Annotated in this window: 191 protein-coding genes, 5 tRNA genes, 1 other RNA gene and 1 pseudogene (2 of these 198 cut by a window edge); 79 read left to right on the forward strand and 119 right to left on the reverse strand. The window is 33.7% G+C overall.

The genetic code is table 11. From position 1 onward, the window contains the following. From DM397_RS19075 to DM397_RS19105, 7 genes are all read right to left on the reverse strand, one after another. A protein-coding gene (locus tag DM397_RS19075) for a phytanoyl-CoA dioxygenase family protein (protein WP_111379051.1) crosses the window boundary here: on the reverse strand, nucleotides 1–570 show its 5' portion. Its footprint begins 345 nt before the window's first position; only the first 570 of its 915 coding nucleotides appear in the window; its start codon is at nucleotides 568–570; its stop codon lies beyond the left edge, outside the window. 137 nt (nucleotides 571–707) lie between these two features. After that, nucleotides 708–2486 (reverse strand): AMP-dependent synthetase/ligase, encoded by a 1779-nt coding sequence (locus tag DM397_RS19080; RefSeq protein WP_111379052.1) that lies wholly within the window; start codon nucleotides 2484–2486, stop codon nucleotides 708–710. Between the two features lie 179 nt (nucleotides 2487–2665). After that, entirely contained in the window at nucleotides 2666–3100 is a 435-nt protein-coding gene (locus DM397_RS19085; protein WP_111379053.1) for a hypothetical protein, read from the reverse strand. Nucleotides 3101–3244: 144 nt separating this feature from the next. Then, nucleotides 3245–5647, reverse strand: a complete 2403-nt coding sequence (locus tag DM397_RS19090) for a TonB-dependent receptor domain-containing protein (RefSeq protein ID WP_239457882.1) — start codon at nucleotides 5645–5647, stop codon at nucleotides 3245–3247. A 217-nt stretch (nucleotides 5648–5864) separates the two neighbouring features. Next, nucleotides 5865–9518, reverse strand: coding sequence for a phosphoribosylformylglycinamidine synthase (purL, locus tag DM397_RS19095; RefSeq protein WP_111379055.1), 3654 nt, complete (start codon nucleotides 9516–9518; stop codon nucleotides 5865–5867). 386 nt (nucleotides 9519–9904) lie between these two features. Further along, on the reverse strand, nucleotides 9905–11749 hold the full coding sequence (locus DM397_RS19100) for an endonuclease (protein WP_111379056.1): 1845 nt from the start codon (nucleotides 11747–11749) through the stop codon (nucleotides 9905–9907). A gap of 403 nt (nucleotides 11750–12152) precedes the next feature. Further along, nucleotides 12153–13667: a hypothetical protein gene (locus DM397_RS19105; protein ID WP_111379219.1), complete on the reverse strand. Its 1515-nt coding sequence runs from the start codon at nucleotides 13665–13667 to the stop codon at nucleotides 12153–12155. A gap of 285 nt (nucleotides 13668–13952) precedes the next feature. Between DM397_RS19105 and DM397_RS19110 the strand changes: the two genes are divergently transcribed. From DM397_RS19110 to DM397_RS19130, 5 genes are all read left to right on the forward strand, one after another. Next, nucleotides 13953–14381, forward strand: coding sequence for a PaaI family thioesterase (locus DM397_RS19110; protein WP_111379057.1), 429 nt, complete (start codon nucleotides 13953–13955; stop codon nucleotides 14379–14381). A gap of 4 nt (nucleotides 14382–14385) precedes the next feature. After that, complete coding sequence (locus tag DM397_RS19115) at nucleotides 14386–15885, forward strand: P-loop NTPase fold protein (protein ID WP_111379058.1); 1500 nt, start codon at nucleotides 14386–14388, stop codon at nucleotides 15883–15885. A gap of 37 nt (nucleotides 15886–15922) precedes the next feature. Then, on the forward strand, nucleotides 15923–16987 hold the full coding sequence (locus tag DM397_RS19120; RefSeq protein ID WP_111379059.1) for a chorismate-binding protein: 1065 nt from the start codon (nucleotides 15923–15925) through the stop codon (nucleotides 16985–16987). An 82-nt stretch (nucleotides 16988–17069) separates the two neighbouring features. After that, nucleotides 17070–17786, forward strand: a complete 717-nt coding sequence (gene bshB1 / locus DM397_RS19125) for a bacillithiol biosynthesis deacetylase BshB1 (protein ID WP_111379060.1) — start codon at nucleotides 17070–17072, stop codon at nucleotides 17784–17786. Between the two features lie 79 nt (nucleotides 17787–17865). Beyond that, a tRNA-His gene (locus DM397_RS19130) sits at nucleotides 17866–17939 on the forward strand. A gap of 244 nt (nucleotides 17940–18183) precedes the next feature. On the opposite strand, the gene ypfJ is transcribed toward DM397_RS19130, so the two are convergent. The 9 genes from ypfJ to DM397_RS19175 form a co-directional block, all read right to left on the reverse strand. Beyond that, nucleotides 18184–19038: a KPN_02809 family neutral zinc metallopeptidase gene (ypfJ, locus tag DM397_RS19135; RefSeq protein WP_111379061.1), complete on the reverse strand. Its 855-nt coding sequence runs from the start codon at nucleotides 19036–19038 to the stop codon at nucleotides 18184–18186. A 163-nt stretch (nucleotides 19039–19201) separates the two neighbouring features. After that, nucleotides 19202–23248 (reverse strand): PAS domain S-box protein, encoded by a 4047-nt coding sequence (locus DM397_RS19140; protein ID WP_111379062.1) that lies wholly within the window; start codon nucleotides 23246–23248, stop codon nucleotides 19202–19204. Between the two features lie 90 nt (nucleotides 23249–23338). Further along, nucleotides 23339–24136, reverse strand: a complete 798-nt coding sequence (locus DM397_RS19145) for a DUF2189 domain-containing protein (protein WP_111379063.1) — start codon at nucleotides 24134–24136, stop codon at nucleotides 23339–23341. Between the two features lie 120 nt (nucleotides 24137–24256). After that, nucleotides 24257–25585, reverse strand: a complete 1329-nt coding sequence (locus tag DM397_RS19150; RefSeq protein ID WP_111379064.1) for an aldehyde dehydrogenase — start codon at nucleotides 25583–25585, stop codon at nucleotides 24257–24259. Nucleotides 25586–25660: 75 nt separating this feature from the next. After that, nucleotides 25661–26350, reverse strand: coding sequence for an RluA family pseudouridine synthase (locus tag DM397_RS19155; RefSeq protein ID WP_111379220.1), 690 nt, complete (start codon nucleotides 26348–26350; stop codon nucleotides 25661–25663). Nucleotides 26351–26405: 55 nt separating this feature from the next. After that, nucleotides 26406–26756, reverse strand: coding sequence for a four helix bundle protein (locus DM397_RS19160; protein WP_111379065.1), 351 nt, complete (start codon nucleotides 26754–26756; stop codon nucleotides 26406–26408). A 139-nt stretch (nucleotides 26757–26895) separates the two neighbouring features. Continuing rightward, nucleotides 26896–27714, reverse strand: a complete 819-nt coding sequence (panB, locus tag DM397_RS19165) for a 3-methyl-2-oxobutanoate hydroxymethyltransferase (RefSeq protein ID WP_111366180.1) — start codon at nucleotides 27712–27714, stop codon at nucleotides 26896–26898. Between the two features lie 51 nt (nucleotides 27715–27765). After that, nucleotides 27766–28959, reverse strand: a complete 1194-nt coding sequence (locus tag DM397_RS19170) for an SH3 domain-containing protein (RefSeq protein WP_111379066.1) — start codon at nucleotides 28957–28959, stop codon at nucleotides 27766–27768. Between the two features lie 99 nt (nucleotides 28960–29058). Then, the gene (locus DM397_RS19175) at nucleotides 29059–30486 is read right to left on the reverse strand and encodes an L-serine ammonia-lyase (protein ID WP_091133206.1); all 1428 of its coding nucleotides are present in this window, start codon (nucleotides 30484–30486) and stop codon (nucleotides 29059–29061) included. A gap of 297 nt (nucleotides 30487–30783) precedes the next feature. On the opposite strand from DM397_RS19175, the gene DM397_RS19180 reads away from it, so the two are divergent. From DM397_RS19180 to DM397_RS19190, 3 genes are read left to right on the forward strand one after another with little or no spacing between them, the layout of a single operon-like run. Further along, nucleotides 30784–32931 carry a cation:proton antiporter gene (locus tag DM397_RS19180; RefSeq protein ID WP_111379067.1) on the forward strand — a complete coding sequence of 716 codons (2148 nt, stop codon included), beginning with the start codon at nucleotides 30784–30786 and terminating at the stop codon, nucleotides 32929–32931. Between the two features lie 29 nt (nucleotides 32932–32960). After that, complete coding sequence (locus DM397_RS19185; RefSeq protein ID WP_185957088.1) at nucleotides 32961–33704, forward strand: DUF2625 domain-containing protein; 744 nt, start codon at nucleotides 32961–32963, stop codon at nucleotides 33702–33704. Between the two features lie 30 nt (nucleotides 33705–33734). Further along, the gene (locus tag DM397_RS19190) at nucleotides 33735–34097 is read left to right on the forward strand and encodes a VOC family protein (RefSeq protein WP_111379222.1); all 363 of its coding nucleotides are present in this window, start codon (nucleotides 33735–33737) and stop codon (nucleotides 34095–34097) included. On the opposite strand, the gene DM397_RS19195 is transcribed toward DM397_RS19190, so the two are convergent. The 34 genes and pseudogenes from DM397_RS19195 to truA all read right to left on the reverse strand — a co-directional run bounded on the left by DM397_RS19195 (nucleotide 34071) and on the right by truA (nucleotide 66935). After that, complete coding sequence (locus tag DM397_RS19195; RefSeq protein WP_111379068.1) at nucleotides 34071–35207, reverse strand: acyltransferase family protein; 1137 nt, start codon at nucleotides 35205–35207, stop codon at nucleotides 34071–34073. The genes DM397_RS19190 and DM397_RS19195 overlap by 27 nt on opposite strands. Before the next feature lie 113 nt (nucleotides 35208–35320). Continuing rightward, on the reverse strand, nucleotides 35321–36004 hold the full coding sequence (locus DM397_RS19200) for a 2'-5' RNA ligase family protein (RefSeq protein WP_111379069.1): 684 nt from the start codon (nucleotides 36002–36004) through the stop codon (nucleotides 35321–35323). Between the two features lie 9 nt (nucleotides 36005–36013). Then, a complete protein-coding gene (locus tag DM397_RS19205; protein WP_111379070.1) occupies nucleotides 36014–36913 on the reverse strand; it encodes a TlpA family protein disulfide reductase in 900 nt (299 codons plus the stop codon). 44 nt (nucleotides 36914–36957) lie between these two features. Beyond that, nucleotides 36958–37326, reverse strand: coding sequence for an iron chaperone (locus DM397_RS19210; protein WP_111379071.1), 369 nt, complete (start codon nucleotides 37324–37326; stop codon nucleotides 36958–36960). A gap of 264 nt (nucleotides 37327–37590) precedes the next feature. Continuing rightward, nucleotides 37591–38058, reverse strand: coding sequence for an SRPBCC family protein (locus DM397_RS19215; protein ID WP_111379072.1), 468 nt, complete (start codon nucleotides 38056–38058; stop codon nucleotides 37591–37593). A gap of 110 nt (nucleotides 38059–38168) precedes the next feature. Beyond that, on the reverse strand, nucleotides 38169–38831 hold the full coding sequence (locus DM397_RS19220; RefSeq protein WP_111379073.1) for a porin family protein: 663 nt from the start codon (nucleotides 38829–38831) through the stop codon (nucleotides 38169–38171). A 63-nt stretch (nucleotides 38832–38894) separates the two neighbouring features. Further along, on the reverse strand, nucleotides 38895–39476 hold the full coding sequence (locus DM397_RS19225) for an LOG family protein (RefSeq protein ID WP_111379074.1): 582 nt from the start codon (nucleotides 39474–39476) through the stop codon (nucleotides 38895–38897). 86 nt (nucleotides 39477–39562) lie between these two features. Further along, nucleotides 39563–40099, reverse strand: a complete 537-nt coding sequence (locus DM397_RS19230; protein ID WP_111379075.1) for a GNAT family N-acetyltransferase — start codon at nucleotides 40097–40099, stop codon at nucleotides 39563–39565. A gap of 143 nt (nucleotides 40100–40242) precedes the next feature. After that, entirely contained in the window at nucleotides 40243–41367 is a 1125-nt protein-coding gene (locus DM397_RS19235) for a lactonase family protein (RefSeq protein WP_239457883.1), read from the reverse strand. Nucleotides 41368–41462: 95 nt separating this feature from the next. Then, nucleotides 41463–42566, reverse strand: coding sequence for an MBL fold metallo-hydrolase (locus DM397_RS19240; protein WP_111379076.1), 1104 nt, complete (start codon nucleotides 42564–42566; stop codon nucleotides 41463–41465). Continuing rightward, nucleotides 42563–42988: a DUF1801 domain-containing protein gene (locus DM397_RS19245; protein WP_111379077.1), complete on the reverse strand. Its 426-nt coding sequence runs from the start codon at nucleotides 42986–42988 to the stop codon at nucleotides 42563–42565. Before DM397_RS19245 ends, DM397_RS19240 begins: the two co-directional genes overlap by 4 nt. 9 nt (nucleotides 42989–42997) lie before the next feature. Beyond that, nucleotides 42998–44035: a serine hydrolase domain-containing protein gene (locus DM397_RS19250; protein ID WP_111379078.1), complete on the reverse strand. Its 1038-nt coding sequence runs from the start codon at nucleotides 44033–44035 to the stop codon at nucleotides 42998–43000. 149 nt (nucleotides 44036–44184) lie between these two features. Next, entirely contained in the window at nucleotides 44185–44553 is a 369-nt protein-coding gene (locus DM397_RS19255) for a nuclear transport factor 2 family protein (protein ID WP_111379079.1), read from the reverse strand. Between the two features lie 79 nt (nucleotides 44554–44632). Beyond that, nucleotides 44633–44845 (reverse strand): ArsR family transcriptional regulator, encoded by a 213-nt coding sequence (locus tag DM397_RS19260; protein WP_111379080.1) that lies wholly within the window; start codon nucleotides 44843–44845, stop codon nucleotides 44633–44635. Between the two features lie 8 nt (nucleotides 44846–44853). After that, on the reverse strand, nucleotides 44854–45270 hold the full coding sequence (locus DM397_RS19265) for a hypothetical protein (RefSeq protein ID WP_111379081.1): 417 nt from the start codon (nucleotides 45268–45270) through the stop codon (nucleotides 44854–44856). Nucleotides 45271–45306: 36 nt separating this feature from the next. Next, the gene (locus DM397_RS19270) at nucleotides 45307–45795 is read right to left on the reverse strand and encodes an SRPBCC family protein (RefSeq protein WP_111379082.1); all 489 of its coding nucleotides are present in this window, start codon (nucleotides 45793–45795) and stop codon (nucleotides 45307–45309) included. A gap of 233 nt (nucleotides 45796–46028) precedes the next feature. Beyond that, nucleotides 46029–46622, reverse strand: a complete 594-nt coding sequence (locus DM397_RS19275; protein WP_111379083.1) for an NAD(P)H-dependent oxidoreductase — start codon at nucleotides 46620–46622, stop codon at nucleotides 46029–46031. A 254-nt stretch (nucleotides 46623–46876) separates the two neighbouring features. After that, the gene (locus tag DM397_RS19280; protein ID WP_057116634.1) at nucleotides 46877–47083 is read right to left on the reverse strand and encodes a helix-turn-helix domain-containing protein; all 207 of its coding nucleotides are present in this window, start codon (nucleotides 47081–47083) and stop codon (nucleotides 46877–46879) included. 9 nt (nucleotides 47084–47092) lie between these two features. After that, on the reverse strand, nucleotides 47093–47635 hold the full coding sequence (locus tag DM397_RS19285) for a DUF2975 domain-containing protein (RefSeq protein WP_111379084.1): 543 nt from the start codon (nucleotides 47633–47635) through the stop codon (nucleotides 47093–47095). 135 nt (nucleotides 47636–47770) lie between these two features. Then, nucleotides 47771–48451 (reverse strand): DUF4919 domain-containing protein, encoded by a 681-nt coding sequence (locus DM397_RS19290; RefSeq protein WP_111379085.1) that lies wholly within the window; start codon nucleotides 48449–48451, stop codon nucleotides 47771–47773. A gap of 107 nt (nucleotides 48452–48558) precedes the next feature. Then, nucleotides 48559–48939 carry a YdeI/OmpD-associated family protein gene (locus tag DM397_RS19295; RefSeq protein WP_111379086.1) on the reverse strand — a complete coding sequence of 127 codons (381 nt, stop codon included), beginning with the start codon at nucleotides 48937–48939 and terminating at the stop codon, nucleotides 48559–48561. Between the two features lie 108 nt (nucleotides 48940–49047). Continuing rightward, on the reverse strand, nucleotides 49048–49434 hold the full coding sequence (locus tag DM397_RS19300) for a DUF1801 domain-containing protein (protein WP_111379087.1): 387 nt from the start codon (nucleotides 49432–49434) through the stop codon (nucleotides 49048–49050). Between the two features lie 16 nt (nucleotides 49435–49450). After that, a complete protein-coding gene (locus tag DM397_RS19305) occupies nucleotides 49451–49885 on the reverse strand; it encodes a GNAT family N-acetyltransferase (protein WP_111379088.1) in 435 nt (144 codons plus the stop codon). A gap of 86 nt (nucleotides 49886–49971) precedes the next feature. After that, nucleotides 49972–50478: a TPM domain-containing protein gene (locus DM397_RS19310; protein ID WP_111379089.1), complete on the reverse strand. Its 507-nt coding sequence runs from the start codon at nucleotides 50476–50478 to the stop codon at nucleotides 49972–49974. A gap of 154 nt (nucleotides 50479–50632) precedes the next feature. Next, nucleotides 50633–51382: pseudogene (locus tag DM397_RS19315) on the reverse strand (DUF2314 domain-containing protein). Nucleotides 51383–51714: 332 nt separating this feature from the next. Beyond that, nucleotides 51715–53103, reverse strand: coding sequence for a dihydrolipoyl dehydrogenase (gene lpdA, locus DM397_RS19320; protein WP_073416603.1), 1389 nt, complete (start codon nucleotides 53101–53103; stop codon nucleotides 51715–51717). A gap of 565 nt (nucleotides 53104–53668) precedes the next feature. Further along, complete coding sequence (locus DM397_RS19325; protein ID WP_111379090.1) at nucleotides 53669–54253, reverse strand: NUMOD4 domain-containing protein; 585 nt, start codon at nucleotides 54251–54253, stop codon at nucleotides 53669–53671. Between the two features lie 225 nt (nucleotides 54254–54478). Continuing rightward, nucleotides 54479–55243 (reverse strand): LytR/AlgR family response regulator transcription factor, encoded by a 765-nt coding sequence (locus DM397_RS19330; protein ID WP_111379091.1) that lies wholly within the window; start codon nucleotides 55241–55243, stop codon nucleotides 54479–54481. 141 nt (nucleotides 55244–55384) lie between these two features. Next, nucleotides 55385–56704 (reverse strand): RagB/SusD family nutrient uptake outer membrane protein, encoded by a 1320-nt coding sequence (locus DM397_RS19335; protein ID WP_111379092.1) that lies wholly within the window; start codon nucleotides 56702–56704, stop codon nucleotides 55385–55387. Nucleotides 56705–56716: 12 nt separating this feature from the next. After that, on the reverse strand, nucleotides 56717–60055 hold the full coding sequence (locus DM397_RS19340) for a SusC/RagA family TonB-linked outer membrane protein (protein ID WP_111379093.1): 3339 nt from the start codon (nucleotides 60053–60055) through the stop codon (nucleotides 56717–56719). 14 nt (nucleotides 60056–60069) lie between these two features. Further along, nucleotides 60070–62667: a zinc-dependent metalloprotease gene (locus DM397_RS19345; RefSeq protein WP_111379094.1), complete on the reverse strand. Its 2598-nt coding sequence runs from the start codon at nucleotides 62665–62667 to the stop codon at nucleotides 60070–60072. Nucleotides 62668–62753: 86 nt separating this feature from the next. Beyond that, nucleotides 62754–64331 carry a histidine kinase gene (locus DM397_RS19350; protein WP_111379095.1) on the reverse strand — a complete coding sequence of 526 codons (1578 nt, stop codon included), beginning with the start codon at nucleotides 64329–64331 and terminating at the stop codon, nucleotides 62754–62756. A 16-nt stretch (nucleotides 64332–64347) separates the two neighbouring features. Then, on the reverse strand, nucleotides 64348–66102 hold the full coding sequence (locus DM397_RS19355) for an ABC transporter ATP-binding protein (RefSeq protein WP_111379096.1): 1755 nt from the start codon (nucleotides 66100–66102) through the stop codon (nucleotides 64348–64350). A 98-nt stretch (nucleotides 66103–66200) separates the two neighbouring features. Next, entirely contained in the window at nucleotides 66201–66935 is a 735-nt protein-coding gene (truA, locus tag DM397_RS19360) for a tRNA pseudouridine(38-40) synthase TruA (RefSeq protein WP_111379097.1), read from the reverse strand. Nucleotides 66936–67566: 631 nt separating this feature from the next. Between truA and DM397_RS19365 the strand changes: the two genes are divergently transcribed. Both DM397_RS19365 and DM397_RS19370 read left to right on the forward strand, forming a co-directional pair. After that, nucleotides 67567–69486 carry an SPFH domain-containing protein gene (locus DM397_RS19365; RefSeq protein WP_111379098.1) on the forward strand — a complete coding sequence of 640 codons (1920 nt, stop codon included), beginning with the start codon at nucleotides 67567–67569 and terminating at the stop codon, nucleotides 69484–69486. A gap of 194 nt (nucleotides 69487–69680) precedes the next feature. Further along, nucleotides 69681–70175 (forward strand): metallophosphoesterase family protein, encoded by a 495-nt coding sequence (locus DM397_RS19370; RefSeq protein WP_111379099.1) that lies wholly within the window; start codon nucleotides 69681–69683, stop codon nucleotides 70173–70175. Here DM397_RS19370 and DM397_RS19375 read toward each other — a convergent pair whose 3' ends face one another. From DM397_RS19375 to DM397_RS19385, 3 genes are all read right to left on the reverse strand, one after another. Beyond that, nucleotides 70176–71090: a sensor histidine kinase gene (locus tag DM397_RS19375; protein WP_111379100.1), complete on the reverse strand. Its 915-nt coding sequence runs from the start codon at nucleotides 71088–71090 to the stop codon at nucleotides 70176–70178. An 11-nt stretch (nucleotides 71091–71101) separates the two neighbouring features. Then, a complete protein-coding gene (locus DM397_RS19380) occupies nucleotides 71102–71761 on the reverse strand; it encodes a response regulator transcription factor (protein ID WP_111379101.1) in 660 nt (219 codons plus the stop codon). Between the two features lie 148 nt (nucleotides 71762–71909). Then, nucleotides 71910–72320 carry a DUF4293 domain-containing protein gene (locus tag DM397_RS19385; RefSeq protein WP_111379102.1) on the reverse strand — a complete coding sequence of 137 codons (411 nt, stop codon included), beginning with the start codon at nucleotides 72318–72320 and terminating at the stop codon, nucleotides 71910–71912. A 182-nt stretch (nucleotides 72321–72502) separates the two neighbouring features. On the opposite strand from DM397_RS19385, the gene rho reads away from it, so the two are divergent. Further along, on the forward strand, nucleotides 72503–74344 hold the full coding sequence (gene rho, locus DM397_RS19390; protein ID WP_111379103.1) for a transcription termination factor Rho: 1842 nt from the start codon (nucleotides 72503–72505) through the stop codon (nucleotides 74342–74344). A 169-nt stretch (nucleotides 74345–74513) separates the two neighbouring features. Here rho and DM397_RS19395 read toward each other — a convergent pair whose 3' ends face one another. The 4 genes from DM397_RS19395 to DM397_RS19410 form a co-directional block, all read right to left on the reverse strand. Further along, nucleotides 74514–75530: a M28 family peptidase gene (locus DM397_RS19395; RefSeq protein ID WP_111379104.1), complete on the reverse strand. Its 1017-nt coding sequence runs from the start codon at nucleotides 75528–75530 to the stop codon at nucleotides 74514–74516. An 8-nt stretch (nucleotides 75531–75538) separates the two neighbouring features. Beyond that, the gene (locus DM397_RS19400) at nucleotides 75539–76510 is read right to left on the reverse strand and encodes a DUF3667 domain-containing protein (protein WP_111379105.1); all 972 of its coding nucleotides are present in this window, start codon (nucleotides 76508–76510) and stop codon (nucleotides 75539–75541) included. A 56-nt stretch (nucleotides 76511–76566) separates the two neighbouring features. Beyond that, the gene (locus DM397_RS19405) at nucleotides 76567–77340 is read right to left on the reverse strand and encodes a dienelactone hydrolase family protein (RefSeq protein WP_111379224.1); all 774 of its coding nucleotides are present in this window, start codon (nucleotides 77338–77340) and stop codon (nucleotides 76567–76569) included. Between the two features lie 108 nt (nucleotides 77341–77448). Beyond that, nucleotides 77449–77901 (reverse strand): Lrp/AsnC family transcriptional regulator, encoded by a 453-nt coding sequence (locus tag DM397_RS19410; RefSeq protein ID WP_111379106.1) that lies wholly within the window; start codon nucleotides 77899–77901, stop codon nucleotides 77449–77451. 224 nt (nucleotides 77902–78125) lie between these two features. Between DM397_RS19410 and rocD the strand changes: the two genes are divergently transcribed. Beyond that, entirely contained in the window at nucleotides 78126–79376 is a 1251-nt protein-coding gene (gene rocD / locus DM397_RS19415) for an ornithine--oxo-acid transaminase (protein WP_111379107.1), read from the forward strand. 135 nt (nucleotides 79377–79511) lie between these two features. Here rocD and DM397_RS19420 read toward each other — a convergent pair whose 3' ends face one another. The 8 genes from DM397_RS19420 to DM397_RS19455 all read right to left on the reverse strand — a co-directional run bounded on the left by DM397_RS19420 (nucleotide 79512) and on the right by DM397_RS19455 (nucleotide 93187). Next, nucleotides 79512–81167, reverse strand: coding sequence for an arylsulfatase (locus tag DM397_RS19420; RefSeq protein ID WP_111379108.1), 1656 nt, complete (start codon nucleotides 81165–81167; stop codon nucleotides 79512–79514). Nucleotides 81168–81200: 33 nt separating this feature from the next. Further along, nucleotides 81201–82460: a YeiH family protein gene (locus DM397_RS19425; RefSeq protein ID WP_111379109.1), complete on the reverse strand. Its 1260-nt coding sequence runs from the start codon at nucleotides 82458–82460 to the stop codon at nucleotides 81201–81203. 190 nt (nucleotides 82461–82650) lie between these two features. Further along, entirely contained in the window at nucleotides 82651–84270 is a 1620-nt protein-coding gene (locus tag DM397_RS19430; protein ID WP_111379225.1) for a sulfatase-like hydrolase/transferase, read from the reverse strand. Nucleotides 84271–84445: 175 nt separating this feature from the next. Beyond that, on the reverse strand, nucleotides 84446–85162 hold the full coding sequence (locus DM397_RS19435; RefSeq protein WP_111379110.1) for a thioredoxin domain-containing protein: 717 nt from the start codon (nucleotides 85160–85162) through the stop codon (nucleotides 84446–84448). Between the two features lie 11 nt (nucleotides 85163–85173). Further along, nucleotides 85174–86229, reverse strand: a complete 1056-nt coding sequence (locus DM397_RS19440) for a sterol desaturase family protein (protein WP_111379111.1) — start codon at nucleotides 86227–86229, stop codon at nucleotides 85174–85176. 234 nt (nucleotides 86230–86463) lie between these two features. Further along, complete coding sequence (locus tag DM397_RS19445) at nucleotides 86464–88380, reverse strand: arylsulfatase (RefSeq protein ID WP_111379112.1); 1917 nt, start codon at nucleotides 88378–88380, stop codon at nucleotides 86464–86466. A 187-nt stretch (nucleotides 88381–88567) separates the two neighbouring features. After that, entirely contained in the window at nucleotides 88568–90040 is a 1473-nt protein-coding gene (locus DM397_RS19450; RefSeq protein WP_111379113.1) for a RagB/SusD family nutrient uptake outer membrane protein, read from the reverse strand. 15 nt (nucleotides 90041–90055) lie between these two features. Continuing rightward, nucleotides 90056–93187, reverse strand: a complete 3132-nt coding sequence (locus DM397_RS19455; RefSeq protein WP_111379114.1) for a SusC/RagA family TonB-linked outer membrane protein — start codon at nucleotides 93185–93187, stop codon at nucleotides 90056–90058. 961 nt (nucleotides 93188–94148) lie between these two features. Here DM397_RS19455 and DM397_RS19460 point away from each other — a divergent pair. The 17 genes from DM397_RS19460 (at nucleotide 94149) to moaA (ending at nucleotide 111188) form a co-directional block, all read left to right on the forward strand. Then, nucleotides 94149–95621, forward strand: a complete 1473-nt coding sequence (locus DM397_RS19460; RefSeq protein ID WP_111379115.1) for an MFS transporter — start codon at nucleotides 94149–94151, stop codon at nucleotides 95619–95621. A 227-nt stretch (nucleotides 95622–95848) separates the two neighbouring features. Next, nucleotides 95849–97327, forward strand: coding sequence for an MFS transporter (locus tag DM397_RS19465; RefSeq protein WP_111379116.1), 1479 nt, complete (start codon nucleotides 95849–95851; stop codon nucleotides 97325–97327). 12 nt (nucleotides 97328–97339) lie between these two features. Next, a complete protein-coding gene (locus DM397_RS19470; RefSeq protein WP_111379117.1) occupies nucleotides 97340–98932 on the forward strand; it encodes a magnesium transporter MgtE N-terminal domain-containing protein in 1593 nt (530 codons plus the stop codon). A gap of 29 nt (nucleotides 98933–98961) precedes the next feature. Beyond that, nucleotides 98962–100011 (forward strand): MFS transporter, encoded by a 1050-nt coding sequence (locus tag DM397_RS19475; protein ID WP_111379118.1) that lies wholly within the window; start codon nucleotides 98962–98964, stop codon nucleotides 100009–100011. Between the two features lie 151 nt (nucleotides 100012–100162). Then, nucleotides 100163–102379, forward strand: a complete 2217-nt coding sequence (locus tag DM397_RS19480) for a molybdopterin oxidoreductase family protein (protein WP_111379119.1) — start codon at nucleotides 100163–100165, stop codon at nucleotides 102377–102379. Nucleotides 102380–102396: 17 nt separating this feature from the next. Beyond that, the gene (locus tag DM397_RS19485; RefSeq protein WP_111285404.1) at nucleotides 102397–102966 is read left to right on the forward strand and encodes a 4Fe-4S dicluster domain-containing protein; all 570 of its coding nucleotides are present in this window, start codon (nucleotides 102397–102399) and stop codon (nucleotides 102964–102966) included. 10 nt (nucleotides 102967–102976) lie between these two features. Next, the gene (locus DM397_RS19490; protein WP_111379120.1) at nucleotides 102977–103489 is read left to right on the forward strand and encodes a QcrA and Rieske domain-containing protein; all 513 of its coding nucleotides are present in this window, start codon (nucleotides 102977–102979) and stop codon (nucleotides 103487–103489) included. Nucleotides 103490–103504: 15 nt separating this feature from the next. Beyond that, entirely contained in the window at nucleotides 103505–103753 is a 249-nt protein-coding gene (locus DM397_RS19495) for a DUF6755 family protein (protein ID WP_089059585.1), read from the forward strand. Nucleotides 103754–103923: 170 nt separating this feature from the next. Beyond that, entirely contained in the window at nucleotides 103924–105096 is a 1173-nt protein-coding gene (locus DM397_RS19500) for a molybdopterin molybdotransferase MoeA (protein WP_111379121.1), read from the forward strand. A 129-nt stretch (nucleotides 105097–105225) separates the two neighbouring features. Further along, nucleotides 105226–105972: a sulfite exporter TauE/SafE family protein gene (locus DM397_RS19505; RefSeq protein WP_111379122.1), complete on the forward strand. Its 747-nt coding sequence runs from the start codon at nucleotides 105226–105228 to the stop codon at nucleotides 105970–105972. Nucleotides 105973–106066: 94 nt separating this feature from the next. Beyond that, the gene (locus tag DM397_RS19510) at nucleotides 106067–106639 is read left to right on the forward strand and encodes a molybdenum cofactor guanylyltransferase (RefSeq protein WP_111379123.1); all 573 of its coding nucleotides are present in this window, start codon (nucleotides 106067–106069) and stop codon (nucleotides 106637–106639) included. A gap of 5 nt (nucleotides 106640–106644) precedes the next feature. Beyond that, the gene (cobA, locus tag DM397_RS19515) at nucleotides 106645–107433 is read left to right on the forward strand and encodes a uroporphyrinogen-III C-methyltransferase (protein ID WP_111379124.1); all 789 of its coding nucleotides are present in this window, start codon (nucleotides 106645–106647) and stop codon (nucleotides 107431–107433) included. 2 nt (nucleotides 107434–107435) lie between these two features. Continuing rightward, nucleotides 107436–107675, forward strand: coding sequence for a MoaD/ThiS family protein (locus DM397_RS19520; RefSeq protein WP_111379125.1), 240 nt, complete (start codon nucleotides 107436–107438; stop codon nucleotides 107673–107675). A 10-nt stretch (nucleotides 107676–107685) separates the two neighbouring features. Next, nucleotides 107686–108777: a HesA/MoeB/ThiF family protein gene (gene moeB / locus DM397_RS19525; protein WP_111379126.1), complete on the forward strand. Its 1092-nt coding sequence runs from the start codon at nucleotides 107686–107688 to the stop codon at nucleotides 108775–108777. Nucleotides 108778–108838: 61 nt separating this feature from the next. Further along, a complete protein-coding gene (locus DM397_RS19530; protein ID WP_066034044.1) occupies nucleotides 108839–109270 on the forward strand; it encodes a molybdenum cofactor biosynthesis protein MoaE in 432 nt (143 codons plus the stop codon). Nucleotides 109271–109279: 9 nt separating this feature from the next. Continuing rightward, nucleotides 109280–110194: a bifunctional molybdenum cofactor biosynthesis protein MoaC/MoaB gene (gene moaCB / locus DM397_RS19535; RefSeq protein WP_111379127.1), complete on the forward strand. Its 915-nt coding sequence runs from the start codon at nucleotides 109280–109282 to the stop codon at nucleotides 110192–110194. Further along, nucleotides 110181–111188 (forward strand): GTP 3',8-cyclase MoaA, encoded by a 1008-nt coding sequence (gene moaA / locus DM397_RS19540; RefSeq protein WP_111379128.1) that lies wholly within the window; start codon nucleotides 110181–110183, stop codon nucleotides 111186–111188. Before moaCB ends, moaA begins: the two co-directional genes overlap by 14 nt. 280 nt (nucleotides 111189–111468) lie before the next feature. Here the strand turns inward: moaA and DM397_RS19545 are convergent, their stop codons facing one another. The 3 genes from DM397_RS19545 to DM397_RS19555 all read right to left on the reverse strand — a co-directional run bounded on the left by DM397_RS19545 (nucleotide 111469) and on the right by DM397_RS19555 (nucleotide 117343). After that, the gene (locus DM397_RS19545) at nucleotides 111469–112119 is read right to left on the reverse strand and encodes a hypothetical protein (RefSeq protein WP_111379129.1); all 651 of its coding nucleotides are present in this window, start codon (nucleotides 112117–112119) and stop codon (nucleotides 111469–111471) included. Between the two features lie 140 nt (nucleotides 112120–112259). Further along, complete coding sequence (locus DM397_RS19550) at nucleotides 112260–113690, reverse strand: rubredoxin (protein ID WP_111379130.1); 1431 nt, start codon at nucleotides 113688–113690, stop codon at nucleotides 112260–112262. A gap of 134 nt (nucleotides 113691–113824) precedes the next feature. Then, nucleotides 113825–117343: a nitrate reductase gene (locus DM397_RS19555; protein WP_111379131.1), complete on the reverse strand. Its 3519-nt coding sequence runs from the start codon at nucleotides 117341–117343 to the stop codon at nucleotides 113825–113827. Nucleotides 117344–117519: 176 nt separating this feature from the next. Here DM397_RS19555 and DM397_RS19560 point away from each other — a divergent pair, with 176 nt between their 5' ends. Continuing rightward, complete coding sequence (locus DM397_RS19560; RefSeq protein ID WP_111379132.1) at nucleotides 117520–118224, forward strand: Crp/Fnr family transcriptional regulator; 705 nt, start codon at nucleotides 117520–117522, stop codon at nucleotides 118222–118224. Nucleotides 118225–118307: 83 nt separating this feature from the next. Here DM397_RS19560 and DM397_RS19565 read toward each other — a convergent pair whose 3' ends face one another. The 12 genes from DM397_RS19565 to nirB all read right to left on the reverse strand — a co-directional run bounded on the left by DM397_RS19565 (nucleotide 118308) and on the right by nirB (nucleotide 130975). Next, the gene (locus DM397_RS19565; RefSeq protein WP_317048809.1) at nucleotides 118308–118634 is read right to left on the reverse strand and encodes a type II toxin-antitoxin system RelE/ParE family toxin; all 327 of its coding nucleotides are present in this window, start codon (nucleotides 118632–118634) and stop codon (nucleotides 118308–118310) included. Further along, on the reverse strand, nucleotides 118625–118858 hold the full coding sequence (locus DM397_RS19570; protein WP_111379134.1) for a hypothetical protein: 234 nt from the start codon (nucleotides 118856–118858) through the stop codon (nucleotides 118625–118627). The genes DM397_RS19565 and DM397_RS19570 overlap by 10 nt, the downstream gene beginning before the upstream one ends. A 107-nt stretch (nucleotides 118859–118965) precedes the next feature. Beyond that, the gene (locus DM397_RS19575) at nucleotides 118966–119586 is read right to left on the reverse strand and encodes a class I SAM-dependent methyltransferase (protein WP_111379135.1); all 621 of its coding nucleotides are present in this window, start codon (nucleotides 119584–119586) and stop codon (nucleotides 118966–118968) included. Nucleotides 119587–119589: 3 nt separating this feature from the next. After that, nucleotides 119590–120303, reverse strand: a complete 714-nt coding sequence (locus DM397_RS19580; RefSeq protein ID WP_111379136.1) for an endonuclease/exonuclease/phosphatase family protein — start codon at nucleotides 120301–120303, stop codon at nucleotides 119590–119592. Between the two features lie 126 nt (nucleotides 120304–120429). Next, nucleotides 120430–120795 carry a hypothetical protein gene (locus tag DM397_RS19585; protein ID WP_111379137.1) on the reverse strand — a complete coding sequence of 122 codons (366 nt, stop codon included), beginning with the start codon at nucleotides 120793–120795 and terminating at the stop codon, nucleotides 120430–120432. 136 nt (nucleotides 120796–120931) lie between these two features. After that, entirely contained in the window at nucleotides 120932–122209 is a 1278-nt protein-coding gene (locus DM397_RS19590; RefSeq protein WP_111379138.1) for an alginate export family protein, read from the reverse strand. A gap of 95 nt (nucleotides 122210–122304) precedes the next feature. Then, on the reverse strand, nucleotides 122305–123789 hold the full coding sequence (locus tag DM397_RS19595) for an MFS transporter (RefSeq protein WP_111379139.1): 1485 nt from the start codon (nucleotides 123787–123789) through the stop codon (nucleotides 122305–122307). Between the two features lie 100 nt (nucleotides 123790–123889). Continuing rightward, the gene (locus DM397_RS19600) at nucleotides 123890–124549 is read right to left on the reverse strand and encodes a response regulator transcription factor (RefSeq protein ID WP_111379140.1); all 660 of its coding nucleotides are present in this window, start codon (nucleotides 124547–124549) and stop codon (nucleotides 123890–123892) included. 716 nt (nucleotides 124550–125265) lie between these two features. Next, complete coding sequence (locus DM397_RS19605; RefSeq protein ID WP_111379141.1) at nucleotides 125266–127077, reverse strand: PAS domain-containing sensor histidine kinase; 1812 nt, start codon at nucleotides 127075–127077, stop codon at nucleotides 125266–125268. A 6-nt stretch (nucleotides 127078–127083) separates the two neighbouring features. Beyond that, nucleotides 127084–127668, reverse strand: coding sequence for a DUF4202 domain-containing protein (locus DM397_RS19610; protein WP_111379142.1), 585 nt, complete (start codon nucleotides 127666–127668; stop codon nucleotides 127084–127086). A 146-nt stretch (nucleotides 127669–127814) separates the two neighbouring features. Then, on the reverse strand, nucleotides 127815–128192 hold the full coding sequence (nirD, locus tag DM397_RS19615) for a nitrite reductase small subunit NirD (protein WP_111379143.1): 378 nt from the start codon (nucleotides 128190–128192) through the stop codon (nucleotides 127815–127817). A 269-nt stretch (nucleotides 128193–128461) separates the two neighbouring features. Next, on the reverse strand, nucleotides 128462–130975 hold the full coding sequence (nirB, locus tag DM397_RS19620; RefSeq protein ID WP_111379144.1) for a nitrite reductase large subunit NirB: 2514 nt from the start codon (nucleotides 130973–130975) through the stop codon (nucleotides 128462–128464). Nucleotides 130976–131246: 271 nt separating this feature from the next. Between nirB and DM397_RS19625 the strand changes: the two genes are divergently transcribed. Together DM397_RS19625 and DM397_RS19630 are read left to right on the forward strand one after the other, a co-directional pair. Further along, a complete protein-coding gene (locus tag DM397_RS19625; RefSeq protein ID WP_111379145.1) occupies nucleotides 131247–132020 on the forward strand; it encodes an META domain-containing protein in 774 nt (257 codons plus the stop codon). Between the two features lie 104 nt (nucleotides 132021–132124). Continuing rightward, nucleotides 132125–132556, forward strand: coding sequence for an META domain-containing protein (locus DM397_RS19630; protein WP_111379146.1), 432 nt, complete (start codon nucleotides 132125–132127; stop codon nucleotides 132554–132556). Between the two features lie 92 nt (nucleotides 132557–132648). On the opposite strand, the gene DM397_RS19635 is transcribed toward DM397_RS19630, so the two are convergent. Both DM397_RS19635 and DM397_RS19640 read right to left on the reverse strand, forming a co-directional pair. Beyond that, entirely contained in the window at nucleotides 132649–133932 is a 1284-nt protein-coding gene (locus DM397_RS19635) for a DUF2130 domain-containing protein (RefSeq protein WP_111379147.1), read from the reverse strand. Nucleotides 133933–134229: 297 nt separating this feature from the next. After that, nucleotides 134230–135117, reverse strand: a complete 888-nt coding sequence (locus DM397_RS19640) for a LysR family transcriptional regulator (RefSeq protein WP_111379148.1) — start codon at nucleotides 135115–135117, stop codon at nucleotides 134230–134232. Nucleotides 135118–135338: 221 nt separating this feature from the next. Here DM397_RS19640 and DM397_RS19645 point away from each other — a divergent pair, with 221 nt between their 5' ends. Together DM397_RS19645 and DM397_RS19650 are read left to right on the forward strand one after the other, a co-directional pair. After that, nucleotides 135339–136046: a class I SAM-dependent methyltransferase gene (locus DM397_RS19645; protein WP_111379149.1), complete on the forward strand. Its 708-nt coding sequence runs from the start codon at nucleotides 135339–135341 to the stop codon at nucleotides 136044–136046. A 271-nt stretch (nucleotides 136047–136317) separates the two neighbouring features. Beyond that, the gene (locus DM397_RS19650; RefSeq protein ID WP_111379150.1) at nucleotides 136318–139995 is read left to right on the forward strand and encodes a PKD domain-containing protein; all 3678 of its coding nucleotides are present in this window, start codon (nucleotides 136318–136320) and stop codon (nucleotides 139993–139995) included. Between the two features lie 73 nt (nucleotides 139996–140068). Here DM397_RS19650 and DM397_RS19655 read toward each other — a convergent pair whose 3' ends face one another. The 4 genes from DM397_RS19655 to DM397_RS19670 form a co-directional block, all read right to left on the reverse strand. Next, entirely contained in the window at nucleotides 140069–140545 is a 477-nt protein-coding gene (locus DM397_RS19655) for a DUF3291 domain-containing protein (RefSeq protein ID WP_111379151.1), read from the reverse strand. Nucleotides 140546–140700: 155 nt separating this feature from the next. Continuing rightward, entirely contained in the window at nucleotides 140701–140979 is a 279-nt protein-coding gene (locus DM397_RS19660) for a putative quinol monooxygenase (RefSeq protein ID WP_111379152.1), read from the reverse strand. Nucleotides 140980–140981: 2 nt separating this feature from the next. Then, entirely contained in the window at nucleotides 140982–141587 is a 606-nt protein-coding gene (locus DM397_RS19665; protein ID WP_111379153.1) for an NAD(P)H-dependent oxidoreductase, read from the reverse strand. Between the two features lie 341 nt (nucleotides 141588–141928). Beyond that, nucleotides 141929–142915 carry an aldo/keto reductase gene (locus DM397_RS19670; protein WP_111379154.1) on the reverse strand — a complete coding sequence of 329 codons (987 nt, stop codon included), beginning with the start codon at nucleotides 142913–142915 and terminating at the stop codon, nucleotides 141929–141931. 116 nt (nucleotides 142916–143031) lie between these two features. Between DM397_RS19670 and DM397_RS19675 the strand changes: the two genes are divergently transcribed. Then, nucleotides 143032–143877 (forward strand): AraC family transcriptional regulator, encoded by an 846-nt coding sequence (locus DM397_RS19675; RefSeq protein ID WP_111285332.1) that lies wholly within the window; start codon nucleotides 143032–143034, stop codon nucleotides 143875–143877. Nucleotides 143878–144059: 182 nt separating this feature from the next. On the opposite strand, the gene DM397_RS19680 is transcribed toward DM397_RS19675, so the two are convergent. Further along, nucleotides 144060–144821, reverse strand: coding sequence for a C40 family peptidase (locus DM397_RS19680; RefSeq protein WP_111379155.1), 762 nt, complete (start codon nucleotides 144819–144821; stop codon nucleotides 144060–144062). A 67-nt stretch (nucleotides 144822–144888) separates the two neighbouring features. After that, entirely contained in the window at nucleotides 144889–146067 is a 1179-nt protein-coding gene (locus tag DM397_RS19685; protein WP_111379156.1) for an acetyl-CoA C-acyltransferase, read from the reverse strand. Between the two features lie 240 nt (nucleotides 146068–146307). Between DM397_RS19685 and DM397_RS19690 the strand changes: the two genes are divergently transcribed. The 8 genes from DM397_RS19690 (at nucleotide 146308) to DM397_RS19725 (ending at nucleotide 150332) form a co-directional block, all read left to right on the forward strand. Beyond that, nucleotides 146308–146391 (forward strand) — tRNA-Ser (locus tag DM397_RS19690). 14 nt (nucleotides 146392–146405) lie between these two features. Then, nucleotides 146406–146480 (forward strand) — tRNA-Pro (locus DM397_RS19695). Nucleotides 146481–146496: 16 nt separating this feature from the next. Further along, nucleotides 146497–146570: transfer RNA gene (locus DM397_RS19700), tRNA-Arg, on the forward strand. Between the two features lie 81 nt (nucleotides 146571–146651). After that, nucleotides 146652–146725 (forward strand) — tRNA-Arg (locus tag DM397_RS19705). A gap of 276 nt (nucleotides 146726–147001) precedes the next feature. Continuing rightward, nucleotides 147002–147697 (forward strand): hypothetical protein, encoded by a 696-nt coding sequence (locus DM397_RS19710; RefSeq protein ID WP_142479097.1) that lies wholly within the window; start codon nucleotides 147002–147004, stop codon nucleotides 147695–147697. A 150-nt stretch (nucleotides 147698–147847) separates the two neighbouring features. Then, nucleotides 147848–148879 carry an ATP-binding protein gene (locus DM397_RS19715; RefSeq protein ID WP_111379158.1) on the forward strand — a complete coding sequence of 344 codons (1032 nt, stop codon included), beginning with the start codon at nucleotides 147848–147850 and terminating at the stop codon, nucleotides 148877–148879. A gap of 327 nt (nucleotides 148880–149206) precedes the next feature. Then, nucleotides 149207–149731, forward strand: a complete 525-nt coding sequence (locus DM397_RS19720) for an AAA family ATPase (protein ID WP_111379226.1) — start codon at nucleotides 149207–149209, stop codon at nucleotides 149729–149731. 82 nt (nucleotides 149732–149813) lie between these two features. After that, nucleotides 149814–150332 (forward strand): STM3941 family protein, encoded by a 519-nt coding sequence (locus DM397_RS19725; RefSeq protein WP_111379159.1) that lies wholly within the window; start codon nucleotides 149814–149816, stop codon nucleotides 150330–150332. 57 nt (nucleotides 150333–150389) lie between these two features. Here DM397_RS19725 and DM397_RS19730 read toward each other — a convergent pair whose 3' ends face one another. The 3 genes from DM397_RS19730 to DM397_RS19740 form a co-directional block, all read right to left on the reverse strand. Further along, nucleotides 150390–151163 carry a ThuA domain-containing protein gene (locus DM397_RS19730; protein ID WP_111379160.1) on the reverse strand — a complete coding sequence of 258 codons (774 nt, stop codon included), beginning with the start codon at nucleotides 151161–151163 and terminating at the stop codon, nucleotides 150390–150392. Between the two features lie 321 nt (nucleotides 151164–151484). Beyond that, entirely contained in the window at nucleotides 151485–151700 is a 216-nt protein-coding gene (locus tag DM397_RS19735) for a hypothetical protein (RefSeq protein ID WP_111379161.1), read from the reverse strand. A 45-nt stretch (nucleotides 151701–151745) separates the two neighbouring features. Next, a complete protein-coding gene (locus DM397_RS19740; protein ID WP_111379162.1) occupies nucleotides 151746–152015 on the reverse strand; it encodes a hypothetical protein in 270 nt (89 codons plus the stop codon). A 123-nt stretch (nucleotides 152016–152138) separates the two neighbouring features. Between DM397_RS19740 and DM397_RS19745 the strand changes: the two genes are divergently transcribed. Then, nucleotides 152139–152462, forward strand: a complete 324-nt coding sequence (locus DM397_RS19745; RefSeq protein ID WP_111379163.1) for a helix-turn-helix domain-containing protein — start codon at nucleotides 152139–152141, stop codon at nucleotides 152460–152462. Between the two features lie 178 nt (nucleotides 152463–152640). Next, nucleotides 152641–153744 (forward strand): fatty acid desaturase family protein, encoded by a 1104-nt coding sequence (locus tag DM397_RS19750; RefSeq protein ID WP_111379164.1) that lies wholly within the window; start codon nucleotides 152641–152643, stop codon nucleotides 153742–153744. A gap of 57 nt (nucleotides 153745–153801) precedes the next feature. Here the strand turns inward: DM397_RS19750 and DM397_RS19755 are convergent, their stop codons facing one another. After that, complete coding sequence (locus tag DM397_RS19755) at nucleotides 153802–154323, reverse strand: hypothetical protein (protein WP_111379165.1); 522 nt, start codon at nucleotides 154321–154323, stop codon at nucleotides 153802–153804. Nucleotides 154324–154531: 208 nt separating this feature from the next. Here DM397_RS19755 and DM397_RS19760 point away from each other — a divergent pair, with 208 nt between their 5' ends. Continuing rightward, nucleotides 154532–155179 (forward strand): M15 family metallopeptidase, encoded by a 648-nt coding sequence (locus tag DM397_RS19760; RefSeq protein WP_111379166.1) that lies wholly within the window; start codon nucleotides 154532–154534, stop codon nucleotides 155177–155179. Here the strand turns inward: DM397_RS19760 and DM397_RS19765 are convergent, their stop codons facing one another. The 8 genes from DM397_RS19765 to tsaD form a co-directional block, all read right to left on the reverse strand. Next, nucleotides 155180–155746 (reverse strand): hypothetical protein, encoded by a 567-nt coding sequence (locus DM397_RS19765; protein ID WP_111379167.1) that lies wholly within the window; start codon nucleotides 155744–155746, stop codon nucleotides 155180–155182. Nucleotides 155747–155750: 4 nt separating this feature from the next. Further along, nucleotides 155751–156929 (reverse strand): THUMP-like domain-containing protein, encoded by a 1179-nt coding sequence (locus DM397_RS19770; RefSeq protein ID WP_111379168.1) that lies wholly within the window; start codon nucleotides 156927–156929, stop codon nucleotides 155751–155753. Between the two features lie 2 nt (nucleotides 156930–156931). Then, a complete protein-coding gene (locus tag DM397_RS19775; RefSeq protein WP_111379169.1) occupies nucleotides 156932–158023 on the reverse strand; it encodes an AI-2E family transporter in 1092 nt (363 codons plus the stop codon). A 106-nt stretch (nucleotides 158024–158129) separates the two neighbouring features. Then, nucleotides 158130–159089, reverse strand: a complete 960-nt coding sequence (locus DM397_RS19780) for a zinc metalloprotease (protein ID WP_111379170.1) — start codon at nucleotides 159087–159089, stop codon at nucleotides 158130–158132. Between the two features lie 296 nt (nucleotides 159090–159385). Next, on the reverse strand, nucleotides 159386–159883 hold the full coding sequence (locus DM397_RS19785; RefSeq protein WP_111379171.1) for a TrmH family RNA methyltransferase: 498 nt from the start codon (nucleotides 159881–159883) through the stop codon (nucleotides 159386–159388). 117 nt (nucleotides 159884–160000) lie between these two features. Further along, complete coding sequence (locus tag DM397_RS19790) at nucleotides 160001–160639, reverse strand: DUF4159 domain-containing protein (protein WP_111379172.1); 639 nt, start codon at nucleotides 160637–160639, stop codon at nucleotides 160001–160003. A 161-nt stretch (nucleotides 160640–160800) separates the two neighbouring features. Further along, nucleotides 160801–161505, reverse strand: coding sequence for a 16S rRNA (uracil(1498)-N(3))-methyltransferase (locus DM397_RS19795; RefSeq protein ID WP_111379173.1), 705 nt, complete (start codon nucleotides 161503–161505; stop codon nucleotides 160801–160803). 2 nt (nucleotides 161506–161507) lie between these two features. Beyond that, on the reverse strand, nucleotides 161508–162530 hold the full coding sequence (gene tsaD, locus DM397_RS19800) for a tRNA (adenosine(37)-N6)-threonylcarbamoyltransferase complex transferase subunit TsaD (RefSeq protein ID WP_111379174.1): 1023 nt from the start codon (nucleotides 162528–162530) through the stop codon (nucleotides 161508–161510). 194 nt (nucleotides 162531–162724) lie between these two features. Here tsaD and DM397_RS19810 point away from each other — a divergent pair, with 194 nt between their 5' ends. The 5 genes from DM397_RS19810 (at nucleotide 162725) to DM397_RS19830 (ending at nucleotide 171022) form a co-directional block, all read left to right on the forward strand. Next, nucleotides 162725–167260 (forward strand): translocation/assembly module TamB domain-containing protein, encoded by a 4536-nt coding sequence (locus DM397_RS19810; RefSeq protein ID WP_111379176.1) that lies wholly within the window; start codon nucleotides 162725–162727, stop codon nucleotides 167258–167260. A gap of 308 nt (nucleotides 167261–167568) precedes the next feature. Beyond that, a complete protein-coding gene (gene pfkA, locus DM397_RS19815; RefSeq protein WP_111366010.1) occupies nucleotides 167569–168555 on the forward strand; it encodes a 6-phosphofructokinase in 987 nt (328 codons plus the stop codon). Nucleotides 168556–168649: 94 nt separating this feature from the next. Beyond that, entirely contained in the window at nucleotides 168650–169654 is a 1005-nt protein-coding gene (gene gap / locus DM397_RS19820) for a type I glyceraldehyde-3-phosphate dehydrogenase (protein WP_012026555.1), read from the forward strand. A gap of 131 nt (nucleotides 169655–169785) precedes the next feature. Then, nucleotides 169786–170637 carry an N-acetylglucosamine kinase gene (locus DM397_RS19825; RefSeq protein ID WP_095930500.1) on the forward strand — a complete coding sequence of 284 codons (852 nt, stop codon included), beginning with the start codon at nucleotides 169786–169788 and terminating at the stop codon, nucleotides 170635–170637. A 10-nt stretch (nucleotides 170638–170647) separates the two neighbouring features. Continuing rightward, entirely contained in the window at nucleotides 170648–171022 is a 375-nt protein-coding gene (locus DM397_RS19830) for a methylglyoxal synthase (RefSeq protein WP_111379227.1), read from the forward strand. Here the strand turns inward: DM397_RS19830 and DM397_RS19835 are convergent. Further along, nucleotides 171003–171383 carry a RidA family protein gene (locus DM397_RS19835; protein WP_111379177.1) on the reverse strand — a complete coding sequence of 127 codons (381 nt, stop codon included), beginning with the start codon at nucleotides 171381–171383 and terminating at the stop codon, nucleotides 171003–171005. The genes DM397_RS19830 and DM397_RS19835 overlap by 20 nt on opposite strands. Nucleotides 171384–171411: 28 nt before the next feature. Further along, nucleotides 171412–174114 carry a putative LPS assembly protein LptD gene (locus tag DM397_RS19840; RefSeq protein WP_167511669.1) on the reverse strand — a complete coding sequence of 901 codons (2703 nt, stop codon included), beginning with the start codon at nucleotides 174112–174114 and terminating at the stop codon, nucleotides 171412–171414. An 82-nt stretch (nucleotides 174115–174196) separates the two neighbouring features. Here DM397_RS19840 and DM397_RS19845 point away from each other — a divergent pair, with 82 nt between their 5' ends. The 5 genes from DM397_RS19845 (at nucleotide 174197) to DM397_RS19865 (ending at nucleotide 179174) form a co-directional block, all read left to right on the forward strand. Beyond that, nucleotides 174197–175321 carry an N-acetylmuramoyl-L-alanine amidase family protein gene (locus DM397_RS19845; RefSeq protein ID WP_111379228.1) on the forward strand — a complete coding sequence of 375 codons (1125 nt, stop codon included), beginning with the start codon at nucleotides 174197–174199 and terminating at the stop codon, nucleotides 175319–175321. Between the two features lie 50 nt (nucleotides 175322–175371). Beyond that, nucleotides 175372–176337 (forward strand): MlaD family protein, encoded by a 966-nt coding sequence (locus DM397_RS19850; protein WP_111379179.1) that lies wholly within the window; start codon nucleotides 175372–175374, stop codon nucleotides 176335–176337. Between the two features lie 6 nt (nucleotides 176338–176343). Continuing rightward, entirely contained in the window at nucleotides 176344–177681 is a 1338-nt protein-coding gene (locus DM397_RS19855) for a (Fe-S)-binding protein (protein ID WP_111379180.1), read from the forward strand. Nucleotides 177682–177818: 137 nt separating this feature from the next. After that, on the forward strand, nucleotides 177819–178610 hold the full coding sequence (locus tag DM397_RS19860) for a (Fe-S)-binding protein (RefSeq protein ID WP_111379181.1): 792 nt from the start codon (nucleotides 177819–177821) through the stop codon (nucleotides 178608–178610). A gap of 81 nt (nucleotides 178611–178691) precedes the next feature. Further along, on the forward strand, nucleotides 178692–179174 hold the full coding sequence (locus tag DM397_RS19865) for a hypothetical protein (protein ID WP_026730146.1): 483 nt from the start codon (nucleotides 178692–178694) through the stop codon (nucleotides 179172–179174). Nucleotides 179175–179335: 161 nt separating this feature from the next. Here the strand turns inward: DM397_RS19865 and DM397_RS19870 are convergent, their stop codons facing one another. Together DM397_RS19870 and DM397_RS19875 are read right to left on the reverse strand one after the other, a co-directional pair. Next, a complete protein-coding gene (locus tag DM397_RS19870; protein ID WP_111379229.1) occupies nucleotides 179336–179881 on the reverse strand; it encodes a cysteine hydrolase family protein in 546 nt (181 codons plus the stop codon). 167 nt (nucleotides 179882–180048) lie between these two features. Then, on the reverse strand, nucleotides 180049–180633 hold the full coding sequence (locus tag DM397_RS19875) for a Crp/Fnr family transcriptional regulator (protein ID WP_111379182.1): 585 nt from the start codon (nucleotides 180631–180633) through the stop codon (nucleotides 180049–180051). 148 nt (nucleotides 180634–180781) lie between these two features. On the opposite strand from DM397_RS19875, the gene bshA reads away from it, so the two are divergent. Both bshA and DM397_RS19885 read left to right on the forward strand, forming a co-directional pair. Beyond that, complete coding sequence (gene bshA / locus DM397_RS19880; RefSeq protein WP_111379183.1) at nucleotides 180782–181927, forward strand: N-acetyl-alpha-D-glucosaminyl L-malate synthase BshA; 1146 nt, start codon at nucleotides 180782–180784, stop codon at nucleotides 181925–181927. A 15-nt stretch (nucleotides 181928–181942) separates the two neighbouring features. After that, a complete protein-coding gene (locus DM397_RS19885; RefSeq protein ID WP_111379184.1) occupies nucleotides 181943–182368 on the forward strand; it encodes a protease complex subunit PrcB family protein in 426 nt (141 codons plus the stop codon). A gap of 81 nt (nucleotides 182369–182449) precedes the next feature. Here the strand turns inward: DM397_RS19885 and DM397_RS19890 are convergent, their stop codons facing one another. Continuing rightward, nucleotides 182450–182947, reverse strand: a complete 498-nt coding sequence (locus DM397_RS19890; protein ID WP_111379185.1) for a hypothetical protein — start codon at nucleotides 182945–182947, stop codon at nucleotides 182450–182452. Nucleotides 182948–183086: 139 nt separating this feature from the next. After that, on the reverse strand, nucleotides 183087–183908 hold the full coding sequence (locus DM397_RS19895) for a UDP-2,3-diacylglucosamine diphosphatase (RefSeq protein WP_111379186.1): 822 nt from the start codon (nucleotides 183906–183908) through the stop codon (nucleotides 183087–183089). Nucleotides 183909–184096: 188 nt separating this feature from the next. Between DM397_RS19895 and aroC the strand changes: the two genes are divergently transcribed. From aroC to DM397_RS19910, 3 genes are all read left to right on the forward strand, one after another. Then, a complete protein-coding gene (aroC, locus tag DM397_RS19900) occupies nucleotides 184097–185155 on the forward strand; it encodes a chorismate synthase (protein WP_111379187.1) in 1059 nt (352 codons plus the stop codon). A 52-nt stretch (nucleotides 185156–185207) separates the two neighbouring features. Continuing rightward, nucleotides 185208–186470, forward strand: a complete 1263-nt coding sequence (locus DM397_RS19905) for a dicarboxylate/amino acid:cation symporter (RefSeq protein ID WP_111379188.1) — start codon at nucleotides 185208–185210, stop codon at nucleotides 186468–186470. Nucleotides 186471–186717: 247 nt separating this feature from the next. Beyond that, complete coding sequence (locus tag DM397_RS19910) at nucleotides 186718–188778, forward strand: response regulator (protein ID WP_239457884.1); 2061 nt, start codon at nucleotides 186718–186720, stop codon at nucleotides 188776–188778. On the opposite strand, the gene DM397_RS19915 is transcribed toward DM397_RS19910, so the two are convergent. Both DM397_RS19915 and DM397_RS19920 read right to left on the reverse strand, forming a co-directional pair. Next, nucleotides 188775–190022 carry a DEAD/DEAH box helicase gene (locus tag DM397_RS19915; RefSeq protein ID WP_111379190.1) on the reverse strand — a complete coding sequence of 416 codons (1248 nt, stop codon included), beginning with the start codon at nucleotides 190020–190022 and terminating at the stop codon, nucleotides 188775–188777. The genes DM397_RS19910 and DM397_RS19915 overlap by 4 nt on opposite strands. 137 nt (nucleotides 190023–190159) lie before the next feature. Continuing rightward, nucleotides 190160–191197 carry a formimidoylglutamase gene (locus DM397_RS19920; RefSeq protein WP_111379191.1) on the reverse strand — a complete coding sequence of 346 codons (1038 nt, stop codon included), beginning with the start codon at nucleotides 191195–191197 and terminating at the stop codon, nucleotides 190160–190162. A gap of 98 nt (nucleotides 191198–191295) precedes the next feature. Between DM397_RS19920 and DM397_RS19925 the strand changes: the two genes are divergently transcribed. Continuing rightward, nucleotides 191296–192174, forward strand: a complete 879-nt coding sequence (locus tag DM397_RS19925) for a hypothetical protein (protein WP_111379192.1) — start codon at nucleotides 191296–191298, stop codon at nucleotides 192172–192174. A gap of 160 nt (nucleotides 192175–192334) precedes the next feature. Here the strand turns inward: DM397_RS19925 and hutI are convergent, their stop codons facing one another. After that, nucleotides 192335–193573: an imidazolonepropionase gene (hutI, locus tag DM397_RS19930; RefSeq protein WP_111379193.1), complete on the reverse strand. Its 1239-nt coding sequence runs from the start codon at nucleotides 193571–193573 to the stop codon at nucleotides 192335–192337. A 97-nt stretch (nucleotides 193574–193670) separates the two neighbouring features. Further along, nucleotides 193671–194723, reverse strand: coding sequence for a glutaminyl-peptide cyclotransferase (locus DM397_RS19935; RefSeq protein WP_111379194.1), 1053 nt, complete (start codon nucleotides 194721–194723; stop codon nucleotides 193671–193673). A gap of 88 nt (nucleotides 194724–194811) precedes the next feature. On the opposite strand from DM397_RS19935, the gene ffs reads away from it, so the two are divergent. From ffs to DM397_RS19955, 4 genes are all read left to right on the forward strand, one after another. After that, an RNA gene (gene ffs / locus DM397_RS19940) (signal recognition particle sRNA small type) lies at nucleotides 194812–194909 on the forward strand. 177 nt (nucleotides 194910–195086) lie between these two features. Further along, the gene (locus DM397_RS19945; RefSeq protein ID WP_111379195.1) at nucleotides 195087–195890 is read left to right on the forward strand and encodes an SDR family oxidoreductase; all 804 of its coding nucleotides are present in this window, start codon (nucleotides 195087–195089) and stop codon (nucleotides 195888–195890) included. Nucleotides 195891–196062: 172 nt separating this feature from the next. After that, nucleotides 196063–196719: a fructose-6-phosphate aldolase gene (fsa, locus tag DM397_RS19950; RefSeq protein ID WP_066034088.1), complete on the forward strand. Its 657-nt coding sequence runs from the start codon at nucleotides 196063–196065 to the stop codon at nucleotides 196717–196719. A 92-nt stretch (nucleotides 196720–196811) separates the two neighbouring features. Then, a complete protein-coding gene (locus DM397_RS19955; RefSeq protein ID WP_111379196.1) occupies nucleotides 196812–197309 on the forward strand; it encodes a hypothetical protein in 498 nt (165 codons plus the stop codon). A gap of 117 nt (nucleotides 197310–197426) precedes the next feature. Here the strand turns inward: DM397_RS19955 and DM397_RS19960 are convergent, their stop codons facing one another. The 3 genes from DM397_RS19960 to DM397_RS19970 form a co-directional block, all read right to left on the reverse strand. Next, on the reverse strand, nucleotides 197427–198896 hold the full coding sequence (locus tag DM397_RS19960; protein ID WP_111379197.1) for an MFS transporter: 1470 nt from the start codon (nucleotides 198894–198896) through the stop codon (nucleotides 197427–197429). Nucleotides 198897–199071: 175 nt separating this feature from the next. Beyond that, nucleotides 199072–199773: a LytR/AlgR family response regulator transcription factor gene (locus DM397_RS19965; protein WP_111379198.1), complete on the reverse strand. Its 702-nt coding sequence runs from the start codon at nucleotides 199771–199773 to the stop codon at nucleotides 199072–199074. Beyond that, nucleotides 199763–200815, reverse strand: a complete 1053-nt coding sequence (locus DM397_RS19970; protein ID WP_111379199.1) for a sensor histidine kinase — start codon at nucleotides 200813–200815, stop codon at nucleotides 199763–199765. Before DM397_RS19970 ends, DM397_RS19965 begins: the two co-directional genes overlap by 11 nt. A 274-nt stretch (nucleotides 200816–201089) precedes the next feature. Here DM397_RS19970 and DM397_RS19975 point away from each other — a divergent pair, with 274 nt between their 5' ends. From DM397_RS19975 to DM397_RS20000, 6 genes are all read left to right on the forward strand, one after another. Beyond that, on the forward strand, nucleotides 201090–204155 hold the full coding sequence (locus DM397_RS19975; RefSeq protein ID WP_111379200.1) for a SusC/RagA family TonB-linked outer membrane protein: 3066 nt from the start codon (nucleotides 201090–201092) through the stop codon (nucleotides 204153–204155). A gap of 10 nt (nucleotides 204156–204165) precedes the next feature. Next, on the forward strand, nucleotides 204166–205743 hold the full coding sequence (locus DM397_RS19980) for a RagB/SusD family nutrient uptake outer membrane protein (protein WP_111379201.1): 1578 nt from the start codon (nucleotides 204166–204168) through the stop codon (nucleotides 205741–205743). Nucleotides 205744–205845: 102 nt separating this feature from the next. Continuing rightward, nucleotides 205846–207783, forward strand: a complete 1938-nt coding sequence (gene nagB / locus DM397_RS19985; protein WP_111379202.1) for a glucosamine-6-phosphate deaminase — start codon at nucleotides 205846–205848, stop codon at nucleotides 207781–207783. 155 nt (nucleotides 207784–207938) lie between these two features. Next, nucleotides 207939–210005, forward strand: coding sequence for a beta-N-acetylhexosaminidase (locus DM397_RS19990; RefSeq protein WP_111379203.1), 2067 nt, complete (start codon nucleotides 207939–207941; stop codon nucleotides 210003–210005). A 496-nt stretch (nucleotides 210006–210501) separates the two neighbouring features. After that, nucleotides 210502–215238 (forward strand): T9SS-translocated chitinase ChiA, encoded by a 4737-nt coding sequence (chiA, locus tag DM397_RS19995; protein WP_111379204.1) that lies wholly within the window; start codon nucleotides 210502–210504, stop codon nucleotides 215236–215238. Between the two features lie 427 nt (nucleotides 215239–215665). Beyond that, nucleotides 215666–216436: a TlpA family protein disulfide reductase gene (locus tag DM397_RS20000; RefSeq protein WP_111379205.1), complete on the forward strand. Its 771-nt coding sequence runs from the start codon at nucleotides 215666–215668 to the stop codon at nucleotides 216434–216436. 105 nt (nucleotides 216437–216541) lie between these two features. Here DM397_RS20000 and DM397_RS20005 read toward each other — a convergent pair whose 3' ends face one another. Continuing rightward, nucleotides 216542–217534 (reverse strand): virulence RhuM family protein, encoded by a 993-nt coding sequence (locus DM397_RS20005; protein WP_111379206.1) that lies wholly within the window; start codon nucleotides 217532–217534, stop codon nucleotides 216542–216544. 256 nt (nucleotides 217535–217790) lie between these two features. Between DM397_RS20005 and DM397_RS20010 the strand changes: the two genes are divergently transcribed. Beyond that, a complete protein-coding gene (locus DM397_RS20010; RefSeq protein ID WP_111379207.1) occupies nucleotides 217791–219410 on the forward strand; it encodes an ABC-F family ATP-binding cassette domain-containing protein in 1620 nt (539 codons plus the stop codon). 202 nt (nucleotides 219411–219612) lie between these two features. Here the strand turns inward: DM397_RS20010 and DM397_RS23960 are convergent, their stop codons facing one another. Both DM397_RS23960 and DM397_RS20015 read right to left on the reverse strand, forming a co-directional pair. Beyond that, complete coding sequence (locus DM397_RS23960; protein ID WP_167511670.1) at nucleotides 219613–219786, reverse strand: hypothetical protein; 174 nt, start codon at nucleotides 219784–219786, stop codon at nucleotides 219613–219615. Nucleotides 219787–219903: 117 nt separating this feature from the next. Further along, entirely contained in the window at nucleotides 219904–221928 is a 2025-nt protein-coding gene (locus tag DM397_RS20015) for a TPR end-of-group domain-containing protein (RefSeq protein ID WP_111379208.1), read from the reverse strand. Between the two features lie 191 nt (nucleotides 221929–222119). Between DM397_RS20015 and pyrR the strand changes: the two genes are divergently transcribed. From pyrR to DM397_RS20045, 6 genes are all read left to right on the forward strand, one after another. Further along, on the forward strand, nucleotides 222120–222659 hold the full coding sequence (pyrR, locus tag DM397_RS20020; RefSeq protein WP_008468864.1) for a bifunctional pyr operon transcriptional regulator/uracil phosphoribosyltransferase PyrR: 540 nt from the start codon (nucleotides 222120–222122) through the stop codon (nucleotides 222657–222659). Nucleotides 222660–222765: 106 nt separating this feature from the next. Continuing rightward, complete coding sequence (locus DM397_RS20025) at nucleotides 222766–223695, forward strand: aspartate carbamoyltransferase catalytic subunit (protein WP_111379209.1); 930 nt, start codon at nucleotides 222766–222768, stop codon at nucleotides 223693–223695. Between the two features lie 209 nt (nucleotides 223696–223904). Next, the gene (locus DM397_RS20030; protein ID WP_111379210.1) at nucleotides 223905–224237 is read left to right on the forward strand and encodes a ribonuclease Z; all 333 of its coding nucleotides are present in this window, start codon (nucleotides 223905–223907) and stop codon (nucleotides 224235–224237) included. A gap of 59 nt (nucleotides 224238–224296) precedes the next feature. Then, entirely contained in the window at nucleotides 224297–225202 is a 906-nt protein-coding gene (locus DM397_RS20035) for a ribonuclease Z (protein ID WP_111379211.1), read from the forward strand. Between the two features lie 87 nt (nucleotides 225203–225289). Then, on the forward strand, nucleotides 225290–225934 hold the full coding sequence (gene pdxH, locus DM397_RS20040; protein ID WP_111379212.1) for a pyridoxamine 5'-phosphate oxidase: 645 nt from the start codon (nucleotides 225290–225292) through the stop codon (nucleotides 225932–225934). A gap of 185 nt (nucleotides 225935–226119) precedes the next feature. Further along, complete coding sequence (locus DM397_RS20045) at nucleotides 226120–226626, forward strand: CAP domain-containing protein (protein ID WP_167511671.1); 507 nt, start codon at nucleotides 226120–226122, stop codon at nucleotides 226624–226626. Nucleotides 226627–226745: 119 nt separating this feature from the next. Here the strand turns inward: DM397_RS20045 and DM397_RS20050 are convergent, their stop codons facing one another. From DM397_RS20050 to DM397_RS20060, 3 genes are all read right to left on the reverse strand, one after another. Next, nucleotides 226746–228689: an OmpA family protein gene (locus tag DM397_RS20050; RefSeq protein WP_111379213.1), complete on the reverse strand. Its 1944-nt coding sequence runs from the start codon at nucleotides 228687–228689 to the stop codon at nucleotides 226746–226748. Nucleotides 228690–228701: 12 nt separating this feature from the next. Continuing rightward, nucleotides 228702–229619 (reverse strand): PorP/SprF family type IX secretion system membrane protein, encoded by a 918-nt coding sequence (locus DM397_RS20055; protein ID WP_111379214.1) that lies wholly within the window; start codon nucleotides 229617–229619, stop codon nucleotides 228702–228704. A 134-nt stretch (nucleotides 229620–229753) separates the two neighbouring features. Further along, nucleotides 229754–230686, reverse strand: part of the annotated coding region (locus DM397_RS20060) for a T9SS type B sorting domain-containing protein (protein ID WP_162615504.1) (this coding region is incomplete at its 5' end). Its footprint extends 3092 nt past the window's final position; 933 of its 4025 annotated nt are in view.

Below are 230686 nucleotides of genomic sequence, written 5' to 3' on the forward strand. Positions count from 1 at the left end.
ACTTCCTAGAAAACTAAAATTCTTTGTTTCAGGCGGACTAAAACTTACTTTGTCAATCGTTTTGTAAATTTTAGTGGTTTTATAAAGCTGTTCATATGCTTTTTTTACTCTTGGAGAAAAACGGTTACGGTTTAAAGTTTCATGATCAGAAAAATTAAGCATAAGGCCTTTTTGATCTTCATGCCTTTCGTACCAGCTTTCCTTTTTATTGGGATCCATTTTGAGATATTCCCAAATGGCTTTTTGAGTGTCTTCGCAGTCTTCTTTAGAAATGGCATTTTTGACTACAATATAGCCGTTTTGATTCCAGAATTCTAAATCTTCTTCAGATAGGACATTTTCAGCTAAATCTTCTGTTTCGGGAGCAGTATCGCGTTTTCGATTATTAATCCATATTTTGAAAGTTTCAAAATCGGGTTTTTCGAAATGTAAGAATTGCAAGGTATCTTCCATGCCAATGCCTAATCGGTAAAGGGTTTTTACCTTGTTATCCCAGTTGCTATTATTAGAGTTTAAGTTTTCCTGATTTACGGTACGTTTCCATAATTGTTCCAGTATATTCCAAGGCATGGCTTTCTGTTTTAGAGAAAAGCTAAAATAAACGATTTATGGTTTAGTATTCAAAGTAAAAATACCTGTTTTATAAATTAAAAAAGCTGTCTTAATTTCTAAGACAGCTTTTTTTTGGTTTATATTATTCTGATTTATTAATTGTTTCCGTAGATTTTTCCGTAAAGATCTTTATAAATCTCTTTAATGATTTTACGTTTCAATTTTAGAGTCGGAGTAAGTTGTCCGCCATCGATAGACCAAACATCTGGAGTAAGTTCAAAACGTTTTACTTGTTCCCAGTGTCCGAATTTTTTATTGATGCTTTCCACTTCTTCATCGATACGTTTAATTACATCTGGATTTGCGCTGATTTCTGCATCAGAACTTCCTAAAGTAATTTTATGGATTTTTGCCCATTCTTTTACAAATTCAAAGTTTGGCTGAATAAAAGCACCTGGCATTTTTTCGCCTTCACCAATAACCATAATCTGCTCAATAAAACGAGATTGTTTCATGGCATTTTCAATCATTTGCGGAGCAATATATTTACCGCCAGAAGTTTTGAACATTTCTTTTTTACGATCTGTAATTTTTAAGAAACCTTCGCTGTCAATTTCTCCGATATCTCCTGTATGGAAATAACCATCAATTACAGCTTCAGCAGTTTTTTCGGGATCTTTATAATAGCCTAACATTACGTTCGGACCTTTTAATAAAATTTCTCCGTCTTCGGCAATTTTCACTTCCACATTACGGATTGGTTTTCCGACAGTTCCAATTTTAAAACCTTTGTTTCTTTGGTCATTTACGGCAATTACCGGAGAAGTTTCAGTCAAACCGTAACCTTCCATAACTGGGATTTCTGCAGCAGCAAAAACTCTTGTCAAACGTGGCTGTAAAGCAGCACTTCCAGAAACCATCAAATCTAGATTTCCGCCCAAACCTTCTTTCCATTTGCTGAAAATCAGTTTTCTGGCAATTTTTAATTGAAATTCGTACCAAGCGCCATTTGCTCCGTAAGGTTCGTATCTTAAACCTAAATCGATAGCCCAGAAAAACAGTTTTTTCTTGATTCCTGTCAATTCAGCTCCTTTCGCATAAATTTTATCGTAAACTTTTTCTAAAAGTCGTGGCACAGCTGTCATAACAGTTGGACGGACTTCTTTTAAGTTATCGCTGATTTTATCAATAGATTCTCCAAAATAAACCGATACACCATAATATTGATAGATGTACAAAATCATTCTTTCAAAAATATGGCAGATAGGCAAGAAGCTTAATGCTGTACTTTTTCCTGGATCAAACGGAATTCTTGGCGAACTGTCTAAAACATTCGACACAATATTTTTGTGCGAAAGCATAACACCTTTTGGTCTTCCTGTTGTTCCAGAAGTATAAATAATGGTAGCTAAATCATCTGTGTGAATGCTGTCTTTTCTAGCTTCAACCTCGCTTTGATTGCTGTCATCTTCGCCTAAAATCAATAAATCTGACCAGTGTTTGCAACCATCAATTTCATTAAAAGAATAAACCTCTTTTAAAGAAGGCACGTTGGCTTTAATTGCATTTACTTTTTGTAAAACTTCTTCATCAGAAACAAAACAATAAATACTGCCGCTGTGGTTTAAAATATATTCGTAATCTTCTTCTGCAATAGTTGGATAAATAGGAACGTTCTGCGCACCAGTCTGTAAGATACCAATGTCCATTACATTCCATTCAGTACGGTTATTTGAGCTTATTAAAGCAATTTTATCATCTTTCTGAACGCCCATGCGCAATAATGCTCTAGAAATAGCATTTGCTTTTGCAATATATTCCTCGCTAGATGTTTTTTCCCAGACTCCATTTTTTTTGGTTGCGAGAGCAACTGGAAGGTTGTAAGTTTCTTGTTGATAATAGGGAAAATCAAAAAGGCGTGTGATTGAAACCATGTTTAATATATTGAATTATTATTGCAAATTAAATAAAAATCGGGTATGATTTTTAAATTTATAAAATTTAATCGGAAAATTTACGGGTACTATTAAAATTCAACGAAAACGTTTTCTTTTTGGTAGAAAATGAGGGCAAAATTGAATAAATATTTAATAAGGCGACTGTTTTTTATAGTTTATTGAACGTTGTAATCTACGTATTCTTTCACTCTTTCGCCCATTAAGAACATTTTCTTCTTGACAAAATGAATAGAAAATTGAGAATAATACCATTCTTCGCTATCATTTGGTCTGTACCAGAAGGTATAAGAGGCACTGTTAAATCCTTCTTTGAATACAGGAACGCCTTCTTGTGTGCATTCTATTCCCCAGTTAATTTTTTGCTTGCTCAAATCTTCAGCTTGAATAAAACCTGTTCCATCAGGATTTAATACCGTAATAGGTTGTTTTTGATTTAAAGGAGCGTAAGTTCCAGGAATTGGATATCCGATAGTTGTAGTAATATAACGTTCCTTAGAATTGTGGGTAATTTGATCTACGTGAACTTGTGAATGTGATGGTGTAACAGCAAAGAATAAGCTGAAAACAAAAAGTAATTTTAAAAATTTCATTCTATGTAGGGTTAAGTGTTTTTGGGCTGAAAAAATCGATTGGCTGATTTTTTGCTGGGCGAATATAATCCATTTTTTTTATAGAATGGGAGCTTAAAAATACAAGAATGAAATTTTTATGTTTTATTTATTTTAGGTAAGTTTTTACTCTGTAGAAAACTGATTTTCGAGTAATTTTTCTTTAAAATCTGATCTGAAAGTGTAGGCAAAGGTAAGCATCAAAGCACGTGTGTCTGATTTGTTCGTTCGGTGATTGCTAAACATAAGCGTATTGTTTTTATAACCACTTTCTAAAGTGTTGAACATATCGGTTACGACCAAGCCTAATCTAGAATTTCCTTTTCCGAGTTTCTGTTGGAATCCCATATCAACATTATAAATCGGAATTCTTTTTCCTTGCGGAGTAGCAACGGCCGAGTTATAATTTCCTATAATCTGTAGTTTTCCACCTTTCCACGGAACAAAGTTGTTGATCACTTTTCCGTACCAGCTAAATGCACTGCTTACAATATCTTGTGCTTGCGGTAAATTGTCTGCGTTAATGTTTTGCTGAAAAGCGGTTAAACTAATATTGGCATCATAAAAAGAAAATGGTTTAAGGGTTAAAATTGTTTCCAAACCATACGTAACAGTGCTTCCAATGTTTTGTGGCTGGAGCAAAACTACTCCATTGTCTAAAAGCTGTGCATATTGTCTAATTGCATCAGTTGCATTTCTGTAAAAGGCATTGGTTGAAAAGGAATAATTTTTCCAGTTTTTGTTATAGCTCATTTCTGCAATATGAATGATTTCTGGCTTTAAGTACGGATTTCCTCCATGCGGATTCAGTGCATCTGTAATATCAATAAATGGATTTAAATCATCTAGGTCAGGACGATTAATACGTTTACTATATCCTAATTTGATAAATTCATCTGATTTTAAATTTAATTGTAAAGAAGCTGACGGAAAGAGTTTTAGATAATTATTGTTGAATCGGTCACTATTATTTTGCGTTGCTCCTGCATTGGAAACATTTTCTGCGCGTAGGCCTAAATTGTATTTCCATTTTGGGTTTTCGCTTTCGCCAATATAAGAATTCATTAGACCATAAACGGCATTTATCTGTTCGTTAAATTCAAAACTATTACTCGCTAACTGATTCACAACATAATCGCCATTAACCATGTCTGCACTTTCAAAATCTGAATTAAAAAATCTAAAAGTCCCTTTGTAACCCGTTTCTATAATTGTTTTTTCTGAAACTGGAAAAGTATAATTTACAATAGCATTCGAAATATTTTGATTTTCGTAATTGTGTGTTCGCTGTAATTGTGCGTCGCCAATCTGTTGCAGGTATTGATCATAATTATAAGTATCAATATCGGTATTTTCTCTGTGTTTCCCGAAAGAAGAAGTAATTGAGGTATTTAAACTTTTTCGATCATCATCAAATTTTCGATCATAAGTAAAAGCAAGCTCACCAACTCTTGAACGTTCCAGTTCTAAAGAATGTCTTCTGTTGTTAGAGAAAAATGCATTAGTGCTTGTATTTACTTGTGTGTATAAAGTTTCATCATTGTCTTGAGTTTCGATGTTTCCTAAAGCTTCAAAAGAAAAGCTGTTTTTTTCATTAGGAGAAAAATCAATATTCAATTTTAGATTTTGCAAACCTTCAGTTCGTTCGTCATTTCTATTTTGATGAATGTAATGTTCGTCATCAATAAAATAATTTGTTCGCTCGGCATTTATTTTCTTTGTTCTTCCGGCAAAACGATTGTCATATCCTAACCCAAAATTCCATTTTTCTGTTTTATGGTTAAAAAGAACAGAACTATTAATTCTTCCTTTTGCTCCAAAACCAGCGCCTAAAGCTACAGCACCATTTGTACCGCTTAAGTTGTTCTTTTTAAGCTTTATATTAATAATGCCGCTTTCAGCATTTGCATCATATTTAGCGGTCGGACTGGTAATAATTTCTATGCTTTCGATGCTGCTCGCGGCAATCTGATCCATGTTGGTAATGGCAGAATTTTTCCCGTTTATCAAGATCATAGGCGATTTTCCTCTCAAGGTAATGCCGCCTTCAGCATCAACGGCAACAGTTGGAATGCTTTTTAGCATATCTGTAGCGGTACCACCTGTTTGTGAAATATTCGAAACAGCATTAAAAATAAAACCTTCGTTTGTTTTCTGAATCTGTTTTTTCTGTGATTTTACAACAACGTCATTGAGTAAATTAGTGTCGTTTTGTAATTTGATTGTTCCCAAGGAAATTGGACTTTCAGAAACTTTTACTTTTTGAGAAATAGTTTTGAAACCAATTAATTTAAATTGAAGCTGATAATCTCCAGAAGCAATATTCTCTAAAGCAAAATTTCCTGAAACATCTGTTACGGCGTAACTAACAGTTTTAGTAGAATCAGAAGCTTGTTTTAAAATAACATCAACAAATTCTATTGGAAGTTTTCCATCAGAAATGGTTCCTTTTACAGAAGAAGTTTTTTGACCAAAAGAAAACTGGCTCATTAAAAATAAGAGAAGAAGGGCGGATAATTTTTGCATCATTTTTTTCATGAGACAAAGATATTTATCCGATTGTTTACGCTTCCTTAAGCTGTCTTAAGATACCATTAAATTAATCTTAGAATAGTTTTAAATAGTTTTTTATAGCCACGAATTCACGAATTTTTTTAATTCTGTATTTGTAAATAAAAATTCGTGAATTCGTGGCTAAAAAAAAAACGCCCGAAATTATCGGGCGCTTTTAGTAAAAATATATTTCTTAGTTTTTCTCAATCCATTTTCTGGCATTAACAAAAGCTTCGTGCCAAGGCGTAACCTCGTCATTTCTGTCTTTTGGATAATGCGCCCAGTTCCATTGGAAAGTCGAACGCTCAATGTGAGGCATCATCACCAAATGTCTTCCCGTTTTGTCACACATCATTGCTGTGTTGTAATCAGAACCGTTAGGGTTTGCAGGATAACCTTCGTAAGCATATTTAGAAACAATGTTGTATTGATCTTCTGAATAAGGCAATTTGAATTTACCTTCTCCGTGAGAAACCCAAACTCCTAAAGTGCTTCCAGACAAAGTAGATAACATCACAGAGTTATTTTCCTGAACCGTTACAGAAGTAAAGATACTTTCGTGTTTCTGGCTTTCGTTATGGTGCATTTTTCCGTGAACTTCATGTTCTGGATTAATAACTTCCAATTCCATAAACAATTGGCAACCGTTACAGATTCCAACAGATAAAGTATCTTCTCTTTTGAAGAAATTATCTAAAGCTGTTTTTGCTTTTTCGTTATATAAGAAAGCTCCAGCCCAACCTTTAGCAGAACCTAAAACGTCAGAGTTAGAGAATCCTCCAACAGCACCAATAAACTGGATATCTTCAAGTGTTTCACGACCAGAAATTAAATCCGTCATGTGAACGTCTTTTACGTCAAAACCTGCCAAGTACATTGCGTTTGCCATTTCACGCTCAGAATTACTTCCTTTTTCACGAATAATAGCTGCTTTTGGTCTTGGTTTAGAATTGTCGATTTCTGGTTTTTTTCCTGTAAAATGTGTTGGGAAAGTATAATTTAAAACCTGATTTTTATAGTTTTCAAAACGTGCCTGAGCTCTTCCGTTTTTAGACTGTTTTTGATCTAATAAATAAGAAGTCTCAAACCAAGTATCTCTGTAAGTTGGAATATCTAATTTCCAATTTCCAACTTCTAAAGTAGCTGTAGAAGTTACAGAACCAATTTTGAAGAATTCAATATTATTAGCTTTTAATTTAGCTTCAACAGCTACATCTGATTTTGCTTGGAAAACAATTCCGATGTTTTCTGCAAAAAGGATTTTCAATAAATCTTTTTCTGCGAAAGCACTAAAATCAATTTTTGCTCCAAGATTTACATCAGCAAAACACAATTCTAATAAAGTAGTGATTAAACCACCGCTTCCGATATCGTGACCTGCTAAGATTTGGCTTTCGCCGATTAATTCCTGAATGGTATTAAATGCATTTTTGAAGAAAGAAGCATCTTTAATTGTAGAAGTTTCGTTTCCAATTGTATTTCTGATTTGCGCAAAAGATGAACCTCCTAATTTGAAAGCATCTTGAGACAAATTGATATAGTAAATAGAATCTCCGTTTTTCTGTAAAACAGGCTCAACCACTTTTCTAATATCTGTACAGTTTCCAGCAGCTGAAATAATAACCGTTCCTGGCGCAATTACTTCGTCATTTGGATATTTTTGTTTCATTGAAAGTGAATCTTTTCCTGTCGGAATATTGATTCCCAATTCAATTGCAAAATCTGAACATCCTTGTACAGCTTCGTATAAACGAGCGTCTTCACCTTCGTTTTTACAAGCCCACATCCAGTTTGCAGATAATGAAATTCCTTTCAACTGATCTTTAATTGGAGCCCAGATAATGTTTGATAATGATTCTGCAATAGCATTTCTACTTCCCGCAACCGGATCAATCAAAGCTGCGATAGGAGCGTGCCCGATAGATGTTGCAATACCTTCTTTTCCTAAATAATCTAGAGCCATAACTCCAACATTATTTAAAGGTAATTGTAACGGACCAGCATTTTGCTGTTTAGCTACTTTTCCTCCAACGCAACGGTCCACTTTGTTTGTTAACCAGTCTTTTGAAGCAACAGCTTCTAAACGTAAAACGTCTTTTAAATAGCTTTCGAAGTCATTTGCTGAATAAGCAACATCAGCATATTTTCTGTCAACCGTTTTATCTGTCATAACCGTTTTTGGAGAGCTTCCGAAGAAATCTTCTAAAGCATAATCCATCGGTTTTGAACCATTTGTTTTAGATTCGAATGTAAAACGGTGATCTCCCGTTACATCTCCAACCTGATACATTGGAGAACGCTCTCTGTCGGCGATTCTTTGTAATGTATCAATATCTTTTTGACCAATAACCAATCCCATTCTTTCTTGAGATTCGTTACCGATAATTTCTTTTGCAGAAAGTGTTGGGTCTCCAACAGGCAATTTATCCAAATCGATTAAACCTCCAGTTTCTTCCACCAATTCAGAAAGACAGTTTAAGTGTCCTCCAGCTCCGTGATCGTGAATAGAAACAATTGGGTTATTGTCGCTTTCCACCAAACCACGAATCGCGTTTGCAGCACGTTTTTGCATTTCAGGGTTTGAACGCTGAATCGCATTTAATTCGATTCCTGAACCGAAAGCTCCTGTATCTGCAGAAGAAACTGCAGCACCACCCATTCCGATTCTATAATTTTCTCCACCAAGAATTACAATTTTATCGCCTTCTTGTGGTTTCTTTTTGATTGATTGATCCAGTTTTCCGTATCCAATTCCTCCCGCCTGCATGATTACTTTATCGTAACCAATTTTACGGTTTTCTTCTTCGTGTTCGAAAGTTAAAACAGAACCTGTAATAAGTGGCTGACCAAATTTATTTCCGAAATCAGAAGCTCCATTTGAAGCTTTGATCAAGATATCCATTGGTGTTTGGTACAACCATTTTCTTTCTTCAACTGCATTTTCCCATTTTCTGTCTTCTTTCAAACGAGAGTAAGAAGTCATGTAAACCGCAGTTCCAGCTAATGGTAAAGATCCTTGACCTCCAGCTAAACGGTCACGAATTTCTCCTCCAGATCCTGTTGCAGCTCCGTTGAAAGGCTCAACTGTTGTTGGGAAATTGTGAGTTTCGGCTTTTAATGAGATAACCGAATCAAATTCTTTTATTTCGTAAAAATCAGGTTTATCAGCCGATTTTGGTGCAAACTGCTGCACTTTTGGTCCTTTTACAAAAGCAACGTTGTCTTTGTAAGCAGACACAATATCGTTAGGATTTTCCTGAGATGTTTTTTTGATTAATTTGAAAAGAGAAGTTTCTTTTTCTTCGCCATCGATAACAAAAGTTCCGTTGAAAATTTTGTGACGGCAGTGCTCTGAGTTTGCTTGTGAGAAAGCAAAAATTTCAGAATCAGTTAATTTTCTTCCTAGTTTAGTCGAAAGATTGTTTAAATACTCAACTTCTTCTTCGCTTAAAGCTAAACCTTCCACTTTGTTATAAGCAGCAATATCATCAATTTCCAAAATTGGTTCCGGCTGAATGTTGATAGTGAAGATTTCTTGATCTAATTCGTTGAATTTTTGAGAAAGCATTGGGTCAAAATCAGTGAAATCTTCCGTTGCAGGATGAAATTCTTCGATTCTGATAATGCCAGAAATCCCCATGTTTTGAGTAATTTCTACAGCATTTGTACTCCAAGGTGTAATCATAGTAGCGCGAGGACCAACAAAGAAACCTGTCAATGCAGATTTTTCGATCTTACTTGCGTCGGCAAAAAGCCAGTTTAATTTTGAAATGTCTTGAGCTGAAATTTCGTTTTGCGTTTGTACGGCAAAAACAGTTTTGCTTTGGTTTTCAAAGAAATGGATCATTTGTGTAGTTTGTTGTATTGAGCTGCAAATTTAATGTAAATAAATAGTAAGCGCAAATTTGAAAACCATCTCTTTTCAAAAAAAATGAAATTGCTTTTTTCTTGCATTTTTTCTACCAAAAAGACGCAATATCAAGAGGTTTCGGTCTATGAGAAAATTTAAAGATTTAGTAATTTTTCTTTTTTGATATGTTCTGTAATATTAAACTTTTAGAAAGGAAAAAGTGAAAATTGAAATGATGCAATTTTGGTGTTTATACGTGGGCAGATCTGCAAAATTTACGAAACGCAGAAAGTGATAAAAAATACGTTTCTAAAGAAAAATCTTTCACAGATAATGAAAAAAGCGGCAATTTGCCGCTTTTTTGGTTGATGAAAATCTAATTTTTAATTAATAATAACCTTTTTAAAAGCTGTTTTTTCTCCTTTTATAATTTTAATAATATAGATTCCCGTTGGAAGATTATGTACAGAAACTTCTGGAGAAGTTGTGTTTTGTTGTTCGAAAACTTTCTGACCAGAGAATGAGAAAATTTCAATAGAATAAGGGCTATTTACAATACCTGGCTGAATATTGAAATTTCCATTAGACGGATTTGGGTAAATTGCAATTTCGTCTGCAATGACTTCTTCTTCGATTTCAGGAGTCTGAACCATTTTGCTAGCTAAGTTGTTGCAAGTATCTTGAGAATACGAATCCCATTGTGCGCTTAAATTGAATGTTGTGCTCGGAGAAGTCACAGTCGATTTTCTTCTTAAAGTAACATCGATGGCAAAATTGGCTGTTCCACCATTAAAAGTTCCAATGATATCAATTAAAACACCGTTTTTAAATAAACCTACAGCATCATTTCCGTTAAAAGTCAGTTCGGTTGCTGTGGTCGAAATATTGGCCGCGCTTGTAGAGAAACAGCTTGATGACATAGAACTGTTTACAATTACAAATTTGCTTCCAGTTGTTAAAGTTCCGCTTAGAGCCAATCCAGTGCTCCAAGAACCAGCACCGTTTGTTTGTTTTTTGATTGTATACGCAGACAGATTAACAGAAGCTCCAGTATTGTTTGCAATTTCTAAAGCTTTGTTGTTTCCAGAACCTTCAATATATTCAGAGAAAAGAAGATCGGTTGCGGTTCCTGTTCCACTGCTGTCTGTTGTAACGCTTATTGTATTGCTTGATGCAGAAGCATTTCCTGCAGCATCTTTTGCTTTTACATAAATAGAATAAGCTGTTGAAGCGGTTAAACCTGTAATTGTTGTATTTGTGCTGGAAACAGTTGTTTTTAAAACACTATTAGCATAAACATCATAACCTGTAACGGCTACATTATCTGTTGAAGCTGTCCATGAAAGTGTAATTGAGGTTGCCGTTTTTGATGTTGAAGCCAAACTTGTTGGTGCGGTTGGCGCTTGAGTATCGCCAGAAGGAGTTCCGCCCCAAATTTGATTTACATATTCTGGATGATCAATAAACGGATTACGATTATTTTGGCGTGAATAAATTGCGTTGTTTCTCGCAATTTCTCTTGCGCTAACGGGGTCTTGCGCATGCCAAGCCAAAAGCATATTCAAGAAAGCAGTTGTAAAAACTTGGTTGCTCGAGCCATTAAACATAGCATAAGAATAACCTGCAACGGTATTTTCGTATCGTGTTGCAAAATAGAAATACATTCTGGCAATATCGCCTTTAAAATCATTTATTGGTTCGAAAACTGTTCCCGAATATCCAGAAACGGCACTTGATCCTAATTTACTTCCGTTTTGAGAAGTGTATGTCGCTGAACTTACATTTCCGTGCGGATAGTTGGAACGTATTCCGTTTACTTTACCATCAGTTGGCGTAATAAAATGCGCATCGGCAACCATTGGTGACTGTTCATTAAAAACAGATTGCGGTATAATGTGTTCTCTATTGTAGCAATCGCCTTCAACAGAATAACTGCCACATCTTTGAGTAGTTCCAGTTGTATAAGTGTACGGATCTGTTCCTGATGGATTTTCAGAATACATGTCTAAAACAGTTCCGTCATTTTCGTAAAAATTGTCAACATCTGAGGTTTGATAAGTAGTGTACAAACCTGCGTATCCATTGTCGGTATGACCTTTAATAATGTTATACAATTGTGTTTTTAAAGTGTAGCCCGTTCCAGTTGCCGTGCTGTAATATCCGGATGGAATTTGAGCAAAACCAATTGCAGTAAACATCAATAACAGTAAAAAGTAGTTTTTTTTCATAATTAATAGTTTTAAGATTTGGTTGAGAAAACTATTTTAAAAACCTGATTGTTAAGTTTTTAAAAATGTGTTATAACAAATCTACTACTTTTATGAAAGCAATACGTTAAGTGATGTTTAATTTTAGATATATTTTCTTACGATGTTTTTTATTTGCCACGAAGGCGCTAAGGCAGGAAGATTTATTTTATGTTGCGGGGTGTTTTTGGCTCGCAAAGTCGCGAAGACGCAAAGTTTAATTTTTTAAGTTAATTTAAAAATCTTTGCGTCTTCGCGACTTTGCGAGATTAAAAACTTGGTTCTAACGTATTGTGGATATTCGTTGCGTAGACGCACTGCAGTGCGTCTCTACGATATACTTTGTATAAAAAAAAATTGTGCCTTAGCGTCTTTGTGGCAAAAACTACTTTTTAGGAAAATCTTGACTTTGATAAGCACCCAAATCTGGCGGCGAAGTTCTTGTAATTCCTAAAATATCTGTTGGAATTATATAGGCTTGATTCCCTTTCGCGAAAGCGGAAGAAGTTTTATCGATATTAAATTTGTTTTCAGAAACATTATAAAATTTAGGATTCTCATTTAGAATAATATTCGTATAATGTTCTGTATCGGTTTTAAATTGATAATTAGGATTTGTAGTTGAACTGCTGAATTTTAGTAGACAATTGTTTAATTGATATACAAATGAAGCGCTTGTATTTTTGCTCAAATTAAATTCGTTGGTGCTTGAACCGTAAATAATGCAATTATTAAAAGTTGCCTGAGTAAGCGGATTCGTTTCTGGGGTTGCTCCAGCCAATGAATTACTTAAGTTAACCGCAAATTGAGAAGGTGTCGACCAGTTATTGTTGAAAGTGCAATGTGTAAATTTGTAGTTTCCGCCATAAACACAAGATAGACTAGCTAATCCAGCATAATTAATAACAATGTTCTCTCCTTCAATTTGGGCGTTTTGAGCCAAAATTCCGTATTCAGCACAATTGTAAATCTGCGAGTTTTTAATTTCTATTGTATTTGAAGGACTTCTAAAATCTAAACCAATAACAGCATTTTTTAAAGTCAAATGATTGATAGCATGATTGGTGCTTCCTTTTTCAAAAATAACCGATTTCCACTGTCCTGGAATATCAGAGTAAAGCGATTCTAAACGATCGCCTTCAAAAATCACTTCGTTTTCGAGTTTATCAGTTTTAGAAGTTGTTCCATTGATTTGAAGTGAAGCATTATTTCCGACATATAAACCAGAATTGGCGTGAAAATGGATTCTTGCGCCAGCTTCAAAAGTTACTGTTTTGTTTTCGGGAACTCCTGCGTAACCATAAATTACGTAAGGTTTGTCATTTGTAAAAAGAAGTTCGTTTCCGTTTGTTGGATCATTTTCACTCAAATAAAATCCGTCAACCTCTTTGCCGTCAATTTTAATTTTTTCCTTTGTTCCGTCTGGATTTTGATTTGGATATAAAAATATAGCATCTTGAATTAAGGTTACCAAAGCTACCTCCTGCAAATTAGCACCGCTGTCAAATTGAATTTCATCAGTATATAAAAAATCTGTTGGATTGGCATCTGTAATATCTGCTGTAGTTTCTATAAAAATGTACAAACTGTCTTTTGCTAAAAGCGTGACATCTTTAAAAATCTTTCCTTCGTTGCCACTCATTCCGTCAATCGTCATTCTGTATTTAGAATTCAAGCCTTTTTTAAATTGTACAGTCGGAATCGAAATATCATTTTTACTTCGGTTATAGACTTTCAATTGATACGTGCTTGAACCAATATTTTTAAAAACAGTGTCCAAATAAACAGTGTCTTTTGAAAACTTTAAATCTCCAGAACTGGCAACAGTATCAAAATCAGTTCGGCAAGAACTGAAAGCTAGAATTATTCCGAAAATTAAGAGTGCAAAGTATTGGCGCATTATTGTTTCTTTTTTGCCACGAATTACACTAATTTTCACAAATTTTATTTCAAATTAATTCGTGTAAATTAGTGTAATTCGTGGCTATATCATTTTTTAATTTTTTTAATCTGTGTATCCCGATAGCTATCGGGAGTGGCAAAAAAAAGCCAAAGATTGATTTTGATTGTTTTTGTAAAAATAGCAAAAAACTGACAAGTTCATAATTGATTTTCAATTTTAGAATCCGTTTTTTAGATTTATGTCTTATCTTTCTTTAATTTTACGTTTTTAAAGTTTATTTTAATGAATTATACAAAAGAACAGATTTTAGCGCGCTGTAATGAGTTTTCTAAAAACACATTAATGGAAACGCTGAAAATTGAATATATCGACGCCGGAGAAGATTTTTTAACTGCAAAAATGCCTGTAAATCCAAGCGTTCATCAACCGATGGGATTGCTTCATGGAGGTGCTTCTGTAGCTTTAGCAGAAAGTGTTGGAAGCGCGGCTTCTTTCTTTTTTATTAATCCGAAAGAGCAGGAGGTAAGAGGCATCGAAATCTCGGCAAATCATCTAAAAAGTATTCGTGAAGGTTATGTTTTTGGAACAGCCAGAATTATTCACAAAGGCAGAAGCCTTCATCTTTGGGAAATTAAAATTACCGATGAAGAAGGTAATTTGGTTTCGCTTTGTAAATTGACGAATATGGTTTTGGATAGAAAGATTGTGTAATTCTATGGAATCAACAAAAGAAATAAAAATTGAAATTTTTGATATTCAGAATGACTTTAAAAAGCATTTAGAAATTGAGAATAATAAAAGGATATTGTTTTCAGGGCCTTTTGGAACAGGTAAATCTACATTTTTAAAAGAGGTTGCAGAGAGTGAGGATGAAGATAGTTTTTTTTATTTAAGGATATTTCCAGTTAATTATTCTGTTTCTTCAAATGAAGACGTATTTGAACTAATAAAATTTGATTTGTTATTTCAATTAATGGGAAGGTTTTATGAAGAAATTAAATTAGAAAAAGAAGACTTTACTTTACTTCTGAAAAGTCAAATGTTTATCATGGAGCGCATGAACTTCATGCCTCTTTTATATGCAATATTGAGTTTTAGTGAAAAGATTGGAACTCCAATAGTTGATTTTATTAAAGCATTGGAAAATACAGTTGGAGATTTTAAAAAATTTAATGAAGAGATTAAAATTGATGAAGAAAATGATATTAGTGCATTTCTAAAATCGATAGAAAATAAAAAAGGAAATCAGCACGAAATGGATGCGATCTCTGAATTGATTTTCGACTTAATTGAAAGAGTTAAAAAAGAGAATAAAAAATTAGCAGTATTAATTATTGATGACTTAGATAGATTAGATCCTGATCATGTTTTTAGAATATTTAACATCTTTAGTGCACATCATGAAGAAATTAATAATAGAAATAAATTTGGTTTTGATAAAGTAATTTTTGTCTGTGATATAGAAAATATTAGGAAAATATTTCATCATAAATATGGATTAGATGTTGATTTTTCTGGATATATTGATAAATTCTATTCAATTTCACCATTTGATTTTGATAATCGTAAATATGTAAAAAATAAAATCGAAAGTTTTCTCTTTAAAATTGAATTTGATCGAAACTTATCCTTTTATAGTATGGATAAAAATAATAGATTTTTAGTTGTTTTGAAATCAATTACTCTTAGTTTGATTGATGCAAAATTACTTAATTTACGTATGTTGTTGTCTTCTCCCTCTCTAAAAGTTCCTGAATTGGTTTATGGTAAGTATAATACGTATCTAAGTAGTTCTCCAATATTGGTACTTTTTTATTTATTAAAGAATTTCTATGGATCTTTTGAAATATTACAAATTAAGCTTTCTTCGCTATTTGAATTGTTTGATAGTGGGAACTTTAGGTCAAGACATGGAGATGGATATGTGACAAAAAATGAGTTTGATGTTAATAATCTTATTTCTTACTGTCTGCTTTTTTTGTCGCCTGAAGATTTAAATGTTGATATTTCAAAAGAAGAGAAGACTGTTTATTTGGAGAACTATGATTGTACGTTCCATTATAATGAATTTAATAGTTATGATTATGTGAGTTTTGTTAATTTTAAAAAAGCAACTAAAGGTCAAAATATGGATTCTCAAGACGTTGTGTTGAATCCTTATAGAATTTTATTTGACACTTTTATAATTTGTAAAAAAAGAGGGCTGTTGCAATAAATTTAAATTTTGGTTTTTACCGATATAGACATAATAAATGAATCCATTTTTCTTAAAAATTAAAAATCATAAAGAACAGAATTTGCCCTTTGTGCTTTATTCAAAACCTAATACTTCGGACTTAACTGGGATTTTACAGCAAAATAATACATTACACAAAGTTTCTGATTACAGCGAAAAAGGGTTTGTTTTTGCTTCTTTTGATGAAAAACAATTAATTCTGATTCCTGAAAATGAATCGGAAATTATTACTGCCGAAAAAGAAAAAACTTCTTTCGAACCAATTGAAATAGACGATTTGAGTTTTGATCCAGAAGCTAAATTTCAATATGAATATTTAGTTGCACTGGGAATTCAAGCGATTAAAAATGAAGAATTCAAAAAAGTAGTTTTATCGAGAAGCGAAGAAGTGCCTTTGGCTGAATTTGATTTTATCGAAACCTTTCAGCATTTGGTTCAATTATATCCTGCCACTTTCTGTTATTGTTTCTTTCATCCTAAAATTGGACTTTGGATGGGAGCAACGCCTGAAAAACTTTTAAAGGCAAACGGAAATGTTTTTGAAACCATGGCTTTGGCGGGAACGCAGAAAGATAATCAGGAAACAGAAATTGTTTGGCAGCAAAAAGAAAAAGACGAACAGCAGTTTGTAACCGATTTTATTGTGAAAAGACTTCGAGAATTTACAGCCTCGGTTGTAGTTTCTGAACCTTACAGTTTAAAAGCAGGATCTATCTGGCATATTAAAACAGATATTTCAGGTGTTTTAAAAGATAATTCAACTCTAGAAGAAGTGGTTGATACTTTGCATCCAACTCCAGCCGTTTGCGGACTTCCGAAAAAGAAATCGAAAGCTTTTATTTTGGAAAATGAGAATTACAATAGAACTTTCTATACTGGTTTTCTAGGCGAATTAAACAGCACTTTTGCTGGAAATAATGCAAGTTCTGATTTATTTGTAAATTTACGATGCATGCAGATTCAGGAAAATAAAGCCATTCTGTATATGGGCTGCGGAATCACAAAAGAAAGTGTTCCTGAGAGGGAATGGGAAGAAAGCGTCAATAAATCAATGACGATGAAAAGAGTCTTGAGAAAATAGTTTATAAATTGTTTCAAGTTTCAGGTTTCAAGTTCTGTTGACAACTTGAAACCTGAAACTTGAAACCTGAAACAAAAAATAAATGAAATTAGACATATTAGCCTTCGGGGCGCATCCAGACGACGTAGAATTAGGTTGTGCTGGAACCATTTTAAAAGAAGTTTCCCTTGGGAAAAAAGTAGGTATTGTAGATTTAACGCGTGGTGAATTAGGAACGCGCGGAACAGCAGAAATTAGAGATCAAGAAGCAAAAGACGCTGCAGCCATTTTAGGAGTTCTAGTGCGTGAAAATTTAGCAATGCGCGACGGATTTTTTGTTAATGACGAAAAGCATCAATTAGAAGTCATTAAAATGATTCGTAAATACAAACCAGAAATTGTATTGTGCAATGCAATTGACGATCGCCACATTGATCACGGAAAAGGAAGTAAATTAGTTTCTGATGCTTGCTTTTTATCTGGTTTAATGAAAATCGAAACTTCAATAGACGGAGTGAAACAGGAGGCATGGAGGCCTAAAGTGGTATATCATTATATTCAATGGAAAAATATTACTCCAGACTTCGTTGTGGATATTACAGGTTTCGAAGAAAAAAAGGTGGAAGCAATTATGGCTTATAAAACTCAATTTTATGATCCGAATTCAAATGAACCTGCGACGCCAATTACGAGTAAAAACTTTTTTGAAAGCCTAAATTATCGTGCAAAAGACTTAGGAAGACTAGTTGGGAAAGATTTTGCAGAAGGTTTTACAGTTGAAAGATGTTTGGCAGTCAATAGCTTAGAAAATTTGATATAATTTTTATGAAAATTTTTCATTTTTTTCTTTGTAGAACTCAACCTTTGTTCTATATTTGCACTCGCTAAGCAGAAAAATGGTGGTTGTAGCTCAGCTGGTTAGAGTAGCGGTTTGTGGTGCCGCGGGTCGCCGGTTCGAACCCGGTCAGCCACCCAGATTTAAAGCCTTGAAGAAATTCAAGGCTTTTTTTGTTTTCTGACGAAAACTAAAAAAAGTAAAATTCCAATTTTTTGAAAATTCCAAATTCCAACTCACTGCAGTTTGAAATTTGGAATTTTTTATTTTGAATCTAATCTCAAAGAGTTTGGAATTTGGAATTTTTAAAATATTGGAAATTAAAAAAGCACAACTGCTTAAGTTGTGCTTTTTCTGGTGGTTATTATATTTGGTTTATGTATTATTGAATTTCTTCAAATGTAGTACCTTGTTTAATATCGCCGGTTTTGTAACCTTTTTTAAACCAATACATTCTTTGTTCTGAAGTTCCGTGGGTAAAAGAATCTGGAACTACATGTCCTTGCATTTTGCTTTGAATAGCATCGTCTCCAACAGCGTTTGCTGCACTTAATGCTTCCTCGATGTCGCCAACATCTAGATTTTCTTGATTGTAATGTGCCCAAACACCAGCGTAGAAGTCAGCTTGTAGTTCTAAGGCGACAGACAATTTATTAGCTTCAGCTTCACTTTTTCCTTGCTGTTCCTGACGCATTTTTGCAGACGTACCAAGCAAAGTTTGTATGTGGTGGCCAATTTCATGTGCGATAACGTAAGCAATGGCAAAATCGCCACCTTTTGCGCCAAATTTACTTTTTAGCTCCTCAAAGAAACCTAAATCCATATATACTTTTCTATCTCCCGGACAATAAAAAGGACCAGAAGCCGATGATGCGCCTCCGCAGGCAGTTTGTACGCTACCTTTAAAAAGCACTAATTTTGGCTTTTCGTAGGTCATGCCATTTTCGGCAAAAACTTTACTCCAAATATCTTCATTATCTGCTAGAACAACTCTCACAAAATTTCCCATTTCTTCGTCTTCCTTGCTTAAAGGCGCTGCGGCTTCTGTCTGTTGGCCTTGGCCTCCTTGCATTTGCTCTAGGATTGGTGCTATCTGCTGGCCAGTTTCACCTCCAAAAACATTCAGAAGCAAAACAATGATCCCAATAACTCCTCCGCCAATTATTGCTTTACCTCCGCCGGAAATTGATCTTCTGTCTTCGACATTATCACTTTGTCTTCTGCCTTGCCACTTCATATTGAATTGTTTTTATTTTATGTTTGAAACGTTGTACGAATTTATAGATTTTTTATGATAAATTTTACAATTGAAACGCTTATGTTTAGTTTTTGGTCATAGTTTTCAGTGCTAGCAAACAATCTGAAACTGAAAACTGCGACTGGGACTTAAAACTAAAAAATTATCCCAGCCATTTAATTAAAGCTTCTTCTACACTTCCTTTCATAATTGGTTTAGAAATATAATCGTCCATTCCGGCAGAAATGCATTTGTTGCGTTCTTCCTTTTCTGCGCCAGCAGTAACGGCTATTATTGGAACATCGCGTCCTTTTTTAGTGTTTCTGATTGCTTTTGCAGTTTCGTAGCCATTCATAATAGGCATTTGAATATCCATAAAAATAATGGTCGGATTAATTTTTTCAAATTGCTGAATGGCTTCGTACCCGTTTTCACATTCGAAAATAAAAGCATTATTGTATAGATTTTTTATAATTGTCTTAAGTAGAAGCATATTTACTTTGTTGTCTTCCACAATTAAAAAAGTAATATTGTTGCCGTTAGTTTCTATTTCGTCAGAATCCAGATTGATGTTTAAACTTTTGAGTTCGGCATTGTATTTATCATTAATGCTCTGGTTGCTTGTTTTTAAATTCAAATCAAAGAAAAAAGTGCTTCCTTCGTCAATTTTACTTTCTAGCTGTAAACGACTTTCCATTAAAGCAAGCAACTGATTAGATATGGTTAAACCAAGTCCAGTTCCTCCAAATTTTCTTGTTGTAGAACTGTCTTCCTGAGAAAAGGCTCTGAAAATTCTCTTCTGATTTTTTTCTAATATGCCAATTCCGGTATCGATAACCGCAAAGCGAATCACACAATTGTTGTTTTTGTTTTTTTCTAAAACGGAAACATTTAATTTGATGGAACCTTCAGTTGTAAATTTAACGGCATTAGAAAGCAGATTAATCAAAATTTGTTTGATGCGGACAATATCTGTCCAGATATATTTTGGAACTTCAGGATCTATATTCAACTCAAGTTTTAGATTCTTTTTGTTGGATTCGTAGATAATTAAATCAAAAATTTGTCCTAAGATTTTTTTAATATCATATAAGTCAATAAAGAGCTCTAATTTTCCAGCCTCAATTTTTGAGAAGTCTAAAATGTCATTAATAATTTCAAGAAGGGAATGAGCCGATTGGTTAATTGTGGTCATGTATTTTTCTTGAATTTCCTCTAAATCTGTTTTCATTAATAAATGTGTAAAACCAATAATTCCGTTTAGAGGAGTTCTAATTTCGTGAGACATATTGGCTAAAAAGTCAGATTTTGATTTGCTTGCAGCTTCTGCTAGCTGTTTGGCTTTTATGGCGTCTTCGATTTCTTTTTTGCTTGTAATATCAAAATATATTCCGCCAACAAATTCAATTTCATCATTTCGCTTAATTACATCTCCAAATTCTTCTATCCAAATGTACTCGCCACTTTTACGCTTAATGCGATATACATTATGCAAAGGTATTCCGTTTTGGAGATTATCGATTTGATTGTTAATTACATCTTCTTTATCATCAGGATGAATTAACGACAGAAAAGACAAATTATTTTCAATAAATTCAGATTTTGAATATCCTGTAAGGTTTGAGACCTCGTCGTTTAAGAATATTTTGGTCGAGAAAGCGTCAAATTTTGATAAATAAACCGTTCCAGGAATATTGTTGGCAATCAATTTGAATTTTTCCTCGCTTTGGATAATTTTAGTTTCATTTCGGTTTCTTTCTAATGCAGACGAAATGTTATTTGCTAAAACCTGAAAGATATTAATTTCGTCTTCAGACCATTCTCTTTCTGTCGTGCAATCATCAAAGCCTATAAAACCAGTGAAAATGTCATTTATGTAAATTGGTAAAATTAAAATTGACTGAATTTCGTTATCGCTCAGTAGCTTTTTGAAAAAACCATCATTAAGATTTCGCGTTAGCGTATTTAAAATTTTTCTTTGTGATGCAGCATCGTAAATCTCTCGCAGATTTTCTTCGGTCATAGATCGCAATGGCGTGATCTGATGCGTAACCCCTTCACGCGACCATTTGTATTTTTGGCTTACAGTATTGTAAATAGCATCTTTTTCGTAGTAATACATATGATCTACTTTGGCTGCTTTTCCAATAATGTTATACGTTTCCTCAAACATCTGATGAGTAGTTTTGCTTAGCAGGAACTTTTCGGTACACAAAGAAAGTGCAGACAAAAGCTGACCTTTGAGTTCTAATTTTCTTTCTGCTTCCAATCGCATTTGTGAAGAAATGGCAAGCGAAATTACATCTGAAATAGTTCTCGCATAATTAATGTCTTCATTATCCCACTCGCGTTTATGTTCAGTGCTTTCAAAACAGACAACTCCTGCCAATTGTCCTGTTAAGAAAATAGGCACATCCAGCATTGATTTTATGTTGTTTTTTGTAAAATAAAGCTTTTGAAATTCAGATGTTTCCAGTTTGTTGAATACATCTGGAGCATTTATGATGGCTTTGTTGTTTAGTGTTTCAAAATAAATAGGATAGGATTCTTTTTTTAAAATATTTTTGTCACTTACGCTTTGATTGTCAAGGCTAAAAAGATTTTTGCAAGTAATGAGGTCGTCGTCATATTTCCAGAAACTTACACGATTGACATCGCTTATTATAGCGGCTTCTTTCAGTATTAAATCAATGATTGTGTTTAGTTCGTCATATTTGCTAAAGTCTGTAGTAGATAATTTTTTGGTTGAACTATTATAAGCTTCAATTTTTTTAAGACGTCTTTTTTTCTCCTTTTCGATATTCTTTTTCTCGGTAATATCTCTTGCAATTCCAGAAAAGCCAGTTGTTAATCCTAAATCATTTTTGCGTACAATGATCTTTTGCGAAATCCACATTTCTTCGCCGTTTTTCTTCAGAATTGGAATTTCAATAATTGGATAATTATTTTCATTTAGCACCAAATTTTCATAGAAATCTACTGCACTGGTGATATAGTTTTCGTGAATAAAATTTGAATAATGCTTTTTAATGATTTCATTTTCAGTATAGCCAAGAGTAGAAAAGCCAAATTCATTGATGAAAGTAAAATGACCTTCGGCGTCAATTTCAAAAATGATATCGGTTGCGGTCTGAATTAGATTTTTGTATTGATCCTGAACGATAACCTGCTCCGTAACATCTTGTCCGATACTGATGATTAAATCTTCTGAGAACTTTTTATCTTTCCATTGGATATATTTGTATTCGCCGCTTTTTGTTTTTAATTTTCTGATATACAGCTTATTTTCGTGGTTTTTGATTGGATCTAATTTTTCTTCTGAATCCTCGGTTAATTCCCAGAATTTTACGCCCATAACTTCTTCGGGCAGATAGCCTAAAATGGGAGTTATGGTTTCGCTGCAAAAAAGAATTTCGCTTTTTTGATTGGAGGCTATTGTAAGTGAATTTCCTTTGTGAACTATTTCATTTGCAAATCTAAAATTGTCCCGATTGTTTAATAAAACAGCATATTTTACCTGATTTATAATGAAAATCAGAATGCAGAAATTAAGCAATAAAATAGAGGATTTTATTGGAATAAGATGAAATGCTAGCGTGGCAATTAAAAAAGCAAAGGTTAAGCCGACAAAAGTCCAGTAAATTTTTATAGGCTTGAGGATGTTGTACGAAAAGAAAAAAGAAATAAGGAAAACAATAATCGGTACAACGTCATTTCTTAAGGTAACAATGTTGTAAGCGACATAACTGATATAAATAAAGAAGCAAGAAATAAAAATCTGTTGGATTTGATCTCTTACCCATTTGATTCTATTTGTTACAGTGTAAATTAAAAGAACAAAAATGCCAATGAGAACATTGACTACCAATAGGCTTTTGGGTCTAATTTTGAAGATTTCATTGATAATTTCGATAACAATTACTGCAATGCCAAAAAATAAAATATAAAGCTGATATTCTCTGCTAACAGTATCTTGTTCTTTCTTTTTTTCTATGAAATATCCAATTTTTGCTTTGATTTTGAAAAATTGATAGACCAAAAGCGACAGAAAAGCAAAGAGCGATAATCCTAAAACAATAAGTTTATGATTATTGTAGAAAATGATATCAGGATTAAATACATACCATCCGGTCATAATTGATTCAAAGGCACTTCCACTAGCGGAAATTCCTGAGATAACCGAATTGAAAAAACTACAGTTTGCGACCATAGAATTTGGGGTATGTTAGTTAAGTAAATAGCGTTTTGAAAATTCTTAAAAAGAAGTGGTTAGGTTCTCTATAATTAAGAATTTTCTATTTTAATCTACATTGTATTTTCCGATTGAATCAATTGAATCTTCTTCTTCAGATTGTGTTCCAAAAATGGCAAAATATGTTGCATAAATCATAGAGCTGTTAAAAACAACAGTAAAAATGATACCTACGCAACAGGCAATAAAACCAACCATTGAACCAAGAAAACCTATGATAAAAAAGGCAAATATGTTGAGCGGATTTTTAGTAACAATTATAAAACTTGATTTTATAGCGTCAATTGCTCCAAGGTTTCCGAAAACAATTAATGGTATTGACATATACATGAAGTAGGAAACAGTAAACGAAACTATATTTCCAAGAATTAAAATTCCTGAACTTTCAATTAAGTTGGCAAGAGCTGTTCCTAACAAAGCAGGAATAAAAGCTGCTACGAAAATTTGTCCAAAATACGGAGCTTTATAGTAAGTAAAGATAGTTGAAACATTAAACTCAACGTCTTTATCTGCAGAATCTGCCATTTTAAGAAAACCTGCACCAAAAGGAGCTGTAATTCCTGCAACTACAGAAACAACGACGGTTTGTACTACAAGTTCGATAGCTGTGAATTGTTGGTTTTCTATGTTCTCGATGAAATCTTTTGATATGGCTTGTGCTCCAAAATAGGCAACCATTATTCCCATAAAAACCACAGCAGCAATAATCGAAAATACTAAGATAATAAGCCCAGAGTAAAGAGCTATTTTTTTATAGTTTTCGAAAGCGTGGTTAAAAACTGTAGCAAAATCAAGGGAATAGCCATTTTTTTTAATGTCCTCAATTTGATCACGTGTAGATTTCATTTGTATGTAGAATTGTTTTATAGACTTATAATATTTGAAAGGTATCTTGACGTAAATATAATATTTTTAATCAATTCTATATAAAAATCTACAAAACATTCCGAAATGTTTTTAACTGATTTATAGCCAGTCTAAAATCCTTTTTATGGAAACTAGTTTATTTTTATATGGTGCATAACGCATAGGTAAATCAAGCCAGTTTCCTTTTTTTACAATTGCTTTATGGTGAGAGAATGTATCGAAGCTTCGTTTGCCATGATACGCACCGATTCCGCTATGGCCAACACCGCCAAAAGGCAATCTGTTATTAGAGAAATGAATAACAGAATCGTTGATACAGCCACCTCCGAAAGAGTATTTTGAAATTAGTTTCTGTGTAAATGAATTGTTTTCGCTAAAAATGTAAAACGAAAGAGGTTTTTCATAACGGCTAATAACCTTTTCGATGTCGTTTTCATTTTCGTAAACTAAAATCGGCAGAATGGGACCAAAGATCTCTTCGGCCATAACTGGACTATCCAAATCTGGCTCTTCAAGAAGCGTTGGTGCAATATAAAGTTTGTTGGCATCGCTTTCTCCTCCAAATAAAATATGCTCATTTTGAATCATATTGGTCAATCGGTACCAGTTTTTTGTATTTATAATTCTGGCAAAATCAGGAGATTTGTCAATTTTCTTGCCATAAGCTTTAATGATTTCTTCAATTAAATACGAAATGAAATTCACCTTCATATTTTTCTGAATCAGAATATAATCGGGAGCAATGCAAGTCTGGCCAGCATTAATAAATTTTCCCCAGACAATTCGTTTGGCGGCAAGTTTTAAGTTGGCAGTTTCATCTATAACGCAAGGATTTTTTCCTCCCAATTCGAGTGTAACTGGAGTTAAATTTTCGGCTGCTGCTTTCGCAACAATTTTGCCTACAGCAACGCTTCCAGTAAAAAAGATATAATCCCAACGCTGTGCCAGCAGTTTATTAGAAACTTCGATTCCGCCTTCAAAAACTTCAACATGATTAACATGAAAAGTTTTTTCTATAATTTTTGCAATTACGGCAGAGGTATGAGGTGTAAGTTCAGAAGGTTTTAAAACTACTCGGTTTCCCGCAGCTACTGCAGCAACCAATGGACATAAAGCAAGCTGAAAAGGATAATTCCAAGGAGCAATGATCAATACGTCTCCGTAAGGTTCTTTGTAAATATAATCGCTAGAAGGGAAATTAAGAATTGATGGAAGGACACGTTTAGGTTTGGCCCATTTATTAATATTTTTTATAACATCTTTCAGTTCTGAAATGACGTAATTGGTTTCGGTCAAAACAGCTTCGAATTCAGGTTTTTTAAAGTCATCGTATAAAGCTTTTACGATTAAATCTTCGCTTTTCTGAATATTGTACAATAACTTTTTTAGAGTTTCCTTTCGATATCCGATGTTGTTTTTATAATCCATTTTCCGATTAACTTGAATTTTTCCTATGCAAGTTAATTTATAAAATTTAAAAACTTAACAATTAAATCATAAAAATCATACAGCATTCCAAATCGGGTCGTCTGGAGTTGGTGCGATAATCGTAATGTTTTCTTTAGAAACAGGATGTACAAAAGTTAGTTTTCTCGCATGAAGATGTATTCCGCCATCGGGATTGCTTCGGTCTGCACCGTATTTAAGATCACCTTTAATTGGAGAACCAATTGCAGATAATTGTGCGCGAATTTGATGGTGACGCCCAGTATGCAAATTGATTTCCAACGCCGTATAATTTTGAAGTTCTTTGATGATTGTATAATCTAAACTGGCTAATTTGCTGTCTGGAACTTCTTTTAAATGAGCTTTTGAAGTATTGTTTTTTTCGTTTCGTTTTAAATAATGAACCAATTTTGCTGATGCTTCATGAGGTTTATTTTTTACAACAGCCCAATATGTTTTTTTAGTTTCACGATTGCTGAACAATTCGTTCATTCGAGATAAAGCTTTACTGGTTCTCGCAAAAACTACAATTCCTGTTGTAGGTCGATCCAAACGATGAATCACACCCAGGAAAACATCTCCAGGTTTGTTGTATTTGGCTTTAATGTATTCTTTCACAATATCAGACAAAGGTTTGTCGCCTGTTTTATCGCCTTGAACAATATCGCCCACACGCTTATTAACCACAATTATGTGATTGTCTTCATGAAGTATCTGTAAGTTATCTTTATTTGAAACAATTTTCATATTAGACTGGCTTAGATTTTTAGACATACTTAGACTTCTTAGATTTTGACTTATTTTACAATAATGTAGCTCTAAATCGTGATGTCATTTTAGTGATTTCCTCTAATAAATTAATTAATTCAATTGTATTTTTTTCATTTATGAATCCTAAGTCAGATGAAATTAAAAGTTGTGTTTCAACTTCATATGCCGATCCAATGGCAATTTCTAAAAATCGAGCAAAATCTTTATTTGAATTTCTTGAAGAACCTTCTGCAATATTTGAAGGAATTGACACTGCAGCTCTTCTTAGTTGATTAATTATTCCGAATTTTTCTTCACTAGGAAATGTGGCTGTTATAGAATAAATTTTAGAACAAAATAATCTGCTTTTTTTCCAAATCAAAAGCTCTTTAAATTGATGCATGGCTTATAATAGTTGATAGATTTTAATAAGGTCTTAAGATTTCAAAAAATTAAACTTCTTAGGGGTTATGCAATTAAATAAATTTAAGCATAAGATCTAAGAAGTCTAAGTATGTCTAAAAATCTAAGCCAGTCTAACTTTAATATTGTTCATTAGCATTAGGGAAATCACTAGATTTCACATCAGCAGCGTATTGTCCGATTGCTTTTGTCATTTCTTCGTAAAGATTTAAGTAACGGCGAAGGAAGCGTGGACTGAATTCGTTATTCATTCCTAACATATCGTGGATTACTAAAACCTGACCGTCAACACCGCCTCCAGCTCCAATTCCGATAACTGGAATAGAAATGCTATCAGCTACTTTTTTAGCAAGCGCTGCAGGAATTTTTTCCAAAACAACAGCAAAGCATCCTACTTTTTCAAGCATTTGAGCATCTTCGATTAGTTTCTCAGCTTCTTCTTCTTCTTTAGCGCGAACCGTATAAGTTCCGAATTTATAGATAGATTGAGGAGTTAAACCTAGATGGCCCATTACTGGAATTCCAGCATTTAATATTTTTTTGATAGACTCTTTAATTTCTTTTCCTCCTTCAAGTTTTACAGCATGTGCACCACTTTCTTTCATGATTCTGATAGAAGAACGTAAGGCTTCTTTTGAATCTGACTGATAACTTCCGAAAGGTAAGTCAACTACAACCAAACCTCTTTCTACAGCGCGAACTACAGAAGAAGCATGGTAAATCATCTGATCTAAAGTAATAGGTAGAGTAGTTTCGTGACCCGCCATTACGTTTGATGCCGAATCACCAACTAAAATTACATCAATACCAGCGGTATCAACAATTTTAGCCATTGTATAATCATACGCAGTCAGCATAGAGATTTTTTCTCCATTGCTTTTCATTTCAATTAATGACTTTGTTGTGATTCTTTTATAATCTTTTTTTGCTACTGACATTTTATTGTTTTTTTGATAATGTAAAAGTATTGAATAATTGTAAAACGGGAATCAGCAATAATAGAATATTTCGACAGAAAATAGTTTACCGTCTTTAAAATCTAAACGGAATTGACTGTCTTCCATTACGATACTATAAATGTGAGGCGATTTTAGAGAAGCTTCAATATAAGTTCCATATTTTTCAATGAAAGCTTTTTCAGACAGTGTATGATCTAAAATAGCATTAGAGTTTATAATAAATTTATTGTTTTCGTTAATGAAAACTTTAATGATTTCTCCTTGATTTTGCTTTTCATCAACAGAAACTTCCAAATCTGGATAGTAATAAAATAAATCACTCAGATAAATTCCGCATTCATCTGAAATGCGAGTTTTTTTGGGCGGATTTCCCATTGTTTTAATCAAATCTGTCAGCGAAATGTTAACCGATTTTGTTTTAAAACTTTTTAATGAATAATGCGATTTTTGTGTGAATGCAATTATCTGTTCGACTAATTTATGATTTGCCAAACCTTTGGCCAATGCCATATTTAATTCTGTTTCGGTAAGTAATTTAGAGTCGTTTAGCTGTTTTACAACTTCGTAATATCTTTGATATGCTGGAATTAATTTATCGTAATTACTGTTCCAAGCCAATTCTACAATTCTTTCGCTAACTGTTTTACGTTCGTTAAGAGCAGTAGCATCAAGTTTGTCAAATTCTTTTAAAAGAGCATCAAAATTAGGTCGTGGACCAAGAAATTTTCTAAGTGTATATTTAGAATATTCTTCATTAAAACTACCATTTATATTTACCCATTCATCAGGATTTATAGGAAGATAATTTACGGGAACAGGATCTCCAGTAAATAAAATTTCTCTGATTTTTGAACTCTTATCAGGCAAAGCTCTCGCTTTCAATCCTGCAGCAAGAACAAAAAGATGATTGCCTCCATAATAAGCATCGCCACCTTCAAGAATTGGGTTCTTAGGATCTTTAACTTTTAGATCTTTTGCATTAAGACTTTTAGCGATATATTTTTCTTGAATATATCCTTCGCTCAAATTATCGGCTTGTATTTTGTACCAGCCATTTTGATTTTCTGATAATAAACGGACTTCTGCTCCATATTTAAAATATCCTAAAAAATCTGCAGATGGATTTGGCGAAGTATAGAGTCTTGTGTCTGAGTTTAAAAAATAACGTTCTTGAGAATGAAGTAGAATGGAGCAGAAAAATAATAAGAAGTAAAGTTTTTTCATGAATGTTTCTATATTTTTTTGCCACGAATTCCACAAATTAACACTAATCTATATAAAAATAATTCGTGCTAATTTGTGGAATTCGTGGCAACTTAAATTTTAGCAATCAGCCATATTTACGGCAACTGCAAGACCTCCTTCAGAAGTTTCTTTGTATTTTGAATTCATATCTTTTGCTGTTTCCCACATTGTGTTAATCACTTTGTCTAAAGGAACTTTAGCATTTTTAGAATCAGTTTCTAGAGCTAATTCAGCAGCATTTATCGCTTTAATGGCACCCATTGTATTTCTTTCGATACAAGGAATCTGAACTAAACCGCCAATAGGATCACAGGTCAAACCTAAATGATGTTCCATTGCGATTTCAGCAGCCATAAGAACCTGAGCAGGAGTTCCGCCCATCAATTCGCATAAAGCTCCCGCCGCCATTGCAGAAGAAACGCCAATCTCAGCTTGGCATCCGCCCATTGCTGCAGAAATAGTAGATCCTTTTTTGAAGATACTTCCGATTTCGCCGGCAACCATCAAAAATTGTTTGATTTCTTTTTCGCCTGCACTATGGTTTTCAATTACCATATAATACATTAAAACGGCCGGAATTACTCCAGAACTTCCATTTGTTGGAGCTGTAACAACACGTCCTAAAGAAGCATTTACTTCATTTACGGCAAGTGCAAAACAGCTAACCCATTTTAAAATCTGGCGAAATTTAACTTCAGTTTTTCTAATTTCTTCCAGCCAGCTTTGCGGGTCGGTATAATTTGATAATCCGATTAGGTTTTGGTGCATGTCAAAAGCTCTTCTTCTTACATGAAGTCCGCCAGGAAGAATACCCTCTGAGTGGCAGCCAATATACATACACTCCAGCATAGTATTCCAAATACGCATTAATTCAGAATGCACTTCTGCTTCTGGGCGCATCGAAATTTCATTTTGATATACAATTTCAGAAATTGATTTGTTTTCAGTAATCGTATAATTCAATAATTCAGCTGCATTTTGAATTGGGTAAGGAAACGCACATTTTATTGCTTTCTTTTCTTTAGCGTTGGTACGTTCTTCTTTTACAACAAACCCGCCTCCGATAGAATAAAAAGTAGATTCGTATTCTGAGTCATCAGATTTGTAAGCTGTAAATTTCAATCCGTTGGCATGAAACGGAAGAAAGTCTTTGTTAAAAACAATGTCTTGAAGAAAAAAGAACGGAATCACTTTTTGGTTACCCAAATTGATTTCGTTTGTAGTTTCGATTTTTTTAATAATTCCTGCGATATCTTCAACAGGAATATATTCAGGATCTTGTCCGCTCAATCCGAGCATTACGGCAAGATCTGTTGCGTGGCCTTTTCCAGTTAAAGAAAGTGAGCCATATAAGTCGACTTTTACTCTAGTAATATCGTCTAAAATTGCTTCGTCTTTGAGCTCTTCAAGAAAACGTTCAGCAGCACGCCAAGGACCTAAAGTATGTGAGCTTGAAGGGCCAACGCCAATTTTAAGCATATCAAAAACAGAGATACATTCTTCCATTGTTCAATTTTTATTAAGACAAAGATAATCGAATAATGCAATTATGATTATTTTTTGAATGTTAATCTTGCATATTTGTTAAAAAAGATATTAAAATTTAATAATTCGGCAACGAAATAAATTTAAAACCTTAATATGCGCTTTACGTAAAAAGTTAGCTATTTTTAGGTATTTTTGTAAAAGAACGAGTTGTAAAGAATACTCGATTCGTCAATATTAATACTTCATGGATTTTGTTTGAATTCTGAAAAATGTCTTTTTACAAATTATAATGCCACAAGAAGATAAAGTTACCATATGATAGAATTTTTTAAACATCTATTACAAGAATTCGAATTACCTTTAAGTAACCCTGTATTAATTTTTTCATTAATACTTTTTATAATTCTGCTTTCACCAATTTTACTTAAAAAGATTAATATTCCAGGAATTATTGGGCTTATTATTTCGGGAGTTATCATTGGCCCTCACGGATTAAATATTTTGGCAAAAAACTCTGCAGTCGATTTATTTTCGACAATTGGACTTTTGTATATCATGTTTATTGCAGGATTGGAATTGGATATGAATGAGTTTAAAGCCAACAGAAATAAGAGTTTACTCTTTGGTCTTTTTACCTTTATTCTACCGCTTTCTATCGGATTTCCAGTTTGTTTTTATTTGCTTCAATATGATTTTAATGCCAGTTTTTTGACAGCAAGCATGTTTGCAACTCACACTTTGGTTGCGTATCCTATTGTCAGTAAATTGGGAATTGCCAAAAATCAGGCGGTTGCCATTACCGTTGGAGGAACCATCTTGACCGATACTGCCGTTTTGATTATTCTGGCCGTAATTATGGGAAGTGCTCAGGGGAATTTAAATCAAGCATTTTGGGTAAAACTGATAATTTCTTTAGCTATTTTTTCTGCCATAATGTTTGTAATTATTCCACGTGTTGCAAAATGGTTTTTCAAGAAATTAGAGAGTGAAAAACATGCCCATTATATTTTTGTGCTTTCTGTGGTTTTCTTTGCCGCCTTTTTGGCCGAAGTAGCAGGAGTAGAGCCAATCATTGGAGCTTTCGTAGCAGGTTTGGCATTAAATCCGCTTATTCCGCATTCTTCTGCTTTGATGAATAGAATAGAGTTTATTGGAAACTCATTATTCATTCCGTTCTTCTTGATTTCAGTGGGAATGTTAGTTGATGTCAGCGTTATTTTGAGCGGACCAACTGCTTTGATCGTAGCAGGAACTTTAAGTGTTGTGGCCATATTCGGTAAATGGATTGCAGCATTTTTTACTCAAATTGTTTTTAAATACACTAGAACCGAAAGACAGCTTATTTTTGGATTAAGCAGTGCGCACGCAGCAGCAACTTTGGCAGTAATTTTGGTGGGTTATAAAGCTAAAATTTTAGACGAAAATATCTTAAACGGAACCATTATTCTGATTCTGATTACATGTATTGTAGCTTCATTTGCTACTGAAAAGGCGGCCAAGAAAATTGCAATCTGCGAAGAAGAATTCTCACATGAAGATACAGAAAGAGACCAAATTCTTGACGAACATATTCTGATTCCGTTGGCTAAAACTTCGGCGGCGGCGAGCTTACTGGATTTTGCCCTTTTGATAAAAGATAAGAAGTCATCTAACCCAATTACTTTATTGACGATTGTTCCTAATAATAATCAAGCAGAAAAGAACATTCTGAAATACAGAAAAGCAGCTGATAAATTTGTTATTCAAGGTTCTGCTTCAGAAGTTAAAATCAATACCATTGCCAGAATTGATCACAACCCTGCGAGTGGAATTGCCAGAACTTCAAAAGAAATTATGTCTGATATTGTGATTGTGGGATGGCCGAGAAAGACAGGATTTATTGATAAAATTTTTGGAGAAAATGTAGATTCGATAATCAATAATGTCGATAAGACTTTGTTTATCTGTAGGTTCCAGAAAAATTTTATTGAAGAAAAAAGACTGGTTTTTATCTGCCCTCCATTTTCTGAAAGAGGCGTTGGTTTTCATTTGCTTCTTCAGAAAATATGCCGTCTATCACAGGAATTAAGCATTCCGATTGTGCTTCATGCCGAATATAAAACGCACGAAACCATTCAGCAGATTGCTAATAATTTAAAATTAAATGCCAAATTAGGATTCAAAAATGTTTCGGATTGGGAAGATTTTGAAAGTATCTCTGACGAAATAAAACCAACCGATTTAGTTGTCTTCAACCTTTCTAGAAAAGGCTCTGTTTCGTATCAGTCTATTTTTGATAAACTGCCTCAGAAATTTGAGAAATATTTTGACAGCAATAATGTGATACTGGTTTATCCGCAAGACGATCGCAAAGAAAGCGCAATGGATGCTTACGAAGATTTTACTGCATCACCTTTAGCAAAAGGAATTGAAGCTATAGAACAGATTGGACGAGGCATTGGAAGTATTTTGAAGAAAAATTAGGCAATCTTTTAAAAGCTGTAAACCAAATAATGAAACTAAAACTCCTGTTAATTGTATTGATCGCAATTACTTTTACAGTAAGCGCACAGAATAAAATGAAAAGCACAAAAGAACTTATAGACAAAGCCGATCCAGGCTGGCCAATTGTGGAAGAGTGGATTAAAACTGCAAAAAATAAAGTAGAGATTCTGCCAGTTGATCAAGCGAGAGCAAGCGAAACGTTATATAAAACTCAAGTTACGACAAGGTCAACTATGGGTGCTGTAATTTTTATGACAGGTGGTCTTTTAATAGACGATGGCTGGATTAGAATTTTGGGGTCTGGAAGTTCAAAATTTAATAGAACATTACCAGATTGGAATAAAGGAAAATCATTTAATGAGTTTGGCGAAACGCCAAGTTTCCTGCTGATTGCTGATGACGCCATTGGCGGTTTTTATTTATTAAACGGAGGCGGATTAGGAAGTGATCTTGGAAAGATCTATTATTTCTCGCCTGATAATTTAGAATATGAACCGCTTGATATTACATACTCAGAGTTTTTAGGTTTTTGTTTTAGTAATGACTTGGATAAATTCTATGAAGGGAATAGATGGAATGGATGGCGCGAGGAGGTATCGAAATTAAAAGGCGATGAAGTTTTTAATTTTTATCCATTTTTATGGACAGCTGAAGGAAGTGATATCAATAAAAGCACAAGAAAAATTATCCCAATTCAAGAACAGTATAATTTAAATCTTGATTTGCGTAAACAAATTGGTTTGGGGCAATAAAGCTTGAAAAAATTTCAAAAGAACATAAATATGAATCACAATGCTAAGTCAATACGCCCATTTATAGGTTCTAAAAACTTTGAAATATCAAGAAGTTTCTATCGCGATTTAGGATTTGAAGAAACGGTTTTAGAATCTAATTTTTCGGTTTTCAAAACGGGAGAAATTGCTTTTTATCTTCAAGATTATTATGATAAAAGCTGGATTGAAAACACGATGATTTTTCTAGAAGTTGACAATGTTGAACGTTATTATCAAGAGCTTTTAGCTTTGAATCTTCCCGAAAAATATGAAGGAGCAAAATTAACTCCGATAAAATATCTAGATTGGGGAAGCGAATGTTTTCTTCATGATCCAGCTGGAGTATTATGGCATTTTGGAAAATTCAAGTAATAATTTTTTCTCACTCAAGAATCTTGTTCTCAATTTCATAAAGGGTTTCTCAATTATTTGGTGAAGTAGATATGCAGCTGTTACACAGGTAATAATGCAAATTAACATTGAAAATGTACTTTTTGTATCGATATTTAAATAAGCGAGAAATTCCTGCGTAACATGTATAATTCCTTTGTGAGTTAAATAAATTCCATATGAAAGACTTGCTATAAAAGTAGTAGTTTTAGAATTCCATTTGTATAATACACTTTCAGTAGAAATAGCAGCCATTACTACAAATCCGTAGCCAAGTCCAATTATTGGAAACCCAAAAATTGATGCGTAAAAAGATCTTTCTTCAATACAAAGAATATAAGCTCCAAGCAATATTAGAAGTCCAATAATCAATAAAAGATTTCCGTATTTCGAAATTTTATTCCATAATTCAGGAACAAACTGATATAAGGCTGCAATTGAAACCCCGATCAAAAGTCCATCCAAGCGATTGTATGTTGGGTAGTAAATATACTTGTACCAATAAAGCCAAGAATTATCATTTTCAATAGTTGGAATATATAATTTTTCCCAACTATAAAATCGAATGACAAATCCTAATATGACAAAGATAATTAGCAGCCAATATGATTTGTTGAAGAATTTTGTGTTTAGCAAAAAGTATAGAAATAAGGGTAGGAGAAGATAAAAGTGTTCTTCGACGCAAAGTGACCAAGCATGCGAAAATGTACCAAAATCTTTAAGATTTAAATCAAAATTTTGTGTAAAGGTGAGTAGTTTCCATAAAGAAGGAAGAGCTTCTCTTTCTCTAAAAAAAGGGAAAAGATAATAGATTGCTGTGACAAACCAAAAAGCAGGAAGAATTCTAAAAAAGCGTTTTACAAAAAAGTCTTTAAACGAAATTCCGACGCCATTTTTAATTTGAAAAAATAGTTGAGAAGAAATTAGAAAACCGCTTAAGACAAAAAATAAATCGACTCCTGTCCAGCCAAATTTCGCAATTATAGGAAGCCATTCCGGGTAATCAAATACAGGAACTTGATAGTGAAATAAAAAAACAAAAGAGATTGCAAAAGCACGTAAATGATCTAGCCCGTAAAGTTTTTTATCCACCGTTGTAAGTTTGTATGATTTGGTTATTTTGAACTCAAAGGTATATGTTTTTGTGAAGCTTAAAACTTGAAAATAGAAGGTTTATTAACATTTTTTTTCTAACTTCAAGTAAATCATCTCAATCCAAAATCACCCAAAACGCGAGTAGTACTTTTGCGCTGATACCAGTCATTATAAACCAATTCTAAATTTTTGACTTCAAATTCTCCAAAATCATAATCACGGAATTTTTCTGTAATTTCTATTAGTTTTTTCGGATTTTGAAGTTTTTCCTGAAAACGCATTACCGTAGAATGTGCGGTTGAAATTTCATATCGGCTGTCTATAGATTGCTGTAATCCTGAATTTTTGAAATTCTCTCTAAGCCTGTTTCGTAAATTATTCAACGTTTCATCACTTGGAAATCCCTGAATCATAATGGCCGAAGGTGAAGCGGTTATGCCTTTGTAATGAATTTTTATTTTCTCTACGTCAACCATACTTCTGCAAATTACTTCAATATATTCGTTTGGAGAGATTTGATTTAAAGTAAATTTATCCGAACAAGAAATAATCGACATTACCGTAATATGGATGTCTGAATCTGGATAAAAATACTGTTCTGGTTCAGCCTTTTTAAGTTCATTGATAAAAGCTTCGATATTCGCTTTAATTTCATCATTTGGACGAATAAGCAACGTAATTCCAAAACGAGAATCAGACTCATTTTTAAGCTCAGAATCTATCGAGTATTTTCCTGCCGAAATGATTTCAGAAGATGTTTTATAAAGCTGATTGTAATGTTCGGTTAAATTCATTTCTGTATGTTATTCTGCTTCAAAAATCGATTTTAAAAGCTTTTGTAAATCATGTTTATTGTTTTCTCCACCGCCTTTCCATTTCCCAATAATAATGCCGTTTTTATCAATAAGAATTTTGTGAGGGATTCCGCTAACGAAATAATCCTTATCTATTGAACTATTATTTTCTAAAATAGAAATATGTTTCCAGGATTCAATTTTATCTTTTGCAATGGCCTTTTTCCAAGCATCCGATTTTTCATCTTTTGTAATGCTTATTATTTCAAAGCCTAGCGATTTATAATTTTTGTATAACTCTCTAATATACGGTAATTCTTCACGGCAAGGAGCACACCAGCTAGCCCAGAAATCAATTAAAACATATTGTTTGTTTTTAAAATCGGCAAGCGAAATGTCTTTATTATCAATGTCCTTCAGATTAAAGTAGGGCGCTGGACTTCCAACTTTGCTTTGGTTAAAATATTTTAATTTCTCGGACATTTCTTGTCCTTTTTCAGAATTCTTTATTTCTGGCGTAAAATTTTCAAAAACTTCCACGAAAGTGTCATAAAAATTCATTCCAATAAAACGACTAACATGAAGTCGCATTAGTTGTAAAGAACGGTATGAATTAGGATGATTTTTAGCAAAAACAAAATCAAGTTTTAATTCTTCAATATCATTTTGATCTTTTGCATTTTCTAACTCATCCAAACGAAGATTTAATTGATTTTTAATTATCGAGTCTTTTTCAATTTCAATTTTTGAATACACTTCTTTTTGGAGTTTTACGATAGAATCGCGAACTTTTTTTGTCGGTTTATGAAGTTCTAGAATTTCTTTTTCAATTGCGGCTTCGTCTTGAGCGAAACTCAAAAAGGTTGTAAAAAAGGCAAAAAGCAAAAAAAGGAGGTTTATTTTTTTCATTAAATAAGACTTTGTAAATGATAATAAAATACTAAGATTTAAGATTACTTCTTTTTTACTTTTTCAAGATTTTCTTTTACCCTAAACTTGACTATTTCATCAATTAAGTCAAATGGCATTGGCTCTTTCAAAGGAAATTGGACAGACCCTTTTCCTGATTTATACTTCGAAAGTTTTTCGGCAAATGCTGCATGTCCAGAAGGCAGAGCATAAAGTCCGATATGGTTTTTGAAAGCCGCAAAATAAACCACAATTCCATTCTGCTCAAAAGCTGGCATCGAATAACTGATTTTTTCTTTAGCATCTGGAGCTGCTTTCTGAATCGTCATTCGAACTTTCTCTAGAACTTCCTGAACATCATTCGGAAATGCACCAATGTATTCGTCTATGTTTTCGGGTTTTTTAACTTCCATAACTTTTTTTTGTTTCAGGTTTCAGGTTTCAAGTTGCCTTTCTTTGCAGTTAAATCTTTACCGCAAAGTGCGCTAATTTTTTTTATACGAAGACTAAGCAAAATCTATATTTTAAGTTCGCAAAGCTTTGTATAGAAAATACTTTGTGAACTTTTCATTTTAATGATTCTCAAAAAGACTTTGCGTACTTTGCGTTCCCGATAGCTATCGGGATTGCGATCTTTGCGGTAAAAAAACACACACAGATTTTGCGGTTAAATAAGATTAAGCAAGACCTTTAGGAAAACGATCCAAAACCAAATTCAATCGTAAATTATGCTCCAAATAAGCTTTTGCTCCCGCTAAAACCAAAGTAAAACCTTCAGTTGAATTACGAACCTGATCAATTATTTTATCCGAATCTCCGTGAAAACCAGAATTGGTAATACTCACAAAAGTTTCATTTTCGTTTAACGGACTAAAAACCCATTCGACTAAAGTAATTTCGTCTGGATTTCCCCATTCTAAGACAATCTTTTTATTTTCTTGTACAACAAGTGTAGTTACTGAAAGCGAAAAACCATACATTTCCCAAGTCCATTCGGTTTTTTGGTTTTCTTCTAATTTTCCCGATCCTTTCGTAAACCAAAATTTACTAGTAATTTGAGGATCGATAAAAGCCTGAAAAACTTCTGAAACAGGTTTTCTAATCAGCATTTCGGCCTTTGCATATTTATTGTTTTCTGTTTTCATTTTTTTTAGGTTAGAAGTTGTTTGTTAGAAGTTTAAAAGTAAATTTTAAGTTGATTTACTTTTAAACTTCTAATTTAGGAATTCAGATATTAATATGTGCTAAAATTTAATTAAAATGTAAATCCAGCAATTAAATTGAGAGAATTTGTTTTCATTGATTGGTCAGTCGGCATAGCAGGTTTAGCAATATCTGTTAAACCTAAATTTTCTCGTAATTCAATATAGATGTTGTGATTATCATTTAGTTTAAATTCTTTTCCGAATCCGGCTGAAACTCCAAAATCCATTGATTTTCTATATTTGGTATCTTCTAAATTCTCATCTGAATTTTGTATGCCAGAAGTTTTATATTTCCAACCTGACTTAAGCAAATAACCTAAATAAGGTCCTCCATTAATATAAAAACTCTTATTACGAGTAAAACTGAATTTTAACATGATAGGAAGTGTGATATAATTCAAATAGTTAGTTGTTTTAATGCTATAACGATCATATGATACATTCGAAATATAAGCGCCTTCTCCTTTTGAAGTTTGTGTTTTTCTGTCGTAATCTAAATCTGCTCTTAAAGACAGACTTTCATTTAGTTTGTATTGCGCTGAAATTCCAAATAAATAAGAAAAACCAGGGTCTTCATCTATAAAAGATTCGTAACCTCTAAAACTTGAGTAGGTTAAACCTGCTTGCACACCAAATTTAAATTTTGATTCTTGAGCAGTTGTTTTGAATGTGATTAAAGTAATTGTAAAAAGGAATAGGGTAATTTTTTTCATTTAATAATAGGTTATTTAATTTTGGAAGAGCGAATATATGTAATTAGCTTTTACAGCCTAAAATTAAACGTTCTTTTTATCAATCCATTTTCCAACAGTTGGCGCAACGTAATTTTTCATTTGATCCAATAAATCAGCAATATTGTCACTTACCAAAAGCATTTCTCGATTTACTTCTTTAAGCAATCCTTTTTCGGTCATAGTTTGCAATAACTCAATCAAGGAATCGTAATAGCCATTTACGTTTAAAACAGCAATTGGTTTTTTGTGCAATCCTAATTGCGCCCAAGTCAACATTTCGAAAAGCTCTTCTAGCGTTCCAAAACCTCCAGGAAGCGCAATTACACCATCGCATAAATCGTTCATTTTGGTTTTTCTTTCGTGCATGCTTTCTACCAAAATTAATTCAGTTAAGCCTAAATGAGCAATTTCTTTTGATCGTAAAAAGTTCGGAAGCACGCCAATTACTTTTCCACCTGCATTTAAGGCTCCATCTGCAACCGCACCCATCAAACCTACATTTGCACCGCCGTAAACTAATTCTATATTTTGTTCGGCCAAAGTTTTTCCTAGAGCAGTGGCTTGTTCTTCATAAATTTTTTCAGTGCCAAAACTAGAAGCACAGAAAACAGTAATTCTTTTCATTCTTTTGCTTTTTTTAGACAAGATGAGAGTAGCAAGAAGAAAGACGATTTATTATGTTCAATATCTTTTCTCTTGCTTCTTTCCTTTTATTTCAAGTCTCTGTTTTTCTTCAATTCATATTCAAAATAAGGAAAATCAGTGTCATTAATAGAAAATGTCAGTTCATTGATTTTTTCGGCTCCTAGTTTTAAAACGGCTTTTTGAGAACGAAAATTTTCTGCTCCAATATGAAAAAGCACCGAATTAACATGCTGGAAAGCATAATCCATCATTAATTTCTTATTTGAACTATTATATGGTCCACCCCAATATTTTCTTGTAATGAAAGTGTAGCCAATTCCAACATTCGATTTTTCTGGATTGTAGTCATAAAAACTTGTTGTTCCCATTACTTCATTGGTTTGTTTGTCAAGAATTAGAAACGAACTTTTTGTGATTATTATGTCAAAATAAGTTTTGAAACCTACTCTTGTATATCGATCCTTTACAGGATTCTGTTCCCAAATTAAAGGATCAGAAGCAGCTTCAAATAATGCTTCAAAATGTTTTTCTTCTAAGGGAATTAATTTTGAAATTTCATTTTCTAAGAAATCGGGCTGTAAATTGAAATTTGATGTTTGCATTGTTTTGGTTTTTTATGGTTAGTTTTTATTCCATTCTGTTTCTCATTTTTAATCTGTGTCAATTCACTAGCGATCCTTCGACTTCGCTCAGGAAGGCAAAATAAAATCTGTTTTAATCTGCAAAATCTGCGTGAAACAAAAAATTATATCTGTTTAATCTGCACACAAGAAACATTTTGCATTTTAATCTGTTTCCCTACTTTTTTTAATAATCCCGTTTTAGAATCTCTTTTAAAAACAACTATATTATTGGTTTGAACATTCGAAGCAACTAGAAATTTTCCGCTTTCGTCAATAGCAAATATACGCGGATGTTTTCCTCGTGTAGATTGATAGCCAATGTTTTTCAATAATCCGTTTTCATCAATAGAGAATATCGCAATATTGTTTTCTTTACCTCGGTTTGTCGCGTAAAGAAATTTTCCGTCAGGAGAAATATGAATATCAGAGCTCTCAAAACCTTCTTTAATTTTGTCGGGATGTGTGGCAATGCGCTGCACTTTGTTTAAAACACCATTTTCATAATTGTAAACACTTATCTGTCCCGCCATTTCTTCAGTACAATATCCCCATTTTTGATTTGGATGAAAAGTAAAATGTCTTGGTCCAGCTTCTAAATCGGTTTTTGTAAATGGATTTTGAGTTTCTATTAAAGGTTTTTTCTGATTTTCATCAAAAGCATAACTACGTATTTTATCGGCGCCTAAATCGGGTAAAAATAAATAATTGCCCTGCGGAGAAAATACTGCCGAGTGCACATGAGATTTGGTTTGTCTTTCTTTGTTTACGCTTCCGTCTGTATAGTGAAAATTTTGCGCAATAGAATCAATCCTGCCATTTTCCAGAATTGGATAAACCGATACACTTCCTTCTGTATAATTGGCATTGGCAAGCCATTTTCCGTTTTTGTGCACGCTGACATACACTGGATTTTCGCCACCGCTTCTCTGGCTGTTTAAAAAAGTCAAAGTTCTTGCTGTGGTATTAAACTCAAAACTGCTTACACTTCCTGCATTTGGAGTTTTAGTGTCTGTGCAGGCGTAAACATATTTTCCGTTTGGAGAAACCGTTAAATATGATGGATTGACAATATTTTTAACCGAAGTAAATTTGGTCAGTTTCCCGGTCAAAGTATCCAATTGATAAACCTGAATCGTTTCTGCCGTTTTATCGCGATTATAAGAACCTAAAAACACATAAGTATTTTGTGAAAAAATGCTGGTTGTTAAAAGGAAGAAAAAGAACAGAAGTATTATTTTTTGTTTCACGGTTTTTAGTTTGTTTCTGGTTTTAGAGTTTCAAGTTTCAGGTTTCATGTTTTGCATAAATTTAGAACTCACAATTCATAATTCACAACTCATAATTAATTCACCTCTTTCCACCATTGTTGAAATTCTTGTTTGTCGTTTTTTAATTCAACAGCTTCACCGATCATTGGCGTTACTAACGGAATCGGGTTTTCTGAGAGATTATTTAATTCAGTCACTTTATTTAAAGGTTCGTCCCAAGAATGTAGTGATAAAGCAAATTTCGAAGAATGTACAGGAAATACCCTTTTAGCTTTTAGGTCTTTCATGGCTTGTATTACATCTTCTGGCATGTTGTGAATATATTTCCATTTTTCATTGTATTGGCCATTGTCAAGTAAAGCAATGTCAAACGGGCCATATTTTTCGCCAATTGCAGCAAAATGCGAATCATAACCACTGTCTCCGCCCAAATACATTTTAAAATCCTTAGTTTCCAAAATGAAAGAAGTCCAAAGCGTATTGCATCTTTTAAAACCTCTGCCCGAAAAATGACGAGAAGGAGCAGTATGAATGGTTAGATTTTGATCTAATTTGATTTTTGAGTGCCAATCTTTTTCAATAATAATTTCAGGAGAAAAGCCCCAGAATTCCAAATGAGAACCTACGCCAAGAGCTGTGATTATCTTTTTAGTTTTAGGTTTTAATTTTAAAATAGTATCGTAATCCAAATGATCATAATGATCGTGCGTAATCAATAAATAGTCAATTTCTGGAAGATCTTCAACCGAATAAATATCAGAACCTTTAAACGATTTTGTTGTACCGGGAATAGGAGAGGCGTTACCGCTGAAAACAGGATCAATCAAAAAACGCTTTCCTTCCAACTGAATAAAGTATGACGAATGCCCGAACCAAACTAAAATATCTTGATCTAAAGAAAGTTTGAGTAAATTGGTTTTTATAGAAGGAATCAAATCTGTCGGGATTTTTCGATCTACTTTTTTAAAGAAAAATTCAAGCAAAACTCCAGCCATACTTGCTCCTTCAGCTAAATCTGGCGTAAAACTCTGGTTTTCGAATTTTCCATTTTTATATTGAGGTGAATTTTGAATCTGAATTAATCTTGCGCCCGAAGGTGCTTTTCCGAATTTTGGATGCTGCAGAAACATATAAATTGCCAAAACAATCAGGAATAATAGAATTAGGAATGTTATCATTTATTTTGCGGATATAAATTTTGGGTATATTCAATTGAAAGTAAAATTATCTTTTTTAGGATTTCGATATCAATATCAGTTAATTTTTTAACGTAAATACAGGCTTTTGACGACGTATGCTTTCCTAGTTTAGATAAAAGTGCTTCTCTTTTTTCTTCAGGCAGATAGAAATAAACAGTCATTGCTGTTTTTCTTGGCGAAAATCCTGCAAGTGGCGCATCTCCTTCGTGTCCGCTTTCATATTTGTAGTGATAACTTCCGAAACCAATAATGCTTGGGCCCCACATTTTGGGTTCAAAACCTGTTATTTCCTCAATTATTTTTAGAAGTTCAAAAGCATCATTTCTTTTAACGTCATTTTCAACAGCGTTAATAAAATCAGTAACGCTGTTTTGAGTTTCTGTGGTTTTATTTTTTGCCATTTTAGCTTACTATTTCTTTAATAAATTGCTTTTTAAAAGAACGTTTTTGATTTTAAATTCAGTCGCATAAAACAAATTAGCATCTTCAGGCATCTGATTTTCCAATACAATCAAACTTACATCACTTTTTGGGAAATACAAATTTACGCCAGAAAACCCGTCTCCCAAACCTGTATGTCCAAGATACTTAACAGATTCTTCTTCTACAATTCGAATTCCGTATCCATAAGGCTGTTTTTCTTTTCCGAAGAAATTATGCTGAGATAAAATGGTGTTTTTAATTAACAATTGATACGATTCTGGTTTTAGAATCTTTCCTTTATGAAGATTATTGTTCCAAATTGCTAAATCAGAAACGGTTGAAATTATGCCGTCTGCGCCTAAAGTTTCATCTGTGATTTGTCTTGAGGTATCAGGTTCCAATTGATTTTTTTCATTATAATAACCTGTTGCCAGATTTTGTTCTTTATCTTTTGAATAGCAAAAAGTGTGATTCATTTTTAATTTCTTAAAAAGTGATTCAGCAACCTCTGTATAGCTTTTTTTAGAGCTGAATTCGACAATTTTTGCAACCAGATTAAAACTTAGATTTCCGTATTTAAAATCGGTTCCAGGTTTAAAAACTAACGGTTTTTGTAAATCGACAATTCCGTGAGAATGATTTAAAAGCTGATGAACCGTTACCGAATCTGCCCAAGTTTGAGTTAATTCAGGAAGATATTTTTTTATTGGAGCATTTAAATCGACATTTCCTTTTTCGACTTCCAATAAGAGCAGAGTTGCAGCAATTAATTTACTGTTAGACATGATTTCAAATTGCGTATCTAATTTTAAAGGTTTTTTAGTTTCGAAATTTGAAAAACCTTCAACTTTTGAATACAGTGTTTTTCCGTTTTGAGAAATCAAAATCACACCATTAAATTTAGGATTTGAGTTTTGAAGTACGCTATCGATGCTTTTTTTATAATCGTTATTTTTTTGAGCTGATGAATTGCAAGAAGTTAGTATTAAAACTAATAATAAGGAGATTTTGGTGATGAAGTTCATTTATAATGGTTAATGGTGAATTGTTAATGGTGAATTGTAAATTGTAAATTGTTATTGTTTAATGTTTAATGGTTGCTCGATTGAATATAGTTGATGATTTTTTATAGTATTCTATAATTAATAATTTACCATTAACAATTCACAATTAACTAAAACATTCCGTTTTCATTAATAGAATCTTTAGGAACAGGTTGTCCAAGATCCCAAAGTTCGACGATTTTATTCAATTTGAATTTGAGAATATGCACGACGGCAAAACCAATATCTGAACGCGTTTGTTTAAGATGCGAATGTACAGCAACAAGGTTTCCGTCTTCTAAAATATGATGTATTTTAAAAACTTTATTTGGGTTTGTTCTGGCTGATACTTCCATAGCAAGCATTAATGTCTCTGCGTCACCTTTGAAGTAGGCATTATGGTGTTTGAAATTCTTTCCGACATATAATCGAAAACCTTCATGAGGATGCCCTTTTGCTGCTAGTTTCAGGAAGTTTTTAGCGATTTCTTTATTAGTCATAATTCAAAATTTAAAAACAAACTAAGTTATGAAATAAAGCGCTATAAATTTTGCAGAAAATACTTAGGAATTTATAAAATTAAACTTCTTCCGATTTGATTTTAGAAAGATCAATGCCCAATTTAGCAAACTCTTTTTCTCCCAATTTGGTAATGTAAAAATGCTTGTTTGAAGTTTCATTTTTTGCGATCCATTTTTTGTCTGCGAATGTTTCAAAAAGCAATTCGCCGAGTTTGCCACCAATATGACTGTAGCATTTTTTGGCTGGCTTTATAGTATTTTTGGTTTCCATTTTTTTCTTTAGATTTTCTTTTTTACCGCAATTTTAGAAGCCAGATAAGCCATTGGAAGATAAGCAAAAACTAAATCGACAATGCTGAACCAAATTGGAGATGGAAGTGTAAAGACCATTGTGATGCCACCAAATAAAAAGAAAGCTCCAATAACAAACGCTAATTTTGTTTTGCTAGAGGCAGCAGATAATGCAGTTGTGAGTGCTCCAGCAAAAGTTCCGATTGCGTGGGCTAAAAATGGAAAAAGAAAATGCTTTGGCTCGAATAAGTGCATAGTAGCTTGTAAACCTTCCGTAGTCGTAACATCAGCACCATTTGGAGGCGGAATTATGGAACCGCTTATTAAAATAATGCTCATATTGACAATGCTTCCGATAACAAGACCTGCAATTACGGCCAAAGTATTTCTTAAAAATGGATTCATAACTTTCGTTTTTTTGTTATAACGAAAGTAAGAAAATTATTCTTTTGATGATAATGCTCTTTCAGTTTCTATTTGAGGTTTTCCTGTAGCATTTGGCTGGCCTTTTCCAGTTTCTATTAATTTTTTCAAACTGTTTTCGACATAGTTGCTCCAGCCTTTTGTGCAAACATCAAAACATTCGTATTCTGGAACCAAACCAATGTGTGTAAAAGTGAGTTTTGTTTTATTGCCTTCTTTCGAAATGTCAAAAACAGCTGTTGTGTTAGTCCATTCGGTATCGTCTTTGGTAAAACTAAAATAGTTTTCTTCAATCAGCCAGACAATTTTTTGATTTGGAATAACTTCTGTCAATTTTATTTTACAGCGGTGAACATCTTCGTAATGATATTTAAATTCGTCACCTTTGTTTGCTGTTTTTCCTTCAATTTCTTCAGACCACCAGCCTTTAACGTTCTGTATAGCTTTGAAAACTTCTTCTGGCGATTGATTGAGAAGTATTGTTGTGGTAAAATCGTGAGTGTTCATAATTAATTGATTTTTTAAATTAGTAAAGTAAAATTACAATCTAAAAATCAATTGATTAAGGTGCTTAAAAGACAATTTTGAGGTGCTTTTCGGACAGAGGTGAGATTTTAGATTTTAGATTTTAGAATTTAGATTTTAGAATTTAGATTTTAGAATTTAGATTTTAGAATTTAGAATTTAGAATTTAGATTTTGGAATTTGGAATTTGGAATTTTAGAACTTGGAATTTTAAATTACAGGATTGCTTTAATTTTTTCTGGAATTTTATTAATCAGTTCAAAATGTTTTGCCATTACATTTTCAAGCTCTAATGTTCCGCCCAAAATAATCATTTCTTTGTGTGTAAAACGTTTTCCGAGTCGGTCTTCGAGCATAATTTTTTCCATGCTTTGTGCTATTTCAATTTCATGTAAAAAGTCATTCGGATGTCCGGCAGTACAGATTGCAAGTCCGTACGGAATGGTTTTCATTTTCCTTGTAGTTTCATTTTGTCCGTACGCATATCTAACAGAATAAACACGATCAAACCAGCCTTTCAACTTTGCAGGACAATCGCTCCACCAAACTGGATACAAGAAAATAATAGCATCTGCTTTTTCTATTTTTTCCTGTTCTGCTAAAACATCAGAAGGAATTGGAAGCTGTGTCTTGGCAAATCCTTCACGCTCATATTCTGCTTCAGACATATCGCTGATGAAATGAGATGCATACAAATCGGAGACTTCAATATGCCAATTTTTATTGCCTAAAACAGATTTTAATCTTTCCAAAACCTGAAAGGTATATGATTTTTTGCTTGGATGTGCGTAAACAATTAAAATATTCATTTTTAGACTTTTTAGATTTGTAATCGTTTCAAAGTTTAAATCAGTTCTGTACGAAAATACAAATTAAAAGTAAAATATTTTATTTTAAGATGTTGAATTGGATTTTAAAATCTGTCAGAGCTAAGTACAGTTTGTCATTTCGACGAAGGAGAAATCTCCGCAAGAAGCTCCGCAAAGTAATTCCCAATCTTTGTCGAGTTTCTAACGAAGATTTCTCCTTCGTCGAAATGACAAGATTGTGTAAAAACTATTAGTTATTCTTCTGAAAATTCTAAAATATCTCCAGGTTGACAATCCAATACTTTACAGATGGCTTCGAGCGTGCTGAAACGGATTGCTTTTGCTTTACCAGTTTTTAATATGGAGAGATTTGATAATGTTAAATCTACTTTTTCTGAGAGTTCATTTAATGACATTTTTCTTTTTGCCATCATGACGTCTAAATTTACTATAATGGGCATAATTTTGTTTTAAATGGTTAGGTCAATTTCAGATTGAATTTCGATTCCTCTTTTAAAAATTTGCCCGATGACAAACATCACAATGGCCATAAAAATCCAAATGCTGTGGCCTTCAAGATTAAGTGATTCTAAAGTTGGGAGTTTTACGCCATTTGATGCCAGCCAATTATTGAATTTGAATGCCCAAAAAGAAAACAATCCGATTCCGAAAGCTAAATAGGATAGATAAGATATAAAGCGTCCTGTTTCTGGAGTAAAAGGCTGTTCTATATTTAGTTTTTTCTCATGCAGCATTTTTACAATCAGATAAAACATAATCGATTTTAATATTGCCACAATGCTGATAAAACATAGTTCTTGAATGTAAAAGCTAGGACTGTAATTGTAGAGATCGAGTAAATTAAGAAAGCGAGCATTATAGGAATTTATAGTCATAGTATAAATTCCGTTAAAAAGATACATACCGGCTTCTACGCATAAGCCAATAAAAATAATCCATGATAAAATATTCAGGATTTTTAGAATCTGTGGTGTTCCAATTTTAATTTCCATACTCTTTAAGATTAGAAGTTATGCTGCTAAAATAATAAAAATTTATTGATAAACAATAAATAAATAGTTTTTATCAAAAAAAATAGCTTCAGCAATTTCAATGCTGAAGCTATTTTTATATGTTTTAAAATCTTGTTATCGAAGCACTTTCTTTTCGTTTTCGAGCATTTTTTCGATATTGAAATAAATTCCGTCTACATTGTAAACGCCTTTTTCGAAACTTAGGTAATCGCAATTTTCAACCAATGATTGTCCTTTCGATTCAATTTCAAAAAGATTGAGCAATATGTATTCATGATCAACCATTAAAACATGAAAACCAGTTTCACATTTTTTGCCATCTCCAGAAGAAAGAATTACATTCATAATACTGTGAAATTTAAAGGAAGCAATTTTTGCTGCGGTTTCGTCACCTTTTAAATGATAAATGTAAGCTAGATAGTTGAGCTGTCTTAAGTCAAATGGAAAATCGTTCAAGGAATTATTGGCCAGTTTTATAATTTCGTCATAATCTGAAGTTTCGAGTTTTTCTTTCGCATAAAAAGTACGGAGTTTTTCGTCGTTGGGAGAAGTCCAAAAAGCATTGTATTTGGGTTGAAAAAAGTAACCTAAATATAAATGGCGATATTCGTCATGGGTTAAAAGAGTATCATTTTTTACTAGCCTTTCCATTAATTTCGGATAAAAGAATTTGGAATTCTTATCACTGATTTCTTTTTCGATTGCTTTATAATCAGGTTTTGTAAAACCGAGATCTTGAGCGTTTAATTGGATTCCGAAACAAAAAAATAGGGCAACAAAAAAATGTTTTAGCATGATTTAGATGGTTTTAGGTTAGGTTTCTGGTCTTACTAAAATACAAATTATTTTAAAGCAAAATGTTCTTGTTAAATCCTAATTCGGTATGAAAAAACACGCTTTTATTATGGTTCATTAGTTGCCCATTTCCCTTTTTCTTTCGCAATATCGATTAATTTCTGGCCATGTTCAGTCATTAAATTCTGCTGAATCATGCGTTCGGCTCTTTCAATATTGGGTTTGCTCCATTTGCTGGTTTTGGGATTTCTATGGGAGAAGGTAAGGTAATAGCTTTCTCCGTCACGTTTTTTGCAGAGACTGTCAATCCAGCCAAAACAAAGTGCTTCTTCGGTTGCTTCGACTAAATTTACACTCTGGGTTTTACTTTTTTTATGATACAAGATTAGCCAAACCGATTTTTCTGTCTGGCTGTTTTCCTCAAGCCAGTTGCGCCAATCTTGTCTTGTTGGAGCATAAACAGCTAATTTTCCGTCTTTAGTTTCCATCTTTTTAGTTTTTTATTTTATAAAGATAAAGCGACCTTTTGACAACAGTATGTCAGTAATAAAATTAAAATAAAGTTTTGAAAACTAGATATTTAAATTGTTTTTGATTTATTTTAACCGAAGTAATTGGCCTTTTCGTTTGACAATGTTTTTGTAATCCCACTGAATTTCTCTGCTTTTCTTGAGCCAGCGTTTCAAATCTTCTTTATTTATCTGATCGATGTTTGTATAACGCTTTTCAGCAGCTTTAAATGAACCTTCGTTTTGAAGTTTTTCTTCCTCAAAAGATTGTCCGCTCCAGAAGAGTAATCTTACTGAATCTTTTAATTTGCTATAACCTACAATCGGATTTCCGTCTAAAAACCAAACAGGATGAGCGTGCCAGATTTTGTTTTCGGCTTCAGTTAAGTTTTTACTTATAATGTTATAAAGAAGATTGCAGATTTCTTTATTTTCTGCTGTCTGAGAATCGTTGTAATCCTGAATCTGATTCATATCTTTAGCATTTAAGTTAATTTATATCTTTTGTCAGTTCAAATAAAATATAAGTTCCGTTGCTTGACTGACCTCTCGATTTTTCTGTGAATCCTTTTTTTAAATAGAATTCAATTGCTTTGGTATTGCTTACAAGGCATTTTAGGGTAATTGGAAATGCTGTTTTCTTTATGACGGCTTTTAATAATTGGGTGCCAATGTTTTTTCCTTGATATGCATTTTCAACATAAAGATGATGGATAAAATTATTAGGCATCCAAATCGAAATAAATCCGACGGGAATATCATCTATGAGCGCAGTTAGAATATATTCTCCTTTTGTCTGTTTGTCAAAATCTTCAAGTTTAAATTCTGATGTGTCTTGCTCTGTAAATGTTCGCTGTCTTTCATTTAAGAAAATAGCTCTTAAATGTGGTAAATTGATGTTTTTCGCTTCTTCTACAATTACCATTTTGAGTTTGCATTTATTGTTCGTTAAGCGTAGGAAAGTTAAATAAAAAATCCGACTTGTTTATGCAAATCGGATTTTGATGTTTTTTAAGGCTGTAACTTTTTCATAAACTCATTTGAAGCCAGTTCTAATGCTTTATAATAGTTTCCTTTTTTAAGTTCTGGAACAGAATAAGTGGCAATTATGTTTTGTGTGTCTTCGGTACTTAATTTGTATCTTATAAAATCGACACTTATAACCTGAATTTGTCTTAATGTTTTGCTTACAATTATTAAAAGAGTAGGATCTAATCGCGGGTCTTTTGATAGAAATTTATCGAGTTCCAATGTATATTCTTCCAATGACTTAAATGGAGAATAAGAAGGAGTTGTGATGACAACAATTTTATAAAGGTATTTTTTTTCGAAACCGTTTAGCGTGGTATTCAAAGATTTAAGCTCGACTGGTGTTAATATTTTTTCAAAGTCGTTGACGCAGTCTGTTGATCCTGAAAAAGAGCTTTTTAGTTGAGCAGAAAAATCGGTGTCGTTTTTTGTTTGGGCAGATAAAAGAACTGAGGTTAACAGCGCTAGCGTAAAGAATAATTTTTTCATTCTATGGCAGATTAGATTTGGTGCAGCAAAAGTAGCACATTCTTTAATTTTAAACAGATGAAAAGTAGAATAGTTTTTGTTTTATGTTGAAAAATATTAACTCATATAAAAATAAAAATCCGACCTGTTTTCACAAATCGGATTTTAAAGTTTTCTATTGTAATAAAGGCAGTAAATGATCCCACTTTAATTCTTTGGCAAAATCCAAAGCAGTTTTTCCAGTTGCAGTTTTAGCATGTTTATCTGCCCCAGACTCCAGTAAAACTTCAACAGAAGTCTGATTTCCTGCAATGGTTTCGCGATGCAGAAAAGTATAGCCCAATTCATCTTGGTTGGACACTTCTTCTGGATTATTAGCAACAAATTCAATAAGACTTTCTTTCATGTTTTTGCTCATTGGATGTTCAATCAGATTTTCGGGTTTTTCTTTTTGTTCATTTACGATCAAAATGTCGTTAAAATCACCAAAATCTAGTCCCCAAGCTTCATCATGAGATTCCCTTTCGTCTTCGCTCATGTCAGAACGCATTGCTTGAATTGTAAATGCACCATAAGTTTGTCCATTGATGGCAAATAACCAATCGCTGATTTGATTTATCGGAATTGCAATTTCGTCTCCATTAGCAACATTAGTTAATTAATTAGGATCATTTACTAATATGCCGTATATGTTTTCCCCATCAAAGTTTACATCGTTAATCCACATGTGTTCTACGACAGTTTCGTTGTCTATTTCTTGTGTAAAAGCCAGTTTTACACAAGCAACATCCAATCCTGGAACTATTCGTCTGTATTCCCAAGATAGTTCTCTCCAAAAATATTTAAAGGTTTCCTGAGCTTTTTTGTAAGCTTCAATCATTTTAGGGTTTTCCCCGTCGGCGTAGAATATTTTTGTTTCTTCCATAAAAATGAATATTTATAATGATTTATAAAAGTAAGCTTTTTAGTACTTTGGGAGAAATGATATTGAAGCATTTTTGAGTTTTTAGAGATTTGTTAACTCAAAAGTGATGATTTTTTAAGACAAAGTATTGTCATTTCGAGGAACGAGAAATCTTCGCAAGAAGCTCGACAAAGATTGAATTCTTATTATGGAGTTACTTGCGAAGATTTCTCGTTCCTCGAAATGACAAACTAGACTAACATTAAATATGTTGAAATAAAAAATCCGATCTGTTTTTCACAAATCGGATTTTATAAATTGAGAATTATATATAACCGTAAAACGGTATATTTTTACAAGTGAATTACTTCGCCGTAAGCATCAGCTACAGCTTCCATAACAGCCTCGCTCATTGTTGGGTGAGGGTGGATAGATTTAAGGATTTCGTGACCTGTAGTTTCTAGTTTACGAGCAACAACTGCTTCAGCAATCATATCTGTAACACCAGCACCAATCATGTGGCATCCTAACCATTCTCCGTATTTAGCATCGAAAATTACTTTTACGAATCCGTCAGCATTTCCAGCAGCTTTTGCTTTTCCAGAAGCTGAAAATGGGAATTTACCAATTTTTAATTCGTAACCTTTTTCTTTAGCTTGTTTTTCTGTTAAACCAACAGAAGCGATTTCTGGAGTTGCATAAGTACAACCAGGAACATTTCCGTAATCGATTGGGTCTACGTGAAGTCCTTTAATTTTCTCAACACAGTTAATTCCTTCAGCAGAAGCAACGTGAGCTAAAGCTTGACCTGGAGTAACGTCTCCAATTGCGTAGTATCCTGGAATGTTAGTTTCGTTGTAAGCGTTAACTAAGATTTTATCTCTATCAACAGCGATTCCAACTTCTTCTAATCCGATGTTTTCAATGTTTGTTTTGATTCCAACTGCCGAAAGTACGATGTCAGCTTCTAGAACTTCTTCTCCTTTTGCAGTTTTAACGAAAGCTTTAACTCCAGCTCCTGTAGTGTCAATACGCTCAACAGAAGAGTTAGTCATTACTTTAATTCCTGATTTTTTCAAAGAACGCTCAAATTGTTTTGAGATATCTTCGTCTTCTACAGGAACTACGTTTGGCATAAATTCTACGATAGTAACATCTGTTCCCATTGAGTTGTAGAAGTGAGCGAACTCAACTCCGATTGCTCCGGAACCAACAATGATCATAGATTTTGGTTGCGTTGGCAATGTCATTGCCTGACGGTATCCAATTACTTTTACACCATCTTGAGGTAAGTTTGGCAACTCGCGAGAACGAGCTCCAGTTGCGATGATAATGTGGTCAGCGCTATATTCTGTAACTTTATTGTCTTTATCAGTAACGTCAAGTTTTTTTCCTGGTTTTAGTTTTCCAAAACCTTCAATAACGTCAATTTTGTTTTTTTTCATTAAGAATTGAACTCCTTTGCTCATTCCTTCAGCAACACCACGGCTGCGTTGAATAACTGCAGGGAAATCTTTATCAAATTCAGAAACTTTCAATCCGTAGTCAGAAGCGTGTTTAAGGTAATCAAAAACCTGAGCAGATTTTAAAAGCGCTTTTGTTGGGATACATCCCCAGTTAAGGCAAACTCCACCTAGATTTTCTTTTTCTACTACAGCAGTTTTAAAGCCTAATTGTGAAGCTCTAATCGCTGTTACATATCCTCCAGGACCACTTCCTAAAACAATAACGTCGTATTTCATTTTTTTTGCTTTTAGTATTAACTATCGAAAATGAAGTTTATATTTCCGAAACTCATCTTTCGATTTCTTCTTTTGTTATTTGTGATTGCGAATTTAAGGATTTATTTTATATGAACACCTGAAATTTTGTTTTTAAAGACACAGATTTTGGTCTTTTCACAGAAACCAAAGTAATTGTGAATTGTAAATTGTGAATTATGAATTGATTTTTATTATTTAGTGAGTAATTGTTGATGGTTTGTTGTTTGTTGTTTGTTGTTTGTGGCGAAAAAAATAAGCCACGGATTATTAGGATTAAAATGATTTTTAAAAAATCTGTGTTAATCTGTGCAATCTGTGGCTATTATAATTTTGTCTCTCTGACCGAAGTTGAAGAGCTTTGTGTGGGCTTCGACTTCGCTCAACCTGACAGTAGCTGAATCTTTTGGAATAAAATAAGCCACAGATTAAAAAGATTAAAATGATTTTTAAAAATCTGTGTTAATCTGTGTAATCTGTGGCTTATATAATTATGAGTTATGAATTTTGAATTAATAATTTACCATTCACAATTAACCATTCACCATTAAATCTTCACGTGTCCCCAGTTTTCTCCGCTGGCAATTCTTCTAATTTGCATTTCGCTTACGCCAAATTGTTTTGCAATCATTTTAAGACGTGTTTTTTGTTCAGGTCTTGCTAGGATTTTCTTGATTAACATCACTTTTGTGGTGGTTAATTTTCGTCCGTCGGCTTTTAGATTGTGTTCGATTAAGTTCTTTTTTGCCTGAATAACGCGCGGACTTTTACGGCTGTGCGCCATCATTTCTTGTTTGGTTGCCCAGCGAAGATTGCGTACATCATCATTTGCTCTATTATAATCTAAGTGCAGTACATAGGTTTGTTCTTCCGATTCTTTCGGAATAAAATATTGAGCAACTAACTTATATAAGAAGAGATATTTGTTTACGATTTTATCGTCTTTTTTAACCTTAAAACGGAAAGTTGGATATCCGTCGCTTAAACCGCCTTTTAAGATGCGTCCGTTTTCAATATCGTCGGTAAAACTTATTAATCTTCCTCTATTCGAAATGGCGTATCTTAATTGTAATGAAGCATTTATTTCTATTTCTTTGAATTTTTCATCAGGATAAAATCTATTTTGTGGCATTGTCTTTTACATTTGATTTCTATATTCTCAAAGATAAATAATAAACCAAAAATTTCAGCTATCTTGCTGATTGTGAAAGGTCAATTTTATGATTTCTATAACGCTAATTTAACGTTTTAAAACGTTTTTGATAGTTTTTAGTCGGATTTTAAATCACAATTTATCAAAAATGCAGTTTTTGTATTTTTTGAATTAATGTAATTTTATAGCTAAATAATTATTAAATTATTGATCTAGCCAGTTTTTGAAGTTGTTGATTTCTTTTTTACTGATGAAAATAGCGTCAGATTCAGCTGCAGGAACCGTCAAAATCAATTCAACTTTCTGATTTGAATGTTTTATAACTTCTTTAATGCTTTCTCGGTTAACGATATATTTTCGGTTTATTTTGAAAAAATGAAATGGGTCAAGACTGTTTATAATTTCTGTCAAAGTACTATTGTACAAATAGCTGTTTCCAGATTTTATATGAATAAAAAGATGTTTTCCTGTTGCGGCAAAGTAGGTGATTTCGTTTTCATTAATAGAAATCATTTTGTAACCGTGATTTACTAGGAAATGGCGCTGTATTTTATTGCTTTCGGGGTTTTCTATTGCGACTAAAGATTGAAGCGTAGAATTGCTGTTAAAGCTATCTTTTATTTTTTTGAATTTCTGAAGGGCTTCCAATAATTCTTCTTCTTCAAATGGTTTTAAAAGATAATCTATTGTAAAATGTTTGAAAACCGAAATGGCATAAGAATCGTAAGCGGTTACAAAAATAACGGGGCAGGAGATGTCAGCTTTTTCGAAGATTTCAAGACTTTTTCCGTCGCCCAAATGAATGTCCATAAAAGCGAGATCTACTTTGTTTTCGCTAAAAAATGTGACAGCTTCTTTTACCGATTTTAAAACGCTGATTGCATCAATCGATAAAACGTCCTGCTGCTCTAAAATAGATTTTAGATAGCTGGAAGCAAGATGTTCGTCTTCGACAATAGCAATTTTCATTTTGCAGGTATTTACAATGCAAAGATAAAATCAGGAATTTTTATACGCAATAAAGAGTGCATTTTGTTGCATTGATTTTATAAAAAAAAAAGGCCTAGCTGTAAAAACTAGACCTCTTTAAAAAAAAACAATTAGGTAAAATTATAGATTGGGATTATTCAATCTCGCGTTTGCTGGATAAATAATGGTATAACGCGGATCATTTTGTATTAAAGTGCTTTCAGTGCTCAAGAATTTATGAACGATTTGTTTTTGAGTTGTTCTTCTTAAATCAAACCAACGGTGACCTTCTACAGCAAATTCTCTATGTCTTTCTTCGTAAATGAAGTTTGTCAAATCTGTTGCATTCATCGCATTAACTTCACCTTCTAGCTGTGTATATCCTACTGCTGAATATCTGTTTTTAATGAAATTTAAAACCGTTGCTTTTGCATCGTTACTATTGTTTAGTTTCAATAAAGTTTCAGCTTTTGTTAAATACAATTCTGAAGTTCTGAAAGATGATTTTTGATTATCATTTCCGCCTTTTAGAATTCTGAAACGGCTTCCGCTAGCTGAGAAATAAAGTGGGAAACGCAAATCAGCTGTTTTGTTGTAAGCTGCAATTAAATCGGTAGATGCAAATGAAGCTCTCTGGATACCAACGATATATCCGTCTTCAAGTGCTAGAATAGATTCTTTTCCGTCAAATTTTGTAGCTAGAACAGGAGTTGCTTTTAAGTCAATTAAAGTATTGTTGATTTCTAAAGCTTTGTTGGCAGCATCTAATGATTTTTGCCATTGCTGCTGATACAAATATATACGGCTTTCTAAACTGAATAAAGCCACTTTTGAGAAACGGTAGTTTAATCCTGTTGGCTGTTTGCTTATGTTGATTAATTTCTCTGCTTCTTTAGTGTCAGAAATAATCTGATTGTAAACTGCTTCAACACTTTGTGGTACAAAAACCTGCTCCAGATCAATTTCTAAAGCTAACGGAACTCCTTTGTCAGTAGCCGCAGTTGAAGGATTGTAAGGCTTTCCGAAAAGGTTAACCAAATCAAAGTTTGCCATTGCTCTCAAAGCATAAGCTTCTCCTAATAATTGATTTTTTTCCTCAGATGCTTCTACTTTTTTTGAAGCTTCATTTATAACAACATTAGTGTAAAAAATGACATTGTATAAATCTTGATAGTGAAATTCTAATGTGCTTTTATCAGGATTTGCATCTTTCCATAAGTAGATATCTTTATAAATAGAAACTTCACTGTTGTCTTCGTTCATTAGCAACTCGTCTGTACGAACTGTAGACAACGATTTGTGTTCTGGATATGAAGCATATCCTTTGGTTAGAACTGCGCGAAATTCTTCTAGCGATTCTGGAATTACTTTTCCTACTGGAGTAATGTCCAGATAGTCATCGCAGCTGCTAAGGGCAATAGCAGCAACGAATAGTGTTATATATTTTGAGAATTTTTTCATCTTTTTTAGTTTTTAGAAAGTAACATTAAGTCCTAAAGTAAATGATCTAGGAACTGGCTGTGCATAAATGTTTCCGTAAGTTTCAGGATCAAAATAACCTTTGTAATCTGAGCTAATCACGAACAAGTTTCTTGCTTCAAGATTTAAACGAATACTTTGAATATTGATGTGATCTGTGAATGTTTTTGGGAATGTATATCCAAAACGAACACTGCTTAATCTCATATAACTCATTTCGCTAACCCAAGTGTCTAAGTAATTATAAGTATTGATTTGATTTGCACCAGAAAACCAGCTGTATGCCATCCATGAATCTCCCGTACCAGAATCTTTACTTGTAATACCTGGTAAATTAGATGAAGTATTGGTTGGTGACCAAGCGTTTAAAATATCAGTTGTATAATTCTGTCCTCTGTCTACTATTGTTCCGTTGTAAGGAGGCGTTTTGGTAACCGTTTGTTTGATATTGAATGACGCTGCAATCGTAAGATCAAAATTACGAACCTTAAATGTGTTTGTAAGACCTCCTGTAAATTTAGGATCTTTGTCTCCTAGGTAAACAAATAGGTCTCTAAATTCTGCTGGCGTTAAACTTGACTGAGTAATTTCTCCTGGTAAAAAGTCTGCATAAGGATCAAATAAACCAAAGAAAGTCTGTGCATTTACAGTTTCTCCTTTTTTGTTTACAAATAAAGGATAGCCGTTTTCGTCAATTCCGTTTGTTTTAAATCCAAAAACAGCGTTTACAGCATGACCTTCTTGGTTTGGCAAATAACTGTTGTCTCTTATTTCTAAACGGTCAATGTTACTTTTGTTATGAGCAAAATTAATTGTAGTATTCCATTTAAAATTAGGACGGTCGATGTTTTTTGTAGCCAAGGCAATTTCAAAACCTTTGTTGCTTACTTGCGCCCAGTTCATATTGGTAAATTCAAAACCATTTTCTAAAGGAAGCGCTTTCATACCAATTAAATCGGTACTTTTTCTTCCGTAGAAATCAGTTACAATGCTAATACGATTATTAAATACACCAAGATCAAAACCTAAGTTGGTATTTTCTGTTTTTTCCCAACGCAATTTGCTGTTTGGCGGAGTCATTACTTCAATTATAGGTTCTGTCTGTCCTGGTAAAATAGTAGTAGTTTTATTTTCTCCAACTACATAAGGTGAAGTGTTTTTATCAATATTACCTTGTAAACCGTAAGAAGCACGAAGTCTTAAGTTAGAAATTGTTTTGCTGTCTTTTAAGAAATTTTCTTGAGATACCAACCAAGATCCAGATGTTGACCAAAGTGGCAAGTATTTGTATTTTGGGTCTACACCAAATAAGTCAGAACCATCATAACGCACACTTCCGTAGAAGCTATATTTTCTATTGTAAGTGTATGCCGCTGTTGCAAAGAATGATGCAAAGGCATTTTCTTTTTCTGTTTTTATGAATGTTTTGTAAATAGCGTCATTAACAGAATTCGAGTTAGGGAAAATAATTTGCTGTGTTGTCAAATTCTTTTCGTCATAACCAAAACCTCTTGTCAAGATAGTAGTGTTTTTATTTCTTCTTAATTCATTACCAACCATTACTTCAATTTCGTGTTTCTCTCCTAAAGTTTTAGAATAGTTCACCATTGTTTTTAAGTTGTACTGAAAAAAGTCTGTGTTTGTATTTTGAATAATACCACCTTCAGGAAGGAAATATTTTTTAACTCCTCCAGAATAATAACTTGTTTTTTCTTTTTGTTTTCTAGTGTAAAAAGTTTCCTTGCCAGCAAATTTTTCGCTAGAAGAATTGTCCAACTGTAAACCTAGTTGGCTTGATACTTTCAAATCTTTTGTGATTTTATACTCAGCGTCAAGCAACGCTTTTATAGCTCTTGTTTTTAAATCGTAAGAAGTATTGTTTCTCTCTTCTAAGAAATTAAAAGGCAATTTAATATCAGAATATGAAGCAATGTCTGGATCGTATTTATAACTTCCGTCTTCATTATAAGGTGTAAGATACGGGTTTACGTTTCTTGAATAGTTTGCAGGATTTGTAAAACCGTCAGTATCTGTTACGTATGAAGTAGTTTTAGTGTCTGAACCAAAAAGGCTAACACCAACTTTAAATTTATCAGTAATGTCGTAGCTGTTTTTTAAAGTTAAATTGTAACGTTTAAGGCCAGTTCCAATTGTTGTCCCTTTTTCGTCATAATACCCTAAAGAGAAATAGTAGTCAGATCTTTCACCTCCTCCAGATAAACTTAATCCGTGTTGCGTGTTGATTGCATTTTGGTATAATAAATTACCCCAATTTGTATTGATGCCTCTTAGGTTGTTGATTGATTGTTGTGTTTGCGGACTCAAAGAAGAGAATCCACCGGCTCTGTATGCGTCTAATTCATTCGCTCCATTTAGGATACGAGCAACATCACCACCGGTGTCTCTGTAAGTCAAATCTGCACGGCTCGCCATATTCAATTCAAGATCAACTTTCTGACTAGAATCCATTAAGTTTAATTTTGAAAATTCTGGTCTTTGCGTAATAAAAGTATTGGTATTGAAGCTAACGGTCATTTTACCGCTTCTTCCTTTTTTAGTTGTAACAACGATTACCCCGTTTGCAGCGCGTGCACCGTAAATAGCTGTAGCGGCAGCATCTTTTAAAATGGTAATGTCTTTAATATCGTCTGGATTTAAACCAGCAATAGAGTAGTTGTTTAATACATCGATATTCTCTTTATCGTAATTTTTTGGAACATCATTATTCTCTAACGGAAGTCCATCTAAAACCCATAAAGGGTCTTGTGTTCCATTTAAAGAAGCAGTACCTCTAATTCTAATTTTTGCTGCAGCTCCTGGCGCTCCTGACGGAGTAGTAACGGCAACTCCGGCAACTTGTCCAATCAATAATTGGTCAATGCTAGATACACCAGTCTGTTGAATAGAAGCCATATCTACTTTTGTAATAGCAGATGTCAGCTTTCTTTTTTCAATTTTTTGATAACCCGTTATAAGAACTTCCTGAAGTTTTGCTGTTTCAGAATTTAAGGCAATAGTATAATCTTTTTGAGCAGATAATTCAAGAGTATACGATTTGTATCCCATGAAAGTAATTCTCAAAGTAGTAACGTTTTTTGCGATTTTCAAGCTGAATTTACCGTCAAAATCTGAGGTAGTTCCAATTGCTTCACTATGGATAATACCTGCCATAGCGGTTTTGTTTGATATCGAATTATTCTCAACGAAGATTGATGCGCCAGGAATTGGCGATGAATCTGCTGCATCTTGAATGATCCCCGTGATGGTTCGGGTTTCCTGCGAGTATCCTGCGATGGCCAGGAACAAGAGTAAGGTTTGTAAAATTTTTGTCATGTTTTTGGGTTGTATTAAAAGGTTGTATTATTCAATGCTTTTTCGATTCGTTGGATCAAATCGCGGTAATGGTTTTGGGTAGATTGGTCTCCTGTATTCTTTTTAGTTTTTAATAATTGAAGGACTTTTGTTAATTCACCTTTTTTATCTGAGGTTACTTCTGCAACTCTACTTAAAAAAGCATTATTGATATTTCTTGCTGTATGTGCATCATTTAAATAATTGCATAAATGCGGCATGCTTAAAGTCTGCTGAATTTCGATTGATTTCTTCGCTTCTGTTTTTTCAAATAATTTATTTGTCGAAATAATTAAAACATCTACATAATTCTTTTGTGTCATACGCTCCAGAATTGATAGAGATTTATTCGCAATTGTTCCAGCAAAAACGTTTTGATGTATTTTTTTAAACAAATCATTTACGGTAAAAACTGGTTCTTTAGTTTTATTTAGCTGATACAATTCATTTTCTGTCATTCGAAGTAAACGATCGTCTCTGAACAAGCTATACATGGCATCGTATTGTAATCCTCGTGCCATTGTGTATGGTGTGTACTCATAAGGTCCAAAAGGAGAATCTTTCAACGGATTTGTTTTTTCTAAAATGTCATTAAAAAACAGCCACTGCGGAATTGTAAGTACATTTTTAACTAAATAATCTGCAGCTCTTTTCTGCATTGCAGCAGGAACCGGAACATAACTTTGTTTGTTATCGCCGTGAACCGTTGTATTTAAATAAACACCCCCAATATTAGCCAATACATGGTCAGTGTATGTTTGCCATTGGCCAATAGCTCCAATATACAGTTTGCCTGTTTCATAGTAAGACTGATCTTTATCGTAAGTCCAGTTTAAGATATTATCTACAACACGCTTTAAGTTCTTCAAACCGTATTCGCTTGCTTTCATAGCATCATTCCCTAAGTCTTCAGACTGAGAACGTGGATCAATTACATTTCCCTGCTGTTCGCCATAAAAATAAATGGGGTCATCTTGATGTTTTGTAATTAAGGCGTTTAGTTTTGTTGTTTCGTTGTCGTTAGGCGAGTACCATCTGTAACCCCATTCTATAGCATATTTATCATATTCTCCAATTTTCGGAGTAATTACTGTAACATTGTCTTCTGGCTGTGCTACATAATTGTAACGCGCATAATCCATAATTGATGGAGCTGTTCCGCCCATTTTTGCTGTAAATTCTTTAGAACGTAACGATTCTACATCATAAGCAAAAGAAGAACCCATATTGTGTTTTAAACCAAAAGTATGACCCACTTCGTGAGACGAAACAAAACGAATTGCCTCTCCCATATGTTCATCGCTAAATTTATTTCCTCTAGCTTTCGGATCAATTGGTCCTGTCTGAATGCGCATCCAGCTTTGAAGTGAAGTCATTACATTATGCCACCAGATAATATCGGCTTCGATAATTTCACCGCTTCTTGGGTCAACCACAGATGGCCCCATTGCATTTGATTTTGGAGATGCAGCATACGTAATTACAGAATAGCGTACGTCATCAATATCAAAATCCAAATCTTTATCAGTAGGTTCTTTTGCTATAATAGCGTTTTTGAAACCCGCTTTTTCAAAAGCTGCCTGCCAATCGTGTACTCCATCAATAATGTATTTTCTCCATTGTTTTGGAGTCGATGGATCGATGTAATAAACGATTGGTTTTTTCGGCTCTACTAATTCACCTTTCAAATATTTTTCTTCGTCTTCTTTTTTAGGTTCTAATCTCCAGCGTGTAATAAGTTCTTTTTCAACCATTGCTTGCTGTGCATCGGTAAAATACCAATGCTTTTCAGAAAAGAAACCAATTCGTTTGTCAGAAAAACGTGGTTTCATTGGAGTTTTGTCCAATAAAATAATATTACTTGTCACACCAAGCGTAATTGGTAATGACGATGCGCCATCGCTGTAAGAAGTTGTCAGTTGCGATTTTACTACAATATTTTTTGGGAAAGTTTTTAAACCTTCTATATATGATAAATCAGATTTTACAGAACCTCCAATGCCAGTGTTACTCAAAACATCATTGAAGCTTTTTTGTTTTCCGTCAAAAATCTTATTTACTTTAATAACGACAGAAGTCGAATCGTTGTTTTTGGTTTCAATATCAAAAACTTCAATAATAGATTCTGCAAAATTATTTTGAACCGATTGTGTAATCGCATCTTCTTTTGGTGAAGAAACCTTAGGAACATACGATTTTACCCAAACCTTCTTTGCAATTGTATCTTTATAAAAACTAATGACTTTGTTTTCATAATTCATTCCTTTGTTTAAACCAGCTTCATTTACTTGAAAAGGAACTTGAGATAATTTGTTTACCACTAAAAATTCTCTTTGGAATAAACTGTCTTGAATTTCAAAATAAACATCGGTTTTTACCTGAATGACATTGAACAGTCCTTTTTTGACAGAACCTTTTTTTACAAGGTCGTCGTATTTTTTACCTTTTTTAGAATCGGTAGAATCTTTTTTAATTTCAGTTTTGTCCTCTTTTTTGTCTTTCTTTTTCTTTTGAGAATGAACAGTAAGCGGCGATAATAGTAATAAGTATATGCAAAATATTATCAAATTATGCAGGAATGATTTTTCCTTCATCAGATGTTAAGTTTAGGTTAATTTTCGATCCGAAACTATTTTATTTTAGTTCGGAAAAAAAACAAAAAGGAGTGAGTGGCTTTTTTTTAGGAGTGAATGGATATTAATGGAAGAATACAAACAAAATAGCCATCTTTTTCTGATGTCTTAAATTCTGTTTTTGAATAATAATTGTAAATACTCTTTAGGTAGTTTAACCCAAATTTAGTACTCGGTTCTGCAGTCAATTTCTTTTGAAGATTGTTGCTGATAATTACCTGATTTTCTTTAATCAGGATTTTTGTAGTAAGTGGACTTTCTTGTGTGGCTCTATTATGCTTAATAGCATTTTCGACCACAATCTGAAAAGCAAGATAGGGGATGTGTTTGTTTAATGCGGCTTGGTTTTCAATTTCGATAGAAAAGAATAATTCTTCCTTGAAACGGGTTTGCTGTAAAAAGATATATTTTTCAATAAATAATAATTCGTCCTTTAAAGAAACAATGTTCTTTTCTGGCGGATCAATTAAATAACGATAAATACGAGATAAGTTTAAAGTAAATTTCTGCGCAACTTTAATATCACTTCCAATAAGCATATAAAGCGAATTGAGCGAATTGAACAAAAAGTGCGGATTAATTTGTTCTTTCAGTTGTTGCAGCTGAATCAAAGCTTTTTCTTTGATGATTTTTTCATTCTCAACCAAGAGTTTATTTTTCTCTTTGATGACAATTCCCTTTTCTCTGTAAGCGCGTCTGTTGGCATAAGAGAAAAGATAAAAAATCAAAAGCAGCATTATTGTAGTAATCGAATAAATCGAGGTCGAATACTTTTTAACCAAAGCTACATTTTCGTCAGCGACCATTTTCGGAACGTTAACGCAGACAAACCAGTTTGAGTTTTTGATATCCAGTTTTTTAGTAAAACGAATAACATCCAACTGCAAGAACTCAGACAGAGTCGTTCTTTTGACGAAATCTTGTTTCTTACTATAAATCGTATCAGACGGATTAAGAGATGAAATCTTAAAGATATTCTTTCCAAGAAAAGCAATTTCGGGATGGTAAATGCAGGTTCCGTTTTTATCAAAGACAAAAGCGTAATTAGTAGCTGTTTTTGTTTTGTCTATTTTAGAAATGTAACTATGAAGCAATCTCAGATTGATGTCATAACCATATTTTACCACGGTTTTGTTTTCTGAAATTAATTTAAAATAAATGCGCCAAACCCATTCCTTTCCTTGCGGAAGAATTACACTGAGATGTTTGGCATTTTCATTTTGAATAAGAAATGCTTTTATGTTATTTTTAATTTCCTTAGAAATAGAAGGATTACCGTATCGAATAGCGTTTTCATTAATCTGAAACCAATTGTTTACAATCAATTTATTATTTGTCTGAAGAGAAGACAAAAGTTTTAAATTGTTGTCAAGGTTTCCCGAAGTGCTGATTTTTAGAACTTGTTCAATCTTTTTTTCCTGTTCTAAGAACTTCGAAAGTTCTTCGGACATGAATTCTTGTTTTTTAAGGAAATTGCGCGTTGCTATATCATCATTCGATTTTTCGGTCAAATCTGTAATCAGATTGCTCAGAATGTAAACCGACGAAACCGTAATCAGAATCGAGACAACAACGTATATTAAAAAAGCACGTCTAGAGGTAATATTTTTTAATCTAAATTTCAAAAAGTAACATTATGACTTAGTTTGCCACAGCAAACTGCGAGTCATATAAATTTTTATAGTAACCATCAGCTTTCAGTAATAATTCCTGATGCGTTCCTTGTTCAACAATCAATCCCTTATCCATCACCACAATCTTATCTGCATTTACAATTGTTGCTAATCTATGTGCAATTATAATAGAAGTTCTTCCTTTTGTAATCGTTTCTGTTGCACGCTGAATCATTTCTTCAGAATACGTATCAATTGAAGAAGTGGCTTCATCCAAAATCAAAATACTCGGATTACTCACATAAGAACGTAAAAAAGCAATAAGCTGTCGCTGCCCAGAAGAAAGCATAACGCCTCGCTCTTTTACATCAAAATCATAATTATCTGGGAGGTTCATAATAAAATCATGAACACCAATTTTCTTTGCAGCATCAATTACTTTATCTCTCGTAATTGCCGGATTATGCAAAGTGATATTGTTGTAAATCGTATCGGCAAATAAAAAGACATCTTGTAAAACCACAGCAATTTGTTTTCTCAAAGAAGCCAAAGTATAGTTTTCGATGTTTTCTCCGTCAATGCAGATCGTTCCGCTGTTGATTTCGTAAAAACGATTTAATAAATTAATGATAGTCGATTTTCCTGCACCAGTAGAACCTACAATAGCAACAGTCTGTCCAGCCGAAACCGATAAATCAATTCCTTTTATAACTTCTTCTTCTGGAATATAACTGAAACGAATATCTTTAAAGTCAATTCTTCCATTGAAAACTGGCGCTTCAATTGTTCCCGTATCTTGAATGTGATCTTGCGTGTCGATAATGTCAAAAACACGATTGGCAGCAATCATTCCTAATTGCATCTCGTTAAATTTATCTGCAATTTGTCTCAATGGATTAAAAAGCATTCCAATAAACATGGTGTAAGAGAATAAATCTCCGAAAGTTGTAAAATGATCTCCGTTTAAAATTCTAAAACCACCATAAACCACAGCCAAACCTAAAGTAATAGACGAAATAATATCGGCAATAGGGAAGAAGATCGAGTTGTACAGAATCGTCTTAATCCAAGCTACTCTATGTTTGTTGTTGATTTCTTTGAAGTTTTCGGCTTCGATTTTTTCACGGTTAAAAAGCTGTACGATTTTCATACCCGTTACACGTTCCTGAACAAACGAGTTCATGTTGGCAATCTGAGTTCTTACTTCCTCAAAAGCAACTTGCATTTTGCGTTGGAAAATTCTCGTAACATAAACCAAAATTGGCATAGCGATTACCACAATCCAAGTCAGTTTCCAGTTCATGTAAAACATAAAAATCAACACCACCACCATTTTCATCAAGTCGCTTATAATCATAAACAAACCCTGACTGAAAATACGAGCAATAGATTCAATATCCGAAACGGCACGAGTAACCAGCTGCCCAACCGGAACCAAATCGAAATACTTCATTCTGAAACTCAAAATGTGCTGAAAAAGTTTGGTTCTAATATCTTTTACAATATCCTGACCGAGCCAGTTGGCCCAATACACAAAGTAAAACTGAGAAAAAACCTCCATAAGTAAAACCACTCCCATCAAAATAATGTACAGTAGTAATCCCATTTTATCATGAGTTTTGATGTAGCCGTCTACTGTTTCTTTAAGTAAATAAGGACGAAGTGCAGCAAAAATAGACAGCGAAATGGCAAAAATAATTACGCCGTAATAACGCCATTTATAAGGGCGGGTATATTTTAAAATTCGTTTGAATAATCCTGTGTCGAATGCTTTTGCTTTCATTTGTTTTTAGGAGCTTTAAGCTATAGGCTTTAGGCCTTAAGCTATTAGCTGTAAGCAGTAAGTAATAAGCCTAAAGCCTATTGCCTAAAGCCTAAAGCTTATAAATAATCGTAATAAATATTGGTTAAATACAAACCATGTGCTGGGACAGAAAACCCTGCTTTTTCTCTGTTTTTGCTGGCAATAATATTTTCAAAATCTGCCAGTGTAATTTTGTGCAATCCTATATTAATCAAAGTCCCAACAATGGAACGAACCATATTTCTTAAAAACCGATTTGCCGAAATGGTAAAAATCAGTTTTCCGTTTTCTTGTTTCCAGAACGCCTCAAAAATCGTGCAATCAAATGTGTTTACATCAGTATTAACTTTTGAAAAGCATTGAAAATCGGTATGCTTTAATAATAATTGCGCCGCTTCATTCATCAAATCCACATCTAGTTTTTGCGTCACATACCAGCTCAATTCCTGTAAAAACGGATTTTTAACGGTATTGATGTGATATTCGTAAGTTCGTTTTGTTGCGTCAAAACGACAGTGTGCATCATCGTGAACTAGTTTAATATCAAAAATTGCAATGTCTTTTGGCAAATACGAATTCAGTTTATAAACCAAAATCGGAATGTCCAGAGTTTTTTCTGTATCAAAATGACCATACATTTCACTCGCGTGCACACCAGTATCCGTTCTTCCAGCACCCATAATGCTGATAGTTTCATTTAATAAAACCGAAAAAGCCTTATTTAAAGTTTCCTGAACTGAAGAAGCATTTGGCTGTATTTGCCAGCCATGATAATGTGTTCCGTTGTAAGCGAATTGAATAAAATATCTCATTTTAAGGGACAGAGGTTCTGAGTGGCAAAGGTACAATTTTTAGTGGCAAAGTTACAAAGGTTCAAAGTAACAGAGGTTTTTGGGTTGTTTTTATCTGTAGAGACGCACTGCAGTGCGTCTAACTTTTTTAGTGGCAAAGTTACAAAGGTTCAAAGTAACAGAGGTTTTTTTGGTTGTTTATATCTGTAGAGACGCACCGCAGTGCGTCTAACTTTTTTAGTGGCAAAGTTACAAAGGTTCAAAGCAACAGAGGTTTTTTGATTGTTTATATCTGTAGAGACGCACTGCAGTGCGTTTCACGCCCGATTGGAAAAATTGTACTTATATATAGGTATACTGTTTTTAATGTATTTTAAATCAATAAACATCTATTTCGATAAAATCTAAAAACAAAAACTTAATCCCATTGCATCTTAGCGTCTCAGAAACTTTGTTAAAATCCGTTAAAACCCAAAATGCAAATCATAGTTTGTCCAGCTAAAAATCGTGTCAGAAATTGACAATTCCAACGATATAATCGAAACTATTTTTTAATATTTTTAGTCAGAAATTTCCAAATGTTAAATTTTAAAATTTTTCATTTTAACACTTCGTATTTCTCCTATGTTTGTATCACTAAATATCAAAAACTATGAATGAAATTACCTCTTATTGGTGGATACTTTTAATTGTATTTGCCATTCTTTTTTACAAATTTATTTTGCGCGTTTTCTTCGGAATGGTGATTGTTCCCGAAGATAAAATTGGTTTAGTAACCAAAAAGTTTGTTTTGTTTGGCGCAGACAAATCATTGCCCGACGGCCGAATTATAGCAACAAAAGGCGAAGCGGGCTATCAGGCCAAAACACTTGCTCCGGGGTTATACTGGGGAATGTGGATTTGGCAGTATTCAATTGACATGACTAGTTTTACATTAATTCCAGAAGGAAAAATTGGACTGGTTTTAAGTAAAGATGGAAAAGAAATTCCGACAGGAAGAATCTTAGCTAGAAAAGTAGAAAGTGACAACTTTCAAGATGCAACAGCATTTTTAGACAACGGCGGACAAAAAGGACGTCAGACTGCTTTTATTACAACTGGATCGTATCGTATCAATACGTTTTTGTTTGAGATTGTAATTACAGATCAAATCAAGATTTACGAAAACATGATTGGTATTGTAACAGCTCTTGATGGTGAACCAATTCCGCAAGGACAGATTGCAGGTAAATTTGTAGATAGCCATAACAATTTTCAGGATTTTGATAAATTCCTTGAGCATGGCGGAAACCGTGGTTTGCAGCCTCAAGTTATGTTAGCGGGTTCTTACTACATTAATACTTGGGGAATTTTAATTGAGCAAAATCCAATGACAGATGTGCCAATTGGTTACGTTGGTGTTGTCATTTCTTATATTGGAGAAGATGGGCAGGATGTTACAGGAGACACTTTTAAACACGGAAATATTGTTTCAAAAGGGCAGCGTGGTGTTTGGATGGAGCCTTTCGGGCCAGGAAAGTACGCTTTGAATAAATATACTACTAAGTTAGAACCTGTTCCGACAACAAACTTGGTTTTAAACTGGGCTAATGCTAGAAGTGAATCGCATGATTTAGATAAAAACTTATCTACAATTACAGTTCGTTCAAAAGACGGTTTCCCTTTCAATCTTGATGTTGCACAAATTATTCACGTTCCGGCGGCCGAAGCGCCAAAAGTAATTGCACGTTTTGGAAGTATGAACAATTTAGTTTCTCAGGTTTTGGAACCGACAATTGGTAACTATTTCAGAAACTCAGCTCAGGACAGCGATGTGATTTCGTTCCTTACAACTAGAAAAGAACGTCAGGAATCGGCTAAAAATCATATTAAATTAGTTCTTGATGAATATAACGTAAATGCAGTCGATACCTTAATTGGAGATATTGTTCCGCCAGATTCGTTAATGAAAACTTTGACAGACAGAAAATTGGCCGAAGAAGAACAAAAAACATATCAAACCCAAAAATTGGCACAAGAACAGCGTCAGGGAATGGAAAAAGAAACGGCAATTGCTGATATGCAGAAAGAAATTGTACGAGCTTCGCAAAGTGTTGAAATCGCACAACGTACTGCAGATGCAACTGTTAAGAAAGCAGAAGGAGATGCAACAAGTTTAAAACTGAATGTAAATGCTGAAGCAGAAGCTACAAAAATGCGTGCAAGTGCTGAAGCAGAAGCGACAAAAGCAAGAGCAGGAGCACAGGCTGAAGCAACAAGACTGAATGCAAGTGCAGAAGCTGAAAAAATCTCAAAAACTGGTTTGGCTGAAGCGGAGAAAATTATGGCGATTGGTAAATCTACTGCAGAAGCATATCAATTGCAAGTTAGTGCAATGGGCGGAGATAATTTTACCCGTTATAAAGTTACCGAAGAAATTGGTAAAGGAAATATCAAAGTAATTCCAGATGTATTAATTTCAGGAAACGGCGGTTCTGATGGTTCAATCAGTGGTTTATTAGGATTGAAATTGATGGAAATGATGGATACCAAAGATTTAAAAGAAGGTAAAAATCAAAATACTAAGAAATAAATTAGCTCAGAAAAGACCTGACAGGTTTCTAAAACCTGTCAGGTCTAATAATTTACAAAAATCCGATCTGTTTTTCAGATCGGATTTTTTATGTTTATAAAGAAAATAAAACTTTATGAAAGACGCACTGCAGTGCGTCTCTACAGAAAAACCTTTGTATCTTTGTTACTATGAACCTTTGAACCTCAAAAAAATTGACCAAAATCCTACTTCTCTCAGACACCCACAGCCACATCGATGATACCATTTTAAAATATGTTGCTCAGGCAGATGAAGTCTGGCATGCCGGAGATATTGGGGATTTGAGTGTTACAGATGCTATTAAAAAACTAAAGCCATTGAGAGCGGTTTACGGAAACATTGATGATGCAAAAGCAAGATTAGAATTTCCGTTAAATAATCGTTTTTCATGCGAAAATGTATCAGTTTGGATTACGCACATTGGAGGTTATCCCGGAAAGTACAATCAGAATGTTAGAGAAGAATTGGCTTTGAATCCGCCGAAATTGTTTATCTGCGGGCATTCGCATATCTTAAAAGTTATGTTCGATAAAAAGAATAACTTATTGCACATGAATCCCGGTGCGGCAGGAAAAAGCGGTTTTCATAAAGTAAGAACTATGCTTCGATTTGTAATTGATGATGATAAAATCAAAGATCTGGAAATTGTCGAAATAGGAGCAAAGTAATTAATGCGGCAACGGAATCTCGATTTTTATTTTGGTTCCTTGGTTTTCTTTTGAAACAATAGATAAAGAGCCTTTGTATTTTTTGATTCGCGCTCTAATTCTGTTTAAGCCAAAGCCTTCAACATCTTTTAATTTTTGAGTTTTAAAACCAACTCCATTATCATGAATACGCAGAATTAATTGGTTTCCCTTTTCATTTAAAGTAAGTTTTGCTTTGTGGGCATTGCTATGTTTAGTGATATTGCTGAACAATTCACTTACAATAAAATAAATTTTCATTTCGAATTTTTCAGCGTACCGCCTGCTGGTCGGAACCGAACTTGAAAATTCAAATTCGATGGCAGAATTGGAGTTTTTTTCGCATAAATCCTCTAAAGAATAAATTAATCCAAAACGCACCAAAAGCGACGGAACAAGATCATGAGACATATCTCTTAAGAGCTCGTGAGCCTCAGATAAAATAGTTTTTGCTTTTTGTATTTCATCCGATTTTATATTGTTCTGAGCTGTAAATGTATTTAAATGCAATCCAGCAGAAGATAATAATGAATTGATATTATCATAAAGAAAAGAAGCAATTTTTTTGTGTTCTGCCTCTTGAGAATCAATGCCAGAATTGATGATGTCGAGAAGGATTTTCTGTTTGGTGTCTTTTCGTTTTATTTTTTGCTTTAGTTTGTTGTTTTGATACAAAAAGTAAAACAAAAGAAAAACAATGATGGTGAGTATGATAGATAAACTAACAATTTTTTTATTTCGTAATTTTTCTGATTTGCTAATAGATTTAAGAACGGTTTTATTATCAACTTGAGTTTGAGTAGCCTTTGTGTTTAGAGTGTCTTTTGGCTGTGCACGACTAGTTCCTTTAACAGCAAAGAAAAGTAGTAAAGCGATAAAAAAACGGAAAGCAGACATAAAAGCAATAGTTAAGGATTAATGAGATTGTTTTTAAGAGCGTATTTTACTAAACCGATTGTGCTTTTTATATTTAGCTTTTTCATGATATTTTTGCGATGCGTTTCTACAGTATGTGCACTTATAAAGAGCTTTTCGCTGATTTCTTTTCCGCTATATTCTAAAGCAATCAAAATAATAATTTCGATTTCACGTGGACTTAAAATGGGATTTTCAATAATCGCATTATGATTCAGTTTCGGGCTGTCCATAAAGGAGTTGAAGATTTTTTCTCTTACCGCATCGCTAAAATATTCCTGTCCTTGATAAACAGCTTCAACGGCTTCGATAATATTTTCTCCTGCGCAATTTTTTGTCAGATAGCCTTTTGCACCTAGTTTCATTACTTCTTTAATAATTTTTAAATCATCGTAACTAGATAAAATGATGACTTTACAAGGCAATTGTTTTTCATTAAATTCTTTAAGGGTTTCAATGCCATCTTTTTTCGGCATGCTGATATCTAAAATTAAGACATCGGCATTGTCTTTCATAACATCTTCATAGACAGTGGTACCGTCTAATGAAGTTCCTGCCACTTCAAAGTTTGAAACGGTTTGAAGTAAATTGGATAGACCATCAATTAAGACTTGGTGATCGTCTGCAAGATGGATCCTTATTTTTGGTGCCATGATTATTTGAATTTGAAAATGCAAATTTATCATGTAAATGGCATTTTTATTATGCTCTTTAAGTCTGATTTATAATATAATAAGGCAAAAAAAAACCCGAATAAAAATTCGGGTTCTTCTTCGCACAAAATAAACTAAGTTTATAGGTTTACCTCAAACGATCAACAGATTTTACAAGATCTTCGTCCTTTTTGATGGCCTTATTAGCTAAAACTAATAACACGATAGCGACAATCGGCATGAACATCCCAATACCTTTCTCAGAGACCTCAGTCCCTCCAGATAAATTTAGTGATCGATATACAAATAATCCTAATAAAATTAAATTTAATATTATATTAAGTCTGTTTAATACAAACTGATTTTGTCTCTTTTTAAATGAAATAATACTAATAATACTAAGCATTGTTGTCAAACCTAATAAAATAGTATAAAGCTGATCCTGCATAAAAAAGAATGGTTTTCCTGCACTAGTTGTCCAAAGCGGAACAAAAAGCATTAAAATGCCAGTTGCAGCAAAAGCTAGAAATAAATATACAGTCTGAATTCTTTGTATCATGGTCTAAAAAATGTTTTACAAAAATATATTTTCTTTTTTTAAAATGCTATTGTATGATAAAATTTTATTCGTATTATTGCATCATAATACCGTAAGCACTTCATACTGCGGTCAATTCAAATTAATTATCTACCTATTCTTTTTACAGTATTCCTTAAAATAATTAAATTCATAGAACATTCATGTTTGATATTTCTGCATTAAAAGAAATGAAGCTTGCTGAGCTTCAAGAAATAGCTAAGTTAGCTAAAACAATAAAGATTACTGGTGTCAAAAAAGAGACTTTAATTAGTCAGATTTTAGCACACCAAGAGAGTACTACTGCGCCTGCTCAAGCTCCTCAAACAGAAGTGGTTTCTGATGCAAAAGAAGATAAACCAAAGCGCGCCAGAATTGCTCCAGCCAAAGCAAAAACAGCAAATACCAAAAATGCACCTGTTTTAGAATTTGATAAAGTAGAGGAAACTGTTCAAAATAATGAAACTGCAGAAAAAGTGGAGCCAATTGCAGAAACGGCAACAGAAGCAGTACAGGAAAATAAGCCTGCAGCAGGAAAAAAAGAACCTAAAGCGGTAAAATTTAATAAGCAGGCATACGAGAAAAAAGTAGCTCTTAAAAAAGAGAAAGAGGCAGTAAAAGAAGTAACTGCTGAAGAAGTTGCAGAATCAACTCCATCAGAAACAATTAATTCTGAGCCAACAGCAGAAACTGCTGAAAAAACTACACAATCTCCTGCAAAAAAGATTAATCCGAATCAGAATAAAAATCAGAACCAGAACCAAAATCAAAACCCGAATCAGAACCAAAATCAGAACGGGAATGGCAATGGAAACGGAAATCACAATAACCAAAACCCTAATTACAAGAATAAAAAGAATAATAATAATTTCAGAGATTCTGATTTTGAATTTGACGGGATTATTGAAAGTGAAGGCGTTCTAGAAATGATGCCTGACGGTTACGGATTTTTACGTTCATCAGATTATAATTATTTAGCTTCTCCAGATGATATTTATTTATCAACTTCACAAATCAGATTATTTGGTTTAAAAACTGGAGATACAGTAAAAGGAGTGGTTCGCCCTCCAAAAGAAGGTGAGAAGTTTTTCCCATTGGTTCGTGTGTTAAAAATTAACGGACACGATCCGCAAGTGGTTCGCGATAGAGTTTCTTTCGAACACTTGACACCAGTTTTCCCTTCAGAAAAATTCAAACTAGCCGAAAAAGGCAGTTCTATTTCAACCAGAATTATAGATTTGTTTTCACCAATAGGTAAAGGTCAGCGTGGTATGATCGTTGCACAGCCTAAAACAGGTAAAACAATGCTTCTTAAAGATATTGCAAACGCAATTGCAGCCAACCATCCTGAGGTTTACTTAATTGTTCTTTTGATTGATGAGCGTCCTGAGGAGGTTACCGATATGCAAAGAAGTGTTCGTGGAGAAGTTATCGCTTCAACTTTTGATAGAGAGCCACAAGAGCACGTAAAAATCGCTAACATTGTATTGGAAAAAGCAAAACGTTTAGTAGAATGTGGTCACGATGTTGTGATTTTATTAGACTCTATTACACGTTTAGCAAGAGCTTATAATACAGTTCAGCCAGCATCTGGGAAAGTATTAAGTGGAGGTGTTGATGCCAATGCATTACAAAAACCAAAACGTTTCTTTGGAGCTGCGAGAAATGTAGAAAACGGTGGATCTTTAAGTATCATCGCAACTGCATTAACAGAAACTGGTTCTAAAATGGACGAGGTTATCTTCGAGGAATTCAAAGGAACTGGTAATATGGAGTTACAATTAGATCGTAAGATAGCTAATAAACGTATTTTCCCTGCAATCGACCTTACGTCATCTAGTACACGTCGTGATGACTTATTATTAGACGAGAAAACATTACAAAGAATGTGGATTATGCGTAAATATCTATCAGATATGAACCCAGTAGAATCTATGGATTTTGTAAACGATCGTTTCAAGAAAACGAAAAATAATGAGGAGTTTTTGATTTCGATGAATGACTAGTTAAAGTTGTTAAGGTTCTGAGATGCTAAGATGCTAAGTTTTTCTAGCTATGAGTAAATTAGTAAATCAAAAAATATATAAAAAAAGGATGAGTTTTACTCATCCTTTTTTTGTTTTTAACACTCCTAAGAGAAAACTTAGAATCTTAGCATCTCAGAACCTTAGCAACTTATTTTTTATCCACTACCGGTCTATTTTCTCTATTAGCCAAATCCCAAGCTACTACAAAAGCCAGTTTTGTTCTTTTGGTTAAAGCATCATATTCAATTTTTTGAGGTTCGTCACCTTTTCCGTGGTAATCTTCGTGAACTCCGTTGAAGAAGAAAACAGCTGGAATACCGTGTTTTGCGAAGTTATAGTGATCAGAACGTTCATAGAAATGGTTTGGGTCTTTAGGATCATTAAATTTAAAATCTAAGTCCATTTTAATGTATTTCTCGTTTTGAGAGACAACCGCATTGTGTAAATCAGATGATAATCTGTCAGCACCAATTACATAAACGTAGTTGTTTGTATTTGAATGCTCAACATCACGGCGTCCGATCATGTCAATATTGATATCCGCAATGGTGTTTTCGATTGGAAATAATGGATTTTCAGAATAATAACGTGATCCGTGCAAACCATGTTCTTCACCAGTTACGTGAAGAAATAAAATAGAACGTTTCGGACCGTGGCCTTGCTTTTTAGCTTTAGCAAAAGCTTTAGCCATTTCTATAACCGCTACAGTTCCAGAGCCATCATCATCAGCACCGTTGTAAACTTCGCCATCTTTAATACCCACGTGATCGTAGTGTGCAGAAATTACTAATACTTCATCTGGTTTTTCTGAACCTTCAATGTAAGCCCAGATATTTTCAGAATCTGGAAGATTTTGATTACGTCTTGCATTCATAAATGCAGCGGGAACAGGCTGGTAGAAATCTTTAGCTCCTTTTGGAAAAGAGATCCCGCTTTTTTTGTATTGCTCGATCATATAAAGACCTGCTTTTTTCTGTCCTTTAGAACCAGTTTCACGGCCTTCCATTTCATCAGAAGCAACAGTATAAAGCATTTTTTTAAGATCTTTTTCGCTGATGGCTTTTACGTATTTTGTTGGATCCGAATTGTCTTTGGCTGTAGTTGACTGCGTAGTTTTACAAGAATACGCAGAGACAATTAAGAATAAAATGAGTATTTTTTTCATTCTAGTAGTTAGTGTAAATTAATAAATGTGTAAAGAACGTATAAAGTGAGTAAAAATAGGATAAAAAGAGAATTTATTATAAACAACAAAAAGCTTTTTATAAAAGAAACTATTCTCGACTCGCCATAAAAACGGTGGTGTGCAGGGTAAAAATAATAGCACATCCAAATGGTTCCTGCAAAAGTGATAATACCAGAAATAAAAGATAATGGACTATCCTCTCCGAAAAGACCAATCACTCTGTCAACAATAAACATGATGAGAAAAATCAGTAAGAGGAAAGAAAAATAGTGGAGTGTGAAAATTCCGTGATCAAAATAATACCATCTCTTTTTGTTGTGGAAAAGCCACAGGAAAAAAGCAAAAAACGGCATTATTATAAAGAGGATTTTAGGAAGATTATGAAAGAACGATTCAACGAATTTTTCATAAATCTCTTTTTTGGTGTATTTCTCCGTGACGTGACTTGCTTTTTCAATAATCCAGTAGGAGCTAGCATTGAGCTTCTCATTTTCTTTTCCGTATTTCTGAATAGAATCAATTTTCCTCATATTTAAAAAATGAAAGTACTTTTTGTCTTCTTTTTTAATATTCAGGTCTTTAGTAGCTTTATCAATTTCCTTATTTAATTCCTTTTCGCTTTTATCAATATCACCGCTGATTTTGCTTGGAAACATGGCAATCAATAAAAAAGTAATAAAACTTATAAAAATGTAAAGTCGAACAGGAGCTAAATAAGACAAACGCCTTCCTGAAAGATATTCTTTGGTAAGCGTTGAAGGCTTGAACAGCAGATTTTTTATGGTCTTCCAAAATGCATTTTCGTAATGCGTTAAATCCTCAAAAAAATGAACAAATAAATGATGGAAAGTCTTTCTAGAATCACTATTTTCTTGTCCGCAGTTAGGGCAGAATTTTTGTTCTACAACATGTCTGCAGTTTAGACAAGTTTTGTCTTCTCTAATTTTATTATGTGACATTAGTTTATATTAATTGATTTGTTTTTGGTAGTTTTTTAAGTGTTATTTATTTGAAATTATTTTTTCAGGACTTCATTTAAGAAAAGCTGTAAATGGTCAAAAGATCTTTTTGCGGCAATAGCATTATATGCAGCGCCTTTAGAGTTATCGCTTCCAGCTTCAGGGTTTGTAAAAGAGTGAACAGCATTTGCATAATAAATCATTTCCCAGTCTGCTTTGCCATCACGCATTTCCTGCTGAAAAGCAGCGATTTCGTCTTTTGAAACAAACGGATCATCAGCTCCATGGCAAATAAGGACTTTTGTAGAAATTGGTTCGTTTTTTCTACTTGCATCTTTTCCTAAACCACCGTGAAAGGAAGCAATACCTTTTACATTCAAATGTCCACGGGCTGCTTCAAGAACTCCGCTTCCGCCAAAGCAATAACCGATTGCCACAATATTGTCTGCATTAGCTCCAGATTTAACCAATTCTTTCAAAGCAGCATCAATACGTTTTTGGTAAGCTTCAAAATTTGTTTTGTAAAAGCCAGCCTGTTTTCCTGCTTCACCTGTATTTTTAGGATAATTTCCTTCGCCATAAATATCAGCGATAAAAACATGATAACCCAGTTTAGATAATTCTTCTGCAATTCCTTTAGAAGCATTATCAATTCCTAGCCATGCTGGAAGAAGCAAAATGCCTGGATTATTGGCGCTTTTTTTAGCAGATTTTATAAATAAGCCGTTTAGTTGCTGGCTTCCTTCTGTGTATTTTACTGGTTTTAATTGCGCATTCATAAGATTTGAGAATAAGATTGCACTGAATAAAATGATTATGGAGTTTTTCATGATTTCTTCAATTTTTAACAAATATCAGAAATATTATGTTACAAAAAAACCTCACAAGTAAATTCTTGTGAGGTTTGTAGCCTATATTTTAAAAGAAAATTTTTTCTCTTACAATGATATGTTTCGTTTAAAAGCACAGCCCAATTCTACAATAGAATCGGTCTTGTCTATACCTGGAATTCCATCGATTTTTTCGTAAAGAATACGGCGCATGTGTTCGTGATTTTTAGCAATGATTTTGATGTAAAGCGTAAAAGAACCAGTTACATAATAACATTCGGTAATCTCAGGAATTTCTTTAAGCGCATCAATAATTCTTTCAGAATCAGAATCTTTGTTTAATGTGAGTCCAGTAAAAGATGCCCAGTCGTAGCCTATTTTCTTTTCCTGAATAATGGGTTTAATACCGCCAATTACACCTTGTTCAATCATTCTGTTAATACGCTGATGCACCATTGTATTTGATATTTTAAGATTAGTGGCAATAGCAGAGAAGGCCATTCTTCCGTCTTTTTCTAATTCTTTAAGAATACTAATATCAAATTCGTCTAATAATTCCATTCAGTAAAAATCGTTTTAAAATTGAGTCTTTTGCGATTTATAAAAGTAATTCTTTTTTTTAATAAAATATCATTTAATCATACTTCTCAAAAAATAAATATGCTTTTTTTTGAGTGATTAAATTTAAGTTTTGACTTTTATTTTGTTATATTTAAGTCAAAATATTGTTTTTTAAATTGTTATTTGTTTAATTTTAATATTTTTGTAGAAATAAAAAGCATATTATGATAAGTACAGAAAAAACACTTTCATCAAAATCAGAAGTTTTGATTGAAAAAGAAAACAAATATGGAGCTCATAATTACCATCCGCTTCCTGTAGTTTTAGAACGAGGAGAAGGCGTTTATGTATGGGATGTTGACGGAAAGAAATATTATGATTTTTTATCTGCTTATTCTGCAGTAAATCAAGGTCATTGCCATCCTAAAATTGTAAATGCAATGGTAGAACAGGCGCAAAAACTGACTTTGACATCTCGTGCTTTTTATAATGATAAATTAGGAAACTACGAAGAATATGTAACGAACTATTTTGGTTTCGATAAAGTTCTTCCAATGAATACAGGTGCTGAAGCAGTTGAAACAGCCTTAAAAATTTCAAGAAAGTGGGCGTATGAAGTAAAAGGAATTCCAGAAAATCAAGCGCAGATTATTGTGTGCGAGAATAATTTTCACGGAAGAACTACCACTATCATTTCATTTTCTAATGATGAAACAGCACGCAAAAACTTCGGACCTTTTACAGATGGTTTCATTAAAATTGAATATGATAATCTAGAAGCGCTTGAAAACGCTTTAAATTCATCAAAAAATATCGCTGGATTCTTGGTTGAACCAATTCAGGGTGAGGCAGGAGTTTATGTTCCTTCTGAAGGATATTTAGCGAAAGCGAAAGCACTTTGCGAAAAACACAACGTGCTTTTTATTGCCGATGAGGTACAGACAGGAATCGCGCGTACAGGAAAACTGTTAGCAGTTCATCATGAAAATGTGCAGCCTGATGTTTTAATTTTAGGAAAAGCCATTTCTGGCGGAGTTTACCCAGTTTCGGCTGTTTTGTGTAATGACGAAATCATGAATGTGATTAAACCCGGACAGCACGGTTCTACTTTTGGAGGAAATCCAGTTGCGGCAGCAGTTGCCATTGCAGCTCTTGAAGTGATTAAAGACGAAAAACTGGCTGAAAACGCAGAACGTTTAGGAGTTATTTTAAGAGACGGATTAAATAAAATCGCTGAAAAAAATAACTTAATTACGCTAGTTCGCGGAAAAGGTCTTTTGAATGCAATTGTAATCAACACAGACGAAGAATCTGATTTAGCTTGGGAAATTTGTTTGAAATTTAGAGATAACGGATTATTGGCAAAACCAACTCACGGAAATAAAATCAGACTGGCTCCACCTTTGGTAATGACCGAAGAGCAAATTAATGAATGTCTTGATATTATCGAGAAATCTTTGAATGAGTTTAAATAATTCTTTCTAATAATTTAAAAATAAAAAGCAGCAAATTACTTGCTGCTTTTTTTGTAGACCATTTTTGTTTTAAAAAGCGACTGCTACACTAACAATCGCTTTTTGTTATAATTACTAAAATATCAAAAAAAGTAATTATTTTTTTGGAGCAGCACCAGGAATTAATTCTCCTTTTTGTTTGAATTTGCTGTATTCTACAACTCCTGTTTTATCTGCCCAGTCAAAGTATTTTGCCGAAAGATCATTTACAATTCCAGGATTTTGAGCTGCCACATTTGTAGTTTCTCCTCGGTCTGTTTCAAGATCATAAAGTTCCCATTGGTAAGACGGATAAATTGAAACCAATTTCCATTTGCCTTCACGAACGGCTCTGTTTCCAGCTCTTTCCCAAAATAAAGGTGCGCCACGATTTACTTCGGAAGCATTGTCGAATAATACAGGCAATAAACTTTTTCCAGGAAGCGGATTAGAGTTTATCCCATTTAAAGCTTTAGGATATTCAATCCCGACCAATTCATAAAAAGTAGGAGCAAGATCTATAATATGTCCAGTTCCTTTATCGATTCTTCCTGCTTTAATTTTGGATGGATACCAAGCAATAAATGGAGAACTGAATCCGCCTTCGTGCATATTGTTTTTATAATCCTGCAAAGGTGTATTCGATAAATACGCCCAATTTTGTTCTTGATAATCAAAAGAACCAGAAGAACCTACAGGTCCGTCATTTCGAACCAAACCTCTCCCTAACGGATTGTAGGTATTAAATCCGCCTTGAGCGCCATTATCAGAAATAAATATAATTAGTGTGTTTTTATCCTTTTTCAATTCTTTTAGCTTGTTCAAAACTTTACCCACATTCTGATCCATATTGTCAACCATTGCAGCATAGACTTCCATTTTTGCTTTCCAGAATTGTTTCTCATCATAAGTCAGTTTGCTCCATTCTGGAACTTCAGGATCTCTTGCCGAAACAGTTTGATTTGCTGGTAAGATGCCATTAGCTTTTAATTTCTCAATTCGTTTTTCTCTTAAAACATCCCAACCTTGATCAAATTTGCCTCTATATTTTGCAATATCAACAGGTTTTGCCTGTAATGGCCAATGTGGAGCTGTAAAAGCCAAATACAAAAAGAAAGGTTTGTTTTCTTTGTTTTGTTCCTCTAAGAAAGTGACCGCATTATTACCAATTTCATCTGTAAAATAATAAGAATCATCTTTTGGGTGGAGCTCTTCATTATTACGAATTAATTTTACAGGATAAGGCGTTTTTCCAAAAGGCAAAGGTTTGGTGTCAAAGTAATTAGAAGCTCCTTTTAAGATGCCATAAAATTTATCAAAACCTCTTTGGTTAGGCCATTGTGCTTGATCTTCAGAACCAACATGCCATTTTCCTGATAAAAGTGTGCTGTATCCGCCTGATCGAAAAACTTCACCTAATGTCAGAGATTCTTTGTTTAAGTAGCCTTGATACGCTGGCAAACCCAGATTGACATCAAAAAAACCTACGCCAGCTTTATGCTGATATTGTCCCGTTAATAATGAAGCTCTCGTAGGCGCGCAGATGGAATTATTGTAAAATTCGCGAAGGCGTGTTCCTTCTTTTGCTAATCGATCTAGATTTGGAGTGCTAATTTCGGAGCCGTAATTTCCTAAATCTGAATATCCCATATCGTCTACCATAATCAAAATTATATTTGGTTTTGATGAATTATTCTGTGCATTCGATTGGTAAAAACCAACCGTTCCAGATGCAAGAAAAGACAGTAAAATGTTTTTTAGTTTGGTATTCATGGTATTGTTTTGTTGTTAATTTTCATTGGTTTTTTATTTATTGAAAAGTAAAAAAGCAATGAAAAGGGTAATAATAATGTTGAATAATTGTGCAATTAAGAAGGCAAATAAAGGTGTCCTACTATTGTTTTGAAGTAAATCTTTAAAATTGGTTTCTAGGCCTATACTTGTAAAAGCTAATGCAAACCAAACTCCCTGTAGATTTTTCAGATTGTCTTTGACAGTATCTCGAACTTCTGGGCTTATAAAAAAAGAAAATAGGATAGAGGCTAAGATAAAACCGATAACAAATTTAGGAAAACGTTCCCAAATGACTTTTAAAGTCGGTTTAGATATTGTTTCAGAGGAATTGTTATGGGTGTAAGTCCAATATATTGAAATTGCAAAAGCGGCTAATCCTAATAGTACATTTTGCGAAAATTTTACAATTGTACTAATTTTTAGCGCTGTTTCTCCAACCAAAGTTCCTGAAGCCACAACTGCACCAGAAGTATCAATGCTTCCTCCAAGCCAAGCACCAGTTACCTCTTCTGGGAAATTAAAATATTTAGCAATAATAGGCATGAAAATCATCATTGGAATTGCGGTAACCAAAACAATCGAGATTACATAAGATAATTTTTTTGAATCGCCTTTGATCGCGCCAGAAGTTGCAATTGCTGCCGAAACGCCACAGATTGAAACGGCACTTGAAATCATCATGGTTAATTCGTCGTCGACTTTTAGTTTCTTGCAAAGCCAGAAGGCAAAATACCAAACCGACAAAACCACTATTAAAGCTTGAATTAAACCTAATGAACCTGCTTTAAGAATATCCGAAAAAATCACGCTTGTTCCCAGTAACACCAATCCGATTTTGACAAATAATTCGGTTGATAAAGCAGCACGAAACCATTCTGGAAGTGTAAAGAAATTGCCAATTGCTAAACCAATTATCAAACTGAAAATGACTGCTTCTAGATTTAGTGCTTTTACCTCAGAATTTCCTGCAATGATTAAGGCAATTATCGTTAAGAAATAAATTATAGGAAATCCCAAAATGAAATTTTTAACCGATTTTCCAACTAAGAATGTTCCAATTGTTCCGATAGAAATAAAATAAAGGAATTGAAGACCTATTGTTTGAGTGTTTTTAATTTCGAAAACATTATTTATTAAGTCTGTTCCGTTTGTCCACTTGAAAACGGGAACTTCTGGCAGAAAAATAAAGAGAGAAATTCCGATGATTAGAAAACCGAGAATAACGACGGTCCAATCTTCGTGAAGATTAAATTGTTTTGTTGAGGTTGACATTAAGGCTTGAATTAAATTCTTTAAGAATATTATTTGAATTGCCTCCAGCTTTAGCTGGAGGTAAAAGTTTTGTGAGTAAGTAAAAGGCTTTAGCCGAATCAAAAAAGTTTGGCTAAAGCCCTTCTATATTTTGAATTTTAAACCTCCAGCTAAAGCTGGAGGCAATTGATTTATGGATTTCTTCTAAAGATTACAAATCAACAAAGTACTTTTGTTTTCCAAAGTAGAATTCATAATAGGTTAAATTTGGCCAAAGCGGTTTGATTAAACCTTTTTCCCAAGTTTGCAAAGCTGTTTCTAGTTCTTTTACTTTTTCAGGATCTAGTTGTGAGAGGTCTTTAGTTTCAGATTTATCTTTCGCAAGATTATAAAGCCATTTTTCATGCGTTCTTCCGCTAATGATTAATTTCCAGTCGCCGCTTCGAACTGCTTTTGCATCGCCAGAACGCCAGTATAAATCTTTGTGGGCGATTTTATTTTCATTTACTGTTTTAACCAAATCAACACCATCATAAATTCTATCTTTTGGTAAATCTGAACCGATCGCCGCAGCAATGGTTGTGAAAAAATCTAAAGTGCTTACAGGCTGTTTATAAATTGTATGAGGTTTAATTTTTCCTTTCCACGAAAGTGCAAATGGAACATTAATTCCGCCTTCGAAATGAGAAAATTTCCCGCCTTTAAGTGGAGCATTTGTTGTAGCAAAAGTATAATCGGCACCGCCATTGTCACTTGCAAAAATGATTAAAGTATTGTCTTCTAATCCTTCTTTTTTGACTTTTTCGCGAATTCTTCCAATGGCATCATCTAAGGCACTAATCATAGCAAAATAAACACGTTTGTTTTCGTCTTTTACATTTGGAAATCGATCATAATATTTTTTGCGAACCTGAAATGGCGTGTGAGGTGCATTGAAAGGAATATAAAGCAAGAAAGGTTTGTTTTTATTTTTATCAATAAAAGCTTCCGCTTCTTCCGCAAATTTTTCGGTTAGATATGCTTTTTCATCAATAACGGTTGTATCCCGACGAATTTGTCCAATTCCAACCCGACCTTTTCCCCAAATGGTTTTATCGGTAAAATCTTTGTGATGATGATTAATAATATCTGGATTATCATCTTCTGGAGTATAAAGAGAGAAAGCCTGATAAAATCCGTAATGATAATCGAAACCACGATCTAAAGGAAAAAATCCTTTGTTGTGACCCAAATGCCATTTTCCAATTATTCCTGTGCTGTAACCTTGTCTTTTTGCCAAATCTGCAAAAGTGATTTCCGATTTTGGAAGCCCTTGCGTTGCAATAGATGCATCATTTGGATATTCGATTTTGTCATTCAGTTTCCAATTGTCTGTTTCAATTAAATAATTAAAAGCATAATATTCCAGATTGTTTTTAGGATAGCGATCGCCCGGCTGATATTCATGCCCAAAACGTTCCTGATATCTTCCTGTAATTAATCCCGCTCTTGATGGCGAACAAATTGATGCAGAGGCGTAACCGTCTGTAAAAGTCGCGCCTGATGCGGCAAGCGAATCGATTTGTGGAGTTGGAGTCGATTTTCCGCCGTAGAGCGAAATATCGAATTTTCCTAAATCATCTGCCAGAAGGATAATGATATTGGTCTTTTTTCCAGAAATAGAATCTTTAGGTTTTGAAGCTAAAAACTCTTTTTTTCCTTCTGCTAATTTTGGATTTTCTTTGATTAAGGTTCCATAGGTATTAATTGGCCAGAATAAAAAAGCTGCCAGAATGAAAAGCGTGATTAAAATGGGGGTAACAATTTTGGTTATTTTTTTATAGTTTGTCATAGTTTGGTTTTTGGTTAGTTCGAATTGCTTTTGCCAGTATTTTGTCACCCTGAGGAACGAAGGATCACACACGTAACTCTACAAAGATTGTCGACTCCGATTAGGGAATTACGAGTGTGATCCTTCGTTCCTCAGGATGACATACTTTGCGTTGAAACTGTATAAAAGATTGTGCTTACTTAGAAGCCAATGCAACATCAACTTCATTCTTCAAGTCATTTGCCCCTTCTTTCTTAAAAATAATTTTTCCATTTTCGTATAAAATCAAAGTCGGAAAAACTTTTACAGTTTTTAAATCGGCAATTACCTGTGGACTGTCTTCTAACTCAATTTCTACGATTTTTAAGTTCGAGCCATAATCAGATCTTATGTTTTCTAAAACTGGTTTTACTTTTTTGCAAGCACCGCAGTATTTCGAGCCGATATCAACCAAAACTGTTTTATTTTCAGCAATAATTTTATTGAATTCTGCTAATGATAGTTTACTTTTTAGATTAGAATAAAAAGGTTTTCCGTTTCCAATCCAATTGGCAATTCCACCTTCTAAACTATAGGCTTCTGAGAAACCATTTTTTAATAATTCTTTTTCTAAAGCAACACTTCTTCCAGCTCCGATAGAATAGATAAAAACAGGTTTAGATTTATCTAGTTTAGCAACAGATTGCGTGTAGTTTTCAGATTGAAGATTAAAGTTTACAGCACCTACAATATGATTTAAAGCAAATTCTTCAGGAGTTCTAGCATCAACAATCTGCGGATTTTTTTGACTTTTTATTTTCGAATAAAATGAATCCAGCGACAATGAGCTGTGAATTTCATTTTGCGAAAAAGCAGCAACTGCCCAAAAGAAGGCAATTGCTGTTATACTGGTTTTTAAGATTTGATTTTTCATTTTAAGAAGTATTAAACTTGTTCTAAAACTGGAGTAGGAGTTTCTTCTAAAGCAGCCTTAGGTTTTGACGGAAGCGATAATACGCCTTCGGCAAGAGAACTGCCTTCTTTTTTAGATTTAAAAATTGGCCATAGAAACTGTGCGTACCATTCTTCTTGTTTGTATGATTTTGTTCCGAATGTTTTAGGATATTTACGTGTTATTAATCCGGTTCCGAAAATGATATCCCAGATAAAAAACATATTTCCGAAGTTTCCTTTAAAATGTCCAACACCATCTCCACTTGTATCTGCATGATGCGCTTGATGTGTTGCAGGAGTAGAAATCAACCTTTCTAAAACCCATGCAATTGGATGCAATACTTTGTATTTGTAAAAAGGTTTATCCCATGGAATGCTTGAATGCGCTCCCAAAGTGATGAAACTTTTAATTACTAAAACAAACAAAGCAGGAAGTCCTAAACCTAAATAGGTTAAAGTTGCTGTCAAATAAATTTGAGAAAAGAAAATTGTATAAATAAAATTCTGTCTAGAAGCCATCGCCATTCCCATGTACGGAGCCGAATGATGTGTTCTGTGAAAACGCCATAAAAAAGGAACTTGATGATGCAATCTATGATACCAATACTGCGTTAAATCGTCTGCAATTGCGATTAAGAAAAAGCCTCCCCAAAACGGAACCCATGATAATGAATTAGCCAAATTTGGCAATAAATATGGCAAAGCTGTTAAGCTGAAAAAAGCAATTACGGGAGGTAAAAGCAATTTTGGAGCTAAGAAACAAACAATGTCTATTTTTCGTTCTTCGCCCGTCCATTCGTCATCATACAATCCAGCGGCAAATTCTATAATTCCTAAAACGATCATAAATACCGTTAATCCCCAAGTTCTAATATTAGCAAAAACAGGTTGTACAAATTCTAAAAATGAAGGCAGTGTAATATGCGATTCGCTTACAGCTCCGCCTGTTAGTTTAAAATACAGGTAAATTGCCAGTACTGGCAATGAATAAATGAAGAAACTTATCGTTAAGTCTCTTGTTAGTTTTTCTTTTTGAACTATTGCCATGATTTCTTACTTTAAAAATTGATTTACTACTGCTAATCCGCCAGCTAAAATGGCAAGCGGAACTAAAAACAAGATTATCCCCACGACAATCTTTTTTCCTATAATTTCATAATCTACTCGTTTCATAATTATTCTTTTTATGTCCTGCAAGGTTTCCAAAACCTTGTAGGTATGTTTTTAAAGTATATGATTTGAAACCTACAAGGTTTGAAAAAACCTTGCAGGTTCTGTATTTTAGTTATTTGTTCCTCCAGGTTTAGTTGCCTGTTTAATCAAGTCGGAAACTGTTTTTCCTTTGTCAGCGCCCGTATTATGGATTCTTCTGTTGTACACATCCTGCCAGTCAATCAAAGGATATAGATTGTTTTCTTTGGCCTGTTCGTCAAATAATTTTTGAAGTTCAGCCAGTTTTTCAGGGTATTTTTTCGCCAGATTATTACGTTCGTTAAAATCTTCGTTTAGGTTATACAATTCCCAAACATCAGTATCAAAATTGCTTGGAGCAGGTTTTTCGTTGCTTCCTAAAGATTTTTTCACAGCGAAAGAATCTGGTAAATGCGCTGCAGAAGCTTTCCATCCGTCTTTGTAAATGGCTCTATTTCCAAAAATGTAGTAATACTGTACTTTGTGCAATGATTCTGCTTTCGGATTATCTAAAGAAGCTTGGAATGAAGAACCTTGAATAATGTCTTGTTTAATTCCTTTGATGTATTCTGGCGCTTTAATTCCAGCAATATCTAAAGTTGTTGGCAAAAGATCAGTTACGTGACTGTATTGGTTTCTGATGCCGCCTTTATCTTTTATTCCGTTTGGATAAAAAACAATCAACGGATTGCGAGTTCCACCTTCAGATTGTGCATCTTGTTTCCAGTTTTTAAAAGGAGCATTGGTTGCCTGCGCCCATCCTAAAGGATAATTGGTATTTAAACCTTTTGCAGTTCCGATTTCACCAATATTGTTCAAATTGCTTTGGAAGTTTTCTTCATCCGTTTTTCCTTGAGCAAATAAACTTTGGTTGATTGTTCCTTGCAGCGTTCCTTCTTTACTAGCTCCATTGTCACCAATAGCAACAAAGATTAAAGTATTATCCAATTGTCCGCTTTGTTTTAAGTAATCTACAACTCTTCCTATTTCATAATCGGTATACGTCAGGAATCCAGCGTAAACTTCCATGAATCTAGCGTATACTTTCTTTTGGTCTGGAGTTAATTTTTTCCATTCAGTGATTAAAGCATTACGATCTGGCAGTCCAGCATTTTGAGGAAAGATTCCCAATTTCTTTTGGATTGCCAAAACTTTTTCGCGGTAAACATCCCAACCTTCGTCAAATTTTCCTTTGTATGGTTCAACCCATTTTTCAGCCACTTGATGCGGTGCGTGAACAGCTCCAGGTGCATAATACAAGAAGAAAGGTTTTCCTGGCGCTGCTTTCTGCTGTTTCTGAATGTAACTGATGGCTTTGTCTGTAATCAATTCATTCAAATGACGTCCGTCAGGTTTAATATGAACTTGATCTTCTACCAAATCTGGATTGTATTGATCGGTTTGTGAACCTAAGAATCCGTAGAAATGATCGAAACCTTTTCCAGTTGGCCATCTGTCAAACGGACCTGCATCTGTAGCATCTTCGTCTGGCGTAACCCCGTATTTTCCAACTGCAAAAGTGTTGTAACCATTATCACGTAAAATCTCTGCAATGGTTCCTTTATCAGAAGGAATTCTTCCGTCCCAACCTGGGAAACCTGCTGATAGAATTGTGTGCGAAAATCCGCTCACGTGAACTCTTCCTGAATTTCTTCCAGTCAATAAAGCCGCACGGGTAGGAGCACAAATTGCTGTTGTATGGAAGTTGGTATAACGTAAACCGTTATTGGCTAGATTTTCAAAAGTTGGCGTATTGATTAAACCTCCAAAAGCACTTGAAGCTCCAAAGCCAACATCATCCAAAAGAATCCAAACAATATTCGGAGCGCCTTTTGGTGCTGTTACAGGATCTGGCCAATATTCTTTAGAATCGGCTAAAGTTTTGCCAATTGTACCTTTAAATTCTTGTTTTTCCTGCGCTATTCCCAATTGTGCAATCAGGAAAGCTGTAATCAAAAGCCCTTTCTTTGGACTTTTGACAGCGATGCTATTTTTAAAATTTTTCATTGTTTTATAGTTTTTTTAGTTAAAAGGTTCTTTTAATAATCAAGATTTTTTTAACACATAGAATCATAGTTTTTAGAACCGATAAAAAGGCGTTTCACTTATTTCAATTCACATAGCAACTATGTGTGGAGAAACGAGTTTCTTTTTTAATAATTTAAAATCTATGTTTCTATGTGTTTAATTTTTTTTAATATCCAGGATTCTGAGGTAATCCATCAGGGTTGATATTTCTCTCGCTTTGCGGAATCGGGTAAAGATTATTTCGTTCTGAAACTGAGTTTTTAGCCGTTACTTTTTTTACTTCTGTTACCAATGTTCCCCATCTTACCAAATCGTACCATCGTTGTCCTTCCTGAACAAATTCTTTTTTGCGCTCTTCTTGAATTGCCGCTCTAAAAGAGGTCTGATTTAATCCAACTAAGTCAACCGTTGGGTCTGGAGTTGTAATAGGTTTTCCAAAAGCTCTTCTGCGAACTTGATTTATTAATTCGTATGCTTCGGCAGTTGGTCCGCCTTGTTCATTTATCGCTTCTGCTAAAGACAAAAGGATGTCCGCATAACGAATAACAGGAAAGTTGATCGCTACGTTTCCTGGAGTAGCCAAATTAGATAAATCCAAGTATTTCTTGAAGATTGGTTTCGGGAAAGTGTATAGTGTTCCTGTTGCTGGGTTAAGCAATTGTTTGGCATAACTAACATCTCTTCTTTTATCTCCTGCAGCATAGATATCGTAAAATAAAGCAACGTCTGAAATGATATCTGCTGGTTCTGTTGCGGTGAATCCAGTAAAAGAAGTTGCTTGAAAAGTACTTCCGCTAGAACCGTTTCCTGCTTGATTTGGCTCAAATTGAACAGAGAAAATATGCTCTTTTCCGTTCTTTTTTGTTTTAGTGAAAATGTCTTGGAAATCTTCAAACAAAGCGTATCCGTAACCACCATTAATTACTTCTCTAGATTTTGCAATGGCATTTGGCCAGTCTTTTCTAGTTAGATATACTTTTGCTAAAATCGCTTTTGCAGCTCCCGATGTAGCGCGTCCAGCATCTGCTGCTGGATATGTTTTTGGAAGGGCTTCGGCGTCTGTCAAATCTTTTATGATCTGATTGTAAACTTCGTCAACTGTAGAACGATTTGTTTTTAAATCTCCTAAATTGATAGAAGTAGCTTCGTGCAAAACAATTGGAACTCCGCCCCAAAGACGAACTGCCTGAAAGTATAATAAGCCTCTAATAAATTTAGCTTCATTAATTAATCTGGTTTTAATAATATCTGAACCAGAAACTTTCGGGATATTATCAATAGAAACATTGGCTCTATTGATTCCGTTATAAATTTGTCTCCAAGCCACTTGAACACGATCTGAAGTTGCATCATGAGTTAAACTACTCAAAGCTCTAACCTGCGGATTGGTTGCCGAAACTCCCGCTGCCGCATAATCTGAAGCCATATCGGTTAAGAAATAAAGGTTTCTTCCAAACAAACTCTGCTCGCCTGGATCAAGGCTTAAAGAAGCATAAACAGCAGTTACACTTGCAGTAGCATCATCTTGAGTGACAAAATAATTGTCTTCGGTTACAAAAGAGGTAGGTGTTACCTCTAGATCGGCGCACGATACCAATAGGCCGGCACTTAAAAGGAATGTTATAATGATCTTTTTCATTTTGATATTTTTTACTTAGAAAGTTACGTTCAAGCCCGAGATGAATGTTTTGGAGTTTGGATAAGAACCAAAATCAATTCCCGGATATAAGTTGTTTTGTTCGTATGAACTTACCTCTGGATCATAGCCAGTATATTTCGTCCACGTGATTAGGTTTTCTGCTGAGATGTAAACTTTTACGCTTTTTGTCCCCAGTTTTTTAGAAACGCTTTTAGGTAAAGTGTATCCTAATGTGATTAATTTCAATCTGAGGAAAGAAGCATCTTCTACATAGCGTTCAGAAACAATTCCTAGCGGAGAACTAGAAGCTCTCGGAATTTCGTTACTTGGATTTGTTGGTGTCCAGCGATCATTTAGAGTCGCAGCAGCATTGGTTCCAAGCGTCGAAATTTCTAATTGCTGATTTAAAGCATTGAAGATTTTTCCGCCGTATGCTCCTTGAAAAGAGAAATTTAGATCAAAATCATTGTATGAAACCGTGTTACTAAAACTTCCCACAAATTTTGGCTGAGAAGTGCCTAAATTTCCTTTATCAAGAGCTGTAATTACTCCATCTCCGTTGGTATCGACATATTTTCTATCCCCAACTTTTGTATTCGCTAAACTGTTGATTTTTGGTTGTGTATTTACTTCTTCCTGAGTCTGGAAAATTCCGTTGATTCTATATCCCCAAAAAGTTCCTAAAGGCAATCCAACTTTTACAATTACGGGTTGTTGCTGCAGCAAAGAACCGTTTGGAACTACTGGGAAAAATTGGTTTACACCATTTCCAATCTCAGTAACTTTATTTCTGTTTAAAGAGAATACGATATTCGAGTTCCATGCGAAGTTTTCTGTTTTAATGTTTTCAGTTGTTAAACCAATTTCTAGACCTTTATTTTCAACTCCACCAATATTTTGAAGAACCGTTGCATAACCCGAACTCAATGGCACTGGAACGTTGATTAATAGGTCTTTTGTCTTCTTGTAATACACATCAAAAACAAAATTGATTCTTCGATCTAATAAGGATAAATCCAATCCGACATTATACTGATTTGTTTTTTCCCATTTCAAGTCTGGATTTGCCAATCTGGTAGGAGCAAGACCTGTGTATAATGTTCCGCCAAAAGAATAGTTTACAGATCCCATAGAAGCCAACGGAAGATAGTTCCCAATTTCTTGATTTCCTGTGGTTCCTGCTGTAATTCTCAGTTTAGCTTCTGTCACACCTTTAATATTATTTGCGAATTCTTCATCAGTAATATTCCAAGAAAATCCAGCTGAAGGGAAATAACCCCAACGTGATTCAGAACCAAATCTCGAAGAACCGTCTGCACGTCCAGAAAGTGTAAAGTTGTATTTTCCTTTATAAGAATAATTTACTCTCGCAAGCCAAGATTTCAGAACACTTTCATAAGCATCGCTATATGGTTTTACCGCTACACCATCCTGAAGGGCATTGTAAGTATTGGCATCGTTTACAAAAGTTTGAGCTCCAGCATTTACAACTTCTCCTTTTGTATATTGAAGCGTATAACCTCCTAAAGCAGAAAACTTATGATTTTCGCCAAAATGAGTATTATAATTCAGCGTATTTTCATTCAGAACAGAACTTACTAATCTTTCTCCAATAGAAGCCAAACCTTTTGTTCCCGCACCTGTAGTAGTGTTTGAAGGCGCGTAATAATTTTGTTTCGTATTCAAAACATCACCGCTTACAGCAACTTTTGCCGTTAATTCTTTATTGAATTTATACTCGCCAAATAAACTAGTTAGAATTCTATTTAATTTGGTTTCGTTGGTTGTGTTATCCAAATCGTTAATGGGATTCGGAACATAACCATTTACGGAAGTTGCATAGGGATTGTTGGTTACATTGTAACTGCCATCCGCATTTTTGATTGGAACAACAGGAGCAGTTAAAACAACGCTAACCAATGGATTTGGATTCCTTCCAGCTCCCGCGCCGCCATTTGTACCCACGCCATTTGCAATCGAGTTGGTATAATTGGCATTTACCCCAAATTTAAATTTCTGAGAATAGTTTCTTTCATAGTTGGCTCGCAGAGAAATACGTTTAAAATCTGATCCTAAAACAATACCATCTTGATCAAAATACCCTGCAGAAACTGCATATCTTGATTTCTCATCTCCGCCAGAAAATGATAAATTATGGTTTTGTACAGGTGCCGCAGTTACAAAGGCTGCCGATTGCCAATCGTAATTTCCAGAAGTTTTTAAAGCTTCAATTTGTTCAGGAGAAAAAGAAGGAGCTTGGCCAATACTTGCCTGAACATCGTTTCTTAAACTTGCCCATTCGCTGGCATTCATTAATCTCAGTTTTTTTGAAATATTCTGGAAACCGAAATAACCTTGGTACGAGATATTATCTTGTCCTTTTGTTCCTTTTTTGGTCGTTATAATAACAACACCATTAGCACCTCGAGAACCATAAATCGCTGTCGCCGAAGCGTCTTTCAGAACTTCAATAGATTCTATATCAGCAGGATTAATGGTCGATAGAACGTTTACGGTTGCCCCAGCATAAGTTACGCCAGCTCCACTGTTGCCATTATCGTTGTAAATTAAAATTCCATCAACAACATAAAGCGGTTCATTACCAGCAGTAATAGAGTTTCCTCCACGAATGCGAACACTAGAAGAAGCACCTGGACGTCCAGAACTTTGTGTAACTACAACTCCAGCCACAGCACCTCTTAAAAGATTATCTGCTGATGAGGTTACCTGAGATAAATTGGCTTTTGGAACCGAAGCTACAGATCCTGTAATGTCTTTTCTCTTCTGAGTTCCGTAACCTACAACTACCAATTCGTCTAGTTCTTGGCGCTCTTCTTTAAGATTAATAATAACTGGATTTTTCTCAACAATGATTTCCAGTTTTTTATATCCAATGTAACTTACGATCAATGTGTAGGGAAATTTCTGTCCCGTCTGAAAATAAAATTTTCCTTCTGCATCTGTCACAACACCGTGAGTTGTTCCTTTAATGGTTACTGATGCACCTATAATGGGCTGATTTGTAATAGCGTCTACTACAGTTCCGTCTAGTTTGGATTGAATAAGAGGTGTGGTATTCTGGGCTTGTATTCCTGCCGTTATCAAGAGTAGAAACAGCAGTATGTGTATGTTTAACTTTTTTTTCATTTCTTTGTGTTGGTTTTAAGTAATTAACAAGACGCCCTGAGCACTGTTTATACAGCACTCTAAAAGTGTTCTTGATTTAGTGATAAATGTTCTTTAAGCCTTGCCATTTCTGTTGCCGCAGAAATGGCTTTTTTTATTTACAGCAACAGCTTTGCATTGTTTTCATTTTTGTCTTTTTAGTTGTTAGTTATTTAATTTGTTGAATAATAGATATGGTTTCAAGAATCTGATCCAATACATCTGAATGCATTGGAGAGATTTCTTGGTTAAAATTCAGTAAATATTTTTGGTGATGTTTTTTATGTTTTGCTTCGATATGAATTATAAAGGCAAACAAAATGAAAGTAGATTATTAACAACAGAAACACATATAACAAAAAGTGCTATAAGTGTATTTTTTAGGAAGAATGTAACGCGATATGCTTTCTGTTGTTTTCACAATAATAGTTTTTTATAGTTGGAAATATTATTTTAAACTCTACTAATCCTATAGACAAAGTTAAATTTTATATAATAAAAACCAAAAGTTTAGACGATTTTTTTTGAAAAAAGTCTTTTTTAGAATTGGAAATCACATGTAAAACAATTCTTAATACCTTGTTTTTTAAGTGATTGTATGTGTTGTTTGATTTGAAAAAAATGTTAATTTAATTTTTAATTGAAGTGCAAAATTGTAGTATTTTACATTTAAAATGCTTGTTTTTAATACTTTGTAAGATATGTAAAAGCTCTAAAAACGTCTTGTAAATGTTTCAGAATGAGTTGATACACAATTTAAGGCAAACGATAGTAATTTATTTAGCAATAATTTTAAATTTTGTTATATTGTTTATTATTAGTGTTTTAACTGTTTTTTTTCTAATTTTAATACATTCTTATTTTTAGCAGGAAAATTGAAATATTTCTGCAATATTGATTTATAGGTTAAATTTTTCAATAATAATTCTAACACTATTTTTCTATGTCTGATCTTTCCCAATCACATCGCATTCTTTTTTTCAATACGTTAGCATTTATAATTTGTTTTGCCTGCTGGACGTTAAATGGAGTATTAGTAACTTTTTTAAACGACCGTGGTATTTTTGAATGGAGTGTCGTCGAGATAGGGTGGCTTCTCGGGATTCCGATTTTAACAGGTTCGGTAATGCGTTTACCAATGGGAATTCTCACAGATAAATTTGGAGGGAAACCTGTTTTTTCCTGTTTATTAATTCTGAGTTCAATTCCATTATTTCTTTTGCCTTTTGCTTATAATTTCTGGACGTTTGCGATTTTGAGTTTTTTATTCGGAATGGTAGGAACTAGTTTTGCCATTGGCGTAGGCTATACTTCAGTTTATTATCCAAAAGAATGGCAAGGAAGAGCGTTAGGCATTTTCGGAATGGGAAATTCTGGCGCTGCACTGACCACTTTTCTAGCGCCGACATTACTGACAAAATTCTCGGAAAATGATCCAGAAAACGGCTGGAAATGGCTTCCAATTATTTATGCAAGTGTTTTGCTAGCTATGGGAATTGTTTTTTTGATTTTTACAAAAAATAAAAAAATTGAAGCAGCACCTAAAACAATAAATCAAGTTTTTACACCGCTTAAAAGTATCCGAGTTTGGCGTTTTGGATTGTATTATTTTCTTGTTTTTGGTTCATTTGTAACATTTTCGCAATGGTTGCTTCCTAATTTTCTAAACGTATATCATACGACTTTGGTTATGGGTGGAATTTTTGCTGCTATATTTAGTTTGCCATCTGGAGTTATCAGAGCTTATGGCGGATTTTTATCTGATCGTTTTGGTGCGAGAAAAGTAATGTATTGGGTTTTGAGTTCTTCAGTTGTTTTAAGTTTTCTGCTGATGTTTCCAAAAATGGATATTACAACATCTGGTTCTGGTATTACAGCCGCAAAAGCGGGAACAGTTACGGAAGTTTCAAACGATAAAATTGTTATTGGCGATAAAACCTATCCGATAATCCAAGAAGATAAAAATGCTGCACACAGCAAATTTTTCCCATCAAAAAAGTCTTGGCAACAAGTCGTAGTAGAGCAAAATCAGCAAGTTCAAAAGAAAGATTTATTGGCAGAAGGAATTACCCAAATTCATTTTGAAGCCAATATGTGGATTTATTTAGTTTTAGTAATTCTGATTGGTTCTGCGTGGGGAATTGGCTCTGCAGCGGTGTATAAACATATTCCGGATTATTTTCCAAATGAAGTTGGCGTTGTAGGCGGAATGGTTGGCTTACTTGGCGGTTTAGGTGGATTTGTTGGACCAATTATCTTCGGTTATCTTTTAAGTACAACAGGTTTCTGGACAAGTTCATGGATGTTTATTTTGGCAGTTTCTCTTATTTGTTTAATCTGGATGCATCGTGTTGTTGTGAATTTGATGAAAGAGAAATCACCAGAATTTGCTAAAGATATGGATCGAAAACATTAAAGTTATCGACATAAAACATATTAATTGTATTATTATGAAACCTTTTTCTTTAAAATAGAAAAAGGTTTTTTTTATGAAATAAACTTTGGTTATTTAGGAAATTTTAAAATAAGATAAAAATGTCTTTTATATGATATATGTCATGTAAAATATGAATTTGTGACTATAATTTTGCTTGTATAATTGATGACTATCATTTAGTTATATCTAAGTAATCCTAATAGTTTATGAATAATTTGTCTCAATCCCATCGAATTTTATTTCTTAATACGCTTGCTTTTACTGTATGTTTTGCCTGCTGGACGCTAAACGGCGTTTTGATCACCTTTCTGGCAGATAAGGGAATATTTAATTTTACAGTTGTAGAAATTGGCTGGCTTTTAGGGATTCCTATACTTTCGGGTTCAATTTTCAGACTTCCAATTGGGATTTTAACCGACAAATATGGTGGAAAGATTATTTTTTCTGTTTTGCTTTTGCTGTGTTCAGTGCCGCTTTTTTTAATGCCTTTTGCAGATTCCTTTTGGAGTTTTGCTATTCTAAGCTTTTTCTTCGGGTTAGTAGGAACCAGTTTTGCTGTCGGAATTGGCTATACTTCTATATGGTATCCAAAAGAATGGCAAGGTAGGGCGTTAGGGATCTTCGGAATGGGAAATGCTGGCGCAGCACTTACCACTTTCATTGCGCCAACTTTATTAAATAATTTATCAGAAAATGATCCTGTAAACGGCTGGAAAATGCTTCCAGTTATTTATGCTTCTGTACTTGCAATTATTGGAATTCTTTTTATTGTTTTTGCTAAAAATAAAACCAATCATGGCGTTTCGAAGAGTATAGGAGAACTTATGTCTCCGCTTAAAAAGACTCGTGTGTGGCGTTTTGGAGCCTATTACTTTTTAGTTTTCGGATTTTTTGTAGCCTACTCACAGTGGCTTCTGCCCAATTTTATGAATGTGTATAATACCACTTTGGTAATGGGCGGTATGTTTGCTACAATGTTCAGTCTTCCATCGGGAATAATAAGGGCTTTTGGAGGATATCTCTCAGACAAATTTGGAGCTAGAAAAGTAATGTACTGGGTTTTGGGCTCATCCATTGTAATCAGTTTTTTACTGATGTTTCCAAAAATGGAAATCTTCACTGCGGGCCCTGGAGTTATGTCTTCAAGCAATGGAACAGTAACAGAAATCTCGACAGATAAAATTATAGTCAACGGAAAAACACACCCAATCAACAGTAAAAAAGATTTGGAAATAAATAGTGAATCCTCTGTTTTTCCTGTAAAAAGATCTTGGCAGGAAATTATCGTAAAACAAAATCAAGAAGTCAAAAAGAAAGAATTATTAGCAAAGGGAATTACCCAAATCAACTTCAGTGCGAATCTTTGGGTATATGTGGTTTTGGTAACGCTGATAGGAGTTTCCTGGGGGATTGGTAAAGCGGCTGTTTACAAACATATTCCAGAATATTTTCCAAATGAAGTTGGAGTTATAGGGGGAATGGTTGGTTTGATTGGCGGTCTCGGTGGATTTTTAGGACCAATAATCTTTGGTTATCTCCTCAATTATACCGGACTCTGGACAAGCTCATGGATTTTCATATTTCTGGTTTCTGTTCTTTGTTTGGTATGGATGCATAGAACGATTATAACTGCCATGCGAAGCAAATCACCTGATTTTATTAGAGAAATAGAAGACAAACAATAAATTTAAATAAACATGAAAACTTGGTTAGACAAATGGAATCCTGAAGATGAAGCATATTGGAATTCTGACGGAAGTAAAATTGCATGGAGAACATTAACAATTACAACAATCACATTAGTATTATCATTTGCCTCATGGTTCATGATGAGTGTTATAGCAGTTAAATTACCTGGATTAGGATTTAACTTTTCAAAGGATCAGCTTTTTTGGCTGACCGCAATTCCTGGATTGGCAGCGGGATTATTGCGAATTATTCACACGTTTTTGCTTCCAATTTTTGGAACACGCCATATTATATCTTTGGCAACCGCAATTAAATTAATTCCCGTAATCGGAATTGGTTTTGCAATTATGAATGTAAATACACCTTTCTGGGTCTTTGCAGTTTTGGCTTTTACAACAGGTTTTGGGGGCGGCGACTTCTCTTCATATATGCCAAGTACAAGTTTATTTTTTCCTCAGCGATTAAAAGGAACTGCATTAGGAATTCAGGCAGGAATTGGAAATTTTGGTGTTTCAATAGCGCAATTTGTTACTCCATTAGTAATTAGTGTTGGAATTTTTGGAGCTTCAACTGTTTTTACAAGCATTGACCCGAAAGAAACATTGGCCGTTTTTCAAAACTCATCAATCGAAAAGCAAAAAGAAGTTTTTGCCACTCTAGATAGTGAAGTACAAACGAAAATTCTTTCTAATGTAAAGAAAAACATTGTTGATTCTGTAAGTACGGCCGTGAACTCTCAAGACAATGCAGTTGTTTTTGCTTCACTTCCTGTTAAGGCAAAAGCAAAAGCGATTGCAAATGCAAATCCAAAATTAGCCGAAAAAATTATAAACAATATCAGTCCTGAAAATACGGCAGTAAAAAATAAGCCAATTTACTTGCAGTCTGCCGCATTTTGGTTTGCACCTTTTTTAATAATCATGGCAATAGTGAGCTGGTTTTATTTAAGAAGCATTCCAATGAAAGCTTCTGTAAAAGAGCAATTGGATATTTTCTCAAACAAACATACATGGTATTGTACAATTACGTACGTAATGACTTTTGGAACTTTTGCAGGTTTATCTGCCGCTTTTCCATTAATGATTAAATTTTTATATGGAGATTTTCCAAATGCGCCAGATCCTTTAGTATATGCTTTTTATGGACCGTTAATAGGTTCTGCCAGCCGAATTGCTTTTGGATTTGTTGCAGATAAAGTAGGAGGAGCCGTATTGACAACCATAACAGGTTTAGGAATTTTGGCCGGAGCTATTATTTTAGTGACTCAAGGATTAGTTGCACCAACAAGTATGGATCAGTTTCCTCTTTTTGTAGCAGTAATTTTAGCAATGTTCTTTTTCACCGGAATTGGAAATGCAGGTACTTTTAGACAATATCCAATTATTTTTAAAGAGAATCCTCGTCAGGCAGCAGGAGTTATTGGTTGGACAGCTGCAATTGCGGCATTTGGACCATTTATCTTTTCTAAATTAATAGGAAATAATATTTCGGCTAATGGTACTGTAAATCAATTCTTTATTGGTGTTGCTTTTTTTACTATATTAGCTACAGGTATCAATTGGTGGTTTTACAATCGTAAGAATTGTGAGAAACCAAGTTAAAGAAGTAATCATTAAAATAAAAATTAAGGATGAAAAATAAAACGTTTAATACCAAAGCTTTACTGGTTGCAACACTGGTTTCCCTACTTACAATTATACTAGTATTTTACGGTTCAAGACAATTGCAAAATTTTGATGCAGCACTAGTTACTTATTTATTCGGAACTGTTTTTGCATTCTTCGGAATCGTTTATCGGTACACAGTTTGGCTTCAAAGACCTCCAACTTGGATGTATTTTAAAAGGAGCCTTAAATTTCTTTTTACCGGAAAAGTGTTTTCGCATTTATGGTTTTTAGGAAAAGAATCAGTACAGAATATTTTAGTTCAGAGATTTATTTATCCGAGAAGCAAATGGCGCTGGTTTGCCCATTTTTGTATTGCTATAGGATGTTTATCCGCTTTTGCGATTACAATTCCGCTTACGTTTGGATGGATTCACTTTACTTTGGCGCCTAATTCCATTTCCATTTACGAAGCACATTTCTTCGGATTCAAAATGATGGATTTTCAAATAAATTCATTTTTAGCATTTCTAATTTTTCATGCATTAAACTGGTCTTCATGGCTTGTTATAATTGGTTCAGTTTATTATTTAAGAAGAAGGTTAACCAATCCTGGACTTATTGCAACACAAACATTTGAAGGTGATTTATTGCCTCTTATTCTATTAATAGCGATTTCAGTTACTGGATTGTGTTTGACTTATTCGTATCAATTCATGAAAGGTTTTGCTTATGATTTTCTCGCTGTAATTCATTGTGTTACAGTGATTATGTTTTTGCTTTGGATTCCGTTTGGGAAATTCTTTCACATCATTCAGCGTCCTGCGCAAATTGGAGCACATATTTATAAGCAAGAGGGAATTAAAAAAGGAATGGCTGTTTGCCCTCATACAGGCGACGAATTTGCAACGAAGCTTCATATCGAAGATTTAAAAATTGTAACCAAACAATTAGGTTTCGATTTTACTCATGAAGATGGAACTTCTCATCTTGATTTAAGTCCTGAGGGAAAAAGATCGCGCTTAGCACAAGCACATTTAAAAGCCAGATTAGAAGGCGGTAATTTATTTGGATAATTTATTTAAAAAGTATTCAGTCGCAGTATTCAGTTTACAGATTAAATTGAGGCCGAGACTGAAAACTGAAAACTAATAAAAAGTATGCAGTCACATTTAGCGGTTTACAATTTAAACTGACACTGGGACTGAGACTGAAAACTAAAAAAAAATGGCAAAACTACCAGTATCAATAGAGAAAATAATAGATGACTTTGGACCACATTTAAACTACGCGCCAGTAGACGGTTATGCTGGGAGAGATGAACCAGATGAAGTTGTAAAAACGCATTGCTGTTTCTGTGGCATGCAATGCGGGATTCAATTAATGGTGAAAGAAAACAAAGTTGTAGGTTTTGAGCCATGGATGGAATTTCCTTTTAATGAAGGCCGTTTATGCCCAAAAGGAGTACAGCGTTATCTTCAAAATAATCATCCAGATCGTCTTTTATATCCAATACAAAGAGTAGAAGGAAAAGGTTTTGAGAAAGTTTCCTGGGATGATGCAATGGACAAAACGGTTTCTGAAATAAAAAGAATTCAGGAAAAATATGGAAAACATGCTTTCTCCATGTTGTCTGGGGTTTCATTGACAAATGAAAAAAGTTATTTGGTTGGAAAATTTGCCCGCGTTGCCTTAAAAACAAGAAATCTGGATTATAACGGCAGACTTTGTATGGTAAGCGCTGGAGCTGGAAATAAAAAAGCTTTTGGTCTAGATCGTGCTTCAAACAATTATTCTGATTTAGAATATGCTGAAGTTATTATCGTAACCGGAGCGAATATCAGTGAAACATTTCCAACTCTTACTCATTGGATTTGGAAAGCCAGAGATCGTGGTGCAAAATTAATTGTAATCGATCCTAGAATGATTCCGCTGGCAAGAACTGCCGATATTCATCTTGACGTAAAACCCGGAACAGATTCGGCTTTATATGGCGCAATGCTGAAATATTTGGTAGATCACGATATGTTAGATCATGATTTTATCGATAATTATACATCTGGATTTCAAGAAACAATTGATGCCGTAAAAGATTATACTTTAGAATGGGCAGAAGAAGTAACTGGAATTGACAAGGAAAAAATAAAAGCTGCTGCCGAATTATGGGGAAAAGCAAAAACAAGCTTTTTATTGCACGCAAGAGGAATTGAGCATCATTCAAAAGGCGTAGATAATGTTGTAGGCTGTATCAATTTGGTTTTAGCAACTGGAAGAATCGGAAAACCATATTGTGGTTATGGAACAATTACAGGACAAGGAAATGGTCAGGGAGGCAGGGAACATGGACATAAATGCGATCAATTGCCAGGAAACAGAGATATTGAAAATCCAGAACATAGAAAATATATTTCTGAAGTTTGGGGAATTGATGAGAAAGATTTACCTGGAAAAGGACTTACGGCATACGAAATTATCGAAGCAATTCATAGAGATGAAATAAAAGGCTTAATTTCTATTTGTTTTAATCCGTTGGTTTCGCTTCCAAACAATAATTACGTACGATCAGCTTTAGAAAAATTAGAGTTTTATGTATGTATTGATTTCTTTTTGAATGAAACTGCCCGTCATGCCGATATTGTTTTGGCAGGCTCTTTACAGGAAGAAGAAGAAGGAACAACAACTTCTGCAGAAGGACGCGTTATTCGAATCAGGCAAGCCGTTACGCCACCGGGTGAAGCAAGAACAGATACTTCGATTTTATTAGAAATTGCTGAGCGTTTGGGCGAAAAAGATAAATTTACTTACAATAATAGCGAAGAAATTTTCAATGAATTACGTGTAGCTTCAAAAGGCGGAACTGCAGATTATTTCGGAATCACATATAAAAAAGTAGAAGATAATATGGGTGTTTTCTGGCCTTGTCCAACTGAAGATCATCCGGGAACACCAAGACTTTGGGAAGATAAAAAGTTTAAAACGCCTGACGGGAAAGCGCATTTTAATCCCGCGCCATATAAACTTCCGGGTGAAGTTACCGATGATGAATATCCAATAACACTGACAACTGGACGTGTAGTTTCGCAATATTTAAGCGGAACACAAACCCGAAGAATTGGAAAATTAGTGGATCAGTTTCCGGAACCAATGGTCGAAATCCATCCAGAAATGGCGACAAAATATAATATTAAACAACGTGAATTAGTTCGAGTAGTAACGCGTAGAGGCGAAGGAATTTTTCCAGCAAATATTGTAGAAACTATTAGAAAAGATACTGTTTTCATTCCGTATCACTGGCCAGGACATAAATCGGCCAATCAATTAACGCCAGGAACATTAGATCCAATTTCTAAAATTCCTGAGTTTAAAGTCTGTGCCTGCCAATTATTTCCGCAAGGGGCAATTGCCCCGCCAGCAAAAGAATCTGAAGCTTATGCAAGTGTTTAATCTATAAAAAGAATAGTATGAATTTAACGAATTTTAATACCAGCGAAGAATTTTTTGTAGATATGCAACGCTGCATTGGCTGTAAAGCTTGCGAGATGGCTTGCGCTGAGTGTGAAACCAATGGGCAGCAAACTTTAATCAGCGTAAATTATGTAGATCGTGCGGCAACTATTCAGACAACAGTTCAAGTTTGTATGCATTGCGAAGATCCAGTTTGTGCTAATGTTTGTCCTGCAGACGCTATTTCACAAGATGAATTTGGCGTAGTTCACACGGCAAGCACAGAAAGATGTATTGGCTGCTCAAACTGCGTAATGGCATGTCCGTTTGGAGTGCCCAAAAAAGTCGAAGAATACGATTTGATGATGAAATGCACCATGTGCTATGACAGAACTAGCGTAGGGAAAAAACCAATGTGTGCAACAGTTTGCCCTAGCGGTGCTTTGTTTTATGGCACCAGAGAACAAATTGAAGAAATGAGACCAAACAGCACACCAATTAATAATTTCATTTTTGGAAAAGAAAAAGTGAAAACCAAAGTCAATATTATGATGCCAAAAGGCAGTACAGAATTACGAATTTATTAAATGACAAATCATGTCTAAAGAAGATAATTTAAATGAAAACTGGAAAAAAGATTTTCCACTAAAAAAACAAGAATCAACTCAGGTCAGTCGACGCGATTTTGCCAAATTCTTAACTTTTGTTTCTGGAGGCTTAATGGTGGGAACTGGATTTGTGACTGCAAAAGCTTTTTTATTGCCAAAGGAAGAAGTGCAAGGCGAGCATTTTATTTGCAATAAAGAAGATGTTCCGGTTGGAGGGACGAGAGGTTTTGTTTTAGAAGGAAGTACAATTCCGTATATTTTAATTCATTTAGAAAGTGGTGAATTTAGAGCTTACGAACAAAAATGTACGCATCTTTCGTGTTCTGTTTTTTATAAACCTGGAACCGGAATTATACATTGCCCATGTCACGAAGGATCGTTTGATGCCATGACGGGAGATGTAATTGCTGGGCCTCCACCGAGAGCTTTACCACAGTTAGAGGTAGTTTTTAAAGAAAATGCTGTTTTTGTAAAAGCATTAATTGAAAAAAAAGAAAGCTAATTTAAATTTTGAATTATGAGCACATTTAGAAGAAGCCAAAACAGAGCGAATCCGAATAAATTGAACAACATACTTTCGACACTTATCTTTATTCTGATTTTAAATGTAAGCATTCAAATTTGGCTTTTGTATGCATCATTAAACAATGCATTAGATAATAATAAAGAGATTTTAATTCCCGCTTTTATCGCTTCTGCCATCTTATTTTTAATTGGTTTTGCTTGGCTTTATTATCTTCCAAAGGGAAATTTCAGAAACAAATAAAACGAAATTCTTAATTTCAAAAAGCTATTTTGGTTTTTTATGAATCTATTTGCATTAATTACGCTAAATTTATATTTTTTAAAGAATTAAGGTTTTTTAATGATTTTAACTAAGTAAAAATACTTATATTTGTAATAAGTATTTTTTGCTTTTAAATATACACCAGCATAATGATTAAAGTTGAAGAAGCCATAGCAATTATTGAAGCGAATAGTACTAAAATGCCAACCAAACATATTTCGGTAAACAAAGCTTTAGGATATGTTTTAGCAAGAAAGGTGATTTCGCCAATCAATATGCCTCCCTTTCGCCAATCAGCGATGGATGGATATGCGTTTACACACAGTATTCGCCATCAATATGATGTTGTTGGAATTTCTCAGGCTGGAGATCATTCAAATATAAAACTGAAAGCAACTGAAGCAATTAGAATATTTACAGGAGCTTATGTTCCAGATGATGCTGATACAGTGGTAATGCAGGAACATGTGATGGCAAATAAAGATTCGATTTTAATTGCTACAATGCCAGAGAAATTGTCAAACGTTCGTCCAAAAGGAGAACAGATTGCTAAAGATGAAATTGTTTTTGAAGCCAATACTTTGATTACACCTGCAGCAATTGGTTTTTTGGCTTGCTTAGGAATTACAGAAATTGAAGTTTATAAGAAACCGAAAGTAGCGATTTTAGTAACAGGAAATGAACTAGTTCAGGCAGGTGAGAAGCTAAAAAAAGGGAAAATATACGAAAGTAATTCGGTTATGTTAGAAGCAGCGCTTCAAACTATCGGAATTGAAAAAACGAAAGTTTACAGAGTAAAAGATAATCTGAAAGCAACAAAAAAAGCGTTGCAAGGGATTTTAAAAAAATATGATATCGTTCTTATTTCTGGCGGAATTTCGGTTGGAGATTATGATTTTGTAAAAGAAGCATTATTGCAAAACGATGTAAAAGAACTTTTTTATAAAATCAGTCAAAAGCCAGGAAAGCCAATGTTTTTTGGATCTAAAAATGAGACTTTAGTTTTTGCGCTTCCGGGAAATCCGGCTTCATCTCTGACTAATTTTTATATTTATGTTGCTCCGGCGGTGAAAAACAGAATTGGATTTTCGGAAATTCACAAACCGAAAGTAGTTCGAAAATTAAACTCAGAAATAAAAAACAATACAGGAAAAACATTGTTTTTAAAAGCAAAATACGACGAAACAAGCGTAACAGTTTTAGATGGACAAAGTTCTGCAATGCTAAACACATTTGCAGTTGCAAATAGTTTACTAATTGTTCCAGAAGATATTGAAAATTATAAAAAAGGGCAATTGGTAACATTATTGCCAATTGATTAGATTTTAAGAAAATAGAATAAAGCGCTAAGAAAAAAAAGATTTTAGTTATTAAAGATGAAAAGCAGTATGTAAATAAAAACATATGGCTGAGTCACTTGAAACTTTAAACCTGAAACAAACAAATACCAAATGAACCTCCTAAATTCTGAAAACATACTATTATTCAGTTTCGCATTAATTGTAATTGCGTTTTTATATTCAAGCGTTGGGCATGGCGGAGCTTCGGGATATTTAGCATTGATGAGCATTTTTGCTTTTCCAGTTTCGGTAATGAAACCATCGGCTTTGTTATTGAATTTGTTTGTTTCGAGTATTTCGTTTTTGTTTTATTATAAGAATAATTATTTCAAGCCAAAGCTCTTTTATCCGTTTGCGATTGCATCGATTCCCGCAGCGTTTATTGGGGGTTTTATAACCTTGGATAATGCGATATATAAAATTGTTTTAGGAATTGTATTGGTTTTTGCAGCCTTGAGATTGTTTGGAGTATTTAATTTTAAAGAAAAAGAAGAAGTAAAAATAAATCTTCCGTTTGCTTTGGCAATTGGTTTTGCAATCGGATTATTATCGGGAATGTTAGGAATTGGCGGTGGAATTATTTTAAGTCCGATTCTATTGTTTTTAGGATGGGCGTCGGTAAAAGAATCAGCGGCAATTTCGAGTTTGTTCATTTTTGTGAATTCATTTGCGGGAATGTTAGGATTCTTTTTAGGAGGAAAAACAATTCCAATGGAAAGTTTTTACTTAGTTCCAATTGCGGTTGTGGGAGGAATGTTGGGAGGATTCTACGGAAGTGGCTCTTTTTCCAATAAAACATTAAAAATGGTATTAGGAACTGTGATTTTAATGGCAAGCGTTAAATTGATTTTTCCTTGAAAATAGAAAAATGAGATAATTAGTTATTTAGATAATTGGATAATGAATCTAAAACTTGAAACTTAAAACAAAGAAAACCTGAAACAAAAAGAAAATGGAAACACTAACAGTATTTATTCTTTGCGGAGGAAAAAGCTCCAGAATGCAGTCAGAAAAAGGATTGGTTTTGTTTCAGGAAAAACCATTTATAGAACATATAATTCAGGCAATTTTACCGATTACAAATAATATAAAATTAGTAACCGCTTCAAAAGAATATGATTATTTGAAATATGAAAAAATTCCTGATCTAATTATAGATAAAGGCCCGCTGGGCGGAATTTATACGGCTTTATCGCATTCTGAAACCGAGTTCAATCTCATTTTAAGTTGTGATATTCCGTTAATTTCAACCGAATTATTGCAAGAATTAATTTCGAAACATACGCAAGAAGCAGGGATTACTGTTTTTGCTTCTGATAGTAAAACACATCCGTTAATCGGAATTTATTCTAAAGAAATTGTTCCAATTATAAAAAAGGCTATCGATTCAGATGAATTGAGAATGATGGATCTTCTTGCAAGAGTGCCACATCAGATTATTAAAATAGAAGAAAGTGAAAACTTTCATTTGACGAATATTAATTCGGCAGACGAATTAAACGATTTGAATATCAATTTAAGTTAAGGATTATGCAAAGCTTAAAAACACCCAAATTGACAATCGTTGGCGCAGGTCCAGGAGATGTCGAACTAATTACGATGAAAGCCATAAAAGCTTTAAAAAGTGCTGATGTAGTTTTGTATGATGCTTTGGTAAACGAAGAATTATTAGAATATGCATCGAATGCAGAAATTGTTTTTGTTGGAAAACGTTTAGGTTGCCATGCTTATACACAAGATCAAATTAACGATTTGATTGTTTCGATGGCAAAAACTCATGGACATGTGGTTCGTTTAAAAGGCGGCGATCCGTTTGTTTTTGGTAGAGGAAGTGAAGAAATCGAATTTGCAGAAGATTTCGGGATTGAAACGGCTATTGTTCCGGGAATTTCATCTGCTTTAGGAGTCCCTGCTTCGGTTGGAATTAGTTTGACGCAGCGAAAAGTGGCCGAAAGTTTCTGGGTTATCACAGGAACAACTTCATCTCATGAATTATCGAAAGATGTTCATTTGGCTTCAAAATCGGCAGCAACTGTGGTTATTTTAATGGGAATGCATAAATTGAATGAAATTATTTCAATCTATCAGGAAAACAGAAATGACGATCTGCCAATTGCGATTATTCAAAACGGAACCAAAAATTCAGAACAAAAAGTAATCGGAACTATCAATACAATTACTAAATTGGTAGCTGAAAAAAATATATCATCGCCGGCAATTATCGTTATCGGGGAAGTCGTTAGAAATACATCAAGTTGGATTTCATATTTTCAGGAACACTTTGATGACGAATTTATTTTTCAAAATTTAAATTTATAAAAATGATTGAGGTTAAATATTTTGGAGCTGTCGCTGAAAAGACAAAATGCGAATTCGAAAAATTATCTTTTTCAGAAGAATTGTCGTTGCAGAAATTATTGCAGGATTTAAACAAAAAATATGAATTCGATGCGTTGACTTTCAGCGTTGCAGTAAATCAAAAAATAGTTTCAAAAACTTCAGATTACACTTTACAGACCAGCGATATTGTAGCATTATTGCCACCATTTGCTGGAGGATAAAACATAATTTATGAGTTCATCAACCCGATATAACAGACAAATGATACTTCCAGAAATAGGAGAGGAAGGCCAGCAGAAATTAGCTAAATCAAAGGTTTTAGTAATTGGTGCAGGAGGCTTGGGCGCTGCGATTCTGCCTTATCTTGCTGCAGCAGGAGTAGGAGAAATCGGAATTGTAGATCACGATGTTATTGAAATTTCTAATCTTCAAAGACAAGTAATTTACAAAACTGATGCTATCGGAAAATCAAAAGCTAAGGAAGCCAAAGCAATGATTGCTGAATTGAATCCTTTAGTGAAAGTAAAAGCAATTTCTGAAAAATTATCTGGAAGAAATGCCATTTCGTTATTTGAAAAATATGATAGTATAGTTGATGCGACTGACAACATCGCAATTAAATATTTAATAAACGATGCCTGTTTCGTGACTAATAAACCAATGGTTTATGGATCAATTTTCAGGTTTCAGGGACAAGTTTCGGTCTTCAATTATCAAAATGGGCCAACCTATAGATGTCTATATCCTGATGAAAACTCGAATGCGATAAATTGTGAAGAAGCAGGAGTGTTAGGGGTTTCAGTTGGAATTATTGGTATGTTTCAGGCCAATGAAGTTCTAAAAATGATTTTAGGAATTGGAGAAGTTTTAAGCGGAAAAATATTGGTTTATAATGTTCTGAATAATGAACAGCAAAAGTATGATTTCGAAAAAAGCGATATTCAAACCATAACCAGAGAAGCATTCGAAGAAAAATACAATAAATGTGAAGTTGAAGAAGTGAGTTTTGAATCGGTTTTGAATGAAATGGAGAATGATGAGGTTCTTTTTCTTGATGTTCGAAATACTGATGAATCGCCAAAAATCAGTTTAAAGAATCAAATCCAGATTCCGTTAATGCATTTGGAAAGTAAGTTGGAAAATCTGGATAAAAAACAAACGATTTACATTTTCTGCCAATCTGGAATTAGGAGTAAAATTGCATTCGAATTGCTTCAAAAACATCGATTTAAAAACATAAAAAGTATTGCAGGCGGAGCTTTGGCAATGAAAAATATACTAAATAAAAAGAATAGCCACGAATTCACGAATTTTTATTTTTGAAAATCTATACGCAAAGTATTTTAATTAATTCGTGAATTCGTGGCTAAAAAAAATCTAAATAATGAGTAAAAATGTATTTGTAGAAGGACCGATTTCTCCAGAATTTATTGCAGAATCAATCGCCAAACACCAATCCAAACATACGATTGGAGCACATAATATCTTTTTGGGACAAGTTCGTGCCGATGTTATTCACGACAACACCGTCGTCGCAATTGATTATTCGGCATATAAAGATATGGCGAATGAAGCTTTGTATGCAATCCGTGAAAAGGCTTTTGCTAAATTTGATTTGACCTGCATGCACATTTACCATAGTTTAGGTGTTGTAAAAGCAGGCGAAATCTGTTTGTTTGTCTTTGTTTCGGCAACGCGACGCAAACAGGTTTATGAAGCTACAGAAGCCATTGTAAACTGGATTAAGACAGACGTTCCGATTTTTGGTAAAGAAATGTTTGAAAACGATACATTCACTTGGAAACAAAATACCTAACAAAATAAAATGGTAGATATTACGCATAAAATAAGCACTTTAAGAGTCGCAACAGCAACCGCAATTGTAAAAGTTAGCAAACAAGAAACAATTGATGCAGTTGTCAATAATTTAGTGCCAAAAGGGAACGTTTTGGAAATGGCAAAAACTGCTGGATTATTTGCGGTAAAAAATACACATTTGTCCATTCCAGATTGTCATCCGCTTCCAATTGAATTTACTTCTGTAGAATACAATATTGAAGGTTTAGAGATTCATATTATTTTCAAAGTAAAAACCGTTTATAAAACGGGAGTTGAGGTTGAAGCGATGCACGGTGCATCTATTGTTGCGTTAACAATGTACGATATGCTGAAACCAATTGATAAAGAAATTGAGATTTCAACAATCAAATTAATTAATAAAGAAGGCGGAAAATCGTCTTTCAAAAATAAATTTCCGAATGCAATTAGAGCCGCAGTTTTCGTTTGTTCCGATTCGATTTTTGCGGGCGATAAAGAAGATCGTTCTGGAAAAACTATTGTAGAAAAATTAGATTCATACGGAGTCGAGACTTCTCATTATGAAATCATTCCAGACGAATTGGATATTATTCAGGAAAAAACAAAAGCTTTCGCTAAAGAAAATCAGCTGGTAATTTTTACAGGCGGAACAGGATTGTCTCCAAGAGACGTTACGCCAGAAGCTTTAGAACCATTATTGGAAAGCAGAATTCCAGGAATAGAAGAAGCTATTCGCAGTTACGGTCAGCAAAGAATGCCATATGCAATGCTTTCAAGAAGTGTTGCAGGAACATTAGGAAAAAGTTTAGTTTTGGCTTTGCCAGGTTCAACAAACGGAGTAAGAGAATCCATGGATGCTGTTTTTCCGCATGTAATGCACGTTTTTCATATTTTAAAAGGAAAAAATCATGACAGCCTCTAACACTGTTTTAACGGATGGTTTTGGGCGCAAGCATAATTATTTGCGCATTTCGCTGCTGGAAAAATGCAACTTGCGTTGTACGTACTGTATGCCAGCTGAAGGAATTGCGCTTTCTCCAAAAAGCAGTTTAATGACTGCCGATGAGATTTTTGCCATTGCTCAAACTTTCGTAAAAAATGGTGTTGACAAAATCAGACTAACTGGTGGCGAACCTTTACTAAGAAAAGATTTTCCTGAAATAGTTTCTAAATTATCGCATTTAGATATTTCACTTTCTTTGACTACAAACGGAATTCTAATTGACCGTCATATTGAGGTTTTAAAACAGTTTAATGTCAAAAAAATCAATTTGAGTTTAGATACTTTGGTTTCCTCTAAATTCGCTTCAATAACGCTTAGAAATCAGTTTGAGAAAGTGATTGATAATCTGCATTTGCTTTTGAATAACGAATTTAAGGTAAAAGTAAATGTCGTTTTGATTAAAGGTTTTAATGATAACGAAATTGTCGACTTTGTAAAACTGACTCAGTTTCTGCCAATCTCAGTTCGTTTCATCGAATTTATGCCTTTCGCAGGAAACGAGTGGGATAGAAGCAAAATGGTCTCACAGAAAGAAATTTTATCTTTAGTTGAAACCCAGTTTTCATCAGATGAAATTCTGAAATTAGAAGACGAAAAAAACTTCACTTCTAGAAATTATAAAATAAAAGGCTTTCAAGGCGATTTCGGAATTATTAGTTCCATCACAAATCCGTTTTGTGATAGTTGTAACCGCATCCGCTTGACGGCAGATGGAAAAATAAAAAACTGCCTTTTCTCGAATTCAGAAACCGATTTATTGACTGCTTTTAGAAATGGAGAATCCATTACTGATTTAATTTCAGAATCGATTCAAAATAAAAAGAAAGTACGCGCAGGAATGGTTACGATGGATGAAATGGACGACCCTAAAAAACATTTTGACAATCGTAGTATGATTGCGATTGGAGGGTAAGTTAATTGTTAATTATTAATTGTGAATTGTTAATTGTGAATTGTTAATTGTTGATTGTGAGTTGCGAATTGTTTGGTTGAGCGAAGTTGAAGCCTTAACCGCACAGTTTTGTCATTCTGAGGAACGAAGAATCACACTCGCAAATCGACAAAGATTGACAAATTACTGTGCGGAGTTTCTAGTGCGATTCTTCGTTCCTCAGAATGACAAACTGAATGTACATCGTTAATGAAAATAAAAAAAGGTTTAACTTTTTCAAAGTCAAACCTTTCTCAGAATATTATTTTTTCTTTTTAGCTTTTGCCTTTTTCTGAGCCTTAGCTTTTTTGTTGGCAACTTTCTTAGCTTTAGCTTTTTCTTTCGCTTTTTTAGCCTTTTCTTTTTTCTTTTCAGTTGCTTTTAGTTTTGCTTTTTTAGCTTTTTCTAATTTTTTGATAACAGCTTTAATCGCTTTTTCTCTTTTCTTTTCTTTCTCTTTTTTGGCTTTCAGTTTAGCTTTCAGCTTAGATTTTATATCGTTTTTTTCTTTGCCAATTTTTTCAACAGTTACAACAGGTTTGTTCGCTGCAACACCATTGGTTTTAATTTCAACAATTTCAGAAACTATTGGTTCTTTTTTTGCAGGTGCTGTTGCAGCTTTTTTCACAGTTGCGCTAGGAGTTGCTTTAGAGGCAGCTCTTACTGGTGTTTTTGCTGCAGGTTTTACAGTAGCTGTTGGTGCTTTTGTGGCTGTTGTTTTCGCAGCTGGCGATTTTGTAGCTGCCGTTTTCGTTGTTGAAGTCTTAGTTGCTGCTGGTTTTACAGCTGTTCTGGTAGTTCTTCTAACTGTTGTTTTAGTTTCTGGTTGTATTTCTGTAGTACTTTCTACAGCTGTTTCTGCTGGAATATCGGTAGCTTTTTCGGCAGAAGATTGTGTTGTTCTTTTTATCATAACAGTATTTTTTATTGAATAAATAGATGTTAACTAAATGGTTTTAAAGCTTTTGAAGTATGCGGCTTTACGATAAATTCTTAGTTAAGCTAAATATACACAATTTTTGAATACAAAATACGACACTTTTTTAGAACTCATTAATTTTCAACTGCTTCCAAAATTGTAAAATTACTTTTTGGTGCTTCGCAAAGAGAACAGCAATAGGTTTCTGGAAGATTTTCAAACAAAAGGCCTTTTGGAATTCCCTGTGTTTCGTCTCCGTATTCAGAATTATAAAGCGTTAAACATTCCTGACATTGATAAATGTCTAACTGTGGTTTTTCTTTTTTCTGCTGTTTTTCTGTAGTCTTAGATGGTGTATTTCCTAGTTCTTCAAAATATTTTCGGCTTAACTCGATTAAAATAGTTGGCAGTTCCAATTTGTCGATATCTTGAGAATGCACAATATATTCGCGAGTATTTGGGTCAAAATTCTTTGCAAATAAAACATTGTAGGTATCACGTATCTTAATGGATTCCAAAGCTACCGGGAGTTCATTTTTTTCGATGACAATCGAAGTAAAATAATGCCCGTCTCGATTGTACTCAGAAATTCCGAAATTTAATCCATATGTGCTGATATCAAATTGATCTAATGTTCTAACTAGAAAAGTCTTTAGATTCAATGCCCATTCCATTGCAACTGGTAAATGCCAGTTTAACTCTAATAAAGAATGGCGAACGTTGATACCGCGTTTTCCAAGGAATTTTTCCCATTCTAGTTTTCGATCTTTTGGAATTCCTTTTATAATGAAAGATTTCCAAGGCGTAATGCAGATTTTTCCGATTTTGCATTCAAAACACAAATCGCACATTTCTTTCAGGAAATCCAAATCGTATAAATTGTTTCTCCAGTACAATCCCAACCAATATTGATCGATTCCCATTCTGTTCATCCCTTCGTAATAAGGAAATGGATAAAATGGAACATTCAATGGCTTATCAATCGTTCTGTTATTGGTGTCTAAAGCTTCACTTACCAAAGCAAAAAGAGTTTCTATATCAACTGAATCTTCTACTGCAATTTTTTCAATTTCGTAATAAATCTTAGCCAAGTCCCAGCTGTAAAGCAAAACGGGATAAACCTCCATTTTTTCCCATTTTGGAAGACGAATGTATAAATACCAGTAATCTTCATGTTCTGAAGCAATAAAATTCAAATGTCCTGTAAACAAGGGAACTAATTGTTGCTTCGGATCGGTTATGTTGACTTTAAGTTTTGGCTGTTCTTTAAATTCTTCTAGAATATATAAAAAACGGTTTCCTGTAAGCCAATTTGTGTTTCTAAAAATATCTGTCGAAACATAAGAAGAAACAATATTATTACCGCTTTTTTGATCGGGATAAACAAAATGATGTTTCCCTAAAGTGGTTTTATCCAAGGATTTAAAACCTTTTGGAAAAATAATATCCTGTCTGGAACCAAACGAAATAGAATCCAATCCTTCTTCTGAAGCGATATTTACAACTTCTCTAAGTTCCCCTGGCGAAATAACGCCTCCTTTTACTATTAATCTTGTTAGTTCCATTTTTTCTTTAGTATTCAGTGTTCAGAATTTTAGTGTTCAGTTTTTAGTAGGCAGTGTTCATAGTTTCGGTGTACAAATTTTAGTTTTTGATATTCAGTTTTTTTACTGATTACTAAAATTCTGAACACTGATCACTAAACTTTACACTTCGCCAATATCTCTTTAACTTCTGTTTTACAGCTTCCACAACCTAAACCTGCGCCTGTGTTTTTGCATAATTCTGTAAAATCATTTACACCGCTTTTAATCGTTTCTTCAATGTTTCCGGCACCGACTTGACTGCACGAGCAGACTAATTTACCTAAAACTGGTTTTGCATCTGAGCTTCCTCTTAAAAGCGTATTTCGTTTGTCTGATAATTCGATTTTGCTTTCGATCATAGTTTTGAATTCGGCAAACTCGTTTTTATCTCCCATTAAAATCGCGCCGACTAAAAGATCATCTTTTACGATGCATTTTTTGTAATAGCGTTTTTTCAAATCAGCAAAAACAATTTCTTCATACGAGTCATCATTTTCAGGAATCGTAATATCGCCGATACTGCAAAGGTTGATATCTTCTAATTTTAGAATATTCATTAAAATCGAACCTTTATAATAACTGCTTATATCACCTGCAAGGAAATTAGCTAGAATATCAGCTTGTTCTTCAGCTGCAGAAGTGATTCCGAACAGTTTATTGTCAAATTCTGCAATTTCTCCAATAGCAAAAATATCTGGATTTGAAGTTTGCAAATACTGATTTACCCTTACACCGCGACCGCATGAAAGTCCGCTTTCGCGAGCAATTTCGATATTTGGAATTGTTCCAATGGTGTACACAATGGCATTGGCCGTAATGATTTTACCACTTTTTAAAGCAATCTCAATTTCGTTCGGATTATCCGTTTCAAAAACCGTACTGACTTCATTATCAAAATAAATCTGAATATCGCGAAGCTGAACTTCTTCAGCCAATAATTTACTTGAAATTAGATCCAATTGACGCTCCATCAAACGTGAAGCTCTCTGGATTATAGTTGTTTTTACTTTTTTATGTTTTAAAGCTGCCGCTAATTCTAATCCTAATAATCCGCCGCCAATAATGACAACATGCTGCTCTTCTGGCGGAAGATTCGTATTGTCTAAGTGTTTTTTCAAACGATCAGCATCTTCTTTTCTTCTGACAGTGAATCGTCCTGGAAGATGAAGCTGTGCATTTTCTGGAATAAAAGGGCGGCTTCCTGTTGCTAGAATCAAAGAATCGAAAGTATGGGTTTCGCCATGACTGTCAATAATTGTTTTTTGTTTCGGGTCTAATTTCTCAATTGCGACTCCGGCTTTCATGGTGATTTTTAGTTTATTGAAAGTTTCTCCGTCTTTCACTTTTAAAAGTTGCTCCCATGTAAATTCTCCTGTCATATATTCGGGTAGCAAAACTCGATTATAAAACGGATTCATTTCATTAGAAAAAACAATGATTTCGTCGGTTGAATTGAATTCACGATAGTTTTGGATGAAGCGGAAAGAAGCTGCTCCAGCGCCCACAATTGCAATTTTCTGGAAAGGTTTTACATATTTTTTTATCGAAACGGTTGTGAACTTAAAATCAGGTTCTTTTGAAATTGGATCGACAACAGTATTCGTTAAATTATTGGTTCTGTTTAAATCATTTTCGAGTTGTTTTCCCCAATGCATCGGTAGAAAAACGACTTTTTCTTTGATTGAATCTGTAACTTTTGCTTTTACACGAACTTCTCCATTTTTGCTTGTAACGGTAACAATATCTCCGTTTTTAATATCGTTTTTATAAGCGTCAATCGGGTTTATTTCTAAAACTGGACTTGGAATATGTGTCAATAATCGTGATACTTTTCCAGTCTTGGTCATCGTATGCCATTGATCGCGAATTCTTCCCGTTGTCAAAATAAAAGGGAATTCGTCATTTGGCTGAACCGATGTATTTTCGATAGAAACTGGCAGATTAAAAATCGCTTTTCCAGAAGGTGTATAGAATTTTTTGTCTGTAAATAATCTAGGAGTTCCTGGGTGATTATAATCAGGAACTGGCCATTGAAAAGTTCCCTCAGTTTTTAAACGATTATAATTTAAAAACGAAATATCAATATTGGTATTTTTAGTTAGTGCACAATGTTCTTTGTAAACTTCCTCGGCACTGTTGAAATTGAAACCATTGAAATTCATTTTTTTAGCAAAACGAATTAAAATTTCAATATCCGGAAGCGCTTCTCCTGGCGCATTGATTCCTTTTGGGAGATACGATATACGACGTTCCGAATTGGTCATCGTTCCTTCTTTTTCTAGCCAACCCGCAGCAGGCAACAATAAATCGGCAAATTTGGCTGTATCAGCATTATGAGAAATGTCCTGAACGACTACGAATTTAGCATTTTGAAGCGCTTTTTCAGCCCTGCGTGAATCTGGTAAACTTACTAACGGATTGGTGCAGATAATCCAAACGGCTTTCATCTTTCCAGATTCAAGAGCTTCAAACATTTCTGTGGCAGTTAAGCCTGGTTTATCTGAAATCTCATCGACACCCCAAAAATCGGCTACTTCTTTTCGATGCGTAGGGTTTGCAATATCTTTATGTGCGGCCAAAAGTGTTGCCATTCCGCCCACTTCTCGTCCGCCCATTGCGTTAGGTTGGCCTGTTAAAGAAAATGGACCAGAGCCTGGTTTTCCAACTTGTCCCGTTAAAAGTGATAAATTCAGCAAAGCCGTATTTTTATCAACGCCAACAGCACTTTGGTTTAATCCCATTGCCCAAAGTGAAATAAAACCTTTTGCTTTACCAATAATGTCGGCGGCAAGTTTGATATCGTTTACCGAAATTCCGCAAAGTTTAGAAGCTTTCTCAAGAGAAGTTCCTAAAACTAAGTCTTTATATTGTTTGAAATTCTCAGCGTGGTTTTTTACAAAATCATGATCGACGTAGCCTTTCTCGATAATACGTCTCGCAATCGCATGATATAAAATAATATCCGAACCTGGAATAATCTGCAAATGTAAATCGGCGAAAGCAGCAGTATCTGTTCGTCTTGGATCGATGCAAATTATTTTGGTTTTCGGGTTTTTCTCTTTGTGTTTTTCTAATCTTCTGAAAAGAATAGGATGGCACCAAGCCGGATTTGCGCCTGTAATTAAAAAAGTGTCAGCCAATTCAATATCATCATAAGCAATGGGCACAGAATCTTCTCCGAAAGTTTTTTTATAACCCACAACTGCAGAACTCATGCAAAGTCTTGAGTTGGTGTCGATGTTGTTAGTTTTTAAAAAACCTTTAACGAGTTTGTTTACCAAATAATATTCTTCTGTTAAGCATTGTCCTGAAATATAAAATCCAACACTATCGGGACCGTGTTTTTTGATGATAGAAGAAAAAACCGCAGCGGCTCGATCGAGAGCAGTATCCCAGCTTACGCGTTCTAGAGGATAGGATTTGCTTCCTCGCATTTCAGGATATAAAATTCTATCGGAAGTATCGTTGACTACGTAATGCAGGTTCATTCCTTTAGAACAAAGCATTCCTTTGTTTACAGGATGATCTTTGTCGCCCTCAACCATTACGCCATTTTTAGCATCATTGGTCACGATTATGCCGCAGCCAACGCCGCAGTAGGAACAGGTAGTTTTGATCTTCGTAGTTTGCATTTAGTGTTCTATTTAGAGATACTACTTTTAGTTAATAGTCTGACTTTACAAAAGTACTTATGCAAAAATAAGTATTTTTACGTATTAATACGTATTTTTTAGATTTATTTTTTTACTTTTGATGGAAATAAATGAGGAACAACAAATTAGTTTTTAATTGCTTAAAATTAGAACTCATGAAAGAAGAACAAACTGTATGTTATTCCTGTACAAATGAGAATTGTTTTATAAAGAAACATCTGCATTTAGAGCAGATGACGAGTTACATATCTAAAAAACAAAATATTATCTGTAAAAAATCGGATCAATTTATTACTGAAGGGGCGCCTTTGCAGGGGCTTTATTTTATTTGCAAAGGAAAAGCAAAAACAGTAAAAACTGGAATTAACGGTCGCGAACAAATTGTTCGTCTAACTAAAAATGGAGATATCATTGGTTTCCGCGGATTTGGAACAAGTAAAAAATACTTAATTGGGGCTTATGCGCTTGAAGATACGGTCTTGTGTAATTTCAGTAACGAAACCATGCGCGAAATTTTACAGCATGTTCCTGAGTTTACGTACGCTTTAATGCTTTTTTATGCCGAAGAATTAAATAAAAGTGAAAATAATATCCGCAAGATTGCGCACATGAATGTTCGTGAGCGTGTAATTGATTTACTGCTTTATATTCATCGCAAATTCGGACAAACGAATGGTTTGATTGATATTGAGCTTTCGCGAAAAGAAATTGCCGATTTTGCAGGAACCACAGAAGAACAGGCAATACGTATTTTGTCAAGTCTTAAAAAAGAAGCATTGATTAAAACGGAAGGAAAGCGTGTTGGGATTTTGGAAGTTTCAACATTGCGATCTGAAATTATGGAGCATAAGTATTTTTAAGGTTCTAAGTTGCTAAGATACTAAGATGCTAAGGTTTCTGATTGTAGAGACGCACTGAAATGTGCTAATGATTTATGGAAAGCTTATTTTGTACGCTTAAGTTTTACAGGGTTTTGTCTTGTATCAAAAACAGCAGCAATTTGGATTTGCTTATTTTCTTTGTCTACACTATATATAATTTTGTAATTTTTGCAGACTAAATAATGATACTCCTTTTCTCTGTCAAGCAAAAGTTCTTCGATTTGAGTTGAAAAATTGTTGGAAATGAGTTTACTTGGCTCAGGAATTATTTCTTTAATAATTTTTTTAGCGACTCTGATTCCTGCTTTATGGAGATAATAGTCGTGGATTTTATCAAGTTCATTTTCTGCAAACTGTGACCAGACAATTTTTAATTTTATTACTTGTATTTTTCTAAAAGCTGAGAAGTCGTTTTATATCTTCCGTTTTTAAAATCATTTTCAGATAGGTCTATTCTATTATTAAACTCTTCAATAGACATTGGATTTAAAAAATCATTATCATCGACATTGCGTTTGCTTTTTAGTAAATTTTCGAGCTGAGAAATCAATTCTTCGCTCTGAATTTTTAAAAACTCTTGTACAAATTCTATTTTTCTAGTTTGTAAATCCATGACATTGAATATTTTTTCAAATTTACGAATTATCTTCCAAGAGAATATTTTTTTTGAGGTGTTTTTTGTAGAGACACACAACAGTGCGTCTCTACATCGAGTATAATTTATTTTTTCCTGCCAACGAACCGAATTACAGAACCTGTTCCGTTATGGAATAAACCTTCGCTGAGTTCGATTTCTTTTTCTTCTAATTCTAGAATTTCATAATTTGGGAAATCAGCTTTGATTTCTTCTATCGAAAACAAAGACTCAATATCTTTTGGTCCGCCGACTTTTTCATTTTTGGTTACATATTCTAAATGCTTTTTACTGAAAGCTTCAAAAATGATAATGCCGTTTTTGCGTAATAATGTATTTAATTGTTGATGAATTTCCGATTTAATTTCTGCCGGAAAATGTGCATAAATTAAAGCAATTGCATCAAATTGTTCTGCTTCGAAATCAAGAGTTTCCAGTTCGCCAACTTGATAATCAATTGAAACATCATTTGCTTCTGCAAGTTTTAGGGCTTTATTTCTTCCTTCTTCACTAATATCAAAAGCAGAAACGTTCCATCCTAGTTTCGCAGCAAAAATCGCATTTCGTCCTTCGCCTTCGGCAGGAAAAAGAATGGTACCAGGTTGTAGTTTTTCAATTTGTTCTTTTAAGTAATTGTTGGGTTCTTCGCCGTATGCAAATTCTTCGCTTTTGTAACGGTCATCCCAACGCTGAGTCCAGTTGTTCATGGTTTATATATTGAATTTAATTATTAAAGGTTTGTGGTCGCTATACAAAGTCCAATCTTTGTAACTTCCGACTTCGACGCTTTCTAAAACTTCCATAAAATCAGTTGAAGCAAAGCAATAATCAATATGATAAGGCTTATTTTCTTTTTTATGAAGGTATAAAGTAGGGTGTTCTTCTTTACCTTGAATTTGATTGAAGTATTTATGATAGGTGCTAAAAATATTTTTTTCGGCTAATTTATTTACCACAGTGGTATGATTTCCTTCTCTTCGTGGTTTATCCCAAATCGTGTTGCTGTTAAAATCTCCAATTAAAATGGTTTTAGGTTCTTTGATCAAATCTTCATAAAAATGAATTGCTTTCCAGATCTGAGTTACATAAGCACCGTCTTTATCCGCAGGATTATTTGCCCAAATGGCAAATAAAGTAAAGTCAATTTTTCCGCCTGTTACGGCAATTGGTAGGATATTTTTGAAATCTGGATTGTGGCAATCTAATAATTGAAACCGATAATTACTATAAGAAAACACGCCAAGTCCTTTATGCGGATTTGTGCCGTACCAAAGAATGTCGTTTGGTGTTTGTATTTCAGTTGGGAATTTTAGCTTTTCAGGACTTTCACACTCAGAAATTACGACAATATCAGGATTATGAGCTAGAATGAATTCTGCTTTTTTTCTGAATGCCATGTTGCAATTCCAAGTGATGATTTTCATTTGAAAATTAAATTGTTTCTCACTCAAATATAGCGATTAATGAGGAGGTTTTTTTGATCGATCAAAAAAAAATACCCTTTCTCAAAATAGAAAAAGGGCAGTTTGTATATTTAAATTTCTTTAATCTTAACCAACAAATTTTGTCTCTCCGCTGTTAATGTCTATTTCAGCAAAATTGTGTTTTCCGATTACGATAAGCAGTTTGTCTGAGTTGTAACCAACATATCTAATTTCAGGTTCTCCTTTTTTAGGTTTTCCGCAGATAGAAATTACATTGGTTTGCCATTTCAATTTTTTTCTTTTGTAGGCAGAAATAGTTTGCAGATCATTTTCAACATAATAAACTATGTTGTTTTTTTTGATTCCTCTTTTTTGCGTTTTGGCAAAGTTAATTTCTGAGTTTTTCGAAATTAAGGCATCATCGTATTTTTGGGCAATACCTGTTTGCGTGACAATAAAAGTCAGCAATGACAATTTTAGAAATGGTTTCATTTGGATAGAATTGGGGGTTCATAATCGTTTCAAATATAAATAATTAAACTATAATTTACATTGTTATTAAATAAAAAAATACCCTTTTCCAGAAATAGAAAAAGGGTAAAATATTTGGGCTAGTTTTAAATAAAAATTATTTTTTCCAGCTAAAAATTTTCGGATCAACAGATATCATTAACCACGCCCAATTATTAGTATGGCTTGTGTCTCCACCTTTTACAAATTCCATTGCTTTAGATCCAAACATTTGAGAGTAACCTCCAGTTACGGTTATGTTTTTCTTGAAATTATATCCAAAAGTGGCGTCAATCTCTGTTCCTAAGTAAGAATCCATTTTTTCGTTAAGCGGAACATTTACTACATCAGCAGCTGTTAAAAACATGTGTGGAATTAAAGCAAATTGCCATTTGTTTACATTATAGTTTAGTTTGATAAAGGCATCTTGTAAACCATAGCTATTGGTGTAATTTCCAACATAAAAATAATCCATATAACCGTTAAATCCGTGGTTGGTTCCAAAAAGGGGATTAAAAGATTTTATTACCGTACTTCCATCATTTGAAGATTTTCCAGATAAAAATTCGTAACCTAAATCTAGTTTAAAAGCTTCTGTTATGTTATACCCTAAATTGGCAGCAGCATTCCAAGCGCTCACTTGATGATCGTTACTTTTTCCAGTTTGTCCATATACCCAGAAACTGGTGTCTAATTTGCCTTTTTTATAAGTCACATAAGGTCCAAAAGTTTGCTTATAATCTACTAGAATTTTACTCTCTGGAGTATTTGGATTACGCGTATATTCGTATCCCGTATTCAATGCTAAAAAGCTTGCGCCTAAATTTTCGTTGAATTGATTGTGGTACCAAGCATATTGCATGGTTTTGTACATATTAGGGACAGTATAAGCTGTTTGAACAAGATTTTCAGCATCTGAATTGTATGCACCTCCAAAATCTAATTTTTGAGTTTCATTATGAAAAGAAACTATTAACGCGTCATGGCTTTGTCCTTGCTGTGCCCAATCCAATCCTCCAAGGATACGCTGATTATCGTAAGAAAGCACTTGACGTCCCATTCTGGCGCTCCATTTTTCAGTAAAATTATATTGTGCCCAAGCTTCAAAAACTGCTACTCCATTTTTATCGGAAGTAGTTGTCGTTGGTACATCTCCCCAAGTTCTGGTATTTTGTAAACTCAGTTTTACGATTAAATCCTCTTGTTTGTAATTAATGCCTAAACGAGAGCGTTGTGAAATTTGCGATGTTCCTTCTTGGCCGTATTGCAACGGTTGTTTGTAACCGTTTCGATATTCAAATCGGGGCCTAATTTGTAGGTTTACATCTAATTCTTGGGCTTGTATTTCAAAACTTAATCCTACGATAAGTATTAAAATTAGTTTAAGTTTTTTCATAAAATTATTAGGTTTTTATCGAAAGTAAATTTATAAGAAAAAGCCATGTGTTTTTATGACTGAGATCATATTTCTAATTTTTTTTTAATCTAAGTCTAATATGCAGGCTCTAATTTTGCCTCGCTTACTTTAACTCGTTTTTCCTTAGATAGTTGTGTTATAGTGTAATGCATCCAAACTAGGCAGGCAGTTGAAAAGATTAGAATGAAAATCCATGAACTTGACCAGATTCCGGTTGCAGTCAGCAAATATCCGAAGATGATAGGACCGAAAAATCCACCTAAACCTCCAATCATTCCGACCATTCCGCCCACAACGCCAACTTCTTTTGGAAAATATTCTGGAATGTGTTTGTAAACTGCTGCTTTACCGATTCCCCAAGAAATTCCAATTAGAATTACCAGAATCAAAAATACCCACATGTTAGCATCAAATTTAATAACGGTAACACCTTTGGCTATCAGTTCTTTTTTAGCAACACTTTGATTGTGGGCTACTACAACATTTTGCCAGCTGGTAGAAGTTGGGAAAATGGCATTTTCGTTAGTATTGGCTGTTTTTTGTACAATTGGATATTCTTTGTCTCCAATTTTTACTGTTTTATCACTAATCTCGTTAACAACACCTTTTTTAGCTGCTAAGATTCCTGGTCCCGAAGTTGTAATTTCCATTTTAGGAATTGATAATAATGCACTTAAAATTACTGAAGAACCCAAAACCCAGTACATTACTTTTCTAGCTCCGAATTTATCTGATAAATAGCCTCCAAAAGCTCTAATAACACCAGAAGGTAAACTAAACATAGTAGCAAATAAACCTCCCATAACTAAACTGGTTTGGTACACATTCATGAAATTTGGCAATAACCATTGAGAGTACGCAACAAAACATCCGAAAACTAAGAAGTAATAAGCTCCAAAACGCCATACTCTCTGCGATTTTAGAGGCGTAAGCATTTGAGATATAGTTTTACCGTTGCTTTCTATTTTTTTGTTTTGAGCGAAAATTAAAAACGCAACACCAATCACTACCAATGAAATAGCATAAATAACAGGCAGTACTTTCCAGCCATTTTGCGGATCGCCGATAGAGAAATGATTTAATAGTGAAGGTGCTAAAAACGTTGTAATAGCTGCACCGGCATTTCCCATTCCGAAAATTCCCAAAGCGCGTCCTTGCCATTCTTTTGGATACCAGATTGAAGTATAACCAATTCCTACTGCAAAACTCGTCCCAACCATTCCGAAGAAGAAACTAAGTACGGCAAACATGAAAAAGCTGTCAGCATAAGGAAGAAGGAAAAGCGGAATTGAACTTAGAAGCAGTAAAAGTGAAAAAACATATTTTCCGCCAAATTTATCCGTCAAGATTCCGATTGGCAAACGCATGATTGATCCAGTTAAGATTGGAATACCTAAAAGCCATCCGACTTGAATAACATCCCAATGGAAAATTCCATTATCAACTAAAAAGGTTACTAGAACCCCGTTTAATGTCCAACAGGCAAAACACACTGTAAATGCCAATGTGTTCAAAAATAAAATTTTGTGTGACTGCGATAGTGAGTTTGTATTTTTCATAGTACTTATTATTTTTATGTAAAAGTAAGTACTACAACTTAGTAAAAACCTGCTAAAACGCAGTTTTTGAAAAATAATTACGTATTTATACGTATCTTTTCTAAATTAAAGAATATTCAGCCGCTTTATTAGAAAGTTCCATAAGGTTTTTCACTTTCAGTTTTTTCATTAAGTTAAAACGGTGCACTTCGGCAGTTCGTTTACTAATATCAAGCGCTTCGGCGATTTCTTTGTTTCCTTTTCCAGATAAAAGAAGGGTTAGGATTTCTTTTTCTCTTTTGGTAATCATCATTTCTTCACCTAAAGGTTGTTTTGGTTCTAATGATGTTGATGAATTAGTTAATTGGCTAATTAATATAGAAGAAATGTCACCGCTGAAATATTTTCCTCCTACAGCAACGCTATGCAATGCTTTTAAGAATTCTTCTTTGCTTGAGCCTTTTAGCAAATATCCGTCGGCTCCCGCTTTTATTGATTTCAAGACATATTCTTCCGATTCGTGCATTGAAAGCATGATGATTTTTACGTTATTTTTTTCGTTTCTAAGTTTTTCTACTACCTCGATACCTGTTAAGTTTGGCATACGAATATCTACTATAAGTAAATCTGGCTGTGTTGCTGCAACTACTTCAAGTGCATCTTCACCATCAATTGCTTCGCCTACAACCTCTATGTTTGCTTCATTTTCCAGTAAAGACTTGATTCCGTCTCTAACAAAAACATGGTCATCTGCCAGTACTACTCGAATAATATTGCTCATAGTTTACTTAATTTTGATTCTCGATTTTTACGTATATTCATCTAAAAAGAAGACGCTAATATACGTACTTTTTTTATTTAAAATTCCAATTTTTTGAAATTCCAAATTCCAATATTAAAAAATCATTAGAAATCCTTAGGATAAATTCGAATATTAAAATACCAAATTCCAAATTGAATATAGGATTGCTAGGCTGAGCGGAGTCGAAGCTCGTGCAAAGAAATTCCACAATCTAAATCGCCAATCTTTGTAGAGTTACTCGCGTAGGCTTCGACTCCGCTCAGCCTGACAAGCGTGCGTAAAACTTTGATAAAGTTTGTTTTTTAATTGCCTCCAGCTTTAGCTGGATGTTTTTGTAGCTAGAAGAGAGGGCTTTAGCCAAATGCATAAGTTTGGCTAAAGCCCTTCTTGATACTTTTTTGTGACCTCCAGCTAAAGCTGGAGGCAATTCATTTTTTCACTTTTTAATTCCTTGGTAAAATTAAATTTTCTTTTGAAATCCTTTGCCCGCGAGAGGGATAGGAGGAAGCTACCGAAGTAGCCCGGATAGCCCGACAGTATTAGGAAAAGTGGGCGAATATAGATAAAGTTTGTTTGCCCACTTTTTCTAATACTGGCTCGCCATGATAATTAGATAATGAGTTAATGTGTCAATTAGATAATTCTTATGAATGTGTTAAATAATTATCTAATTTTCTAATTGGCACATTGTCACATTATTTTAAGATCGGGATGTTGAACGTAATTCTCGTTCCTTCGCCTGGAATCGAGTTCATAAAAACGCGTCCGTTGATGTATTGGATTCTTTCTTTCATAAATAAAAGCCCCATTCCTGATTCGCTGTTGCGTTTTTTGTGGACTGAATTGACGTCAAAACCTTTTCCGTTGTCATCTACGATAATACTTAAAAGTGTATCGCTGTGCGAAAGCTGTACAATTATATGAGAGGATTCTGCATATTTGATAGCGTTGTTGATGGCTTCTTGCGTAAGTCTGTAAATATTGATTTCGATTAAGGAATCTAAGCGTTGATCGAAATCAGTTTTGTTGTAGAAAAGGATTTCTTTTCCCGTAAGTTTTGAAAGTTCCTGCGTTAGTTTTGATAATGACGAAACGATTCCGTGATCGCTTAATTCTGGTGGCATTAAGTTGAAAGTTGCCGTACGAACACCTTTTATAATGTCTAACGAAAGCTTTTTTAAGTATTCTATTTTTTGTTCTGATTTTTCTTTGTCATCCAGATTGATGCTTTCTAAACTGAATTTTAAACCAGTAAGCATTTGACCGATTCCGTCATGAATTTCTTTAGCAATTCGGTTTTGTTCGTTTTCCTGATTTTCAACAATTTTACTCGAAATAATCTTTTGTTGATTGATTTTTTCAGTGGTGTTTTCAAGGTTCAAACGTTCCACTTCGCGTTGCGCTTTTTTGCGTTCGGTGATGTTGAAACAAACGATCAAAAGTTCCAATTCGTCTTTTTTGATCATTACTGGAACCATCGATAAATCGAGCCAGATTTCTTTTTCGTCTTTATTTATAATTTTGATTTCGCCTTGCCAGCCACTGCGCTGTTTTTCGAAAATAAGACGGTCAAAATTAACCTGTTCTTTTTCGTCTTCTGTTAGTACTTCAGAGAATTTTTTGTTAGATGAAAACTTAGTGTAATTGAGAAGTTTAGCAAATTTTTCTCCAATATGGATGATCGAGCCATCAGGTGAAATTCGGCAATACAGCAAAGTATTTTCCATCGCATAATTGAGCGATTTTAATTCTTTTACTGAGTTTTCTTTGATTTCACTTATGATTTCGGTGTCGTACGCTAGTTTCAACGCTTTCTTTTCAGAAGATAGAAGCTGGGCAATTAACCTTTCGATTTTCTTGTTTGTTGGTTTAAAAATGAAGAAGAATTCTAGAAGAAGAACCAAAAGTGTAAAACCAAAAATCCAATATTCGATTCGGCGTTGTTCGGTTACTTTTTCATGTGCTTCAAGATCGTATTGGGTTACAATCTGATTCATTTTTGAAAGGAAAGTTCCTTCGTTTTCCAAAATAATCTGAACCAATTTTTGATTTTCAGAAACCGATTTTTTCCGTTGCAAATTCAACAAAAAAGAATCTGTAGTTTGTGCAATTTTATTGAATATCGGATTGATTTCCAGATACAATTTATTTAGCGTTTCGCTTTTTTCTTTTGGAAAAGCCAAGCTGTCACTGCCATTTTCTAATGCATTTTGATTCTTTTTCCAAAGTTCTAAAACCTCTTTTAAGTGCGAAGTTTTTTTGGCTGTAGCCGAATCAGAAACGTAATGTAAAATCAGAACTTCTTTGACAATTTTCTGGCTCAGCATTCTTTGCTTACCAGAAAAATTAATGATTTTAGAATCGCTTAATTGCTGATTCAGATTGTATTGTACTAAAAACTGACTGACAATTATAGTTAAGGCAATAGTAAGAAGCGCAAAAAAATACAGACGACGTAAATTTTTGAAAGTGATTTTTTCTGCAGCTTCCTGATTGCTTTTCTTCATATCTTTTTACAATCCTAAAGAAGCTTTTATTAAGTTTAAGTTTTCTTCAGAATAATTGATTTTTAAAGCTTCCTGATGTCCTTTGTCCGACATTTTATCCCAGGTTTTCTTGATGATGTTTTTTAGCTTTTCTTCGTCATGTTTGTGAACGAAAGGTTCTAAGTAATAATCTAAGAATACCAAACAAATTACGTCTTCCAATAATTGCGTTTCGGCATCTTTTTTAAGTAATTTTTTTTCGATTAAAAAAGAAACGCGATCGATAAAAGTTTGATCATATCCTGCTTTTTCTAAAATTCCCGCAGTAGTTTTTGCGTGAAACTTTTTCAATTCTTCTCTCCATTTTAAATAACCAACGCGATCCATTGGATATGATTCACGAGCGACTTTCCATCTACAGATGTGTTGTGCTTTTGAAGCAATTTGAACTTCTTCGGATGCGTTCGGTTCAAATTCCATCAGTTTTTTATACATCCTGTCCGAATACAATAATTCTTTCGGATACTCTTTGTTTTGGTCTAATTCGATGTTTGGGTCTTGTGCGTTTTCAGCATCAATCCATTCGCTTGCTTTTTGAAAAGGTGTAGTCATTTTTTGGTTTGATAATAGAATTTCAAAGATACGGAATTAAGTAGAAAAGTCGAAAGTCAAAAGTCGAAAGTCAAAAGTGAGATGAAAGAAGCAAGAGGATAAAAGTTTTTCAAATCTTGCCTCTTGCTTCTTGGCTCTCTAAAAGTCTAATCTACAAATCCAACAAATACTTCATTTTCAACAATCTTAACAGGATACGTTGCAATGCTGTATTCTTCGCCGTTTAAATTTGAACCATCAACAAGTGAAAATGTTTTTTTATGCATCGGGCAGGCGATTTTCGGAATATCATCTGCAGATCCTGTCATTCCTCTTGAAAGTACCATTTCCATTTTATGTGGGCAAGCGTTTTGGCAAGCGTACCATTCGTTGCGACGCGTGAAATTGAAAATCGCAATTTGTTTGTTTTTGTATTTAATGCAGCCTCCTCGGTTGGTTGGGAAATCTTCAACTTTACCTGCTTTGAACCAAATTGTTGCATCGCTCGCGTGAACTGTTTCGTATTGATTTAAGATTTCTTCCATTTTGATTGAGTTTTTGGTTCCTGTTTCTTAGCCCTCTTTTTACAATCAAGAGAGATTTGATGGCGCAGTAAAAAAGAGGGTAAGAAGGACAGCAAACGTTTAATGTTTTTTTTTTTTTTTTTTCGGAGCTTTATAGTTTTAATCACATAGAGACATAGACTTAATAGTTTGAAAAAAGAATTGTCAAAAGAAATTATTCCTGTTATGGAGAAACATTGCTTTTTGTTAAGGTGCAAAATCTATGTCTCTATGTGTTTACTTTTAAATATTTATGACCAAGCTTTTGGCATTTTTTGATCTCTTAGTGGTACGAAAACAGCGTTGTCGTCTTTTTCGTCTGAGTTTATAAAGTGATTGAAACGTTTCAATAATCTTGGTTTTTCTAGCACTTGTTTCCATTCGCATTCGAAAGTGTTTACTAAAGTCTGCATTTCAGCTTCAAGCGTTTCGCAGATTCCTAAACTATCTTCGATAATTACTTGTTTCAAATATTCTAAACCTCCATCTAGTTTTTCCAACCAAGTTGAAGTTCTAATTAGCGGACCAGCGGTGCGGATGTAATACATTAAGAAACGATCCATGTATTTGATCACAGTTTCTTTGTCTATTTTTTCAGCTAATAAAACGGCGTGTTTTGGATTCGCTCCACCATTTCCGCAGATGTATAAATTCCATCCGCCTTCAACAGCAATTAATCCGAAATCTTTTCCGCGAGCTTCGGCACATTCGCGAATGCAGGCTGAAACACCACCTTTTAGTTTATGCGGAGAACGAATTCCTTTATATCTGTTTTCTAGTTCAATCGCAAATCCGGCGCTGTCGTCCATTCCGTAACGACACCAAGCATTTCCGACACAGCTTTTTACGGCACGAAGTGATTTTCCGTAAGCGTGTCCACTTTCAAAACCATTATCAATTAAAATTTTCCAGATTTTTGGCAAATCGCTTAAATGAGCTCCGAATAAATCGACTCTTTGTGCTCCCGTAATTTTCGTGTACAAATCGAATTGTTTTGCCACTTCGCCAATTACGATTAATTTCTCGGCAGTAATTTCTCCTCCAGCAACTCTTGGAACAACGGAATAAGTTCCGTTTCGTTGAATGTTTGCTAAAAATCTGTCGTTTGTATCTTGAGTTGTTACATGCTTGTTTGCAGTATCATTGTAGATACTTGAGAAAATAGAAGCTACAACTGGTTTGCAAACTTCGCATCCGTCTCCTTTTCCGTGATGATCTAAAACATCGTAGAAATTCTCGTATTTGTTGATTTTTACCAAATCAAATAATTCTTGACGTGTATAACTGAAATGTTCGCAGATCACTTCTTTTACTTCTTTTCCTAAAGATTTCTGTGTTGCTTTTACCAAATCAGAAACCATTGGTTTACAGCCTCCACAGCCTGAAGTTGCTTTAGTCGCTTTAACGACATCTGAAAGTGAAGAACAGCTTTCGTCTAAAATTTTACAGCAGATAGCGCCTTTTGTAACATTTTCGCAAGAACAAATTACGGCGGTGTCTGGCAAATCCATTACGCTTCCTAAAGAAGAACCTTCAGAACCGTCACGAGAACCTAAAATCAAATCTTCTGGGTTTTTAGGCAATGCCATTTCGTTGATGTAAATCTGAAAAAGCGAACCGTAATCGCTAGAATCTCCAACTAAAATTCCTCCCAGAAGCTTTTTAGAATCCTTAGTAACGTTGATTCTTTTGTAAACGCCACTTAATTTATTTTCATAAATAATAGCTGTGACATCATTATTTTCGATAAAAGGATCACCAAAACTCGCAACTTCAACACCAATTAATTTCAATTGTGTTGACATATCGATGGTTTCTCTCATGGTTTTATCACCATTTAAGATTTGTTCAGCAGCTACATCGGCCATTTCGTAACCTGGAGCGACAAGTCCGTAAATGTTATGGTTGTAAAGAGCTGCTTCGCCAATTGCAAAAATAGAAGGATCTGATGTTCGCATTTGATTGTTTACCACAATTCCGCCTCGTACACCAACTTCAAGTCCCGAAACTCTTGCCAGTTCGTCGCGAGGTTTAATTCCAGCAGATATAACCAACATGTCTACTTTTAACAATTCGTCGTTTGCAAACATCATTCCTGTTATACTTTCCTTTCCGTCAATATATTGTGTTGCTTTGTTAAGATGAATTCCGATATTTAATTCTTCTATTTTTGATTGAAGCATATCACTCGCGCCTTGATCTAATTGTCTCGGCATCAAGCGTGGAGCAAATTCCACCACATGAGGATTTAAGCCTAAATCTCTAACGGCTTTTGCCGCTTCAAGACCTAATAAACCGCCACCCAAAACAGCAGCTTCAGTAGCGCCTTTTATTTTTATTTTTTTGGCGTAAGCCATAATCGCGTCTAAGTCTTCGATAGTTCTATAAACAAAAACACCTTCTTTTTCTACGCCTTCAATTGGTGGCACAAATGCCGAAGAACCTGTAGCTAAAACTAAGTAGTCGTACGTATGTGTTTTGCCTAAGTGTGTATGAATAGTTTTTACATCACGATTAATATCTGTAATTAACTCCGATGTATTTAGAATAATATTGTTTTCTGTGTACCAATTGGTCGTTGATAGTGATAAATCATCTGCTGTCTTTCCTCCAAAGTACTCGCTTAAGTGAACGCGATCGTAGGCGCGTCTTGGTTCTTCTCCAAATACTGTGATTTGATACTTTTCTTGTCCTGATTTTGCAACAAACTTTTCGCAAAATTTATAACCAACCATGCCGTTTCCAACTACTATTACTCTAATCATGATTTCTTTAATTAAGTATTACTACGCAAATATAAGTATTAATACTTATAAAAATACGTATTGTATTTATTTTTTTAAGTAAGCATAAGATTTTATTTCTACGTATTTTGCTATAATCTTTTACGTAGTGCGGGTTTTGAATGATTTTGAAGTGACTTAGTTTTTTTAAATTTGAAAGGATTCTAAATAAGCGTTTCAAAAAAATATCGTAAATTCATAAGAATTTTATAGGTGTTTTTACGAAGAAGAATATTTTTTAAACTTAAATCTCATGAAAAAAATACTTGCAATACTGGTTTTATCATTTTTAATGATAAGTTGTAAAACAACTGCAAACAAAGAATCTGGCACGACATCTTCAGTAAGTTCTACAGAGGAAGATTTAAAATATTACTTTAAAGGAACAGGAAACGAACCGTTCTGGGGAATTAAAATAGGAAATGAGGAAATCGTTTTTACGTCGTTAATACCTGGGAAAGAAAAAATTATTTTTCCTGCCGTTGACGCGATTCGTGCAATGGATGCTAATGTGAAAATGTATAAAGTAAGTAATGAATTGGCTTCATCTACGATTACAATTCAGCAGTTGGATTGCCAAGATTCTATGTCTGGTGCTATTTCGCCTTACAGCGTAAAAGTCGAAATTAGAAATAACTCGGAATTAGAAACGAAAAAGCTAAGTGGCTGTGGAAAATATATCACCGATTATCGTTTGCATGATATTTGGGTTTTGGAAGAATTAAATGGCTATAAGGTTTTTGCAGCAGATTTTCAAAAGGAGTTTCCAAGAATAGAAATTAATGCGGCCGAAAATCGATTTTCTGGTTTTGGTGGCTGTAATTCAATAACAGGACAAATCTTTTTTGAGAAAGATCTTTTGCGTTTTACCAAAGTGATTTCAACTTTAATGGCCTGTGCTCCTGGAAACAAAGAAGGCGATTTTTTGAAAGCATTGCAAAGCACCACTACATATTCTATTGGAAACAATCAGCTGATTTTGTCTAATCCTTCTGGGAAATTGGCTGTTTTTAAGAAAGTAGATTAGAGCTTTAAAATGTCGTATTGTATTAAAAAAAAAGCTTGTTAGGATCTTTGTTACTATAGCACAAGAATACTTTTGTAAAATAAAACTTATAATATTTATTTTGCATGAAAAGGATTTTAATGCTATTCATTACTGTGTCATTAGTTTGCAGTTGTAAAACTGCTAAAGAAACGAAGTCAACAGTTAATGTTAATGAAAACCCAGTTGAGAAGAAGCTTCAGCAAACTTGGATTTTAGAGAATTTAAACGGAAAAGTCATTACTGACAAAGATTTTTCAAGTTTTCCAAAAATCGTACTTGCACAAACGTCATTTTCTGGTTCGACTGGATGCAATGCTATAAAAGGCAATTTACTTTCAAAAGGTGATGGAAAAATTCAATTTTTAAATTTTACATCTGAAACTAAAAAGTGTAATGAGAAAAAAGAAGCTGAGTTTGCACAATTGTTAAAAACAACTTCAGGTTATTCTATTAAGGATAATAAACTTTTTCTCTCAAACCAATTTGGACTTACAATGTCTTTTAAAAAAGGTTAATTCATACAAAAAGGCTCCGATTGATTTCGAAGCCTTTTTTTATGTTTTTGTTTGTGATTCCTCGTTCCTCGGATTGACAAAATTGCGCTGATTTATTCTAATTCCTTTGGGTCTTCATTTTCTGATTCTTCTCCAATAAAATCCAATTCTAAAGCTTTTACGCTTTGAACGGCATTTCCGGCAATACCGCGAATCGAACCGTACATTCCTAAAGTATTGTGAACCACTTTTTCAATTTGTTTTTCGCGCTGTTTCCAGATTCTTTGCATGGCTCTTTTTTCAGAATCTAAGTCGCTTTGCATTTGTGTAAAACCTTCTACAATTCCTTCAATCTGCAAACGGAATTCGTTGCTGGTTAAGAAATCATACAACATCGACATTTTATCACCTTTGTTCTCTTGTGCTTGAACAGCCTGATTAATTTGAATTAAAGATTGACGCAACACAGCACTCAAACCTTTAAATTCTTCATAGGTACAAATCCAAATTCCGTCGCGCATACCCATTCTATCCATTCCGTTTGGCATTACTTCGGTTACCAAAACTCCAATATTGGCTCTTTTGGTTCTAATATCGTTTTTGAATTTCTCGATCCAAGAAGGCTGAAATGCTTTTGTTCTTTTGCTTTCGTAATAAATCGAACCACAATTTTGGTGTTCGCGAGTGTTGACAATTTGAAGGCAGTCGGCACCATTTGCGCCTTTTTTAACTTCATCAATGCTGTCAAGCGGGAAGTTGTTTGCCAACCACTCTTCAATTGCTAGTTCCATTACTTCGCCTTGCAATTGCATAGAACCTTGTTCCTGCTTGCGTTTCATTTCTTCAGTCAGCTTTTTTTGTTCTTCGAGCTGTTTCTGAAGTTCTTTGAATTTCAGCTCGTTTTTATCGTCTTCTTGTTTCCTGATTTTTTCACGTTCCAAAGCCAATTGGGCATTCAATTGTTTTTCGGCTTCGGCTTGAATGGCTTCTTTCATTTCCAGTTTCTCACGCTGTAATTTGGCGATTTCACCTTCCATTTTATTTAATTCTCTGATTTTTTCCGATTTTTCAGAGAGTTCTTTCTCCATTAAAAGCAACCGATCTTTATTTTCCTCCTCAAGTTTGGTTTTTAGTTTTTCAGAAATTTCTTTTTCTGCAATTTTTCTTTCACGTTCCAAGCGTTCAGCAAAAAGTTCGTTTTCCTGTTTCTTTTTGGCTTCAAATTCGGCTTTGGCTTTATCCAATTGCTCGTTTTTAAGCTCTAATTCTTTGTTTTGAATAGTAGCTTTTTGTTGAAATTCTTTACGGATGCTGTCTTCCAACTGATGTTTTAAAACATCATTGACATCTATAGGAGTTCCGCAGTTTGGACACTGAATTGAAGATTGCTCAGCCATTTTATATTGAAATTTTTATTGTAGAATTTGAATTTGCTAAGATATTTAAAAGTTCTCTTTTTGTGATGTGGATTCCTGTACTAATTTGTAACGAATTTTTTTATATGCCACGAAGACGCTAAGACGCAAAGTTTTTTTTATGATTTAATCTCGCAAAGTTGCAGAGGCGCAAAGTTTTTTTTAGCCACAGATTAAAAGATTAAAAGGATTTTTTGAATTGCCTCCAGCTAAAGCTGGACGCAACTTATAAATAAAACTTTGCGTCTCTGCGGCTTTGCGAGATTAAAAAATCAAAACTTAGCGAGAACTCTTCTTCGTCAATAAAAAATCAACTGCAGATCGAGTAATCTCGGAATGATCATCTTTTGATGTAATTAACGAGACATTTGTATATAGATTAACCTTTTTCAATTCAATAAAACCAATTTCAGAATCTTGATTATTTTTGGCAATGTTTGAAGGAACAATCGAAATTCCCAATCCGTTTTTGACTAATTGCACGATGGAGTTGATGTTATTGGCTTCATGAATAATCTTTGGTGTAAAACTATAAAAAGCACACAATTCCAATAAAACTTCATGATAATGCGGAGCGTAATCTTTATTGAAAAACACAAACGTTTCATCTTTCAGTTTTACAATTTCATTTTCTGATTTTATCTGAATGAATTTTTTATTGTAAACCAATGAAAAACCATCTTTAAACCATAAATGCGATTTTATTTTGGGTGATTGAATAGGCGATCGAATAATTCCCATTTCAATTTTTCCTTGTTCTAAAGCATCAATCTGTTTGGTGGTAGAAATCTCAAAAAGTTTGAAATTTACATACGGAAATTGTGCCTTTAGATGTTTGATTAAATCTGAAATAACTGCTGAATATATCGAACTGATGTAAGCGATCCTGAATTCTCCAGAGACATTTTCTGCAATCTTTTTTGTTTTCACAGAAATGCGTTCTAGATTCTGAAAAATCGCAGTAACTTCTTCTTTAAAATATTTACCTGCTTCAGTTAGTTCTACTTTTTTATTATTTCTGATAAAAAGCTTTGCATGAAGTTCTTCTTCCAGTTCTGCAATTTGACGGCTTAATGGAGGTTGAGAAATAAAGAGTTTTTCTGAAGCTTTAGTAAAGTTCAGTTCTTCGGCTACAGCCAAAAAATATTTTAGATGACGTAATTCCATGATACTTTAAAAGTATTATTAATTGATAAAAATAGTATTTTTAAAGTATTTATGAAAGAGATAGTTTTGATGAAAAGATAATTCTCTCGCAGATTTAGCAGATAGGACAGATTATTAATTAATTTTATTAAAATCATTCTTAATCACAAATATTCCGGTCAATAATAGCAAAAAGATCCCCTAAATCAGCTTGATCTGCGTGAGATAAAAAAACAAAGACCATGAAAAAATCAACTATTGAAGAAATCAAAGAACGATTTGACAATGATGTCGAACGATTTTCAAATTTAGAAACGGGGCAGGTCGCTACAATTGACGCGACTATTTCTTTAGAATTAATAACTGAAGCTTCAAAACGCATTGTTCCGAATGCTGCAACTATTTTGGATGTGGGATGCGGAGCAGGAAATTATACAGTGAAAATGTTATCTAAATTACCAGATTTAAACTGCACTTTGGTTGATTTGAGTTTGCCAATGTTAGATCGTGCTTTTGAAAGAGTTTCAAAAGAAACAAACGGGAAAGTCGAAATCAAACAAGGTGATATTCGAGAAATAGATTTAGAAGAAAATAGTTTTGATATTATCTTGGCAGGAGCAGTTTTGCATCATTTGCGTGATGATAACGATTGGGAAACGACTTTTACAAAATTATTTAAATTGTTGAAGCCAGGTGGTTGTTTGATGATTTCTGATTTAATAACGCAGGATACGGAATTATTAAACGAATATACTTGGCAGCGTTATGGCGAATATTTAGAAGGAATAGGAGGAGCAGAGTACCGCCAAAAAGTTTTAGATTATATCGAAAAAGAAGATTCGCCAAGATCGATGAATTACCAATTGGATTTAATGAAAAAAGTAGGTTTCTCAAAAGTAGAAATTTTACACAAAAATATGTGTTTCGGAGCTTTTGGAGGGATAAAATGAGACGCCAATTGAACATAAAAAAATATAGATATTTCAATAAAACTGCCTTATAGGGCAGTTTTTTATTTTCTGGTAGTAAGTTGAAATTTTAATCGGAATTAGTTAATATACAATTGTTTTACAATAAGATAATATCAATTTCTTGTATCTCATTTAAATATTTTTATCAAAAAAAATAACAATCTGTAAAATAATAAAAAGATGAAGTGATAAGTCTTTTTCATTGATTTATGGAAATTAACTAGTACCACTAACCTAAATAACTACTATTTTGAAAAAACATTACTTTTTTGGAGCAGTTTTTCTGCTTCAGTTTTTTGTGTCCTTTGGACAGAATCCGACCCGATGCGGTACCCAATTATCTCAAAAAGAAGAGGCCGCTTTTGTAAAATCATTATCTAAAATTAAAACCTGGAAAAAAGGGAGTACGTCAAAAATGACTGCTACACCTTATATTATTCCGGTGGTATTCCATATTCTAACTGATGGAACCAATGTTAGTAGTGGTTTAACTAAAGAGAAAATGAAATGCAGGATCGATGATGCTTTACTCACAGTAAATAAAGATTTTAATGGTTTGTTTCCAGAATATGCCAATACTGATCCGCGTTTTGATGGCGTTAAAAGTAAGATGAATATTCAGTTTGTTTTGGCTACTGTCGATCCAGATGGAGACCCATTAGAAATACCTGGTTTAGATTGGCATCCAGAGGCACATGTGAGTGATGGGTATGATCCTAAAATCTACAATTATATTTGGTATGGTAAAAATAACAGATATTATCTGGATGTTTTAGTTGTTGATGAACCTAACACAGGTCAAGGCTCTGTTGGCTCTGGACATGCATTTTTGCCAATTCAAGATGCTATTCCCCGAGTAACTTACAATCATAGATATATAGGTAGCACATGTGGATCTGATGCTAGTGCTACTTTTGCAAAAGTAATGACGCATGAGTTCGGCCATTATTTTGGATTAAAACATACTTTTCAAGATGATTGCGATCCTATTAATGATGGTATGGCCGATACTCCGCCAACAAAAGTTGGTGAAGGCTGTGCTAGAAATGTACTCAATAGTTGTGGGGTTTATGCCAATGCTGAGAATCACATGGATTACAATGTAGACTGCCAAAATATGTTTACAAGAGATCAGACCAATGCCATGACATATTGGTTAGATGATACTTCTGTGGCGCAATACCCAAGAGGTTTTTTATGGCAGCAAAGTAATCTCAGCTCTGTTGGAGTGATAGAATCTACGCCTGTAGCAAATTTTTCTAGTAGTACTACAGCGGTTTGTTCTGGAAAAGCAATTGTTTTTAAAGATCGCTCTTTAGGTTTGCCTACTTCAAGGTTGTGGACTTTTGAAGGCGGAACTCCTTCTACATCTACAGAATCTAATCCGACTGTTGTTTATAATACTTCAGGAGTATTCAATGTAAAATTGGAGGTTACAAATTCTTTAGGAACAAATGCCAAAGAAACACCTAATTATACTGAAGTAGACCAAAAATCAGCTGTAAATTTAATGGAGAGTTTTTCGGGAACTTTTCCTCCACGGGGATGGGAAATTTCTAATCCTGATAATGGATTAGAATGGGAAAAGCGAAATGGTATTGGACATAACGACAGCTCTTGTATGATTATGAACAATGCAGATAATGCTGTTTTGGGTTCTTTAGATTATATAAGATTGCCGTATTTTGATTTTACGACAGGACAAAATAGTCAGATGTTTTTTGATGTAGCTTATACAAAATTTGATGATGCAAGTCCAGATGTTTTAAAAGTGCAGGTTTCAACAGATTGCGGACAGACTTGGAATGATGTTTACTCTAAAACGCATACGGTTTTGCAGACTACTGAAGTGCCAACTGCTTTAGCAAATAATTGGGTGCCAACTTCCGATGCTAATTGGAGAAAAGAAGTGGTTGATTTGAGCGCCTATCAAGGAAATGCAAACGTTTCTATTCGTTTTGCAAATGTTTCTGGTTACGGAACTAGAATTTGGATTGATAACGTGAATGTAGCTGTAACACAGGCAACGACACCAGTTTCTGATTTTACTTCCAGTACTAGAAGTACAAGATGCACGAATCTTACTGTACCGTTTCTAGATGTGTCAACAGGAAATCCTACATCTTGGGAATGGTCTTTTCCCGGAGGAACACCTGCAACTTCTACAGACAAAAATCCTGTGGTAACTTATAATTCGCCAGGTTCTTATGCGGTTACACTTTCGACAAAGAATACAAACGGAACAGGGACAGTTTTAACTAAAAGTGACTTTATAAAGATAGTTGATCCAGATAGGATTTCTTATACTGAGAATTTTGAAAATTCTTTTCCTCCTGCAGAATGGGAGATTGTGAATCCAGATAATAAATTGACTTGGGAGAAACGAGCAGATGCAGGGCATAATTCTTCATCATGTATGGTAATGAATAATGCAGATAATGATAAAGTTGGTGCAATTGATGAAATTATTTTAAAACCTGTAGATATGTCTGTTGGAGTAACCGATTTTTCATTTGATGTTGCTTATGCTAAATTTGATACTGAAAGTCCAGATGTTTTAGAAATTCTGGCTTCTAAAGATTGTGGCGCTACTTGGAAAAGTGTTTATGTGAAAACACATACAGAATTGGAAACATTTGTAAGCACCGACCCAAATAACTGGATTCCGACAGCAGATTCGCATTGGAGGACAGAAAGAGTATTGCTGACAGAATTTAAAGGTTCTTCGAATGTTTTGCTTAAATTTAAAAATACTTCAGGATATGGATCTAGAATATGGATCGACAATGTTAAATTTACTTTTGATAGTAAAGAAAGTCCGTTCTCAGAATTTACTATAGAGAATGACAAAGTTTGTAGTGATTTGCCAATTGCATTTAAGGATACATCAACAGGAGAACCAACTTCTTGGTTGTGGTCGTTTCCTGGAGGCTCTCCAGCTACTTCTACAAGCAAAACGCCAGCCGTTATTTATGAAAACCCAGGAACTTACGATGTTACTTTAACGGCTACGAATTCCTATGGAACCGGAACAGTAATGCATAAAACTGGAGTGGTGGTTGTAAAAGGAAAAAATAGTATTCCGTATTTTGAGAATTTTGAATCTAGTTTTCCTATTCAGGATTGGGAAGTTGTTAATCCGGATAAAGATGCTATAACTTGGGAGAAACGTTCAGATGTTGGAAAAGGAGATTTGTCCTGTATGATTATTAATAATGCAGATAACCCTGCAGGATTGATTGATGAACTGATCTTAAAGCCATTTGATTTTTCTTCAGCTTCAACTCCGTTTTTATATTTCGATTTAGCATATACGCAATATTTAAATGCCTTTGACCCAACACCTGCTCCTGATAAAATAGAGATATTTGCATCTTCAGATTGTGGAGCAACATGGACTTCAGTTTATTCAAAAAATCAGTTGCAGTTGCAGACTGTTTCGCCTCCAATTGAAGATGATAAGTCGACTACATCAACAAATGAAACAAATGATTGGATTCCGACCAAAAATTCTGACTGGAGAGAAGAGAAAATTAATTTAAGCATTGTAAAAAATCAAAAGAATGTGTTGCTTAAAATTAAGAATACTTCTGGCTATGGAACAAGAATTTGGTTTGATAATTTAAAAATAGATAATGGACCAAATTTATCTGCTGTAAAACCTCAGAAGCCAATTAATTTAGATGGCGTTCAAATATATCCAAATCCGTCAAGCGATGTATTTTATTTAACAACACCATCTTCTGGAGATGATTATACTGTTACGGTTCTTAATGTTGCTGGACAAGTGATTTATAACGAAAAATTCCAAACCAAAAATAATAACAGTAAAGCTATCAATTTGGGCGGGCAGGCAAAAGGAGTATATTTTTTAAATTTGACTTCTTCGGGCAAAAAGACTTTTAGCCAGAAAATAATAAAGCAATAACTTAAAATTTAAAGACAAAAAAAAGACTGCATCCATAATAGGTTGCAGTCTTTTTTTTGTCTTTTAAATATATTTATTCTATTTCTGAAGTGTTTTTTACTTTTGGAGCAGGAAATTTAGATCTAAAATCAAAAACTAATTCTGAAGCTCCATTTTGCTGTAAATAATCTAATTTTTCTACAGCTTCTTCAAGAGTAGGGATGTGTCCTTTTGGAATCCACCACATAGCGGTATGCGCTTTTCCGAATTTTTGAAACCATTCTTTTCGACGTTTTAAAAAGTCACTGTGAAAAGTTTTGTACATGTAATGTTCTAAAGTTTCAATGTTTTCCCAAACCGAAACATTGATAATAATCTGTTCATCATTGTACGGATTCAGACTTGTAGCATTATCAGTTTCGTCTTTTAATCGCCAGACAAAACCTTCACTTTCTTCAGCTATGGTATTTATAACATCTAAATTGTCTACAAATTCTTTCATAATTGGGTCGTTAATATCGACGCCTTTCATTTTGGCAATATTGATTTCGGCAAGATGGTAATTGCTCATAAAATATAGATTTCTGAAGTTTAGGCAATTTAGCTTTTTTCTGAATATTGTGTAGGATTTTTTTTCGCCATGAATTACACGAATTGCACTAATTTTTATATCCTCAATTGAAAAATTAATTCGTGAAAATTTGTGTAATTCGTGGCAAGCAAAACTTATAAAGTTTGTACTGTTTTGTAAACCTGAATCGGGCTTGAAACTAGGTGTTCGGTTTTTTTGATAAATTCTTGCAAGTAGGATTGAGTATTATGGAGATCTAGTCCTGGTTGATCTTTCCATTCTTCCCAAAGAATAAAAACATTGTCAGAAGTATGTAAATCGTAACGAATACATGCAGCTTCTTTTCTTGTTTCAGTAACTAGATGAGTAAGCATATTTTTAATTTCAACTAAATGTTCTGGTTTACTTTTTAAAATTGCGGTAATCGAAATCATAATTATAAGTTTTTAAAGGTTTGCTCTAGGTGTTTGGTGTATTGTTCTTTAAAGATAATAATATTTTCTGGTGTTGCACCTTTTTCTACATCATGAAAATGGAATCCATCTATTTTTTCCATTCCAGTAAATTTGTTCATTTTGTGGAAGCCAAACATTACGCCGTCATCAACGGAAGTTTCTTCAAAGAATTCTCCTGGAAGCGTAAAAGCGGTTGCAGGTGCGTTCCAACTCGTGGTAAGCATGTATTTGCGCCCATGTAGAAGTCCGCCAGTTCCGTAGTTGATATCAGGATTTACACGACTTCTTCCGTCGCTTTTATAGATTCCGTTGTTATGTCCTTGCGTGAAAACATCATCGATATATTTTTTGAAAAGATTCGGAATTTGAAACCACCAAACAGGTGTATGATAAATGATTACATCTGCCCAAACAAATTTTTCTACTTCTTTTTGAAGGTTGATTTCGTCTTCAATGTGAGTTGTTTTTATTTCGTAATTGTTGTTTTTAGAAAGAAATTCAGTTGTCCAGTCTTGAACAGTTTTATTAAATTGTCCTCCTGAATGCGCGAATTTTTGTCCGCCGTTAATTATAAATATCTTTTTCATTTTATTATTGTTTCTTTTGAAAATGGATTCGTGAGGGATTGAGGCGGTATCTTTTTGCGTAATGAAATAGAGTAAAAAATATAGTCAAAAACCCGATTCGCTGTGGCGAACACGCCCAAATTCTAGTTATTTAATTTTTTGAGATTTTTTTTAAACACATAGAGACATAGATTTCTCTTTCTGGAAAAGAGAATGGAAAGAAACTAGTTTCTAACACATCGTTCACAAAGTTTGTCATTCCTCGTTCTTCGGAATGACAAGATTACGTTGACTATGTTTATTAATGCAAGTGAAACGCCTTTATAGACAAAGTATAACTATGTTTCTATGTGTTTAAAATATTATTTTATTTTAGCAATTGCCTGATTGATGAATTCTAATTCTGAAGCTGATAAATCGAAATTCATTGTTTTGGCGTTTGAAATGGCTTGTTCTGCGTTTCTTGCTCCTGCTAGAACAATTGCAATTCCTTTTTGTAAAGATGTCCAGCGTAATACTAATTGTGATAAGCTTGCTTCTTTTGCATGAGCTAAAGAAGTTAATTCTTCGACTAAAGTTTTTACTTTTTGAAGATCAAACTGATTGAAATATCCATTTCTATGGTCATTTTCTTTTAATTTACTGTCAGTGAAATATTTCCCAGTCAATAAACCTCTTTCCATTGGGCTATAAGCAATGATTCCGATGTTTTCTGCAGCTGTGAAAGGAATTAGTTCTTCTTCAATTTTGCGATTCAACATACTGTAAGCAACTTGATTTGAAGCGACTTGAATCGTTTTTTGTGCTTCCTGAATTTGAGCCACATTATAATTGCTTACTCCAAATGCTCTTATTTTTCCTTGTTGAATAAGCGTTTCAACAGCTTCCATTGTTTCAGAAATTGAAGTTGTTGAATCTGGCCAGTGAATTTGCAGTAAATCGATATAATCGGTTTGAAGACGTTTTAAGCTTTCTTCAACTTCTTTAATTACGTTTGCTTTTGATGAATATTTATATACGGGCACTTTTTTACCGTTGTCGTCAGCGTCGAAAAAGAAATCACCTTTTCCGTTATTACTTCCGTCCCAAACCAAACCGAATTTAGTAAGTAATTGAATTTTAGAACGATCGTAAGATTTTATAGCTTCGCCGATCATTTCTTCGCTTAGACCAAATCCGTAAAAAGGAGCAGTGTCAATTGTAGTAACACCGTGGTCAATTGAAGCCTGAACAGATGCTATTGAATCTTTCTTTTCTGTTCCGCCCCACATAGTTCCTCCAATGGCGAATGCACCATAAGTAATAGCTGATAATTCAAGTTCTGAGTTGCCTAGTTTTCTATATTCCATGATTGTGATTTTTTATGTTTAAAATTGATAAGGCAAAATTATACCGTTTTTATGATTCTTATTTGGTATATATTTGTCTTTTTTAGGTATATTTGCAACTTCAAATAATTAGAATTATGAAAAAAGAAAACTTATACGAACCTTTTACGGTTTCTTTTGAAACGCTGAATGAATATCCAGATGTTGGAGATCGTCATAATTTTTTCGAACTGGTTTATATTCTAGAAGGAACGGGAAGACAGTGTATTAATAAGAATATTTTTGAATATGATCCAGGGCATTTGTTTTTATTGACGCCCGAGGATTGCCATAATTTTACAATTGAGACCAAAACGAAATTTTTCTTTTTAAGGTTTAATGATATTTATTTGAAAAACTCAAGTCTGCAGAATGAAAATATTCAGCGATTAGAATATATTCTTCAAAATGCAAATCATCAGCCAGGCTGTATTCTAAAAAATGATCCTGATAAATGTTTGGTAAAGGTGATGATTGAAGCTATTTGCCGCGAACATCAGGACAAAGATGTTTACAATCAGGAATTGATTCAGCAGTTGGTAAATACCTTGATTATTATTGTGGCGAGAAATATCGCGAAATATCTTCCAGAACAAGTAACCATAAATACTGAAGCTAAAGCGATGGATATTCTGCAATACATTCAGAACAATATTTATTATCCTGAAAAAATCAAAGCGGAATCTATTAGTGATTATTTCGGAATTTCGAATACTTATTTAGGACGTTATTTTAAGAAACATGCCAGCGAAACGATGCAACAGTATATCAGCAATTATAAAACGAAACTGATTGAACATCGTTTGCAATTTAGCGAGAAGCGTATTAATGAAATTGCATATGAATTTGGCTTTACAGATGAAAGCCACTTTAATAAGTTTTTTAGAAAGCAAAAAGGCTATAGTCCGTCTGAGTTTAGAAAGACAATTCGATTGAGTGCGTAGTTTTTTTTAGCCACGAATTCACGAATTTACTCTAATTTTTTGGCTGTTTTTATTTCACATATCGCACTAAAAATTAAAAATGAATTGTTAAATCTGCGAGAGAAAAAATAAAAAATCAGTGTAAATACGCGTTTTCGTAAAGCGAATCCGTTTTATCAGTGTACTTTAATTCAAAAACTTAATTAGATAATCTTCTTAATTACACGAAGTTTGTGAGTGTGTTTGTTTAATTCGGGATTGTAGATTCCAGTATGGTCCAAACGGTCAATGCGTACTTTTCCACTTGCGTGAATGATGTAGTTGTTTTCCATTATGATGCCTACGTGAGTAATATTTCCTTCATCATTATCAAAGAAAGCCAAATCGCCTGGTTCGCATTCTTCAATAAAGCTTAACGGATCGCCTTCAAGTGCTTGTTGCGATGCATCACGATGAATTTTATAACCGTTTAATTTATATACCATTTGGGTAAAACCTGAGCAGTCAATTCCAAAAGGTGTTTTTCCACCCCATAGATATGGAGCATTCAGATACATAAAAGCAGTTTTTATCAAGGCGCTTTTAGGTTTGATGCCGCTGGTTTTGGTTCCTTCAAAATCAAAGTTTGAAGTATTGATTTCGCTATTATTTAAAAAAGATAGAGAAGCCCCAAGCGGAATAGGAAGTAGAAGATTATTGGGAGCTGTGATGTAATCAATTAAATCAGCATTTAAAATAATGGATTCTTTGCTCAAAAGATCAAATTGCTCTTTGGTAATTTCCTGATATTGCTTAGAATCAACCCAGCCTTCATAGTCGTCAAACTGAATTCTTATTTTAGCCCATTGATTATGGCGTTCTAAAATTTCGATATGCTCGCCAAACAAGAGCTGTGTAACAATTTCACTTCTGTCGCTGGCTTCAGCGCGAACTGGTACTATGGCTAAATTGCAAATTCCAAACATCTAAGGAAATTTATAAAGTTGAAAATCAGGAGCCATATTATAACTCCTGATTTTTTGAGATATTGTTTTAAGCTCTTTCGATAACAATTGCCGATGCGCCACCGCCGCCGTTGCAGATCGCAGCAGCTCCAGTTTTTGCATTGTTTTGTTCTAAAACATTTAGTAAAGTTACAATAATACGTGCTCCAGAAGCTCCAAGAGGATGTCCTAAAGAAACTGCACCACCGTTTACGTTTACTTTATCGTTATCAAGGTTTAATATTTTAGCATTAGCCAGTCCAACTACAGAGAAAGCTTCGTTAAATTCGAAGAAATCAACATCTGAAATTGAAATTCCTGCTTTGTCTAAAGCTTTCGGTAATGCTTTTGCCGGACTTGTTGTAAACCATTTTGGTTCTTGTGCAGCATCTGCGTAACCTTTTATGTAAGCTAGAGGTTTTAAACCTAATGCATTTGCTTTTTCTTCAGACATTAAAACCAAAGCAGCAGCTCCGTCATTGATTGTAGAAGCGTTTGCAGCAGTTACAGTTCCGTCTTTTGTGAAAACTGGTGCTAAAGATGGAATTTTATCTAATTTCACATTAGTATATTCTTCGTCTTTAGAGAATATAATTGGTTCGCCACGTCTTTGTGGCACTTCAACAGGAACAACTTCATTGTCGAATTTTCCAGCGTCCCAAGCTTTAGCGCTTCTTTCATAAGATTGAATAGAAAAAGCATCTTGTTCTTCACGGCTGATTTTGTATTCAGATGCACATAAATCAGCGCAAACTCCCATTGCGTTGTTGTCGTAAGCATCTGTTAAACCATCTTTCTGCATTCCGTCAAGCATAGTTGCAGGACCAAATTTGTTTCCAGCACGCATTTGTACATAGTGAGGAATTAAGCTCATGCTTTCCATTCCGCCCGCTACTACGATTTCAGCGTCACCGCAAGCGATTGCTTGTGCAGCAAACATTACAGCTTTCATTCCAGAAGCACATACTTTGTTTACTGTTGTAGCAGCAACTTCTTCAGACAGACCAGCAAAAAGTGCTGCCTGACGTGCTGGAGCTTGTCCAACTCCCGCCTGAATTACATTCCCCATGAAAACTTCATCGACTAATTTTGGGTCAAGATTAATTTTTGAAAGCGCTCCTTTTATGGCAGCAGCTCCTAATTTTGGTGCAGGTACACTAGATAACCCGCCCATGAAACTTCCGATAGGTGTTCTAACGGCAGAAACGATAACAACTCTTTTGTTCATTTTCTGTTTAATAATAGTTAGTAAGCAAATTTACTGTTTATTTGAATAAATTCAAATTTTGTATTGAATAGGGTTGATTTTAAATTTAAGGTGAAATTTTTGTTAATTCTATTTGTTTGATTGTGAAGTGGTTTTGAAAAAAAGATGAAAAAAAACTAAAAAAACTCAAAAAAAAGCTTGTGAGAAAAGGAATGTTGTTATACATTTGCACTCGCAAAACGGAAGCAATTCCACTAGCAAGGAGAGGTGCCAGAGCGGTAATGGAGCAGATTGCTAATCTGTCGACGGGTAACCGTCGCCAGGGTTCGAGTCCCTGTCTCTCCGCTTAAATTTTGCCTCGGGGTGTAGCGTAGCCCGGTTATCGCGCCTGCTTTGGGAGCAGGAGGCCGCAGGTTCGAATCCTGCCACCCCGACTACAATTGAAATAATGGACGCATAGCTCAGCTGGATAGAGCACCTGCCTTCTAAGCAGGCGGTCGAAGGTTCGAATCCTTCTGCGTTCACAAAAAGTCACTCAAATAGAGTGACTTTTTTGTTTTTATGTATATACGTTTGATTTCTATTCTTAGAAATTTAAAAATAATGGTTCCATAGCTCAGCTGGATAGAGCAACGCACTTCTAATGCGTAGGTCGAAGGTTCGAATCCTTCTGGGATCACAAAAGCCACTCAAATCGAGTGGCTTTTTTGTTTTTATGGATATAGTTTTGATTTCCATCCTTAGAAATTTGGTTTGCACATAGTTTGCACAAACTTATCAAGTCTTGACCATAAAAATTCCATTTATGGCAAATGCAAAAATATTCAACTTACTAATTGTTTGATGATTTTTAAGAATTAATATTTACATTTGAATTTAACTATAAGCGCTGTTTATCACACCCATCTACTCTAATTTAGGCGGAAGGTAAAGGGAGTAAAGTATAAAATTAATTATGAGACAAATAGAAAATAATTTAATAACGTTTTCAACGAGCCTTACTGGAGACCATCTTAGTTTAGCAATGGAAGCATATTATGATTTACAAGACTCCAAAGATCATAGGAAAAAAAGTGCAATTTCAACAATCCTACACTCATTTTGTGGTCTTGAATCTGCTGTGAATTTGATTGGTTTTGAAATATTTTTTAATAAAGAGTCGCAAAGATATATCGAAGAATCTAAAAGAGATTTTGCCTTAAAAAGAATGGTAAAATCTTGGAATGCGTCAATAGCATGTTTAGATAAAATTGATTTAATATTGTCTATAAATTCAGCGAGTTTAGAAGGACGATTAAGAAATGAGTTGACTGAACTGAATACTATTCGAAATTGGATTTCTCATGGTTTTCCTTATAAAACAACTTGGTTAGTTGAACCTGACAAAGAAGATAATACAAAAGGAACTGTCGTAGATTTTGAATACAGTGTCAATTGGAAGCAAAAATTTCCAAATACAAAGTTTAATGCTTTAGATGCTTTAGATATAACTGATGCAGAAAAAACCCTTAAAATAGTATTTGAAATACTCATTAAAATATCAAAAGCAACAAATGATGTTTTTCATGTAGTAACATATAATGATGGGGGAAAATACAAATTAATTCATAAAGGTTCAACTGTTGACAGCATTATAAAACGAGAAAAATAGTCAGTATCTAGCTAATAAAACGGATTTAGCAATAGGCTTAATGGTTAATGGAAAATTGATTTTGTATTTGGATTTATATGACAAATTAAAATAATCGGCTTAATTTAGTCTAAAACCTACTTTAGTACTAGAATATCTTAATAAAAAAAAATGATAACAGAAATTGAATTCGAAAAATTAATTAGTAAAAATGAAAGTTCAATTTTGGACTTCAAAGGGGAATTTTATGATTTCAAGAAAGAGAGTAACGATTTAGTTACAGCCAAATTTGTTAAGGACGTAATCTCATTTTGTAACACGATAAGAACTGAAACTTCATACATTATATTCGGAATTCAAGAAATAGATAATGGAGGTTTAGAATTTAAGGGAATGAAGGAAAAAGTAGATGATGCAATTCTACAAGATAAAATAAAAGACAAGGTAATTCCAAGGCCTAATTTTTCATTTTACACAATTAAGCACAAAGAAAAACAATTCGGAATTTTGGAATTTCCAATAATAAGATATGAAATGCCAATTGTTCCTGCTATCAAAAATTTGAAAGGTCTTGAGGTTGGAAAAGTATATTACAGAAATGGTACTTCAAATACGGAAGCAACTGCTTATGATGTAATAAGAATTAATGATTGGTTAAAATCATTACCAGAAATAAGAGAACAGAACTCTTTAAATGATGAAGTTTCTAAATTTATAAAAGAACTAACTAAAAACGAACAAAAACTTTCTGTAATTATTTCAGACTTATTTTCTTTATCTAAGAAATATGAGCTTGAAGAATTAAGAAAATTTTGTTTAGTCGAAATTCAAGGAATCAAATCTTCTAATTCAGAAGGGGCAGAATATCGAATACAAAAAGTTTTCATTTCATGGAATAAAATTGAGATAAACCCATATGCTTACTTAAAACCATCTATTAGTTCACTAATAAAAGAAATAGAAAACAACAAAGAGTTTTTTGAGAGTAAAATAGTTATGCATCATCCAATAATTGAAATAGAAAGTTCTTTAGATCAATTAAACAGTGATCCAAATTCATATGGGACTATGAAAACTGATGCAAAAGAATTACTCGATATGGAAAAAGCACATGATTTATATATTTATACTTTTCCTGACAATATTAATTCATTGTATAGAAATATCAGGCAAAAAGCAATTGATATATTAATGAAAATATAAAAAACATTTATCAATATTTACTATAATGTATTTAGAAGATTAGATAAATCAATTTAGAATAGCACGTTTCAAAATAAGGCACTATAATACTCCGATGAGAAATTAATCATCTGGCAAAAAGAGGAAAATGTAATTTAATATTATAATATAGCAATGATTATGAAGGTAAATTTTGAAATAATGAAAACATAGAATTGATGGGGGTTTGTAGCCTATAGTTGCAATCCTTCTGGGATCACTTTATAGGATGATCATTTTTGATCATCCTTTTTTGTTTTGCATCTATTTTGTTTATTTTTAGTTTTCATGATAAAAAACTTAATAATTATGAGAATAGCAATACTTGGAGCTCATATGGTAGGCAAAACGACATTAGCAGAAAAACTGTATGAATCTTTTCCTGATTATGAGTTTTATCCAGAACCTTATTTTGAATTACAGGAAATGGGTTTTGATTTTTCTGAAATACCTACAGCAGACGATTATATGGTGCAGTTGGAGCATTCTATAAAACAAATCATGAGAAGTAATAGAAATGCAATTTTTGACCGCTGTCCGATTGATCTTTTAGCCTATGCTTTAGCGGTTGATGATAATTTAAATTTCTCGTCAATATTTAATAGAATTCAAAATGCAATTAAAGAAATTGACGTTTTTGTATTTGTTCCTATTGAAAAGCCAGATCGAATTTTATGCTCAGACTCTGATTTGCCTGAGCTGAGAGATCAGGTAAATAATATTATTAGCGAATTAATTCTTGATTTTGATTTGGAAGTGATTGAAGTAAAAGGAAGCTTATCCGAAAGACTAAATCAAATCCAAAGTAAAACGCAACAATTCCTTGCCAAATAGATTGGCTCTTTCTTAATTATTTTGTGGTAAATTGCATCTTCATTTTTAATTCTAATAACAAATAAAATTTTTACTACACCCCATGAATGAAGAAATTAATTTTTACCGAAATGCCAAAAAAACAAGAAGCCTACTTTTATATGCTAGCGCTATCAGTATTTTAGTAGCGATTATGCTTTTGTACGGAATAGGGACTTTTGATGGAGTATTTAAAATAAAACTATCGATTGCTTCTGGTGCTATTCTTTTGATAATGCTTGTTTTGATATTTAAAATGCTTGCAAGTATAAAAGACAAATCTTCCTTAATTCAAATAGATTCAAATGGATTTTCTGGAAGAACAACTCCAGTAGCTAAAGCTTTTGGAAGAATAGAATGGCAAGATGTTACCGATGTGCAATTGCAAAAAGTAGGAGGAGACACTTTGGTTGCAGTTACGACTGATAATGTAGACAAGTATGATGGTCGCGTTTCTAAATTTCTATGGAAAATGGCTTATGACGAGCAAAATTTAAAATTGAATATAATGTACTCGGCTTCAGAAATTGAAATCGATGCAGATGAATTGTATAAGCTGTTTTTAAAATACTGGAAAAAATAGAAAAAGTGCCTCTCAAGTGAGAGGTATTTTTATTATGTTTTAGATAGAATAATATCTTTAGTTTCTTTTAACCGCCCAGAAAATAGAATTCCGTAATAGGGTAGTGTATGCTTCATTTTCGAATAATTCTGGAGCATGCCCCATAAAAATATAAACGTTTCTTGAAGCAAAATGATCGTTTGTCCAAACTACGGGATGATCTCCCATTTTTATTTTTGAATCGGGTTCGTAAGTCGACTCATCAACTGAAGCCAGAACATGAACATTTGGCCTTGGACTTTTGTCATAAGTATACCATTCTTCTTTTTGGATAATGAAATCAGATGGAATTCCTTTAGTTACAGGATGCGATTTATCTTCTATGTTTACTTTTCCGCTAGCAAAATCTGGAATGTAATTTACAAATCTGATTCCGCCCATAAAATCAGAAAACCATTTCCACATTGGGTATTCGTCAAATTCTCCAAGCAAAGTGGCATGATGCAAACCAACCCATCCGCCTTTTCCGCTGTTCATGTATTTCTGAAACGCCTGCATCGATTCTTCGCTCCAAGTATAAGGAGGATAATCTAATTGTATAAAAACCTGATATTGTTTTAAAAGTGTTTCATTGATTGTTTTGGTGCTTTCAATATAATCAATGGTAAAGCTGCTGTCAATGGTAAGTTTGTTCAGCCAAGGTTTAGCTGCTTTAGTAAACGGAAGATGATGTCCGCCATTTTCGTATAAAACTAAAGCTTTAAATCGCGATTTTTTTTGTTTTTGAGCTGTGCAATCCAGTTGAAAGAAACAGCTTAAAATAAGTATAATAAATACTATTGAATTTTTCATGAAAGCAATTGTGTGATGACAAAATAAATTATGGTTCAGACCTTGTGGTTATCACTTGTAAAAATAAGGCTAAATGCCGAATCCACTTTTTGGTCCAGCGCCATTCATTGCCTTTTTCTTCCATTTTAAAATCGATTCACAAACTGTTAGGACTTATGTCTTTGTCAATTTTTAGTTTTTAGCTAGTGTGCAAATTACAAAAAAGATAAAATTTGCGAAAGCTAATGCCTTGATGCTAAAATCTGCAAATTATAGCAGGAATTATTTTTATTGATTTTGTGCAATAATGAAAAGAGAGATGATGTGTATTTGATGTGATTTTTATTGACCAGGCATGATATTTTTAATTGAAAATTCTTCAATTTGGCTAAAACATTTTGAATGGATTTCAAGTCCTTCTTCATACTGTTCAAGACTCATTCCGTATAAATAAGCAATGTTTTTAAAATCATTTTTATCTGACGATAAGATTTCAAAATGATTATGAATAGCCTCTTGCTGGTTGTTTTCTTTTTTATTATTATTTCGAGTTGTCATAAAATAAGCTTTGGTAATATATTGTTTTATACTGTTTTTTGAAAATTATGAAGTAAGAAGTTTAATCTTTTCGACTGCCTCTTTGTTTTCATTGGCTACTTCTACCAATGCGAGTAAAATATCATTTCTTAGAATGGTTTTATTTCTTACGTTTCTAATTAATGCTTTGCTCGGAGCAGGCTGCCCTTTTTTTACGATACAAGCAATAGTAAGATCAACATATGTTACAGGTAAATGCTTATCTATAAATTCATAAGCTTTTTTATTGTGAGAATTATCTTCTTTAAAATTGCTATTATTGATTAATTTTGACATATATTTGCTAATAATTATTTGTATGTATTTTATTACGAGTAAATGTAAGAATAATATTATACTACTTATTCTTTTTAATGTTAAAAAATATATTTTATCTATATTTTCATTTGAATTTTAATAATGATGTATCACGAAAAACTAAGTAAATTCTTTAAGGATAAAGGATTAAAGCAGAAGGAAGTCGGGGCAATTTTAGGATTTAGTCCGGCGATGATTGGAAGATATTTACATGGAACAGCTAGTATTGGTTCTGAATTTATTATTAGCCTAAGTAAAAATTTTCCAGATGTGGATTTGAATGATCTTTTTGCCGATGAGCAAAATAAGGTTAATGAAGTTGGGCCAGTTTATGAGAAGGAGAATATTCTGAATGATTTGCAAGAAATTGAAGGACGTATTCATAATATTCGTTTGCGTCTGGCAGGCACAAGATTTGAGGAATAATAATGAAGTTTATCAGAAAGTAATCTAATCATTAAAAAATGAAACAATATTAATTTAAACCACTCTTTTTGAGTGGTTTTTTGTTTTTAAAATACTCTTTTTTTTATTTAAATCTACGCTTACAGTTTAAGTTTTTTTTTTATTAAATTTGATTAACAATTTCTAGCAGTAACCAAATATGGAAAAATTAAAACGACCGGTTTATGTTAAACCTGGAGCAGATGATTTTTTTAAAAAGATGCGTTTAGAAGTGAATGAAACGGTCTTAAAAAACTCGTCTTTGTATGTATTAAATGTTGTGAAGTCCTTAGGACTTCTGGCAGTATTTTTTTTGTTCTACGCCTGTATTTTGATTTTCGGCAACCAGACGCCCTTGTTGTTTCTTTTTTATATTTTGTCTGGTATTACAATGATCGTTTTATTTATAAATGCTTTTCATGATGCTGCGCATGGAGCTTTGTTTAAAAAGCCTAAGCACAATGAATGGTTTTTATATGTTTTAGAACTCTTTGGGAGTAATCACTGGCTTTGGATGCGACGTCATATAAGTCTGCATCATGCTTATCCAAACGTGCCAGATTGGGACGTAGATATTAAACAGAGCGATATTATTAGAATATTTCCGAACAGTCCGCTATTTAATTACCACAAGTATCAGCACATTTACATGTGGTTTATTTATCCTCTTTACAGCCTCAATTGGCTTTATATTAGAGATTTTAAAGACTTTTTTGGCACAAAGGATAACTATGTAAAGAAAGTAGTAGATAAAATTCCGAGACAAGAAGTTTATAGACTGTTTGCGGCTAAGATTATAAATCTCATTTATTTGCTTTTTATCCCAATGATGCTCTTAAGCCAGCCATGGCATATGGTGCTTTTTGCGTGGCTATCTATGCATTTATGCGGTAGTGCAATTGGTGTTGTGGCATTGGTCTCTACACACGTTGATGAAGATGCGCACTTTCCGCATGCTGATGAAGATGGAAATCTTTCTGATACATGGGTAATGCATCAAATGATTGTGACTAAGGATTTTAGTACAGAAAGTAAACTGGCTAATTTTCTTTACGGCGGATTTACGCATCACGTAGCGCATCATCTTTTTCCAGCTGTTGGTCATACGTACTATCCGTATATTACGCCAATTATAAAACGTTATGCAGAAGAATACAATTTGCCATACACCTCATATCCGTTTTATCATGCTGTTCGTTCTCATTTTAGAATGTTGAGAGACAAAGGTGTAAAAGAAAATATTTTGATTACAGGAGAAATATAACTCTAAAAATATCCAATAAAAAAAGCGGTTTTTTAAACCGCTTTTTTTTTGCCTGCATTATTTTTTATTTTGAATATTCTCCTTTTTAATATTTAGATCTTTTAAGAAGTTATCTTTTATTTCAATGTCAAAGTTATCTTCTTTAAAAACCGTCAGTTTTGATTCGGAAAATTTGTAGACATTGATTTTATTATTTTTAACGTCAATATACAAATCATAAGAATAAGTACTGCAGTCATGCTGCTTACAGCCCCACGCATGAAGTATATTATCTTGTTTTTCAAAAGGAGTTTCGGTGTTCCAGTTTTTTACCATTTGATCGTAATCAGCTCCTAATAATTTTTTTAATCTCGGAGCTAAACCGCTTTTGGTTAAAAACTGTGTTCCAATGACACTTTTATCTACTAAACCATACAAAGTATCATTTGGATTCAAAACAATACTGTCTGCCTGTAAAGCTTCAGTCTTAATAGAAGTAGAATCAGTTTTAGGAACTTCTTTTATAATTTCTTTTTTACAGGAAAATAAGATTAAACTGCTTACAAGTGCTGCTGAAATGTATTTGGCTCTGTAATTCATAATATAACTGTTTTTTAGAATTAATAATTTAATTTACAAAGTCGTAAAGAGCTAATTTTCATAAAGATATTAAAAATAATGTTTGGTTCGAAAGGAATTTATGACGAATTATAGATTTATAAAAACAAGCTTTTTACCCTTAAAGAGAAATTGTTGAATCGGTTTTTAAGTTTTTTTGTTTAATTTCATTTTTTAAAATCTTCTTACAATGAATCATACTTTCAAAATATTAGTCTTTTTTCTTTTTGGGATCAGCTGTTTACAAGCGCAAAATGAAACTTATACAGCTTCAGTTGAAGTAAAGGTTTCTGATACTGCGTTTGTCAATCTGCGAGATTACAGCAATGATTTTGTCTATGATATGAAATACGCAACAGATGATAATTTCTTAAAGACAAAAGTTTATGATTGTGCCGAATGTATGCTTCGCTTAAAGACTGTAAAAGCATTAATTGCGGCCAATAAAGATTTTTTGAAGAAAGGTTATAGAATCAAATTATATGATTGTTACAGACCTTTGGATATTCAGAAAAAAATGTGGGAGATCGTATCAAATCCTATTTATGTTGCAGATCCAAAAAAAGGCTCCATCCATAATAGAGGAGGAGCCGTTGATATTTCTTTGGTGGATATAACTGGAAAAGAAGTTGATATGGGAACTTCTTTTGATTTTTTTGGAATTATGGCGAGCCACAATTTTAAACAGCTTTCAAAAGAAATACTTGCTAATAGAGCTTATTTAAAAAAGACCATGATTAAAAATGGTTTTAACTCTTTTGATTCTGAGTGGTGGCATTATAATTTAAAAACCGGTTTAAAGGATAATGTGTCTAACCAGAAATGGAAGTGCAATTAATTACTCAACGCACCTAATATTATCCATAAAATAAGTGTTCGGGTTGGTTACCTTTCCATTTAATTCAGAAGTAAGTTCTCGTTTTACAATATAATCTTCTGTATTGGTAAGATATTTAATTCTCATTATTGAAATTGGAGATTTTTTCAGTTCCTCGTAATTATCTTTCATAAACATAAAAATCCCAGTATTGATGCGGTTGTCAAATCCTTTTTCATCACGAATCAATGTGCCGCAATTTTCTTGATTGATATGCATTAAGGTTACAATTTTTCCGTTTTCTAATTGTAAAAAGACTTTTGAGTTTTTATCAAAACAGTTTGCCTTGATAAAATCTTTGCTTTTTTGGATAGATTGCAGGTTCAATGTTGGCAAACCATCTGTTTGAGCCAAGGAGAAGAAGATATAATTAAAGCTTCCGCCAAAATATTTCTCACTCATCAAATATTCATTTGTTACTTTATAAGATCCGATGGAGTCGTTTACATTTACACTGTATTCACAAGGTTTTTGGGCAAATGCGGTAAAGGTTAATAAAAATAGAGTTAGCGTAATTAATTGTTTCATTGTGTTAGATTATTTTGGTGCAAATTAAAACTATTTTGTTATCTTTTACATCTGTCGTAAAAAAACAATACAAATTTCCTCCATTTTTTATTTTCCACTTCTTTCGGATGTTTTCTACAGTCTCAGGAAAATTACGAGTGGTAATATTAGCCTGCTTATTGGCTAGTTCATTTTTCATCTCATTTTTATGGTATGAAATGACTTTTTGAATTTCAAATTTCCTTCCCGGAAAATCGATTAAATCTTCTGAAGTATATAAATGAGAATGTTTGTGGAGCTTATTAATCTGAAAAGCAGTACTGATTTCATCAAAACCTCCAGATTTCATAATTGCCGAATTTGGCTCGTATAAATATTGTTGAGGTAAATTATAAATAGGAAAAGATTCTTCGCCTAGAATAAATTCAAAAGTTTCTGTTTTTTCTTTTAAAATATTAGCAGTCTTTAAAGTTATTTTGCCCGAATACTCTTTATGAATTTCAAAAAGCAGTTCTTTAACTTCATTTTCTAAAGCAATGACGTGAATGTTCTTTACATTTTTTAATTCTGATAATCCTGCCGAAATGTCTAGTAAAGGTGCCGTTTTAATTAAAATAGAGTCTGATTTTTCAAAATAAAAATCAAGCAATTCCGGAACATTTGGCAGACAGTCTTTTAGCATAAAAACTTTGCCTTTGCTGTCGTTTCTTCGTGAAGGATCAATATAAATCCAATCATATTTTTGTTTGATTTCTTCTAATAAATGCATAGAATCGCCAGCATAAAAAGTACAATTTTCAACTTGCAGCTGTTTAAAATTATGAGCTACAGTTTCAGACAATTGTTCATTTATTTCACAATGCGTTATCGATTTAAATTTCTTCGAAAAATAATAATCATCAACGCCAAAACCGCCAGTTAAATCAATTAAAGATTCGCCAGATATTAAAGAAGCCTTATAAGTTGCAGTTTTCTCTGAAGAGGTTTGTTCTACTGAGATTTTGCTTGGATAAATAATATTTTCGGCTGTAAACCAAGTCGGAAGTTTTTCTTTTGCTTTTGATCGGGCTTCAATCTGATTTAAAATTAAAATCCAATCCATTTCTGGAAACGGATTTTTTTGGAGCGCCAATTTTGTTATATCTGCACCAGTATTTTCTTTTATAAATTCTTGAATTTCTGGATGCAAAATAGGATTGTTCAAAGCTAAATTCTTTCGGTTAATACGGAGACAATTTTATTATTAGGAAAAAATTCTTTTAAAATTACTTTAATCATCGTAAACGCTGGAATGGCTATTATCATACCCACAATTCCAAACGTAATACCGCTGATTAATATAACTAAGAATATTTCTAACGGGTGCGAATTTACACTTTTTGACGAAATTATGGGCTGGCTAATATTGTTGTCAATTGCCTGTACCAATAAAAAGCCAATAATGACATAAATGGTTGTTGGAAGAATTTCTGACTGAAAATCTTTTCCAATCATGCTTATCATGGTAAGAATTCCAGCTAAGGTTGTCCCAATAATTGGTCCCAAATAGGGAATTATATTTAGAATGGCGCATAAAAAGGCAATTACAAAAGCATTTTTATTTCCAAAGATTAGCAATACAATCAGATATAGAATAAACACTACAATTAGCTGCAGTAATAAACCAATGAAATAGCGTGTAAGTAAATGGTTTATTTTGGCAATAGAATTTAAAATTTTATCTTCATTTGAATCTGGCAATATTCTTCTTGCCTGATCTTTAAAGATATCCTGATCTTTTATGAAAAAGAAAGTAATAAAAAACACTGATACCAATCCCATTCCCATATCGGCCATAAAGTTGATTATAGTATTGATGAATCCTGTAAAATAGCTAAAATCTAAGAAAGAAATGAGCTTAGAATCTTTTATAACTTTATTCAAATCTATATGCGGAATATTAAAGTATTTTTCAAGACTGTTTTCTGTTTCTATAAATTGAGATTGTAGATGTGCCGTGTCAAGAAGAGCTAGATTATTTGCTTGAGAAATAATTAAAGGGACAAATAATAGAATGAAACCCACAATTAGAAAAATGAAAAAGATAATTGTAGTTGAAGCGGCCATCGAATTGCTGAATTTTAATTTGTTCTTTAAAAACAAAACCATCGGGTTGGCGATTAAGCACAATATTAATGAAATACACAAATAGACAATTACTGTTTGAATTTCATATAAAAAATACAAGACGATGCCAATTATTAAAATTGTAGCTAAAGCTCTTAATATTCCGTTAGAAATAGTTTTTGATGTGATCATGCTTAAAATTTAGACTATAAATATAGGAAAAAGCATTCTAAAATTTAGGTGTAAACAAAAAAAGCGAGATGATTCATCTCGCTTTATTGATATTTTTAGTTTCAGCTTATTGTGCAAAAGCAGCTCTTGCTCCTCCAGTTGTAAAAATAGCCGAAATTCTGTTTTTCTGTCCTGTTGAGAACATGTACATTGCTGCATCATCAACATAATCCATGTAGTTCATAGTCATTTCTACAGGTGTACCTGTACAAGTGCTATAATGAGGATAAGCAGGAACTCCGTAGTTTGCTGTGTTATGAGTAGGAGTATCTGAAACAAGATCGCTTCCACAAGTTGCATCTCCCCAGATGTGACGCAAGTTCATCCAGTGACCTACTTCATGTGTAGCAGTTCTTCCTAAGTTATATGGAGCATTTGCAGAACCAGATAATCCGAAGTATTTAGGATCAATTACGACTCCGTCTGTAGCAGAAGCGCCACCAGGGAATTGTGCATAACCTAAAATTCCGCCGCCAATAACACATGACCACAGGTTTAATTTTGTAGTTGGAGAAGTAGGAGCAATTCCGCCTTGATTTGTTTTTTTCATCGCGTCTTTTGTTCCCCAAGAAGTTTTAGTAGTAGATTTTCTAACAACCTGATCTAATACAAATGTAATTCCGATGTTTGCTTTTACACCTGAAAATAATGCTGGTACATTATTGTAATCAGAGTTTAAAGCATTGAAGTCTTTGTTTAAAACATCAATTTGAGATTGAATTTGTGCATCCGAAATATTCTCAGCTGAAGTTCTGTATAAAACATTCACTACAACTGGAATTTCGATTTTTCCATTTACCAAACGGCCTGTGAAATTTGAACCTGCGTGTTGTGCAGTAAAAGTTTCGATTTCATTCATTCTAATTGCCAACATAGGATCGGCTTTCAATTGAGCTTCTAAAACTTCTTGTGTTGCACAGCTTCTTCTTGAAGCAACACTCGCATCTGCGTTAGCAGAATCAGATTGTTCATTTTGACAAGCAAACAGCATTAATGCTGCAAATGTGGTAATAATAACTTTTTTCATAATAATTTGGGTTTTTGTTATAAAATTGTTGATTAGTTGAATAATGCGACAATTTTATAACAAAATACCTTTCTTGCAAAATATTAGATCAAAAACTTTGTGAGAAATTTTAGAACCCCTTACAAACATTGATTCCTACAAAAATTATATTTAAAAAATTATGCAGTTTTTTCTTTCTTTTTGTTTTTTGAATGCATTTCATCGTGATTATATGTAGTTTAACGATAAATTTTAACAAATAAATTGAAAGTAAAATTGAAGTGTTGCTTTAAAAGAGATTTTTAAAGCTTAATTTTTTACAAAGAAGTAATCTCATAAAGCGCAATACTCGCAGCCTGTACCACATTCATGCTGCTATTTTTGCCAAACATATTGATATGCACAATTTGATGAGAAAGTTGTAAAAGTTCGTCTGATATTCCGTTGATTTCACTTCCAATCAAAAGTGCGATTTTTTTATCGAAAGGAATCATAACTTCTTTTAAAGGTTTGCTGTTAGAAGTAATTTCTAAAGCAATAATTTCGAAATTATTGTCAGTTAAATAGGAATGAAGTTCGTTAAAATTTTCGATTACAGAATGAGGCACATGAAGATGTGTGCTTCTAGAAGTTTTATTGATTTTACGAGGTGTCAGCGGAATATCTTTTCCGAAAAAGATAATGTTTTCAACTCCGAAAGCTTCAGAAATTCTAAATAAAGAACCAATATTTTGCTGAAAGTAAATATGATCGCACACTAAAGTAATGGGAAATGTTTTTCTTTCAAATTGATTTTCTTCGTGAGTCAGCTGCATTTTTTGTTAGTGAAAAGTGATTAGTGATTAGAGTGATTAGTAATAAGTGAATAGTATTGAGAGTGACGTTTTTTTTAATTGATGAATTACTAGTTACCAATCACTGGAGACTAGTCATTAATTAGTAAATATATAATTGATAATGTTGGCACCCATTTTCAAGGCTTTGTCTCTTACGTTTGCTGGATCATTATGAACTTCGGGATCTTCCCAGCCATCACCCAAATCACATTCGTAAGTATAAAGTAAAACCAGTTTATTGTCTATAAAAATACCAAATGCCTGTGCACGTGTTCCGTCATGTTCGTGAATTTTTGGCAATCCGTTAGGGAAGGGAAAAGGTTTCTGGAAAATAGGATGATTTGCAGGAAGCTCGATTAAATTATTATTCGGAAATATCTTTTTGATTTCTTTTCGTATAAATTGATCCATTCCATAATTATCATCAATATGCAGAAAACCTCCAGCAGTCAGATAATTTCTCAAGTTTGTTACGTCAGCATCACTAAAAACAACATTTCCGTGCCCAGTCATATGTACAAATGGATACGAAAGTAAATCTGGATTGCTTGGCTCTACAGTAGAAGGTTTGCTTTTTATACGGGTATTGATATTAGCATTGCAAAAACTGATCAAATTTGGCAACGAAGTCGGATTTGCGTACCAATCGCCACCACCGCTATATTTAAGCAAAGCAATTTCTTGTGAAAAAGAAGGGATTGAAATTAGTAAAAATAGATAGAATATTTTTTTCATGTAATTTTAATGCTCTTATATGTTTAAAAGGCTTCTTTTGTCATCCTGAGGAACGCGAAGGATCACACTAGAAATTCCTCACCGTTTGTCGCCAATCTTTGTCTAATCGCGTGAGATCCTTCGCGTTCCTCAGGATGACAAACGTTGTGCAATTAATTTATTCATTCATTAAAAAAAACAACACTATGACAAGCCACAACAGCGGCTGTTTCTGTTCTTAAACGTGTATTTCCTAAAGTTACAGGATTGTAATTGTTTTCTAATGCCAATGCAATTTCTTTTTCAGAAAAATCGCCTTCTGGACCAATTAAAATAGTAACGTCTTCATTTGGTTTTAAAACCTCTTTCAGTGACTTCTTATCGGTTTCTTCGCAATGCGCAATTAACTGTAAACCGTTTTGTTTTTGTTTAATGAATTCTTTAAACGAAATAGCTTCGTTCAATTTCGGAAGAAACGTTTCGTTGCATTGTTTCATTGCCGAAAGAATGATTTTCTCAAAACGATCACGATTAATTACTTTTCGTTCAGAACGATCACAGAAAATCGGAGTAATTTCCTGAATTCCAATTTCGGTAGCTTTTTCTAGAAACCATTCAAAACGATCGTTCATTTTGGTCGGAGCAACAGCCAGATGCAAATGGAATTTAGGTTTTTCGGCATTTGTTATAGAAAGGACTTCAACGGTACATTTATTATCTGAAGCCAAAGTGATCTGAGTCTCAAACAATAATCCAAAACCATTGGTGACATGCAGAATATCGGCATCTTTCTTTCTAAGAACTTTTATAATATGACGGCTTTCTTCTTTATCAAAAGAAAAACTTTCGGTTGCCTCGTCTATATTCGGATTAAAAAATAACTGCATGATTAAAATTCGATTCTTGCTTTAGAAACCACAGCAGAAGTTTCAAAACGATTAGATAAGTATTTTTGGTATCCTACAATTCCAATCATTGCAGCATTATCGGTTGTGTATTCAAATTTCGGTATAAAAGTTTTCCATCCGTATTTGCTTTCGGTCTCTTTTAGAGTATTTCTAATTCCTGAATTGGCTGAAACTCCGCCGCCAATAGCAATTTGTGTAATTCCAGTTTCTTTTACAGCCAATTTTATTTTATCCATCAAAATTTCGATAATCGTATGCTGAATAGAAGCACAAATATCATTCAGATTTTCTTCGATAAAATTCGGATTCTGCTGTTTGTTTTTTTGAATGAAATATAAAATAGCCGTTTTCAATCCAGAAAAACTGAAATCCAATCCTGGAACTTTTGGTTTTGTAAAAGGGAATGCTTTCGGATTTCCTTCCTTTGCATATTTATCAATCAAAGGCCCGCCGGGGTAAGGAAGTCCAAGAATTTTAGCGCTTTTATCAAATGCTTCTCCTACGGCATCATCTGTAGTTTCTCCGATAATTTCCATATCAAAAAAACTATTCACTTTTACAATTTGGGTGTGTCCTCCGCTAATGGTTAAAGCTAAAAAAGGAAATTCAGGTTTATCGTAGCCTTCTTCATCAATAAAATGGGCTAAAATATGAGCATGCATGTGATTTACAGCAATTAGCGGCACATTTAAAGCTAATGATAATGATTTACTGAAAGAAGTCCCCACCAATAAAGAGCCCATTAATCCCGGACCTTGCGTAAATGCGATTGCGCTTAACTGTTCTTTTTGTACATTTGCTTTACGAAGTGCAGCATCTATCACAGGGACAATATTCTGCTGATGCGCTCGGGAAGCCAATTCAGGAACAACACCTCCGTATTGATTATGAATTAATTGATTGGCTACAACATTTGACAATACTTTGTCGTTATGTAAAACCGCGGCAGCAGTATCATCGCATGAACTTTCGATGGCTAGAATAAAAACCTCTTGATTTTGCATATAAAGGCACAAATTTTGAATTATATTTGACAAATCAAATGATTATATCTCTTTGATTTAAGCAGTGCCCCAAAATTAAAGAATTTTTATCAAAAACAGCCGTTCTTTGTCTGTTCAAATAAATTAAAAGAAAAACTAAAATTAAAGAAGCTATCAAAAAAGTAAAGAAAATAATATCACGAACCTTAATTGTGTTGATTTTACTTTTGTTAGCACTTGCTATCATACTATCTCTTCCTGTGGTTCAAACACAGATAGCCAATTACGTTACCAACTCATTAAACAAAGATTACAAGGTTAATATTAATGTTGAAAAAACGGCAATCAATATTTTTGGCGGAGTAAAATTGAAAGAAGTAACGATTTTAGATCATCATAAAAAAACGATGATTTATTCGGATATTATTACTACAGATATTGCCAGTTTCAGTAGATTACTAGATGGAGATTTAATTTTTGGAGATTTGCGTCTAACAGGTTTGATTTTTAATCTGAAAACCTACAAAGGCGAAGACGAAAATAATATCAATAAGTTTATTGAGGCTTTTGAAGTAAAGGATACTCCTAAGAAAAAATCAACGAAGCATTTTCTTTTAACAGCCAAAAACGCTTATATCGAAAAAGGAAGATTTTCTGTTGTTGATGAAAATAAGACTACTCCTAAATTTCTGGATTTCACAAAATTAAACGCTTATATCAGCGAGTTTAAATTGTATGGTCCAGATGTGAATACCAACATTCACCGATTTTCATTTATGGATCATCGCGGTTTGTATGTTTCTAATTTTGCTGGAAAATTTAGCTATACCAAAAAACAGATTATGGTTCAAAATCTGGCTATTAAAACCAAAAGATCTTCTATTTATGGTGTGGCAATTTTGAATTACAAACCGTCAGATTTTCTTGATTTTACAGATAAAGTTCGATTTGATGTTTTGATAGATTCTTCTTCTATTGCAACAAACGATATTCGCCATTTTTATGATGGTTTGGGTAAAAATCAGCATTTTAAACTGAAAACCAAATTAGACGGTCCATTAAACAATATGACGCTTACAGGATTGAGGCTAAGCGATACAAATGGATCAAAAATTAATGGAACAATCAATTTCAGAAATCTTTTGGGCAGTAAGGAGCAGAAGTTTTCTATGGATGGAAAATTTAACAAACTGCTTTCCAGTTACGATGATTTGGTGATTTTACTTCCGGGAGTTTTGGGTAAAAGGCTTCCGAAAGAAATGAAGCGAATTGGTAAATTTAATATTGTAGGGAAAGCTAAAGTTTCGACTATAGCATTAGAAACTGCTTTTAAAATAGCCACCGATATAGGAAACGGCCAAGTAGATCTTCATTTAAATAATATGGATTTTATTGATAAGGCTTCTTATTCTGGAAATATTATTTTGGATAATTTTGATGTTGGTGCGGTTTTGAATAGAAAAGATATTGGCAAGACGACTTTGAATCTTGACGTAGATGGCGTTGGTTTTACTGAGAAATATTTGAATACGGTTATCAAGGGAGATATTGCAAAACTAGATTATAATAAGTACACCTATAATAATATAGTAGTTAACGGAAATTTTAAACTACCTTATTATAAAGGACAAATTGCGATAAATGATCCGAATTTAAATTTGAATTTTGATGGTTTGCTGGATTTGAGCAAAAGAGAAAACCGTTACGATTTTCATATTAATGTTGAAAATTCAGATTTGAGAAAACTTAAGTTTATTAATGATTCTATTTCACACTTCAAGGGAGATGTTGTAGTTCAATTGTCTGGAAATTCTATTGAAAATCTGCAAGGGGATATTTTTATAAATGATGCAGAATATCAGAATCCAAAAACAACTTATGTTTTTGATCAAGTAAATTTAAATTCAAGTTTTGATGCAGATCGATTAAGAACCATTACAGTAAGTTCAAATGATGTGGTAGACGGAAAAATTGTCGGTAAATTTAGATTTGATCAATTAGATAAATTGGTTATGAATTCGGTCGGAAGTCTGTATACCAATTATAAACCTTACAAAGTTAGAAAAGGGCAATTCTTGAATTTTAATTTCCGTGTATATGATAAAGTGGTAGAAATGCTTTATCCAGAAATAAAAATTGATTCGTCAACAGTTGTACGAGGAAAAATAGATTCAGATTTGCAGGAATTTAAATTCCGTTTCAGATCCAAGAAAATTACAGCAGACAAAAATACATTTGACAACATACGTATTAATATTGATAATAAAAACCCACTTTATAATGCTTATGTCGAATTAGACAGTATAAAAACACCTTATTACAAAATACGTGATTTTAATTTAATTAATGTTACGGCAAAAGATACGCTTTTTGTTCGTTCGGAGTTTAAAGGAGGAGATAAAGGTGAAGATTACTTTAATCTGGATTTGTTTCATACGATTGATAAGAACAAAAACAACATTGTCGGAATCAAGAAATCTGAAATGAAGTTTAAGGATTACATTTGGTACTTAAACGAAGACGCAGAAAAGGATAATCAGATTGTTATTGATCAGTATTTTAAAAATTTCACTTTTGATAATATTGTTTTATCGCATGAAAATCAGAAAATTGATTTAAACGGAGTTATAAAAGGAAAAGATTATAAAGATCTCGAACTGACTTTTGAAGATGTTGATATTAATAAAATAACCCCAGTCAATTCCAAATTTGTATTTAATGGTAATTTGAATGGAAATGTCAATTATAAGCAGAATAAAAATGTTTATCAGCCCACGGCATCTATAAAAATTGATCATCTTGTGATGAATAATACGGAATTGGGGACGCTTAATTTTGATATTTCTGGTGATGAATCTTTTAGGAAATTCACGGTTAACTCGTCGATTCAGAATGGTTTTACCGAATCGTTTAGAGCAAACGGAACTTTTGCGGTAGAGAACAAGGAGACTATTATGGATATGAGCCTGAAATTGGAAGGCTTTAATTTGGCCACTTTAGGAACTATTGGTGGAGATGTTCTGTCAAATGTACGCGGTTCTGTTTCTGGAAATGCAGCTGTTGTCGGGAGTCTGAAAAAACCTGAAATCAACGGACGTTTGTATGTCGAAAAAGCTGGAATGACAATTCCGTACCTTAATACTGATTATGAATTAAGTGATCGAACGGTTATTGATTTGACCAATGAAAAATTCCTGTTTAGAAACAATCAGTTGACTGATACGAAATACGGTACAAAAGGATTGCTGAACGGAAGTATTGAACATCATAATTTTGGAGACTGGAAATTAGATTTAAACATTACTTCCAAACGATTGGTGGCTTTAGATACAAAAGATAGTGATGATGCCGCTTATTTCGGAACCGCATTTATAAATGGTACCGCTAGTATAAAAGGTCCTGTGGATGGTTTATTTATTAAGGTAGATGCAAAGTCTGAAAAAGGAACAGAAGTTAAGATTCCAATTAATAATACGCAAAGTGTTGGAGAAAGCAGCTGGATTCATTTTGTAACGCCAAAAGAGAAGTATAATCTAGAGAACGGAATTGTTGAAAAAACAAGAGACTATAACGGACTTGAATTGGAATTTGATTTTGATATTACGCCAGATGCCGAAGTAGAAGTTATTCTAGATCGAAATTCGGGCCATGGTATGAAAGGAAAAGGATACGGATCGCTTTTGTTTAAAATCAATACTTTAGGTAAATTTAATATGTGGGGAGATTTCCAGGCATACGAAGGAACGTATAATTTTAAATACGGCGGACTTATCGACAAAAAGTTTACGGTTAAAAAAGGAGGTTCGATTATATGGGAAGGAAACCCAATGCGTGCCCAGCTAAACTTGGAAGCAGTTTATAAAACACAAGCCAATCCGGCGGTACTTTTAGATAATACGTCTTCATTCAATAAAAAAGTTCCTGTAGAAGTCGTTATTGGATTAAGAGGAGATTTGGCGAGTCCAGAACCTAATTTTGATATTCAGTTCCCATCCGTAAGTAATGTTTTAAAATCGGAGATACAATATAAATTAGACGATAAAGATATTCGTCAGACGCAGGCACTTTATTTATTGTCTACAGGTTCGTTTATGAGTACCGACGGATTTAGCCAAGGAGATTTCTCTGGAACATTGACAGAAACGGCATCAAGTTTATTAGGAGGCATTATTAAATCGGATAATGACAAAGTAAATATCGATTTAAATTACATTGCTGCTGATAGAAGAACAGGGCAGGAGGTTGACGGTCAGTTTGTGGCTAATATATCTTCGCAGATTAATGAAAGAATTACGATCAACGGAAAATTGGGAGTTCCAGTTGGAGGTGTAAACGAATCTGCCATTGTTGGAGATATCGAGATCTTGTATCGAGTAAATGAAGATGGTACAATGAACCTTCGTTTATTTAATAAAGAAAACGATATTAATTATATAGGACAAGGAATTGGATATACGCAAGGTGTCGGTATTTCTTATGAAGTAGATTTTGATACTTTTAGTGAGTTAGTAAACAAGCTGTTTAAAGACCATAAAATTGAAAAAGCTGTAAAAAATTCTTCGCATGACGATCTTCAAGATTCGTATCTTCCTGAATATATGAATTTCTCAAGCAAGAAAGATTCAGAAAAAAGCAAGAAGAAGGCCAAAGAAGAGGAAGAGAAAAAGAAAAAAGAAGAAGAAAAGAAGAAAAAAGAACAGGAGCATAAACCAAGCAATGATCAAGGACTAATTCCTGACAACGATTATTAACACTTTGTTAAAAATAGCCTTTTATAAAACCATTATTCTCATAATGGTTTTTTTTGTGCTAAATTTAGGCACTCTTTTAAAATTTTCCATGTGAGCGGAAAATTCTATTTTTATAACACTTCATTAGGGTATTGTTAATTTTGACGATTTAATTAAAAAAATAGCGTTTTATTATTTTTAATGAAATTTTTTCCTAGAAAAAACTTATTAACGAAAACGTTTGAATTTAACAGATTTTATTAATTTATGATAATCGTAACCCGAAAAGTGCTGAATGTTTGCTAATTTTACACTTTAATACTTAAATAATGCCAAAAACAATAAAAAAAGTAGGTGTTCTTACCTCAGGAGGAGATTCACCTGGAATGAATGCTGCAATACGATCAGTTGTTCGAACTTGCGCATATCACAATATAGAATGTATCGGAATTTATAGAGGGTACCAGGGAATGATTGAAGGTGACTTCAAAGAGATGGGACCACGTAGCGTAAATAATATTGTAAACAAAGGTGGAACGATCTTAAAATCGGCTCGTTCAGTTGAGTTTAGAACCCCTGAAGGTAGAAAAAAAGCACACGAGAATCTTGTTAAGGCTGGTGTAGATGCTTTGGTTGTTATTGGCGGTGATGGAAGTTTTACTGGAGGATTAATTTTTAATGCAGAATTTGGTTTCCCTGTAATGGGAATTCCAGGTACAATTGATAATGATATTTATGGTACAAGTTTTACTTTAGGGTATGACACTGCTTTAAATACTGTTGTAGACTGTATCGATAAAATTAGAGATACAGCAAGTTCACATAACCGTTTGTTCTTTGTAGAGGTTATGGGTAGAGATGCTGGACACATTGCTCTAAATGCAGGTATTGGTGCAGGAGCAGAAGAAATCCTTATTCCTGAAGAAGATTTAGGATTAGATCGTCTTTTGGATTCACTTCAAAAAAGTAAAGCATCAGGAAAATCATCAAGTATAGTGGTTATTGCTGAGGGAGATAAAATTGGTAAGAATGTATTCGAATTAAAAGATTACGTAGAAGCAAATCTTCCTGAGTATGATGTACGAGTTTCTGTTTTAGGACACATGCAGCGTGGTGGTTCTCCATCTTGTTTTGACCGTGTTTTAGCAAGCCGTTTAGGAGTAAAGGCAGTAGAGTCTTTAATTGAAGGAAAATCAAATTATATGGTTGGACTTCGTGAAGATAAAGTAATCTTAACTCCGCTTGAGCAAGCGATCAAAGGAAAATCGGAAATTGACAAAGAATTGTTAAGAGTGTCAGACATTATGTCGACATAACTAATATAAAAAGTTTAAAAAGAAGAGAAGTTTATTGTGAGGAAATTAGACTTTGAAATAGTGTAATAAAAACAAAAGCAAAAAATTTAGTAAAATGTCAAAAGTAAAATTAGGAATAAACGGATTTGGACGTATCGGAAGAATCGTTTTTAGAGAGTCTTTCAATAGAGATAATGTAGAAGTTGTTGCAATCAACGACTTGTTAGACGTAGATCACTTAGCTTATTTATTAAAATATGATTCAGTTCACGGTCGTTTCAACGGAACTGTAGAAGTTAAAGAAGGAAAACTATATGTAAACGGAAGAAACATCCGTATCACTGCAGAAAGAAATCCAGCTGATTTAAAATGGAACGAAGTTGATGTAGATGTAGTAGCTGAATGTACTGGTATCTTCACAACTATCGAGACTGCAAGTGAGCACTTAAAAGGTGGTGCTAAGAAAGTTATCATTTCTGCTCCTTCTGCTGATGCTCCAATGTTTGTAATGGGAGTTAACCACGAAACTGCAAAAGCTTCTGATTTAGTTGTTTCTAACGCTTCTTGTACTACAAACTGTTTAGCTCCTTTAGCTAAAGTTATCCACGATAATTTCGAAATCGTTGAAGGTTTAATGACAACTGTTCACGCAACTACTTCAACTCAAATGACTGCTGACGGACCTTCTAGAAAAGACTGGAGAGGTGGACGTGCTGCTGCAATCAACATCATTCCTTCTTCAACAGGTGCTGCTAAAGCGGTTGGAAAAGTTATTCCATCTTTGAATGGAAAATTAACTGGAATGTCTTTCCGTGTTCCTACTGCTGACGTTTCTGTTGTAGATTTAACTGTAAAAGTGGCTAAAGAAACTACTTACGAAGAAATCTTAGCTGTATTGAAAAAAGCTTCAGAAAACGAAATGAAAGGTATCTTAGGATATACTGAAGATGCAGTTGTATCTCAAGATTTTATCTCAGATAAAAGAACTTCTATCGTTGATGCTGGTGCAGGAATTGGATTAAACTCTACTTTCTTCAAATTAGTATCTTGGTATGACAATGAGTACGGATACTCAAGCAAATTAATTGATTTATCTGTACATATTGCAGGTTTAAAATAATAATATATATTTTTGCAAAATCCCGTTACTTTACAATAACGGGATTTTCTTATTTTGTTACTTCTATAATTAATGTAAAAAATACATTTTTAAATTAAAAATAGAAAAACCTAATTCCAAAAACTAAACAAATGAAATTAATAGTTGACAGTGGATCTACTAAAGCCGATTGGATTGCGATAGATGATAATGGAAAAGTATTATTCACAACACAAACTTTAGGATTAAATCCTGAAATTCTAGACGAGCCAGAAATCATAGAAAGATTAAATGACCGTTTTGATATCTTACAAAACAAAAAAAATGCTACGCATTTATTCTTTTATGGTGCCGGTTGTGGTACAGATAGAATGAAAGAGTGGTTGAAAAGAATTTTTCAAGAATATTTTTCTAACGCTATTGTAGACGTTCAAGAAGATACTTACGCTGCTGTTTATGCAACAACTCCAAAAGGAGAAGAAGCGATTGTTTCTATCTTAGGAACAGGTTCTAACTGCAGTTATTTTGATGGAAAAGTATTGCATCAAAAAGTTCAATCATTAGGTTATATCGTAATGGATGATTGTAGCGGTAACGTTTTTGGAAAAGAATTAATTAGAAAATACTATTTTAATAAAATGCCTAAAGAATTGGCTGTTGAGCTTGAAAAAGAGTACGACGTTGATCCAGATTTTATTAAAAACAAATTATATAAAGAACCAAATCCGAATGCTTATTTGGCAACTTATGCTAAATTTTTGATTAAGCATAAAGACACAGAGTTCTGCAGAAAAATCATCTTCAAAGGAATGAAATCTTTCGTTAAGAATTACATCAAACAATTTGATAACTGCAAAGAAGTTCCAGTACATTTTGTAGGTTCTATTGCATTTTATTTGAAAGATGAATTACAAGAGACATTCAATAAATATGAACTTCAATTAGGGAATGTTTTAAGAAGACCTATTGATGGATTAATTGCTTACCATGTCGCTAATCAATAGTTCTGGTTTTATGGAAATTGCCATTATTGCTCATGATGGAAAAAAAGCGGATTTAATTGATTTCTTAATCAAAAATGAAGCTGTTTTGCACAATGAAAAAATAAGACTTATTGGTACTGGTACTACAGGAGGAAAAGCAGAAGCAGCTGGATTTAAAACTCAGAGAATGCTTTCTGGTCCGCTTGGAGGCGATGCGCAAATTGCAGGAAGAGTAGCGGAAGGAATTACTAAGATGGTTTTCTTTTTTAAAGACCCTTTGTCAAGTCATCCGCATGAAGCAGATATTAATATGCTAATTCGTGTTTGCGATGTGCATAATGTGCCGCTGGCAACCAATGAAGCAACGGCACAATTATTATTAGATGCTATTGCACAGCAATTATAGAAATTTCTACATTAACATTTTTTGGCAAACAAGCCACTTGAACCGTTTCACGAGCTGGAGCGGTTTTTTCGTTAAAATAAGAACCGTAAACGGTATTTATTGCTCCAAAGTTATTCATGTCCATGATGAAAATAGTTGACTTTACAACGTTCTCAAAAGTCATACCTGCAGCCTCAAGAATCGCAGCAATGTTTTTCATAACTTGAGTAGTTTCGTCATTGATGTTGTCTGTAATCAATTCTCCTGACTCAGGATTGATTGCAATCTGTCCAGAAGCATAAAGTGTGTTTCCAGATAATACGGCTTGATTATAAGGTCCGATTGGAGCCGGGGCTTTCTCGGTAAAAATGATTTTTTTCATAATGAAATTATTTTGATTCGAAAGTAGTTTATCTGTTTGAAACGCTACGTTTGTTCCATTTGATATCGCTAAGCATACCAGATTTAATTCCGATGAAGAAGTTCCAGTTAGAATTGGTTCCCAATGGTTGCCAGTTGAAAGCCATTCTCCAGCTTAACAAGTCTCTTTCAAAACGGAATTGTGTAAAGGTGACTCCTTTTTGTACAAAATCGTAACCAGTTGAAACCCCTGCTTTCCATTTAGGAGTAAGGTCGGTATTGATGGAAATCATGATGGAGTTTCCAGAAATAGTATTTTCTCGTTTTACATTCGAATATGTTAACGAATACGCAAGTGTCATGTCCCACGGGACTTTAGAATTAAAGAATTCTGTAATGACATCATCTCGCTCAGGTTCATTGGCAAACTGGCTGTTGCGACTGTCATTTAAATCGGTGTTTGTACCAAACAAATCGTCATTTCGACCCCCATTTCGCTGACTCTGAGTATTTTTTTCTTTTTCTTTTCCGGTTCCTTTGTTCGTGAATGAATAGTTAACAGTTACGTTTGCACTGGTCATTCTAAACAAACTTCCGCCATTGTCAATATTGAATTTATCAATTTTGTTACCTCCGTTATCAATCGCATATGGATCTAATGTGGCACCAAAGTTCATGTTCATTTTATTGTCAAAAAACTGCGTTCCACCGCTAACCAATACAGGTTGCCATCCAAACGTACTTTTTCCGTCAGCGTTGAAATTATAGCTTGTGCTGAAGTTCAAGTTGTTCAGCAGCATAATCTTTTTAGGTTCTGTTTTGGTACTGTCACTGTCTCTTACTTTAGCTTCAAAAGTATTGCTCAAAGCAAAACCAACAATGTTAGAATTCTCTTTTCCTGGCGCTCCGTATAATCCGTTTTCGAATCTGGTGTACTCAGAAGTAATTCTTCCAGAAGCGTCTACAGCATAGGTGTCATAATATTTCTCAAAACTTGGTGTGTACGCATAAGTTATACTTGGACGCATGACGTGTCGAATAGATTGGATTTTTTTATCAGCTCCAAAATTGAAAGTTCCGTAAATAGTAGTACCTAAATTGGTGCTGAAATTATAAGTTCTAAAAGCATCAAAACCATTTACAGTTTTACTAATGGTTTGTCCAGCAGCTGGATCATACTCTTTCTGGATAGTTTTATTAACCCATGTTTCTTGGTAAGTTGTAGAAGCTCCAGCACTGAAATATTTAAAAATCTTAAAGTTGGTGCTCAACGGAATAGTCTGTTGTAAACCTAATTGCGCATCGTCAAACATCTGAGGTTTGAAAAATAGCGAATCTTTTGTTTTAAAATAGTTTTTACCGCTTACATTATATTGTAAGTTGATATTTTTTATTAATCCTTTTTTAACGCCATTTTTTCCAACAAACGGATATACACGGTCAATGCTTCCCTGTAAGGATGGAAGTGTCATAATAATGTCTTCTGTTTGCGTATTCTGGCTGTGAGTTGCAGATAACGAAATACGAGACCCAGGAATAGTATTAAAAGTTTTATTGTATGAAATAGAAGAACTTAAGGTGTTGTTTAAGTTTGATCCAATATTCGCTTGGTTGATAGACTGTTTAAAGTATTTACTACTACCCATGTTGACAGAGGCGGAGAAAGTAGAATTCGGATTTGATTTTGTGTCCTTAGAATGTGACCACTGAATGTTATAAATGTTCTGTTTTGAGTAATCAGGATAACCACGTTCACTGTTAATTAAGTTCTCAAAACGGATGTTGACGTTTCCTCTATACTTATATCGCTTAGCATATGCTGATTCAAATCGCATGGCGTAACTTCCGTTGGTATAATAATCTCCAAGTACGGTTAAGTCGTAATTATCGCTGAGGGCAAAATAATAACCTCCATTTTGCAATGAAAAACCTCTTGTGTTAGAGTCATTATAACTTGGAATTATAATACCCGAAACGCTTTTTTCTTTACTTAAAGGAAAAAATCCATAAGGTAATGCAAGTGGTGTAGGGACATCAGCAATTACTAATTGTGTTAATCCAGCAACGATTTTTTTGCCCGGTACAAATTTAATCCTGCTGGTTTGGAAGTAGTATTCAGGATTGTCAATATCTTGAGCAGTTGTTATACGAGCTCCTTTTAAAAAGTATACCGAGTCGTTTTCTTTTTTAGTAACCGAAGCCTTAATGTTTAGCTCACCTTGTTTTGTTCTCGAATTATAAATTAAAGCCTTTTTGGTTTTAAAATTAAAACGGATAGAATCAGGCTGCACTTCGCTTGATCCTTGTTTGAAATTAGGATATTGGGTCAGTACGCCAGCAGAATCTTTAATTCTTCCTGCATAAACTTCATCTTTTTCATAATTAAGTACAATTATACCCGATTTTAATTCTACATCTTTATAGTATAATTCAGCTTCATTATATAAAGTAATCAGCTTTTTTTTCTGGTCAATTTTAGCATAATCTTTAGCTTTATATCTAACTTTTCCGTCCAAAAAAGTCTTTTTTGCTTTAACAGTATCTAGTTTTATGGTGTCTGTAATCGCAGTATTTTCTTTATCTGTTTGTTTTACAGCAGGTAAAGGCTTTTTTTTGTTTTTTATTTCTTGCGAATATAAATTACCACAACCTATAGTTAGGAAAAATGATATTAAAACGATATTAAATAAGTTTGTATGCAAAGGTTTAAATGCTATTTTTGTAAAATTATGGCTTGTTTTTTGACACGTCAAACTTACATATAATTTTTTGGCAAAAATAATCAATTCTAAAAATTATAACAGCTGCGTTTTATTAAAATTAACTTTTAGATTTATGAATGGAATTAACAAATTTAAAGTAATATTTGCTTTATTTCTAACGATATCGTCTTTTTGTGCTCACAGTCAGTCAAATGTATTTAAAGTGACACTTGATGCTGGACATGGAGATCATGACTTTGGAGCTGTTTACAGCGGACGAATTGAAAAAAATATTGCTTTAGCTATTGTTTTGAAAGTAGGAAAGATTTTAGAGCTAAATCCAAATGTTAATGTAATTTATACCCGTAAAACTGATGTTTTTGTTGATTTGGTCGAAAGAGCCAATATTGCAAACAGAGCAAATTCAAATATTTTCGTCTCAATTCACTGCAACGCCAATAAAAATACTGCAGCCGATGGAACCGAAACTTATGTAATGGGTTTAAGTAAAGTAGCATCGAACCTTGAAGCGGCGAAAAAAGAGAACTCGGTAATTACATTAGAGAAAGACTATAAACGTAAATATGAAGGGTACGATCCAAATTCTCCAGAATCGATGATTGGTATGACTCTAATGCAAGAAGAATATTTAGATAACAGTATTACTCTAGCAACTAAAATCGAAGAAAACTTTGAAAAGTTAGGAAAAAAACTTCGTCATGGAGGTGTAAAACAAGCGCCTTTTATGGTACTTCATAAAGCATATATGCCTAGGGTTTTGGTTGAAACTGGATTTGTTTCTAATCCAACAGAAGGAAATATTCTGAATTCAGAAGAAGGGCAGGATGATATTGCAAGAGCAATTGCAGAAGCTATTTTAAGTTATAAAAGAGAATACTTTGGTTCAGGAACTGAGTCAGAGGACAGTCGGCCCATAAGAGATACTTCAACTAAGGCAAAACCAAAAACAAATACTCCAGTTGCTGTTGCTAAAAATGCGCCAAAAGGAACATTTTTTAAAGTGCAGCTTATTGCAAGCATCAAGAAAACCCCTTTGGAGCCAAAAAACTTTAAGGGACTTAAAAATGTAACGATGGTATACGAAAATAATATTTATAAATATTTCTACGAAGAAACTACAAGTTACGAAACAGCACAAAAATATCTGCAAGAAGCTAAAAGTAAAGGATATGGCGCTGCATTTTTGGTGGCAACTAAAGATGGCGAAAAAATCAGTATTCAGGACGCAATTAAATAATAAGCGCAAGTTCGAATATTTATATTAATTTTGTACAAACACTTAGAATTTTGAAACTAACAAGAGAAATTAAAACGGCTATTTTAGTCATCGCATCTATTCTACTATTTATCTGGGGATATAGTTTTTTAAAGGGAAGAGACCTTTTTACTAATTATACAATATTATATGCCGAATATGATAATGTTGAAGATTTATCACCATCAGCGCCAGTAACCCTTAACGGACTTGCGATTGGTAAAGTAAATAAAATTACAATTGATGAAGTTACAGGTAAATTGTTAGTTGAGCTTCAGCTTAAAACAGATTTCCCAATTTCTAAAACAAGTACAGCTTCTATTTATTCTCCGAGTTTGATTGGAGGGAAACAAATTAAAATTGTTCCAAATTTTGCTGATAAGGAATTAGCGGAAGACGGACAAAAATTGGCTTCGAACGTTGAATTAGGATTGACAGAATCATTAGGGGGAAAAATTGAACCAATTCAGCAAAAGCTTGATAAAATGCTTTTGAATATTGATAATTTGGTTACAGGATTAAATAATACTTTAGATAAAAATACTCAAGAAAATCTAAAGAAAACAATTGCAGAGCTAAGTCAGACAATGCAACAATTTCATAAAGCTTCTGGAAGTCTTAATGATATCTTGGATACTAATAAAGGACAGATTAATGGAATGGTTACAAATTTCAATAAAATGTCTGGCAACTTTAATAAAATTTCAGATTCATTAAATAAAGCAGATTTAGGAAAAACGGTTCGCAACTTGAACCAAACTTTGGCTAAAGTTGATGTTTTAATGAGTAATCTGAATTCTGGAAAAGGTACAGCAGGAAAAATACTTAACGATGAGGCTTTGTATAATAACTTGACTAAAACTTCAAAAGAACTTGAATTGTTATTGCAAGACCTTCGTCTTTACCCAACACGTTACGTAAACGTTTCTCTTTTCGGAAAGAAAAATAAGCCATACGTAGCACCAACAGAAGAAACAAACTCAACCGATAAAAAATAATTATAAATGAGTTATTTAGATAATATTTTATTCGCAGTACTTCTTATAGTAGGTTTCGGTTTTTTTACAGCGAGCGTAAAAAAAATCATCCGAAATATTAATCTAGGAGTCGATGTAGATCGAAAAGATAATCCTAAAGCTCGTTGGAAAAACATGGCATTGATTGCTCTAGGGCAGTCAAAAATGGTGAGACGCCCTGTTGCAGGAATTCTTCATATTTTTGTATATGTTGGTTTCATAATAATTAATATCGAATTATTAGAAATTATTATCGATGGACTTTTTGGAACACATAGAGTTTTTGCACCTTATTTAGGTGTAGTTTATGATGTTCTAATTGCTTCATTTGAAATATTGGCGATACTTGTAATTATTGCTGTAGTTACTTTCTGGATCAGAAGAAATGTAATCCGTTTGAAACGTTTTGTAAGCAAAGATCTAACTGGTTTTCCAAAGAGCGATGCTAATTACATTTTGTATTTCGAAACAGTTTTAATGATTCTGTTTTTATTGATGAATGCGTCTGATTTGCATTTGCAGAATGTTCCAGGTGGATATTCTCATTTTCATAAAGCAGGAAGTTATCCGATAAGCCAGTTTATAGCGCCGATTTTTAATGGTACTTCAAACGAAGTTGTTGGATTGTTATTTGAAGTTTTCTGGTGGCTGCATATTGTTGGTATTTTAGTTTTTATGAACTATTTGTACTTTTCAAAACATTTGCATATTCTTTTGGCTTTCCCGAATACCTATTTTGCAAACTTAAAACCAGAAGGACAGTTTGATAATCTAGCTTCAGTTACAAAAGAAGTGAAATTAATGATGGATCCAAATGCAGATCCGTTTGCGGCAGCTCCAGCAGATGAAAATGCACATCCAGCTAAATTTGGCGCAAGTGATGTTCAGGATTTAAACTGGGTTCAGTTATTAAATGCATATACTTGTACAGAATGCGGACGTTGTACTTCTTCTTGTCCAGCAAATCAAACAGGAAAAAAATTGTCTCCACGTAAAATTATGATGGATACAAGAGACCGTTTGACTGAAGTGGGTAAAAATATTGACGCCAATAAAGGTGTTTTTGTTCCAGATAACAAATCACTTTTAAACGATTATATTACGCCAGAAGAATTATGGGCTTGTACGTCTTGTAATGCTTGTGTGGAAGAATGTCCAGTAAATATTAGTCCATTGTCTATCATTATGGATATGCGCCGTTATTTGGTTATGGAACAAAGTGCTGCTCCAATGTCATTAAACGCCATGATGACTAATATTGAAAATAACGGAGCTCCTTGGCAATACAGCCAGCAAGACCGTTTAAATTGGAAAAACGAGAATTAAGATTTATTGTTTAATCGGTTAGTTGTTTAACCGTTTTAATCGATTTTAAAATAATATTTCGGTTTTTATAGAATTGTCATTTTGCTTTTAGCTATTCAACAATTCAAAGATTAACCGATTAAACAAAAGTGAGAGAAATGTCAGAAAATTTAGTAGTACCAACAATGGCAGAAATGCTTGCCGAAGGAAAACAGCCAGAGGTTTTGTTTTGGGTAGGTTGCGCAGGAAGTTTTGATGATAGAGCAAAAAAGATTACTAAAGCGTTTGTACGAATTTTAAATCGTACTAATGTTTCTTTTGCAGTTTTAGGTACAGAAGAGAGTTGTACTGGTGATCCTGCAAAGAGAGCTGGAAATGAATTTTTGTTTCAAATGCAAGCCATGATGAATATCGAGGTTTTGAATGCTTATGAAGCTAAAAAAATTGTTACGGCTTGCCCACACTGTTTTAATACTTTGAAAAATGAATATCCTGAATTAGGAGGTAATTACGAAGTTATTCATCATACAGAGTTTTTGAAATCATTGATTGATGAAGGAAGATTAACTGTTGAAGGTGGGCAGTTTAAAGGTAAAAAAATTACTTTCCATGATCCTTGTTATCTGGGGAGAGCAAATAAAGTTTACGAAGCGCCAAGAGATTTAATTCAGAAATTAGACGTTGAATTAGTCGAAATGAAACGTTCTAAAGCAAATGGCTTATGCTGTGGAGCAGGAGGAGCACAGATGTTTAAAGATGCTGAACCTGGAAACAAAGAAGTTAACGTTCTTCGTACAGAAGATGCTTTGGAAACTCAACCTGATATTATTGCAGCAGGTTGTCCGTTCTGTAATACAATGTTAACAGACGGAATTAAAAATAAAGAAAAAGAAGGCCAGGTTAAAGTTTTGGATATCGCTGAATTAATAGCGAATGCACAAGATTTGTAATCTGAGTTTCTAAGTTACTAAGATGCTAAGGTTCTAAGTTTTTAACTTGAAACAAAACAAACAAAACAAACAAAAATTAAAATGTATATACCTTTTGAAAATTTACCAGGTGAATCTAGAGTCTGGATTTACCAATCGAACAGAAAATTTTCTGAGGAAGAGTTTTCTGAAATCGAAACAGATTTAAAAGCTTTTGTAGAGCAATGGGCTGCACATGGCACAAGTCTTGAAGCTTCATTTTTATTGAAATATAATCGATTTATAATACTAGCGGTAAATCAAGAAGTGCAGGCTGCAACGGGGTGTTCTATTGATAGTTCTGTTGAATTTATCCAAAGTTTAGAGAAGAAGTACAATGTTGATTTGTTAGATAAAATGAACGTTACTTTCAAACTTGGAGAACATATTGCACACAAACCATTAATTGATTTCAAGAAAATGGTGAAAGATAAGTCGGTTTCTGAGAATACAATTGTTTTCAATAACTTGGTAAACAATATAGAAGAATTCAACGAATCTTGGGAAGTTCCTGCTGCTGACAGTTGGCACAGCAGATTTTTTTAAGAGTTTTTAAAAAATATTTAAAAGGTATGAAATTATAGATTTTGTGCCTTTTTTGTTTTAAATAATGATTTAAATTAAACCCGACAGGTTTTTAAAACCTGTCGGGTTTTGTTGTATAAAGAACTTTGTCAAAGTTTTAAACTTTGACAAAGTTGAATAATTTAGTGAGCAATAAAATCTGCCGTTGTTTTAAGTTCTGCATAATAAAATGCCATTGCGCCCAATAATGCATTCTGTACTTCTTTAGCGGCAACTTTATTGCCTTGTACGTCTAAATCTTTTGTAGCGCAGGCATCTGAAATTACAGTACAATCAAATCCGTAATCTTTTGCGGTTTTTACGGTAGCATCGATACAAACGTGAGTCATCATACCTGTAACTATGAGATCTGTTATTTTCTTTTCGTGTAAATAAGCTAAAAGATTGGTTTCTCTAAAGCTATTAGGATAATGTTTTGTTATAATCTTTTCATTAGAAATTGGGGCTACTTTTGCATTGATTTTTGCACCATCTGTTTCAGGAAGAAAAAAGGTAGAATTAGGAGATGTCGCAATATGCTGAATGTGAATTACTTCTATTTTTGATTTTCTGCAGTATTCCAGAATAGTTTTGACGTTATCTGCTGCTGCCTCAGATCCCGAAAGCTCCATTCGTCCGCCTGGAAAATAATCATTTTGAACGTCTACGATAATTAGTGCTTGTTTCATTTTTTCTTGATTTTTTTGTTGACAATAAATATTTGCAAAAGACAATAATGTGATTAAAAAAGAAAATGTAATTCTAATCATGATATAAAATGTTTTTAATTGTAATTATTGACAGCAAAAATAGAATCAAGCCTGTTTTTGAAAAATGACCTAGGTCAACTGAGATGTTAAAATATGTTTTTTCCTTTAATCATCCTGCTAAAAAATGAAGGAGTGACGCCAATATATGAGGCAATTTGCTGTTGTGTTAGAGAATGAATTGCAGAAGGATAACTTGCGGCAAATTTTTCAAGACGTTCTAAAGCGGTCAAACTCATATAGTCTATAATTCTTTGTTGGCTTACAGCAAAAGCTTTTTCGGTTAGAATACGAAAATATTTTTCAAATTTAGGGAGTTTTGCCAGTAGCAATTCTTGCTTTTCGCGGCTTAAAAGTAATGTTGTTGTCGGTTCAATAGCTTCCATAAATAGGTTTCCAGGTGTGCCCGAAACAAAGCTATTTATATCTGTAATCCACCAATCACTGGGTGCGATTGTAAGGATATGTTCTTCTCCTTTTTTATCAATAAGATAGCTTTTTATACATCCAGATACAATAAAAGTAAAACTATGAGATATTTCGCCTTCTCGTAGTATTATTTGTTTTCTGGTATATTTTTTTTGTTGTAAAAGGAAAATAAAATACGACATTTCATCATCAGTTACCTCAATTCGTTTTCGAATGTTTTCTTGCAATAAATTATAATTGTCCATATAATGAAAATAAAAAGAAAATTTTGGAGTGAAATTTAATTATCGAAATTATGATATTTTAATGAATACAAGATTCACAAAAATCTAACAATTTAAACGGTTAATTAAACGCTATTTTTGAGTATTTTCGTAGAATTAAATTTAATCCATGAAAATAGCAATAGTCTGTTATCCTACTTTTGGAGGTAGTGGTGTAGTAGCCACAGAGTTAGGTCTCGAGTTAGCCAGAAGAGGACACGAAATACATTTTATTACATATAGCCAGCCCGTTAGATTGGCACTTTTAAATCCGAATGTTCATTATCATGAAGTAAATGTTCCGGAATATCCTTTGTTTCACTATCAGCCGTACGAATTAGCGCTATCTAGCAAATTGGTCGATATGGTGAAATTGTACAAAATAGAGCTTCTGCATGTGCATTACGCTATCCCGCATGCTTATGCAGGATATATGGCAAAACAGATGCTTAAAAATGAAGGAATTAATCTTCCGATGATTACAACACTTCACGGAACTGATATTACACTGGTTGGAAATCATCCGTTTTATAAACCTGCGGTGACTTTTAGCATTAATAAATCAGATTATGTGACTTCGGTTTCTCAGAGTTTGAAAGATGATACTTTGAAATTGTTCAAAATCAAAAATAAAATTAAGGTGATCCCGAATTTTATTGAATTAGACAAAGTCAAAAAAGATCCAAACGCGCCTTGTCACCGTTATGTAATGGCAAATGAGAATGAACGTATTATTACCCATATTAGTAACTTTAGAAAAGTAAAACGCATTCCAGATATCATTAAGATTTTCTATAATGTTCAGAAAGAAATTCCAGCTAAACTAATGATGGTTGGAGATGGACCTGAAAAGGAAAAAGCAGAAATGTTATGTCAGGAATTAGGAATTTTAGATAAAGTGATTTTCTTTGGAAATAGTCACGAAATTGATAAAATCTTATGTATGACCGATTTGTTTTTACTGCCTTCAGAAACTGAGAGTTTTGGTTTGGCAGCATTGGAAGCAATGGCGTGTGGGGTTCCAGTAATTTCAAGTAATTCAGGAGGTTTGCCTGAAGTTAATTACGACGGTTTTTCGGGTTACTTAAGCAATGTTGGCGATGTTGAAGAAATGGCGCAAAATGCGTTGAAGATTTTAAAGGATGATGCCGTTTTGAGTCAGTTTAAAGCAAATGCCTTAGAGGTAGCAAGAAAATTTGATATTAAAAACATATTGCCTAAGTATGAAGCTTTGTATCAAAAAGCGGTTGATGATTACAAATTGGAGAAGCACTAATTTAAAAGGATAAAAATGAAAAAAGTAATGTCTGTTTTAGCGGTTTTTGTTTTGATTTCTTGCGGAGTGAAGAAGACTGGAAGTTCAAACGCATCACTGTACGAAGTTTTGACAACACAATCTGACGGTGGTGGGAATATTAAATTTTTTGAAATTCTGACCGAACCAAATGAAATCAAAATGCTTGAAAACGATCCTAATTTGGCTCATAAGATGAAAGATCCAGATGTTCAAGATTATAATTATGTGATTCTGAATATGGGTGAGAAAAATACTAGTGGTTATACCATCGATGTTGAAAAGGTTGAAGAAACAGATAAAAACATCATTATAACTGTAAAAGAAAACAGTCCTGCAAAAGACGCGATGACTATGCAGGTGATTTCATATCCTTATACGGTTGTAAAAATCCATTCTAAAAAAGCGATTATCATTAATTAAGCGCTTATGTGTTGAAGCAATAAAAAAGCCTGTCTCTTTTAAACGACAGGCTTCTTTTTACAATTATTTTTTAATTTTATTTTAGAATCTAAATTTGACACCAAAACCAACGTCAAATCCGAAATTATCATCGTCATAATATCCTGAACCAATTTCTGGTCTTGCGTCCAATGATAAAGTAAGTGGTACTTCTTTAAATCTATATTCTATACCGATATCTCCAGCAGCAAAAACATAAGTTCCGCTATCGTTGTATTTGTAATTGTTGTTGTAGTAATCGTGATCCCAAGCTGCTAATCCTCCTCCGACACCAGCATACCAGTTAAAACCTCCGTCGATGTTCCAAACCCATTGGTAAAGGGCAACTCCTTTTATTGCGTCTACATCACTGCTATTTCTCCACCCCAAATCGAACTCAAGTCTGTTTTTTTGATTTAAGCCTAATTGGTATGATATTTCTCCCCCAAATCCGTTGTTGTCTCCTAAACGTAATCCTAAAGCGTGTTTCGAAATTTCTTGTGATTGAGCCGTAAATGCTAAACCAAGAAGCATAAGGGCAGATAAAAGTATCTTTTTCATAAAAATGGTAAATTAATTTTATTCAAATGTATTATTACAGTTAGATACAAAACGTATAATATTTTTGAAAATTGTTACATAATTTACATTTTTAGAAATTTGGAGCGTTAAAATTCTTAAAAACCTGCTTTTGAGGCGTTTATTTTAGGATTATGGATGAAATTAGCTGAGAAGTGAGAAGATCTTCCATTTCTAAGAGATTTTCTTCTTCGGCAAAATTACTGGCCTTATAAGAAAACAATTTCCATCGTTTTTTATGATATTCTAAAGCAGTTAAGTTTTCTACCCAGTCGCCCGAATTTAGATATAAAGTAGAGCCGTGTTTGTTTTCTTTGGTTATGATTTTTGGCTCATGAATATGTCCACAGATAACATAATCGTAATTTTTTTCAATGGCTAGATCGGTTGCGGTTGTTTCAAAATCAGAAATAAATTTTACCGCTTTTTTAACGCTTGCTTTTATTTTTTTAGAAAAAGAATAAGGTTCGCGTCCTAATTTTGCCAGACACCAGTTAGCAAAACGGTTTGTTAAAATCAGATAATCGTAACCTAATCCGCCTAGTTTTGCAATCCATTTTGAATGCTGTACAGAGGCATCAAAAACGTCTCCGTGAAAAATCCAAGCTTTTTTATCGTCTAATTCTAAAACCAATTTATCAACAAGTGCAAAATTTCCCATATTCATATCGCTGAATTTGCGAAGTATCTCGTCGTGATTTCCAGTAATATAATACACTTTTGTTCCTTTAGAAGCCATTCCGATTATACGCTGGATAACGCGTAAATGTGCTTTTGGGAAATAAGATTTACGAAACTGCCAAGCATCAATTATATCGCCGTTTAAGACTAGAGTTTTGGGTTTAATGCTTGAAAGATAGTTGTTTAGTTCTTTTGCATGACTTCCGTAAGTTCCTAAATGGACGTCAGAAAGAACGACCAATTCGACATTTCTTTTTTTCAATTTTTCTTGATTTGAAGTTTTACAAATGAAAGAAAGTTTGTGAAATCTGACTTTATTAAAAGGTTATTAAAAGGTGGATAATTTTACCAAATTGTGATTTTTATTCCATTTAATGTTTCGTTAATAATACCAGTTTTAAATTTTTTAATTTAATTCATAAAACTTACATTTGCTCAAAACAAAACACAATGGCAGGAAACAGCTTCGGCACACTATATAAAGTAACTACATTTGGAGAATCTCACGGTGAAGCTTTAGGCGGAATTATTGACGGATGCCCTCCAGGAATACAATTAGATTTTGAAGCAATTGAAGTTGATATGGCTCGTAGAAAGCCAGGTCAGTCAGCAATTGTTACACAGAGAAAAGAACCAGACGCGGTTCAGTTTCTATCAGGAATATTTGAAGGAAAAACAACTGGAACTCCAATTGGTTTCATTATTCCAAATACCAATCAAAAATCAGACGATTACTCTCATATAAAAGATAACTACAGGCCAAGCCATGCTGATTATGTTTACGATCAGAAATACGGTTTTCGTGATTATCGCGGTGGTGGAAGAAGTTCTGCGAGAGAAACAGCAAGTAGAGTAGTAGCAGGAGCCATTGCAAAACAAATGTTGCCTGAAATTAAGATCAATGCTTATGTTTCTTCTGTTGGTCCAATTCATTTAGATACACCTTATCAAGAATTAGATTTTTCTAAAATTGAAAGCAATCCAGTGCGTTGTCCAGATGAGAAATCTGCAGCGATTATGGAAGAATATATTCGCGACATCCGCAAGCAGGGAGACACTGTTGGAGGTGTTGTGACTTGTGTAATTCAGAATGTTCCAGTTGGTCTAGGTGAACCAGTATTTGATAAACTTCACGCAGAATTAGGAAAAGCAATGCTTTCTATTAATGCTGTGAAAGGTTTTGAATACGGAAGCGGTTTTTCTGGTTCTGAAATGAAAGGAAGCGAACATAACGATTTATACAATCCGGACGGAACAACAAAAACAAATCTTTCTGGCGGAATTCAAGGTGGTATTAGCAACGGAATGGATATTTATTTCAGAGTTGCTTTTAAACCTGTTGCAACTATCATGCAGACTCAGGATTCGTTAGATAATAAAGGAAATATTACACCAATGACAGGAAAAGGACGTCATGATCCGTGTGTAGTGCCTCGCGCAGTGCCAATCGTAGAAGCGATGGCTGCAATTGTTTTGGCAGATTTTTATTTAATCAACAAAACATATTAATAAAAGGTAAGACAGTGAGGGTCTTATATTTTAATAATCAAAAAATAATTTAATGCAAGAAGTTACAGAAACTAAAAAAACATCATTTCTTTCGGGATTAACAGGGCAGATTATAATTGCGATGGTTCTAGGAGCCATTTTAGGAATTATTCTGCACAATAGCATTTCACCCGAGGCAGCGCAGGCATTTAGCAGTAAAATTAAAATGCTGGCAACCATCTTTATTCGTTTGGTGCAAATGATTATTTCTCCATTGGTTTTTACGACTTTGGTGGTTGGAATTGCGAAATTAGGTGATATTAAAACTGTTGGAAGAATTGGAGGAAAAGCTATTGGATGGTTTTTTACAGCGTCATTTATTTCGCTTCTAATCGGATTGTTTTATGTAAATATTTTGCAGCCAGGTGTTGGTTTAAAATTAGATCACGTTGATATGGCAGCAGCTTCTGAAGTTACTGGTAAAACACAAAACTTGTCTTTTGATAATTTTGTTGAGCATATTGTGCCAAAAAGTATCGTTGAAGCAATGGCTACTAATGAGATTCTTCAAATTGTAGTTTTCTCAATCTTCTTCGGATTAGCGGCAGCTTCTTTAGGAGATACAGTAAAGCCTATTATTGGTGCTTTTGATAGATTATCACATGTCGTTTTAAAAATGGTAAACTATGTAATGAAATTTGCGCCAATTGGAGTTTTTGGAGCAATTGCAGGGGTGTTTGCCATAAGAGATGCAGAAGAATTGGTGATTACTTATTTTAAATTTTTCGGTTCGTTTTTAATAGGAATTAGTACTCTATGGGTTATTTTAATTGCCATCGGATATATTTTCCTTAAAGGAAGAATGACTGAATTATTAAGACGTATTACTGGGCCTTTAGCAATTGCTTTTGGAACAACAAGTAGCGAGGCAGTATTCCCTAAATTGACAGAAGAATTAGAAGGTTTTGGAGTAAAAGATAAAATTGTTTCTTTCATGCTGCCGCTTGGATATTCGTTTAACCTTGACGGAAGTATGATGTACATGACTTTTGCCAGTATTTTTATTGCACAATTCTACAATGTGCATTTAGATTTAGGAACACAAATGGCAATGCTTTTAGTTTTAATGCTTACCAGTAAAGGTATTGCTGGTGTGCCAAGAGCAAGTTTGGTTGTAGTTGCTGCAACTTGTGGTATGTTTGATATTCCGATTGAAGGTATTGCATTGATTCTTCCAATTGACCACTTCTGCGATATGTTTAGAAGTGCAACTAATGTATTAGGAAATGCGTTAGCGACTTCTGTTGTTGGACAATGGGAAGAGAATAAAGAATAAAAATATACTGAGATTTTAATTTTTTTATCTTAGTTATTGAAATAATATTTGAAAAGCTGTATTTTTTTATGAAATACAGCTTTTTTTTATTTTAAAGTGTATATTTGATCAAACTAGCCGATTGATGCCCCAAAAACGGATTTTTTTACTTTTACTTTTGGTTCTGAATTGCTTTGCCAATTCAGCGATCTCGCAATCTAATTGCAGCCTTGATCCTAAAATTGATAAGACGGTAAAGAAAGCACTTTTGAATTTTAGGGAATCTAATTTCGAGAAATCACTTATTTATTCTAGAGTAGCTTTAAATGCGGCAACAGCAATAAAAGATTATTGCCTTATCGCTCGTTCGTATAATATTATTGCAGCCAACTATAACGAACTAACTGAGTTTGATAAAGCTATTTTCTTCTATAAAAAAGGACTGTACTACGCTAATAAAACGGAAAATGATTCTATAAAATGTCTTCTCTATAATAATTTAGGGAATATGTATTGTTTCGAAAAAAAGAAGTTTGATGAAGGAATTCGAAATTATAAAAAAGCAGTTGCTTATGCGTTGAAAATTAACGATTTAAAAGAGGTTTATTTTACCAACGTTAATATCGCATGGGCTTATTTTGATATTGGAAATTTCAATCAAGGGTATCTCTTTTTAAAGTATGTAAACAGTACTAAAATTAAGTATAATGACGGATCGACAGAAGTTATCGTTGATATGCTGAATGGTATTTATTCTAGCCATAAAAATGATAATAATGCTGCAAATACCTATTTTTTGAGCGCCATTGAAGCAGGGAAAAAATGTCAGGAGAAGACAGATTTAGCACAAGTTTATTTAGAATACTCGCATTTTTTAAATAAAATTAGAAAGCATAAAGAAGCTTATGATGCACTTGTTAATCATTATAATGTTTCAGAAAAATTATATGATGTTAAGAAACTTAAAAGAGCATCTCAAGCAGGTTTAAGTCTTGAACTAGATGAGTATAAAAGGCAAATCGACAAGGTTGAAGGAGAAAAAGTAGAGCAATCGCAGAGCTTAAGAAAATCAAAAATCATTGTAATTCTTTTTATTTTGATTTCGTTGATTCTTTTAATTTTAATTATCACACTAATAAGGAACATTAGATATAAGAAGAGACACAATTTAGAGCTTCTTAAAGCAAAAGAAATTGCCGAAGAGGCCTCTTTGCTTAAAACCCAGTTTATATCGACTATAAGCCACGAATTACGCACTCCTCTTTATGGCGTTGTCGGAATCACGAATATGCTGCTCGAAGAACATAAAGAAATCTCAAGAAGCCAGCATTTAAGTTCTCTTAAATTTTCTGCAAGATATTTATTGTCTCTTGTGAATGATATTCTGCAGATTAATAAAATTGAAGAAAATAAAATTGTATTAGAAAACCTCACTTTTAATATTTCTGACGAAATTACGGTAATCAAAAACTCGCTTTCTTTCCTTTCACAGAAAAACAATAATAGAATTTCTACCAATATTGATTCAAATATTCCTGAGTATTTAATTGGAGATAAACTGCGTCTCGCTCAGATTTTAATGAATTTGGTGAGTAATGCATTAAAATTTACTAAAGACGGACAAGTTGAAATTAATGTAAGATTGAATAGAATCGAGGGAAAGCTATATTATTTAGATTTCTTAATTAAAGATAACGGAATTGGAATTGCAGTTGCAGATCAGAATAAAATTTTCGAAAAATTTGTCCAAGTTGGTAGAAGAGATGAAGATTATCAAGGTACAGGCTTAGGGCTTAGTATTGTAAAAAGATTGCTAGGACTTTTTGGAAGCACAATTACACTGGATAGTGATATTGGAAAAGGAACTGCATTTTCGTTTACAATTGCGTTCGAACATGATTTAGCGAAAACCAAAAGCATTATTGATGAAATTGAAGTTGATTTGACTTCGAGCGAAATTTATAAAATTTTAGTAGTCGAAGATAATTTGATTAATCAGCTTGTAACGAAAAAGATCATCGAAAAAAATAATTATTCTTGCAAAGTTGTAGATGATGGTTTTGCGGCGCTTAAAGCTTTGGAAAATGAAACGTTCGACCTGATTTTAATGGATATTAATATGCCTTTAATGAATGGGTTTGAAACCACTAAACGAATCCGTCTTCAGGGAATTGAAACGCCAATTGTGGCCTTAACCGCTTTTGATAAAGACGAAATTACAGATGAGGCTATTTCATCTGGAATGAATGATATAATCATTAAACCTTTTGAGCCGGTTAAATTATTCAAAATAATCAACTTCCTTATAAAAGAAAAAAACGCTGTTTAGTACCAGCGTTTTTTGTTTTTCTTTGCGTTTGTTGATTTTCTCGATTTATGAGCACCACCGCTTCTGTTTGAATTTTTAGGTTTTTCTCCAGCTTCCGGACTTCCAGAATGCCATTGATACGGATGATCTGCAATTGTTTTTACATCAACCTTTATTAATTTCTGAATATCTTTCCAATAAGGAAGTTCATCTTTCCCGCAGAAAGAAATTGCAATACCACCGTTTCCAGCACGACCTGTACGACCAATACGGTGAACATAAGTTTCAGGAATATTCGGCAAATCAAAGTTGATTACATAAGGTAACTGTTCAATGTCAATTCCTCGCGCTGCAATATCAGTAGCAACCAGAACGCCAACTTCTTTGTTTTTAAAAGCATCTAAAACTCTTTGTCTTGCATTTTGCGATTTATCTCCGTGAATCGCTTCTGCAGGGATATCTTTTTTACGAAGTGCTTTAACAACATTATCTGCACCGTGTTTTGTTCTTGAGAACACTAGTACATTTGATAAATTTTCTTCTTTAATTAAAGTATATAACAGGTTTCTTTTTTCTGTTTTATCAACAAAATAAATGCGCTGTTCTACATTTTCTGCAGTAGATGAAACTGGTGAAACTTCAACCTTTGCTGGATCTTGAAGAAACATTTCTGCAAGCTCGCGAATAGCGATTGGCATTGTTGCAGAGAAAAGCAAAGTTTGTCTGTTTTTAGGAGTAAGTTTTACGATTTTTTTCACATCGTTTATAAAGCCCATATCCAACATCTGATCGGCTTCATCAAGCACTAAAGTGTGTAGATGATTTAAATCAAGAAAACCTTGCTTATGAAGGTCAAGCAAACGTCCTGGAGTAGCGATTAAAACATCAACTCCATTTTTTAAAGCGTCTACTTGAGGGTTTTGTGAAACTCCTCCAAAAATAGTCAGCTGTGTTAAATTGGTATATTTAGCATAAGTGTCAAAACTTTGTCCAATTTGAACGGCTAATTCGCGAGTAGGTGTAACTACAAGCGCACGAATCTGTTTGGCTTTTTTTGACGAACCAACGATACGGTGTAGTTGGTGTATAATTGGAATGGCAAAAGCTGCTGTTTTTCCTGTTCCTGTCTGCGCACAGCCAATTAAATCACGACCTTCTAAAACAATCGGAATTGCTTTTTCTTGAATAGGAGTCGGATTTAAATAGCCTTCTTCAAATACGGCTTTTTGTATACTTTTTGAAAGTGATAAATCTTCGAATAACATATCTTAGGTGTTAACTATTTTAGTTTTAATTCTAAAATGCCGTGCAAAGATAGGTTTATTCGGTTAATCCTTTATTTGAATTGGCTTTTATTTGGCAAAACCAGTTTGTTTTGCATTAGAAACTGGCTTTTTTTGAATCAGTCTTTTTCAATATTTGCTTTAACAAAATCGGTCACTAAATAACCAATTAACTTGCCGATTAAGTTATTGTTTGGCGAATTATCTAAATCTGGTGCGCCTTCGCAGATATGCAAATACGCTGCGTTTTTATGTTCACCAAAGAAAGAAACAAACTGTCTCAATTCTTCGACAGAAAATCCGCTTATGGTCATGGCGCTGCTCGCAATGTTTGGAATTGCATCTAAGTCGACTTCGATTCCAAAAGCATCATTTTTAATAAAATCCAAAGCTGTAATCATTTCGCGATTAAAGTCTTTTTCTTTTCTAATATTGACACTATCGTAAGTATTATAGCGAACACGGTCTTCCAGTTTTTTGATAATGTCTAAAACACTTTTTGAAGTGTAGTTCTCATGAAGTCCAAAAATGAAATATTTCTTTAAAAAACCTTCTTCATAAGCATAAGAAAAGCCATTTCCGCTATGACGCCCCTCTAAAATCCTAAAATCAGAATGCGCATCAAAATTAATCGCGTTTACTGGTTTTCCTTTTGCAAGAGCGGCACCTTTAATATTTCCGTAGGCGTTGTTATGGCCTCCACCAATAATAATTGGTGTTTTTCCGGCTTTAATTATGGTAAAAATAATATGAGATACTTCTTTGTCTATTTTTTCAACCAGCTGGCTTAATTTTGAGCGATCGTCAATATCATTAAAATCTAGGTTTTCAACTTCTCGCATTTCATTTGAAACGTTGATTTGTCCTAAAACAATAATGTTGCTTCCTTTGCAAAATCTATTATGCTGAATGTTTGCAATGCTTTTTATTGCACATTGCCATGCCGATGCAGCTCCAGGCCTTCCATAATTGGCACGTACGCCAATATCTTCAGGAATTCCTAATAGTACATATTTTGCTTCACTTTCTTTGAGAAAACTGACTTTGTCAACTCCTGGCGGAATAACAATCATTTTTTCTCCGAACTTTAATTCACCACTTCTATGATTTGTGACTTTTGCTAAATCATTTATAGTGAAAGGGATTAATTTTTCCATGAAAAAAATTTATTTTCCAAAAATAATATAATTGTAGAAACTTACGTTATTACCTTATATTAATTCTTAAATTTGTTATTAAAGAAAATTATTTAAATATGGAAAACCCAAAGAACAACAATTCAAGTCTAAAGGCGGTAATCGCAGTTTTAGCAGTCCTACTGATCGGTAGTTTAGTGTATATTTTTAAATTGTCTTCTGATACAGAGGTTGTTAAGACTGAATTGACCACAACTTTGACTGAAAAAGAATCTGTAATGAAAGATTTACAGGAGTTAAAAGCAACTTATGATGCTGCAATTGCTGAAAATACTTCGATGTCTGATGAATTAATCCAAGAAAGAGATAAAGTAGTAGCTTTAATGGATGATTTGAACAAGTCTAAAGGAGATGTTTCTAAATACAGATCACAAGTTCAGGCAATGCAAAGCAAAATGAAAACTTTAGTTGCTGAAAACGATGAGTTGAAAAAACAAAATGGTGTTTTAACTACTCAAAGAGATAGTACTATTGTAGTTTTAGGAGAATCTAAGAAATATAATGAAGTATTAGTTGGTCAGAACGAAGAATTAGCTAAAACTGTAGAAAAAGGTTCTAAATTATCTGTTTTAAATACTAAAACTTCAGCTTACAAATTGAAAAGCTCTGGTAAACAAATCGAAACTGATAAAGCAAGCCGTGCTGATGTTTTGAAAGTTAGTTTTACAATTGCTGAAAATCAAATTGCTAAATCTGGAGACAAGACGTATTATGTTCAAGTTATTGATTCTAAAAACAATGTTTTAGGAGAAAAGAAAACAGAAAGTTTTGGTGATAACACTTTAACTTACAGTTTTAAAACTACAGTAAAATATGAAAATAAAACTGTACAAGTAAGTGAAGATCTTCCAGGAAAAGATTTTGCTAAAGGAACTTATTTTATCAATGTATTTGATAATGATGAGTTGGTTTCTAAAACTAGTTTCAGTTTAAGATAATTTTGCCATAGGGATATAATGCCACTTAGATATTAAAGGTCTGTGATTTTCACAGACCTTTTTTTATGCTTGAAATTGAATGGTTTTTATTGTTTGAAAAACAATACGTTTCCCGTGGTTGAAACCACGGGCTATATTTAAATTTAAATCTTTGAAATAATTACTCTAAAATTTTACCTTCAACAAAAACAGATTCAATAAGATTACTTCCAAAAGCGTAAGGAATTTGATAATAAGAAGAAATTGGTTTTGTTAGAATCAAATTAGCTTTTTTACCTTTTGTGATGCTTCCGTGTGTTTCTGAAAGGCCCATTGCGTATGCTCCGTTAATTGTAGCAGCATTTATAGCTTCTTCTGGTGTCATTTTCATTTTGATGCAAGCTGTCGCCACAACAAAATTCATATTTCCGGATGGAGTAGAACCAGGGTTAAAGTCTGTTGCTAATGCTAAAGGTAAACCAGCTTTTATCATTTCGCGAGCTGGCGTATAAGGAATGCTTAAAAAGTAAGAGCATGAAGGCAAAGCCACAGGCATTGTTTCTGTGTTTTTTAATGCTTGTATATCTTCTGGATTCATTATTTCTAGATGATCTACAGAAAGAGCATTAAATTTAACGCCAGCCTGAATTCCGCCAATCGAATTAAATTGGTTTACGTGAATTTTTGGTTTTAAGCCAAATGCCAAGCCTGCTTCCATTATTTTTTCGGTTTCTTCTACAGAAAAATAACCGCTTTCGCAGAAAGCATCTACGTAATCTGCTAGTTTGTTTTTAGAGATTTCTGGAAGCATTTCGTTGATAATTTCGTCCAGATAACCTGCTTTATCGTCTTTGTAATGTAAAGGAAAAGCATGTGCGCCTAGAAATGTTGCTTTGATTGCAATAGGGTAGTTTTCGGCCAGTTTTTTAATTACACGAAGCATTTTTAATTCTCCATCAACTGTTAAGCCGTAACCTGATTTAATTTCTACGGCTCCAGTTCCTAAATGCATTACTTCTTCTAAACGAATTTTAGATTGCTCGTAAATTTCTTCTTCTGAAGTTTCGTTTAGTTTTTTAGCCGAATTAAGGATTCCGCCGCCACGATTAGCGATTTCTTCATAAGAAAGTCCGTTGATACGGTCTACAAATTCTTGCTCGCGATTTCCTGCATAAACAATATGTGTATGGCTATCGCACCAAGACGGGAGCACAACTTTTCCTGTTGCATCAATAGTTTTATCGGCATTGATTTTTGGAAGATTATCCATTGAGCCGAAGTCTTCAATTAAATTGTCTTTTAAAACTAAAAAAGCATTTTTAATTGTTGGAAGATTAGCCATTTCAGCACCTGAAACTTTACCAATAGAAGTTTCGCGAATTTGGAGTAACTCTTGTATGTTTGTAATTAAAGTGATCATCTTTTAGGGGATATATGTAAAAACACAAATTTCACAAATTTTCACGGATAAATATGTGAAAACTTGTGAAATTCGTAAAAATCTTTTTGTTTAAGATTTATTCTGAAACTGTTATTTCAAACATTTTGCTCCAGTTTTTCCCAGTTACAAAAATGGTTTTAGTTTTAGGATTGTATGCAATTCCATTTAATACATCTTCAGTTGTAATATCGTTCATAGATTTGCGTAAATCAGAAAGATTTAAAATTCCTTCAACAGCACCGTTTTCTGGATTTACAACTGCAATAGCGTCTTTAAACCATACATTTGTGTAGATTTTTCCGTTAATCCACTCTAGCTCATTAACAGCTTTGATTTTTGAATTTCCAGAATAAACATTCACATAATCGATCATTTTTTGAGTATTTGGGTCAACTTTCCAAATCTTTTCTGTTCCGTCAGTTTGATAGATATATTTTCCGTCATTCGTCATTCCCCAACCTTCAATATCTTTTTCGTAATCAAAAGTTTTTTCTAGTTTTAATGTTTTAGCATCGTAGATAAAACCTTTTTTGTTTTTATATGTTAATTGGAATAATTTGCCATTTATAAAAGTGATTCCTTCTCCAAAATATTGCTGATCGAGATCAATTTGTTTAAAAACTTTACCCGTTTTATAATCGTACTTTTTTATAAATGAAGCGCCTTCTTGTCCAGTGCTTTCATATAAAGTATCGTTGTAAAACTCAAAACCTTCTGTGAAAGCTTTTTTATCATGCGGATAGGTATTTACAACTTTATACTTTAATAATTTTGGTTCGATATCAGAAACCACTTCAATTCTTTTAGTTGCATCAGAAGAATCTCCACCAAAATAAACTTTAGCTTTTAGGTATTGGTATCCTAATTTTTGATCTATTAATTCAAATCTAAAATTTTCTTTGCCTTTTGTTCCTCCAACTCTTTGGTCGTTTATGAAGTAGGCAACGCTGTCGATTTCTTTCGAATTTGGGTTTAAAATTCCAATATTAAGGACTTCTTTTTGCGTAAAATGAGCTGGAAAAGCAGAATCATCGATAGTAAATAAAGAATTTTCACCTTTATTTTTTTCTTTGCATCCAATTAATGTGATTCCTAATAAAATGACAGCTAGGAAGTTATATTTTTTCATAGTTTAAAATTTCAATAAGCCAATATACGATGTTATTTTTATAGCAACAAAGCTCTTGCAAAAATATAAAAAGATTGTATATTTGCACCGGCAAGTCCTACACGACCAGCTCCTGCAGACTCCCCCAGGATGGGAACATAGCAAGGGTACGTGGTTGAGCGGTGCGATGTAGGTCGCTTGCCATTTTTTTTAGAATTTAATTAGTTTGCAATCTTCCTTTTAGGAGGATTTTTTTATTTTTGACCCTATCTGAAGTTAGATGTTATTGGTTAAAAGTTAATCGTTGAGCATTTTATGTACTGTTCAAAATAATACCATTCTCCAAAACTCATAACTCATAATTCATAACTTATAACTAAAAAAATGAGTAAAGTCGTTTTAATTACCGGAGGATCATCAGGAATTGGAAAATCTATTGGTGAGTTTTTACATCAAAAAGGTTTTGTTGTATACGGAACAAGTAGAAATCCTGAGAAAGTTTTAAATTCAGTTTTTCCTTTAGTAGCTTTAGATGTTCGAAATGTTGATTCTATTAAAAACGCGGTAAACAAAATTATTGAAACTTCTGGAAGATTAGATATTGTAATCAATAATGCTGGGGTTGGGATTACAGGGCCTTTAGAAGAAATTCCGACAGAAGAAATTAGAAATAATTTTGAAACGAACTTTTTCGGACCGATTGAAGTTATGAAAGCTGCGCTTCCGCAAATGCGTAAACAAAATTCGGGACTTATAATCAATATTACTTCAATTGCGGGTTATATGGGATTACCGTACCGAAGTGTTTATTCGGCTTCAAAAGGAGCGTTAGAATTAATAACAGAAGCTTTGAGAATGGAAGTGAAAGCTTTTGGCGTTGAAATCACGAATGTTGCGCCAGGGGATTTTGCAACCAATATTGCGGCTGGTCGTTACCATGCGCCAGTTATTAAAGATTCTGCTTATGAAAAAGTGTATGGAGATGTTCTGTCAACTATGAATGATCATGTTGATGCAGGAAGCAATCCGAATGAGATGGCTGAGGCGGTTTATAAAATCATTCAGACTAAAAAACCGAATGTACATTATAAAGTTGGTGCTTTTATGCAGAAGTTTTCGATCGTGTTAAAACGAGCGCTCCCAGATAAAATGTATGAGAAAATGCTTATGAATCATTATAAGTTATAGAAAAATGTAAAAAACACACTTATTTTTAACAATTAAATCCAAAATGGTTTTGATTTTAAAAACGTTATTGATATTGATTTTGTAATTTTGCAGCTAGATTTTCTTTGAATGTTTATTTGGAGAATTTTGCAAACATATAAATACAAACAAACCATTTTTAATTAAACAAATTATGAAATTTTTTATAGACACAGCTAATTTAGCTCAAATTAAAGAAGCGCAAGCTTTAGGAGTTTTGGATGGTGTAACGACTAATCCGTCATTAATGGCAAAAGAAGGAATCACTGGAAAAAACAATATCCTTAAGCATTATGTTGACATTTGCAATCTTGTTGATGGTGATGTAAGTGCTGAAGTTAACGCTCTTGACTTTGAAGGTATGGTTAAAGAGGGTGAGGAGCTTGCTGAATTACATGAGCAAATCGTCGTAAAACTTCCTATGACTAAGGAAGGTGTTATGGCAGCTAAATATTTTTCTGATAAAGGAATTAAAACTAACGTAACTCTTGTTTTCTCTGTAGGACAAGCTATTTTGGCTGCAAAAGCTGGAGCTACTTATGTTTCTCCGTTTGTTGGTCGTTTAGATGATATTTCTACTGATGGATTGAACTTGATCCAGGAAATTAGAGAGGTTTATGATAACTACGGTTACGAAACTCAAATTTTAGCAGCTTCTGTACGTCACACAATGCATATTGTAAATTGTGCTAAAATTGGTGCAGATGTTATGACTGGACCTCTTTCTGCAATTTACGGTTTGTTGAAACATCCATTGACAGATATCGGTTTAGCTCAGTTTGTTGCTGACTTCGAAAAAGGAAATAAATAATCCTTAGATATTTACAAAATTAAAATCGTCTTTTTTCTAACGAGAAAAGACGATTTTTTTTTACTTTTATATTGAATCTTAAATAGTTAAATATGAAAGTTATCTTATTTATGTTGTCTTTTTTTGTAGCGAGTTTTTCTATAAACGCCCAAGCTGCTAAAGTTCTTACTTCGGTAAATGAGGCTGGAGATGTTGCAACTTATGAGTTGGATTGTTCGGTTAAATTTCAAACTCTTGCTAAAGGTCTTCGATATAACATTACAAGACACGAATTTAAAGGTCCGGAATTGAAAAATACGTATCGACTTTTATTGGTAATGGACGGATTTTATTCGAAAACATTAAACAGCGAAATGACGATCTCGGCAGTTTTAAGCGATGGCACCAAAATAGAGGCTAGAAAAACTATTGAAGATGATGGTTTTTTTGATGGAGCTTGCACGTTAAAAATAAAGGATCCTCAAGCGCTTTTAAATGCTGATATTGATAAGGTAATTATTCATGCAGACAAAGATGTGGTTTATCCTTTATCGGCGCAAAATAAAGCTGTTTTTAAGAAGAATTTGAGTAATATTATTAATGCGAAGTAAGGGGCTAAGGTTCTGAGATACTGAGGTTCTAAGGTTTCTCTTCTTTAGAAATAAAAAAAATCCAAATTCCGATAGTAAATTGGAATTTGGATTTTTATATATTGGATTTTTTTAATTTTAGTGTCCGCCACCTTCGCTTTGTACGTGGCTGATTCCTTGTTTTTTCAAGATTTTAGGGCAGTAGAAACCATAGAATCCTAAATATGCAAAACCAATAAGCGGTACAATGTAAGAGAAGTGAGTGTAAGTGATGCCGAAAATTCCGTTTGGATTTGTTGCATCTAAATCACAGATGCTTCCTTGAACTAATGGAATAACTCCACCTCCAAGAATCATCATAATTAAGAAAGAAGACGCTTTTCCTGTGTTTTTTCCTAATCCTGCAATCGCTAAATCGAAGATTGAAGGCCACATGATAGATAAGAATAATCCTCCAGAAATAAAGAAGAATTTAGCGATTTCTGGGTTTGGCCAAGCCAATCCTAAAACCATCATTGTTAATCCTGAAATTCCGAAAAGCATTAAGGTTTTTCCAGCATTTTTACCGCCAACAAAACTTACAGCGATAAATAATAAAATCCAGATTGGGTAAATGTAGAATGAAGAAACATCGTGAGCGGCAAAGATATTTGCTCCAATAATTACTCCAAAAGCTAAAGCTGGTACGATAAATTTCAGTGCAGTATTTACCAAGTTAGAAGTATTGAATACGTTTACTCCACCATTCCAACGTCCGATCATTAAACTTCCCCAATAAAGCGCAATAAATGGTGCAACAGCGTCTTCTAGGACATTTCCGAACTCATGAGTGTGCAATAGGGCAGGTAGATTACTGATGATAGTTACCTCAGTTCCAACATAAATAAAAATTCCTAACATACCCAAGTATAATTGCGGGTAGTCAAGAATATTGAAACTGCTGTGTTTGTCTTTGATGATTGCTTCTTCTTCTTTTACCGGATCTTCGATTTTAGAAAAATTCATGAAAACGGCAACAGCAATAAATGCAAGACCTAAGATGATGAATGGCAATTTAATATCTTCTAATGAAAGAGCTGTTTTTTTGTTGTCTCCCATTCCGAATAAAGCGATACCTAATAAAATAGCTCCGATTGTTGTACCAAAAGAGTTGATTCCTCCTGCAAGTGTCAAACGGTGTGCTCCAGTTTCTGGACTTCCCATTTTAATAGCTAAAGGGTTTGCTACAATTTGTTGAATCGAGAATCCTAAACCTACTGTAAATAAAGCGGTTAGAAAGAAAGGAAAACTTTGAATTGTAGCCGCTGGAACGAATAAAAACGAACCTACAGCAGACAAAATTAACCCTGCAGATAAGGTTCTTTTGTAGCCGTATTTTTGCAAAACGTCTACTTTTAAAGAAACGATAAAGAATATAATTGATCCAACAAAATAAGCAGCGTAGAAAGCCCAAGCTACTAATTGAGATTGTACTTGCGATAACGTAAATACTTTTTTGAATACTGGAATCAGGATGTCATTGGCTGAACCAACAAAACCCCAAAAGAAGAAGACGATTATCAAAGAGATAAATTGCCCCCATTTGGTTTGCACATTTTCTGAACTCATAATAATAAGGTTAATTTTTTATTTTATTGTTTTTTGAAGACCGTAAATATATTTGTTAGGATTATCAAAAAAAAATAAAAAGGTATAAATAATGTTAAATTTAAACCAACGGCTCTGTTTTTTCAACAAAGTGTTAATTTTAACCTACTTAGAAAATGTAATTCGTAATTATATTTTATTCCAATATCTTGTTTTTAACTTCTTTACTGTAGTTTCGGCCTATTGGGATGTTGTATGATTGAATTTGCACACGGTTTCCTTCTATAGATTTTACCTTATTTAGTGCAATTACATATGATTTATGGATTCTAAGGAAACGATCTGCGGGTAATTCTTCTGATAGCGATGTAAGAGATTTATGAGTAATATAGGTTTTATCTGGCGTGACCACTTTTATATATTCCTTCATTCCTTCAACAAATAAAATTTCTTCAATATTAATTTTCATCATTTTTTTATCGACTTTAATAAAAATATGAGAATCGCCTTTTGTGGTTTCTACTTTAATATTGTTTTTGAGATTGTATTCGGTAGTAATTTTATTGATGCATTTTATAAATCTTGGTAGCGGAATTGGTTTTACCAAATAATCTAATACATCCAAATCATAGCTTTCAGCTGCAAATTCTCTAAATGCTGTAGTAATGATAACTTTAGTTTTGTTCTCAATTAGGCTGATAAGTTCAAAACCAGTCATCATAGGCATGTTAATATCTAAAAAGACGGCATCAACAGGGGTGCTGTTGATAAAATCAAGCGCCTCTAAAGAGTTATTGAATGTCGCTACAACTTCAAAATCTGTAAAATTGGTGAAATAATTTTGCAGGACTTTGATAGCTAAAGGCTCATCATCAATTAACACACATTTAATCTTCATTCTGAGTTGGTATTTGTAATCTGATTATGTAGAAATTTAGTTTGGTTTGGTGTTTAAGGCTAAAATTGTTTCTGTAAATTAGTTTCAGTCTCTTTTTTGTATTAACCAAACCAATTCCTCTTTTCGGATTATGATTTTGTGAAATTACAAAATTATTTAAGATTTCAAAATCGAGTGTTTTATTGTCTATAACTCTACAATTGATTTTAATTTTTAAATTTTTGTTGTTTAAACCTCCATGTTTAAAAGCATTTTCAACCAATGAAATAAAAATTAGCGGAGGTACAACAACATCTTCTATATTAGATTCTAGATTAATGGTTACTTCAACATTTTCAAAACGAAGCTTTTCAATTTCTATATAATTCTGTATATAATCGATTTCCTTTATTAGAGGAACAAATTTGGTTCCTTTTACATCATACAATACATATTCCATCAAGTTGGAAAGCTTGATAATTACATCTGGAACTTTCTTGGAGGATTCTAGCGATAAAGCATATAGATTATTTAATGTATTAAAGAAGAAATGTGGCTGAATCTGATTTTCAAGATACTTAAGTTTTATTTTAAACTGGTTTTCTCTTAAAGATCGGTTTCTTTCTCTTTCTCTTAACCATGTTAACGTGAGGTAAACAGATGATGCCATTGCCAGTACATAAAGCTCTCCAATGCAAACGGCAACTATGTGATTGATTTCAAATGGATGATATTCTCTATTGGCTTCCGGCCAGATATTTTCAGATATTATATAATAGGTAAGGGCCGTTTTAGCCAAATAAATTGCAAATAGGCTTAGAAGCAATAAAAATGTATACATAATGTATTTTTGCTTCAATACATACCTTGGAACTAAAACAAATAAATTGAGATATACTAAAGGAATAACCAGTGAAAATTCGATTAAGTTTGATTTGAATGCATAAGGATAATCATTAAAGTAAGCACCCCATCTTAAAAAGTTTAAAGTAAAGTATACTCCCCAGAACCAAACATGGTTTTGCAGTTTAATGTCAAATTTAACTTTTCGTATTTCTTTCAATTGGTTGTGTTAGTTAGATAAATTTAGTTTTTCTTAACAATACTGAAATATTGTGCAACTTTAAACAATTAACTGCAATATGCCAATTTTTTTGAATAAAATTTCGCAAAAAAAGGATATTGGTGCTTAATTTTTCTATTAGAACGTTTTCGTAAAGCGTATTATTGAATGATTTATGTCGTTCGTTTAAATTTTGTTGTCGTTGGTTTAATTTATTTTTTTTAACAATGCCTTAAGAATAATTTTACTTCATAACTAACAAAATAAAATAAACATGAAAAAAATTTTCTTAATCTTTATGATTGTTTTTACGGCGCAAGTTTCGCTTGCACAAGTAAAAAGTGTCAAAGGTGTGATTACAGATTCTGAAGGTATGCCATTACCAGGAGCTTCTGTTTTGGTACAAGGAAGTCAAAAAGGAACAACTACCGATTTTGATGGATTGTATACGATTGAAGTTCAAAAAGGACAGAGTTTAGTTTTCACTTATGTAGGGCTAGAAACTCAGACGATAGTTGTAGGAGATGCTTCTACAATTAATGTGAAGATGGTTCAGGGGGCATCAAATGCATTGAATGAAGTTGTGGTAACTTCTTTGGGTGTTAAGAAAACAAGAAAATCTTTGACATATGCTGCTCAAGAACTTAAAGGAGAAGAGTTGACTCGTGTAAAAGATGCCAACGTTATTAATACAATTGCAGGTAAAGTTGCGGGTGTAGCAGTAACAAAAAGTTCTGGTGGTACTGGAGGATCTACAAAAGTTGTAATTCGTGGTAATTCTTCTATCATGAACAGCCAGCCACTTTATGTTATTGATGGTATTCCTATGTATAATGGTACTTCAAATCAGCAAGGTAATACAAATGCGTCAAATGATTCATTTGGTAGTACTGCTGGGGGTAACCGTGACGGAGGAGATGTTATTTCTTTGATTAATCCAGACGATTACGAAGGAATGACTGTGCTTAAAGGTGCTGCGGCTTCTGTATTATATGGATCTCAAGGAGCAAATGGGGTTATTTTATTGTCTTCTAAAAAAGTTAAAGAAAACACAGGAAATTTAGCTGTTTCTTCTGTAACTACTTTTGAATCTGTTCACTCATTACCTGAATTTCAGTACGAATATGGTACAGCAGGTGCACAAAAATCTTGGGGAGGAAAAGTACAGTCAAAAGATTTCGTAAAAGACTTCTTCGGCACAGGAGTTACTCAAATTACTTCTGCTGCTTTTACGACTGGATCTGATGTTTCTTCAACTAGTATTTCTTATGCTAATACAGCTGCTTCTGGAGTTATTGAAGGTAACGGCTTAAAGAAAAACAACTTTGGAATTCGCCAAACTGGTAAATTTTTCAACAATAAATTAACTGTTTCTGCTGATGCTAAATATACAACTCAGACTATTGACAACAGACCTGTAAACGGACTTTACTCAAACCCATTAACGGGAGTTTATTTGTTCCAAAGAGGAAATGACTTTAATTATTATAAAGATAATTTTGAAACATTTATTCCTTCTAGAAACTTATATGGTCAAAACTTTTACAGTGCACCAAATGCTGATATATATGTTCAGAACCCTTATTGGTTAATCAATAGAAATAAATCTATTGATAAAGATAATTTCTTCAACGGAAATTTAGCTTTAGAATATAAAGCAAACAATTGGTTAAGCATTGCTGGAAGATATAGCTATAATAGAGTTGAAAACGATTATGATAAAAAGATTTATGCTACAACCAATACTTCTTTATCTCATATAAATGGTAGATATATAAATGTTGGCAATTTAAGTACACAACGTTACGGAGATTTGATTGCTAAAATTAATACTAACTTCAACGAAGATTTCAGTTTTAATGCTATCGTAGGAGCAAGTATCAATAACACAATAGCAAATCAACAGACTACATTAGATTCTGGTATTGTTGGCGGACTTGTAAATGCTAACTTGTTTACTTTGGGGAATTTTGCAAGCGCAAGTGGTTTAGATAACTTAAGTCTTCAGGCTACAGGTTCTTCAAGAGAGGTTCAGTCAATTTTTGCTTCTGCAACTTTTGGTTATAAAAACATGTTATATTTAGATGTAACTGGACGTAATGATTGGTCTTCTACTTTAGTAAATACTGATACTTCATCTTATTTTTATCCATCTGTAGGGGTTACTGCTCTTATTAGTGAAATGGCAACAATGCCAGAATGGATTAACTTCGGAAAAGTGAGAGGGACTTATGCTCAAGTAGGTAATGACGTTTCTGCTTTTGTAACTTCTCCAAAATCGACTATTCAAGGTGGTAATATTATTCCTCCTGTAGTAGGTCCAAGACCAGGTGAAGGATTGAAACCTGAATTGAAATCAGAATTTGAATTTGGTACTGAATGGAGAATGTTCAACAATAGATTAGGTTTTGAAATTTCTTACTACAACTCAGAAACTAAAAATCAATACATTCAAGTTCCAGCTCCAGCAACAAACCCTTACGGTTATACTTTCTACGGAATAAATGCTGGTAGTATTGCAAACCAAGGTCTAGAGCTAGTTGTTAGCGGAAAAATTATTGAGGGACAAAAATTCTCATGGGAAACTATGGTAAATTATTCTCACAATAGAAATAAAGTAAAAGAAATTCCAGCAGAATTAGGAGGTAAAATTCCATTAACTCCTGTAAATAATATTAACTACAGATACTCTTTAACAGAAGGAAGACCATTTGGTGTTATCGAAGGAAAAGGTATTGTTAGAAATGATAAAGGAGAAATTGTTTTAGACGACAAAGGAAACTTAGCAGTTGAAGCAGATTTCCATGAAGTTGGTAATGCAAACCCTGATTTTATGTTAGGCTGGTCAAACACATTCAAATTTGGTGCTTTTACAGCTAACTTCTTAATCGATGGACGTTTTGGAGGAGATGTAATGAGTATTACAGAATCTATGAATGATTTTTATGGAGTGTCAAAAAGATCTGGAGATGCTAGAAATGCTGGTGGTGTTGCTGTAAATGCAGTTATGCCTGATGGTACAAAAGTAACTAAGATGGATCCTCAGAAATATTATGAAGCGGTAGGCGGACTTAATGGAGCAACTGCTGAATACGTATACAGCGCTACAAATGTAAGTTTAAGAGAGGTTTCACTTGGATATACTTTCAACAAAAGAGCAATTCCATTTGTTAATACAGCAACTTTATCATTAATCGCAAGAAACTTATTCTTCTTTTATAAAGATGCACCATTCGATCCAAACATTGCTTTAAGTACAGGTCAGGGATTACAAGGAGTTGATATTTATGGTTTACCATCAACAAGAAGTATTGGTCTTAATTTAAATGTAACTTTCTAATTAAAACATCATGAAAACAAATAATATAAAAAAATCACTAATCTGTCTTGGTCTTTTGGCCTTAGTTGGTTGTACAGATAATTTTGACGAGATTAATAGCAATCCTGATGGTTTTACACAAGAGGAACTAACGCAAGACTTTAATCATATTAAGGGGCCTTTTACTACTATGTTTGACAACGTGATGGTAAATGTACCAGGTTGGAAGTATCAGGTGGCTATTGATTTATCGGGTAACACTTGGGGTGGATATACTACTGCACCAGGTTTTGACGGTAATAATAACCTTTCTTATGCACTTGCAGATAACTGGAACCTTTGGGGTTGGGAAGCTATTTACACACAAGTAATGGCAAATTACTTAAAAGTTGAAGCGGCATCTAAAGGAAAATATGATGAGTTTTATGCTTTGGCAACAATAGTAAAAGTACAGACTTTACATAAAGCAGCAGATTCATGGGGACCAATAGTTTATTCTAAATTAGGAACTACAGATGCAACAATTGGTTATGATTCTCAAGAAGAAGCTTATGGCTTAATGTTTAAAGATTTAGATTTTGCTGTTACGGAATTAACAAAAAGAATTGATGCTGGAGAAGCAAGCTCTTTTACAAAAATCGATCGTTCGACTTATAAAGGAGACTATACAAAATGGGTTAGATATGCAAATTCTCTACGTTTAAGATTAGCAATGCGTATTGTAAAAGTTAATCCAACATTAGCGAAAGCGGAAGCCGAAAAAGCAATTAGCCAAAAATTTGGTGTAATGACAGTAAATGCAGACAGCTTTATTGTGAATAAAGATGTTTCGCAACACCCACTTAGAGTTGCTGCTTACGAATATAATGATAGCCGTATGTCTGCAGATATGGAGTCTATCATGGGAGGTTACAGTGATCCTAGAATAAGTGTTTATTTTAAAACTTCAGAACAGTTTCCTGGAGAATATAAAGGAATCCGTACAGGTGGTATTCTTGGTGATAAGTCAAAACACATTAATTTTTCGAATTTTGGTAAGATAATAGACGAAGACAAACAAGTTGTTTGGTTAAATGCAGCTGAGATTTACTTCTTAAGAGCAGAAGGAGCTTTAAGAGGTTGGAATATGGGCGGTGACGCTGCGACATTCTACAAAGCAGGTATTACAGCTTCTTTTGAACAGCTTTCTGTAGGTGGTGCTGCTGACTATATTGCAAATAATGTGAAAAAAGCTAAAGATTATGTAGATCCAGTTGCTCCATTTAACAGTGGTTTAGCTGTGAATAATGTTACTGTTGCTTGGGATGAAACTGCAAGTAACGAAGTGAAATTGCAAAAAATTATTACTCAAAAATGGATTGCTAATTTCCCTGACGGTATGGAAGCTTGGGCTGAACACCGCAGAACTGGTTATCCTAAATTATTACCAATTCTTAACAACCAAAGTGCTGGTGCAATTACTACTGAATTTGGTGTAAGAAGAATAAACTTTGTTTCTACTGAAAAAGATGGTAACCCTGAAGGTGTTAAAACAGGTATTGCAAAACTTAACGGTCCTGATAACGGTGGAACCAGAACTTGGTGGGATGTTAATGCTCCAAATTTCTAAAAACGAGAATATTAAGTTTGGTTAGTAGTATGGTATAGATGGTGAAAGCTGTCTATACCATATCTTAAAGCCAAAAGGGTAACTACTACAAAAAAGAAAAAAATGAAAAGTGCTTTAGAAATAAAACCTGATATTAGTTACAAAAGCGCTGGAAAATTTGAAGAAACTCGTTTTGAGAAAATTCATAACGAAATCTTCAAAAATTCTATTGAAGCTTCTGTAATTGTAGCGCATGAAATTGCGCAGCTAATTAGATCTAAGCAAGAAAAAAATAAGCCTTGTGTTTTAGGTCTGGCAACAGGTTCTTCTCCTATAAAAGTTTATGAGGAATTAGTGAGAATGCACAGAGAAGAAGGCCTAAGTTTTAGCAATGTAATCACCTTTAATCTGGATGAATATTATCCAATGACTAAGGAGAACAATCAGAGCTATCATTATTTCATGCATGAGCATCTTTTTAATCATATTGATATCAAACCTGAAAATATTAATATTCCTGATGGTACGGTGGGAATTGATGAAATTAATCAATACTGCATCGATTATGAAATGAATATTAAGAATGCAGGAGGTCTTGATTTTCAATTGCTTGGAATTGGTAGAACGGGACACGTTGGATTTAACGAGCCAGGTTCGCACATCAATTCAGGAACAAGAATTATCACTTTAGATCATATCACAAGAGTCGATGCTTCATCTGCTTTTAACGGTATAGATAATGTGCCGAAACGTGCCATAACAATGGGAGTTTCAACAATTATGAGATCAAAACGCATTGTTTTGATGGCTTGGGGACAAAATAAAGCAGATATCATAAAGAGAACAGTTCAAGGTGATATCAGTTCTGAGGTTCCCGCTACATTTTTACAAAATCATCCAAATGCAACTTTTGTTTTAGATCAGTCTGCAGCTTCAGAATTAACCCGTTTCAAAACGCCTTGGTTAGTTGGTGAATGTCTTTGGACTCCCGAATTAAAAAGTAAAGCAATTGTTTGGCTTTGCCAGAAAACAAAACAATCTATTTTAAAGTTGACAGACCGTGATTACAACAATAACGGAATGTCTGACCTTTTGGCTCAGGAAGGTTCTGCTTACGATATGAACATTAATATGTTTAATATTCTACAGCACACCATTACCGGATGGCCAGGAGGAAAACCAAACACAGATGATTCATTTCGTCCAGAAAGGGCAAATCCGGCAAAAAAGAGAATTATTCTTTTTAGTCCGCACCCAGACGATGATGTGATTTCTATGGGAGGAACATTTTCAAAATTAATTAAGCAAGGGCACGATGTTCATGTGGTGTACCAAACTTCAGGAAATATTGCGGTTTCAGATGATGAAGCCTTGAAATTTGCAGAAGTTGCCAGTGATTTTGTTGGAGAAGGTCAAGCTGATATCAATTTCAAATCGGTTATTGAGTTTTTAAATAACAAATCCGAAAACCAAATTGATTCTTTGGAAGTTCGAAAATTAAAAGGATTGATTAGAAGAAGAGAATCTTACGGAGCAACAAGATATATCGGGTTGAAAGATGAGAATACACACTTTTTAGATCTGCCTTTTTATGAAACTGGACAAGTTAAAAAGAATCCGTTAGGGCCTGAAGATATTGCTATTGTAAAAGATATCATCGCAAAAATAAAACCGCATCAGGTTTTTGCAGCTGGAGATTTGGCAGATCCACACGGAACGCATGAGGTTTGTTTAAATGCCATTTTTGCCGCATTAAAAGAACTTAAATCAGAACCGTACATGGATGATTGCTGGTTATGGCTTTATAGAGGAGCTTGGCACGAATGGGATATTCACGAAATTGATATGGCCGTTCCGTTAAGTCCGTCTGAAGTTTTATTAAAACGTCATGCCATTTTACACCACCAGTCTCAAAAAGATAGAGTGATGTTTCAAGGAAATGATTCTCGTGAATTCTGGGTTAGGGCAGAAGATCGAAATAAAAACACTGCCGTATTATATGATGAATTAGGTTTAGCTGAATACGAAGCGATTGAAGCCTTTAAACGTTTTGATTACTAAAAAAATCCGATTCGTTTTTTAATGAATCAAATAGCAAAATTCAGATTGATCTCATTGCAAAAGTGAGGTAAAAGCTGAAATCATTCTGAGTTTTGTTTTTTTATATAAATTATTAGGATACTTATTTAAAAACTATCCAACCAAAAAAAAGAAAAATGAAATATCTATTTGTACTATTATTTGCAGGTATATCGGCAGGAGCTCAAGTCCAGAAAGAGCAGCTGAACCTTATGCCTTGGCCTCAGAATGTTGTTATTAATGAAGGTAATTTTAATTTAAGCAAAAACTTTAAAGTTAATATTACAGGAAATCCAAATCCAAGAATTTTTGGAGGAGTAACTCGTTTTTTGCGCCGTTTAGATGGTAGAACAGGTATATTTTTTGAACAAGGTTTTATTGAAAAACTAAATGAAGTTCCAAATGCAGAATTACAAATTAATTGTACCAAAAGCGGTAAAATTGGTTTGTATGAAGACGAAAGTTATCATTTAGATATTACTTCAAACAAAATCACTCTAAACGCATCAAGCGATTTAGGAGCATTGCATGGTTTGGAGACTTTACTGCAAATGCTTCAAAACAATTCAAAAACATTTTATTTTCCAGTTTCAAAAATTTCAGATTTCCCAAGATTTACATGGAGAGGTTTAATGATGGATGTCTCAAGACATTTTCAGCCTATCGATGTTGTTAAAAGAAATATTGATGCATTGGCAGCAATGAAAATGAATGTTTTTCACTGGCATTTGGTTGACGACCAAGGTTGGAGAATTGAAATGAAAAAACATCCAAGATTTACACAAGTAGCTTCGGATGGAATGTATTACACACAAGAGGAAATTAAAAATATCGTAAAATATGCCGATGAGCGCGGTATTTTAATTGTTCCAGAAATAGATGTTCCTGGTCACGGATCTGCAATTTTAACCGCTTATCCAGAAATTGGAAGTAAAGTGATTACGCTGACAGGAGGAACATCCGAAAAAAATATTCAAGGTACAGCAATCGCTACCTATGGAATTGAAAGAAATGCTGGGATTTTTTCACCAACATTAGATCCTTCAAATCCTAAAACATATCAATTATTAAGTGAAGTTTTTGATGAGGTTTGCCCGTTGTTTCCAGGAGCTTATTTCCACATTGGAGGAGATGAAAACGAAGGAAAAGATTGGGATGCAAATCCTAAAATTCAAGAATTTAAAAAGAAACATAATTTAAAGACCAATCACGAACTGCAAACGTATTTTACGATGCAATTGGCTCCGATGCTAAAGAAACACGGAAAACAATTGATGGGGTGGGAAGAAATTTTAACTAAAGATTTATCGAAAGAAGCTATTGTGCATTCATGGAGAGGTCCAAATGAAGGAATGCCAGCAGGTCAATCTTTGGTAGAGGCAGTGAAAAAAGGATACAAAACGGTTTTGTCTAATGGATATTATATCGATTTAATGTATCCAATTGCGAGCCATTACTTAAATGATCCTATGCCAAAAGGAGCTAATTTAACTGGAGACGAAAAAGCTAGAATTCTAGGTGGAGAAGCTACAATGTGGTCAGAATTGGCTACACCAACAACTATAGATTCTAGAATTTGGCCAAGAACAGCTGCAATTGCTGAAAGATTATGGTCGGCAGAAAATATAGTAGATGTTGAAAACATGCGTAAACGTTTAGAGAATATTTCTTTTAGATTAGAAGAATTGGGTATTACACATATTCGTAACAAAGATGTGATTTTAAGAAATATTGCAAATAATCAGGATATCAAATCATTAGAAGATTTTTCAAATGTAAGTGAGCCATTGAAAGGATATACTCGTAATAAAGGTGGAACAGAGTACCAAATGTATTCTCCGTTTACCCTATTCGCAGATGCATGTGGTCCAGATGCCAAAGATGCTCTAGCATTTGATACGGCTGTCAATCAATATTTAGCTAATAAATCGGCAGACAATAAAGCCAAAGTAGCTGCATTTTTCACGAAGTGGATTGCAGTTCACAAAGGCTTAACAGAATTAAGCAATAACGCACCATTGGTGCAGCCAATATTACCATTATCTAAAAAATTGAATGATGCTTCTCAGGAACTGTTATTGGTTTTGGATAATAAATCAACTTTAGCACCAGCAGATCTGAAAAAATTGATTGAACAATGCAATACAAAAGATCATGCCGATGTAGAACTGTCTGTTTATGAGAGTTTAAAGAAATTAATTTAGAGTTGGATTTGAATTAGTATTTAGTACGTTTTTGAGTTACTAATGTTTTTTTAGAGTGTTGATTATCTCTGCCATGCTTATGGCAGAGGTAATTACGATTAAAATTTTGAATTCTGTTTTTTAGACCGAGACAACAATTAAGTAATAAATTATAACAAACTAAAAATAACCAATAACGGAGTATTAACCTTTAAAAAACCAAATAGAGAGAATAAAACAAAACATGACAAAAAAAAGAGTATAGATTGATGAGTCGTCCCAAATTTATCATTTGTATTTAACATTAATTTTTTTAAAAATTATAAATAAATATCAATCACTACTATTGGCTAATGATTATGTAAAAATCAGTAATAGTAATATTTATCTATAGAATTTAATTTGAGTTTATTTCCAATCGACAGCAGCCTTCCAACCTGCAGTTGAGCGAAACCCAGAAGTTTTTATACTGCTGTGGCCCAATTATTTATTTTCTATTAACTAATATTTATTAATTATGAAACATTATTACAGATTGCTCTTTTTGTTACTGTTTCCCTTACTTGCGTTGGCACAACCAGCCCACGGAAAAAAAGTAGTAGGGTATTATGCTCAATGGTCTATCTATGCCCGGGATTTTAATGTTCCGAAAATTGATGGGAGTAAATTGACGCATTTAAATTATTCTTTTTATGGGACCACTTATGATCCTGCCCATCCTGAGAATACAAAATTAAAATGTTTAGACACTTATGCTGATTTTGAGCATATGGAAGGCGGAATTCCTTGGGATGCGCCAGTAAAAGGAAACTTTTATGATTTAATGAAATTGAAAGAAAAGTATCCGCATTTAAAAGTTTTAATCTCTGTAGGAGGCTGGACAAAAGGTCAAGATCTTTCTCCAATTGCTGCAAGTCCTGTAGCAAGGGCGGCTTTAGCAGCAGATATGGCAAACTTCATTACTACATATCCATTTATTGACGGCTTCGACATCGACTGGGAATATCCTCTTTCTGGCGGAACTGACGGTACAGAAATAGTAAATGGTGCGCCTGTTCCTCCACAAAAATATAGCCCAGATGACAATAAAAATTTAGTGCTTTTATTGAAAGCGATGCGTCAGGCAATGCCAAATAAACTGGTTACAATTGCTGCTGGAAACAATGTTAGAAATGTTTCTAAACAGTATTTAGGGCCAAACAACAGAGCACAATACGGAATGACAGAAGATATTTCGACTTATTGTGACTATATCACTTATTTTGGATACGATTTTGGCGGTAACTGGTACGATAAAACTTGTTACAACGCACCTTTATATGCAAGTGGAAACCCTAATGATCCGTTGTATGGCGCAACGCAATCAGAATCATTAGATGAATTGACTAATCAATATTTGAATGTGATTGGTTTCCCTGCGAATAAATTAATCATGGGATTGCCTTTCTACGGAAAAAAATTCGATAACGTTGCTGCAAACTCAACAAACGGATTGTTTGTTTCTGCACCAAGATATGTAGTTCCTGGATGTACAAATCCACAAAACCCAACAGGAACATGGGATGGTTCTGGAGCTTGTGAAAAATCTGGAAGTATCGAAATCTGCGATTTAGTCGGAAATCCAGTTACCAATTCACACGCTTATTTAGATCCAAATACTATGCAGGTTACTGCAAGTGCAGCTTCTGCAGGATGGGTGAGATATTGGGATAACACTACAAAAGTTCCTTATTTATATAATGCTACTTCAAAAGAATTTATTTCTTATGAAGATAAACAGTCAATGGATTTAAAAGTTCAATATATAAAATCTAGAAACTTAGCAGGAGGTATGATTTGGGAATTATCTCAAGATACAAGAGGTTCAATTCCAAATTCATTATTAAACCAAGTTGATACTTCTTTTGGAAGCGTTGTTCCGGGAACAGTTAGTATTTCAGGTTCTGTAAAAAACGGATCGGCTTTGGTTACCAATGTTACAGTTGAATTGCGAAATGCAAGCAATGCGGTAATTCAAACAGTAGTTTCTGCTACAGGAAACTTTGCTTTCAATAATTTAACTTCAGGACAAAATTATTCGCTTACAGCGGTAAAAGCTAGTTATACTTTTGTTCCTGTAAGTTTAACGAATGTTACAGTTAATCAGACTGGAGTAACAATCAACGGATCTCAGCCAACTTATACTGTAAGCGGAACCGTTCTAGACGGAACAACAGGAGTTTCGGGTGTTACAGTTTCAGCAGTTTCTGGAACTACAACATTAACAGGAGTTTCAAATGCAAGTGGAGCTTACAGCGTAGCAGGATTAACAGCAGGTTTAAACTTTACAGTTACCGCTGCAAAATCTGGATTCTCTTATACTCCAGCTTCAACAGTTTACAATGCAATTGATGCCAACAAAACGCTAAATTTCACTCAAGGAGCAGCAGTAGTAACGTACACTGTAAGCGGAACAGTTCTTAACGGAACAACTCCAGTTTCTGGCGTAACAGTAACTGCATCATCTACAGCAGGAAATGTTACTGCAACGACTAATGCAAGTGGATCCTATTCGTTGACTTTAGCTTCTGGCGGAAATTATACAGTAACCGCAGCTTTAACAGGCCAAACATTTACACCAGCATCTACAGTTTATTCTAACTTGAATGCTAATAAAACATTGAATTTTACTCAAGATGTTGCAACAACTACGAGCAAAATTAGCGGAACAGTTAAAAACGGAACAATTCCTGTTGCTGGCGCAAAAGTAGAATTGGTTTTACCTTGGACAGATAATTCACATCCGTGGAAAAGTGTTTTGGCAACAACAGATGCACAAGGAAAATACAGTTTTGATAATGCAGTTGTTGCAGGATATACAACAATTACAAGTTTAAAACTAAATACTTGGTCAAATGGAGAAGTGAATTATTACCCAAATAATTTGGCAAACTTTCCTGTTCCATCGACTCCAACTGTTTACAACTTTAATACAAGTTCAACGGCCAAAGCAGCATTGGCAGCAGCTACAAACTTAATCAGCGGAACTGTAAAAAATGGTTCTACGCCTGTAGCGAATGCTAAAGTGGAAATCGTTTTACCTTGGACAGATAATACACATAACTGGAAAAGTGTTCTAGCAACAACAGATGCATCAGGAAATTATACTTTCGATAATTCAGTTGTAGCAGGTTATAATCAGATTTTAAGCTTGAAATTAAATTCTTGGCAAAATGGGGAAGTAGCGTATTACCCAAATAACTTGGCAAATTTTGCTGTTCCAACAACGCCAACAATTTATAATTTCAATACACAAACAACAGTTGTGACTAAGCCAGTGGTTGCCATTACAGCTCCAACAGCTTCGTCGATAGCTATAAACTTAGGATCATCAATTAATTTTGTGGCAAGTGTAGGATTAAGTGCCGCTGATGCTACAACAATCTCATCTGTTGTATTTAGTTTAGACGGACAAACTATAAGTGCTACCAATTCATCAGGAACTTATACATCGGTTTGGACACCGGTTGCTAATCAGTTTGGAGTTTCTCACACGTTAACCGTTACTGCTACAGCATCAAACGGACAAACAGATTCAAAAACTTATAGTTTTACATTAACTTGTTCAGGTGCAAATTGTCCAAACACATTACCTGTAATTACTTGGAATTCGCCATCAAATACAACTGTTTACCAAAGTTCTTTCCAAGCTGTGCCAATTTCAGTTACAGCTGTTGATAGTGACGGATCGGTTTCTGGTGTTACGATTACCATAAACGGTGGTACATTTAATATGACAGCAGGTGCAAATAATACTTATACGTACAGTTTTACGCCAACTGCTTATCAGGATTATCCAATTGTAATCAAAGCAACAGATAATAAAGCTGCGGTAACAACATTAAACAATACAATTAAAATTGCAACAATAAGTGGTAATAGATTTATTCCGCTTCCATCTAAAATTATTTTAGGATACGCGCATTCTTGGGAAAATACGTCTGCTCCATTTTTATATTTTTCTCAAATAAAGGGAAGTAAATTTAACGTAGTTGATTATTCTTTCGTAGAAACAGTGAATCGTGATGGTTATACGCCAATATTAACTACAAATGACGCTAGATATTTGACTAATGGCGTTTTCGATAAGCAATTATTGAAAAATGATATCAAAACTTTAAGAGATAGTGGCGTTCCTGTTATTGTTTCTATTGGAGGTCAAAATGGTCATGTTGTTTTAGAAAATGTAACTCAGAAAAATATTTTTGTTAATGGTCTAAAAGCCATTATCGACGAATATCAATTTGATGGAGTTGATATTGATTTTGAAGGCGGATCTATGAATTTTAGCGCAGGAGGTTTAAGAGATATTTCTTATGCTGGTATTTCTGCTTATCCAAGATTGAAAAACGTAGTAGATGCTTTCAAAGAATTAAAAGCGTACTATGGTCCTGGATTCTTGTTGACTGCAGCTCCAGAAACACAATACGTACAAGGAGGATATACGACTTATACGGATACTTTCGGTTCGTTTTTGCCAATTATTCAAAACTTGCGTAATGAGTTAGATTTGTTAGCAGTACAATTGTATAACACAGGAGGAGAAAACGGATTAGACGGTCAATATTATGGCACGGCTAAGAAAGCAAACATGGTTACAGCCTTAACTGATATGATCATAAAAGGATATAACATTGCTTCAACAGGAATGCATTTTGATGGCTTGCCAGCTTCAAAAGTTCTTATTGCATTGCCAGCTTGTCCAAGTGCAGCAGGTAGCGGATATCTAACTCCTACAGAAGGAATCAATGCTATGGATTATTTAAGAAACGGAACCAATTTCTCTGGAAGAACATACACTATGCAGCCAGGCGGACCGTATCCTTCTTTAAGAGGTTTAATGACTTGGTCGGTAAACTGGGATGCTTCTTCTTGTGGAAATTCATCTGAATTGTCTAAAGCGTATGCAGCTTATTTTGCATCACAAGCTACAGCAAAAACATTGGCTGTAGAAGATATAACGGCTGAAAGCAATACGACTGTGGCTTATTTTAGAAACAATACTTTGTCGGTATCTAATGAAACAGAAGAAATTGCTCAAGTTGATGTATTCAATACGATAGGGCAGAATGTTACAAGCCATAGAAATCTCCAAAACAATAAAGAAGTATTGCTTAATAGCCCAAGTTTTGCTAGTAAACAAATATTTGTTGTGATTGTAACAGACAAATCTGGACACAAAAAGTCATTGAAAGTAATGAACTTTTTAAACTAAAATAAAAGAATTGAAAATTTAGAAATAAGAAAGTTGGGACGGTTAAAATTGAGTTTGGTTATTTATTTTTTAACCTAATTTTTATTTCTTAAATGCTGTGAATTGAGGTAATTTGTTATTTGGTTTTTGCCTCAAGTAGCGCATTATGAACCTGGCAATTTTTGTTGCCAGGTTTTTTTTATAACTTTTAATAAATGAAATAATAACTCAATATAGTACACGGATGAGGCGGATTTACTTCGTAAAGACGCGGATAAAAACGGATTCTTTATATTAATCTATCTAAAAAATTAAATAAAAAAATCTGTTTTTAGCCGCGTTTTCGCGTTAGCGAATCTGCATCATCCGCGTACCATTTCTAAACAATTAACCCAAATTAAAAACTATTTTAATTACTTTTGATTTTACAATTATCGCATAAAACTTCATGAAAAAAATATTTGCCCTTTTAATCACCTTTTTAAGTTTTACTACTTCTTTCAGTCAAAATAAATTCGGAAATCCAGAAGTCGATCCTGTTCAAATTCAGAAAACTTACGAGCAATGGTCGGTTTATAATAAAGGAATTATGCTCTCGAGAGATTTCACTGCACTTGATGCTGAATCAAAAGAAATCTCAAAAGAAGTTTTTTTAGATCAATTAGCAAACGGAAATTTCATTCCAGTTCGATTGAAATCAGAAGCGAATGTTTACGTTTATAAATTATTTAAAATTCAGCCAAAAACAGATACAAGTATAAAAGCAACAATTAACCAAATTGGTTTTGATGCTTTTAAAAATTATAAAATGGAAGGAACCGCTTTTCCGCAATTCTCATTCAAAGATTTAGACGGAAATCTGGTAACCAACGAATCCATGAAAGGAAAAATAATTGTGATCAAATGCTGGTACATTCACTGCACGCCATGCATTAGAGAATTTCCACAAGTCAACAAATTAGTCGAAGAATACAAAGACCGAAAAGATATTGTTTTTATGAGTTTAGCCGAAGATTCAGCAGAACAATTAAAAACATTTTTAGCCAGAAAACCATTATCCTATTCTGTGATTCCTGATATGAAAGAATACATGAATAATGCTTTGCAGTTGAATTCTTTCCCAACACATTTCATTCTAAACAAAGAAGGAATGATTACAAAAGTGCTTCCTAATTTTGAAAGTCTTGAAGTGGCACTATCTAAAGAAAGTAAACTTTAGTTTTTTAACCGTATAAGTTCATATAAGAGATTGTAAGTGTTTTTTACTATTGCAGAAATTATAAGTTTAGTTTTCAATGAACTTATATCACTGATATGGTTGAAATTATTCCTTTTTTAATTTCATTATTTCTCTGTCAAAATCAGATAAATATTCTCTGTCTTGGATAATTCTATATTTGTCAAACTCCATTTCTGCTTTAATTTTTGCTTTGAGAAAAGATATTTTTCCTTTATCTATTAATATTGGATAATTGGAAAGTTGCAAAAAATTATTTAGAAAAATTGTCCAATCTTCCATTTGCATAATAATTTGACGTTTAGCATAATTTTCGGCAAGATCCAAGTAAGCGGAAACAATTCGGTTTAGTTCTTGTAGGTGCGCCTCATTTAAATAATTCTTAGCAACACTGACATCACTTTTCTGAATCTTTCCATTTGGAGCATCTTTCCATGTTGAAAGTCCCATATAGATTTTAGTTGCATCTGCTTCTGTATAAATAATTTCGGCAGCAGTTTTACCAGTAATTGCCCAATGAAGTTTGTTTTGAACAATTGCAAAAAAAGTTTTGGTTTCTGAACTATCTCTTTCATAATTTGCAGAAAGAGCATAAATATCTGTTATTTTTTGGTAAAAACGTCTTTCAGAAGTTCTAATTTCACGAATTCGCTCCAGTAATTCTTCAAAATAATCTTTACCGAAAGCTTTTCCATTTTTCAGCATTTCATCATTAAGAACAAACCCTTTAATAATAAATTCTTTTAAAGTTTTGGTCGCCCAAATTCTAAACTGAGAAGCTTGTTTAGAATTTACTCTATAACCGACTGCAATAATAGCGTCGAGATTATAAAAATCAATTTCTCTGTTTACTTCTCTTTTCCCTTCAACTTGAACTGCTCGAATTTTTCGAGTAGTTGAATCAGGCTCTAATTCTAAGCTTTTAAAAATTTCTTTTAAATGATATGTTATAGTATTTGATTCGACTCCAAACAATAAGCCCATTGTTTTTTGAGAGAGCCAAAAGTTTTCATCCAAAAAAGTAACTTCAATATTGATATTGGCTTCAGAGGTTTGATATAATAAAATTGGCGCTTGCATAATTCAACTAAAATAAGAAGTGAAGATAAGTAAAATGTAATTTTAAACAATATAAGTTATGTAAGAAAATTTAAGTTTAGCTTTAACAAACTTATATTATTTAAATAGTTTTGTTTTTTCCTTAAAATTCTTTACTCTGCGCCTTCGCGACTTTGCGAGAAACCTTCATCAGCATAAAAAACCTTAGCACCTTAGCATCTTTGCAACTTAGAACCTTTTTCACTACTTTTGCACCAAATTAATTAAAAAGACATTCATGTTAACAGTCAATAATTTATCAGTTCAGTTTGGTAAAAGAATTTTATTCGACGAAGTAAATACTACGTTTACTCACGGAAATATTTACGGCGTTATTGGAGCTAATGGAGCAGGAAAATCTACTTTCTTAAAAGTGATTTCGGGCGATATTGATCCAACTTCAGGGCATATTCATTTAGAGCCAGGAAAACGTATGTCGGTTTTAAACCAGAACCACAACATGTTCGACGAGCATACCGTTTTGGAAACCGTTTTAATGGGAAATAAAGTTCTGTACGCTGTTAAAAAAGAAATGGATGAACTTTATTTAGATTATAATGATGCGAATGCAGACAGAATAGGGGAGTTACAAGTTCAGTTTGAAGAAATGAACGGATGGAACGCCGATTCTGATGCAGCAGCAATGTTATCTAACTTAGGAATCACAGAAGCAGATCATTATACTTTAATGGCTGATATGGAAGGAAAAATGAAAGTTCGTGTGCTTTTGGCGCAGGCACTTTTCGGAAATCCTGATTTGCTGATTATGGATGAGCCTACCAACGATTTGGATTTCGAGACAATCGCTTGGTTAGAAAACTTCTTAGCAAACTACGAAAATACTGTAATCGTTGTATCTCACGACCGTCACTTTTTAGATGCGGTTTGTACACATATTTCTGATATTGATTTCGGAAAAATCAATCACTATTCAGGAAACTATACTTTCTGGTACGAGTCTAGTCAATTGGCAGCAAAACAACGTGCGCAGCAAAACAAAAAAGCAGAAGAGAAGAAACAAGAGTTGGAAGAATTTATTCGTCGTTTTAGTGCAAACGTGGCGAAATCGAAACAAGCAACTTCTCGTAAAAAAATGATTTCGAAATTAAATATTGCCGAAATCAAACCATCTAGCCGTCGTTATCCTGCAATTATTTTTGATCAGGATCGTGAAGCTGGAGATCAGATTTTGAATGTTGAAGGTTTAGCAGCTTCTGTAGATGGAGAAGTTTTGTTCAAAGATGTTGATTTGAATATGGCAAAAGGCGATAAAATCGTTCTTTTCTCTAAAGATTCACGTGCTACAACGGCTTTCTACGAAATCTTAAACGGAGAACAAAAAGCAGACGCTGGAAGTTTTGACTGGGGAATTACAACCAACCAAGCGTATTTGCCAGCAGAAAACCATAAATATTTCGAAAACGATTTGAGTTTAGTAGACTGGTTACGTCAGTACGCTAAAACAGAAGAAGAGCGTGATGAGGTATTTATTAGAGGTTTCTTAGGGAAAATGATTTTCTCTGGAGAAGAAGCTTTAAAAACGTCTAGAGTTTTATCAGGAGGAGAAAAAGTACGTTGTATGTTGTCTAGAATGATGATGGAGCGTGCTAACGTTTTAATGCTAGATGAGCCAACAAACCACTTAGATCTAGAATCTATTACAGCTTTCAACAACTCATTGAAAAACTTTAAAGGTTCTGTAATCTTCACAACACATGACCACGAGTTTGCGCAAACAGTTGGTAACAGAATCGTAGAATTGACACCAAACGGAGTTATCGATCGTTACATGACATTTGACGAATATCTTGATGATGAAAAAATTCAGGAACAAAGAAAGAAGATGTACAATCTTTAATTTTTGAAATTCCAATATATTAAAAATCCCAAATTCCAAATAAAACTTGGAGTTTGGGATTTTTTGTGTTTAAAAATATAGCCACTAATTACACGAATTTCCACGAATTAAATTTGTGCTAATTTGTGTAATTCGTGGCAAAAAAAAACAATCACAGCTATAAAAATTGGAATTTGGGATTTTTTAATTTGTTATTTATCACTTATTTACTTCCAAACATTTTGGCGAAAATCCAGATAATAATCGCAATAATAAAAATTACGATAAAAATCCCGAATCCCATTCCGGCTTTAAAAATGTCTCCTATAACTTCACAGCTTGTAAATGAAAATAGTATTAAGAATACCATTAACAATCTTAGTATTTTATTTTGCATGATTCTGATATTTTAAATTGATACTTAAAATTAATTCACGAATCAGGGAAATGTGTTATAGAATTTTTTGGAAATGTTTTAGGATTTATATTATTTAGATTTTAGTATAAAAGATAATTATTCATATTTTGAAATTATTTGTTGGAATTCATAGTCGTCTTTGTGTAACTCCCAATCGCTATCGTTCTTTACATGACTTAAAAGCACATCTTTATTTTTTAAACTTTTATCAAGTAGTGCTAACGAATTTACTTTATCGTTTAATAATGCGTATAAGCAGGCTAAATTATAACTTTTGCCACCTAAATTAACAGCGGTATTTAGTAATTTTAAACTTTCTTCAAGAAGTTCAGGTTTGTTACGTAATTTTGAATATTCTGCCAAAGCAAATCCCCATTTACCATGTATCTCATGACTTTTAGGTGCTAAACTTTGGGAGATTTTAAATTTTTCAAAAGATTCATAGAACAATTTATCATCATTATCATTCTTACCAAAATGAAAAAGAGTATCAGCCCAATTTGCAAATAAAGTTGGATTAGTATGATCTAAGATATAAGCCTCTTCATATTTTTCTAGACTTTCTAAATAGAATTTTCTGTCTTTTGTAATTTTTGCTATCTCACATAAATTGTCAGCCCAAAAAATTAAACAAAGTTGACTATCAGGCTCTCTTTCGTATGCAAGACTAATTTTCTCAATACTTTCATGATATAATTTTTCATCATTTTTATTTTTAGCTTTTTGACTAAGGAAAAAAGCCCAGTTTATATAAGCGTCAGATTGTGAATCGTCAAGTTTTGCAGCCTTTTTGCAATTTAAAATCCCTTCATTATATAATTCATTATTATCATCTATTTTGAAGTTGTCATATAATGCGGCTGCCCAATTATTAAAAGTTTGATAATTTTTTGGGTCTAACTTAGAAGCTTTGCTAAATTTATCAAAACTTTCTTTGAATAAATCCTTATTGTTTTGTGATGTTGCTTTTTGTGATATTTCGCTAGCCCACGTTAAATAATATTTTGCTAGTAATTTCTTTATTTCGGGATCTTTAAGGGGTTCTGATTTTTTTTCAATGTTTTCAATTTTTGTTTGATTGAAGTTTTTATTGATTATTTCATCTATTATTTCTTTTTGTAGAAGATTTTTATCTATACTTTCTTTTAAAGCTCTATTTTCAACCATTTCACCTTTTTCAAATTGTTGAATGGCTAGTTGAACATCTTTTTTTACAATTTCTAATCTTTCTTTTACACCCTTAAAATGCTCCTTGTCTTCTATATCAACGATGTTTTCTAAAGTAAGACTTAAAGAGGTAAAAGGCGTGTCAATTATTGCTGGTTGAGGCAATTTTAATTCACTATTAAGTTGTAGCATAAATGAATCTGAATCATAACCTTTTATCAAAAAAGCATTTGTGTTATCTTTTTGAAGTAAATTTGTGCATACTCTATCGCATGGATTATTTTGATTATATGAAATCCAATAAAGGCCATTGTCAAATCTCCCTAGTTTTGTTATATGTTGAAAAATAGGGTCTTCTCCGCTATATCCTAAAAATATCCATACTCTTTGGTTTTTAATACTGCTTAAAATAGGGGGAATCATTTCATTTACTTTGGCCATTTCTTCTTTTGTATTAAGAAGCCATAAACCATGATGCTGACCATGTAAATAAACAACTGATTTTTCTTTAAAACTTGTTGTGGTTAAGTCTTTTAAAATTGCCATGTCATAAGTGGGAGGGAATTCATTGAACAAAGCCAATGCTCTAAGCATTAAATTGTCAAAATTCACAGTAAGAACATAATCAACATATCCATTGATTATTAATTGTGCTAAATAAATATGAGTTACATTTATTTTAGCCTCCTCAATATATTGTTTCAACAGTTTATTCCTTTCAAAAGGAGTAAGACAAGACATTAAAGTTGGATATGTTTTGTCGCTTTCTTCAAGATTTTTGATGTTAGGCTTATCTGCATATTTAATTAATATATCCTTTGTTATTTCTGCTGCAAGAGGAACTCCTCCTGATTTAGAAGCTCCAGCACCCAAAAATACAATCGGTTTAGGAAGGTTTTCCTGTTTCGCTTGATTTATCAAGTATGCTAAATCTTCAATAGTAGCTGTATTCATATATCTTAAATAACTTAGTTAGTGTTTTGGTTTTGCTAAAATATGATTTTAATCAAAATTTCTTTGAAAAGTAAGATTTTATTTCTTTAAATATTTGGTTGGAATATTTAAAAAATATATTTCCAACCCCAACACCCCAACAAATAAAATCAGATTCCGTATATTTGCGCAACCAAACATTACAATCACTTATGAGTCAAAAAGTATTACTTAATTCGAAAGAAGTTACTATCATACTGCATCGTTTGGCTTGTCAGTTAATCGAAAAACATCTTGATTTCTCTGAAACTATTTTAGTGGGAATTCAGCCAAGAGGTGTTTTTTTAGCTGAACGTTTAAAACAAATATTAGAGAACGAATACAAGGTTCCTGAAATTTCTTTAGGATATCTGGACATCACTTTTTTTAGAGATGATTTCCGTCGTACTGATAAACCGCTTGAAGCCAATAAAACCCAAATCAATTTTATAGTCGAAGACAAAAAAGTCATTTTTATTGATGATGTTTTGTTTACCGGAAGAAGCATTCGTTCTGCCTTAACTGCCATTCAATCTTTTGGAAGACCTTCAGAGATTGAATTATTGGTTTTAATTGACAGACGCTTCAGCCGTCATTTACCAATTCAGCCCGATTACCGTGGACGTCAGGTAGATGCTATTAATGGCGAAAAAGTAATTGTAAGCTGGAAAGAAAATGATGGTGAAGATGTTGTTCACCTAGTGACGAATTAAGTTTAATCGGTTAACCGGTTAATTGTTTAATCGGTAATTACACCGATTAAGCGATTTGAAAAAAAACGATTAAACAATTCAACGATTAAACATATAAACACACACAATGAAAGAATTAAGCGTAAATCATTTATTAGGAATTAAATATATCAACGAGAATGATATTAACCTGATTTTTGAAACGGCAGATCATTTTAAAGAAGTCATTAATAGACCAATTAAAAAAGTTCCTTCATTACGAGATATTACCATTGCCAATATTTTCTTCGAAAACAGTACCAGAACCAAACTCTCTTTCGAATTAGCGCAGAAACGTTTATCTGCTGATGTGATCAGTTTTTCTGCAGCTCAGTCATCGGTTAAAAAAGGAGAGACCTTGATTGATACTGTAAACAATATCCTTTCGATGAAAGTGGATATGGTTGTAATGCGCCACTCTAATCCCGGAGCGGCTTATTTTTTATCTAAAAATGTAAAAGCAAGTATCGTAAACGCCGGAGACGGAGCGCACGAACATCCAACTCAGGCTTTATTAGACAGTTATTCTATCAGAGAAAAACTGGGAGATGTTGCTGGAAAAAAAGTAGTTATTGTAGGTGATATTCTGCATTCGAGAGTTGCCTTATCCAACATATATGCTTTGCAGATGCAAGGCGCAGAAGTAAAAGTTTGCGGGCCAAAAACATTGATTCCGAGATATATTGAATCGCTTGGTGTTACAGTTGAACCGAATTTACGCAAAGCTTTAGAATGGTGTGATGTTGCCAATATGCTTCGCGTACAAAACGAACGTATGGATGTGAATTTCTTCCCATCAACACGCGAGTACGCTCAACAATACGGAGTAGATAAACCGCTTTTGGATTCATTGGGAAAAGAAATCGTAATCATGCACCCGGGACCAATCAATAGAGGAGTAGAGATTACTTCTGAAGTTGCTGATTCGGATCAGTCTGTGATTTTAAATCAGGTGGAGAATGGTGTAGCAATTAGAATGGCGGTTATTTATTTGCTGGCTTCTAAGATTCAGCAATAATTTTGTTTCTGGTTTAAAATTTAACCGCAAAGTTCGCAAAGAGCTACGCGAGGTTCGCAAAGCTTTGTTTTTTCTTGTGTACTTTGCGAAAAAACCTTGCGAACTTTGCGGTTAAGCTCATAAAGTTTGGCAACTTAAATTTGAAACTTGAAACAAAAAAAAACTTAGTAAATTAGCATCATAAAATATAAGCCCCTATAAATTATAAAATGAAAGTAGATCAAAAAGGACATACCGTTACGATTAAAGATACTCAAGGAGATGTAAATGCTTTCTTGGAAAAAGTGACGCAACAATTTAAGACCTTTGAAAAACAAAATATTATAATCGATTTATCAGCTGATTCTAATATTTCAGAAAATGATTTAAAAGCTTTTTTACCGCTATCTAAAGCTCAGAAAAAAGCAAAAAAATCGTTTGTAATTGTAGCAACAGATCTTGATTTTAATGCTATTTCAGATAAATTGGCTGTAGTGCCTTCTCTTTTAGAAGCTCACGATATTATCGAAATGGAAGAAATAGAAAGAGACTTAGGTTTCTAATAATTAACAATTGATAATTAAAAATTAATAATTGTCAATTATCAATTTTTAATTGAGAAATGAAGTTAACTATACTTGGCTGTTATGCCGCAACTCCCAGAACGCTTACTAATCCGACCGCGCAGGTTTTAGATATTAAGAACAGATTGTTTTTAATTGACTGCGGTGAAGGAACTCAGGTACAGCTTCGTAAGAACAAGATTAAATTCTCAAAAATCAATCACATTTTTATCTCACATCTTCATGGAGATCATTTGTTTGGATTGATTGGCACTATTTCCACTTTTTCGCTTTTAGGAAGAACCACAGATTTACATATTTATGGACCAAAAGGAATTAAGGAATTGATCTTAATTCAATTAAAATTGACAGAATCTTGGACGACTTATTCTTTGTTTTTTCATGAATTAGAATCTAAAGAAAGTGAAGTTATTTTTGAGGACAAAAAAGTTATTGTAAAAACAATTCCGCTAAAGCATCGTGTTTATACAAATGGATATCTTTTTCAGGAAAAACCAGATGAAAGAAAACTAGATGTGGAGGCAGTTCAGCGCTATAATATACATATTGCTTATTATCAGAAAATAAAAAACGGAAGCGATATTACGCTTGATGATGGAACTGTAGTGGCGAATGCAAAACTTACTTTTGATCCACCGCCAGCCAAAAGTTATGCATTCTGTTCTGATACAGTTTACAATGAAGAGATAATTCCGATTATACAGAATACAGACATTTTATATCACGAATCGACGTTTCTGGAATCTGAAGCTAGACTGGCAGAAAAAACACTGCACTCGACAGCAAAAGAAGCTGCAAATATTGCTTTAAAGGCCAATGTAAAACAGCTTATTTTAGGCCATTATTCAACTCGTTACGATGGTTTGGAGCCATTTAAAAGAGAAGCAGAGGAAGTTTTTCCAAATGTACTTTTGGCAGATGATGGGGTAAGTTTTGAGTTTTAAAAAAAGATGCTAAGATTCTAAGGTGCTGAGGTTCTAGGTTTTCTTGAAACTTGAAACTTGAAACAAAATAAACTAAAATCAAAAACTATGAACGATTTAAGTAATTATAGAAAATCTTACGAGAAAAGCGAATTACTGGAAACGAATATTCCAGAAGATCCGATTAATCTTTTTAACCGATGGTTTCATGAAGTGGAAGATTTTGGCGGAAGCGGGGAGGTAAATGCTATGACGGTTTCGACAATTGGATTGGATGGTTTCCCGAAATCGCGTGTGGTTTTATTGAAGAAATTTTCTGAAGAAGGGTTTATATTTTATACCAATTACAATTCAGAAAAAGGGAAAGCTATTGAAGCAAACCCAAATGTTTGTTTGTCTTTTTTTTGGCAGGAAGCAGAACGCCAAGTTATTATAAAAGGAATTGCACAAAAGACGTCAGAGATTATTTCAGACAATTATTTTGATTCTCGTCCTGATGGCAGTAAGCTCGGAGCGATTGTTTCTCACCAAAGTGAAGTGATTCCATCCAGAACATTCTTAGAAGAAAACTTAAAAAAACTAGAAACTGAGTTTGAGGGAAAACCAATTCCGAGACCTGAAAATTGGGGCGGTTATATTGTGACTCCACTACAAGTTGAATTCTGGCAAGGAAGACCAAATAGACTTCATGATAGGATTCGTTATACTAGTCAGTCAGATTTTTCTTGGAAGATTGAAAGGTTATCTTCGTAAAAGTATTTTTACGTAGGAATTTTATATTTGAAATTAAAAAATAAGTGCATTTCATCGATTATTTTTGCACTTTAACGGTAAATTGAATACGTTTGGGATACAATAATGCAAACGATATTTATTCAAAGATAAATTTAAAGGATTTGCCCCAACATTTACTTTAAACCGCTAAAATGCTGATGATTATGAAAAAGATTACGCGCACCATGTTGTTCATTGCGATTTTGTTCGCAATGAACGCATGTTCTGCTGACACTGCCGAAGCAAGCTCGGATTCTACAACTCCAACAGAAACGCTTGTTGCAAACTACACCTATAACGATACTGAAATAGAAACGATGAGACTGATAAACGAATACCGTGTGAGTATTGGTTTGAATGCCTTGGAAAGAATTAATCATATATCATTTAAATGTGAAGAGCATAATAAATATATGATTGCAAATAATGTTGTGGATCATAACGATTTTGTGGCAAGATCTAGCAATATGACTAGTGTATTGGGGGCAAAGAAAGTTGGAGAGAATGTTGCCTACAATTATAAAACACCCGAAGCAGCTTTAAGAGCTTGGCTGGATAGTCCAGGTCACAAAGAAAATATAGAAGGAGATTATACTCATTTTGGATTGTCTGTAACGACAGATCCAGCTACTGGAAAAAAATATTATACTAACATTTTTGTTAAGCTTTAAAGATTTATTGAACAGGTTGGTTTTTTAGAAGTCGTTGTGATTCATAGAATTGCAACGACTTTTTAAATTAAAAAAAGCTGCCAATTTTGGCAGCTTTTTTTGTATTTCTATTATTAAGATTATAAGGCAGTAATAATAAATTCGCTTCGTCTGTTGGCTTGATGTTCTGCTTCAGTACATGGAACGCCATCTGCGCATTTATTTACAAGTTCTGTTTCGCCATATCCTCTTCCAGTTAGACGTTTCGGAGAAACTCCATTTTTAACCAGCCATTGAATTGTTGATTTTGCTCTTCGATCAGATAAAGCTTCATTGTATTGGTGAGAAGCTCTACTGTCTGTATGCGAACGAATGTCTAGTTTCATATTAGGATAGTCGTTCAGAACAGCCAGTATTTTTTCTAGATCCAATGCTGCTTCGGTTCTAATATTTGATTTATCCAAATCGAAATAGATCATTTTAATTCCGAAACATTTTCCTAAATCATCGCCTACAGTAACTTTGCAGGTTGCTTTTTCCAATGCAATTGGCAAGTTTGTTTTACCGCTTGTTTTTTCAATCGTTACGCTGAGCTCTCTAGTTGTATATTCTGGTTTTTCAGCTCTGACGTAATATGTTTTTCCGCACTCTACAGCAAAGGAGTAAAGCCCTGAGCCATCTGCAACAGCAGAGTTTTTAAGATTCATCTGATCGTCATACAGGGTAACTTTTGCACCTGGGAGCACTTCTCCCGTTTCGGCATCTGTTATAGCACCGTATAGTTCTTGAATGCATCTGAGTCTTTTGGTTTCTAGGAATTTGTAGATATCATCAGAGCCCTGTCCGCCCTCTTTGTTGGAACTGAAAAATCCTCTTCTTGTTTCGGGATCAATGATGTACGCAAAATCATCTTTTGGCGAATTGACATCTGCACCCACATTTTGGATATTGCTTACTTTTCCGCTATTGTCAATATCGCCGACAAAGACATCTAAACCTCCCAAACCTGGATGTCCGTCAGATGCAAAATAAATTTCGTTTTCGCTAGTCAGATAAGGATATGTTTCTTTCCCTTCGGTATTAATGCTATTTCCGAGATTTTCTGGCGGGCCATAGCCTCCATTCGGATTTATGCTTACTTTATATATATCTGACTCTCCAATAGTTCCTGGCATATCAGAAGCAAAATAGAGTGTTTTTTCATCTGGACTAAGAGCTGGGTGAGCCGTACTATAATTATTACTATTAAAAGGAAGCTCTGTAATATTGGTCCATTTATTATCTTTTCCCAGCTCTGCTTTGTAAAGTTTGATTAAGGTAACTTTGTTTTCGTCTTTTCCTTTTTTTCCATCAATATAGTTGTTCCTGGTAAAATAAACTGTTTTTCCATCTTTTGTAAACACAGGAGACGCCTCATGAAATTTGGTATTAATAGCCGATTTAAATTTATTTACTTTTGATGGGCTCCCAGTGACAGAATCTAAATCAGCATTATAAATATTGGTAAAATATTCTCCTGTCCATTTGTGTTTGCGTTGCGAAAAATTTCCCGTATCGCGAGCTGAAGCAAAATATATTTTGTTGTTGTAAATAAATGATCCGTAATCTGAGTATTTGCTATTTATACCCGCGTCTTCTATCTGGTACCTCCCAGAATTTGCTTTAATCTGGTCCAAGTAGTTTACATCTTCTTTGTAAAGTTTTCCTCTGCTGTCATTTTTAGAGATAGCATTAAACTCATCTAGAAGCTTATTGGCTTTGTTAATGTCGCCAGTAGATTTTAGAGATTGAGCATATCTAAAATAGTATTCTGGTTCAACATTTGTATTCATTGCAAATAATTCGCCATACCATTTTGCCGCATTTTGAAAATCTGAATTAAAATAATAGGCATTCCCCAGTTTTTTAAACATGTCTTCAGATTTGTAGCCTTTGGCGGCAACCTTTTCATAGGTTTTTATTGCATCGATATAAGCATAGCCGTCATATTTTTTGTCTGCATTATTTATTTTTGACTGCTGTGCATAACTGCTAAATGAAAAAGCACCTATAATTGTAATTAAAAGTAGTGTATAGTTTTTCATGATACCTAATTTTTAGAAGAAACGAGGAGTTGTCATTTTGCCTTTGTTTGAGAAGAATTCATAGCGAAGGAAAATTTCGTGTGATCCTGAATTATAGTTGTTTAAGTTTGTGGTTTCTCGGTCATACCCATAACCTAAATAAAGTCCGTCTGTGATTTGAAATCCGACCATAGCGCTTAAAGAAGCACTCCATCTATAGGCTGCACCAAGCATAAATTTATCATAGAACATAAAGTTGGCTGAAAGATCTACTTGAAGTGGTGCACCCTGAACCATTTTTGCTAGAACTGCAGGTTTAAATTTTACATATTCATATTTGTCAAGATTAAATACGTAACCTCCAATTAAATAATAATTAATTTTGTCTTTATAAATGGCTACGTCATTGTTATCGTAGCGATTTGTTTCGATAAAATTTGGAACAGACAAACCAATATAAGCTTTATCAGAATGCCAATAAACTCCCGCTCCGACATTTGGACTGAATTTATTATTTAGATCCTGAAATTGAGGATCTCCCTGATCTGCAGGATTTAATTTGTTTACATCTAAATTGAAGATATTTGCAGTTCCTTTAATACCAAATGAAAGTTTAAAATCTGCAGATGTCTGAACAGTATAGGAGACATCGACTGATATATTATTCTCATTGGTAGGACCAATTTTGTCATTTACTAATGAAGCGCCTACACCAATTCTGCTATTATTTATAGGAGAGTTAACTGAAAAACTGCTTGTTTCTGGTGCTCCGTCGAGACCTACCCATTGGGTGCGGTAAAGACCAAAAATACTAAGTGCTCCACGAGAACCTGCATAGGCAGGATTTATATTTATTGTGTTGTACATATACTGCGTATACTGTGCATCTTGCTGTGAATACCCTGAACATGTAACTAACAGAATGACGAAGAAAAATAATTTTGTTCTCATAGTAGATTTTATTTAATAATTACTATTGACTATTTAAATCATTGAATTTCAATGTGTTCTATTCGAAATTAATCAAATTTTTCGGATTTTTTTAACACTCTGTAAACGCTAAGTTTACAGAGTGTTTTTAATTACTATTTGGATAGATATAAATATCCGTCTAATTTATGTTCTTGAACATTGTTGTTTCCATCCAGAGATTTATAGTTAATAATGTAAAAATAAGTTCCAGTTGGTAATCCATCAGATTGCTTAACAGTTGTTCTTCCTCTTGAGGTTCCATCAAAAGCATTAGTTGTATTGTTGTAGTTTGTAGTTTCAAAAACTAAAACTCCCCAGCGATTGTATATTTCGACAGAATTGCCTGGATAACAAGTGGTATCATCGATATTGTCAATTTTAAAGAAATCGTTTATGTTATCGCCATTTGGAGAAAAAGCATTATGTACTAACACTTTGCCACAAGCCAAAACTCTACAATCATCATTAATTTCCATATTTAAAACGATACTTCTTGGACATCTTTCGTCAGCTATTATATAGTCAAAAACATAATTGCCTAATGCTAAACCAAACGGATTAAGAATATTTCCTTGAAGTGCATTAGTATTGTTTCGATCTTGCCAAACTCCAGTTAATGGGCTTCCTTCAGGAAGCAGGCTGTTCAAGTTAACTAATGTCGAATCATCGGTACATGCTGTGCCGCTTACTTCTACAACACCATTTGGAATTACTATAATGGTAACAACTGCAGAATCACAGTTTAGAGAACTTAATTTGTCACAGATTGTATAGCTATACGTATAAGTACCAGCAGGCGTTAAACTTGACACATTTACATTTCCAGAAGCATCAAAAGTAATGTTTGGATCTGTTTTAGTGTTGTTTCCTTCTGCAAGAAGTGTAAAGTTTACTAATTCTATCGTTACAGGGATTGTTCCTTTCAAATCGTTGCTTAATACATTGCCTACTAGTCCAAAAGTGTTACATCCAATATTACTGTAGGTATCATCATTAGCTACAATTGGAGAAATTACAACAACAGTCACTATAGCTGTATCACAGTT

The sequence above is a fragment of the Flavobacterium nitrogenifigens genome (assembly GCF_003254565.1).
Taxonomy (GTDB): domain Bacteria; phylum Bacteroidota; class Bacteroidia; order Flavobacteriales; family Flavobacteriaceae; genus Flavobacterium; species Flavobacterium nitrogenifigens.

Excerpts from the sequence above, each read along its gene's own strand:
- DM397_RS19080 (WP_111379052.1), bottom strand. The coding sequence starts at position 2,486 with ATGGTTTCAATCACACGCCTTTTTGATTTTCCCTATTATCAACAAGAA.
- DM397_RS19085 (WP_111379053.1), bottom strand. The coding sequence starts at position 3,100 with ATGAAATTTTTAAAATTACTTTTTGTTTTCAGCTTATTCTTTGCTGTT.
- DM397_RS19090 (WP_239457882.1), bottom strand. The coding sequence starts at position 5,647 with ATGATGCAAAAATTATCCGCCCTTCTTCTCTTATTTTTAATGAGCCAG.
- purL (WP_111379055.1), bottom strand. The coding sequence starts at position 9,518 with ATGATCCATTTCTTTGAAAACCAAAGCAAAACTGTTTTTGCCGTACAA.
- DM397_RS19100 (WP_111379056.1), bottom strand. The coding sequence starts at position 11,749 with ATGAAAAAAAACTACTTTTTACTGTTATTGATGTTTACTGCAATTGGT.
- DM397_RS19105 (WP_111379219.1), bottom strand. The coding sequence starts at position 13,667 with ATGCGCCAATACTTTGCACTCTTAATTTTCGGAATAATTCTAGCTTTC.
- DM397_RS19110 (WP_111379057.1), top strand. The coding sequence starts at position 13,953 with ATGAATTATACAAAAGAACAGATTTTAGCGCGCTGTAATGAGTTTTCT.
- DM397_RS19115 (WP_111379058.1), top strand. The coding sequence starts at position 14,386 with ATGGAATCAACAAAAGAAATAAAAATTGAAATTTTTGATATTCAGAAT.
- DM397_RS19120 (WP_111379059.1), top strand. The coding sequence starts at position 15,923 with ATGAATCCATTTTTCTTAAAAATTAAAAATCATAAAGAACAGAATTTG.
- bshB1 (WP_111379060.1), top strand. The coding sequence starts at position 17,070 with ATGAAATTAGACATATTAGCCTTCGGGGCGCATCCAGACGACGTAGAA.
- ypfJ (WP_111379061.1), bottom strand. The coding sequence starts at position 19,038 with ATGAAGTGGCAAGGCAGAAGACAAAGTGATAATGTCGAAGACAGAAGA.
- DM397_RS19140 (WP_111379062.1), bottom strand. The coding sequence starts at position 23,248 with ATGGTCGCAAACTGTAGTTTTTTCAATTCGGTTATCTCAGGAATTTCC.
- DM397_RS19145 (WP_111379063.1), bottom strand. The coding sequence starts at position 24,136 with ATGAAATCTACACGTGATCAAATTGAGGACATTAAAAAAAATGGCTAT.
- DM397_RS19150 (WP_111379064.1), bottom strand. The coding sequence starts at position 25,585 with ATGGATTATAAAAACAACATCGGATATCGAAAGGAAACTCTAAAAAAG.
- DM397_RS19155 (WP_111379220.1), bottom strand. The coding sequence starts at position 26,350 with ATGAAAATTGTTTCAAATAAAGATAACTTACAGATACTTCATGAAGAC.
- DM397_RS19160 (WP_111379065.1), bottom strand. The coding sequence starts at position 26,756 with ATGCATCAATTTAAAGAGCTTTTGATTTGGAAAAAAAGCAGATTATTT.
- panB (WP_111366180.1), bottom strand. The coding sequence starts at position 27,714 with ATGTCAGTAGCAAAAAAAGATTATAAAAGAATCACAACAAAGTCATTA.
- DM397_RS19170 (WP_111379066.1), bottom strand. The coding sequence starts at position 28,959 with ATGAAAAAACTTTACTTCTTATTATTTTTCTGCTCCATTCTACTTCAT.
- DM397_RS19175 (WP_091133206.1), bottom strand. The coding sequence starts at position 30,486 with ATGGAAGAATGTATCTCTGTTTTTGATATGCTTAAAATTGGCGTTGGC.
- DM397_RS19180 (WP_111379067.1), top strand. The coding sequence starts at position 30,784 with ATGATAGAATTTTTTAAACATCTATTACAAGAATTCGAATTACCTTTA.
- DM397_RS19185 (WP_185957088.1), top strand. The coding sequence starts at position 32,961 with ATGAAACTAAAACTCCTGTTAATTGTATTGATCGCAATTACTTTTACA.
- DM397_RS19190 (WP_111379222.1), top strand. The coding sequence starts at position 33,735 with ATGAATCACAATGCTAAGTCAATACGCCCATTTATAGGTTCTAAAAAC.
- DM397_RS19200 (WP_111379069.1), bottom strand. The coding sequence starts at position 36,004 with ATGAATTTAACCGAACATTACAATCAGCTTTATAAAACATCTTCTGAA.
- DM397_RS19205 (WP_111379070.1), bottom strand. The coding sequence starts at position 36,913 with ATGAAAAAAATAAACCTCCTTTTTTTGCTTTTTGCCTTTTTTACAACC.
- DM397_RS19210 (WP_111379071.1), bottom strand. The coding sequence starts at position 37,326 with ATGGAAGTTAAAAAACCCGAAAACATAGACGAATACATTGGTGCATTT.
- DM397_RS19215 (WP_111379072.1), bottom strand. The coding sequence starts at position 38,058 with ATGAAAACAGAAAACAATAAATATGCAAAGGCCGAAATGCTGATTAGA.
- DM397_RS19220 (WP_111379073.1), bottom strand. The coding sequence starts at position 38,831 with ATGAAAAAAATTACCCTATTCCTTTTTACAATTACTTTAATCACATTC.
- DM397_RS19225 (WP_111379074.1), bottom strand. The coding sequence starts at position 39,476 with ATGAAAAGAATTACTGTTTTCTGTGCTTCTAGTTTTGGCACTGAAAAA.
- DM397_RS19230 (WP_111379075.1), bottom strand. The coding sequence starts at position 40,099 with ATGCAAACATCAAATTTCAATTTACAGCCCGATTTCTTAGAAAATGAA.
- DM397_RS19240 (WP_111379076.1), bottom strand. The coding sequence starts at position 42,566 with ATGATAACATTCCTAATTCTATTATTCCTGATTGTTTTGGCAATTTAT.
- DM397_RS19245 (WP_111379077.1), bottom strand. The coding sequence starts at position 42,988 with ATGGCAAAAAATAAAACCACAGAAACTCAAAACAGCGTTACTGATTTT.
- DM397_RS19250 (WP_111379078.1), bottom strand. The coding sequence starts at position 44,035 with ATGAACTTCATCACCAAAATCTCCTTATTATTAGTTTTAATACTAACT.
- DM397_RS19255 (WP_111379079.1), bottom strand. The coding sequence starts at position 44,553 with ATGACTAATAAAGAAATCGCTAAAAACTTCCTGAAACTAGCAGCAAAA.
- DM397_RS19260 (WP_111379080.1), bottom strand. The coding sequence starts at position 44,845 with ATGGAAACCAAAAATACTATAAAGCCAGCCAAAAAATGCTACAGTCAT.
- DM397_RS19265 (WP_111379081.1), bottom strand. The coding sequence starts at position 45,270 with ATGAATCCATTTTTAAGAAATACTTTGGCCGTAATTGCAGGTCTTGTT.
- DM397_RS19270 (WP_111379082.1), bottom strand. The coding sequence starts at position 45,795 with ATGAACACTCACGATTTTACCACAACAATACTTCTCAATCAATCGCCA.
- DM397_RS19275 (WP_111379083.1), bottom strand. The coding sequence starts at position 46,622 with ATGAATATTTTAATTGTTTACGCACATCCAAGCAAAAAATCATATACC.
- DM397_RS19280 (WP_057116634.1), bottom strand. The coding sequence starts at position 47,083 with ATGCCCATTATAGTAAATTTAGACGTCATGATGGCAAAAAGAAAAATG.
- DM397_RS19285 (WP_111379084.1), bottom strand. The coding sequence starts at position 47,635 with ATGGAAATTAAAATTGGAACACCACAGATTCTAAAAATCCTGAATATT.
- DM397_RS19290 (WP_111379085.1), bottom strand. The coding sequence starts at position 48,451 with ATGCTAAAACATTTTTTTGTTGCCCTATTTTTTTGTTTCGGAATCCAA.
- DM397_RS19295 (WP_111379086.1), bottom strand. The coding sequence starts at position 48,939 with ATGGAAACTAAAGACGGAAAATTAGCTGTTTATGCTCCAACAAGACAA.
- DM397_RS19300 (WP_111379087.1), bottom strand. The coding sequence starts at position 49,434 with ATGAATCAGATTCAGGATTACAACGATTCTCAGACAGCAGAAAATAAA.
- DM397_RS19305 (WP_111379088.1), bottom strand. The coding sequence starts at position 49,885 with ATGGTAATTGTAGAAGAAGCGAAAAACATCAATTTACCACATTTAAGA.
- DM397_RS19310 (WP_111379089.1), bottom strand. The coding sequence starts at position 50,478 with ATGAAAAAATTATTCTTTACGCTAGCGCTGTTAACCTCAGTTCTTTTA.
- lpdA (WP_073416603.1), bottom strand. The coding sequence starts at position 53,103 with ATGAAATACGACGTTATTGTTTTAGGAAGTGGTCCTGGAGGATATGTA.
- DM397_RS19325 (WP_111379090.1), bottom strand. The coding sequence starts at position 54,253 with ATGCCACAAAATAGATTTTATCCTGATGAAAAATTCAAAGAAATAGAA.
- DM397_RS19330 (WP_111379091.1), bottom strand. The coding sequence starts at position 55,243 with ATGAAAATTGCTATTGTCGAAGACGAACATCTTGCTTCCAGCTATCTA.
- DM397_RS19335 (WP_111379092.1), bottom strand. The coding sequence starts at position 56,704 with ATGAAAAAATTCTCAAAATATATAACACTATTCGTTGCTGCTATTGCC.
- DM397_RS19340 (WP_111379093.1), bottom strand. The coding sequence starts at position 60,055 with ATGACAAAAATTTTACAAACCTTACTCTTGTTCCTGGCCATCGCAGGA.
- DM397_RS19345 (WP_111379094.1), bottom strand. The coding sequence starts at position 62,667 with ATGAAGGAAAAATCATTCCTGCATAATTTGATAATATTTTGCATATAC.
- DM397_RS19355 (WP_111379096.1), bottom strand. The coding sequence starts at position 66,102 with ATGAAAGCAAAAGCATTCGACACAGGATTATTCAAACGAATTTTAAAA.
- truA (WP_111379097.1), bottom strand. The coding sequence starts at position 66,935 with ATGAGATATTTTATTCAATTCGCTTACAACGGAACACATTATCATGGC.
- DM397_RS19365 (WP_111379098.1), top strand. The coding sequence starts at position 67,567 with ATGAATGAAATTACCTCTTATTGGTGGATACTTTTAATTGTATTTGCC.
- DM397_RS19375 (WP_111379100.1), bottom strand. The coding sequence starts at position 71,090 with ATGTCTGCTTTCCGTTTTTTTATCGCTTTACTACTTTTCTTTGCTGTT.
- DM397_RS19380 (WP_111379101.1), bottom strand. The coding sequence starts at position 71,761 with ATGGCACCAAAAATAAGGATCCATCTTGCAGACGATCACCAAGTCTTA.
- DM397_RS19385 (WP_111379102.1), bottom strand. The coding sequence starts at position 72,320 with ATGATACAAAGAATTCAGACTGTATATTTATTTCTAGCTTTTGCTGCA.
- rho (WP_111379103.1), top strand. The coding sequence starts at position 72,503 with ATGTTTGATATTTCTGCATTAAAAGAAATGAAGCTTGCTGAGCTTCAA.
- DM397_RS19395 (WP_111379104.1), bottom strand. The coding sequence starts at position 75,530 with ATGAAAAAAATACTCATTTTATTCTTAATTGTCTCTGCGTATTCTTGT.
- DM397_RS19400 (WP_111379105.1), bottom strand. The coding sequence starts at position 76,510 with ATGTCACATAATAAAATTAGAGAAGACAAAACTTGTCTAAACTGCAGA.
- DM397_RS19405 (WP_111379224.1), bottom strand. The coding sequence starts at position 77,340 with ATGAAAAACTCCATAATCATTTTATTCAGTGCAATCTTATTCTCAAAT.
- DM397_RS19410 (WP_111379106.1), bottom strand. The coding sequence starts at position 77,901 with ATGGAATTATTAGACGAATTTGATATTAGTATTCTTAAAGAATTAGAA.
- rocD (WP_111379107.1), top strand. The coding sequence starts at position 78,126 with ATGATAAGTACAGAAAAAACACTTTCATCAAAATCAGAAGTTTTGATT.
- DM397_RS19420 (WP_111379108.1), bottom strand. The coding sequence starts at position 81,167 with ATGAATACCAAACTAAAAAACATTTTACTGTCTTTTCTTGCATCTGGA.
- DM397_RS19425 (WP_111379109.1), bottom strand. The coding sequence starts at position 82,460 with ATGTCAACCTCAACAAAACAATTTAATCTTCACGAAGATTGGACCGTC.
- DM397_RS19430 (WP_111379225.1), bottom strand. The coding sequence starts at position 84,270 with ATGACAAACTATAAAAAAATAACCAAAATTGTTACCCCCATTTTAATC.
- DM397_RS19435 (WP_111379110.1), bottom strand. The coding sequence starts at position 85,162 with ATGAAAAATCAAATCTTAAAAACCAGTATAACAGCAATTGCCTTCTTT.
- DM397_RS19440 (WP_111379111.1), bottom strand. The coding sequence starts at position 86,229 with ATGGCAATAGTTCAAAAAGAAAAACTAACAAGAGACTTAACGATAAGT.
- DM397_RS19445 (WP_111379112.1), bottom strand. The coding sequence starts at position 88,380 with ATGAAAAATTTTAAAAATAGCATCGCTGTCAAAAGTCCAAAGAAAGGG.
- DM397_RS19450 (WP_111379113.1), bottom strand. The coding sequence starts at position 90,040 with ATGAAAAAGATCATTATAACATTCCTTTTAAGTGCCGGCCTATTGGTA.
- DM397_RS19455 (WP_111379114.1), bottom strand. The coding sequence starts at position 93,187 with ATGAAAAAAAAGTTAAACATACACATACTGCTGTTTCTACTCTTGATA.
- DM397_RS19460 (WP_111379115.1), top strand. The coding sequence starts at position 94,149 with ATGTCTGATCTTTCCCAATCACATCGCATTCTTTTTTTCAATACGTTA.
- DM397_RS19465 (WP_111379116.1), top strand. The coding sequence starts at position 95,849 with ATGAATAATTTGTCTCAATCCCATCGAATTTTATTTCTTAATACGCTT.
- DM397_RS19470 (WP_111379117.1), top strand. The coding sequence starts at position 97,340 with ATGAAAACTTGGTTAGACAAATGGAATCCTGAAGATGAAGCATATTGG.
- DM397_RS19475 (WP_111379118.1), top strand. The coding sequence starts at position 98,962 with ATGAAAAATAAAACGTTTAATACCAAAGCTTTACTGGTTGCAACACTG.
- DM397_RS19480 (WP_111379119.1), top strand. The coding sequence starts at position 100,163 with ATGGCAAAACTACCAGTATCAATAGAGAAAATAATAGATGACTTTGGA.
- DM397_RS19485 (WP_111285404.1), top strand. The coding sequence starts at position 102,397 with ATGAATTTAACGAATTTTAATACCAGCGAAGAATTTTTTGTAGATATG.
- DM397_RS19490 (WP_111379120.1), top strand. The coding sequence starts at position 102,977 with ATGTCTAAAGAAGATAATTTAAATGAAAACTGGAAAAAAGATTTTCCA.
- DM397_RS19495 (WP_089059585.1), top strand. The coding sequence starts at position 103,505 with ATGAGCACATTTAGAAGAAGCCAAAACAGAGCGAATCCGAATAAATTG.
- DM397_RS19500 (WP_111379121.1), top strand. The coding sequence starts at position 103,924 with ATGATTAAAGTTGAAGAAGCCATAGCAATTATTGAAGCGAATAGTACT.
- DM397_RS19505 (WP_111379122.1), top strand. The coding sequence starts at position 105,226 with ATGAACCTCCTAAATTCTGAAAACATACTATTATTCAGTTTCGCATTA.
- DM397_RS19510 (WP_111379123.1), top strand. The coding sequence starts at position 106,067 with ATGGAAACACTAACAGTATTTATTCTTTGCGGAGGAAAAAGCTCCAGA.
- cobA (WP_111379124.1), top strand. The coding sequence starts at position 106,645 with ATGCAAAGCTTAAAAACACCCAAATTGACAATCGTTGGCGCAGGTCCA.
- DM397_RS19520 (WP_111379125.1), top strand. The coding sequence starts at position 107,436 with ATGATTGAGGTTAAATATTTTGGAGCTGTCGCTGAAAAGACAAAATGC.
- moeB (WP_111379126.1), top strand. The coding sequence starts at position 107,686 with ATGAGTTCATCAACCCGATATAACAGACAAATGATACTTCCAGAAATA.
- DM397_RS19530 (WP_066034044.1), top strand. The coding sequence starts at position 108,839 with ATGAGTAAAAATGTATTTGTAGAAGGACCGATTTCTCCAGAATTTATT.
- moaCB (WP_111379127.1), top strand. The coding sequence starts at position 109,280 with ATGGTAGATATTACGCATAAAATAAGCACTTTAAGAGTCGCAACAGCA.
- moaA (WP_111379128.1), top strand. The coding sequence starts at position 110,181 with ATGACAGCCTCTAACACTGTTTTAACGGATGGTTTTGGGCGCAAGCAT.
- DM397_RS19545 (WP_111379129.1), bottom strand. The coding sequence starts at position 112,119 with ATGATAAAAAGAACAACACAATCTTCTGCCGAAAAAGCTACCGATATT.
- DM397_RS19550 (WP_111379130.1), bottom strand. The coding sequence starts at position 113,690 with ATGGAACTAACAAGATTAATAGTAAAAGGAGGCGTTATTTCGCCAGGG.
- DM397_RS19555 (WP_111379131.1), bottom strand. The coding sequence starts at position 117,343 with ATGCAAACTACGAAGATCAAAACTACCTGTTCCTACTGCGGCGTTGGC.
- DM397_RS19560 (WP_111379132.1), top strand. The coding sequence starts at position 117,520 with ATGAAAGAAGAACAAACTGTATGTTATTCCTGTACAAATGAGAATTGT.
- DM397_RS19570 (WP_111379134.1), bottom strand. The coding sequence starts at position 118,858 with ATGGATTTACAAACTAGAAAAATAGAATTTGTACAAGAGTTTTTAAAA.
- DM397_RS19575 (WP_111379135.1), bottom strand. The coding sequence starts at position 119,586 with ATGAACAACTGGACTCAGCGTTGGGATGACCGTTACAAAAGCGAAGAA.
- DM397_RS19580 (WP_111379136.1), bottom strand. The coding sequence starts at position 120,303 with ATGAAAATCATCACTTGGAATTGCAACATGGCATTCAGAAAAAAAGCA.
- DM397_RS19585 (WP_111379137.1), bottom strand. The coding sequence starts at position 120,795 with ATGAAACCATTTCTAAAATTGTCATTGCTGACTTTTATTGTCACGCAA.
- DM397_RS19590 (WP_111379138.1), bottom strand. The coding sequence starts at position 122,209 with ATGAAAAAACTTAAACTAATTTTAATACTTATCGTAGGATTAAGTTTT.
- DM397_RS19595 (WP_111379139.1), bottom strand. The coding sequence starts at position 123,789 with ATGAAAAATACAAACTCACTATCGCAGTCACACAAAATTTTATTTTTG.
- DM397_RS19600 (WP_111379140.1), bottom strand. The coding sequence starts at position 124,549 with ATGAGCAATATTATTCGAGTAGTACTGGCAGATGACCATGTTTTTGTT.
- DM397_RS19605 (WP_111379141.1), bottom strand. The coding sequence starts at position 127,077 with ATGAAGAAAAGCAATCAGGAAGCTGCAGAAAAAATCACTTTCAAAAAT.
- DM397_RS19610 (WP_111379142.1), bottom strand. The coding sequence starts at position 127,668 with ATGACTACACCTTTTCAAAAAGCAAGCGAATGGATTGATGCTGAAAAC.
- nirD (WP_111379143.1), bottom strand. The coding sequence starts at position 128,192 with ATGGAAGAAATCTTAAATCAATACGAAACAGTTCACGCGAGCGATGCA.
- nirB (WP_111379144.1), bottom strand. The coding sequence starts at position 130,975 with ATGATTAGAGTAATAGTAGTTGGAAACGGCATGGTTGGTTATAAATTT.
- DM397_RS19625 (WP_111379145.1), top strand. The coding sequence starts at position 131,247 with ATGAAAAAAATACTTGCAATACTGGTTTTATCATTTTTAATGATAAGT.
- DM397_RS19630 (WP_111379146.1), top strand. The coding sequence starts at position 132,125 with ATGAAAAGGATTTTAATGCTATTCATTACTGTGTCATTAGTTTGCAGT.
- DM397_RS19635 (WP_111379147.1), bottom strand. The coding sequence starts at position 133,932 with ATGGCTGAGCAATCTTCAATTCAGTGTCCAAACTGCGGAACTCCTATA.
- DM397_RS19640 (WP_111379148.1), bottom strand. The coding sequence starts at position 135,117 with ATGGAATTACGTCATCTAAAATATTTTTTGGCTGTAGCCGAAGAACTG.
- DM397_RS19645 (WP_111379149.1), top strand. The coding sequence starts at position 135,339 with ATGAAAAAATCAACTATTGAAGAAATCAAAGAACGATTTGACAATGAT.
- DM397_RS19655 (WP_111379151.1), bottom strand. The coding sequence starts at position 140,545 with ATGAGCAATTACCATCTTGCCGAAATCAATATTGCCAAAATGAAAGGC.
- DM397_RS19660 (WP_111379152.1), bottom strand. The coding sequence starts at position 140,979 with ATGATTTCGATTACCGCAATTTTAAAAAGTAAACCAGAACATTTAGTT.
- DM397_RS19665 (WP_111379153.1), bottom strand. The coding sequence starts at position 141,587 with ATGAAAAAGATATTTATAATTAACGGCGGACAAAAATTCGCGCATTCA.
- DM397_RS19670 (WP_111379154.1), bottom strand. The coding sequence starts at position 142,915 with ATGGAATATAGAAAACTAGGCAACTCAGAACTTGAATTATCAGCTATT.
- DM397_RS19675 (WP_111285332.1), top strand. The coding sequence starts at position 143,032 with ATGAAAAAAGAAAACTTATACGAACCTTTTACGGTTTCTTTTGAAACG.
- DM397_RS19680 (WP_111379155.1), bottom strand. The coding sequence starts at position 144,821 with ATGTTTGGAATTTGCAATTTAGCCATAGTACCAGTTCGCGCTGAAGCC.
- DM397_RS19685 (WP_111379156.1), bottom strand. The coding sequence starts at position 146,067 with ATGAACAAAAGAGTTGTTATCGTTTCTGCCGTTAGAACACCTATCGGA.
- DM397_RS19710 (WP_142479097.1), top strand. The coding sequence starts at position 147,002 with ATGAGACAAATAGAAAATAATTTAATAACGTTTTCAACGAGCCTTACT.
- DM397_RS19715 (WP_111379158.1), top strand. The coding sequence starts at position 147,848 with ATGATAACAGAAATTGAATTCGAAAAATTAATTAGTAAAAATGAAAGT.
- DM397_RS19720 (WP_111379226.1), top strand. The coding sequence starts at position 149,207 with ATGAGAATAGCAATACTTGGAGCTCATATGGTAGGCAAAACGACATTA.
- DM397_RS19725 (WP_111379159.1), top strand. The coding sequence starts at position 149,814 with ATGAATGAAGAAATTAATTTTTACCGAAATGCCAAAAAAACAAGAAGC.
- DM397_RS19730 (WP_111379160.1), bottom strand. The coding sequence starts at position 151,163 with ATGAAAAATTCAATAGTATTTATTATACTTATTTTAAGCTGTTTCTTT.
- DM397_RS19735 (WP_111379161.1), bottom strand. The coding sequence starts at position 151,700 with ATGACAACTCGAAATAATAATAAAAAAGAAAACAACCAGCAAGAGGCT.
- DM397_RS19740 (WP_111379162.1), bottom strand. The coding sequence starts at position 152,015 with ATGTCAAAATTAATCAATAATAGCAATTTTAAAGAAGATAATTCTCAC.
- DM397_RS19745 (WP_111379163.1), top strand. The coding sequence starts at position 152,139 with ATGATGTATCACGAAAAACTAAGTAAATTCTTTAAGGATAAAGGATTA.
- DM397_RS19750 (WP_111379164.1), top strand. The coding sequence starts at position 152,641 with ATGGAAAAATTAAAACGACCGGTTTATGTTAAACCTGGAGCAGATGAT.
- DM397_RS19755 (WP_111379165.1), bottom strand. The coding sequence starts at position 154,323 with ATGAATTACAGAGCCAAATACATTTCAGCAGCACTTGTAAGCAGTTTA.
- DM397_RS19760 (WP_111379166.1), top strand. The coding sequence starts at position 154,532 with ATGAATCATACTTTCAAAATATTAGTCTTTTTTCTTTTTGGGATCAGC.
- DM397_RS19765 (WP_111379167.1), bottom strand. The coding sequence starts at position 155,746 with ATGAAACAATTAATTACGCTAACTCTATTTTTATTAACCTTTACCGCA.
- DM397_RS19775 (WP_111379169.1), bottom strand. The coding sequence starts at position 158,023 with ATGATCACATCAAAAACTATTTCTAACGGAATATTAAGAGCTTTAGCT.
- DM397_RS19780 (WP_111379170.1), bottom strand. The coding sequence starts at position 159,089 with ATGAAAAAAGTTATTATTACCACATTTGCAGCATTAATGCTGTTTGCT.
- DM397_RS19785 (WP_111379171.1), bottom strand. The coding sequence starts at position 159,883 with ATGCAGCTGACTCACGAAGAAAATCAATTTGAAAGAAAAACATTTCCC.
- DM397_RS19790 (WP_111379172.1), bottom strand. The coding sequence starts at position 160,639 with ATGAAAAAAATATTCTATCTATTTTTACTAATTTCAATCCCTTCTTTT.
- DM397_RS19795 (WP_111379173.1), bottom strand. The coding sequence starts at position 161,505 with ATGCAGTTATTTTTTAATCCGAATATAGACGAGGCAACCGAAAGTTTT.
- tsaD (WP_111379174.1), bottom strand. The coding sequence starts at position 162,530 with ATGCAAAATCAAGAGGTTTTTATTCTAGCCATCGAAAGTTCATGCGAT.
- pfkA (WP_111366010.1), top strand. The coding sequence starts at position 167,569 with ATGCCAAAAACAATAAAAAAAGTAGGTGTTCTTACCTCAGGAGGAGAT.
- gap (WP_012026555.1), top strand. The coding sequence starts at position 168,650 with ATGTCAAAAGTAAAATTAGGAATAAACGGATTTGGACGTATCGGAAGA.
- DM397_RS19825 (WP_095930500.1), top strand. The coding sequence starts at position 169,786 with ATGAAATTAATAGTTGACAGTGGATCTACTAAAGCCGATTGGATTGCG.
- DM397_RS19830 (WP_111379227.1), top strand. The coding sequence starts at position 170,648 with ATGGAAATTGCCATTATTGCTCATGATGGAAAAAAAGCGGATTTAATT.
- DM397_RS19835 (WP_111379177.1), bottom strand. The coding sequence starts at position 171,383 with ATGAAAAAAATCATTTTTACCGAGAAAGCCCCGGCTCCAATCGGACCT.
- DM397_RS19845 (WP_111379228.1), top strand. The coding sequence starts at position 174,197 with ATGAATGGAATTAACAAATTTAAAGTAATATTTGCTTTATTTCTAACG.
- DM397_RS19855 (WP_111379180.1), top strand. The coding sequence starts at position 176,344 with ATGAGTTATTTAGATAATATTTTATTCGCAGTACTTCTTATAGTAGGT.
- DM397_RS19860 (WP_111379181.1), top strand. The coding sequence starts at position 177,819 with ATGTCAGAAAATTTAGTAGTACCAACAATGGCAGAAATGCTTGCCGAA.
- DM397_RS19865 (WP_026730146.1), top strand. The coding sequence starts at position 178,692 with ATGTATATACCTTTTGAAAATTTACCAGGTGAATCTAGAGTCTGGATT.
- DM397_RS19870 (WP_111379229.1), bottom strand. The coding sequence starts at position 179,881 with ATGAAACAAGCACTAATTATCGTAGACGTTCAAAATGATTATTTTCCA.
- DM397_RS19875 (WP_111379182.1), bottom strand. The coding sequence starts at position 180,633 with ATGGACAATTATAATTTATTGCAAGAAAACATTCGAAAACGAATTGAG.
- bshA (WP_111379183.1), top strand. The coding sequence starts at position 180,782 with ATGAAAATAGCAATAGTCTGTTATCCTACTTTTGGAGGTAGTGGTGTA.
- DM397_RS19885 (WP_111379184.1), top strand. The coding sequence starts at position 181,943 with ATGAAAAAAGTAATGTCTGTTTTAGCGGTTTTTGTTTTGATTTCTTGC.
- DM397_RS19890 (WP_111379185.1), bottom strand. The coding sequence starts at position 182,947 with ATGAAAAAGATACTTTTATCTGCCCTTATGCTTCTTGGTTTAGCATTT.
- aroC (WP_111379187.1), top strand. The coding sequence starts at position 184,097 with ATGGCAGGAAACAGCTTCGGCACACTATATAAAGTAACTACATTTGGA.
- DM397_RS19905 (WP_111379188.1), top strand. The coding sequence starts at position 185,208 with ATGCAAGAAGTTACAGAAACTAAAAAAACATCATTTCTTTCGGGATTA.
- DM397_RS19915 (WP_111379190.1), bottom strand. The coding sequence starts at position 190,022 with ATGTTATTCGAAGATTTATCACTTTCAAAAAGTATACAAAAAGCCGTA.
- DM397_RS19920 (WP_111379191.1), bottom strand. The coding sequence starts at position 191,197 with ATGGAAAAATTAATCCCTTTCACTATAAATGATTTAGCAAAAGTCACA.
- DM397_RS19925 (WP_111379192.1), top strand. The coding sequence starts at position 191,296 with ATGGAAAACCCAAAGAACAACAATTCAAGTCTAAAGGCGGTAATCGCA.
- hutI (WP_111379193.1), bottom strand. The coding sequence starts at position 193,573 with ATGATCACTTTAATTACAAACATACAAGAGTTACTCCAAATTCGCGAA.
- DM397_RS19935 (WP_111379194.1), bottom strand. The coding sequence starts at position 194,723 with ATGAAAAAATATAACTTCCTAGCTGTCATTTTATTAGGAATCACATTA.
- DM397_RS19945 (WP_111379195.1), top strand. The coding sequence starts at position 195,087 with ATGAGTAAAGTCGTTTTAATTACCGGAGGATCATCAGGAATTGGAAAA.
- fsa (WP_066034088.1), top strand. The coding sequence starts at position 196,063 with ATGAAATTTTTTATAGACACAGCTAATTTAGCTCAAATTAAAGAAGCG.
- DM397_RS19955 (WP_111379196.1), top strand. The coding sequence starts at position 196,812 with ATGAAAGTTATCTTATTTATGTTGTCTTTTTTTGTAGCGAGTTTTTCT.
- DM397_RS19960 (WP_111379197.1), bottom strand. The coding sequence starts at position 198,896 with ATGAGTTCAGAAAATGTGCAAACCAAATGGGGGCAATTTATCTCTTTG.
- DM397_RS19965 (WP_111379198.1), bottom strand. The coding sequence starts at position 199,773 with ATGAAGATTAAATGTGTGTTAATTGATGATGAGCCTTTAGCTATCAAA.
- DM397_RS19975 (WP_111379200.1), top strand. The coding sequence starts at position 201,090 with ATGAAAAAAATTTTCTTAATCTTTATGATTGTTTTTACGGCGCAAGTT.
- DM397_RS19980 (WP_111379201.1), top strand. The coding sequence starts at position 204,166 with ATGAAAACAAATAATATAAAAAAATCACTAATCTGTCTTGGTCTTTTG.
- nagB (WP_111379202.1), top strand. The coding sequence starts at position 205,846 with ATGAAAAGTGCTTTAGAAATAAAACCTGATATTAGTTACAAAAGCGCT.
- DM397_RS19990 (WP_111379203.1), top strand. The coding sequence starts at position 207,939 with ATGAAATATCTATTTGTACTATTATTTGCAGGTATATCGGCAGGAGCT.
- chiA (WP_111379204.1), top strand. The coding sequence starts at position 210,502 with ATGAAACATTATTACAGATTGCTCTTTTTGTTACTGTTTCCCTTACTT.
- DM397_RS20000 (WP_111379205.1), top strand. The coding sequence starts at position 215,666 with ATGAAAAAAATATTTGCCCTTTTAATCACCTTTTTAAGTTTTACTACT.
- DM397_RS20005 (WP_111379206.1), bottom strand. The coding sequence starts at position 217,534 with ATGCAAGCGCCAATTTTATTATATCAAACCTCTGAAGCCAATATCAAT.
- DM397_RS20010 (WP_111379207.1), top strand. The coding sequence starts at position 217,791 with ATGTTAACAGTCAATAATTTATCAGTTCAGTTTGGTAAAAGAATTTTA.
- DM397_RS23960 (WP_167511670.1), bottom strand. The coding sequence starts at position 219,786 with ATGCAAAATAAAATACTAAGATTGTTAATGGTATTCTTAATACTATTT.
- DM397_RS20015 (WP_111379208.1), bottom strand. The coding sequence starts at position 221,928 with ATGAATACAGCTACTATTGAAGATTTAGCATACTTGATAAATCAAGCG.
- pyrR (WP_008468864.1), top strand. The coding sequence starts at position 222,120 with ATGAGTCAAAAAGTATTACTTAATTCGAAAGAAGTTACTATCATACTG.
- DM397_RS20025 (WP_111379209.1), top strand. The coding sequence starts at position 222,766 with ATGAAAGAATTAAGCGTAAATCATTTATTAGGAATTAAATATATCAAC.
- DM397_RS20030 (WP_111379210.1), top strand. The coding sequence starts at position 223,905 with ATGAAAGTAGATCAAAAAGGACATACCGTTACGATTAAAGATACTCAA.
- DM397_RS20035 (WP_111379211.1), top strand. The coding sequence starts at position 224,297 with ATGAAGTTAACTATACTTGGCTGTTATGCCGCAACTCCCAGAACGCTT.
- pdxH (WP_111379212.1), top strand. The coding sequence starts at position 225,290 with ATGAACGATTTAAGTAATTATAGAAAATCTTACGAGAAAAGCGAATTA.
- DM397_RS20045 (WP_167511671.1), top strand. The coding sequence starts at position 226,120 with ATGAAAAAGATTACGCGCACCATGTTGTTCATTGCGATTTTGTTCGCA.
- DM397_RS20050 (WP_111379213.1), bottom strand. The coding sequence starts at position 228,689 with ATGAAAAACTATACACTACTTTTAATTACAATTATAGGTGCTTTTTCA.
- DM397_RS20055 (WP_111379214.1), bottom strand. The coding sequence starts at position 229,619 with ATGAGAACAAAATTATTTTTCTTCGTCATTCTGTTAGTTACATGTTCA.